We start from the raw sequence: 230,686 nt of genomic DNA on the forward strand, positions 1-230,686 counted from the left end.
CACATCCCCCGGCACAGCATCCAGCACAGCAAACCGCGTGGTGATGTCATCACTCAGATCCACACTGAACCGTGCCGCGAGGGAGGTAATGGGAAAGATCGACGGGCCGTTCTGGCCGGTCTGGCTGATATCGGTCCCGATGCCGTGGGCGCTGGCGATAAAGAGGCCAGCGCTATCCAGCGCATCAAACTCTGAATTGAGGTCATAAAGCCCGAGCTTGATACTACCCCGGCCTTCCATGAAGGGTTGCTCAATCCAGGCTTCATAGAGCCGGGCTGCGCGCACCGGGGTCTCGATGTTGCTGATCACCTGCGCGTCACCTGCAAGCTCTGACGAGAAGCCGGTGCCATTGTTATAGAGCCCATAGAGGAACACATTAGGCCCATGCTCCCCTGCGGGTTGCCAACCGAGCGTGAGGTCAAGGTTGTCAAGGTAGCGGCTGTCGTGCACCTCCCCCCGCGCGATGGTCCAGTAATCCGCCGTATAGGCCGCGCCAACCTCAAAATGCGACCTGTCGTCGGCCAGGACTTCCGGGCATAGCCCCAGGGCCATAAGCCCGGGAATTACTTTTTCAGAACAGAAACCTACCATTTTGCTTGCGCCCTCAATCCGTAAACCCAACCATCAGACACACTGTGGTCCACCATATTTTCGCTTTGGAAGTGCACCATGTTGGCCATCAGCCTGACCTGGGTGTTCGCATACCAGTTCACGCCCACTGTAATGTCATGCCCGCGTGTACCGACTTCTGCATCTTCAAGGTCCAGCCAGCTGTATCGCGCCGCCAACTCGACCGCGCCCGGGCCACCATCACCAAGACTGCGCAGCGGTTGAAGATGACCGAACTTGCCGCGACCTGCATCGTAAGGGCGCTGTTCCCCGGTTAGAGAATAGGTCGCTGCCACATAAGCACCTGCGTAACTCGCAGGCCCCGCAGACGGTGCGGCAAGCCGCATGCCGCCGTATTCAGCCTGCACCGAAAGACGTTTCCATTCCGTCGCCGCCTCAACGGCCATATAGCGGTAGTGATCCGCCACCTGGATGCCACTATCGAAGGGCTTGAAACCATTTTTCCGCACCTCCGGCTGCTCGGAAAAGCCGACAAGGTTGTCGCTTTCGTCCCGATAATAAGTAGAAACACCGAGGTGGAGAATATGATCAGGGGTAAGGACTGGCGTATATGTCGCCCGCATCCCCACGCCCCAGCCGTCTTTGCTGCCAACCGTATCGTTAGGATCCGTGAGGGTAACACCATATTGGAGCGACCAGTTCTTCCCACTCGTCAGCGCAGAGACACCCCACTTGCCGCCTGCACCCACCTCAAACGCGCTTGAGACCATGCTGCGTTCCATGAAAGGCACATCCGCATCGCTGGTCGCGGCATCCAGTGAGTGATAGATTTTATTGTACCCCAGCGTTAACGCCGTGTGGTCGCTTGCTTGGTAGCGCAGGAAAGTATCTTCAAGTTTGGGGGCGGCGCTGCCTGAAACATCAAGATCCACCTGAAAGCTGAGCCGGTCGGATAACGCCCCTTTTGCACCGATACGAGCACGCCGCACCGTAAGGCCGTCGTCGCCCTCATTTGCCCAGTCGCCATAGAACACACTATCAAGCTGCACCCGACCAAAGAGAGTTATATCCGGAAGGTCCGCAGCCAAACATGCCGGAGCCGCGACACTCAGGGCAAAAGACAAACCGATAGCGCCCAGACCAATATATGGTCTGCTGATGTCATGAAATTTCATGGTTGTATCCTCTAATTTCCTGCTATGCCGCCACTACGGGCTCCGTACTTATGGTCAAAGCCACAAAGTGCCCGGCACCTATCTCAAGCAACTTGGGCCGAGGCTCACTGGCCTTCGCGAGGTAGCGTTGGTCATGCAACCACCCCACCGGCGGGTCCACTGGCATATGGCTACGTGCCGCTGGCTGCAGGCCGGTTTCTGCCGTACCTTCAAGACCGGGCACCGCGTTCAGAAGCGCACATGTGTATGGATGAGCGGGTGATGATAACACAGCCGCCTTCGGGCCCATTTCCACCACCTGCCCCTTGTACATAACGACCACGCGGTCGGCGATTTCTTCCACCACCCCGATGTCATGCGTTATGAAAAGACAACTGAAACCAAGGTCCCGTTGCAGCTTCTTCAGAAGCTCAAGCACCTGTGCCTGCACTGTAACGTCAAGCGCAGAGACCGCTTCATCTGCCACCACCAGAGCTGGTTTTGTGACAATCGCGCGTGCAATACCAACACGCTGACGCTGTCCGCCGGAGAGCTCATGAGGGAAACGTGTGCGCCACTCAGGCGGCAAACCACAGGCCTCCATCACCTCAACAACGCGAGCAGCCTTGTCGGCAGCTGACAGGCCTTTGTCATGCCGCAACCCCTCGCCGATAATCGAACCGATCCGCTGACGTGGGTCCAGAGACGAATAAGGGTCCTGAAAAATGATCTGCGTACGGCGACGATAGGCTCTGTCTTCCTCGCCCCTGAAGTCCATAATATCATGCTCACGTTCACGAATACTGCCGTCTTCAATGTCGGTGAGCTTCAACAGAGCACGCCCGAGCGTCGTCTTGCCGGAGCCAGATTCTCCCACCACTGCCACGATTTCGTTTTCTGCAATATCAAGGCTGACACCATCGACAGCGCGCACCTCCGCCCTCGAAAGCCACGGCAGCCTGGCCTTCTGCCGAAACACAACAGAAACGTCATTCATCTGCACGATAGTCTTTTGCCGAGAAGTCGCGCTCGCTTGTTTTTGCCCACCCTGCCCGGGAAGGGCCGCCAGCAGGTCTTTGGTATACTGTGTTTTCGGCGCGGCCAGAATATCAGACACAGAGCCACATTCCATGACCACACCGCGGCGCATTACCGTCACCTGATTGGTATAATGGGCAACAAGGCCAAGGTCGTGACTGATAAGAAGGACAGCCGTGTCCTCTTCCGCCACAATCTCCATCATGATGTCCATCACCTCTTTCTGGATAAGCACATCGAGAGCCGTGGTCGGTTCATCCGCGATAAGCAGCTTGGGTTTTAGCATCAAAACAGATGCCAGCATGATGCGTTGACGCATACCGCCCGAGAATTCGTGCGGATATCGGTTCAGGCACCCCGCCGGATCCGGCATGCGAACACGGGCCAGCATGTCGATCGACGCCTGACGTATCTCCGCCTCAGACAGCGCTGTGTGCAACGCCATGGCCTCCGCCATTTGCCTGCCAATCCGCATCGCAGGGTTCAGTGACATCATGGGTTCCTGAAATACCATGCCGAGCGATACTCCCCGAAGGCTCCGCATCTCATCATTGGTCGCACAGGTTATGTCTTGACCTTGAAAATGCAGCGACCCAGCCGTGACCTTGCCGCCCGGCGGCAACAGACCCATCACGGCCCGGGCAATCATGGTTTTGCCGGAACCTGACTCGCCCACCACGCTATGCACTTCGCCTGGCATAAGCCGCAGCGATGCGCCACTCACCACCTCAATGGGCCCGGCTGCACCAGGAAAGGCGATCGACAGATCCCTGATATCAAGAAGTGGTTTCTGTATTGTTATCTTGCTCATAACTGGTTCATCCGCGGGTCAAATTTGTCACGCAGGGCATCACCAAACAGATTGATGCCAAGTAGTGCCACCGAAATGGCGATGCCGGGAAAGATGCTGAGCCAAGGCGCGCTTTCCATAAAGAGGCGCGCATCCGACAACAGTCCCCCGAAAGTTGGTGCCGGTGGCGGCACACCAAGCCCCAGAAAACTGAGCGCGCTTTCCGACATCAGGGCACCACCAAAAATCGAGGTTGCGATCACCGTAAGCGGAGAAATGCAATTGGGAGCCACATGCACAAGCATGGTATAAAGCTCGGAGTTTCCAAGCGCTCGTGACGCCTCAATAAACTCCTTCTGTTTAAGCGACAGCACTGTGCCACGCGCCACCCGCACCACATTGGGAGCATAAGCAAGCCCAAGGGCCAGCACGACGCCATACTGCTGCGGCCCAATGATGGCCATGATGCTAAGCGCAAGCAGGATACCAGGAAAGGCCATGAAGGCATCCACTATCATCATGGTGAAACGGTCTACCCGGCCGCCCAGAAAGCCTGAGATGATACCAACAACAGAGCCAAGGGAGAGAGCAAACGCGACGGTCAGAAAACTGACCATCAAACTGGTGCTGGCCGCGGCCATAAGCCGCGCGAACCCGTCTCTTCCAAACTGGTCCGTGCCCAGCCAGTGTTTCCAGCTCGGGGGCTGCATGCGATCTTCATAACTGAGCGCAAGAGGATCAAACGATGTGCCAACAATGCCAATGATTGCCATAACAACCACTGTCGCCAGAAGCACGGTGCCAATAAGGGCGTTGGGCCGGCGGAGTATCCAATGTCTGTTCATCACATAATCTCCCTAGAGCCTGACTTTGGGGTCAAATACCGGATACAGCAGATCGACCAGCAGGTTCACCGACACATAAATGAAGGCAACAAGCAGGAGTGCGCCCTGCACCACGGGATAGTCCCGGGCATAGATGCCTTCGGCCAGGAAACGCCCTAACCCCGGCAGGGTAAACACGGTCTCGATCACAACAGCACCACCCAACATGTGACCAAGCATCAAGCCAATGATGGTAAGAACAGGACCAAACGAATTGGGCATCGCGTGCCGCCACAATACTTTCTGCTCAGACAAGCCCTTCGCTCGCGCATGCATGATATACTCGAGACGCAAGACCTCGATGGTGCTTGAGCGCATCATCCGTGTCAGCGTTGCCATTTCCCCCAGTAACAGGGCGAAAATTGGCAAGATCAGATACTGCACACCGAGCCATAGATTTTCCGCCACGGACACATATCCGATAGTGGGCAACCACTGAAGCTCCACCCCGAATATGAGGATCAGCAAAATCCCGACCCAAAAACTGGGAAGCGACACACCGAGAATAACAAAACCGACAACCGCGAGATCGCTTCGACTGTTCTGACGCGCGGCCGCCAGAAGCCCCGCCGGGACAGCAACCATGATGGCAATTGCCACTGACACCAGAACGATCTGCGCGGTGACGGCAAACCGGCTCACGAGCGCCTCCAATACAGGTTCTCCGGTCATGATTGAGGTACCAAGCTCGCCTTGCACCACATCTGATATCCAGATGGTAAATTGCACAAAAATCGGCTCATCAAGGCCCATTTCATTGCGCAGGTCCTCAAGCACGGTTGGGTCCTGAAGGTCACCTACCATGACAGCGGCCGGGTCGCCCGGAACCATGCGCATCAGCGCAAACACAATCACAGACACGATGAAAAGCGTCGGGATACTCATCAATATGCGGTTAACAGCATAAGTGATCATGGCTTGCCTCCTTCAGACCCAAAATCAGCCCCAGAGGCGGACATAGGCGCCTCATCTCGCCAACCAGGCTTTGAGACACCCCATAGCCGCGGCAGGTTCAGCGGCCAGGGTTTAAACCCCTCAATATCTGCGCCGAGCGCGCTCACATTATGCGCATTATAGAGCCCGATGATCGGCACCTCCTCGCGCATGAGGGCATGCAATTCCTCAAGCTTTTTGATGCGCGCACCCACGTCATACTCGGCGATCGCCTCACTCAGGACATCCGCGGCCTCTTCGCTGTCCCACTGGTACACAGCACGCTTCGCTTTTGCACCGATCAGCTTATTGTAGCGCAACACCGGGTTTGAAAGCGGCGAATAGCTGAAAGAAGAAAGCTGAAACTTGCCGGAAAAATAGTTGCCCAACTGGCTGGCCCAATCCTGCACCTCAATCTGGGCAGCTATGCCCGCCGCCTGCAGCATCGCCTGTGCCACAAGCGCATTATTGAACATATTGGTGTATTTGCGGTTGGTCTGGATTTTGATGACCTGACCCTTGTAGCCTGCCTCTTTCAAAAGCGCTTTGGCCTTCTCCACACTAGGCTCATACCAGACATCATGCGCGGCGGTATGCTCCGCGATACCCACCGGCACTGCAGATGGGTTCACGCTCGCCAAACCTTCCGTATTGAATTTGATCAGCAACTCCACATCCAGCGCATGGGCGATAGCCTTGCGGATACGAACATCCTTCAGGACAGGGTCCTCTGTCTGCATCAAGAGGATCGACCAACTGAGCGTAGGTGATTGCGCAAGCTTCACCGTGGCCTTGTTTTCAAGTTGCGGTATGGAAACAATGGGTACGGTGGGGATAAGGTCCATCTGTCCCGCCAGGAGCGCAGCGTTGGTGGACGAGGCATCAGGCGAAATCAGAAAACGGGCACTATCAGCGTAGACCGTTTTGTTACCAGCAAGGCCATCAACAGCACCACTGCGGGGCCGGTACCCTTTGAACCTCGTAAGGTCAATATACTCACCCGGCTTCCATTCCTCAAACATGAAGGGACCGGTCGCCACCGGCTCAAGCCACTCGCCGTCCGGACCGACCGAGCTTGGATGCAGGATCGCAGAAATACACTGTGTGTTGGCCAACCGATCCAGAAACAGCGGATTGGCTTCGCTCAGCGAAAATACGATATCCCGCTCACCCTCAACCCGAATGTCCGTGATTTCGCTTGTCTTCGCGTCAGCGTTGGCGTCGTCATTCTTGTTGTCAGCGACAAACCAGCGACGACAGAGCCATTTGGTCTCCGGCTCAAGGTAGCGCCGCCAGCTCCAGAGCACATCAGATGGCGTAACCGGCTCGCCATTATGGAAACGCAAGCCTTCGCGCAGCGTGAAACGATACTCACGCCCATCCCCGCTCACACTGTAGCTTGAAGCCACCACCGGAACAATACGCAGGTCTTCGGAATAACCTACAAGGCCCTCCACGATATGATGCATAACCACGTCCGTGTTTGCATCCCTGCTGACCCCCGGGTTTGTTCCACGAATATCACCGTTGAGTGACGCAACCAGCCGCCTCTCCTGAGCCTGGACGGCAGCACCGGTCAGCAGCGTACTCACCACGGCAGCAGCGAGTGTGGCTTTCACCACACTCCGCGCACCGATATGCTTAAACCTGAAACGCATGTTATTTCCCTGCGTCTTTCGTGACACCCCACAGGCGCGGCCTATTGTGCGCCCATAGCTCGAACCCTTTTACAGTTGGTGCCGACGCCCCGCGCAGCTCAAACGGGAACAAAGGTATCATGGGCACATCAGCCAGCATCCGGGTATGGATTTTTGCATATGTGGCTGACAATTCCTTCACGGTGCGCTGCCCGAGTGTGCTGTCAACCAGAGCTTCCATGTCAGGGCTTTCCCACTGCATGATCGGCTTGACAGATTTTGGCCCCAGGAATTTACCATACACAAAAGTAGGATAATCACGCCCGCCATATCCGAAAGACGAAAGCTGAAATGCCCCCTTGCGGTATTTTGCGTTGAGCTGGCTGTCCCACGACATGGGCTCCAACGTCGCATTGATACCCACTGCGTTCAACATACTGTTGATAAGCACCGCGTTTTCCATCATCTCCGGGTAGGGATCGGCACTAGCGTGCAAGGTAACCTGTTCGCCGTTGTATCCAGCCTCTGCCAGAAGTTTGCGCGCAAGTGCGGGATTATAGTCCCACCCTTCCTTGTGCGTTTTACTGGTATAGGCGCTGAAAACCGGCACGACAGAAGGGTTGGCCGCCACGCGACCATTGCTGACCACGTCAGCAATCCTTTTGGCGTCGATCGCATGCGCGATTGCCTTGCGGACCCGCACGTCGTCCAGAACAGGATCTGCAGTTTGCAACAAAAGCGCCCACCATGATGTCATGGCATGGCTATAGAGTTTTGGCGTCTCTTCCGCCTTCAATCCCATATAGGTGGCGGCTGAAATCTCGCCAAGAATGTCGATCTCGCCAGCCAGGAACCGGGAAACAGCGTCTCGTTCATTTTTTACGGGCACCAGTTCAACACGCGCCACCTTCGCGACCCGCGCGCCGGAATATCCATCCCGCTTTCCCTTCAGGCCCTGATAGCCATCAAACCGCTTGAGCGTTACAACACCATTCTCCGCAACGCCGTCAAATTTGTAGGGACCGGTGCCAATTAGATTGTCCACGCGGCCGTTTTCGCCAATCGAATCCGGGTGGAAGATCACCGCGGGACACGACACATCAGCCATCCGGTAAAGGAAAGCACTGCTTGGCTCAGCCAAGGTAAAACGAACGGTTCGATCATCAAGCGCATCGATCGCCTTGATGTTACCGCCCAGCGTCCTGTCATGGCGGTCATCAGCGCGCTCATCAAAACGTGCCAGGCAATGCCATTCGACCTCCGGCTTCAGATAATAATTCTCCCACACCCATTCCACGGTGTCGGCCGTAAGCTTCTCGCCATTGTGGAAGGTTACATTGGGGCGCAATACAAAGGTGTACTGAAGTCCGTCGCTTGACACCCTGAAACTCTCCGCAAGCCCAGCCCCCACGGTCATGTCTGCCTTCAAGGCGACCAGCGCCTCAGAGACATGTTCAATTGTCACCTTGTCAGGCTGATGCAGGTGCAGTGCGGGGTCTACCGTATTGAGAGGTGAAGGCAACGCAAGGCGCAATACATCTCCGTCACGCCAACCATCAGGCTCAGCTGCTGCGTGCTGGACTCCCGCTACAGCAAGCAGACTAACCGAGAACAATTTTTTAAGAGTTGGCGACATGGCCCCACGCATTCTTTTCTCCCCTGAACGCTATTCATAATGTATTATTTTATTGATTAGTACATTGTGTCAAGGAGAAAAAGAAACCGACCGCCGCACATTGTCAGGACCGGCCGGTATTTTCTTTCTAGAACAACTGGATAATACGCTGTGGTCCAGCCTCACTTTGCGCAGAAGCGCGCTTCTCATACGGGCTTAGCTGGCCAGAGATATCCAGATGCCGCCGCAGAAGCGCCGACGCCCATGCCTGGTCACCGCGACGCAGGGTCCTCAGTATCTCAAGGTGCTCATTACAGGTCTCGATAGCGCGCTCCGCACCGTAAACCCAGTGATACCCCACGAAGCGCCGCAATCGGTTCTGATGTCGCACAGCATCAAGAAAAAAACGGTTACCAGAGCTGGCTGCAAGCAGTTCGTGAAACTCGGCATTCATCTCATAGAGCTGGATGGACGATATCTCCCTGATCCGCTTTTCGGTTACCGCGAGGTGTTTCTCTTCGCATGCGGCGGCCCGCTCTTCATCCAACTTGAACCCCGGCTCCTGCACAAGCGCTGGCTCTATAATCATACGGAAACGATAGCTTTCATCATGCGCACGCGGTGAATCAAGAACCGGGCAGAACATCCACCCACGTCCCGGCCTGCGCTCAACCAGCCCCTCACTCAGCAGGCGCTGCAACACCCTTTGAAGCACGGGTTTTGCCACATCATACCGGCGAAACAGATCAGCCTCTGAGACATTCTGCGGCAACTGGCCCGAAAGCCGGTCCTCGGCGATCTGAAAATATAGCTTCTCGTCAAGCGGCTCAGGCATGTTCAATACCTTCAGGTCCGACGAATCGCTCGCAGTGAAATAGCCACGATTCGGGCGCCGCTCAATAACTCCCTGCTGCTCAAGTGCGTTCAGCGCCGCCCGTACCGGCGTACGGGAAACATTAAACTCTGAGCACAGGACCGCCTCCGGCAGGTGGCTACCTTTTTCGACCCCATTTTCAACAAGATAGCTGAGAATCCTTGCCGCCAGCGTCTTCTGAAACTCATTCACCTGCATCCGAAAGCCTCTCGTTTTACATTGTATTTTTCGCGACAATAAAACAAACGAGTTGACATTGTCCTAAAAATCTACATAAAACAATACTACGAGGCCGCCAGAGAAAAGGCAATGACACAGTCAGCCTCCAAGCGTTAATCAGCAGAAACAACGAAAAGACAGAACGAATGCCGTCTTCAGATTACAGTAGCGGGCCCATACAAGGGGCAAATGACGAGCCTGACAACACCAAGGCTCAGGACTTCCCCTTTTATGACCTCAGCGGCACGCCTGAGGAAATCGGGCTGCAGTATGGCCAGCAGGCCGCAGAGCAAATTCGCACAAGCATCTCGATCTATAAAACGGCATTTGAGCAAAAAGGTGTGACCTGGGAGCGGGCGAGAGAGATCGCCGCATCCTTTGCCCCTCAGATAGAGGCTTACAACCCCGCATATCTGGCAGAGATTACTAAGATCGCCGAAGGGGCTGAGTTACCTAGAGAAGATATCATCGCGATTAATGCGCGCACCGAAATCCTATATGGCCAGCGTCCCCAAACCTCAGCCGGGGCGGACACTGATCCGGACGGCTGTACCGGCGCAATCGCCCTGCCCTCAGCCACAGCAGACAGCCACATGATTCACGGCCAGAACTGGGATTGGCGCGACGAATGCGCGGACTCAGCCGTCGTGCTCCGCATCAGCCCGAAGGGATTGCCGCGCATGCTGGTTTTTGTTGAAGCCGGCATTCTGGCCCGTTGCGGCATGAACAGCAACGGCATTGCACTCACCGGAAACTTCCTGCAGACCGAGCGCGACTATGGCCTGCCCGGCGTACCGGTACCTTTTATCCGGCGTAGTATCCTGTCGGCCAACTCTCTGGCTGAGGCAACGCGCGTGGTATTTGATTCAGCCCGCGCCTTCTCCAACAATCTTATGCTGAGCCAAAAGGACGGGGAAGCCATCAACCTTGAAGCCACACCGCATGAAATTTTCTGGATTGCGCCTGAAGATGACCTGCTCGTCCACGCCAATCACTTCATCTCTGCGGCTGCAAAAGCCAAGGTCAAGGATGTAGGCCTCGAGACCAACACCGACTCCCTGTATCGGGATCGTCGGGTGCGGGCACACCTGAAGGCTCACGCAGGAGCGCTCACAACAGAGCATTTCAAAGAAGCTTTCGCAGATCGCTACGGTGCACCGCGCGCCGTGTGTCGTTCCCCCATCTCCGGTCCTGGGGGGAAATCATCTTCCACTGTTGCCACGATCATCATGGACACCACCGCAGGGAAGATGTGGGTCGCCAAACGACCCTATGGGCCACACCGTTATACGGAATATTCGCTGTAGGCACTGAGCACACCCCGCGCTCTAGCCGAGAAAAAATACTGAGTACACCAATCGCAGGCAGCTCGACGCGGCTTGCGGTAACGGGGGAAATTTGGGCCAAAGGCCCTATGGGAGGAAAAAATGAACCAGAGAAAGTATGGACTTAGCCAGGTCTCAACCGCAGCAATCGCCTGCGCCGCGTTTATCAGCTTGTCGGCTCAGGCTCAGGATACGGAAACCAGTACGGATGAGGAAACCCCCATCAACATGGAGGAGATCGTCATTTCGTCTTCTCGTATCCCAACCAATACGCAGTCTTTCGCGGGCTCTGTCTCAATATTGGATGAGGAGGCCATCGAGGCCCAGCGTGCTATCAACGCCGACATTGGCGCGATCCTTGGCAATGCCATCCCCGGCATGCAGACATCGTCGTTTGACTCCAACAACCGGGATTCATCGCTTCGTGGCCGCAAACCAGCGGTGCTGATTGACGGTGTACCCATTGGCACACCTCTCAGGAACGGTGATAACGAGCTAAGATCGATCGACGCGTCCGCCATTGGCCGCATTGAGGTTGTTCGCGGTTCCTCAGCACTATACGGCAGCGACGGTGCAGGTGGCGTGATCAACTATGTCACTCGCCGCCCGTCAGCCGGTGCCACGGAATTCAACACCGAAGTGGGGACGTCGCTTTCGCTCACCCACACCGGCGACAGCCTCGCCCCCTTCATTCGCCAAAGTGTGCTGGGTGGGTCTGATAAAGTTGACTTCATTGTTTCCGGCTACGCACAATTTCACCAGTCTTCTTTCGATGCGGAAGGAGACCGGGTACCGCCACGCGGTTCTGGCGGCGCTGGCATCGGCCTGCCTGAATCCAACGTTTATAACTTCTTTGGCAAAACCGGTATTGCGACGGGAGACGATAGCCGCCTTGAGCTTAGCCTTCTGCACTATAACCGCAGGCAGGACCCAAACTGGAAGGTGCAGAACGGCAACGTGGTAACAGGAGAAAAAGCCACAGCTGTTCCCGTTGAGCCAGGAGACGTTGACGGCCTTGATACCGGCGTGAAAAACACGGTCGGTAACCTGGTCTATACAAATGATGAAGTGTTCTCCAACACCTCGTTCCGTGGCCAGGCCTACTACCAGAAATACAAGAATATCTTTGAAGCGGTGTCCGCGGGTATTTTTGGCGGCGTGGGACAATCCATCATTGACTCTGAGAAGTTTGGTTTCCGCGCTGACTTCAAAACCGATCTGGATTTTGCAGATGTTAGTTGGGGCGCGGACTATTCACGCGATGACACGCAACAACTTCTTGCCGATGGACGCATCTGGGCACCGCCAATGGTTTTAAGCGCTGTGGCTGGGTTTGTTCACCTTGATGTGCCCGTAACCGAACGCCTGCACATGCTGGGCGGTATCCGCCATGAACGCAGCAAAATCACGGTCGATGATTATCTGTCCTTGTTCGGCGCCAATGTCACTGGTGGCAAGCTCGACTATTCTGCCACGCTGTTTGATGCTGGTGCGACCTATGACCTTGGCGGTGGCATTGAAGCCTTTGCGGGCTTCTCACAAGGCTTCACGGTCGCGGAAGTAGGCCGCATCCTGCGGGACGTGAGGGAAGACACAGATATCCTCTTCCTGAACCCTGAAGCTATCAAAAGCAACAGCTATGAGATCGGGCTTCGTGGTGATTTTGATACTGTCCGTACCTCTGCTGTTCTTTATCAGAACACCTCAAAAAAAGGCCTTGAACTGGTACCTGACCCTGCCAACCTGGATTCTGGCATCCTGATCCCGGAACTCTCACCAGAGCGGATCTGGGGCATTGAGTTGACCCTTGATGCTGACCTCTCCGACAGCATGCGGGCGGGCGGAAGCTTTGCCTGGATGAACGGCAAACGGGATGGCACCGGTGACGGTGAATATGAGACACCGCTGAACGGGAGCCGCATTGCCCCTGAGAAGCTAACTGCCTATGCGGAGTATGATATCAGCGATACATGGCTGGTGCGTTTGCAGGCGCTTTATTCCGGCAACCGCAATGCTTTCCCTGGCGCGACCGGCACACGCCGTCAGTTTGAAGGCGAGATCCATAGCTTCTTCGTGCTTGACCTGTTGACAAGTGTGGATGTTGGGCCAGGTCGCCTGAGTGTTGGTGTGCAGAATTTGCTCAACAACTTCTATTTCCCGCACCAGTCGCAAACCTTTAACCGCGATGACAGGTATCTGGCGGCACCCGGTGCAACAGCAACCATTCGCTATAGCATGAGCTACTAAACCACCCTATGTGCTGGCGGGCTTGCTCCCCCCTTCTGCCGTTTGCTCGCCAGCACTCCTTCCTGACCACAAAACATGGTATCTTGAACTGTGAACCAAAAACGTGGCACTTCGCGAAAACTCAAACCAACCATCGTAAAACTGCACAGGTGGGTGGGGCTCTTCATTGCCGCATTTCTCGTACTGCAGGCCCTTACCGGCATCATCATTTCCTTTCGGGATGAGTTGAACGGCGCCCTCTATCATACAGATGCTGGCCCCAACGACACCCCGGCTACCTATGAACAGATTCTGGCCGCCGCAAAAAACCACCAACCAGACAGGCCCATTCGCAATATTGTCGTGCCATCTCAGCCCGGCGATGCCTATCTCATCAACTACCAGGCTGCGCCACACGCACGCCCCACATTGGCCGCGCTTTCACCGCACGACGCCACAGTCGTGCATTCCGGGTCACTTCTTGCTTTTCCGGTAGAAGCAGCATTTGAGCTACATTACCGTTTGTTAATGGGAAAGCAGGGTCAGAACCTGAGCGGCGCCCTCGCCCTATTGTTTCTGGGCATGCTTGGCACTGGCTTATACCTGTGGTGGCCCAAAGGGCCGCTCAGACGCGGTTTTCAAGTCAAGCTTACTGCCGCCCGGGTGCGGGCAATTTTCGACATTCACCGGGTAGTTGCCGCAGGTGGTGCCATCGCCCTTATCATGATGGCCATTACAGGCTTTTTGCTTGCAGTCCCCGATATTTTGGGCAGCAAAACCTCTGCGACACCCTCAGTGGCGTCACATGCCGGGGCTCCAGTGACACTTGACCAGATCATTACCAACAGCCAAAACCTTGCAGCCGGGCACACTCCATACAAGATCGCTTTTTCGCGAGACGGGCAGCTTGTGACCCTTATCTACAAGAGCATCAACGAGGCAGTGAACCCACGCGCGACAGACAGCATCATGGTCGACGCGAGTACCGGGCACGTTGTTGCCGTTAACCGGTTTGAAGGGGCTGGTGTCCGGCAAAAGGGGCTGAGTTGGGCGCTGGCTTTTCATACTTTCGACATAACCGGCTGGCTCGCCCGCCCACTCTCCCTTATCGCAGGAATGTTGCTTGCCGTCATTTCCATCACTGGCATTTGGCTCTGGCTTTTGCGGCGGGCGGCCCGAAAACCAGCCATCCGTCGCAGACCATCCACCTGATCACCAGAGCACTTGCGCAAGACTGATCACTACCCCTTCGTTTTTGCGGTCGGGAAGTAGGGCAAAGGTGGGACAAAAACGCCTATTCAGGCTGGTTCGTACTGAAGCTCAACGGCGAATGTGCCGTTCGTGGTGTATGCCTCCACCCGCCAACCCAAAACGTCGCAAATGCGCCGCACCAGATAAAGCCCCTGCCCGAGCCCGTTGCTGTGGCTGCCTTTGCTGTGGCTCGAGAGCGGATCACTGGGAAGTGGGTCGCTCACCGGGTTCTGGAAAATGATCTTATTGCCATCCGCAAATATTTTGAGGGACGGGGCTGAGCCATGCATAACCGCATTGGTGAGAAGGTTGTTGATCAGAAGGGTCAAAAGGTTGCGGTTTGCCTGCACCTGCAACGTGGCCGGAATATGGATACTCAGGTCAAAATCGTCGCTCGTCGCCAACTCCGGGTGGCGGATCACGCTGTTCTCCAGCACGTTCAGGAACACCACAGGTTCCATCACTTGGCTTTCCTCCCGCGCAAGGGCCAGAAGCGTATCGATGGTTTGTTCAAGCTCCTGCACGGCGGTTGATAGCTGCGCGGCTTGCTTGGCGCTCAGCAGCGTCTCACCGTCCGTTTGCTGCGCCAGGTTTTTCAAAATGGTTGTGGGCGTTCTAAGCTCATGGCTCACATCGCGGGTAAAGTCAGATTCCCGCTTGAGCATAGCCTTGATATGGAGAAGGCTGTGCTCGATCTCATGCGCCAGATAGCCGATCTCATTCTCCGGGAAAGCGGCGGCAAAACCTGGCTCAACCTTGTCGAGATCAACAGCCTCCACCTTTTCCTTCAGCGCCACCAGCGGCTTGGATGCAGCACTTGCCAGAGGCCATGCGATCAGGAGCGCGAGTGCCAGAAAAAGCGCCAAAATGCCCACAAGCGTGAGCGTGACATAGGGCAGATATTCGCCGCCCACTTCAAAAGCGCTGACATCTGCAACCAAAATCCGGACGTCATCCCCCAGCGTGATTGGATGCAAATGGAGCGTGCCTCCGTCGCTGCCAGTGAATTCAATGCGTGCCGGGTCTTTCAAATGTTGCTGGTACATATCGCCGGGCAAGGCAGCCCAGCTTTCATACAAGGCGAGGAAAGGCGCACGAGGTGCCACTATGTCGCCATTGGCCTTAAACTGAGTGGCAATGTAACACGCCTCGTTGGAGACGATTTTGTTGAAAACATTGTCTTCCACCATCCAGGAATAGGCGAGCAGAAACAGGCTGTAACAAAGACAGGTGAACAGCGTAAAAGCGGCAAAAAGCAGGTAAATGCGCCCTCTGATGCTATGTTTTTGTTTCACTGCCTGCATCCAGTTTAAAACCAACCCCGTGAATGGTTTTGATCATAGCGTGATCAAACGCCTTATCGACAGCTTTCCTGAGCGTATAGATATGCGAACGCAGGGCGTCACTGTCTGGGAAGTCGTCCCCCCATACTTTTATCACCAGTTCATGACGGCTAACGGCGTTGGGATAGGCATCCGCCAAAGCCTTCAGGATGGCATAGTCTGTTGCACTCAGCTCAACGGGCTGGCCCATACGGGTAACCTGCCGCTGGCCCGTATCGATTACCAGATCACCGATCGTGAGGGTGGATGATTTATGCAATTGATGCCTGCGCGCCAGGGCGCTGCACCGCATGGCAACCTCTGCCAGCTCAAACGGTTTGGTAAGATAGTCATCCGCCCCGGCGGCGAAGCCCAAACCCTTGTCAGCAAGGCTGTCTCGCGCGGTGAGCATGAGAACGGGCATATTAACGCGGGCTTTTGCCTTCAACTGAGCGCAGAGGTCCACACCGTCTGCGTCTGGCAGCATCAGGTCAAGCACCACCACGTCAAAATCATGCTCATCAACAAGCGCGAGCGCCCGGCGCCCCGTGTCGGCATAATCCACCACAAACTGCCGTTCGCTGAGATAGTCATACAGCTGTTCGGCAATGGCGTGATTATCTTCAACAATCAGGACGCGCGTGTGGCTCATGGTTTTCCTTATCTGAAGCGGCCCATCAACAGGCCCAAAAACGGAGGCCCGAAGGCCCCTCATGTCATCGGCTTTCGTCTATCAGCGCAAGCGCTTTCTCAAGCTCTACGTCCCGGCCATCACGCAGCGTTACCTGGGTGGCGTGCACGCTATGGTCCGGCTTCACCCCACCGGGCGCAAGCGAGCCACTTGGGCGCACCAGCATGCGGGTTGTAATGTAGGCCCTCAACTGAGAGTGCGGTAGGTTAAAAAGGTTCCCCTGCGCTGTCTGGTTGGCGTTACCGCCGGTTTCCTGCCCAATGAGCGTGGCGAAGCCAAAATCTTTCACCGTTGAGGCAAACACAATACCGGAGGAATAGGTGATCGGGCTGATAAGCACATATGTGCTGCCGGCCCAGCGTTTTGTGTCGCCCACGGGGTCGATCCAGTCGTCCCACGCGGTATCGATCACCTCACCAACCTCGCCCTTATAGTTCATGAAGCCGCGGTTATCACGGTTCAATTTCTCCCGCATGCGGGAGATCATACGGAAAGGCTTGTCGGCAATATAACGCGCCAGATACATCGCCGTATCTGTGTTGCCGCCGGTGTTCTCACGCACATCGATTACAAGCGATGACGCACCCGCTTTTTTGAAAGCCGCAAACGCTTCATCGGCAAAATCTTCAAACCAGTCGGGGTCGATATCAAAATGCCCGATATGCAGGAAAGCGGTACCGTCCGGCAGCATGCGGTAGGAGAAAGCCTGGCCATTTTCCCCCGCCCCGCCTTTTACCTGCCAACCTTGCGTGTTGGTGATGGTGTACGAGACGGTATTCGCTCCCGTTTCAAGTTCCAGCGAAAAATCACCCGCAATGCCGTACACAGCCCAGAGATAGATAGGGAACCGCCCGGCAACAAATTGCTTGCGCAGATATTCCGTTTCACCGCCCACATAGCGCTGCATGGTGTTGATCAACTGATCAGCCGGAATGCCGTTAATCGAGACGATACGGCTGCCCGCAGCAATATGCGTGCCCGTGGCGTCGCTCTGCCCTTCCTTGATCAGCAGTTGGTCTTTCTGGTCGATATGCACCGAGAAGGGGAAGGGGTTCGTGCCCGCCTCCCGAAGCGCTTCATATTCCTGATAAGGCCAGATAAGCATGGAGTGACCATCGCCGAACTTGTGGGTCAATTGCCCCACGTGGCGGAAAAACTCAAGCCGGGTGAGAGGCTCGCTGATACCCGCCTTTATCTCCCCGACCGCAGCCTTCAGCGCGGCCTGATCAGCATAATCAGCAAGGCTTGGGTGGCGTTCAAGCGCCCCATAGTAGAAGGCGTCAACATCCTCGCGCATCTTATCAACCGCCAGCTTTTCGCTCATAAGCTTCGGGTCTTCAAGCGGGGGGAAAATATCCAGGTGGGGGTCAGAGCATGCACTGAGGAAGCATGCAAAAACCATGATATAAAGTGAGTTCATCCGTGCCATCGTTGGTTCCTTTTTATTGGTTTGGCGGAAGCCTAACGCGGGCGATGTGAAGCTTTTGTCAAGGCAGGCATAAAGCCTATCAAAAGTTGGGTTTCCTTGCGGCAAGACCATACCTATAGTGCGGTAACACAAAATCTCAGCCTTCATAAAAAGACGGCGATAAACGGCGAGGCTCGCATGAGGAAACAACAAGAGGAAACACGAGGTGCCCATGCCTTGAGGCGGCACCCCACCCCTAAGCGCATGCCCAATCGCATCTATGGGCGCATCCATGGTACCACAGTAAGGATTGGCCGCCTTGCCGCCAGCGTGCTGGCTATCGCATCCACGGGTACCGTGGCCGCAGAAGATGCCGCACCGGGCAACTTGGATGAAATCAGCGTCACCGCCATCCGGAGCGAAGACCGCGCCCTTCAGCCTGCCCATACCTTGAGCGAGCAGGATATTGAGCGCAGGCTTCCGACCGACTTTAACGAAGTGTTCCGCGCCGTTATGGGCGTAGGCATTCGCACCAATTCACGCGGGGAAGCTGTGCTCAGGCTTCGCGGGTCTGAAGAGCGCCAGTCACAGATATTCATTGACGGTGCGCCCATCAGCGTGCCGTGGGATGGCCGGGCTGACCTCTCCCTTTTCCCTGCCAGTTTCATCCGGAATGTGAGCATCATTAAAAGCGCGGCGCCCATTGAATATGGCGCGAACGCCGTGCTTGGGGTGGTGGATATCTCCACCTTTGAGAGGAGCGACGTCTTCAAACTGAACGCCCGCAGCGAGATGGGTAACCACGGCTCGTATCTGATGGAAGGCGAAGTTTTTGTACCCGTTGGCGGGGTGGATCTGCAGCTTGGCGTCAACCATTTCAGCCGTGACGCCATCAGCGTGGCCGACGGCGCGCCTATACCGTTTGACCCACAAACCGGTGACGGGCGAACCAACACCGACCTTGAAAGCACCAGCTTCTTCGCCGCCGCCGCCCTTGAACGGGAGTGGGGCAGCTTCCGCATCTCCGCCATGGATATCGACGCTGATAAAGGTATCGCTGCCGCCGCCCATATTGACCCTGCTGAGGGCAGCCCCCGTTTCTGGCGCTACCCCGATTGGCACATGACCCAACTGAGCCTTGCAGGCGACATTGCGCTCAGCGAGACAACCGACCTTCGCATGAACGCCTGGCACCAGCGGTTTGAGCAGAAGATTGTCTCCTATGATGACATCACCTACAGCACGGCAGAAGAACAGCAGGACGACCGGGACCGCACCTATGGCGGGCGGCTTGTGCTCTCACAAGACTGGCAGGCACTGACGACGCGGCTTGTGACCTCCTTGCAGGAAAGCACCCACACGCAGTTTGAAACCGACCTGATTGCGGACACCAGCACAGAGCCGGAACAGTTCCGCCAGCGGTTGATCAGCATCGGCGGTGAGGTGGATATCCCGCTCAGTAACACAGTAAAAAGCTCACTATCGCTGGCGTATGACCGTGCCTCCACCCCACTGACCGGCGGACGGCCTGTGCAGCCTGCCATCTCCAACTGGGCGGCAGGCGGTGCTTTGGAGTGGCAGGCATCAAACGAGCTGACGATAACGACAACCCTTGGCCAGCGCACCCGCTTCCCCACCATGCGGGAGCTTTACGGCAACGCGCTGGGCCGGTTTCTCCTGAACCCTGACTTGAAGCCCGAAACCGCCCTTGTGGGTGACCTCACCTTCGCGTGGACGCCCGCCGCACTGCCGCTTGAGCTAACGCTCACCCCCTGGTTCACACGCATTGATGATACACTGTCGCAGCGTAACGTGACGATAGACGGTGTCTCGCGCAGGCAGCGTTACAACCTTGAAGGCTCACGAGGGTATGGCATCGAGATGGGGGCAAACTGGCAGGCCTCAAGCACCATAACGCTTGAAGCCAATGCCTTCTGGCAAGACCTGAAGGCAGACCGCCCGGCAGGCGGCACCCGGCCCGTGCTGTATCAGCGGCCAAAGGGCCAACTGCTGCTGGCCGCAAACTATAGCTTCGCAAACGGAGGAAACATTCGGGCGGAGATGAACCATCTGGGCCACGCCTTCGATGAGAATGAAGACGGCACAGTTGCCCGCCTTGATGGCTCAACCGAGTTTAACGTCAAATTCTATATGCCGGTCAAAGTGACCACCTACGGCATCTGGCAGATATACGGCGCGGTGAACAATATCACTGACACAGTGGTGCCTCCCCAGCTTGGCCTGCCCGACGCCGGACGCGCATTTAAACTGGGTATTCGCCTCGTGAGCGACTGATCGCATAGGCACCTCGCGAATATGTGAAGTGCAGATGAACTAAAAACTGCCACGATAGCGTCCGGATCAGGAGCGCCGTCTGTGTTGAGTAATGTGTGAGAATTGTCTGACCTAGACAATCCAAAGGGTGTTGGGGGGCCATCTTCCAACAGAAAATTGAAAAGAACCGATACAAACGGGGGGATACCTATGAAGTTCGGGATAAATATTGCACTTGCAATTATGCTCGCTGCCACACCGGCGATGAGCGCAGATGATGACAAACTGATGTCTGCCAAGACATTCGACGGCCTCAAGGTCCGCAACATTGGGCCTGCTTATATGTCTGGCCGGGTGGCGGATATCGCCGTTGACCAGACCAACCCAAATATCTGGTATGTGGGCATCGGCTCAGGCGGCGTATGGAAAACCGTCAACGCTGGCACGACATGGACACCGATTTTTGACAAACAGGCCGTCTATTCCATCGGCGATGTCACCATTGACCCAAGCAACCCAAACATTATCTGGGTTGGCACAGGCGAAAACAACGGTGGCCGCCATATCGCCTTTGGTGACGGTGTTTATAAGTCGCTTGATGGCGGCAAAACATGGAAGAACATGGGCCTCGGGAAGTCCGAGCATATTGGTGACATCATCGTTCACCCCACCGATTCCAACACCGTGTGGGTTTCATCGCAAGGGCCGCTGTGGTCCAAGGGTGGTGAGCGCGGCCTCTTCAAGACAACGGACGGCGGCAAAACATGGCGCAATGTGCTTGAGGGTGACGAATGGACCGGCGTTGGCTCTGTTGCCATCGACCCCAAAGACCCAAACAAGCTTTATGCCGCCACATGGCAGCGCCAACGCACTGTTGCAGCCCTTGTAAACACGGGGCCGGGCTCCGCGCTTCATACGTCAGATGACGGCGGGGAGACATGGACAAAGATGACCAACGGCCTGCCCAAGGAAAATATGGGCAAGTCCAGCATCGTTGTTTCACCACAGGATTCGAACGTGGTTTATGCGTCGATCGAGCTTGATGAGCGCAAGGGTGGTTTCTGGCGGTCGTCTGACAAGGGCGCGAGCTGGGTGAAAATGTCTGACAAGGTCGCAGGCGGCACTGGCCCGCACTACTATCAGGAAATTTTCGCGGACCCTGATACGTTTGACATGCTCTATATGTCCAACAACGCAAGCGCGGTCTCAAAAGATGGCGGTAAAACATGGGAAACCATGAACCTCAAAAACCGCCATGTGGATGACCACGCCTTTGCTTTCCACCCCACCGACCCGGATTTCATCCTCGTGGGCTCCGATGGTGGGCTTTATGAAAGCCGGGACGATATGAAAACCTGGCGTTTCATGCAGGGTATTTCCGTCACGCAATTCTACAAGATCGCGGCTGACGACGATTACCCCTTCTATAATGTTTATGGCGGCACGCAGGATAACTCCACCCAGGGTGGGCCAAGCCGCACCATGCGCGCGGACGGCATCAAAAACTCAGACTGGTTCCTGGTCCTGGGGGCTGATGGCCACCAACCAGCGACCGAGCCTGGCAACCCTGATATCCTTTACGCACAGTGGCAAAAGGGCAGCCTCACACGGCACGACCGCAAGCTGCGTGAAAGCACCTTCATTCAGCCGCAACCCAAGCCGGGTGAACCCGCTGAACGCTTCAACTGGGATGCGCCGATTAACGTTTCGCATCACGACCCGAAGCGGCTTTACCACGCGTCACAGCGCCTGTGGCGGTCAGACGATCGCGGCGATAGCTGGACCCCGATCTCCGGTGACTTGACCCGGAACGGCAACCGGCTGCATATGCCGATGATGGACCGCACCTGGAGCCGCGAGGCCGGGTGGGACCTTTACGCCATGTCTGACTATCACACCATCGCGAACGTGGCGGAAAGCCCGGTTGATGAAAACATCCTCTATGTGGGCACCGATGATGGCCTCATTCAGGTGACATCAGACGGTGGCCAGAACTGGACCCGCTATGAAATTGGCAAGATCAAGGGCGTGCCTGCACGTGCTTATGTCAATGATATCAGAGCAGACCGTTTTGACGCTGACACGGTTTACGCAGCGCTCGATAACCACAAGGAAGGGGACTATAAACCCTACCTGATCAAGAGCACCAACCGCGGCAAGTCCTGGCAGCTTATCACCACCGGCCTTGGGGAGAAAAACCTCGTCTGGCGTATCACGCAGGACCATGTGAACAAGGACCTGATGTTCCTCGGGACCGAGTTCGGCCTCTACTTCACGGTTGATGGCGGCAAGGAATGGATTGAGCTGACAGGCGGCGTGCCGACCATCTCCTTCCGTGATGTGCGCATCCAGCGCCGTGAAAATGACCTTGTGGCGGGCAGCTTCGGGCGTGGCATCTTCATCCTTGATGACTATACCCCGCTTCGCGGTCTTAACGCCGCAGCGCTTGAGAATGAAGCGCTGTTGTTCGCGGACCCGGAAACGCTCCTCTATATTGAAGACGAGCTTCATAGCGACAGCCAGGGCGATGACCAGTGGGTGGCCGAAAACCCACCTTACGGCGCAACCTTCACCTATTATCTGAAGGACAGCATCAAATCGTCCAAAGAGAAACGGGTTGAGGCTGACAAGAAGGCTGTCAAAGACGGCAAAGGCGTCCTGTTCCCTGCGTGGGATGTGCTGGAGGCTGAACGCCGCGAAGAAGACCCGGCTGTTTTCATCACCATTCGTGATGCGGCAGGGAACGTTGTCCGCCATGTAGCGGCCCAAAACAAAAAGGGCGTACAGCGTGCAACGTGGGACCTTCACCACGCGGTGAAAGAAGCCATCACCAATGAGCCACGGCCGTCCTATCTGGGTGAGCTGAAAGGCGTTATGGCGTTGGCTGGCCAGTATACGGCGCAGCTCAATGTTCGGGAAAATGGCACTATCCGCGAACTGGCTGCCCCGGTCTCGTTTAACGTTACCAACTATATCAACCCAACGCTTGAAAACGCGCCAATGCCAGAAGTTCGTGCCTTCCAGCAGCGGGTGATCAAGGCGGAAGCTGCGGTGAAAGCGGCCAGCATCACCATCACTGACCTTCAGAAAAAGATGGAAGGCTACCGTACGGCGCTTGACCGCACGGCAGACCAAAGTGCGCTTGAAGCACAATATGCTGCTATCCGGGCGGAGCTTTTCAGCATTGAAGAAGCGATTGACGGGCAACAGTCCCGCGAGCAGATGGGTGCAACACCTGCCACCATCTCAAGCCGGGTCAGCTTCGCCAAATTCAGCAGTTCAACAAGCTATGGCCCAACACCGCAAAGCCACGAACAGCTCGGCTATGCGCTTGAGGCTTTCGCAAGCGTGAAAGCGCGGCTTGAAACGCTGATGGGCACAACGCTGCCTGCCTTTGAAACCGCGCTCATTGAAGCGGGTGCACCATGGGTGCGCGGCGGGGCAATGCTGCCTGATCTGGACTAAACCTTCAGATATCCTTTGGCATAATTGCTGAGTGAAACAAAAAACCACCGGGTCAACGCCCGGTGGTTTGTCTTTATAGATGGCCTTGACGCGCCGACAGATTAGCCCTTACAGGCACCACCGTCCGGCCAGCCTGTCCAGCCACTGCCCCGCAAAGCGCGCCCTGGTGTGGCACCTGTGTGGCTGCCGCCAGCCACCACCTGCACACCGTTCACGAACACATCCCGCACCCCTGTGGCATACTGCTGGGAGTTATCAAACGTGGCGTGGTCGGTGACTGTATCCGCGTCAAAAACAACAATGTCGCCAAAATAACCGGGGGCCAGCATGCCGCGCTCCTTCAGCCCCAGATTGTTGGCCGGGAAGGCTGTCATGCGGTGCACAGCACTTTCAAGCGTGGTGGCGCCCATCTCGCGTACATAGCGGCCAAGAAGCCGCGCGAAATTACCATAAGCCCGTGGGTGGGTATTGGATTTGAGGAACACCCCTTCCGCCGCAGGTGCCCCGGCGTCTGAGCCGAAAGACATCCACGGCAATGCCACAGCGCGCGCCACATTCTCTTCGCTCATCATAAAATATGCGACAGAAACCCGCGTACCGTCCTCAACCACAAGGTCCATGGCGGTTTCCTCCGGGCTGGTGCCGCGAAGGGCCGATACTTCCGCCAAGGTCATGCCGGTATATTTTTTAAGATCAGGGTTTTTGAAACCCATCAGCAAAGCGCCTTCCGCGCCGCCCGCTGCGTTATAGAGGTTTTCCCAGCCGTCGCCCGGCGCTTTCATCTCGGATGCCACACGGGCACGGATTTCCGGGTCTTGCAGGCGTTCACGCCATTTCTCAAACCCACCGGCCTGCACCCATGTTGGCATGGCTGCATCAAGCCCCGTAGCGCCTGCGGTATATGTATACATATCTGCGGTGATCCTGAGCCCTTCAGCCCGCGCGGCTTCAACGCGGGCGATGGCATCATCTATCTTGCCCCAGTGCGCCTGCCCCGCCTGTTTAAAATGATAAATCTCTGCCGGGGCGCCACTGTCCCGCGCGATGGTGATCAGCTCGTCTATCGCTTCCAGCAACCTGCCCCCTTCCGAGCGCATATGGCTTATATACATGCCGCCGCACTGCGCCGCTTCGCTCACCAGCGCTGTCAGCTCAGCGGTGCTCGCGAATGTGCCCGGCGCATAAATCAGCGATGAGCCAACACCAAGCGCGCCCTCTTCCATCGCTTGCCGCACAAGGCCGCGCATTGTGGCAAGTTCCGCCTCACTTGGCGCCACATCATCTTCCCCAAGCGTGTGCACCCGCACGGTCTCGGCGCCCACGAAAGACGCGATGTTCGGTGAAATGCCCTTCGCTTCCATATAGTCGAAATATTCACCGAGTGTGGTCCACTCAACGGGGAAGCGCAGGTCGCCCTGCTGGTCTATCTTGTCTTGTTTCATGGCGTCATTCAGCGGACCCATGGACGTACCTTCCCCCATGACCTCAAGCGTCACGCCCTGCAGCAGGTCTGACATGCCGCGCCCATCCACAAGAAGCGTGTGCGGCGCCCAGCTGAGCATATTGATAAAACCGGGAGAGACCACATGGCCGCTGGCGTCAATCTCGCGCGCGGCCTTGGCTGGGCTCCGCCCCTCAGTGACAGCAGTGATTTTATCACCGTCCACCACCACATCACCGACGAAGCCTTCGGCCCCGCTGCCGTCCACAATCAACCCGCCCCGGATGATGAGGTCATGTTGCTCTTCCGCCTCCGGCGAGCATGCCGCGACAAAAAAGAGCAGCACCGCCGCCACACCCTTGCAGTATCCAAAACCGGTTGTTTGTCTCATCGCTTGTCCCCCATGGTATACGGCGGGCGGGTCAGGCCGCCCTGATTTCAACCCCAGCATAGAGGCATCAACGCATAAATCCATAGTCTGAGCGCGTGTGGTGGCGGGAGGCGTATTTCCCGTATGCTTGGCCCTTGCATCGCACCGGGCACTTCTGCCATGATCCGCACCGAAAACAAGGGGCAGTTCAGCTCCCGCACATGAGAGACTATCCGCCTGTTCGCACCATGACACCCATGACGGGGACAGGCACAGAGGCACGGCATGATACTGCAAGAAGCAAAAGACACCATCGCCCGGGTTCTTGACCCCATTGGATATGACAAATTTTTCGACGAGATTTTTGGCCGCAAACATCTGGCTGTCATCGGCGGTGATGCCGCGGGTTGCCGCATGCTTCTGGGTGATGACCCAAAAAAAACCATCCTTGGTGGATATGAAGATTACGCCCATACGCTGACATGCCATATCCGCAACGCGGCAACCCCGCCGCCCATGCCGCGCCGCGTGCCGGACGCGCAAGGCTTCGCGGACCTGATAAAAGAGTATCACGAGCGGGACTATACCATCCGCGTGCCAGAGGCCACCAACCTCACCCCCGCCTTGGCGGAGTTTAACCGCGCCCTTGATATCGTGGTCGGCAACCCGACCGGCACCGTTATTTTCTGGAGCGAAGGTGGCGCTGAAGCCCCCATCCATGAAGATGAAGTGGATGTGATTATCATCCAGCTCCTTGGTAAAAAGCGCTGGTTTATCTCGAACGACCCACCTCGCTTGCCAAACGACTGGAAAGCCCTTGGCGCAGGTGAACCGCCTATGGGGCAATATAGCACCTATGACGTAAGCCCGGGGGATCTGCTTTACCTGCCGCGCGGCACAACACACACGGTGCAATCCACCAGCGAGAGCATTCATCTGGCCATCGGTTTCAAGCCGGTAACGGTACGGGACGCTGTTATGTCCATGCTGGATTATCTATCGGACCTTGATATGCCCCTGCGCACCCAGCTTGGCAGCCGCGCCGATGCCCTGGCGCATAACCAGCTCAACCAGCCCATGGTGCGCCAGATCGGGGAGACCATCCACAAGCTGCAACAGGGTTTGCGGTCAGAGGCCTTCATTCGGGATTCGCTCGCGCACCGGCATGCAAAAATGCTGATGGAACTCCCAACCCTGCCCAAAAACACTCTGGCGAAACCACTGACGCCAGATAGCCGTGTGCGCCAGCACCCGCTGGCCACAGCGCGGCTGTGCGTGACCCCGAGCATCCTTGATTTCCGCCAACCGGGCAAACATACGCTCATCCACCTTGGGGTGGAGGGCTCTGTTCGTTTCATGATGGACACGCCTGAATTTCGCGTGCGCGACATTCCGGGAGAGGTGGGCGATGACGTACGCGTGGCACTCACCAAAATGTTTGTCGAAAACGGATACCTGACAGTGGTGGCATAACACCGGGGCGGCGCTTAGGCCCCACTTGGGCCTGTTCCCATCTGCATCAGGGCACGGCCGTAAAGGTCGGTCATATGTTCAAGGATGGTGACAAAATCGTCTGACCGGCATTGCCCGCTTGAGAGCACATCAATGCGCCCCGTCTGCGCCAGCGAAAGCGAGATAGAGCCGGACATCATATGGTAAAACCAGTAGAAATCCGCGTCTGAAAGATCAGGCCGCACGCGGCGCATCATCTTCACCAGCCGGTGCACAACCCCGTCAAACGGTGTTTCCGCGATCTTCAGTTCAGGATCAGATACGGTGCTGTTTAATTTGGCCACCAGCGCCCCATAGTTGAGGTGCCCCGGCTCACCCTTGATCATGAACTCAAAGGTTGGTTTCAGGTAAGCACTGACAAGCCCAAGGGCAGTGTAGTCACCGCCGCACTCTGCCTCATAGGCATCAAGCGACGCCATGCGGCTGTTGTTCACCATGTCTGCGCGGCGCTCGATCACCGCCTTAAAAAGCGCGTCCTTGGTGCCAAAATAATAATGAAGGAGCGAGGTATCTGCGCCTGATGCCTTCGCGATCTCACGCAGGGTTACACCGTGATAGCCCCGCTGGGCAAACAGCTCCTCTGCCGCGTCCAATATGCTTTCGCACGATTCCTCACGCCGATCCGCCTGCTTGCGGCGGCGTTGGCGCGGTTTTGCCGCATGTTGCTTTTCCACACTGTGACCCATTGCGTCTGGCATACGCTTCCCCACATACACGGTAACCTGCGCCGCTTCCCCTCGGCTCCCTTATAAGGTGCGCAAAGCGATGGCGGTTGGCAAGTCCTATCTAAATTTATTTATTGGTCAACTAATAAATAAATTGACAACACCAGCAAACTCATTCATCTGAGAAGGTGGAACATCACCGCCTTGGGAAGGGGAAAGTCGATGACGGTCAACAAATCTATCACGCGGCAGCCGTGGCTTGCCGCCGCATCATCCATGCTGGCGCTTTCATTTGCGGGTACGCCTGCGCTTGCACAAGACAGCGCTGAGGCCGATACGGTCTCCGACATCGACACCATTGTGGTGACAGCGCGTCGGCGCGACGAAAGCCTGATGGAAGTGCCCATCGCCATGTCGACCCAAAGCGCGGAACAGCTTGATCTCAGAGGGGCGGCGGATATTACCGCGCTCCAGCGCACCACACCCAACCTCACATTGCAGGTTTCACGTGGCACCAACTCAACGCTTACCACCTTCATTCGCGGCATTGGCCAGCAAGACCCGCTTTGGGGGTTTGAACCCGGCGTTGGCCTTTATGTGGATGATGTTTATATCGCCCGCCCGCAGGGTGCGATCCTCGACATTCTGGATGTTGAGCGCATCGAGGTGCTGCGCGGGCCACAAGGCACGCTTTATGGCCGCAACACCATCGGCGGCGCGGTTAAATATGTCACCGCCAAAATGAAGGGGGAGCCCACGTTCCGCGCCCGTGCGAACTTCGGCAGCTACGGCCAGCATGATTTCATTTTCGCGGGCTCCGTACCGCTCACAGATACCCTCTCGGTTGGCGGCGCATTCGGGCTTTATAACCGCAACGGCTATGGGGAAAACCTATATACCGGCGCAGACACCAACAACAAGGATGCATGGTCTGGCCGCCTGAGCGTTGAGTTCAGCCCCACGCCTGACCTCTTTTTCCGCGCGTCTGCTGACCGCACGGAAGACACCTCAAACGCCAACCACGGCCACAGGGAAGCGGCGGTGCCCGCAGCCTATGCTGGCCCACCCATCACCGTGCCGTTTGGCATTAATGTGCCTGCAGGGGCCTTCCCGGTGCAGGAAGGGGTGTATGACACCTGGGCCGGGCTTGGTGACTTCAACAAGGTTGTGACCGAAGGCATCTCTTTCCTCGCGGAATGGACAGTGAATGAGACACTTACGCTCAAGTCCATCACCGCTTACAGGGACGGTGTAACAACAACCGAGGGTATCGATTTTGACGGCACGCCAGCGCCTATCCTTGATATCGCCGCACCCGACACGGTGTATGACGACAACCAGTTCTCTCAGGAGTTTCAGGCGCTTCTGAGCTTCGGCGGCGTGAATGGCCTTGTGGGTGCCTACTATCTCGATGCGTCCGCAAGTGGGGGCTATGACACCATCATCGGGCTGGGCGCTTCCGCCATCCCCGGCGCGCCAACACCCAACCTTACGCAAGGCACCAGCGGCACGGTGGATACAAAATCCTATGCCCTGTTCGCGGACTTTGACGTGGACATCACAGACAGGCTGAGCCTTTCCGTTGGTGGCCGCTGGACGCGGGACGAAAAAACCGGTGTTGTGTTCAAGGCCAACTATCTTGGCCTTGGTAGCCCGCTTTCCGGCGGCAACGGTATCCAGATCCAACTGCTGACCGACTATACCAACTCGCTCACCTTTGAAGAGTTTACACCGCGCGCGAGCCTTTCTTATGCGCTGACCGACGATATGAACGTTTATGCCGCCTATAGCCGCGGGTTTAAATCCGGTGGGTTTGACATGCGGGGCGATGCGGTCGCCACGCCCGACACGGTAAATGGTTACGAACCCGAAACGGTAGACTCGTATGAGCTAGGGCTCAAAGGCGCGTTTTTTGAAAACCGCCTCACCCTCGCCACAGCCATTTTCCATGCGTCCTACAACGGGCAACAGGTGACAAGCCAGCAGGTGAACGCCACCGGCTCAGGCGTTGTCAGCTTCATTGACAATGTGGGCAGCTCCACCATCAAGGGGCTTGAGATTGAAGGCACCGCGCGCTTCACCGATGCGCTAAGCGCCGACTTCGGCCTCGGTTTTATTGACGCTGAGTTTGATGAATATCTCGCCTATGCGCCCAACCCATCCGCGCCGTCCGCCTATGTCATCACCGACGTGGCTGACAGCCGCCAGTTCCAGAACACACCAAAGTGGAACGGCAACTTCGCGCTGAACTACCGCCATGATTTGGGTGACAACGGCAGCATCAACATTCGCGGCGGCATGTCCTTCCGCAGCCTGTCCTCCATGTTTGAAACACCAGCGCCGGAGATCGATCAGGAAGCATACCAGCTTTATGACGTGAGCGTGGTGTGGACCTCGGCTGACGATAGCTGGCGTGTTGGTGTGCATGGCCGCAACCTCGGCAATGAGAAATACCGCACCGGCGGGTACTATTTCCCCGGCCTTGCGTTCGGCGATAGCATCATCGGCTTTTATGGCCCACCGCGCACCGTCACGGCCTCGCTTGAGTATCGTTTCTAAAAAACCAAAAAAGGGGCGCCTCATTACTCGCTGGCGCCCCAATAGCCTGGACCCTTTATGAGCACAGAAGTTGATTACACCCCTCTTCGCTGGCGATCCCATGATGGCCTGACCCTGGAAGCGCGGAATTATGCGCCCGCAGCCCCGAGCAAAGAAGCGCCGATCCTATGCATCCCAGGGCTTACCCGGTCGGCGCGGGATTTTGACGAGGTTGCGCCTTGGCTCGCGAAACACGGTCGCCGGGTGATTGTGGTGAACCTGAGGGGGCGTGGGCCATCAGGCTATGACCCAACAGGGCGCAGCTATAAGCCCGCCACCTATGTGCGTGACATGCAGGCGCTTCTAAAGCATGAGGGGCTTGAGGCCACTTACATCATTGGCACCTCGCTCGGGGGGCTGGTGGCCATGGGCATGGCATCTGCCAACATCCGGCAGGTCGCAGGCGTGGTGCTGAACGATATCGGCCCTGCGGTTGATCCGGCGGGCCTCAAACGCATTGCGTCATACGCGGGCAAAACACCGCCTGTTAGTACATGGGCGGACGCTGTGGCCTACGCCAAGTTCACCGGCGAAACGGCCTTCCCTGATTTCAAGGATGCCGACTGGAAGAAGCTGGCCAAGCGCACCTTCAGGGTGGATGAGAACGGCGGCCCAGCCTTCGACTATGACCCCAAGATTTTCAAACCTGCGCCTGCGTTCGCCATCAAGATCGCGTCATTTTTCCTGTGGCGCAAGTTCAGGCATATGGCGAGCAAACGGCCCACGCTTGTGCTGCGGGGCGCGATCTCGGACGTCCTGTCTGCCACCACCGTGCAGCAGATGCATGACCGTGTGCCCACCCTCACATCAAAAGAGATACCCGGCGTTGGGCACGCCCCCACGCTGGATGAACCAGAAAGCCGGAAAGCCCTTTCGGCCTTCTTCCTCACACTCTGAAAGGGCAGAAAAGTGAGTGTTTTTAGCAGCCTGCAACCGCCTGTTGCGCCAGGATGGCCGCACCGCGGCTGCCGCTGGCGTCGCCAAATTTGGCGCGGCGGATCACCGGTGCTTTTGCGTTGTTGAACAGATGATTTTCAATGGCCGCAGGCAGGCGTTCAGGAATGCCGTCAATAAGCGACACACCGCCCCCAAGCACAATGATATCCGGGTCGTGCAACAATACGAGGGTCGCAAAGGTTGAGCCCAGAATATCTATATAAACATCAAAGGTTTTGGCCGCTGCCGCATCACCCGCCCGCCACGCGGTTGCGAGGCTGGGGGCATCGGCAAAACTGCCACCAAAATACTGCTGCAGGAACATAAGGCCCGGGCCTGAGATATAACCTTCCACACAGCTTGGCAGCCCACACCCACACGACCTGAGCGGCAGGTCATAGCGCTGCTGCATCAGGGCAGGCAGTTGGATATGGCCATATTCACCCGCAATGCCTTGCCGCCCCGCTTCCAGCACACCATCAACCACAAAACCGCCAGCGGCCCCAGTGCCAAGCACCGCGCCATATACATTGCGAAACCCAGCACCCGCCCCGCCTGTGGCTTCAGAAAGCGCGAAGCAGCGGCAATCGTTCCCGATCGTCACCTTGCGGCCAATGCGGGCACTGAGGTCACGCCGCACGTTGCGGCCATTAGCCGCCGGAATATTCGAACAAAGGGAGCGACCATCGGCATCAATAAGCCCGGGAATACCAAGCCCCACAGCGCCCTCAACCGCAAATTTTGCGTCAGCCTCAGCCGTAAGTTCGGCCAGCGTTTCAATGAAAGCATCATAACTATCGGTTGGTGTGGCCCTGCGCCACCGGTCCACAGCATTGAGGTCATCGGCATAAACCGCGATCTCGATCTTCGTGCCCCCAACATCAATGCCGTAGATCATGCCCTATCCTTCAAAACCATATATAGCCACGCCCTGCACCACCCGGTTTACTTCCCCACTTGGGCAAGGATTATCAGGCGTGACATCATGCGCGAGCGAGGTGTAAAACGCCAGCATCTGGCAATAGGCGATATAGGGAAGCCCAAGCCAGATATCGCCCATATTGGCACCCTGAAGTGCGGGCAGTTCCGAGAGGTCCCTGAGCGCCTTGAACTGGTTATCGCGCCTCAGTTCCGCGATCAGGTCGCTATCATACTTGCGGGTGTAGGCATCGCTGCTGGGCAGCACGACAACCACCGCCGTGTCATCCACCATTGATTTAGGGCCATGGCGAAAACCAAGCGGGCTTTCCGCATAACAGTCAACCCGGCCGGCGCTCAGTTCCAGCATCTTGAGTGCGGCTTCTGTCGCCACACCCATCAGGGCACCACTGCCAAGGTAAGCGATGCGTTTGAAGCCCGTGCGGGCAAGCGCACGGATATCATCCTGCCCGTTTGCCACGAGCTGCTCGGTCGCCGCCGCAGCCGCTTCAAGCTGGGCGTCGCATCCGGTAAACACACAAAGGGTTGCCACCAGCATGGAGGTGTAGCTGCTGGTCATCGCAAAGCTTTGATCAAGCGTTTCCTCAGGCATCAGCAGGCAATAGCTATTGGCAGCCTGCCGGGCGGCTTTTGCGAGCGCGCCTTCCTTGTTGCACACAATAACCAGATGGAAACAGTTCTCAACGATCTGGTCTGCAAGCTCATACGCGCCGACACTTTCCGGGCTATTGCCTGACCGCGCGTAGGAAATGAGCAGCGTGGGTTTGTCGCGCAACAGCCAGCCATCCGGGTTGGCGACGATATCGGTGGTGCTGATATCTTCCACCCGGCGGGAGAGGGCTTTGCTGAGATGCGGCGCGAGCGCCTTGCCCACGTATGCTGATGTGCCAGCGCCGGTCAGGATGATGCGCAAACCCTCATGGGCGAGCACACCTTCAAGCCAGGCATCAAGTGCCGTGCGCTGCGCGGCAACGTCGGTGCATACCTTGCGCCAGGCGGCCGGTTGCTGCGCAATCTCGCGCGCGGTCCAGTATGCGCCGTTCGCGCGCAAGCTCTCTTCGGTCATGTTTAGAAATTCAGTCATAAACGGGTGTATTTCTCTCTGCTAGGCGTGCCTTCAGCCGCTGTTGCCGTTACACGCTTCGGCATATGTTTCTGTCACCTGCCTGATTTTGGCTTTCACCAGTTCTTTTGCTTCTGCCCGCAACTCACCGCGCCTCACACTCGCATATTCTGCGGGCATGAACTGGCTGATAAGCGGCAGCGGGATACTCACCGCATCCAGGTTCGCAAACATCTTGTCCACTGCCGCCGCAACATCCCTCTGCGGCCAATAGTAACGGATACGGTCGCTATAGCTATAGCGGCGATAAAGCGCCTGCCGCTCCGGTGTACCGTCATAAAAACGTTGCCAGTTTTTTGGGTCACGCAGCATGGCTTCCTCGCACACATCCCGCAGGTTTGAGCGGGCGTCAGCACCAATAATCGCGTCCTCAATGTAACTGAGCGCAAAAAGCGCTTCCCTCAGCGCGAAGGTAAGCTGTGGCCCCACCTTCAAAATCGCAAAATGGTCCCGCACCAGCGCCTTATAATTCTGCGGTGCCTGATAGTCTGTTGAATGGGCCTCAAAAACCACATTATCCACCTTGGCGATCAAGCCCTTCAGCGCTGTTGCCGCCTCAGGCACATAATCGATAACGGCAGTGTGGTCGAATTCAACACCCGGCTGGACAACGAGCCCGATCACACGGGTCCAGACCGATGGGAGGTGCGCTTCCTCGAACGCCTTGAAGTGGGTTTCAAGGGTAACGAGAGCGCGGTCTGGGGGGGTGACCTCGATAGTTGTGATCTCCTCATCCGCCCCGCCGGGTGGCGGCACTTCCGTGCCAATAATGTAGACGACATCGCTATCGCCAAACTCTGCTTTTGCGGTGCGTTCAGCCACAGCGCACAGCTTTGCGGCCCGCTTTGCTATAACCTCATCCGAAAGCGGCACCGCATCCCCCGCGCAGGGCATGGAACAATCAAGGTGGATTTTCTTGAAGCCCGCTTTGACATAAGCTGCAATCAGGTCTTCTGACTTTGCCATGGCCGCATCGGCACCTTCCGCTTGCCAGCACACAGGGCCAAGGTGATCACCCCCCAGCATCACGCGTTCAAACGGGAAGCTGAGCCCTTCAGCAATACGCGCAACAAAAGAGACAAAATCGGCAGGTTTCATACCGGTATAACCGCCAAACTGGTTTACCTGATTGGCAGTGGCTTCGATGAGAACCGCCGTGCCATCTTTTTGAGCCTGCTCGATCGCGGCCTCAATGACCAGCGGATGCGCTGAGCAGACCGAGTAGATGCCCCGCATCTCCCCGCGCCTGTTTGCCGCAACGATGTCCCTTATTGCCTGCATATTCTTGTCCCTTGATCTTGTGCTTGCTGGCGTTGTTTTGTTGTGTGCGGGGTTAGTCGTCCGCGATGATGATGCGCACACCTTCCTTCTCAAGTGACTGGGCAAACGCATCAGGAATGCCGGTGTCGGTGATCAGGATATTGATATCGGCGAAGCTGCGAATTTTATGCACGCCAGAGCAATTGAACTTGGACGAATCCGTCACCACAATGATCTCTTTTGAGACCTCGCACATCAGCCGGTTCAATATCGCTTCCGGTTCAAAATGTGTGGTGAGCCCGGCTTGAAAGTCAAAGCCGTCCACTCCCAGAAACACCTTATCGAAATGATAGCGCAGCAAGCTTTCTTCCGCCTGCCGCCCATAGAACGACTGTGACTTCTTGCGGAGGGTACCGCCTGTCATCAGCACCTCAACACCTGTATGGGTCATCAGGTTTTGCGCTACGTTCAGGCCGTTGGTCATCACCACCAACCGCTTGAAGGCGTGAAGCGAATTGGCGATCTCTGCCGTTGTGGTGCCTGAATCGAGGAGGATAGCCTCCCCCTCGTTAATCAGCGCACAGGCTTTCCGCGCCAACCCGCGCTTGGCACTCAAGTGCTTGGCATGTTTCTCGTCAATCGACAGCTCCTGCGTGATACGGTTGCTGGCCACAGCACCGCCCCGCGCCCGCACAAGAAGCCCCTTCTCATCAAGGATATTGAGGTCCGTGCGGATGGTTACGTCAGACACCCCGTATTTGAGGGCGAGATCAGGCACCTGCACTTTGCCCTCCTTCAGGGCCACCTGCACAATGTCATGCCGTCTTTCGATCGTATTCATGCTTTCGATTCCCAACCAATGTCTTTCGCATTTTTGTATGAGGTAATTTTCGAAACCTTTCAATCCAAAAAAAATTCACAGCACCTTTCGAAACTTCAGTTCATTGATATTAAATGATTTTTACTGAATATTTTTTTAACAAACCTACCTTTCCTGGCTTAAAACGAAAGCTTTCGAAAGTTTTTTTTCTTGTTTTTGGACTTTCATTGCCGTTTTCTTTATAGGCATTCAGCAGTTTCGAAATCATACGAAACATTAGAGATAAGGGTGAGGGAATGGATCGTTTGAACCGCCGTAAATTCTTGCAAACCGCATCAGCACTGGCTGCCACCGGTGTCGTGGCTGCATGTGCATCGGGCAACACGCCGACAGCAACAGCGCGTGTACCGAAGGGCCAACAAAGTGTCATGGGCCTTGTGGTGCCAAAAATGGACCGCGTGCGCGTCGCCTTTATTGGTGTCGGCGAGCGCGGCATCAACCATGTGAACCTTATGTGCCTGATCGACGGTGTCGACATCAAAGCCATATGCGACACCCATCAGGCGGTACTGGACCGGGCGGTAAACTCTGTTGTCACAAACGGCCGCCCCAAGCCTGATACATATGGCGCCCATGAATATAGCTACCGCGACATGCTGGACCGGGACGATATCGACCTCGTATTGATCTCAACACCTTGGCGCTGGCACGTACCCATGGCTGTGGATGCAATGAACAGCGGCAAGCATGTGTTTGTAGAGGTGCCCGCGGCTGTCACCATCGAAGGAGCATGGAAGCTGGTTGATACCGCCGAACGCACCCAAAAGAACTGCATGATGGGCGAGAACGTCTGTTATGGGCGGGATGAGCTGATGGCACTTAACATGGTGCGTCAAGGCCTGTTTGGCGAGTTGCTGCATGGTGAAGCCGCATATATTCATGAGCTTCGCTGGCAGATGAAACAGCTTGATCACAAGACCGGCTCGTGGCGCACCGAGTGGCATACCAGAAGCAACTCCAACCTATACCCAACCCACGGGCTTGGCCCCATTGCGCAATATATGAACATCAACCGGGGTGACCGGTTCGATTACATGAACTCCATGAGCAGCCCCGCGTTGGGCCGCGCGGCCTATGCGAAACGCGAGTTTCCGGCAGGCCATGAGCGCAACCAGCTCAATTATATCGCCGGTGACATCAACACCAGCATCATCAAAACCAAACTTGGCCGCACCATCATGGTGCAGCACGATACCACCACCCCGCGCCCCTACTCGCGCCACAATCACATCCAGGGCACCAATGGCGTATTCGCAGGCTTCCCCAACCGCATTGCGGTTGAGCACGGCGGCATGATCGACCCGGAAACCGGCAAGCCCAAAAGCTTCCACGAGTGGGATTATGACATGGAGCCCTGGTACAAGAAATATGAGCACCCCTTGTGGGAGCGTATGGGGCGCGAAGCCGAGATAGCGGGAGGCCATGGCGGCATGGACTTCCTGATGCTGTGGCGCATGATCTATTGCCTCAGGAATGGGGAGCCGCTTGATCAGGATGTATACGACGCTGCCGCATGGTCTGTCGTAACGCCGCTATCGGAACAGTCGGTCAACGACCGGGGCAACAGCAAAGATTTTCCTGACTTCACCCGCGGCGGCTGGAAGACCGCCAAACCACTGGGAATTGTCAGCTAAATAGCACACCCAACCGTCGCCATGCAGGAGGCAACGGACAGGAGAGGTGTGTCCAAAATCCACCAAAACAGCCAAAAACCTAGGGAGAGGAAGATATGAAACGCAACCTGAAAGGGTCCTTCACGGACCGAATTTTAAAGGGCGGCCTTGCCAGTACATCGGCCATCGCGCTGATGGCGTGCGCAAGCACCGTCGCTTACGCCCAGGATACCGAAAGCCAAGCGACAAATAGCGTGGCATTTGAGGAAATCGTGGTCACCGGCGTTCGTGCAAGCATTATTTCGGCGCGAAATCTGAAGCGCGACGCAGTTGGTGTCAGTGATGCCATCTCCGCAGAGGATCTGGGCAAGTTCCCCGACCTCAACCTGTCAGAAACCCTGCAACGCATCCCCGGTGTGACCCTGAACCGATCAGACACTGGCCAGGGCTCGACCATCAACCTGCGCGGCCTCGGTGCCAATTTCACCCGGGTTCAAATTAACGGCATGACAGCGCCCAGTACCAACGCCGCAGGTGGCCGTGGTTTCGATTTTGAAATCTTGCCTTCGGAGCTGTTCACCACCGTTGTTGTCAACAAGTCAGTCTCTGCCCGCCACGCAGAAGGTGGCCTCGCTGGGCTCGTGGAAATGAGCACACCGCAACCCTTCAACTACCCCGGCTTCAAGCTGGCTGCCTCGGCGCAAGGCAATCTCAGCAAAACGGCCGACAATCTTGGCGGGCGTGGTTCACTGCTTGTCAGCAATAATTTCGATGACGAGTTTGGCATTGCCGCCGCCGTCGTCTATGCACGCGGCAAATCTCAATCCAACCGCTCAGGCGGTTTTAACGTGCGCCCCTTTGGCCTCACAGCCATCAAGGACGATGACGGTAACCCGGCCATCGGCACGGCCGAGGAACAAGCGGCCTATGTGAACAATATCCCGCACTATATCTGGAACATCTCGGACACAGAAAGCGTGAGCGGTAACCTTGCTGTACAGTGGCGCCCGTCTGACGATATCGAGGTTAGTCTGAACGGGCTTTATTCCACGCTGGATGCCACGCGTTTTACCACACGCTTTGATGCTCCGAACGAAAGCAACGTGACCTCTATTGAGAATGCCGTTGTAGAAAACGGGGTTATCACTTCGGGTACGTTCGGCGGTGTGCAGCAGCGGGTCGGTGCTAACAACCTGTCGCGGGATGATGAGCTTTATCAGATCATTGGGTCCGTGAAATGGACACCCACCGATGATTGGACCATTACACCATACATGGGCTACACCAAACGCGCGAGCGACGGCCTTGGTGCACTGCTCTCCTATCGCCGCGCGGATCTCGATACCGGTGAGTTTGTCCTCGGCGATGTAAGCTACGCTCACCAGGGCAAACACGTAGACTGGTCTACATCAGGCACGAATTTCTCCGCCAACCCGGAAGAATTCCTGATCAACGTCTTCTACCTCACACCATCGGAAAGCCGCGACAGCGATTTTACCACGAAGTTGGATTTTGAGCACACCTTCCATGACAGCGCCATCAAAGCTATTGACTTTGGTGCTCGTTACTCCGTACGCAAGATGGTCAATGTCAACCACGGCGGCGTGATTGTGCGCGCAGATTCCGGTGTAGACCGCCGCACATTGCCCAGCCTTGCTGACAATGTGTATCTGATTGAAAACTTCAATATATCAGGCGCGCCGGCAGGCATCCCAGAAACGCTGAACACCGCGGACATCGACAAGGCCATCGCACTATGGCTACCCAACGGTCTTGACGGCGCACCGATTGATGGCGCCGCAGTGACAGACCGTGCGCTCAACGGTTTGCAGAACAGCTACGACCTGCGCGAAGCCACCTTTAACGCCTATGCAGAAGCAACGTTCGAGGTAGACAGACTACTCTTCAATGCAGGGCTTCGTTTCCTGCGCACCGAGCAAACCACAAACGGCACATCTGTCACCAATGGTGTTCCGTCAGCTGTGAACAACGTGCGCACCTATCACGACTTTCTGCCAAGCGCGAGCCTGCGCTATGAGGTGCAGGATGATCTCTACATCCGTGCGGCCTATTCCCGCAGTTATACACGCCCGACGCTGAGCGACCTCGCACCAACGGAGAATATCAGCGGTGTGGATGAAGGCGGGGGCTTTGGGAGCCAGGGCAACCCGGGGCTTCAACCTTTCACTGCCAATAACATCGACCTTGGCATGGAATGGTACTTTGGCGACGAGGGCCTCTTGTCTGCCACGCTTTTCTACAAAAGCCTGGACGGCATTATCGACACGGAAACCTTCACCGAAGATCGTACCTTCCCACGCCAGCGAGACGGTGTTCTTGTCACGGCACCCGTGGTGATCACACGCCCTGCCAATGGTGCTTCTGCGGAAATCAAGGGCCTTGAAGTTGCAGGCCAAATGCGCCTGACCTTCCTGCCTGAAGGCTGGATGCAGAACTTCGGCGTGCAGGCGAACTATACGTTTGCCGACAGCTCCGCTGACTTTAATGCCGAAGATGACGTGCGCAGCACTGGCCTACCGGGCCTTTCCCGCCATAGTGCCAACGCGTCACTCTATTATGATGACCAGCGCTTTAGCGCCCGCATCGCCTACGCATGGCGGTCTGAATATCTGCATGCCTTTGCTGGTGCATGGGGTGTGCCCAGGTTCCAGAACGCATTTGGTCAGCTTGATTTTTCGGCCAACTACGAGGTGATCAGCAATGTGCACCTGCAACTGCAAGTGCTCAACGTTACCAACAATGTTGTGTCTTTCACCTCAGACGCGGTGAAAGCTCCCAATAACGTAACGCAGCTTGATCGCCGCATCCTGTTTGGGGCCCGTGTCAGCTTCTAAAAGCAAATTCGCTGGAATACGACACGAGCGATCAACTTTAGCCGGGCTATGGCCCGGCTATTTTTTTGGCCCGCACCGCGTGATCCGCGGGCATACACACGCGAACCGATAGAAATCGCTACCAATGCGATATTTTATAGAGCAAAAGCTGCATTTGCTGTATAGTCGGGGCTTCGCCTACAATATTCAGCAACCTTGTAGGCATGGCAGATTATGGTCAGAAACTGGGTAAAACATATCACTCTGGGTATTGCCGCCGCACTGGTGGCCTCAGGGCAAGTGTATGCCGCCCAGTGTGAGGAGATTGTTGCCACAGGCCACCCGGACTATGTGCCCATTTCCTGGCAAAAGGGTGATGTGCTGGTGGGCGCAGCCCCCGACCTTCTCGACCTGATATCAAAAGAAATCGGGGTGCCCATTCGTACTGTGCACAGCGGGGGTTGGAAACGCGCGCAGTCTCAGGTTTTTGCAGGCGAACTGGATATGATCGCCAGCCTTTACCGCACAGCGGAACGGGAAGCCAAGCTCGAGTATACCAGCGCCTTTTCAAACGAGCCGGTTGTTGTCATTACCCTTGTGGATACAGATATCCATTACCGCGATCGGGATAACCTTATCCCCTACCAGGGCGGTATGGTGATCGGTGACTCGCTCGGGCAGGATCTGGATGAATTTAGCGCGGCATCCCTGAAGCTGCACACGGTACCGTCGGTGGATCACCTCCTGAACCTCCTCGACCACAAGCGCATCCAATATGCCATTCACGGCCTCTATCCGGTAATGGTTGCGGCCCATAAACTTGGCATCGCACCGCGCATCCGCACCCATGTGCCGCCGCTCAGCCAGGAAAGCATGCATCTGGCTATATCCAAAAAGTCATCCTGCCTGCACCTGTTGCCGCAGATATCTGCGGCAATTGAAAAGCTCCGTGCGGCGGGAACTGTTGACCAGCTCTTGAAAGCCAATTGGTCCAGATGGGCGAAAACCGAAAACATCGGTGCCGCCCCCCCTGACGTCAACTGATCACCAACACACCATAGGCGTGCGTCCTTCCCCCTAGAAAGCGAAAGAAGCCTCAATGCCATATGTGCGTGGCTGCAGGCGTGCCTCGGATATGGTGCCAAAAAAGTCCCTGATGCTGGATGTCACAGCATCATCCTTGAGGATATTTTCCGCATAAAACGCAAGCCGCCATGTGCTGTCATCACTGCCGACACCAAGCTTCACATCAAAAAGATCCCGCGCACCCAGCCGCCCGTATGGCACGCTGGCACCACCCAAAAGCGACTGGCTCGTGATGTTATCCGGCGTGACGTATGAGCCGCCTGAGTGCGTGAAACTTGCATGCACAAACCCGAGCAAAGCTGCACTTAAGCCGCGTTCATAATCTACCACAACACCTGCTTCAAAATCAGGCGCGTCAAGCTTGTTGCCGGAGGCGTCCGTACCGCCCACGCCACCTTCCGCAAATTCGCTGTAGGTCGCATCCAGCACCGATGTCCATGCCCGCACGCTAAGGCCTTTCGCGAGTTCAGCTTGCACCTCAAGTTCAAGGCCTTTTGTGCGCACCTTCGCGGCGTTCGAGATCACGATCGCTGTACGCCCGCCGCCAAGGTCACGGAACTGGTTAACCTGAAAGTCGTCATAATCCACCCAGAATGCGGTGGCGGAGAACCAGAGCGCGCTATCCGCCAGGTTGCCCTTCAGGCCTGCTTCATAGCTGCGGGCGCTTTCTTTCTCAAACGCCACATCGCCGGGGAAAATGCCCGCGCTGACATAATCGAGATTGAAGCCGCCGCTTTTATAGCCTTCCGCATAGCGCACAAAAGCCGTGATATTGTCTGAGGCCTGATAGCTCATGCTGACGGTGGGGGAGATGTCATCATCCGTGCGCTCAGCATTAAGGGTGCCGGTTGCAAGCCCAAATGCCGGGCCTTCGAGGGTGTTGATCGTCCAGTCTGCCACCTTCTTGTCATGCGAATACCTTAAGCCCGCGCGCACGCTCAGGCGTTCCGTCACCGCATAATCTGCGTTGGCAAAAAGGCCCCAGGCTGTTGTATCCACCCGGCCGGTGTTCGAGAGGTCTGCGCCCGGCAGCATACCGAGGAGAAGGCCGCTTGACCCCGCCACCGCGTGGCGGTCCGTTTTTGCACTCTGGTCAAGGTAAGACACACCCGCCATATAGGTCAGCCGTTCGCCTTCTTTGGAGGCAAAGCGAAGCTCCTGACTGAAATGGCTATAGTCTTCATCATAATCGATATGGAAGAGATCAGCGGGTGAATAGTCTGTATCGTTCACCATCGCCACGTCGGTTGAGCGAAGGCCGGTGAGCGACTGTATGGCGCCACCGCCCGGTAGTTCATACTCAAGGGTCAGGCCCACACCTTTCGCCACAAGGCTTTGCTGTGGCACCGTGTTGAATGCCACTTCAAAATCATCCGGCGCAAAGCTATCCGGCGCCACACCAAGGGTATCAGAAAGCGGATCACCGATCAGCGCACGTTCATCAAGCGAGGTGCGGTCAAGGCTCAGGTGCGCCTCAAAACTGCCCCGGCGGAACACCGCCTGCGCACGCATGCTGTCCCGGTTGCGGTTATCGGTCACTTCCCCGGTTACGAGGTTATCGGTCAGGCCGTCCCGGTTATTCAGGCCCGCAGACAAGCTGACGGCCAGTTCATCGCCCATCGGCACAGAAACAAGGCCCTGCACCACACGCTCGCCCAGGCTGCCATAACGCGCACGGCCCTTGACCCGCAGCTCATCGCCCGGTTTTTCGCTTTTCAGGTTTATGGCACCCGCAATAGCGTTTCGGCCAAAAAAGGTGCCCTGGGGCCCCCGCAACACTTCAACCTGCGCCAGATCCAATAGGTTCTGATTGAGCCCATAAGATGGCCCGAGGTAGATGCCGTCCAGATAGAGGCCCACCCGTTCGTCAAAACCGATGTTGCGGCTGAAGGTGCCCACGCCCCGGAGGGTGACGGTATTATTATAAACAAATTGGGAAAAGAAGCTGAGCCCCGGCACCACAGCACCCAAATCCTCAAGCGAGGTCAGGTTACTGTTTGCCACCCACTCGCTGCCCACAACGCTGACGGACACCGGCGTGTCGGTCAGGCTTTCCTCGCGCTTCTGTGCGCTCACGACAATTTCTTCAACGGTGCTGTCGGCAAGTGCAGGCGTCGCCACCATCAGGCAGGCGGCACCGCACAACAGGTGCGTTTTCAGCCGGCGGTGAACCCGGCTTTCTCTGGTAATCATTATATTGCCCCAATCGTGTCGAGTTGGTGAAAACTCTTTACGGATACTCAAAAGTGGGCCGGGGCATCAGGCTGCCCCGACCTTTTACAGACTGCAGTTATTTATACTTTTCGAACCATGCGAGGATATTTTCCACCTTCGCAATCAGGCGCGACGGGCGGCCCGCTATACCGTGCGGGCTTTCAGGCACACGTACCATCAGGGTATCCACCTTGCGGAGCTTGAGCGCCTGGTAGAACTGCTCGGTCTCCGAGATGGGCGTGCGGCGGTCAGCCTCGCCCGTGATCAGAAGCGTTGGCGTTGTCACGTTGCCCACAAGCGAAAGCGGTGAACGTTTCCAGTAGTGCTCAACATTGTCCCACGGCATGCCCGGGAACTGAAATGGAATCTGCCCGAGGTAGCTATCCGCTGTCAGCACCTTTGATATCCAGTTGATCACCGGTTTTGCAACGGCTGCCGCACGGAAACGGTCAGTGAGGCCAATGGCATAAGCACTTGCAATACCGCCCGCAGAACCACCAGTGATGTAAAGCTGGTCAGCGTCCGCGATACCTTTCTCGATCAAGGCATCAAGGCCGGACATATGATCCGCAAAGTCGTATTCGCTGGAATATTTGTTTTGAAGCAGAAGCGCAAAACGCTCCCCATAGGATGTGCTGCCCCGGTGGTTATCATAAAACACCACATAACCTTCAGCGGCAAAGCGCTGCATCTCGGCCGAGAAGTGCGGGCCATAGCTCAGGTGTGGGCCGCCGTGGATCTCGAGAATGGTCGGGTATTTTTTGGATGGGTCATAGTCAGGCGGGGTCATGTACCAGCCCTGAATTTCCTCCCCGTCGATGGAGGAGTTATAGATGATCTCCTGCACGTCACCGAGGGTTTTATGCCCAAGCGCATCCTCGTTCAGGCTCGTGAGCTGGCGCGGCATGGCCTTGCCGCCACGGGCGACATAAAGGTCTGCCGGGCGATGCGGTGTGCCTTTGGTGAAAGCAACCGTACCACCAGCGGCGGAGTAGGTGCCGCTTTCATACGGCCTGCCCAGCGTGGTGCCGCCAAGGCCATAAGCCACTGGGCGATGTTTGCCGGACAAGTCCGCATAGCCCACCTGCGCCACACCGCGCACGGTCATCTGGTAGTAGAGGCCTTTGCTTTTATCGTCCCATGTCAGCGCCTCGAGCGAGTTGTCGATGTCGGCGGAGAGATTACGGTCATCTGTGCCGTCAAGCTTCATCACGTGCAGGTATTTATTCCTGTACGCGAGCTTCTGGTCATCCATTTTAAGGTAGGCGATATATTTGCCGTCAGGCGAAACGGTTGCGCCATATTCAGCCCCCGGCGCATTGGTGATCTCCCGCATGCCGCCTTCAAGGCCAAAGGCATAGAGGTTGCTTTCGCGCTGCTCATATTCCCAGTTATCGCTGCGGTTGGCGGAAACGATAATCTCGCTGCCATCTGCCGTGAAGCTGATCGGCCCACGGTGGTTATAGTTGCCGTCCGTCAGTTGCCGGGCCGTGCCGCCATCTGCAGGCACGATAAACACATGGGTGTAGGCAGGCTCCAGAATGCCGCGCCCATCCGCCTGATAGCGCGCCTTGGAAACATAGGTTACCGCAGGCGACCAGTCCGCGCCCTTTGGTTTTGCGGGCATTTTCACATTCAGCGGCTTGCCCTTTTCCTTCACGCTCATGGTGAAGGCGATCTGGCTACCGTCTGGCGACCATGTGATGCCAGAAGGGCTTGACTGCAGGTTGGTCACCAGCGCCGTTTGCCCGGTGTCCATCCAGCGCACATAAAGCTGGGTTTTGCCGTGTTCGTTCGAGAGGTAGGCGATGCGCTTGCCGTCCGGTGACCACACCGGCGAGCGGTAGCTTTTTGTGCCGGAAAGAAGCGGCCTGTGGTCGCTGCCGTCCGCTGCTGCCATCCAGATGTTGGAGCGGGTGCCGTCTGTCATGATATCGTTTGAGCGCCGCACATAAAGCACGGTTTTACCGTCCGGTGAAACGGCTGGGCTATCCGCATACTCAAGCTCAAACACATCCGCGCTTTCAAATTTTGAAATGGCGGCAGGTGCGTCAGTGCCCACCGCATCTTGTGCCCAAACCGGTGCCTGCAGCGTAAAAGCTGCCAGCACACCAAGCGCCAGTGGTTTATAGGAAACTTTCATGATTGACCTCCCAATCGTTGTTTTTCTTATAGGCGGCTGAGACAGCCATTCTCACCCACTTATACCCCTTTTTCGCGCGACACTCTGAAGTGAAAATTAAGGGCTGCCAAGGTCAAAAACGGAAATGTGACCAGCCTTCAACCATGCCGCGCATTGCACACGGTAACGCGGTTGGCGCGGGCGCAACAATTGGCTATGATGTCGCCCCATAAGACGGAGAATTCCCCATATGACGTTTAAAGATCATTTTTCCCGCGACAGCAGCGCTTATAAAACTCACCGGCCACAATATGATGTGAGCCTTGTGGACCATCTGGCGGCGGGCCTTGATGTCCGCAAACTGGCAGTTGATGTAGGCTGTGGCAGCGGGCAATTTACCCGCGTGCTGGCCAAACGGTTTGACCGTGTGATCGCCTATGATGGCAGCGCCTCCCAGATCGAGAACGCAGACCCGGACGACCGGGTTGATTACCGCGTTGGCACGGCGGAAAATATCCAGCTTGATCCCTTAAGCGTGGATATGATCACGGTCGTGCAGGCCGCGCACTGGTTTGACCTGCCCGCTTTTTATGCCTGCGCAGACAAGGCGCTGAAACCCGGCGGTGTTCTGGCGCTGGTGGCCTATGGCCTCGCCCGCATTACGCCTGAAATTGACGCGGCGGTTGATGATTTTTACACGCGCGGCATTGGCGCCTATTGGCCCCCGGAGCGCGCGCATTTTGATGATGAGTACGCGAGCCTGCCCTTCCCTTATGATGAACCACCCATGCCAAGGTATGAGTTGAAGGTTGACTGGACGTTTGACCAGCTTAAGGGGTATTTGGGCACGTGGTCCGCGATTGGGGAGGCCAAAAAAGTCCTTGGCTTCAACCCGCTTGACGCTTTTGCCGCAAAGCTTCAGGAAGTGTGGGGCGACGCGGAAAGCCGCACCGTTTGCTGGCCGCTTTTTATGCGGTATGGCCGTAAGCCGTTGGTGTAATTACCAGCCGCCACCGCCACCACCGCCGCCACCACCGCCGGAGAAACCACCACCACCTGAAAAGCCGGATGACCCGCTTGAAGATGGTGGTGTGCTGGCCGCCGCGATGGAGCTGGTTACCGTGCTTGCGATGGTGGCGCCCAGTGCGCCGCCAAACGCACGGCGGGTGCCATACCCACGGCCATACCCTCGGTGGCTGTGATACCAAACCGGATGATATTCATCCTCGCCGCGAAGCTCGGCCGCGCGCCTCAACACATCATCAAACTGGTCACCCCATTTGTTTTCAACATCAAGTGCAATGGCATAAGGCAGCAGCGCTTCATAATGCTCTGGTGTACGTTCTGGTGGGTTATGGAAGTTGAGCCGGTCTTTTTCCGCCACGGTCATATAAAGCTTCAAGCCCTCAATCTCATCCAGCACCTTGCGGCCAAATTTTGTGCGTGCTGGCATCAGCACAGAAAAGATGATGGTGGGGGCAAGCGTGAGCAGGAGAAACACCAGCATGAATGGCGCGAGCCTTGCCTCCCCGCCACCCAGAATGGCAGGGAAAAACATCAGCATCACCAGAAGGCCACCAACAGAGTTAACGAGCGCATTGCTCTCATGCCGGTCCCGCACCAAGAGGCTTTTCACCCCCCAAAAGGCAAAAGCCGCAATGAGGCCAATGGCAACAAGCCCCCATATCAACTGGTAAGATGCTGTTACCATGGCCAACATGCCTGCGGCTGCGACGGAAACCGTGGTGAACACCACACCCCGGTTGCGGGTGAAATATTTGGCCTCCCCGCGCTCAACAGCGGCATAAAATCGCTTGAGCCCCAGCGTGAAGCTTTTGCTAAATTCACCGCCAAAGGTGCAGGCGTCATCGGCCTCCAGAAACTCGCGTGCGATCACAGCTTCACCCGGCGATAGCTTGGCAGCATCAATCTCCGGCCCAATCCGCCTCAGCGTGACGAGCTTGCCGTCTTCCTCAATCGTGATCAGCCCTTTGGCAGCCATCGAGATGATCGCTGCGGTGAACACGGTTGCGTCCGCCCCCATGCGGCTCACGAACCGGCAAAGGGCGGGCGACATGGGTTTGCCGTCACCGCCTATTGGCGCACCATATTGCGCGACCACAGGGCCGCCTTTCGGGTCTTTGCCCACTGCGCGCCACGCGTTAAGGCCATAGAGCAAGGTGACAAGCGCCGCCAGGGCACCCACCAGCATCCAGCCGTTATCGCTCATCAGCCGCGCGGCTTTATCCGCAACGGTCGGTCGGGCAACGATGCCCGCCTGCCATTCCAGCAAAACGGTGAGGCCCGCACGTGTGCCAAGGCGCCTGTTCGTGCGCACCTCGATCTTGTTGTTAGAGAGCTGGCGCAGCGTTGCGTCACTGGCGTTTGAGCCAAAACGCCCGGTGTAGGCGGCTGTACGCGCGAGCATCGCCCCTTCAGGCAGCGTGATGGTCGTGCTCGCGCTATCAATCGCAAAGTCCCAGCCGTTGCCGGTGATGTTGAAATAAAGCTCGTCTGTCTCCGGCAGGTGGGTGAGCTGGTGCGTGGTTTCATAGGTGATGGTATAGGTATGTTCGCCCCGCCTCACCATGCTGTTGGGGTCACCGATGCGCACACGCCAGCCGTTATTAAGCCACTCCATATTGTAAGGTACATCGCCGCCGTCCAGCCGCACGTCTTTCACATCGAAGCCGAAGTTGACCGTGTTGCCGTTCCGGTCCTCATAGCGGGTGGGAAAATCACGGAAGATACCGCGCCGGATACGGTCATGCTCCGCATTCACCGTGATGCTTTCCACCACTTCAAGCACACCATCGGCACGCACGGTGATATCGCTATGGAACTGGCGGATGGTCTCCGCCGCACTCACAGGCACAGCACCCACAACCACCGCGAAGGCTATCAGGAAGGCCGCCAGTGCGCGGCCGGGCATTTCAAAAATCTGTTTCATTGTCACCCCTTCAAGATTGAGTTCATTGGCGCTCTCACTTCGCAAGGAGGGAGGTGCTAGAACTCGACCTTCGGAGCCTGCTGCACGGCGGTATGCTCCGCCTCGTCCAGCTCAAAAAACTCAGACAGGGTGAAACCAAACATGCCCGCGATGATGTTGGAGGGGAACTCCTGCACCGCTGTGTTCAGCTCACGCACGTTACCGTTATAAAAGCGCCGTGCCTTCTGGATATGGTCTTCAAGCGCGGCAAGCTCTGCGGACAGATTGTTGAAATTGGTGTTGGCTTTCAGCTCAGGGTAAGCCTCGGAAAGTGCGATCAATTTACCCAGCGCCTGGCTGAAGATATTCTCGTTCGCGGCCTGCTCATCCGGGCTGCCGGTGCTGGCCACCGCCGCGTTGCGCGCATTGATCACCCCAGTGAGGGTTTCTTTCTCGTGCGCCGCATATCCCTTCACGGTTTCAACCAAATTGGGCACAAGGTCATACCGGCGTTTCATCTGCACCGTGATATCAGACCATGCCTCATTGGTGCGCACACGAAGGCCCACGAGCTTATTGTAAATCGCAATGCCGTATATCAGCACAAGGGCAACAAGGCCCAGAATGATGTATATCGCTGTCATAATTTTTCCCCATCTATTGGCCGCTGGCGCGGCAGTTTGGCCTACCGCTCAGAGAGGGCGAGCTTTAAGGCCAACCCTAAAAATATGGTGCCTGCGATGCGGTTCATCAAGACCTGCGCCTTGGGGGAGTTTGATAGCCGCGTGCCAATTTGCCCCGCCATAAGTGCAATGGATGAGAACACCACGAGGGTAACAAGGAAGAAAAGCGCCGCCAGCGTGAGCATCTGCGCGGTCGTATTCCCCGCACCCGCATCCACAAATTGTGGCAGAAAAGCCAGGAAGAATATGGATACTTTCGGGTTCGTAACGTTCATGATAATGCCGCGGCGATAATATTGCCCAAGGCTTCTGGCCTTGCCGTCTGTCGCCTCAATCGCCTCCGGCTTCGCGCGAAACGCACCAATCGCCAGATACACAAGATAGGCGGCCCCCACCACCTTGAGGGCCGTGAACGCAAGCTCTGACACCGCAATAAGCGCGGCAAGGCCAAGCACCACCGCAGCCGTATGCACAACAAGCCCCGTCGCCAAACCAAAGGTAACCGCAACACCCGCTTTGGGGCCCTTAAGAGCGCTTTGGGTCAGCACAAAAATATTGTCTGGCCCCGGCGCGAACGCCAGCACAACAGACGCCAGCGTAAACGCCACCACCGTATCAATTGAAAGCATAAAATTCCCCACTTGGCACTATCACCTCGCGCCAGAATAGCGCGCCTCAGGCATACGTCCACTCAATATCAAAGCTGATGAAAAGAAGGCGGCAGGTTGCAAGCAAAACATCACAGGGCCGCACCATGGTGCAGTCAAGCCACTAAACAAATGTGGTTCCCTCCCTCAGGTGCCTGAAAGATAGAAACCCACAGAAAACAACAGGCTAACCGCGAGCGCCCACAGGATTGCAGGATAGCGCAGCTTCAGATCATGCGATCTTGTCTGGTCGTTCATATACTCGCCCCCAAAGCGTGTAATGGAACGCAATATTTACACTAAATAAGTGTAGTATACAATAAACGGTGTTTTGCATTCCCTTGGGCGCGCAAAGACAAGAGGCGACGAGCGCAAAACAAATAACGCCTATGCTGCATCAGTGAACAGCATTCGCTTCATCTATATTGAGAAAAGGCGGTAAAGGCGGGACGGGTATCAGGCTTCTTCTTCGCCCGCGGCATCTGCGGGGCGCGAATCGGTCATCGCCCACTTCAGGAAGCTTGCAATCACGAGGAAAAGGCACACACCAAAGGTGCCTCCAGCAACCGCCAGAAACAGCCCGCCGCCTAAAAACAGCAGTAAAACTATCACTTTCAGGAAGGCATCGCAGCCCCAGTCAAGCCAGTTAAACAGGCGATTGATCATCCCAAATCCTCCGGTCGGGGATCATAGCGATATTGGTGAGAAAAAAAAGCCCCACGGTTGTCCGTGGGGCCGAGGGGCGCACCGCGTAAGGGGAGATGCGGCGCTTAGGGTAAGGAACAAGGTAAGATTCCTTTGGCAAAATCATGTGCCCTGCTGCCGGGTGATGTCAGCTTTCCCGGCACCAGGCAGAATTATCAAACGCGTGCGAGCGCGCCCTGCGCCTGGCGCCAGCCAGCCACAATTACTGTGTCGCCCGTGTGGTCAAAAATATCCGCATCAAGATCAAGAAGCGTGGATGCACCCGTGCTCGCATGCGGAAACTCAACGGTATAGACCCGCTTGCGTAGCTTGTTGATGCCGATGATCGCGCCGGTTGCGCCCTTTTTCAGGCCGAACTGGCTTTCGTCTCGCGGCAACATCACATCATGGAATTTATGCATCTTTGGTCTCCTCAATCGTATCATTTGTTGTTTGTGTCAGGTCATGAAAATCAACATCAAGCGTAATCCCGAGCGCCGCCATCCGCTTCATCTGCTCCGGCGTGAGCGTAAGCGCGGGCATAGCCTTGTGGGCATACGCTTCCACTGTGACCCAGGCGTTTTTCGCCCATTTGCGTACGGGCTCCTCGCGCCCTTCAAGCTGGCCTAGAAGCGCATCAATCTGCGCTGAAAGCGGTGTATTCTCCGCCGCGAGGCCCGAGTGCAGGACCCACAGGTTCTTGGTGGAAAGCGGGCCGAAATCTTCCGCGAAGCTTTCGACGCCGGACGCGCATTCCTGCTCACCCTTGCGGCTCACCCGGCTCGGGAAAAGCCCAAGCGACTTGGTTACCGCGTCCGGGGAGCTCTCAAGGCTGTTGATCCTGAGGCTTGTATAAATCTCGAAATCTGGTGCTGGATGGTTCATGATCCTCTCCTTCCCTCTGCCCTACGCGGCTTTATAAAAACGTCGTTTAGGGGAGTAGGAGAGCACGTCCCGCTCGCCATGCTTGAAGAGCATGAAGAGGTCTGCGTCCGCATCAAACCCATAAAAATCCGGGTCAATGTTGAGCGTGAACCCGCCAGTGAAGGTAAGCTCGAAACAGTCATCCGTTTCATCATAAACGATGGACGTGAGTGTCTCGCCTTCCAGTTTGCTGAGGATATGATTGGCACGGGCATTGTCGCTCTCACGGCGCCAGAGAAGCCGTGACTGATCGAGGTAAAGATCCCAATCGCAACTATAAACCCACAAGTGCCATTCCCATTGCGGTTCACCGGTCACCGCATCATCCGCGCGGGGTTGCCCGAGATCGAGCGTAATAAAGCCGCCAAAGCCCCGCCGCGCGCGGGCCACCTTCAGCGGCAGGCTCTCTCGGAAGCTGTTGTACCTTTCTTCGCCGGTCTCGCCCGGCCTTAATGTGTATATGGCTGACATCGTTTTATCCTTTTGCCCTATGGTCTCATTCTAGTTCGGCAGTATTTCAAAGCTCTTTCACTGCCCAAATTCTCTCTACTCATCTTCGTCCTGAGGGGCTTTCCGCCGCCTCTTCCCTGTTCCTGTTCCCCCGGCGGCTTTCAGGTCTCTGCCTTCGCCTTAACCCGGGGGAACCATACCAGGGGGTGATATTGTCCTCGCTTTTCTCTCACTCAAAACCTGTCGTACTCGGGTTGGTCTTCACTCTGTCTCGCTATCGGTCTCTTCATTACCGTCTGGGTAACCGTCTAGGCGTTTGCCCAAGAAAAAACCCCTCCGGGGCGCTGCTCCGGAGGGGTTTTTTGAACCTTCGATCTCTTTTTGGCGTTTTGCCTTAGAGTATCCCTCCCTCCGGAACAGCAAGCATCTGACGGACGCAAATAAATTTCGCGCCTTTCACGGATGCTGCGGTTGTTAGGTTCCAAAGGGTATACATCGGTCTCAAATCCTAAGTCGGCCCACCTCGGGCCTGTTATGGTGAGAGAATTACGGAAGGCATGCGCAACTGTCAACAAGAATTATGCGCCTTTGTATAATTTTATTTCAAGCACCGGACACAAAAGGAAAAATCACACCCCAAGAAAGTCAGGATTGCCTCTGAAATGCGACGTGCGGGCACCGACTCTTGATGCGTGAAACCCAATCTCGGTGTATAGTAACCGTTCATGCTCACAACCGGCTGGACCTGTATGCGCATATGGATACGCCACCTTGCACTTTCCCTCGCTCTGCTCATTGCAGCGCCGCTCGCGCATGCTGACGACAGCACAGCAGACAGACGCCACATCTTCGCCACAGACTGGGGCCTGACCCTCAAGTCCGACGGTACCGGGTTTTATAACGATCTGGCCCAACTGTTGTTTTCAACCGAGATGGGCGCGATCGACTATGAAATCCTGCCCTACAGGCGTGCGAAACGCCACTTTTTTGAGGAGTATGGCGCCTGCCTGTACCCAAGCTCGATTGACTATCTCACCTCAACCGGCGACATCACCGACACGGAAACCTTCATCGGCAGCCGCAGCGTCCTCAGCAACAAGATCCATATTTTCAGCAGACACGGCACAACGCCGCCTGAAAACTATGCTGGCCTTAAAGGCAAACGCATCGCCTACGCCATGGGATCGCGCATTCCCTTCGCGCTTGAGGGCACTAACGCCTTTTTTATCGCCGTGGCAGATGAGGTTGATAAAGCCGAAATGCTGCTCACGGGCCGGGTGGATATGATCTCCGCCGCGATGCCAGATGTGAAGTTCGTTTTTGACAGCCTCGGTGTGCCTTTGGCGCCCTTTGATGAAACACTGGTTGTGGCCGGGTCTGGCATCGGTCTGGTGTGCCACAACACTGCGGCCAACGCCGCTTTTCTAACGTCCTTTGAAGCGCGACTGGATGGTCTTCTCAAATCAGGCGAGCTGCAGGTTTTCCTGCGCAACCAAGGGCTTGACCCAGATGACTATCTGCGAAAAACCGATCCTCGCTAGCGCCCTTCCTAACCAAATTTTAAGGTCCTGCCCCTAGGGTGAGACGAAAGATGAACCAATCCGGTTGCACGACGGGGGTCGGGCCTGGCGCATGCAGCGTGCGCGCCAGAGCGGTTTGGAGAATGCGATGCTGCGATGTTTCTTGGTGGCCCTCATAACAACCTTGAAGATCGGTATAGTCACCGGCAGCGTTTTCGCGCACCATGACCAGCCAACACCGCACATCTATGCCACCAGCTGGGGCCTGACCCTGAATGCAGACGGCACCGGTTTCTATAATGATTTTGCGCGGTTTGCCCTCGGCCCTGAGGAGAGTTTCAACCGCTATTACGCTTACCCTTACAAACGGGCGATGCGGCATTTTGAAGAAGAAAGAAACGCCTGCATCTACCCCAAAAGCATAACGGCGCTCAGGCGCACGGCGGCGATCCCCAAGGATGCAAATCTTATTGAAAGCCACGGCATGATGCGCTCTCCCTTGCGCATATTCACCCCACCCGGCACAAACCCAGTGCGCAATGAATATGACCTGCACGGCATGAGCATCGCCTATGCGCTCGGCTCCAACCTATCAAAAACAATCAGGGGCTACGGCAGTCGATTTGTGGCCATCGCGGACGAAACCGATAAGGCAAAAATGCTACTAGGCAGCAATGTAGACGCCATGCTCGCCAACATGCCGGATGCGTTTTTTGTCTTCCAGAATCTCGGGGTTCCATTGCCGCCTTATGATCCTGCCTATCTGCCGGTGCCTGCCGCTCATGTACGCATTGTGTGCCATGACACCGAAGAAACCCGCGCATTTATTAACCGGCTGAACAAACGCATTGAAGCACTGGTACGAGATGGCGACATGGCGGATTTCCTCTCCCGCCAGGGTCTGACGGCTGCGGAATACCTGCCCGAACTTAAGCCTTAAACCACCTTGGCGGGTCGCCGCCTGAATAGCCTGCCATCAATGGTGAGAAGCCCAAGCCCAATGCACAAAAGGCCAAGGCCGTGGGTTGGCTCTAACACCTCACCGAGAAAACCTATCCCAAGTGCCGACGCCGTCACGGGGATCGTGAGGGTCACAAGCGAGGCATTGGTGGCTCCTGTGTTGGCGATAAGGCGAAAGTATAACAGGTAGGCAAAAGCGGTTGAGATGGTCGCGAGCGAAATAAGCGCAATGATCACCCCCATGGATGGCATAGGGAGCGCGTATGATTTTTCATAAAGCACCGCAAAGGGTGTGAACATCACCGCCGCCGCCAACACCTGCCCGAAGGCGATTTGCATGGGCTTCAGCCCAAGCCGCACGAACCGGCGGCCAATAACCGCTGCCACAGCGTATGAGCACGCCCCGCCAAGAACTGCCGCCTGCCCGAGAAGGCCTGACGTCAAACCTTTCAACGCCGCAGGGCCTATAATCAGCACAACACCCGCAAAACCTATTAGAACGCCGATCAGCCGGTTAGCTGTCAGCTTTTCATCAGTGGTGAAAAAATGCGCGATGAAAACGGTAAAGATCGGCATGGTGGCATTGAGGATAGAGGCGAGACTTGAGGTAATATGGGTTTGTCCCCACACAATCAGGCTTTGCGGCACGATGTTATTGAAAAAACCCATAAGTGCGATGGCGAGAATAACCTCCGCCTTGTCGCTGCGCCCCTCAAACGGAAGCGGGATACCTTTGGCGCGCATGTAAAAAAAGAGCGCAATGGCCGCAAGCCCAACCCTGATGGAAACAATGGTAAACGGCGGCAATTCGGTAACTGCGATCTCGATTGAGAAAAACGACGCGCCCCAAACAACCGACAACAGGGCCATCGTGAGCCAGTCTTTCGCATTCATCTGAATGCTTGTGGCGCTTCCAGTTGCCATATGAATTCCTTGTCCTCGCCCGTGACCCGGCGCTTATTGCGAGCATCTGTTGCCAGCGTGTTAATTGAACAAAAGCTTAGCGAAAGCGGCATGCACACGCATCCCGTTTCTTGCGCTCAGAATTCACTTTTTCGGCATTTGAAAGTGGCGGGTTTATCACCTTACTCCAGCGGGTCGAGCCCGCGCGCCGCCTTGATGATTTGCTCATCGCTCAGGTGGTCAAGTTGCAGCAGTGCCGGGCGGTTTTTATCATACGCCACCACTTCGCTCGCATGTTTTTCCATCCAGGCAATCAGCCCCTCAAGCACCTCTGCGTTGGCTTGTCCTTCGGCCGTATCACCGCCAATACCGGGCAACAAAATAGCACCCGAAAGCGCAAAGCGGGGCCTTGGGCTCTTGATGATCATGGCCAGCCGGGCGCGATACTCAAGGGTCGCATCAGATGGCGCTTCTGCCCCATCACCCGCTGTCGCGCGCTCAATAGCGAAGCGTGCCTGATAACCGTTCACCTGCCCTTCCGTTATGGCAAAGTCAGCTTCCGCTGTGAAGGCTCCCTCAATGCGCTCTTTCTCAAGCCCGGACCGTTTGAGCATATGCAGAAGCGCCCGGCACGCCTGCCACTCCAGCCGGGTTTTCAGCCCCGGCAGATAGGCGACTTTTTTGTCCCCCAAAAGCGCTTCATCGCCCCGGGAAAAATCCCTGATCTCATAAGCCCGTTTGGCACCGTCAACCCCTGTGCCACACCTCTGCCACAGTGCCGCCCCGGTTTGCACACCGCCCGCCTCAGCCGCCTCACTGCCTGCAAGCTGCACCAGCCCCTCGTCGCTGTTCCAGCCGCGCCCGGGCGCGTGGCTACCAAGCACAAAAACCTCAAACCCGCGAGCCGCCATAAACCCAACGCTCAGCGCGGTGATATCAGCCTGCACCCCATACTGGCTGATGGTGGTGGTTTCGCTGGCCAACTGGTGCCCAAGCTTCAACTCAGTGCCTTTTTCATCCCAGTTGAGGAGCGCACCGAACCGCTGGCGGATATAATCCGTGAAAGCATCCCTGTCATAAGTTTTGCCACCGAGGGCCGCGGGCACACGCACTGCAAACGCTTTTGCCGCCGCATCAAACGCAGCGAAAGCCCGGCCATCCACCCCTTCGCCCCGCGCACGGGCACGGTATATATCCTCAAGAGACGCATTCAGCGTATCAAGAAAAGTTGCATAAGCCGTAACCTCGCGGATGCCATCTTCGGCCAGAAAGTCTTTTTTGCCGCGACTTGGGTGTTTATCCGCGATCAGCGCTGCGGCCTTTGCGAGACGAAGCTCTGCGAGCGCCAGCACAATCTTGCGCCGCCGTTCCGGCACCAGTGTTGAACCGAGCCAGCCCGCAAGTTCTTCCTTCAGCGTGTTAAAAGGCCCCGCAAACTGCCCGCCTGAGCCCCGCTCCTTTGCCGGGATCAGGGCCGTAAGCGCCATCAGCATGGTGTCCCCGTCCCCGAGTCTCACGGAAAAATCGAACAGCATCTTCGCGGCCGCCTGTGAGCCTGGGTTATCCTGAAGCGCCTGCCTAAGCGTTTGCGCGTTGATTGCGAGCGCGCGCCGGGCAAGGGACGCGGTTGGGCTATCGTAGGCGGCCATCAGGCTCTCGGCATAAAGAAGCGTGCGTTCTTCCGCCTTTTCACCATTAGCCGCAAGTTCGCTGGCCTTGAGCGCATGTGTGATGGCTTTTCGTGGTTCACCCCCCTCTATCATCGCGCGGGCTGTGGCTGCCGCAATCCCTTCCGCGGGCGCGCCGTAGCGCTCCGCCATGGTGATCCAGTCCATGGCGGCGGCCATGTCCTTGTCCATTCTGGCACTCATGTCAGAGAGGAAAAGCGCTGCTCTCGCCCTGTCCTGCATCGGCGCGCGTTCGTTGCCCACAAGTGCTACCATGGCCTTGCGGCCTTCCACCACATGCAGCGCAAAAAGCTCCGCCTGCGCTTTGTCAAACTCAGCCCCCGCATATGCAGCCGGGCTGAACAGGCCAAGGGCAATAGCGCAAAAAGCGGCATAACGGCGCAAATGGGTTGTGGTCAGCATAGAACTCCCGGGCATGATTAGGGTCGCAGCAAAAGCCTATCATCATTTGCTTTTAGCAAACAGCGTCAACGCTTCAAACCCTGACGTGAAAACGGCTTTGCCGAGCACTCAATTCGTCGCACAAAAGAAACGCTTTGCCGCAAAAAGCGGGTTGCGCACACGCTTTGCCCATACTACACATGTAGTAAGTGACGCCCAGACATTTGGAATATTTTCACACGCAGACGGAAGAGAGCGGGAAGGCTTTCTCTTTCGCCACGGTGAAAGCTAACCCAAAGTCAAAAAACACAAAACACTATAACGTTTAAAAAGCCGGGCAACCACGCCGGGGATATGAGGGATCGAGTATATGAGGGGGAGGCTTACGAGCCCGGCACTAGCACCGGCTCTGGCACTGTTTTCGCTGACGCTTTTTACACCGCAGGCCTTTGGGCAGGCTGCAACAGACGGGGCGACCACCAACACCACCACGGCAGAAGCGGGGTCGGAAAACTACACCGCAGCCTTCTTTGCGCAATATACGCCGCAAAACGCCTATGACATGGTGCAGCGCCTGCCGGGTTTCATGTTTGATGAAGGCGAAAGTGCACGCGGCTTTGGCGGCACGGCAGGCAATGTGCTGATTGACGGTGCCCGCCCAACGTCAAAGTCAGGCGGCCTTGTTGAGGCGCTACGCCGTATTCCAGCCGCGCAGGTGGAACGTATTGAACTGCAGCGCGGCGCCTTTGCCGCGGGCGAAGCAGCGGGCCAAAGCGTGGTCGCCAATGTCGTGCGCTTCAAGGACAAAAGCTCAGGCACCTGGGCGCTTGAAATGCGCCGGGTTGGCAACAATAAAATCCTGCCCATGGTGGATGCCACTTTCACCACCAACATTGGCGCGTGGGATACCTCCTTCCAGCTTGACACCTTCCTCCTTTCCACCAACCGGGACGCGGTGATCAGCAAACGTGACGCCACGGGCGCACTCACGAGCCGCACGACGGAAGACCGACAAGAGGAAGAGCGTTTTGGCGCGCTTTCCTTCGATGCGGGCCGTGACGCTTTTGGCGGAAGACTGCAGCTGAACGGCAGGCTCAAGTTTTTCCGCTGGGCGGGGGACACCAAACGCCGCAACCGTGGGCTCGGGGAGCTCGACGGCCCCACCCTCGACCGGTTCGATAACCGCCATGTGGAAGAAGAATACGGTGGGGAGCTGGGCGCAGACTGGTCCCGCACCTATGCCTCCGGCTGGAAATGGCGCCTGATCGGGCTGGGCACCTATGAGCAGGAAACCAATACGGACGATTTCAGCTTCAAGATGCCGGTCAGCACTTTGCTTGAGCTTGGTAACATCCATGAAGTTGAAAAAGAAACCGAGACAATCCTTCGCACCACATTCGGCCAGACGGAAGGCAACATAAAGCCTGAGTTCGGCATTGAAGGGGCTTTCAACCGGCTTGATACCTCGATTGAGATCGCGATTGAAGACGGCGCTGGCCAACCGACCGAAGTGCTGCCCAAAAACACTGTCCGTGTGCAAGAAGTGCGGGCGGAAGCCTTCGGCAACCTCGTGTGGCAGGCCAGTAGCAAACTGACCGCAGACGCCGGGCTGAAAGCCGAGGTTTCCCGCATTTCAACCCGTGGCGGCAACGCGCAGACCTTCAAGTTCCTGAAGCCATCCGCCGGGCTTACCTATACGGTATCAGATCACCTGCGGCTGGGCCTCAAGGCTGAACGCAGCGTTGGCCAGCTTGATTTCTCTGATTTTGCGGCATCCGCCGATGCGATCGACGACCGCGTTTTTGCTGGCAACCCGGACCTGCGCCCGGACCGCACAGACAGGCTTGAAGCCAAAATCGACTATACTTTCGGGGAACGCGGCGCCATCTCAACCACGCTTTTCTACGAGTGGAAAGACGATGTGCTGGAGCGCACGATTTTGGAATCAGGCGGTGAGGCTCTCGCCAACATCGGCAGCGCAAAACGCTGGGGCCTGAACGCCAACGCCAACCTGCCGCTTGATTTCATGCTTAAGGGCGGGCTTCTCGAGGTGGATGTTTACCTGAAGGAAAGCGACTTCCTTGACCCCATCACCGGTAAAACCCGCCGCATACATGACTTTGTGCCGAGCGAATTTTATATCGACTTCCGGCACGATATCCCGAACAGCAATTGGGCGTGGGGGCTTGAATATAACTCAACCCACAACTGGCACGGCTATTTCATTGATGAGTTCGAGGAGTTTAGCCCCAAGGCCAACTACAATGCCTTTGTTGAAACCACCCAGTTTTTTGGCGTGAAAACCACCCTGCTGTTTTATGACATCACGGGCGGTGAATATAACCGCATGCGTCATTTTTATGACCCCAACCGGGGCGGCGTGAAAGTGGGTACCGCGCTGTCTGAACGGCGGCGCGACATGGGCATCAAACTTGTGATCAGCGGACAGTTCTAACACACCCCGGAAAAGAAGAACCCGTGCGCTGATGGGGGGAGCGCACGGGTTAAAGCCGGGGTAATAAGGGGGAGGAGTGGGCCCCCGGCACGACTACAGATAGGGTGCCATAACCCCGCTTTTAAGGGGGTGCGTCAAAACTTCACACCTTGTTGATCGGCATCCATATTTTCCGTGATCGGGCGCGTGCCGCCATAGGCTGAAAGCACGGCGGCAATCAGGATCAAAAAGCCACCACCCCACACCATTACATCGGGCACTTCGCCAAAAAGCAGCACACCCGCAACCGCTGCCACCAAAAGCCGCAGGAAATCGACAGGCAACACCACCGTGGCGTCTGCTGCGGCAAAAGCACGGGCCATCGCGCTTTGCGCAGCCGTGAACCCGAGCCCCATCAGGGCCATCAGGCAAAAGTCCTGCCATGTGGGCCATACCCAGTGATCAAGCGCAATGAGAAAGCTGACCGGCACCAATAATACGAACTGCGACACCACCATGGTGCCCATATTCTCAGTACGAGAGAGCATCTTCACACTCAGGAACGCCGCGGCGGTCATTACCGCCCCAAGGAAGGCTGCCCCTACGCCGAATGTGGCCCCCGCCTCATGGGACGGCTGCACCACAATCAGCATACCAACAAAGCCGACCCCAAGGGCGATATAGCGGGCGGGGCCGGCCCGCTCGCCCATGAAAAGCACGGCAATGATGCCGGAGAAAATGGGCGCCAGATAAGTGATGGCCACCACGGTAGCAAGCGGTGCATTCGCAATAGCATAAAAGAGACTATAGACCCCCACACAGGCGACCAGCCCCCGCACCCCGTGCATCAAGGGCCTAGCGGTTTTCAAAATACCGGGGCCTTGCCGGATAATCAGCGGCATCATGGCAATCAGGCCAAAAAAGTTGCGGTAAAAAACCAATAGCTCTGGCGAATACCGCTCCGCCAATAAGCGCACTACAACCCATATTAAAGACTGGCAAACGGCATAGGTGGCCATGAAGGCCACCCCGCGTAAATTTTTGTTCCCCCCCGCAACCAAGCGGAATGCGGTCATGTGTTATTTCTCCGCAAGAGGGGTGAGGGCCGTTACGCGCCAGTTGAAAATATCGCTCACCAGCACACCACCACCGGGCCTCAGCGTAACACCATGAAGCGAGCTATACTGCCCCACCTCTTTGCCTGCCTCACCCACACGGCTTAGCACACGGCCGTTTGCATCCAGCGTGACAAGTTTTTCATCGCGGGCATCGGTCATCAAGAACCCGCCATCAGGCAGCGGCACAAGGCCGTAAGGATAGCCGATCCCGGTCCAGGCTTCCTTGAAGTTGCCATCGAGGTCGAACAGCTGGATACGCTGGTTTTCACGGTCCGCGACATAGAGTGTGTCCCCTTTCACCACCACAGAATGCGGGAAGTTGAACTGACCTTCGCCCTCACCCTTTTCGCCAAACATCTTGATCATGTTGCCGTCTGGCCCCAACTTCACAATGCGGAAGTTACCGCCATCGGCCACATAAAGGTTACCATCTGCATCAAAAGCCACGTCGCTTGGCTTATCGAAAAACAAATAGTTATAGTCCCGATCGAACCATCCCTCGCTGGCATAATCCTTGCGGCCATAAACCCGCAACAGTTCCCCACCCGGGGTGAATTTGAGCACCAGGTGGTTGCCAACATCAGTTGTCCAGATATTGCCGTCCCCGTCAAAGCGCATGCCGTGCGGGCTTGAGAAAAGGCCAGCGCCTATCTCGCGGTCAAACTTGCCGTTTGCCTTGAATTTAAGAAGGGCATGGGTGCCCCGGTTAAACACATAAATGGCGCCCGGCTTGCCGCCCTTGGTTTCTGCCTGCAGCACCGCAGGCACCTCAACCAGAAACCAGCCCTCCGGCATTTCAAGAGCCGGGATTTCTGCCTGCCACGCAGCTTCATCTGCCAATAAGGGAGTGGACGTGACCGCCGCCGTACCAAGAAGGGTGAAGAGCCTCGCTATGCCGATCAGGTGAGTAAGTTTCATCTCGCGTATCCTTTTTCTGCTGCATCATCATGCTGCCATTGACCGCAAGATCGGGGTTTCTATATGATCATTCAAATATTTAGTTTTTATAGTTTTGATAAATTAAACCTATCAATTACCTTACTTGATATGGATCTGAAACAATTGAGATATTTCGCAGCCGTGCTGGATGAAGGCGGCATGCGCAAGGCGGCCACCGCGCTGCATGTGAGCCAGCCTGCGCTTACGGTTGCCGTACAAAACCTTGAAGAAAGCCTTGGGGTGAAGCTTTTTGTGCGCACCGGCCGCACCATCGAGCCCACCCGTGAAGGCTACCGGCTCTATGCTCATGCGCGCGCACTTTTGGCAGGGGCTGAAAAAGCACGGTCCGAGATGCGGGCGCTCGCGAACCTTGAGGTGGCCGAACTATCACTAGCGGCCACTAGCATGGTGGCCAACCATGTGCTGCCCCGCCCGCTCAGCGCTTTTCTTGTCGCCCATCCGGGCGTAGGGCTTTCGCTAAGCCAGATGGGCGGACCCGCAGTTGAAAGTGCGCTCAAGCTCGGCGAGGTGGAGATCGGCTTCGCCATGCATGACCTTGACACTAGCTTCGAGCAACTTCCGGTGTTTGAAAGCCAGATCGCTGTTTGCCTGCGCGCTGACCATGCCCGCGCACGCCAGAGCGACATCAGTTGGGATGACTTGCTGGATGAGCGCATCGCTACCCTGCCGCGCGGCTATACCCTGCATGCTAGATTGCTGGCGGAGGCGCGACGGCATGCAAAAGCCGCCAATATCGTGCTGGAAACAGACGCCATGGGCCTGCTTACACAAACAATCGAGACCGGGGCCGCCGTCGGCCTGATGATGGAGGCCGCCAAACCTGCAAGCGAGCATATCGTGGCGCTACCGATCCGCGAGAATAAAGGACGGCGGTTTACCATCAACGCCTGCTGGCGGCGTGACATGCCGCTCTCGGTGGCGGGCCAGGCCCTAATCAAACACCTGAAAAACATGTCTAATGCGCTGTTATAAAACAATAAAAAATTTCTCACACTGACCTTGAACTACCCAATGCCTTTCCTAAATATTCGGTATCGGTGCCTAATATGGGCCGATGACATCGAAACGTTGAAGTGAACATTGCTCAAAGGAGAATGTAAGCTATGACCAGATATGATTTTTCCCCTCTTTTCCGGTCCACCATCGGTTTTGACCGGATGGCCAGCCTGCTCGACAGCGCGATGAAAGCGGCAGATCATGATGCCGGGTACCCACCCTATGACATCATGCAAGCAGGAGACGACCGATACCGCATCACGCTCAGCATTGCGGGTTTCTCTGAAGAGGATCTGACCGTTGAGCAGCAAGAACGGCAGCTTGTGGTGTCAGGCTCCAAATCAGACAAGGCCGATAGCACAACCTATCTGCATCGTGGGATTGCCACCCGCGACTTCAGGCGAGAATTCCAACTGGCTGATCATGTCAGCGTTACTGGTGCTAACCTCTCAAACGGGCTGCTAACCATTGACCTGATCAGAGAAGTGCCTGAGGAAATGAAACCGCGCCGTATCGAAATTCGCGAATCTGCGCCTGCAAATCTGCTAACAAAAGCCAAAAAACTGCTCAGCGACAAAAGTGATAAAAAAGCTGCGTAAGGCTCCATCAGGCCGTGCCTGCCGCTCAGGCGGCAGGCTAAAGGCAGCCTGTGCTACGCAGTCAGCATCTTGAGCAGGCGCGCCTTGAGAGCTTCTGCATTGATCGGCTTCAGCAGGTAATCTTTCACGCCAAGGCCTTTTGCCCCCAGTATGTCTTCCTTCTCGGAACTGCCGGTCAGAAACAAAACGGGGGTGCGGGCACGTTTGGCATCAAAGCGTATGTTTGCGCCTTGGCGCAGCCGGGTTACAAAATCAAGCCCGCCCATGGGCTCCATATTGATATCGCAGATGATGACATCAAACCCGCGACGGTCGAGATGTTTAAGCGCATCAGACCCGTCCGCCGCTTCCACGACCTCGGCAAAGCCAAGTGCGCCCAAAAGCTTGGTCAGCATGGTTCTGATCAGTTCCTGATCATCAACGACAAGCGCTGTTTTACGCTCAAACGCCGCTATACGAGTGATTTTTTCGTCGCTCATCGCTTCCCTGAATGATTTTCTTTCACCAGCAATATCGAGAACGCTACAAGTGTTTTAGTCGCGTGACAACTGCTTCGTTGCCACATTGCCTTGTACCATTCTCCCGCCTAACGTGTTGGCAGGGATGGCTATCCGCGCAGATATGCATTAATCTGTTTTAAACGAATGTCCTATAAATTTCCCTCATGCGCAGTCTGCTGTGGGGAACAGGCGCGACCCGATACCTTAACCTTGTTTCGATTATGCTTTGTTCAAATAGGGAGTGAATGGATGATCCTTCACCGCACCAAAGCATTCCTTCTTGGGGCTGCAATTTCACTTGTGGGTTTTTCTGGCCAATCGCTAGCTGATGACGACGGCTTACGCATTTGGGGCGCCAAGGTCTATGACGCTTTCGCCTCCAAACAGCGCTACCCACGCCGCGCGGTAGATGACAAGCTAGAAGGTACGGTCAAAATTCAGGTTACAGTGGCCAAAACAGGGGCCATCATTGGCTTTGGCATCAACCGGTCATCAGGCCACGAGGTGCTGGACGCCGAAGTGCTGGACCTTCTTGGTCGCGTGAACCCCCTGCCACCACTGCCTGAAGGCAAGGAAAGCTACGTCTTTAAAATCCCGCTTCGCTTCCAGATGGATGAAACCCAAACTCGGATGGATGCTTCGGTAACCGTCGATGCCGCCAGCAGCAACTGGAAAGACTGGCAGCGCGCCGTGCAGCGCACGCTTGCCCGCAATCAGGGGTATCCAACCCAGTTGATTGAGGAAGGTATCGAGGGGCAGGTGAAAGTACAGGTGAATGTGGCGGCAGACGGCACCATCACGGCGCAGAGCATCGCGCAGTCATCCGGTAGTGACATTCTCGACGATGAAGCCCTTGATCTGATGCGCAGGATCAGTTTCCCGGCCCTGCCTGAAGCGCAGCAAAGCATCGCCATAACCATCCCGCTAAACTACCGCCTGGACGGTAGGCGCGGATAAAACCCGAGCCCACGACAGACGAAAAAGCCCGACGGGAAACCGCCGGGCTTTTGCTTTGGCACCCACGCCACACCGTTTCACTTCAGGAGCAAGAAACGGATATCCGCACGGGACAAAACTATGGTCCACCTCGCTCTCCTTCCAATTATTGAGCGAGACAAACAATGGAACTTCAGAACAAAGTGGCCCTTGTCATTGGGTCCAGCTCCGGCATTGGGCGCGCGGCAGCCGTGCTGTTTGCCAAGAAAGGCGCAAAAGTGGTTGTGGGCGCGAGACGCCAAGGGGCGCTTGATGATCTGGTGGCGGAAATCACCGCCGCTGGTGGCAGCGCCTGGGCGGTTGCTGGCGACGCCCGCGATGAGGCCTACGCAAAAGAGCTATGTGATGCTGCTGTCAGCCAATATGGCGGCCTTGATATCGCCCTGCACTGTGCTGGCGCCCTGGGCACGCTGGCACCGGCCACGGAGCTGAGCGAAACCAACTGGCATGAGGTGATTGACGCCAATCTGACCTCAGCTTTTCTGGGGGCAAAACACCAATTGCCGCTGATGGAAAAACGCGGCGGCGGCTCGCTGATCCTCACATCATCTTTTGTGGGCTACACGGCAGGCATGCCCGGCATGGCAGCCTATGCGGCCGCCAAGGCAGGCATGGTGGGTTTGATGAAGTGCCTTGCTGTTGAATATGGCCCCAAGGGGATACGGGTGAACGCGCTGTTGCCCGGCGGGACAGACACGGACATGGCCGCGGAGTTTGCCCGCACACCGGAAGAGAAAGCCTTTGTTCGCGGCCTGCATGTGCTCGGGCGGATCGCAACCCCAGAAGAGATCGCCCACAGCGCGCTCTATCTGGCGTCTGATGCTTCAAGCTTCACAACTGGGCAGGCCATGCTGGTGGATGGTGGTGTTTCCATCAAGAAGGCCTGACACCTAATACAAAAGCCCGGCGGGAAACCACCGGGCTTTTCATCTCTAACTTTGACGCTTGCTTACGCTGCGTTTGAAAGCTTCTGGAAGCGCTTGAGGTGATGGTCTGTATCCCCAAACCAGTGGTCGATCATCACAAGGCGTTTAGCAACGTGGGCAAGTGTTAGCTCCCACGTCACACCGATGCCGCCGTGCATCTGCACCGCCTCTTCCGCGACCATACGCCCGATACGGCCCGTGAGCGCCTTTGCGGCAGACAGGTGTTTTTCACTGTCTTCGCTTTCAAGTTTTGACGCCGCGAGCAGCACGATTGAGCGCGCCTGCTCTATCTCAAGGCACATGTCCACCATGCGGTGTTGCAGCACCTGAAACTTGCCAATAGGCACGCCAAATTGCGTGCGGGTACGCAGATATTCAAGCGTAGCATCCCGCGCGTTTTCCATCGCACCCAGGCTTTCCGCGCACAGTGCAAAGGTGCCGCGCGCGATGGCACGAGCGAGAATGCCCTCTGCCGCAGCACCGGTTGCAAGCACATCATCTGCACCAACGGTGACACCATCAAATGTCACTTCCGCCGCAGAAAAACCGTCATGGGTTTTGTAGCTGCGCAGGCTCATGCCGTCCGCGTCTTTCGGCACCAGAACAAGCACAAGGCCATCAGCGCCTTTGGCCGAAACAATAAGCGTATCTGCCTGCCCGCCACCAATCACCACTGACTTGGCGCCCGTGAGCTTTCCGTCCTTGAACGTGCAATCCACCTTGTCTGCGTTATAGCGTGCGCCGGGTTCATAGTGCGCGAGCGCGAGCAGGTGCCCACCGGCCACCACATCATCGAGAAGCGCAGGGCCACGACCCGTTGCCCCTTCTTCCGCCAGCATGCCAGCGCCCAAAACGGCGGTCGCGAGAAATGGCTCAACCACGATACCGCGGCCAAGTTCTTCCATCACCACCATGATATCAATGCCGGTGCCACCAAGGCCGCCAACACGTTCCGGCAGCACAGCCGCCACGAGGCCAAGCTCAGCCAGTTCCGCCCAGATCTCAGCCGAATACCCGGCTTCAGACTTGATGATTTTATCACGGGTTTCAAAGTCGTACTTCTGGCGCACAAATTTGGCGACCATGTCCTTGAGAAGGCTGTGATCTTCAGAAAGTTTAAAATCCATTGTCAGTCACCCTTCCCTTAAAGCCCAAGGATCATCTTGGAGATGATGTTGCGCTGTATCTCGTTCGAACCGCCATAGATGGAATATTTCCGGCGGTTGAAATAATGGCCCGCGAAGCTGTTCGCACCGTCTGGCCCGATGGGTTCTTCATTTGAGCCAGGCAACTCAAGCTCTGGCATGAACGGCAGGGCGTAAGGGCCAACCGCACGGCGCAAGAGGTCTGATATCTCCTGCCGGATGACAGAGCCTTTGATCTTGAGCATGGAGCTTTCAGCCCCCGGCGCGCCACCGGCTTGCGCCTGCGCGAGCACCCGAAGGTTCGTCAGTTCCATCGCCATCAAATCCAGCTCAACATTGGCAATGCGGGTTGCAAACGCCGGGTCGTCGATCAGCATGGTGCCGTCGCCCGCGTCTGTTTCAGCTGCAATGCGCTTGAGCTTCTTGAGGCCTTCCTTGGCTGCTGCGACACCCGCGATACCAACACGTTCGTGCTGCAGCAGGTATTTGGCGTAGGTCCAGCCCTTATTTTCTTCGCCCACCAGATTTCCAGCAGGCACCTTCACATCAGAGAAGAAAACCTCGTTAACTTCATGCCCACCCTCAATGGTGATGATGGGGCGCATTTCAACGCCGGGGGTGTTGATATCAATGAGGAGGAAAGAGATACCCTCTTGCGGCTTGCCACTTGAGGAAGTGCGCACGAGGCAGAAGATCCAGTCCGCATACTGGCCCATGGTTGTCCATGTTTTCTGACCGTTCACAATATAGTGGTCACCCTCCCGCACCGCTTTTGTCTTGAGGCTGGCGAGGTCGGACCCCGAGCCTGGCTCGGAATAACCCTGACACCACCAGTCATCACAATTGAGGATACGCGGCAGATAATGAGCCTTCTGTTCTTCAGACCCAAAAGCGATAAGCACGGGCCCAAGCATGTTGAGGCCAAAAGGCGGCAACTCAGGCGCGCCAGCTTTCACACATTCTTCTTCAAAAATATGTTTCTGGAAGGGTGTAAACCCGGACCCACCATATTCCTTCGGCCAAGTGTGTACCGCCCAGCCCTTTTCAACCAGAATCTTCTGCCAGGTGATATAGTCCTCGCGCGCAGGCATCCGCCCCGCTTTTACCGCTTTTGAGATATGAGCCGGTAGCTTCTCAGCTAAAAACTGCCGGACCTCCTCGCGGAAGTTCAGATCTTCCTGTGTATATTCAAGACGCATGTCTGCCCATCCATATGTTGTGGTGTTTGTTGTTTCATCAAGTAGAACGACGAGAGCAGCCTTCAAGCCAGAAATTCACACAAGAAATAGCTCTTGGCCGATTCGGGGCCTATGCGGCCCACAACGCATCTTCCCTCACGAAAATCCACCATCTTACCATCTGGCACAGGTTCGCCGTTGATTCTGGTTCTTTCCTTCACAAAACGCTGTGAGTTCGCTCTTTTTACTTAAAATTTTAACAATAAGACTTTCAAACATTAAAAACATATCAAATAAATTAACGGCCGAGACCACAGGTTTACCAAATATTAACGATAAAATATAAAAATTTAACTAATTATTAAGTGAAAAACAGTTCTGATCCAAATAAACTGGATTTTCGTACGAAATTTAGCTATGAATTACTTGCTATACGTAGGTCTATTCATTCCATGCCCTGAATATATTGTACCGGCTAGCTGAGAGGGTCGCAATGCCACGAAGATATATGGATATTCTACTGGTGGATGATAGCCGTGCCGACCGGCGCTTTATCACACGCGAACTCGCTAAAACCGACCAAGCCTATCACATAGATATTGCCGACACGGTTGCGGGTGCGCGGCAAAAGCTGGCCTGCAAACATTACGACTGCCTGCTTCTGGATTATAACCTGCCGGACGCAGACGGCCTCGCCCTCATGGAGGGCATGGCGAAGGATAAAAGCAACGGCTTCACCGGTGTTGTGATGATCACGGGTGACGGCAATGAGAAAGTAGCAGCCCGGGCCATTCAGCTTGGCGCGCATGACTATCTGACCAAAAACCAGATTGATGGCCCGCGTTTGGTGCGCGCGATGGACCGCGCCATTGAGCATTCTGCCGAGAAGCGCACCCGCACCCATCAACGCCTGGTGATGGAAAACTTTGCTTCAAGCGCGGCGCATGACCTCGCGAACCCGCTTTCCGGTGTTATTGGCTTTCTAACCCTCGCGCAGCAGGGGGTCATGAGCGGCGACATGGGAAAAGTGCCCGCACACTTAGATAACGCCATGACCTCCGCGCTTTACATGAAGCAGTTGGTGACAGACCTTCTGCATTATGCGCGCACAGGCACGACGGCTGATACGCCTGAGGTTGTAGACCTGAATGAAATCATTGAGGTGGTCAGCAACCTTCTCGATAAAAGCATCGAGCGTGAAGAGGCCGTTATCAAGGTTTATGACCTGCCTACCGTCGAGGCTTACCCAACCGAGATAACCCAGTTGTTCCAGAACCTGATCAGCAATGCGATCAAGTACCGCGGTGAGGACGCGCCTGAGATCATCATCTCAGCGGATGAGAAGGACGATTACTGCGTGATCTCGGTCGCGGACAATGGTCGCGGTGTGCCCGAGAATGCGCGCGATGCCATTTTCACCCCACTGCACCGCATCCATCATAAAGGAACCGACGGCTCCGGCCTTGGGCTCGCTATCTGCATGAAGATCGTGGACCTGCACCGAGGTAAAATCTGGTGTGAAGGGCGGCCCGGTGGCGGCAGCATCTTCCGCATCATCATCGCGAAAAAGCTGGACCATGCCGCCAATGAAAACACGGCGCCAAACGGCACCGCATCAAGCTATATCTAGGAAATCAGATATCCTGCCTGCCAGGTAGACAAGATACTCAAGCCAGATCAGGCAGGCAGCTCGGCTGCGCGAAACCAGAACTCTGAGAGTGACTGCATGGCGGCTACAAAACCGTCCAGATCATGCGGTTTCTTGAGGTAGCTGTTGGCGCCAAGGTCATAACAGTCCTGCACATCCCGCTCATCGTCTGACGTGCTCAAGATAACCACCGGAATGGTGCGGAAGGCATCATTGTGTTTGATGGTGCGCAATACCTCGCGGCCATCAACGCCCGGCAGGTTGAGATCCAGAAGCACGAGGGAAGGCCTGCGGGCCCCATCAGGGCGCTTGCTCAAAAGAAGATAGTTGATAGCGCGGCGGCCATCGGCGCAATGCTCAACAGGGTTATCGACGCCTGCCTTCTTGAAAGCACGACGCGTTACCCGCACATCAGCCTCACTATCCTCCACAAGGAGAATCAGGCCCTCTTCGGGTTCATTCGTCATGCGCTGCCTCCTTTACGATGGGCAAACCGAACTGAAATTCAGTGCCTTCGCCTTCTTCACTTTCGAACCTGATCCAACCATCGTGATGGTCGATCACGCGCTTCACAATGGCGAGGCCAGCCCCAGTGCCACCGCCATACTCACCTTCGGCATGGAAGCGGCGGAACATCTCAAACACTCGGCCTTTAAACTGAGGCGCGATGCCGATGCCATTGTCCTTCACCTTGAATTCTACAAAGCCTGCCCTGATTGCACCAGAGATTTCGACAATTTTATCTTTTGACTCGTTATACTTAACGCCGTTGGTGATGAGGTTCTGGAACACTGTCGCAAGGCACGCGGACGACATGCGCACATCCGGCATATCGCCAAGGATATGTATTTCCGCGTTGTTTTCCTTCAGGAATGCCTGAAGGTCATCCACAACAGCGTGGATAGCCTGCTCGCACGTTACGGTGTCTGCCTTCTCGATCCGGCGTTCAATGCGGGAATATTCCCTCAGGTCGTCAATCAACCGTTCCATGCGCACAGTCAGATGCGCCATGGTTTTCAGGTCGTCCTGATATTCTTCATCCAACTGGTCGGCACAGTCCTCAAGCACGATGGAAGACAGGTTGTGAATACCTCTCAATGGTTCCTTGAGGTCATGGGCGGCGATATAAACAAACTGGTCAAGCGCCTCGTTTGAGCGCGCGAGCTTCTCGTTAAGGAGCTTCTGTTCTTCCGCTGCTGCCTTGGCCTCAGATACATCTCGCGCCACCACAGCGGCCGCGACAATCTGGCCATGCGGGTTGCGGATCGGCGAGATGGACATGGACACGTCAATCTCAAAGCCGTTGGCATGGCGATACTTGCTTTCAAAATGCCGGACCGTGCGCCCACTTTCCACCCGCTCAATAATTTCCGCTATTTCATCCGGTTTGTCATTTGCCAGCACGAGCGACGCGGGCCAGCCAATGGCTTTTTCAGGCGGATGCCCAAACAAATGCTCGGCCCCCGGTGCCCAACTCTGGATCGTGCCCATCAGGTCAAGGCTGAAGATAGCGTCATCACAGGCGTCAATGGTGGCAAGCAACCGCCTGCGCTCTGCCGCCACACGTATGCGTTCCGACACATCAACAATGGTTGCAATCACCACCAGCTCGGGGTCGTCATCCACGGGGGTGAGGCCAATCTCAACCGGGAAAAGCTCACCATCCTTGCGCTGGCCGTAAAGCTCTTTGCCCTGCCCCATAGGGCGAGCGGTCACATCCGCATAAAACATGGCTCTGTGGCTTGGGTGACGCTCCCGCACGGCTTCGGGCACCAGTATTTCAACGGCCTGCTCAAGAAGTTCTTCGGTCGTATAGCCAAAAAGCTCAGTCGCCGCAGGGTTCACCAGTTTGATTTTGCCGTAAGCATCCACGCCGATAACCGCCGGTGAGATTTTATTGAGCACCAGCTCAAGCCGCCCCTTCTCTTTCTGCAAGGCCTCTGTGCGCTCCGCCACCGTGCGCTCGAGCCTTTTCTGGCTCGGGATTTGAAGCGCAAGAGGGATAAGCCGCCACACGGCAATGGCGGTGAAAAGCGATACAATCGCTGTGGCAAGTTTCGCGATACCCGAGAGGCCATAGGTGCCGTGCCACACGGTGATGATGCCAAAAATATGGGTCACACCGCAGAGGAAAATAAACGCCGAGAAAAGGTAAAACACATTGGAGAATTTTACGTCGTGACGCTTCTGGATGAAGGAAACCAGACCAAGCGGGATACTGAAATACGCAAGGGCAATAACCGCGTCCGAGATCACATGGGTCCAAAGCACCTCAGGCGCCCACATATAACAATACCCATGGGGCATGAACTGGTCTGAAAACAGGGTCTCAATAAGCGACATAAATCCAAGTCCTTAATGGGCCAGGCGACAGGCGCTCGGGGCACAACCCCTAACACGCCGAATACTGATGACACATTATTCTTGGCATAAACAATACAAAATTTGTCAGAATATATAATCCGTTAACCATCACCCGCGTAGAAAGACGGCGCAGAATGCAAATGATGGTAGGGGCAGGACATGGTTTCCCAAAACTTTGGCAAGAGGGCAGCGGGCCTGCTAGCACTTGGTTGCGCTTTTTCACTTCCCGCAAGCGCAGAAGAAAGCCTTTTTGGCAGCGGTAAAATTCTCGCGACACCTGGCGTTATTCAAGTTGAGGGCGCCGGTGGTGCAGGCCTATCGACCTGGGCAATGATTTCAGGCTACGGCACCAACCGGGAAATTGGCGCGAGCGCACACCACACCTATGTCACCACCGATGATTTTACGCTGAACGCAACAGGCGTAACCGTTGGGCTTTATGACCGGCTGGAGCTTTCCTACACCAGACAGTGGTTTGACACAGGCTCCGCTGGCGGCCGCCTTGGCCTTGGCGATGGTTTCAACTTCAACCAGGATATTGTCGGCGCCAAGCTGAAGGTGTTTGGTGATGCGGTCTATGATCAGGACACATGGATGCCGCAAGTATCCATCGGCATGCAGTATAAACGGGCTGATAAAGGCGATATCGTGCGCGCAGTTGGCGCTGAAGATAACGATGGCTTCGACTATTATATCGCCGCCAGCAAAGTGCTTCTTGGGCAAAGCCTTGTGGTCTCTGGTGCGGCGCGGCTCACAGAAGCCAACCAGTTTGGTCTTCTGGGCTTTGGTGGCCCAAATGGCTCAAACCACAGCCTCCAGTTTGAAGGGTCGGTTGCTTACCTGCTCTCCCGCCGTTTTGTGCTCGGGTTCGACTATCGCACCAAACCTGACAATCTTGCCTTCGCGCAGGAGCAGGACGCTAAAGCCGCCTATATGGTCTGGCTGCCCAGCAAACATTTCACTGTGACGGCTGCGGCGGTTGACCTTGGCGATATTGCCCTTCAGGGCAGGCAACAAGGTTTCTATCTCTCAATGCAAGTGGGGTTCTGATCGATGAAATTTTTCAAAACAATCATGATTTGCGGCCTTCTTGGCCTTCACACCCCAGCGTTTGCAGACAGCCTCTATGATGACCTCGGCGGCAAAGATGCGTTGGTGCGCATCACCGAACGGCTGGTTGAGCTCACGTTCAATGATCCCCGCACAGCACACCAGTTCAAACAAACCAAACGTGACCGCCTCACCAACCTGCTGGTTGACCAGTTTTGCGAGCTTACCGGCGGCCCCTGCAAATATAAGGGGGTGAACATGAAAAAATCGCACATCAAGCTGGGCATCACGGAGAATGAGTTCAACGCGCTGGTTGAGCAGTTGCAGCAGGCGATGGACGAAGAAGGTGTGCCCTTCCATACCCAGAACAAGTTTCTGGCCCTGCTGGCCCCGATGAAACGGGATATTGTGGAACGGTAGAACGAAGCTTTGAGAGCTAAAACAAAGGCCCGGGCTTTCTCGGGCCTTTTCTTTTAAACCACCCTCAAGACAGGTTGTTTTTCTTCATCCTTGAAAATTGCATCATTGGTAGCGGCGGCCATCTGCGGCACATCAATATGAATTGTGGTGCCGTGCCCCTTGGTGGAATGAATCACCATCTTGCCGTTCACCCGGCGACAGAAGCGGTCAACAAGCGGCAGGCCAAGGCCCGCGCCTTCACTTTTGCGCGCGAGGCCAGAATCCAGCTGCACAAAAGGCCGCATGGCGCGCGCAAGCTCTTCCTCGCTCATACCAATACCCGTGTCCTTGAAGGTGATGGAAAAGCTCTCAGGTGTCGCGGATACAAAGACATCAAGCCTGCCGCGCGTCGGCGTAAATTTAGCTGCGTTTGACAGCAGGCTCAGCACGATATGTTTGATGATCCGGCGGTCAGAACAAACGGGCTTTTCCTCGCATTTAACGTTCACCTGCAACTGTTTGTCTTCAATAAGTGCCCGGTGATACGAGATGCATTCGTCAATGGTGTCCTTAAGGCTGAAGAAATTCGCCTCCAGCGATACACGACCAGACTGCAGCCGCGCCATCTCCAGCATATCATTGATCAGGTTGAGGAGGTTGCGCCCACTGCTCGCAATAATTTCCAGATATTCATCCTGCTTTTCCGGTGTGGTGGCGTGAGAGTTTTGCATCAACTCGGCAAAGCCGATTACCGCGTTCAGGGGTGTGCGCAACTCGTGGCCGATATTGGCGAGAAATTCAGCCTTCACCCGGCGTGCGTCCTCTGCGCGCACGGCAAGTTCACGCATCTCATCCAGCATCTTTTGCTGTTTTTGTTCGATTTTCTTACGGCGCCCCACCTCCATGCTGGCTGACGAAACTTTTGGCAACCAGCGCGCAACACCAACCCCAAAGAGAGCAATACCCGGCGTGTATATAAACGGCAGCGACTGGCCTTCCAGTTTCGCCTTTCCAGCAAGCACCATGAGAGCGCTTTGGCCCCAGGAAAGTTCTTCTGCATAGTCAATGAAAGTTGCGAGCGTAAGGACCAAAGCCCCCACCAGTATGGTGAAGTATCCATGGTCAATATGGGCGAAATCTGTGCGGTGCCGAAGCAGGAACCCGAAGATGGACGCACAACCGATAAAGAGAAGGATAGTAGGGTGCCAAAAGAGGCCAAACAGGTCCATTACCACTCACCACATATTATACACCGCCCCCAATGAGGGCAGTGTATGGCGCAATGGTAAAAGAAACCTTGCTCAGGCAGTTCTCGCTTTCACCACACCTTCGTTAACCTTTGCGTAAACCGGCAGGTGCCGAATAAGCGGCCCGCCAGCCCGCGCGAGAGCCGCCGTGACAGCTGGCGCGATGACGGGGATCGACATTTCCCCCATGCCGGACGGGTTTTTGTCATTGTCTATAATGGTGGTGAAAACCTCTGCAGGTGCATCCACCATGCGCAGCAAGGGATAGGTATCAAAATTCTGGGTCAGCACACTGCCGCCTTCCACGCGAATTTCCTGCCCGAAAGCTGCGGAGAGGCCGTCATTGATACCCCCTTCAACCTGCTTGATCACACCCGCAGGGTTAATCACCGTACCCACATCAATAGCGGCATAAACCCGGTGCACCTTGAAACTACCGTCCGGGAACCGTTCAATCTCGGCTACTTGCGCGCAATAACCCCCAAAGGTGAAATGCCCGGCAATGCCTTGTGCATGGCCTTCGGGCATTTCCTTGCCCCAACTCGCGAGTTTGGCTGCTGCTTCCAGCACACCACGAAGGCGGCCTGTATCAAACACCGGCCCGCCATGCTGGCCGTAAGGTAGCTCACGCCCCTCACCCAGCAGCCGAAGCCGGAGCGCGAGCGGATCTTCGCCAAGCTCGTCCGCGACCTCGTTGAGGAAAGACTGGATGGCAAACGCATTCGCCACATGGGCGGGCGCACGCCAGCTGCCGCGCGGCATGCCCGATGTTGCACTGAAATATTCGTGCCTGAGGTTGGGCACAAGGCCGGCCGGGAAATCATCCACATACATCTCGGCTGCGAACATTTGTTCAGGCGTCACATTGTCCCGCCGGTAATATTTTGAGGCGCTGGCCAGCCTGTGCTGCCATGAAACCATCTGGCCGCTCGCATCAAAACCCGCCACCAGCTCATGATGCCCGGCGGGGCGGTAGAAATCATGGCTCAGGTCGTCTTCACGGGTCCAGACCACCTTGATAGGCAAGCCGGATTCCTTAGACAGATACACAGCCTCCGCCGCATGGTCGGACGTCAGGCGTCTGCCGAAGCCACCGCCCAGCCGGGTGATCTCCACCTTGATGCTCAGCCTGTCGAGGCCCGTAAGCGCATTGGCGGCGCGGGATGCACCCGCCGGACTCTGAAACGGGCCGATCACCGTGGCTTTATCGCTTTCCACATGCGCGATGGCGTTTTGCACCTCAAGCTGCGCGTGGGAGACAAAAGGCTGGCGGTAGCGGCGGCTGAACACCCGCACGCCGTCTGCGGCTTTAGCCGAGTCCACATTGCCGTCATCGCGCACCACCTGGCCTGTGCCCGCCAACAGCGTATCGCAGTGGGCGTCAAAGCTCTCGGTGCTCTCGCTCGCATACGGTCCTTTGTTCCATGTGATCTTGAGCGCATCCCGGCCTTTTTTCGCCGCCCAGAAACTATCCGCGATCACGGCAACACCTGCGGCAAGGTAGGTGTAATTCTTGTCCAGGTCCGGGCGCGGCATTGCGATGATATCCACAACGCCGGGCACCGCACGCGCGGCGCTGTCTTCCAGTTCCTCAACAAATCCGTCCAGATAGGGGGAGCGGGCAATCACCGCCACCTTGGCGCCGGGATAGGTTGCATCAAGCCCAAACACGGCCTTGCCAGTGACAATATTACGGTGGGCCGCAGGCTTGCGGGACCGGCCTATAATGCGCCACTCAGCGCGCGACTTAAGCGTGGGTTCAAACCCTTCAGGCAGGGTCACTTTATCAGCCTCGCCCGCCAGCTCACCATAACTGAGCCGGGCACCATCTGCGGGGTTCACCACCACGGATGGTTCGGTCTTCAGGCTATCCGCCGCCACGCCCCAACGTTTGGCCGCCGCCTCCAGAAACAGCGCGCGTGTGGTGGCACCAAGGCGGCGCACACTGGTCCAGGCGTCGGTCACGCTGGTGGAGCCACCGGCACCTTGCGGCACCACTTTCCAGGCCATGCGGCCTTCCGCATCCCTTGTCAGCATCAAAGGCATGGCTGCTACCGTTACACGGTCATAATCTGCATCCATTTCTTCGGCGAACATCATGGGAATGGAGGTATCAACGCCCTGCCCCATTTCAGAGTTCGGATAGAGTATCTTGATCGCGCCATCGGGGGCGATATGCACCATGGGGGTGATTGCACCCTCACCCGTCTCCGCTTGTGCGCGGCCTGCGCCTATGGCGCCCCCGGCAACAACCAGCCCACCAAGGGCTGCGGTATAGCGAAACAAATCCCTGCGGTTCAGATTGAATGTCATGATGGCCTCCCGTCCTTATGACCCCGTTCTGAGAAGATAGAGCGGATAACATAACACTTATGGCCTAGCCCCGCGCTTCTGCTCATCGCATCCCGCGTGCGGCTTACCGCAAATAGCCCTAGAAAATGCTGGTGTGGGTGAGGGAGGTGAACAGCTCAAGCGCTGCGGTGCCCACATATGAGTTGCCAAATGCGTCCAGTTCAGGCGACCAGACGGCCACGCTCATCTTGCCCGGCACGATAGCAAGGATACCGCCGCCAACGCCGCTTTTTGCCGGGATGCCAACGCGGTAGGCAAAGCTGCCAACGCTATCGTACATGCCGCAGGTGAGCATCACGGCGTTGATGCGTTTGGCCTGGCTTACAGACAGAACAGACGTATCATGCACCGGGGAATGCCCGCCGGTTGCAAGCGGCAGGCCTGCAAGCGCAAGGTCTGCCACGCTCATCTCCATCGCGCACTGGAAACAGTAGGTCTCCAAAAGCTCATCAACATCCATATGGATATTGTCATAGCCCTTCATCAAATGCGCCATGGCCCGGTTGAGGTTCGCGTGCTCAAGCTCTGAGCGCATAACCGTCTCGTTCACGCTCACGCTCTCATTCATCGCGAGGAACCGCAGATAGTTCTGGATACGGTGTTTGGTATCGCCCTTCAGGCTCATCAGGAGGTCAAGCGTCGCGAGCGCACCGGGGTTGATAAAAGGGTTGCGCGGCACGCCGTGTTCCATCTCAAGCTTGATCATGGAATTGAACCGGTCACCTGAGGGTTCCTTGCCCACACGGGTCCAGACCATATCCCCGAAGTGGGACATAACCAGCTGCAACACAAAAAGCTTGGAGATACTCTGGATCGAGAAGGGCTCATCCGCGTCGCCTGTCTTGAAGGCACTACCGTCCGGCAACTGCACCGCCATACCAAACTTGCCCGCCGGCACGCTGCCAAGCGCGGGGATATAGTCCGCCACCTTGCCTTTGCCAAACTTGGGCGTTACCGCCTCGGCGATATAATCCAGCACTGCCTGATAGTCCATCAACCGCGTCTACTCCCAAACACCTGGAACCCTGAGTACTTTAATAAACCCTGAGTACCCTAGACGGTTAAGCCATCATTTTAAAGAATTGCCAACCACATTTCGCCGCACTGTAGGCCACAGGTTCTGGCAACAGGTTCTGGCCACACGTTGCGCCACACATACCTTGAAAATACCCGCATCATGACCACATTTTGGCCGCAACCCTGCCGCATAAAATCGCGGCATCAAACGAACTGCGGCCTTATGTCCGCTGTACGTGTGGCAGCAGTTATGGCAAAAACTGCCAAATGCTGCTATGACCCTGCGACTGAAAGTAAAGAAGACGGACCATGCAAGGCGTGATGGAAAAAGAAATAATGCCCGCCACAGACGGCACCGGCCAAGCCCCGGCGGCCCACATTGGCGCGCACCCGGAAGCGGCTGACTTTCCGCTCCGTGAAGCTCGCAAGCTGGTGAAAGACCTGTGGCAGCCAAACGCGCGGCTGTATTGGACAGACTTCACTACATCCAACGTGCTTGGCTGGGGCGCGGTTGCTGTTGCAACGCTTGCGCCTTTTGGCTCCCTCATTCAGATCGCCGCACTTGTTGTGGCAACGCTTGCGCTATACCGCGCGGTGATCTTCATTCATGAGCTGGCGCATTTCCGCAAAGGGACATTCGTGGGTTTCCGGCGTTTCTGGAATGCCACCTGCGGTATGCCCATGATGGTGCCCGCCTATACCTATGCGGATGTTCATATCGACCACCACAAACCACAGGTTTACGGCACGGAGGAAGACGGCGAGTACTTGCCCTTCGCCGTGGACGAACCCTGGAAGATCATCGCCTTTGTTGTGCAGGCTTTTCTTGTGCCGATCCTTCTCGTGATCCGCTATGCGGTGCTGATGCCGCTCACGCTCATTAGTAAACGGTTCCGCGACTATGTGTGGGAGCGCGCAAGCTCGCTCGTGATCGATTACGCCTACCTGCGCCCGGCCCCCAAAAAAAGCCAAGGCAAAGACTGGCTGCTGGAAGATGTGCTCACCGGTCTTTATGCCTATACCGCCTTTGCGCTAGTGTATTTTGATATCCTGCCGCTGGCGTTCCTTGGTGTTTGGTACACTGTGACCTTCGCGATTTTTGTACTGAATGGCCTGCGCACCCTTGCCGCCCACGCTTACCGCAATGGCGGGCGGGAGCGCATGACACAGCAGGAAGAATTTCTCGATAGCGTAGACGTGCCCGGCAACCGTTATATCACGCCGCTGTGGGCACCTGTGGGCCTCAGGTTCCACGCAACGCACCACCTGTTCCCCGGCATGCCGTATCACCAGCTTGAGAAAGCACATGAGCGGCTGAAAGCCGAGCTGCCGGACAACCGACTTTACCTTGCCGCCACACGGAAAAACCTGTGGGCAGCGGTTGCCCAGCTGTGGCGCGAAGCCAAAGCCGCCAAGCGGGCTTAACCCTTAGCTATAAATCGAGAAACGCGATGAGTAACCCTTCCAATATCATGTTGCTCATCGGCGGTACGCTCAGCATCATCGCCTCCCTCACGCATGTCGCCATCATTTTTGGCGGGCCAGCTTGGTACCGTTTTTTTGGTGCAGGCGAACGCATGGCACTGATGGCGGAGCGCGGGGAGCTGTATCCAACGCTCATCACACTCGCGATTGCTTCGGTGTTGTTTACCTGGGGGCTTTATGCTTTTTCAGGTGCCGGGCTTATCCTGAAGCTGCCGCTTCTTGCGCCCGCACTTTTTGCTATCTCAAGCGTTTATGTTCTGCGTGGGCTCGCCTTCATTCCCATCTATTTGCTGCGGCCGGATATCATGAGCCCATTCTGGCTTTGGAGCAGCCTGATCTGCCTTACCTTCGGCCTCATCCACACTGCGGGCACATGGCTGGCGTGGCCAAGCCTTTAACCCGCCAGCATGCCCAACAATTTTTGAACTGTGTTCCAGTTGCGGGAGGTGGGCGTGGCACCCAGCTTTTTAGGGGTGAGGTGGTTGGCGAGCTCTGACCGGCCCGCCCCTTCAGGATAATAGATATAGAGTACAGAGCCCTGAAGGCTCACCTCCTCCGGCCCACGATAGCGGGTAAGCACATCCTCAAGCAGGGACATATCCGGCAGGGCACTCAGGTAGGTGAGTTGCAGGAATTTTGCGAGCCTGCCGTCAAGCGGCTCCCCGTCCGGCCCGGCGTAGGGGCACGCTGCAGCTTCAGCACGAAACACATCTTCCGGGCGCAAAATGATGGGGATATCAAACCCAAAAGCGCTGGCGCACAGGGCTTCCATTTCAGTGCGGACGGTCGTCTCGTCACCATCGCTCTCAAGCACAATATTGCCTGACTGCACATAGGTTTGCACACTATGAAACCCTGCGCCTGTCAACACATCCCTCAGTTTCGCCATCTTTACAATGCGGTTGCCGCCAACATTGATGCCGCGCATCAGGCCCACATATTTTGCCACACAATCCCTCCCTTTTGTCTCGCGCTACCATGCGTGGCGCGTACCTGCTTGCCAAGAAAAAAAGCCCGCTTCCTAGGGACTGGAAGCGGGCTCTCCATAGTTGGCCATCTGCCCACGCGAGGATAGGGAAATGGGGCACATGGCCATGGGCTTTAAAGCGAGGAGGAACGTAGGGGGCTACGTTTTTGGGGGTTCGCTTTAAAGAAGGAGGCGACGTATGGCCGGGCTAGTCATCCCAGCCGCAAACCTTGCGGCCCTTGATAGCAGCCGGCCGCGCATTACAGCGCGCGCGCCACGCCTGCACATTCGGGAAGGTATCAAGCCCGACCTGCTCGGTTGCGTCATAAAATTCTTCAAGGCAGTTCACCCACGGGAAGGTGGCCATATCTGCGATGGAGTATTCATCCACCAGATAGTCTCGGCCCTCAAGCCGAGCTTCCAGTACACCAAGAAGGCGCTTGGCTTCTTTTGTGTAGCGCTCGACCGGGTATGGGTGATCGCAGTTGTCGCGGCCATATTTAAAGAAATGACCAAGCTGACCAAACATGGGGCCGACCCCGGCCATCTGGAAAAACAGCCACTGGATCACCTCTGATTTTTTGCGAGGGTCTGTGGGCAGGAACTTGCCGCTGCGCTCCGCCAAATGCAGGAGGATCGCACCTGATTCCATAATGCTTAGAGGCTCATCATCCCCAACCGCTTCACCGCCGATCGGGCCGTTCGGGTCCACAATGGCCGGGATCTTGGAGTTGGGGTTAATGGCAATGAAATCCGGCTTGAACTGATCGTCCTGCCCAATCTCAATGCGGTGTGCTTCATAGGGCAAGCCCATCTCTTCAAGGGCAATGCTCACCTTCTGGCCGTTTGGTGTGGCAAGTGTGTAAAGCTGGATCGGTTTCATCGGCGTGCCCTCTTTTCTCTTCTGGCAGATCAATATCGCTGTGTGGCTCGGTTTATGGTCGTCTTAGTTTGCCCCACCCATATGGGTTCGCACAGGTCCAATATGAATATCCAAGCCTGTCCAATACATGCCTGATCCTACAGATGGCCGCAAAATCAAATCCACTTGACACGATACCCAAATATACCTATATGATACCTCAAGGTTACATTATGGAACCTAAACTACTAACGGAGACAAACAAATGAGCAACGGGAAAAGCGTATCACCTGCACAGATGATAGATAGCTTCCTGCGCCGTGTTGTGCTGGGTGTGTTTATTGTTGCACTTAAATACGCCGGGTCTGCGCTTGAGGTGGTTAGCAGCGAGGAAATGGCCGGGTATCTTGATACCGCGCAACTTGCCGCCTCCATTCTTGCGGTTGTGATCGTACTGCCTGCTTTTATCAAGTTTGTCCGCGCGCGTTCGCTGCCTGAATGCCGCCGCGCTGAGGCTGATAGCTATATCTCGGAGATGGTAAAACAGTCCGGCCTGCATGCCTTCAGCGGCACCTTCATCTTTCTGGTTGCGCTTGAAGTGGCAGTGAAAAAGTTCGCGTTCGACGCACCGATATCCTTCTTTCTCGATATCGTGCTGTTTGTTGCGCTCACGATCTTTTCCATAAGCTTCTACCTTCTGGTGCGGGACGATGAGACCGAAGACCTTGACGATTGGGAGCAAGGTGAATGAGCAGCGAACTCAATAACCGCATCCGCGTGTTTCGGGCCGAGCACCGCATCAGCCAGGGCGATCTTGCCGACGCCATCGGTGTCAGCCGCAAAACCATCAGCACCATTGAGGTGGGACGGTTTATCCCCTCAACCGTGATTGCGCTCAAACTGGCGCGTCACTTCGGTGTGACTGTGGAAGATATCTTCTCACTGCCCACAACCGAGTAAAGCAGGAACGAATAATAACCCGAGTAACGACAGACCAAAACGACAGAAAGGAACATCACATGAAAATTCTGAAAAACCCACGTATCGCACACGCCATTCTTTGGGCTGCGGCCATGATCGGCACCGCCCTCCTCCTGCGGGGGAGCGAGCACGAAAAGGAAGTTTTTCTGCTGCTGGTCGTGCTAGCGAGCGTGAGCATTACGCTGCCGAACCGGAAAAAGAAGAAAGACTGCACCCCATCTTCTGAGGCTTAAGACTACCACCTCTTCTCTTTATCTTGGGGGCTTTCGGCCCCCATTTCTTTCGGGCCCTATGCGGCAAGCACGGCGCGGGCTGCGGCCAGCGCCTTCTTACCGTCCACATTTTTCTGGTGCCTGTTCAGGCCGTCAGCGAGGGCAGTGATACACAGCTCAACATTCTCCTGCCGCGCAGACGTACCCATCAGGCCAATACGCCAGATTTTACCTGCAAGCGGGCCAAGGCCTGCGCCAATTTCAAGGTCGTACGCATCCAAAAGGTGCTTGCGTACGCTGGCTTCATCCACCCCTTCAGGCACACGCACGGCATTCAGTTGCGGCAGGCGGTTTGCGGCATCCACCACGAAGGTGATGCCCATGCTTTCGAGCCCGGCGGCAAGCGCCTTGTGCATCCTGGCGTGGCGGGCATAGCTTGCTTCAAGCCCTTCTTCAAAGATCATCACCAACGCTTCATGAAGGCCGTAAAGTGGGTTCACCGGCGCAGTGTGGTGGTAGGTACGCCCACCGGTACCGTCCCAATAGGCCATCACAAGGCTCAGGTCGAGGAACCAGCTTGCCACAGGTGTCGTGCGCTCCCGCACCCGGTCAAGCGCTGCTTCCGAGAAAGAAACGGGTGAGAGGCCTGGCGTGCAGGACAGGCATTTCTGGCTGCCTGTATAGACCGCATCCACGCCCCAGCGGTCGATCTCGACCGGGACGCCGCCCACGCTTGTCACGGCGTCCATAATGGTCAGGCAGTCATGTTTTTTAGCAACCGCGCACAGGGCTTCTGCATCTGCCCGCACACCAGTTGAGGTTTCTGCGTGCACAAAGGCAAGGATACCCGCTTCGGGGTGTTCACCCAGCACACGGTCTACCTCATCCACGTCTGGCGCCTTGCCCCACTCCACATCCACCATCACGGCGGTGCCGCCCGCGCGCACCACATTTTCGCGCATGCGTTCACCAAACACACCGTTTTTGACCACAACGACCGTGTCGCCTTCTTCCACAAGGTTCACGAAGCAGGTTTCCATGCCCGCAGAACCGGGGGCCGACACAGGGAATGTGAGGGCATTTGACGTGCCGAACAGCGCACGAAGGCCTTCCTTGATCTCTTCCATCATGGTCTGGAAAGCGGGGTCAAGGTGACCAAGGGTTGGCCGGGCCATCGCTTCCAGTATGCGGGTATGAACGTCAGAAGGGCCGGGGCCCATCAGGGTGCGTTTTGGGGGCATGAAGGATTTCATCGCGCGCTCCTGTTTGGCGTCAAAAAGGGGGAACTCGTGTTCACATAGGCGGGTATGGCCGCATTTCTAGCGCGAAAATGTGGCGAAACGCAACGCAGAACGCTTTTTTCGCATTATACTGACAGAATTTGTCAGCATAGGTCAGGCAGAGTAAATTGTCACGACAGCGGGGGCACCCCGCCCATAACCTCCCTGAAGAGGAGTTAATGATGGATGATTTTGCAACTGACCTTTTGGCCCGCCTGAGGCTTATCGCCGTGCGCGAAGGGCTTGAGGAAAAACGCATGTTTGGCGGGCACAGCTTTTACCTTGATGGCAATATGGTGTGCTGCGCCAGCAAAACCGGCATGATGGCCCGCGTGGGCAAAACACAGGAAAGCACGGCGCTTGAAAACCCGCATGCGTCTCCCTTCATGCGAACCGGGCGGCGTATGGGTGGCCTTGTGGAGGTTGCGCCCGAGGGCCTAAAGCGCGACGCAGACCTTGAAGCATGGGTCGCCATGGCACTTGTGAACGCGCGCTCCCTGCCGCCTAAAACCAAAGACGGTGTATGGGTATGACGCCTGCGCTTTTCCCCGGTGAAGGCATTTCTTTCCTGCAGGCGCTCGCGAAGAACAACACACGCGACTGGTTTACCGCCAACAAGCACACGTTTGAGCAGGAGGTCAAAAAGCCAGCAACCCTGCTTGGGGAAGCGATTGCTGTGGGCCTTGAGGCCCGCCTGAAAGCACCCATATGCTGCAAGGTTTTTCGCATATACCGCGACGTGCGCTTCTCAAAAGATAAAACCCCGTTCAACTGCCATATCCGCATGGCCTTCTGGCCGGAGGGAGAGGCCGCTGGCCGCGCTGTGCCCGCGCCCGCGTTTTACCTGTCTATCGAGGCGGAAGAGCTTATCTGTGGCGCTGGCGCGGTTGCCTTTCCGCCCGTAATGCTGGATGCCTTCCGGCAGCGCATCCAAGACACGGTGGCCGCCAAGGAACTGACTGCGCTGTTGCACCGGCTCACAAGCACCGGGCACCGCATTGATCAGCCGGAGCTGAAGCGTGTACCGTCCGGATATACAGGTGAGAGCGAGGACATATCCACCCTTCTCAGGCGCAAAAGCCTGAGCGCGTGGAAACACATCCCCCACAGCACACCGGCCGCAGGCATCACGCCGGATACATGCCTCTATGCCTTTGAAGCGTTAATGCCGCTTTATAGCTGGATGGCGACGCGGCTTTAGTTTGCGCCGTGGTTCTGGATCGCCTCATACCGCGCGCCATAGGCCCGCGCGAATGGGGCAAGCCGCATGGCTTTTTCATAGCTCGCGAGCGCGGCTTTCACATCGCCCGCGCTGGCTTGCGCTTCGGCAAGCAGGGACAGGGCGTAATGATCACCGGGTGCAAGCGTAAGCGCTTCCTCAAGGGCCTCTCGTGCCCGTGCCGCGTCCCGCTGACGGAAGAGATAAAGCGACGCTTCATCTACCGCTGAGAGATGATCGCCCGCTACCCTCGTTACACTCACGGGTGCGTCCGCCACCAGGTCCGGCCAGCGGGCAGCAAGTGCCGCAAGGCTGTTTTTCGCCATCACATGGTCAGGGTTTTCCGCCAAAAGATGCTTGAGGTCCGCTAGCGCGTTTTTTGCGGCACCCTGATTAGAGAGCTGCGCCATATACCGGCCATGCCAGAAGTCCTGATCCACATTCAGCTCTCGCGCGCCCGCTTCCGCCAGCGCCTGGTTGGGCACGCCCACTTTCTCGATCATGCCAGCCAGCAGCGTGAAATAACTCTCCGCCGTGCCGCCAGCATCAAAAGCGCCAGACCAGATCACCTCTTCCTTGAGCGGCACGCTCAAACTCAGGAGCACAAGCTGTTTGCCGCCTTCATCGATCAGGGTGCCCTTGATCAGGTAAACCGGCGTGTCTTCACCGTAGCGCGTGAAGATGCCGCCAGTTGGGTCTGGCGCATCAAAATTCCACCAGTGACGGATCACCAGAACCTCCGGCACGCGGGAGAGATAATAGGATGCCAGTTCACTGAGGGCGATGGCGCGTTTCACATCCGTGTCTGAGCCAGACGGTGCCCTGATATCCTTCAGCGTGAGGATAATGCCGGGTTTTTCCGCCGCCACCGGCGGGGTAACCGATAGATCATCCCGTGACCAGAAAAGCCCGATGGCAATGAGAAGAAGCGCCGCCACGGACACCACCCACATGAGGCCCCGCGCGGGGCCGGCAGGCCCGGCCGCCAGTGTGGGCCGCAGGCGGTATCCCCGCTTGGGCACGGTCTCGATATATGGTTTTTCGCCAGCAGGTTCAGCGAGGGCTTTTCTGAGTTTGCTGATCGCAACGGGGACAGTTTGCTCGCTGACCGCGCGGCCATCCCACACGGCGGCGACAATCTCATCGCGTGAGACAACGTCTCCCTCCCGCGCGTGCAACAGTTCAAGCAGCAACGCCACCTTGTCTTCAAGGCGGACCGGGTCTTCGCTGCCCCGGCACAGGGTTTTGCTGGCCGGGTCAAACACATAAATGCCGATCTGGACCGAACCGTTACCGTCTGCTTTTTCCGCCACCGTCATGCCATATGCCACTTTGCTGTTTTACCTCGTGTTTAGCTTAACAAGCCTCCCGCCTCGCATACCAGCGCAAAGCGCCTATAAGCCCCCATACGCCGCAGATTTAAGGTTTTCTTAAAGTGCATTAAGGCCAAAACCGGCCCTAGGCTAAGGAGTATGCGGCGCAAACGCACCGCCCGAAATCACAAATATGAACCGTCACGAATGCGAGGAACACCATGAAAACCATAACGCCCATCCTTAAAAGCGCCGCCCTTCTTCTTACAGGCATCAGCATGACAGCTGCCGCGCATGCAGCCCCGATTGATATGAACGCCAGCACATGGGAATTCAGTGAAGACGGTGCCAGTTTCGAGAAACATCTGGGCCGCGACGCCATCAAGCTCAGTGGCGGTGTCGCCACCATAAAAGGGGAGACCTTTAAAAACGGCGTGATCGAGTTTGACATGGCCATGCCCGATGCACGTGGTTTTGCGGGCATCTACTTCCGGGGGCGGGAGGGCAATAACTCGGAAGAGTTTTACCTGCGCTCACACCTCTCCGGCATGCCGGACGCCAACCAGTACACGCCTGTTTTTAACGGCACCAACGCATGGCAACTGCTGCACGGGCCGCGCTACAGCGCCCAGGTGAAGTATAATTTTGACACCTGGACCCACGTGAAACTTGTGGTCAAGGACGCGAAGATGGATGTCTATATCGACAGTGAAGACCCGGTGCTGCATGTGGACAACCTGTTCCATGGTGTCAGCGAGGGCAGCATCACCCTGAGCGGCTTCATGAACGACTATTACTATTCAAATGTTGATATCACCAACACGGATGATGTGACCCTGCGCGGTGAAGCTGCACCGCTACCAGAGCTTCCTGAAAACCTGATCAAAGGCTTCAGTGTGGGCAGCCGCGTTGTGGCTGCAAATGCCGTTGAAGGCAAAACCATGTTAGACCCTGCCCTTCTTGAGGGCCAGACATGGCAGTGGCTGGATATTGACGAGGCCGGGTCCGCGAACCTGGCGCGCCTTGCCCCGCGCACGCGGGAAGCCAACACCCAGCTCGTGCGGGTGGAGATCACGGCAGACAAAGCCCAGCTTCTGCCCTTCAAATATGGCTATAGCGACCGGGTGAGCCTGTTTGTGAACGGCACTGCGCTCGCGCACGGCAACAACACCTATGCCAACCGGGACTATCGCTACCTGGGCACTATCGGGCTTTTTGAAACGGCGTTCCTGCCCTTGAAGGCGGGGAAAAACGAAGTGGTCTTCGCGGTGAGCGAGGCATTTGGCGGCTGGGGCTTCATGGCCGCTGTGGATGTGCCGAAGGGCGTTTCCGTGCATTAATCCACCCCTTAGCAAACCGCGAGATGCCGCTCGTACCTGCCGTCTGGCCAGCCGTCTGGCCAACCGTCTGGTACGGGCGGTTCTTATCATCTAGCGTGAGCCTTATGCCGCCGCCCGCCAATGGGTCGGGTAGGTGCGGTCATAATTCTTGAGCGCTTCAATGCGTGCCATAAACGGCAGGAAGGCCGGGAACTTCTCTTCAAAGTTCAGGAAGTCGGCACCATAACTTTCCTTAAGGCGCGGGCCAACCCGGCGCAGAAGTGCCACTTGCGGGTAAAGCGTCACGTCAGCCGCGCTCAGGCTATCACCCACAATATAACCAGCGCCACTTAGCCAGCCATGCACTGTCTCAAGCTCAGCCTTGAGCTTCTCAAGGTTTGCCTTGATCTCGGCATCCTTGCCTTCGGCCTCACCCCTGAAGATAGGTGCCAGGATGCTGCTGATGGTATTGCCGAGGTAATTTTCAAGCTCGGCATAACGCTGCCAAATGAGTGCATACTCACGCGCGTCCGCGCCAAAGATCGGCACTTCCGGGTAGGTTTTTTCAAGGTATGCCATGATGGCGGTCGATTCATAGATGGTGATGTCACCGTCAATAAGCACCGGTATCTTGCCGCGCGGGTTACGCGCCAGATGTTCAGCAGACTGAGTATCCCCTTTGGAGAAATGCAGCTCAACTGCCTCATACTCGAGGCCCTTCAGCTCCATCGCCAACATCACGCGCCATGAGTAGGGGCTACCGCTACCAAAATAGACTGTACGTGCCATGGGTGTTCCTTCCCGTTTGGTTGAGATTAGAATTTCATATCTCGGCGCGGTTCGGGAATTTGTAAGAGCATAAATTTGAAACGGGTGTTTCCAAAAATGCACCAATAGGCAAAGCCCTTGCGGGATCAGGTATTGCCTTGCAGCACGCTCGAGATTTCAAACCGCAGTTTGTCAATCTCGATCGGTTTGCTCACGAACCCGTTTACGCCTGCCCTGAAGAAAGCTTCACGTTGTTCCACCATCGCGTCTGCCGTAAGCGCAATGATGGGGATAACGGCTTTGGCATCGCTGCGTTCACGAATTTTCCCGGTGGCTTCTGTGCCGTTCATGCGCGGCATCTGGTTATCCATCAGGATCAGGTCAAACTTGCCATCTTCAGCGCGTTCAACAGCCTCCAGCGCTTCAACGCCGTCTTGCACCAACGTAAAGCTGTGGCCCAACATCCTGAGCATCTTGCCGATCAGCATCTGATTGATGGGCATGTCTTCCACCAGCAGGATAGAGAGGGCACCGCTGTCACGCGGTTCAGCTTTACCCTCCATCGGTACCTGACTGGCTCCGGTCTCTTTCAGTTCGACGGGCAACTTGAACCAGAAACAACTGCCCTGCCCAAGCTTGCTTTCAACACCGATCTGCCCGCCCATCAGTTCGATCAGTTGCTGGCTGATCGCAAGCCCAAGGCCCGTGCCGCCAGCCTTCTTCTCGCGCACATTGTCAAGCTGGCTGAACCGTTTGAAAAGCCTTTCAAGGTCAGCTTCTGATATGCCAACGCCAGTGTCTTCCACCCGCACCTCAAGGGTTGCGCCACCCTCCGCGCGTTCAAGCCGCACATGCAGGGTCACGGTGCCTTCTTCTGTGAACTTCAGCGCGTTGCTGACAAGATTATTGATCACCTGCCTCAGGCGCACCTCGTCGCCCACAAGCCATGTGTCGCAGTCATCCGGCACATCAAGCACGATGGTGTTGCGCTTTTCGCTGGCAAGCGACCGCATGAGAATCTGGATATCCTTAAGCGTGCGCGCGAGCAGGAAAGGCGCTTTGTGTACCTCTAGTTTGCCGGCTTCCAGCTTGGAGAAATCAAGAATGTCATTGATGATGTTGAGAAGCATGTGAGCGGAGCTGAGCGACGCCTGTAAAAGCTCATTGCGTTCTTCCTCATTCTTGGAACTCATGAGCAGGTTAAGCCCACCGATTACACCGTTCATGGGGGTGCGTATCTCATGGCTCATATTGGAGAGGAAATCAGACTTGGCGTCGTTGGCCGCCTCCGCCGCCTTTGTAGCTGCAATAAGTGCTGCGTGCCGATCCATCAGCAACTTCGATGTGGTTTCAAGCTGGCTCGCAATTTGCCCAAACTCGTCCTGCCCCTTCACCCAAACATCAAGATCACCCCGGTCAAGCGCCAGGGCTTTGGAGGCGTTCAGGAGCCGCTTCAGCCGCCTGTCGATCTTCACCCAGGTGAGCAGCATCACAAAAAGCGCCAGCAGAAACAGCGTGGCCCCCATAATCGCCACCAGACGCAGCGCAACCGCGTCAATCTCGCTCGCGAGCTGCGCGCTTGAGAGCACAATCACCAGCACGTTCTGGGTCATGGCACCACCTTCAAGAAAGCCAAGCCCCGCATAGCCCGTGAGCGTGTTTTGCCGCGTATCGCTGTGGGTCAGGATTTGGCCAGTGAGCGTGGTGCGCCTTATTTGCGCCGGGTGCACCGTGAACGGCAGTTCACTGAGCGTAAGCCCCTGCAAACTGGCATTGTGGGCATAGCGCACGGTGTTGTCTGCATTCAAAATCAAGATGGCCATAATGGCGGGGTCGTCTGCTGTCAGGAACATATCCTGCGTGACACCGAAGGTATCCCCGCGTCCGAGGAGGAGATTATAGCGGCCCTGCATGTCCGCGAGCGTGCGCTCAAATTCCTGTTTGGAAAGCTCGAACGCGCGTTGGTCAGCCTCCGGCCGCGCGATGAAAAAATACACCATGACCGTGACAAACGCGGCCAGAAAAAACCCAAGCGGCACGAAATAGCGGATAGGAATATCGTCAATAATGGCGCGAAAGTACCGCACTACCTATAGTCCCCCAGGTCTCTCCAGCATCCCCGTTTTACAGCTGGAGCGGCCAACTGGCTGCACTCGCCCCCCTTGTGCAGGCAAAGTATCACGGCAACAGGTAAACATATCGTTGCGATCCACGCGCCTGCATTTCATTCTAATGGCGATAAACTGTTAACCCTTATCCATTACGGTGCATACCTAACCACACCTTAAGTTGAGACTCCATGATGAAACACCCTTATCTCCCGAGCGTTTTCCCCAAAGTAGCTGCGACGTGTGCCGTGGTTGGCGCTGCGCTCACGTCCTTCAGCTCGCAGGCGACAGCCAAGGATGTGCGCATTGCGGTGCCCGTGCTTTCAGGGCATTTCAACGAACAGGGAGACGGGCGCAGCAAAGCCGCCCTTGATGCTATTTTCAAGGAATGCGGGGACAAGGCCACATTCATCTCCTACCGCTGGGGTCAGCATTGGCAGATGTTTGAGGATAACAGCGATATCGATGCTGTTGCTATCGTGTGGGATGATGCGGGTGTTTCAGGCTTCCCGAGCGATGATTTCATTCACCAGAAAAACGGCGTGGCTTTCAGGGCGGATAAGAATTTCGACATCAAGACCCCAGAAGACCTTGCCGGTTTGCGCGTGCTCGGCTTTGGCGGTGCCACGCGTATGTTCCCGTCCCTTGCGGTTGCGCTGCCAACCGTGAAAAGCTATTGGGAAGCACCACCCGGCTTTGGCACAACGCTCGCGCTCGTGAACGATAACGTGGATGTTTTCATCACCGACGGGTTGATCTTTGCCATCGACTATATGGAACGGGCGGAGAAAACCGGCGACACATACGGCAGCGAGCTTTGGCCCCGCATGAGCTTTGTCGGCCTGTTCCCTGAAAATGGCGACAAGATGCATTTCCGCCGCAAGGATGACCGGGATGCTTTCAATGCATGTCTGAAAACCGCACAGGATAATGGCGCTATCGCGAGCGCCACTGCGTCTTATGTAGAGCCCTACCGTGCAATTGTGGGTGATCAGGTCCCCAAGCAGTAACTTCCTCGCGAGCGAGGAAATCAGGGCTGGATCGATGCTCATGACTTGCGTAAAGCAGTAACCCAAACTGCACCATAAGCACGGACACGATAATGACGACGACAGCAATTCCCCAGAAGGCGAGCCGCCGGGAATGGATCGGCCTTGCCGTTCTGGCCCTGCCCTGCATGCTTTATTCCATGGACCTGACGGTCCTCAACCTCGCGGTGCCGCACCTGAGCGCGGACCTCAAGCCCACAAGTGCCGAGCTGTTGTGGATTGTGGATATTTACGGGTTTATCCTCGCAGGTGCCCTCATTCCCATGGGCACGCTGGGTGACAAGATCGGCAGGCGCAAGCTGCTGCTCGCGGGGGCTACCGCCTTTGGCCTTGCGTCTATCCTTGCGGCTTTTTCGTCAACTGTTGAGATGCTGATCATCTCGCGCGCGCTTCTTGGGCTCGCGGCCGCAACGCTCGCACCCTCAACGCTATCGCTGATCCGCAACATGTTTCATGACCCGGTTGAACGTACAACCGCCATTGGGGTCTGGATCGCGAGCTTCTCTGCGGGCGGGGCGCTTGGGCCTGTGTTGGGCGGTATACTCCTTGAATTTTTCCATTGGGGCTCTGTGTTCCTCATCAACGTGCCGGTGATGCTGCTCCTCCTCGCCATCGCGCCAAAACTTTTACCTGAATTTAAAGACCCGAACGCCGGAAAGCCCGATGTGCTGAGCGGCTTGCTCTCGGTCATCATGGTGCTGGGGGTGATCTTTGGCATCAAACGGTTTGCTGAGTTTGACTTCAGCGCCGTGCCCTTTTTCACCATTGCGCTCGGGCTTCTGGTTGGCGCGCTGTTCGTACGGCGGCAGAGGAAACTCAAAGAGCCCTTTATTGACCTCGCGCTTCTCAAAAACCGGTCGTTCACGGCAGGCTTGGCGGTTAACCTTTTTAGTATTTTCACCTGCTTCGCCTCCTTCCTGTTGTTCGCGCAATATCTGCAGCTGGTGCTTGGCCTTTCGCCCCTTATGGCCGGGTTATGGTCCGCGCCCACAGGGCTTGTGTTTGTGATCGGCTCAATGCTCACACCTAAACTTCTACGCGCCATCAGTCCCTCGCGCATCATCAGTGGTGGTCTCACGCTGGCGGCTATCGGGTTCGCGGCGATTGCGGTGATGATCGACGGCCATAACCTGCCGCTTTTTGTGTTTGCCTATACCCTCATGTGCATGGGTTTCGCGCCTGTGTTCACGCTCACGACCGATATGATCATGACAGCAGCACCGCCGGAGCGTGCGGGCGCAGCCTCGGGCATTGCGGAAACCGCGACAGAATTTGGCGGCGCGCTGGGCATTGCCGTGCTTGGCAGTTTGGTGACCGCCATTTACCGCAGCCGCCTGATTGATCTGCAGGTGCCCGGTGTACCCGCGGATGTTGCAGAGGCCGCGCGTGATACGCTCGGCGGTGCCATCGCTGCGGCCAATACCCTGCCGGACGCGCAAGCGGCAGCGCTTGAGCTTACAACCCGCGCGGCCTATGTGGACGCCTATCAGGCTGCGGCTATCGTGTGCGCCTTTGTGGTGGTTTTTGTTGTCGCCCTCACCACCCGCCGCCTGCGCGGGCTGGACGCAAAGATGCAGGCGACAGAAGTTGCAGAAGCATCCTAAGCCTGCCTGAGCGCGGGGTTCAAATCACGATCTGCCTTTGGGCACTTGGCCGGGCATCACCCCCGGCCATCAGCCCGGTGATCTGACCGCATTTTGTTTTCAACTGCACTTCAATTTCACTGACGGAAGGGGTGGCCATGAAACGCCCCTGCTCGATCAGTATCCGGTCGTCCCGCACACCAAAGCGGTCATGCAGCAGGCAGGCAAGCGGCCCGGCGGCCATGCCAGTGGCGGCCTCTTCCTCGATGCTGTAACGCGGGCCAAACATGCGCGCTGTGGCCGCCACACCTTTTTCGGCCAAAATCGGCGTAAATACATAATATCCAACGAGATCCAGCGTTTCGCTTATCGCCTCAACTTCGCCACGCTTTGGCCGCAGGGTCGCGAGCACCGCAGCATCGCGCACCCCCACCACCATGAAGCTATTGCCGGTGTTGATCAGGATCGGGTCACCACCCACACACAGGTCATCTCGTGTAATGCCAAGGGAGGTGAGCACATCCTCCTCGCTAACCCCATGCCACAGCGGGGATTTTTCATAGCGCGGCGCTGTTTGCTCCATATAGGCCCGGTGCCCCTCTATGATGATTTTGCGCGGGCCATCAACCGTATGTTTCACCGTCTCCCCCTGCCCCACTGTGCCCAGCCGCGCCATATGGGAGAAAGCCGCGATCGTTGCGTGCCCGCAATGAGCGATGCGCCGGTTAGGCGTGAAAAAATCGAGCCTGAACCCAGCTTCCGGGTGTTTGCTGACAAAGGCCGTTTCCGACAGGTCCGCCTCCCTTGCGATAGCCTGCATGTCGCTCGCACTAAGCGCTCCAGCGTCCAACACAACGCCTGCCGGGTTGCCGCCACCGCCGTCTTTTACAAACGCGTCTATAACCTTAAGCTCAACAGTGCGGCGTTTCATTTCATGATCCTTTCTCATGCATTGTCTGGCGCTCCTTCGTGAGGCTCATATTTATTCATGAAATTTTGGCCATAAACTGCCTATGTGATCTTATATTCATGCATATATTCATGAATATACCGGCGCTTCCACCGCCAACCCGACACACCAACACCCAGAAAAATAACGTCCGCGCGTATTTTCCTGGATTCCATTATTGCAATTAAGAATTATTCTTATTATTAACTCCCCACCTCAGGGAGTTAAAGATATGCAATTTTCATCACCACGTTTTCTCTTGGCCTCCGCCAGCCTTGCTGCCCTTGGTGCAGCCTTCGCCCTCCCCGGCGCAGCGATGGCAGAGCCTTCCTCCAGCAACACTGATAAAGAAGTCACCGAGATTGTGGTGACCGGGCGCGCGCAAAAACTTTATCGGGTGTCAGAGACCAGCGTTGGCCGCACAAGCGGTGACCCGCTTGATATCCCGCAGTCGGTTTCCATCATCAATGAAGCGCTGATGAAAGACCAGGGCGCGCGGGACATGACCGACCTTTACCGCAATATCGCGGGCATCACACAGTTCAGCTACTCGGGTGTGACCTTCCGTGGTTTCCGGCAGGATCAGGTGTTTTACGACAGCCTGCACGGCAACCCGTTCATCGCCTTCTCGGTACCGAAGCTCTTTAACATTGAACGTGTGGAAGTGCTGAAAGGCCCGGCTGGCATGCTTTACGGCCCCGGTGAGCCTGGCGGGCTTATCAATTATGTAACGAAAACGCCGACGGAAGATTTCCAGGCCTCTGCAACGCTGACAGGCGGGAACTATAACCGCTATGGCGCTTCTGGCGAGGTTTCCGGCGCTCTCAACACCTCCGGCACGATCCTTGGTCGCGTTGGCGCTTTTTATGAAGACATGAAACCCTTCCGCAACAACACACACGAAAAGTCACTCATTCTCGATAGCGGTCTCACCTTCGAGCTGGGTGAGGAAGCCAAGCTGATCACACAGGTCACCCACTATGACCAGAAGATGCAAGGCGCACGGCTTCGCGGTGTGATGACGGATGATGACGGCAACTTCCTCACCGACATCAGCTGGAACGCCAATGAAGCGACAGACTTCCTCAACCTCAAGGCAACAGTTTATCAGGCCCGCCTGCAGGCTGAACCTGCTGATAACATCTCCACGGAAGTCGCGGTTCGGTATTTTGATGCGCAGGAACGCCAGCAATATCACGAGCCACGCGGCCTTGTGGATACAGACAATAACGGCACGCTCGACAGTTCCCTTCGCGAGCTTCGGGATCAGCAGCGCGACACGGATGGGCTCACCTTTTCCGGCACCGTAACGCTTGACCAGCCGATCGGTGGCATGAACAACCGCATCCTCGTGGGCGGTGACTGGTACCGTGAAAACGCCGACTTCTGGGCACACACTGTTCCGCGCGGTGATGTGCCTGTGCTGACCCTTGAAAACCCGGTTTACGGCCTTTCCGGCGCGCAGTTCTATGATCTGGACAGCTACGCCCTGCGCACCACCGAAAGCCGCTCAACCCGCTATGGTTTTTACATTCAGGACCAGTTGCACCTGAGCGATAAATGGATCGCGGTTGCTGGCGCACGCTATGACCGGTACGACGATGAGAATGTGCTGACGGGCGACGGCTTCAATGATGGCGACTGGGCACTGCGCGCGGGCCTTATCTATCAGCCGCAGGAAAATATCTCCGTCTATGCAAGCTGGTCTGAAAGTTTTGAACCACAAGGCATCGGCAGCCAGGACGTGCTGGCGGGCGGGCCCTTCAACCCGGTAACCGGCCAACAGATGGAAGCCGGCATCAAGGTTGCGCTTCTGGGTGGCCGCGTGCAGGCCAATGCTGCGGTGTATGAGATCAAACGCCAGAACCTGCTGCAGCTTGACCCGAACGGGGACAGCTCAGACGGTGTGGATGACCAGGCCCCCATCGGTGAGGTAACAAGCACAGGCTTTGAAGTAGAGCTTGCCGCCGACATTACCGACCATTGGGTAGTGACCGCAAACTACGGGTATAATAACGCCCGCATCACCAAAACGGTTGCGGGTCAGTCGCTCTCAAACGCTGTGGGCGACCGTTTCGCCAACTCCCCCAAACATCAGGCGGGGCTCTGGACACGTTATGAATTTGCGCCCATCAACACCACGCTGGCGTTTGGCGCAGAATATGTCAGCAAGCGGCTAAGCATTGACGGCCAGACCGTGCGCCCTTACACCATTTTCGATACGTCGCTCATCCATCAGCTCAACGAGCAGGTGTCCGTGATGCTGCGTGTGGATAACCTCTTCAACAAAGAGTATGCGGCTTCCGGGTTCATTACCCGCGACGGGCACTTCCCCGGCGAGCCACGCACGGCCTTTGTTGAACTGCGCTGGAAGCTTTAGGGCCAAAAATGGAAGCAGTGGCAGGTGTAAAGCCAAAGAAAAAACGGTCGCTATGGTGGACCGTGCATCACTGGGCCGGGTTGAAGGTGAGCCTTTTTCTCACCTTCATTCTGGCGACGGGGACGCTTGCCACGCTCTCCCATGAGATTGACTGGTTGATCCACCCGGAGATGCGGGCCGCAGCCCCGATTGGTGAGCCAGCCACATGGGGCATGATGCTGGATGGCGCCCAAAAAGCGCTAGAGGCTTCATCGCCGGGCGCGCGGGTTGAGCGCATCTCAGCCCCTTATGATTTTTTCTTTGCGGCAGAAGCCATCGCGGTCAACGCGAGTGGCGAGCGCTTCCGCGTTCACCTCAACCCCGCCACAGGTGAGGCACAGGGCATCACCGGCTGGTTTAACGCCCAGCGCTTGTTTCGGGAACTGCACCGCCACCTGATGCTGCCCTCAAAAGTGGGCATCCCGATTGTCTCCATCCTGTCGCTGCCGCTTCTGGCCTCCCTCATCACGGCGTTTGTGGTGTATAAACGCTGGTGGCGCGGTTTCTTTCGCCTGCCCAAACTTCGGCAGCCGGGCAAAGGCAAACGCGCGGGCGATGGGCGGCGTTTCACGGGCGACCTGCACCGCTTTGCGGGGCTGTGGTCTTTGTGGTTTATCGCCGTTATCGGTATCTCAGGCCTTTGGTATCTGATTGAGTGGGGTGGTGGTAACGCGCCCGCCGCCATGCGGCCCAAAATGGCACTGCCTGTTGCAAGCCTTCAGGGCCAGGCGCTGGACACGGCGGTGATTGCCGCCAAAGCGGCCTACCCCGAACTTCAGGTCACCTCTATCTATATGCCCAACAACAAGCGCGGCGGTATTGTGGTGATGGGGCAGGCCGAAGCCGTTTTGATGCGGGAGCGCGGCAACGCGGTGCTGGTCAACCCCGAAACCGGGCAAACCATGCAAGTACAGAAGGGCATGGACCTGAGCCTTCATCAGCGCATCGCAGAAGGGGCGGACCCGCTGCATTTCGGCTCCTTCGCGAACCATATGCCAAAGGTGGGGTTTGCCGTGCGGCTGTTATGGTTTGTGGCGGGGGTGATACTCACCGGCCTTGCTGTTACCGGTATCATGATTTTTGCCATGCGGCTTAAACCTGCCGACCGGCCTTTGGAGGTCACCAACCCAAGCATGCTGGGTGATATGTGGCGCGGCATGGGGTATTTTGCCCTGCCCGCAGCGATTGCCACGAGCATTGGCCTTGTGCTGGCCGTCAGTGCCATTTTCGGCGGATGATGGGGCGCGCAATCACGCGCCCATGCTGATGCCGATAGCCGCCAAAATCGGCCCCCATGCCATCACCGGCACAAAAAGAACCGTCGGTTTATGCCCGCGCTCTACCTGATGCTCAAGAAAGCTGCGCATGGGCGATGTGCCAGCGGGGCCTTCCGCGCTGTAGCGCATATAAAGCCCTTCAGAATAGAGCTTCAGCTCAAAACCGAGGTAGGTAACCAAGGGTGCCGAAAGCACCAGATACGCAGGCACAGACATCAAATCCGCCCCCGTCACCACAACCATGCCCATCAGAAAAACCATCAGGGCCACTGATCCAAGTCCGCTCCATAACATTGTCTTATCCCTCACATTATGGCCGGTTCCCAACCAGCCATCCCCACCGGGCCCCACCATGAAACGCTTGTTTGCCTGAACGAGAGGTGAACCCGATCTCAAAAGAAGTACTGAGAGTGATAAGACGCTTATCCGCGTAAACATTCGATTTGGCTGAAATAACCCGCATATAAATTTTTCATCAAGGCCGCACCGCGCGCCCTATTGAAGCCCGGGCGAGGCACGCTTATCTCTAGGTCTCGTCAGTCAGAGATATTGGAAATTTCATGCCCAAACATATCGGTATTGTCGGCTGTTCAGCCGAAGGCGCAGCGCTTTGTTATAAAACCATCTGCACCGAGGGGGCTGATATTATGGGCCCGCATGCGCACCCTGAAGTTTCCATGCACACACCCTCCCTCGCCGACTATACGGCCTGTATTTACCGGAACGACTGGGATAGGGTTGGTGATTTGATGCTGACAAGCGCACATAAACTTAAAAGCGCGGGCGCGGATTTCCTGATCTGCCCGGACAATACCATCCATCAGGCGTTTGATTATGTGAAAACCCGCTCACCGCTGCCGTGGTTGCATATCGCCGAGGTAGTGGCCCATGAGGCCAAGGCGAGAGGCTTCAAGCGCATCGGGCTGACCGGCACCAAATGGTTGACGGAAAGTGAGGTATATCCCTCCAAGCTTGGCGCGCAGGGGCTTGAGTTTGTGCGCCCCCATGAGGCGGAGCGCACAGAGATCGGCCGCATCATTATGGACGAGCTTGTATACGGCACCTTCCGCCCTGAAAGCGTGGCGTATTTCCAGAAGTTGATCGACCGCCTGCGCGTTGAAGAAGGGTGTGATGCCGTGGTGCTCGGCTGCACAGAAATCCCGCTTATCATCAGTGACGAGAACGCAAGCCTGCCAACCCTTGATTCCACACGCCTGCTCGCCCGCGCAGCCCTCAGGCATGCGGTTGAGGGATAGAGGCTGAAGCCAAAATTTCCGGAAATAAATGGTGGTCGGTATTGGGTTCGAACCAACGACCTCATCGATGTCAACGATGCGCTCTACCAACTGAGCTAACCGACCGTACCATTTTAAGCGGGCCGTACACGTGTGTGCAGGACGGGTGCGTGTTTACACCGCACATAAAAGCCGCGCAAGTTCATTTTTACAGTTTTAAGGCTGGCTTCGCCCCTAGAACGGCCGCCCGAGATACATAAAGGCCGAGACCTGCGCGTCCGCCTGCCCTGTGGTGTAGCCAGAGCCCAGATAAAGCGGCCCGATGGGCGTATCAGCACCGAGGAACACACTGCCGCCATAGCGCAGTTTGCTGAACTCGATATCGGATGAGCGGTTCCAGGTATTGCCTGCCTCAAGCGACAGGCCCGCATAGATCGGCACCCCAAAAAGCGAGGCTATGCCACCCTGGTTGAGCCTGCGATAGTAAGCAAGCCCGGCGAGGCCGTAATATTTACCGCTGATCTGGTCTTGCCTGAGGCCAGAGAGATTGAGGAACCCACCGAGGGAGAAATCATCCGTCTCTGTCTCGTCACCGCCATAGGCCATGCCTGAGCTGACAAAACCGGTAAGCGTATTGCGGCCCCACGTCATGGTGTGGGTATAGCCTGCCTCCAGCTTGTTGACGGTAGACTCGCCGCCAAGGAAGGTGCGGCCGTCTGAATACACAATGGTCAGCCCACTGCCTTTGTGCGGGAAGTCAGCGTTGTCGAACGTATCTGTCTCAAGCTTGGCATAAATGCTGGCGGAATGGATTGAGAAGGCCGGGAACTCAAAATCCGGCGTATGGATTTTGGCACGCGCAACGCCACGCTCAAGCCCCACCGTGATACGGCCGATGTTGGAGATATTACGCCCGACACCGAGCTTCAGGTCACCATTTGTCACCCGCGCGTCCGCCACCGTGACACCACGGTCATTGGTGATGCCCCGCACCACACTGGCGGCGGTGAAGGAGGTGATGGCAAAATAATCCTGCGTGGCATTGAGCGGCTGGTAAAACTCCGTATTAGCGGCAAGGATATCACCCACCTGCGCCCGCACCCGCCATTCAGCCCCCAGTGAATTGAGGCCCAGCACCGTATAGCTTGCTGCAATATTATAATGGTTGTTGCCGGAGAAATCGTCACTGAGCGAAAGCCCGAAACGCACGAACTTTTTGCCAACGGCGCGTTCTTTTGCCTCGATATGGATGCCGGTTTCTGCGCCGCGCTCAAGGATACGGTATTCAACCCGGTCAAAATACCCGGTGCCGTAGATGCGGGTCAGGTCGTCCGACAGCTGCGCTTCATTGAGCGGCTCGCCCTTATCGTGCCGGATGAGGGACCGCACATATTTGTCCGGCAGGCTGCTGGAGTTATCGACCGTGATAAAATCGATTGTGGGCGGCTCAAAATCCACGCGCCGGTTTGCCCTGTGATCCTGCCAGTCTGCGTCAGAAAGCGAGAGCGCCTTCAGGGCATCGCCTGCTTCATTCGCGGCGGCATAGCCTTCCGGTACCGCCGATGTGGCGAGATGAAAATCCGTCAGCCGGATCGTCTCAAGGTCGGGTTTGAGGAGGATGTCACGGTCCGTCAACTCGTCAAGCTGCGCCTGCCGGTTTTTGAGCGTGAGGATGGACAGCAGTTGCCCAAACACCTTGGGGAAGGAGGTGATCTCCTCCCGCTCCGCCATCGGGGTACCAATATCAACAAGGATGATAATGTCCGCGCCCATTTCCTTCGCGACCGTTACCGGCATATTGTTCACGAGCCCACCGTCCACCAGCATATGGCCTTCACGGTCCACGGGTGGGAAAAGCCCCGGCACCGCCATGCTCGCCAATACCGCGCTTGCAATATCGCCTGAGCCCATCACAACCTCACCACCGGTTTCAAGGTCTGTCGCCACCGCGCGGAAAGGGATGGGAAGCTCGTCAAAGTTCTGCACATGCGCCACGCGGGAGAGATAGCGGCGCAGCATCAACCGCAGCTGGTTACCCCGCACCAGCCCTTGCGGCAGGGCGAGGCCTTTTTCACCCACGCTGAACTCAAAATCGAGTGCGGTTTCTTCATCATCCAGCTTGCGCTGAAAGCTGCGACCGGAACGCGGCGCGTTATCGCTCAGGAGGTTTTCCCAGTCCATCAAGGCGAGCGCGACCTCAAGCTCGTCCGCCGTATAGCCCGCCGCGTAGAAAGACCCCACAATCGCGCCAAAGCTTGTGCCGGTGATATAATCAACGGGCACCTGATGTTCTTCAAGCGCCTTCAGGACACCAATATGGGCACCGCCACGCGCGCCACCACCTGCAAGCACCAGTCCGATCTTCGGGCGCGGCTCAGCGCCATCATCGCCCGCCTCATCTGCTGCCACATGCGGGGCACCGGCTGAAAAAATCAACAGCGCCACCATAAGGCGCGGTAGAAGCCAACCTTTACGGATCATGCTCACTGTCAATTCCCCCTGAACGGTTTGTGGTGGCCCGTTACAATCACTTCTATCTCTTCGCACCGGTGTTATTTGTCAACACTGTGCGAGATCACGCGCCTCACCAAAACCTGTCACAGTTTGCCACAACTTGTCAGTGACTTGGCACTCATTTCGCGCTAGCGTTGGGCTATTGCTTCATTAGTTGGACAAAAGAATGGCAATGACTGAGGACGGACCAGATAAAAGCAACAGTGGTGAAACACCGCCGCCTTTTGTGTTGAAATCCGCCGTCACGCCCAATGCTTTTGTCTTTGCGGCACCTCATAGCGGCAGGCACTATCCCGGCAGCATGATCAGGGCCGCAAACCTTGAAACCCACAGCCTGCGGCTTTCAGAAGATGCTTATGTAGACCGGCTTTTTGCGGCAGCACCAGAGCATGGCGCCAATCTTCTTGTGGCAACACATGCCCGCGCCTACCTCGACCTCAACCGGGCGGAAAACGAGCTGGACCCGGATATGTTCAACCCGCCACTTGAGGAGGGCGATCTTGATATCACCCACCGGGTAAGGGCCGGGCTGGGTATTATCCCCAAGCTGATAGCAGAAGGCATGCCGATCTATGAGGGCACCCTGCCTGCGCGCGAGGCCCTCTTTCGCATCAGCAATGTTTACCGCCCGTATCATGACAAGCTGGCGAGCCTTCTTGACGCGCGGAAAGCACAATTTGGCCGCGCGGTGCTGATCGACTGCCATTCCATGCCATCTGAAACACCTGCGGGCAGGCGGCGCGGCCGCAGCGCGGGGCCCGATATTGTGCTGGGCGACAACTGGGGCGCATCCTGCGACCGTGAGCTTACCTCGCTCGCGGAAGAACTTCTCATTCGCGCAGGCTTCAGCGTGCGCCGCAATGTGCCCTATTCGGGCGGTTTTTCCACGCAACACTACGGCAAACCAAATAGCGGGTATCACGCGCTCCAGATCGAGCTGAGCCGCGGCCTGTACATGCATGAAAGCACGCTCCAGCCGCTGCAATCCTTCCCGGAGGTTGAGAAAAAGCTGGGCTGGTTCGTTAGCCAACTGATCGAGACCTACACAAGGCATATGGGCCTTAACCGCGCCGACAAACTACCGCGCGCAGCAGAATAGTTTCAGCCCTCAGCCGAGGCCGGCCGTAGAGCCCCAACGCATATATAAACTTTAGATATAATTCTCACCTGAAGGTTATTCATTTTTGAATTGCCAAAACGGATACTAGTTGGTGCCTTCGCCCATAAAGCAGGCCCGAAAAAGGGAGTAAAAACAGTATAAAAGCCGCTTATGTGAAATAAAATTTCTCAAGATTCACCAAACATTCTCATGTGTTTCAAAAACATCACTTTCTGACAATTTCCTCCGCACTTGTCAGAAAAACGTCTTTTTCCCAGATTTTTATTCCAAATCCCCGAAGGCCATTCGTCTTTGTTGGTATCGAGTGCGTTCACCGCTAACCGGGGGGTTTGCGGGAAAACAAACGAAACCACACCAAACATACACGGAGGGGTTCTGTGGATATCATGAAGAGACTGCTTTTGGGCACGTCCTGCGTTGCAGTGGCGTCAACCCTATCAAGCGGTGCATTTGCTCAGGAAAGCACGGACACAAGCGCGGACACGATGGCAATCGAGGAGGTTGTTGTTACCGGTTCGCGGCGTGCGGCGCGTTCTGCGGCAGATACACCTGCACCTGTTGACGTTATCAGCGGCGATGACTTCGCCAACCAGGGTAGCGGCGACATGGACAACCTGCTGCGCACGGTTGTACCAAGCTATAACGTTAACTCCCAGCCTATCAACGATGCGGCAACGCTCGTTCGTCCTGCGAACCTGCGCGGCCTCGCGCCGGATCAAACACTGGTTCTGCTTAACGGCAAGCGTCGTCACCGCTCTGCTGTTATCACCTTCCTTGGTAGCGGGGTATCAGACGGTGCACAGGGGCCAGACATTGGCGTTATCCCTGCAATTGCGCTCAAGCGCGTTGAAGTCCTGCGGGACGGTGCTGCCGCACAGTATGGTTCTGACGCTATTGCGGGCGTGATGAACTTTGTGCTGCGCGACGATGCCGAAGGTGGCAGCGTTTCAGCCAAATATGGCTCAACATATGAAGGCGACGGCGACCAGCTCCAGCTTGCAGCCAACATCGGCCTGCCAGTAACGGACAACGGCTTCGTGAACTTCTCTGCTGAATGGCGCCAGGCCGACGCAACCAGCCGCAGCGTACAGCGCGCAGACGCGCAGGCGCTTATTGATGCGGGCAACTCGGACGTGCGCGAGCCTTATGCGCAGATCTGGGGCACACCCGAGATCAACAACGACTGGAAGGCTTTCATGAACTTCGGTATCGAGACCGGAGAGAGCTCAGAAATCTATGCTTTCGGTAACTATGCCGAGCGCGAAGTGATCGGTGGTTTCTACTACCGTAACCCGAACACCCGTTCCGGCGTGAACTCAGGCGACGGCGGCGTTACCCGTCTTGTGGGTGACATGACCCCGGATGACGGCGTCACCTGCCCGGGCGGCATCAACTTCAATGAAGGCGAAGCCACAACAGGCCAGGTCGTTGACCCTGTGGTGATCGGCTCAGCCGAAGAAGCTGCGCAGATGGCGGCCATCTTCGCTGACCCAAACTGTTTTGTGTTTAACGAAATGTTCCCCGGCGGCTTTACACCTAACTTTGGTGGCCGTCTGAACGATATCGCGGGCGCCATGGGCTTCCGTGGTGAGCTGGATAGCGGCCTCACCTACGACATCAGCATGCACGCTGGCCGCAACCAGGCAGACTTCTTCATCGACAATACGGTGAACCCAAGCCTTGGTTCAGCAACACCAACCCTTTTTGAGCTGGGTTCTTACGTGCAGCTTGAGAAAAACTTCAACGCAGATTTCTCATACCCTGTTGAAGTTGGTTTCTATTCACCGCTGAACGTTGCCGTTGGTTTTGAATGGCGTGAAGAGCAGTTTGAAGCCCGCACCGGCCAGCCGGAATCGTTCGAGGTTGGCATTCTTGCGCGCTCCTTCAACCTCACCAACGCTGATGGCGATAACGTGAGCGTAACCCAGGGCTTTGGTATCGGCTCAAACGGCTTCTCGGGCTTCAGCCCACAGGTTGCTGGCTCATGGGACCGCTCCAACATCGCGGGCTATATCGACCTTGAAGCTGACATTACCGAAAACTGGGTACTTGGTGCTGCTCTCCGCTGGGAAGACTTCTCAGACTTTGGCTCCACCACCAACTTCAAGGTAACGTCGCTTTACAAGCTTGGTGATGCTCTGCGTCTGCGTGGGTCTATCAGCTCAGGCTTCCGGGCACCAACACCGGGCCAACAACAGGTTGTGAACGTTTCAACAGTGTTTGAAACCGTGAACGGCCGTCTGGAACTGGCTCAGCGTGGTACCATTCCACCAACCAACCCGGTTGCGGCAGAGTTTGGTGCTGACCCACTTGGCCCAGAGAAGGCTGATTCCTTCACTCTCGGCTTCGCGGCTGATATTGGTGCTGCATCGCTGACGGTTGACTATTTCAACATCAAGCTTTCAGACCGCATCACCCAGTCTGCAACCATCACGCTGTCGCAAGCTGACCGTGACGCCCTAGTGGCATCCGGCATCGCTTTCGCGGCTGACCTGCAGGCATTCCGCTTCTTCGTCAACGACTTTGACACAAGAAGCCAGGGTGTGGATGTTGTGGCAACGGTTCCGCTCAACTTCTCGGATGATGGCTCCACAGCGCTTTCATTCGCGGGTAACTACACCAAAACGGAAGTGGTGGACTTCAACCCTGCTACCCTTGATGCGTGTCGCATTCAGCGTCTCGAAGATTCGTTGCCTGCTTACCGCTTCTCGTCCACGCTGACACATAACGCCAGCAAGTGGCGTTTCCTTGCCCGCGCCAACTACCACGGCAAGTATTTCAGCGCGCACGCAGACAGCTGCGGCCTGCCGATCGATGGCACATCTGAAATCACGATGGACGCTGAAATCGGCTACAACGTGATGGAAGGTTTCGAAATCTCCATCGGGGCTGAAAACGTGTTCGACAACAGCCCAACCCTCAACCCATGGTCTGGTGAGGTTGGCTCCAAATATTCAGAGCACGCACCCTTTGGTGTGAACGGCGGCGCATACTACGTGCGGGCCCGTTACCAGTTCTAATCAGGTTTCCCATCTGGAACCTTTCGGGGCGCTTCGGCGCCCCCTTTTTTTTTGCTGATGGATTGCCCATGGAAATACAGCCGCCATGCGCAATAGGAATGCGCCTGGAAACGCTACCGCACTTTTGCGAAGGCACAAAAAAAGAGGCCACGCTTTCGCGTGGCCCAGGCTCAGGGAGGAAACGCCCACGGAGGGCATTAGCGGGGCTACCCGCTACAGAATAAGATAATTGCTCAGCAATCAAATTCCAAGTACAGCCTAGTTCACGAAACCTTGAAAAATCCTTAACTTCGGATAAGTTATTGAAATTAAAAGCATAACAAAAAGTTGCGTTTGGAAAAAAAATCCAAGAAAAATTATGCCGAGTGTTGTCTTGATGCCACACATTGGCAGAATCCCTAGGCCGAATCACACCAGAGTCGCTTTTCAAAAAACAGTCATGTCACCGCAACGCAACTGTCACCATGCGCGCGCATAAAGCGGCCATGACAAAGCTGATAGACAATGTGCTTTTTCCTCCCCTCTCCCCCTTCGGAGAGCAAGTCTTATTCAGAGATGACATACCAACTCCACTTGGGCGATCGGCTTCCTCCCAGCCGTCGCCCAACTCCCTCCTGCCGGGTGTTGGCGTACAATCTGACAAACGAAAACAGGCGCGCCATTACCGCGCTATTTTTATATCAGACACACACCTTGGTACACGTGCCGCGCGAGTGGACCTTTTGCTGGATTTCCTCAAGTCTGTAAGCTGCGACAAGCTCATTCTGGTGGGCGACATTATTGACGGCTGGCAACTCAAGCGGAACTGGTATTGGGACACCACCCATAACGATGTGATCCGCCGCGTGCTCAAGATGGCCAAACACGGTACCGAGGTTATCTATATCCCCGGCAATCATGATGAAGCGCTCAGGGGCTTTGAAGGCCACAATATGGCCGGGGTCGAGTTGATGCCCGAGATGATCTATGAGGCCATCAACGGCAAACGGTACTGGGTGTTGCATGGTGACCAGTTTGACGGTGTGGTCAAATATGCCAAATGGCTCGCCCATGTGGGTGACCATGCCTATGTCACCCTCCTCAAGCTCAACACGGCGGTAAACTGGGTTCGCCGCAAGCTGGGTTATAGCTACTGGTCGCTGTCAAAATACCTCAAACACAAGGTCAAAAACGCGGTCGAATATATTGGCCGGTTCGAGGAAGCTGTGGCTGGCGAGGCCCGCCGCCGCGGTGTTGACGGCGTGATTTGCGGGCACATCCACCAGGCCGAGCGTCGTTTCTTTGACGATATTGAATATATGAACGATGGCGACTGGGTTGAAAGCTGCACCGCCCTTGTTGAACATGAAGACGGCCGGTTTGAGATCCTGCACTGGGCCGATGAAGTGGCCGCACGCGAGGAAAAGAAAAACGCAGGCAAACCCCGTAAGCCCAAAGGCAAACGCGCTGAAGGCCCCCGCGCCCCGGCGCCGGTGGCCGCCGAATAGAGCCGCATGCGAGAAGGCCCCTTGAAAATCTGTATCGTCAGCGATGCGTGGCACCCGCAGGTGAACGGTGTGGTGCGCACGCTTGATACGCTCAGGCATCATCTGAAGGCGCGCGGGCACCGGGTTTACATGCTCACGCCCAAGATGTTCAAAACCATGCCATGCCCCAGCTACCCTGAGATACGGCTGAGCCTTAACGCACGCGCTCGCACGAAACGCATCCTGAACCGTTGGCAAGTTGATGCGGTGCATATCGCAACAGAAGGCCCGCTTGGGTGGGCAGCCCGGCGCTGGTGCATTAAAAACGGCCGTAGCTTCACGACCGCCTACCACACTGCCTTTCCTGAATATATTGAAGCGCGCTATCCAGTGAAGGCTGACTGGCTTTACCCCATTTTCCGCCGCTTCCACGCAAAAAGCAGCGGTGTGCTGGTGGCCACCCCAACCGTGCGTGCGCTTCTGCGCTCCAAAGGTTTTACAAACATCGTGCGCTGGACCAGAGGGGTGGACGCCGCCCAGTTCAACACCGAATTCAATACGGGCGAGGCGGACTATCAGGGCGGCGCGGGTGCTGCAGGCACAAAGCCCATCCAGCTTTACGTGGGCCGGGTGGCGGTTGAGAAAAATATCGAAGCCTTCCTCAAAACCGAGGTGCCCGGCACCAAGGTTGTCGTGGGCGATGGTCCCGCGCTCAAAAAACTACAGACTGACTATCCGGACGTTCAATTCCTGGGCGCAAAGTTTGGTGCTGAGCTTGCCGCAGCCTATGCAGGCGCTGATGTGTTTGTCTTCCCCAGCAAAACAGACACCTTCGGCCTTGTCATGATTGAAGCGCTCGCCTGCGGTACCCCCGTGGCTGCCTATCCGGTGCAGGGCCCTCTTGATGTGGTGGGCGCAGATGGCACCGGCCCGTTTGACGACTGGCACACCCCTATCGCCTGCCTTGATGATGACCTAAGCACAGCCATCAAAGGCGCGCTTGAGTGCGACAGGGCCGCATGCGCTGCCTTCGCAAGCAAATATGACTGGGATATCGTGACCGACCAGTTCCTTGATGCGCTCAGCATCAAACCGGGCACAACCATCGGGGATGAAGAGAGCGGCGCGTTTTCGCCGGGCGCAGAGGCTCGCACGCTCTAGGCTACCGCCTTAACCCTTGCAGTAAAAATCGAAATGCATCTGCATCACCGTGCAGGGGTCCTGAACCTTTTCCTCGTCCATCAACAGTGCTGCCGCCAAACATAGCGCACCCGCAAGCCACAGCCCAAGCAGGAAGCGGTAAGAAAGATCGATCGATTTATCTGCGTCATAGGTCATAGGAACTCCATCCTTGAGACACTCGCTTAACAAGCCCATGCAGGGTCAATCAAGCCACAGCGCGACGAACCGCCCCAAGCTTGCGCCCAAACGCCAAAACAACAGCAATTATTATGAGTAAGTGACACCTGCCCTTTCTGCTTGCCGAATGGGGCAATCGCGCGTATAAGGCGCGCGAGTTTTAAAAGTGCAAAAGCCCGCGGCCACAGTGGATCCGAGTTGATCTCATGGCGAAGGGGCTTTTTTTATTAGGGACGCCGGGCCAGACCCAAAAGGCACCCTCAGGAAATCAGACATGAGCAAAGACATTCGCAACATCGCGATCATCGCGCACGTTGACCACGGCAAAACAACGCTGGTGGATAATCTTTTCCGGCAATCCGGTACCCTGCGCGACAACCAGCGGGTTGAAGAACGCGCGATGGACAGCGGCGACCTTGAGAAAGAGCGCGGCATCACCATCCTGGCAAAATGCACCAGCGTGATGTGGAAAAACACCCGCGTGAACATTGTGGACACCCCAGGCCACGCGGACTTTGGCGGTGAAGTTGAGCGTATCCTTTCCATGGTGGATGGTGTTGTGCTGCTCGTGGATGCCGCCGAAGGCCCGATGCCGCAAACCAAATTTGTGACCATGAAGGCGCTGGCCCTTGGCCTGAAGCCGATCGTGGTGGTAAACAAGGTGGACAAGCCTGACGGAGACCCGGACGCCGCAACGGATGCGTGTTTCGACCTTTTTGTGAACCTAGACGCGAACGACGAGCAGCTCGACTTCCCTGTGATGTACGCTTCCGGCCGTGACGGCTGGTGCGATAACGAGCTTGATGGCCCGCGCGAAAACCTGCACCCGCTTTTTGAAAAAATCATCGAGCATGTGCCTGCGCCGAAGGTTGTCACCAACAGCAATGTGGACAAGCCTTTCTCCATGCTGATCAGCCTGCTGGACCGCGACAACTTTGTTGGCCGTATCCTCACCGGCCGTGTTGAGACAGGCCGCGTGAAGGTGGGTGACCCTATCCATGCCCTAAGCCGCGACAGCAAGGTTATTGAAACCGGTCGCATCTCCAAGTTGCTGGCGTTCCGCGGGCTTGAGCGTGTGCCGGTTGAAGAAGCGGAAGCGGGCGACATTGTTGCCATCGCTGGCCTCACCACCGCCACAGTGGCGGACACCATCGCGGTACCGGAAGTCACAAAAGCGCTGCACGCTATCCCGGTTGACCCGCCAACCCTTGCCATGACCTTCATGGTGAACGACAGCCCGCTTGCGGGCCGCGAAGGCAAGCATGTGACGAGCCGCGTGATCCGTGACCGCCTGATGCGCGAAGCCGAAGGCAACGTAGCCATCAAGGTAACCGAAGCCGAAAGCAAGGATGCGTTTGAGGTTGCTGGCCGGGGCGAGCTTCAGCTTGGCGTACTTATCGAGACCATGCGCCGCGAAGGCTTTGAGCTGGCAATCAGCCGCCCGCGTGTTCTCTTCAAGCAGGACGAAAACTGCAAGCGTCTTGAGCCCTATGAAACCGTACAGATTGATGTGGACGAAGAATACCAGGGCTCAGTGGTTGAGAAAATGTCGCTCCGCAAGGCTGAGCTTACCGGCATGGTGCCATCAGGTGCAGGCAAGGTTCGCCTCACATTCGACGCACCGGCCCGTGGCCTTATTGGCTATCATGGTGAGTTCCTGACCGACACACGCGGCACCGGCATCATGGCCCGCGCGTATGACCGCTATGACGCCTATAAAGGCCCTATCCGCGCACGTCAGCGTGGTGTGCTGGTAGCGACCGCAGGCGGCAAGGCCGTGCAATATGCGCTTTTCTACCTGCAGGAACGCGGCACCATCATGATCAACCACGGCGTGGAAGTTTATGAAGGCATGATCATTGGCGAGCATAGCCGCGACAATGATCTGGACGTAAACGTGCAAAAAGCCAAGCAGCTCACCAACATGCGTGCAAGCGGCAAGGATGATGCGATCAAGATGAGCACGCCGAAAATCCTGCCGCTTGAAGAAGCGCTGGCTTACATCAACGATGACGAGCTTGTTGAGGTAACGCCGGAGAGCATTCGCCTGCGCAAACGCTTCCTTCTGCCGCACGAACGCAAGCGCGCCGCCAAAGCCGCAGAATAAACCGCGCACTAAGCTAAAGAGTTTAAAAGGCCATGCTGGCATCAACCGGCATGGCCTTTTGGTATAAATAATTGGTTCAAATACACGCAGATACACGGTACTCTACCACTTATCGTAGAAACTACGGGATTTGGGGGAGAGTGAACCATGAAACTTTCGTCACGCGCCTTTGGGCTCATGGGCGGCATCATGATGTGCCTGAGCGGTCTTGCCGCCACAGCCACCGCCACTGCTGACGACAGCAGCCTGCCAGAACCCTTCCAGGGCCACGCAGACATCCGTACGTTCGATATCTATTATGATGACCTCTCTTATATCTTGCGCACCACCGTGTTTGATAGCGGCCTGTCTGACCGGACCCTCGCGCGCGCCAAACGCCCCACCATCAACACACGCATTACCCGTGGCAACAAAAGCCTGAACCGGCTTGAAGGCAACCGCCTGGTATTTTTTGCGTTCGAAGATGAAAACCTGGAAGCCATACAGGCTATTCGTACCGGGCTTGAGGCCACGCCAGACCAGATCCCCATGCGGGAGTGGACGAAAAACCAGCAGCTCGCCTTTTGGCTCAATCTCTACAACGTCACGCTGATTGAAGCGCTCGCGCACCACTACCCCGAAACAAACTTGCGCGACCTTCTCTATGGTGAAGACAGCCTCCTTGACGAAAAACTCCTGACCGTTGCCGGTGTGCCGCTTTCCCTCAATAACATTCATCAGGATATCCTGATCCCCAAATGGCAGGACCCGCTTGTGATGTACGGCCTGTTCCATGGGTATGTGGGCAGCCCCAACATCCGCCGGGAGGCCTACACGCCAGAAAATGTGTACGCCGCCCTAAAGGAAAACGCGCGCGAGTTTATCAACTCCAACCGTGGGGTGCGCGCAGATGACGGCAAGCTCAAGGTTTCGGTGCTTTATGCGCTGAACGCGGGCCTTTTCCCGAATTGGGAGCAGGACGTGAAAGCCCATATCACCAAATATGCGGACCGCCGCACCATGCGCCAGATGGGGCAAACCAGTTGGGTTGAAGCCTCGAATGAGGATTTTTATATCGCGGACCTTTATGAAGGCATTCCGCACGACCTCAGCATCAGCTATCCCGGCGCGCCCATGATGGAAAACAACCCCCTTCTTGAGTATCTTAATCTCACCGGCTCCGGTCGACACCTGACCCCACCACACGTTGCTGAGTTTGTGAACGCCATCACAGAGAAAAAATCACGGCAAAAAGCAACCGTTACCGTGGATGAGGTGGCCGAAGGCACGGAAACGGAAAGCGAAAACAAGTAGCGCTTACGCTTCCCCATCCAACAGCCAAAAGGCGACCCAAAAACGGGTCGCCTTTTTTATCACACGTTTCACCGCGCGGGGCGTGACGACACGCGGGATATTTGTTTTATAAAAAAATAGGTGTTATAGTCTTGTAATACACCTAAAGCTCACAATATGTGAGATACCGGCAACGACCGGAAAAAAAACAAAACAAAAAGTTGGCAATGCCGACACGACAACGACAAAAGCGAGATAGAAAATGCAACAGCAAACACCGCCACGCGCCTATGGTATCACCAAAGTAGAATACGCCCGTCAGGTACGGGAAATGGCTGCGTATCAAGAGCACCAGGCAGGCGAGGGCCTCTTTTCCAAGCTTCGGAAAAAATTCCGCTAACAGCCTTCCTTAAAGGTTTAAAGGATGCAAGCAGCGTGAGCTTTCACGCTGCCTTCTGGCATGCCAGCACACCCCCTACCCCAGCTTGAAATAATTCCGGATCGCAAGAAGCGCGAAGAACAACAGGATTGCCGACGCGATATTCTGGATGAAGGCCACCACTTTGGCGGGCCACGGCACGCTCTCGATACCACCAAACAGGGTGTTCACCGCCGCGCCATAAGTGTCTGACGCATAGCCGATCAGCGGCAGGCTGTTGAGCACGCTATAGGAAGCCAGATCAAACCACGCCTCACCGTCTGCGTTCATTTCAGCCACGCTCCAACTGATCTGGGAAAAATAGATCGCGCAACACACCACGATAATCGCCAGCAGGCCGAACATGGGCCGCTTGAAGCTCAAGCCGCAGCCCGAGAAAAACTCAAACAGATTGATCATGAAAATTTCTGATGGTCGTTCTGTCTCATGCCCGCGGCGGCTCAACAGCTCAGACCGGAAGAACCGGCGCTCCGCAATATGGTTGTGGGAGGCTGATGCCATTTTTGCCAACCTGCGGAACTTGGCGGCCGCTCTGTTGTCCATCACATAATAGTCCGTGCCGCCGTGCCCTCGAAGGCGCTGGAACCTCTGCCACACGGATGCGAGGGGCGTATAGGGGATATCAGGCACTTTCATATGCCCGATGTCTGGCAGGTCCTTGAAATGTGCCCCAATGAAGTTGGGCACCGTTTTGCTTTGTGAATTTACGAACGTTGCCTCATAGGCTGTTTTCGCTTTTTCGGTCCAGTCGGCGAAACGACGGGGCAGCGGGGTTTGGGCGGTGCGCCCGAACCACACGTGGTCAAGGTTTGTGTCGCCATCAAAACGGGCATCCTCAAAGACCGCTTCACCAAGAAACTGCGCGCGGGTGAACTCTGCCTTGCTGCGAAACTGGGTATGGTCTGCCCTGAATTTTGCCGCGAGCGTGAGGTCCCGCGCGAATAACTCGTCTTGGAAAACCGCGTCCGTGAACCAGAGCTTCCCAAGCGCGCAGCCCTGCACAAAATAGGATTTTGAATGAAACTCCGCCTTCCCAAACCACGCGTCACCCTCAAACAGCACTTTTTCAAATTTCGCAAAGGCATGAAACTGCGCTTTGCCAAAGTCAGCGTTATCCCGCCACTCGGATTCAACAAAATGCGCATCCGCCAAAAAGGTTGCGCCGGTGAACTTGCTTTTGCCCAGGAACTTGGCGCCTGAAAACCAGGCATCCCCTGCGAAATAAGCTTTGCTGAAATCCGCCCCTTGTTCAAACACAATGCCGTCGAACGAAACATCACACGGGAATACAAAACCTGAGAAATCATCAATGGGTGTGCAGGTCTCAACGCCAGAATCCTGAAATTCCAGTAACTGATCGGAAGCGTCTTTGAGCACAGCCTTTTTTGTGGCTCCATCACGCTCCAGCCGTAACCAGCGCCCGTGAAACACCTGTGCCCATTGCACCCAACCGTTCCATTCTTCGGCCCCGCGCTCGGCTCGTTTTAGGGATGTTTCCGTGTCCAACGCCTGAAGGAGTTCGTATTGGTTTTCCAGATATGCATAATCAATATTTTCCGGCTTCAAAATTGATGGCACCAATTCTCCATAATCAACGCGATCATGACCAAAGGTGGTCCTATACGATGATATCTCCTGCCGTATTTGATTGATTGACTTCTCTGACATCCCCCGCTCCCCCAAAAGCATTGGTCATGGGCACACTATGCCGCCAAGGGTAGCGTTCGCGCAACCGTTATGGCGCCTCAGCCCTTAAGGGGAGCGCGAGCACAAGAAGCGCACCGCCGGGTGCCTCAATCCGCTCCGTAACTTCAAAGGCTGCACCATCAAGCGCGGTGCTATCCCCCTCGGCAATGAAAAGCCACAGGCGCTTTGCGTCTGTCTTGTCGCGCATGTCTTCCAAGAGCATCGGGATATTGCCGGTGTTATAGCGAAACAGGTCTGGCGTGCGTTTGATAGCGCCAGCTTTAAAACGCTCACCCAGATAATAATCCACATGCGGAGCCATGATCCACGGGATGGTGAAGGCGATGTCCCCCGGCGCTACCTTCGCGCCCACCGCTTCCGCCACCGGTCGCCAGTCCGCGCTCTCGGACGCGTTAATGTTCCTAAGCGCCTGAGCGTGCAACACCGCCACCATGGCTGCCAGCACCGGCACCGCAAGGCGGCACGCGCCCGGTGCCCCTAAAAGCCGGGCCAGCAACGCCGCAAAGCCGGTGCCCGCGAATATCAGCACAATGATGTTGAGCCAATAGCCGCGCTCAAGCACCCGGCCAAACACCGGGTCATAAAGATACAGCAAGAGCAAACCGCCGGTAAAAAAAGCCGCAAGCAGCAGGAGCGTGAGCCCCGCGTCCGGCGCGCGGCGGTACAGCACGCGCGCGCCAAAAGCCGCACACGGGATGATAAACCCCGCGCTCACCAGCTTGAGCGACCACAGATAGCTGAGCGATACAAAACCCAAAAGCGTGTTAAGGAGCGCCTCCACCCCCGGCCTGTGATCAGGGAAATTAAGCGCGGCAGAACGGGCCCGCTGCGCCAGAAGCCCCTCAAACGCAGGCAGCCAGCATAGGGCAACGCCGATAAACACCAGCGCGAGCACGATATGCGCCCGGCCCACCTTCCAGCCACTTTGCCTGAGCATTGTGGCCATCAGCGCACCACCAAAGCTTGCGGTGAAAAAAAGCGCCCCATGGTTTGTATAAACCGCACCAAGCAGCGCCGTGAACAGAAGCGCATGATGGCGGTTGAGCCCGGCTTGCCCCTGAGCGCTGACAAGCCGCACCCCGGCGTAAAGCGCGAGGGCGACAAACATCAGCTCAAAAGCAAAGGGCCGCACAACTTGCGCCCACAAGGCCAACCCTGGTGACAAGGCCACGAGGCTTGCAGCCACCAGCGCTTGCCGCGCGCTTATGAGGTGGCTCAGCAACCTATAGACGATATAAAGCGTGACCAGCCCCGCCGCTACAGACGGCAAACGCAGCCATACCATATCAGGCGCAGGCACGAGCTTGAGCCAAAGGGCGAGGAAGCTGTTGTAGAGCGGCGGGAAAAAATCATTCCCAATACGGTCTATCGCCTCACCAACACCGTCTTTCGAGACATACCAGTTGAAGGTCTCGTCATACCACGGCACATGGCCAAGCCGGGTGAGCCGCGCCCCAAGCCCGATAAGGAGCAGCGCCACCAGGCCGGTGTACTGGCCGTGCCATACCCCCTTGTTGTCCATGGGCACCATAAGCCCCTATGACGCCTTCGCGCGCCAGGTGTAGAGACTTGAGACCGCATAGTTCCAGATGGTGCCGACAAGGATACCCGCAAGCGCAGACAAGACCCAGAACTGGTCTTGCGCGAACATCCAACCCGCGATGCCCACATTGGCCACCGCCCCGATCGAGCAGGTAAGCACAAAGGTAAACCAGCCGCGCAGCAGGCCCCATCCTTTCAGGCGCATGTCGCGGTAAGTGATCAGGTTGTTGAGGTAGAAGTTGCTTGTCATCGCAATCAGCGTCGCCGCACTTTGTGCCACGAGGAAGGTAAGCCCAAAAAGCTGATAACAAAGTGCGAGGGTCAGGAAATGCACCCCAACCCCGGTGCCGCCCACCAGCGCAAAGCTGAAGAAGCGAACAGGCACGATATGACCAACGGTTTTATCCGCCAGCAACATGAGATATTCCCACACCGCGACACCATCGAGCTTGCTGTCGCCAAACTCCCGCTCCCGGAACTCATACGCCACTTCCTTGAACTTGGGCGGTGTGGGGCTTGAGACCACGATATCCAGCAGGATTTTAAAACCGATGGAGGAAAGGTTGGGCTGCGCAGCCTCAAACAGTTCCCGCTTCATCAGGAAGAACCCGCTCATGGGGTCGTTTATCTCAACCTTGGTGACAAAGTTGGCAAGCTTGGTGGCAAACTGGCTTTTCTGGATGCGGTCTTCTTCCCACGAGCCAAAACCGCCACCGTCTATATAGCGGCTGCCGATGGCGAGGTCATAGTCTTCATCTCTCACCGCTTTCAGCATATCCGGCAGGATGCGCTCATCATGCTGCATGTCTGCGTCGATCACCGCGATGTAGGGTGCTGCACTTGCCAGAAACCCCTCAATACAGGCGGAAGACAAACCACGCCGCCCGATGCGGTGCACACAGCGCACCCGGGCATCTTTCCGGGCTAATGCGCGGGTCTCGCTTGCGGTGCCGTCGGGAGAGTTGTCATCCACCACGATGATCTCGAAATGCACACCCTCAAGGGCGGCCTCTATCTTCTTGAACAGAAGCGGCACGTTCACCACTTCATTGAAGGTTGGCACAATGATGGAAAGCTCTGGCCCCTGCTGCACGCCCGAGCCGCCCTGTTCCTCTTTATCCATTTTTTCAAACATCAGTTATTGTCCCCGCCTTCTAGCCCAAACCTGAAAATAGCCATTTCACCCGCCGGTGGCACGATATGCTCTAATATCTCTGCGCGGAAGGGTTCAATCATCTCGTCTGTCACATTGCCGCCAACAAACACCCAGAAACGTGTGCCCTTACCGGCATACCTCTCCCGCATCTCGGCAATCACATCGTTCATGTCATGCTGCCCCCATTGGAACGGGCGCTGCGCTACATCTACATGATCTTCCGGGAACTGCTCGGGCATATAATATACAAGGCTGCCGTGCGACAGCCACGGTATGGTCACCGCATAATCTCCCGGTTCAACCCGGTCGCCGATCAGGTCTGGCAATATCTTCCAGTGGTCCGTATGCGCGCGGTGCAGATTGTCAAGCCCGCGAAGCTCCAGAAGCACAACGAGGACAAGCACGGCATAGGCCCCAAAACGCCATAGCTTCTCAGAGATGATCGCAGGCAAAATCTTCGGCAGTTCATGGGTTGCCCAGGCGTACCCAATGGCCGCCAGCATTAGCATCAGCACATTCATCCACACACCGCGCTCCACCACCCGACCAAAAAGCGGGTCAACTATGAAATAAAGCGCGAGCATGCAGGCGAGGTAGAAAAAGCTGGCTCCCACCAACAGATAAAACCCGGCCCGCGCATGCCGATAGAGCCAGAACGCACCCAATGCTGCAGGCACCCCCACCAGAAGCACACCAACGGGCTGCAAGGTCCACACAAGGGAAACGCCCATGAAGGTCACAGCTTCATACAGCATCTGGCCTGCATCCGGCCGGTGCACGGTCACCGCCAGATCATGTGAGCGGCCAATCTGGTCGAGAATAAAGGGCAGCTCCGGCAACCAGCACAGGAACACAAGGGCATAGGTGCCAAGTACCTTGAGTGTGAAGGGTGAGCGCAAACTCCAGCCCCGCGACCAAGCAGCCAGCATTAGGCATGGGCAGCTCAGAAAGATGATAAAAAGGGCACCGTGGCTCGAATAAGCCGCACCAAGAAGCGAGATAAAAAGCCCCACAAAGGCACTGAACTGGCCTTTGGCCGTGCCCTTCTCCAGCGTTGCCACCCGGTACGCAAAATAGAGAAACGCCGTGATAAACATGCCTTCAAAGGCAAATGCCCTCACGCTTTGTGACCATGTAGCCTGAAGCGGTGACAGAGCAACAAGCAGCGCACCAACGAGGGCAGCCCGCGCACCCGCAGCGCGCGCCAGCAACAGGTATGTAAACAGGATGGTGAGAAGACCCGCCACAATGCTTGGGATGCGAAGGGCGATATCACCCGCAGGCACCAGCTCCATCCAAAGCGCTAAAACGGCGCTGTATAGGGGCGGGAAAAAATCCGCATGGATACGGTCAACGGCGGTGAACAATCCGTCCTTTGAGACAAACCAGTTAAAAGCCTCGTCTGTGGACAACTCATGACTGAGGGTCGTCATCCGTGCGACTATGGCTAGAACCAATAAAACAACGCCGGCCCAAACAGCATGGCGCCTTAAAATCGAACCCTGACTTAATTCCATACTTAAAAAGGCTATAGCCAGCCCTGCCCCCAAATCCCCAAAATTTGGATAAAACTGTATGGACACCACTAAGCACAATCAAGCTCTAAACCGGTCTCCATCACAAATGTTTAGTGATAGGGAAACACAGGTTTAACCTTGGTGCTAGCATGAGAGAATATATTGACGTGGGGCCAGCTTACATGCACTCATTGGCATATGTCTGGAATGATGGGAGGGTAAGACGTGGCTGAACGCAAGGTACAGGTGTTTTTCTACGGGTCTTTCATGAACCTGAAAGTGCTGGAAGAAGCGGGGCTCAAGAAGCGCCCGTTCGCGCCTGCCTGCATCCATGGGTATGAGCTTACCGTGCAGCCGCACGCCAATATCACGGAATCCGGCGACGGTGTTGTCTACGGCATCCTTGCCAATATGACCCACGCGGAGCTTGAGGTGCTGTATGGTGGCCATCTGGCCAGCATCACAGATGCGCCCTATCACCCGGAAGCCATGCTTGTGTTCACGCGGGGCGGCAAGATCGCCCCTGCCATGGTGTATATCGCAACCGATATGAAACCGGGCATCGCAGATGGCGTTTATATTGACCGGCTGATCAAGGCCGCGTCAGACTATGGTTTCCCCGCCTGGTACCGGGAACGCATCGCGTCTTTCAAAGCGCCGGACTAAACCTGAGCGATTTGCATCTGAACAAAAAAAGCCCGGCATACGCCGGGCTTTTTTTATGTGTTCTAAGGATGCCGCTTTAGCTGCGCATGCGCTCAAGGAAGCGGTTCACCGCACTTTCAAGCACGCTCGCCTGTTCGGTCAACTCGCCTGAGTTATCGTTCACCACCTTCGCAGCGCCTGAGCTTTTGCTCGTCATCTCCTGCACCCGGCCAACGTTCTGGCCAAGGTTCGCGGTGCCCTGGCTTGCGTTCTGCACGCTGCGACCAATCTCACCCGTTGAGGCTTCCTGCTCCACCACCGCTGCCGCGATCATGGATGAAATCTCGCTTACCTGATTGATGGTTTTATGGATCTGGTTCACCGCATCCACCGTGTCGCGGGTGGCGGTTTGCATGGCGTTAACCTGCTCTTCAATCTCCTGAGTGGCGCGCGCGGTCTGGTTCGCGAGGCTCTTCACCTCACTCGCGACCACGGCAAAGCCTTTGCCCGCCTCGCCCGCACGGGCGGCCTCAATGGTGGCGTTAAGCGCCAAAAGGTTGGTCTGCTCAGCGATATCATTGATGAGGTGGATAACCTCCGCGATGCGCTCAGACGCGCTTGAAAGCGAGCCAACACGCCCTTCCGCGTCCTTCGCCACAGTCATCGCGTTTGTGGTGATGGAGTTCGCCTGCTCAACCTGGGTGCGGATCTCACCAATTGCACCGGTGAGGCCTTCGGCGGCTTCCGCCACGGTGATCATATCCTGGCTGGTGGCATCGGTCGCGCTCGCCGCCGCGTTCACCTCAAGCGAGGTCTGCTCAATGGCATCCGTCATGGTGTGCGCAGCCATCTGCAGTTCCGCCACCGCGCTTGAGAGCGACTGGATCACACCAGAGACTTCACTTTCAAAACTTTGCGCCATATCAAGCTGCATCTGGCGGCGCTCTTCCGCCATGGCGCGGTCCCGTGCGATTTCTTCCTCGCGCTGGCGCACCTCCTCGGCGTGCTGCTGTTCTTCAAAAGCGCGCTCTTCCGCTTCGCGCTGGGCACGGGCATCGTCTGCCTCCTGCCTCAGCCGCGCGGCGTCGATAGCCTTCTGGCGCATCACCTCAGCGGCGCGCGCCATGGCCGCGATGCCATCACCATGGTCAGGGTCTGAGATCGCTTTGTCATAATTACCATCAGACAGGCCGGTCAGCTCGTTTTGCAAAACCCGAAGCGGCTTCATAATGCTCGCAGTGATCGATACGGAAAGTGTGAGGATCAACACCACCATGATGCCGGTCAGTACCCACACAAACTGCTGGTCGCGCGCAAACTGGGCATCGCTTACGTTCCCGGCCTGCAGCTCGTGAATAAGAGTGGAATACTCAAACATAATGAGCGCCATGCCAAAGAAGGCCAGCACCGTAAGCGCCCAGATGCGCACATTCACCTTAAACTTACGCAGAAAATTCGTCATATTCGACCTTTAGCCCCATCAACTACATTCAACCGCGACCCACCTTTGCGTCATTAGCACAAGGACTATGGCACGCGCACAAAAAAAATGCGCTTTCCCCTATCGTACGTGAAAATCTTGAAACGCAGGCGCGGCGTTCCCACATCTATATTTATAAAACAAATAAACATGACGACTTAGCGAGGAAATAGGAGAAGCAAATGCGCCTGATCTTGGCCATTATCTTTCCACCCCTGGTATTCTTTACCATCAACCGGCCCTTTCAGGGCTTGATGAACGCCTTTTTGTGGCTCACCATCATCGGGTGGCCTGTGGCGGCAATCTGGGCGATCTATTCGCTCAGCCAGTTCCGGAATGACGAACTGAGGCGCGAGCTTGAATATGGCCGCCGCTATAGCCGCTACTAAAGGGGGAATATCATGATCAGCACTATCATATTGGGCGCCCTTGTTGGCTTCCTCACCGGGCATATCATGCGCGGGGAAGGCTTCGGGGCCATTGGCAACATCGTGCTTGGCATTTTTGGCGGTATCGTCGGGCGCTTCCTGTTTGGCGTCATCGGCCTTGGCCCAACGGGGCTTATCGGCGACATCATCGCGGGCGTTGTGGGCGCGGTGATCCTTGTTTATGCCTTCGGGGAAACCCGGCGCAGACGGCACCGGTAACACGAAAAACGCCTACTCGGCCGCCAGCTTGCCAAAACGCGCGGGTGCATAGACCTCCGGCCTCACACCAGCATGCGTGAGATAGGTTGGAAGCGAATACCCAAGCAGTAGGCTGGCCGCCATGTCTGACCACGCGGGCGAGGTCTGGATACCGTATCCGCCCTGACCTGCGTTCCAGAAAAACGCCGGACTATCACTTGCAAAGCCCACAACCGGAGCCTTGTCGCGCGCGAAGGTGCGCAGGCCCGCCCATTTGGCGTCAATGCGGGCAACTTTGGCGCCTGTTGTCCTCTCAAAATAATCGGCGGCCATGGCGACATCTTCCATCTCGGGCTGCGCGTCACACGCAACGCTCAGGCTTTCATCCGCCGGGGAGATCAGATAGCCCTCCCCCTCTGGCTTGAAATAGAAATCCTCATCCGCATCCACAATCAGCGAGCCATGCCTGTCAAAGGGCCGCCCCTCAGGCGCAGGGATGGTGATGATGGTGCGGCGAAGCGGCTCAAGCGCAAGCGCCTGCACACCAGCCCGGCGCGCCACCTCATCGGCCCAGGCACCCGCTGAGTTCACAAGGTATCTTGCCTTGATCTGGCCTGTGCGGGTTTTTACGTGCCAGCGCTGGCCGTCATAGGCCGCAGCTTCAAAACGGTCCCCCAGCGTAAGCGCAGCCCCCATCTGCTTCGCGGCGCGCAGGTACCCCTGATGGAGCGCGGCGACATCCAAATTGCCGCAGTCCGGGTCCCAGATACCGCCCGCGATCAGGCTGCCGTCCAGATAGGGCGCGCGCCGCAGCACCTCGTCTCGTGTGATCAGGCGCACGCCTTCAATGGCCACAAGGCTTTTGAAGGTTTCCTCTGCCGCCCGGCGTTGGTCTTCCCGGAAAATATGAATAGCGCCCATGGGGTTAATGAGCGGCGTATCCGTAAAGCCTTCAGGCGGAGTATGGAGAAAGGCTTTAGATGCCGTGGTAAGCGGCTGTAGTTTCGGCCCGCCATAGGTTTCCGCATAAAAGGCGGCAGACCGGCCCGTGGTGTGATAGCCGGCCTGATCTTCCATATCCATCATGAGCACACGGGCATGGGACGCCAACCGGTAGGCGATACCCGCCCCGGCTATTCCGGCTCCAATGATCAAAAAATCCGTCTCGGTCATCACAGTTCCCGTTGCTCAAGCTTGCGCAATATGTGATCTAAAGTGAGCGCAATGGCAAGGCACCGGCCTTGAAAAATCATTGCATGCACAGAAAACAATATCTAAACGCACCAACTTCCAGACGTTTCAAGGGGACAAGCCGTGACATCATCCATCAGCCCACAGGAAATCGAAACCTTAAAAGCTTTCGCCTGCGAGCTGGCCGATGCCGCCGCAGCTGTGACCCTGAAATACTTCAAAAAAACCATCCCGGTAACAGACAAAGACAAGGGCGCAGGCTTTGACCCCGTTACCAAGGCAGACCAGGGGGCGGAAGAAGCCATCCGCGCGCTGATCGAGGCCCGCTACCCGGACCACGGCATTTTTGGTGAAGAGTTTGGCATCAAGAAAACCGACGGCCCGTTTGAATGGGTGCTGGACCCGGTGGACGGCACACGGGCTTTTATCTCCGGCCTGCCCACATGGGGTACACTCATTGGCCTTCGGCACAACGGCGTGCCTATCATCGGTGTGGTAGACCAACCCTATATACGGGAACGCTATCTTGGTTGGCCGGGTGGCGCGAGCCTGAACGGTGAGCCTATCCGCACCCGCGCTTGCAAAAGCCTTGACGAAGCGACCATTTCAACGACCGACAGCGCGCTGTTCAAAAACCATGAGCTCCCGGCATTTGACGAGATCCTCAAGCGGTCAAAACTGAACCGCTACGGGCTTGACTGTTATGCCTATGCCATTGTATCGGCTGGCCATATGGATTTGGTGATCGAATCCGGCCTCAAACCCTATGACATGATGGCGCTGATCCCCGTGCTACGCGGCGCAGGCGGCAGCGCCACCAACTGGGAAGGTGACGCACCGGGCGACTGCGGGCGGCTGCTCGCGGTTGGTGACCCGGCGCTTCTTGAAGAAGTGCTGCCCATCCTTGAAGGCACTAAAGCTTAAGAGCTTATTTGCCCTCGCTGGCTTTCACGAACGGGCCGAAGTCAGGCCCGTTTTCAAGGTCGATAAACTCTGCGATGGCTTCCCAAAGCTCGCCCCTGATCTCGTCCGTTTCTTTCAGGATTTCATGCATGGCGCCTTTGATGACCACAAGGCGGCCATGGGGCAGCCGGGCGGCGAAGGCCGTTTGCGCGTCATTGTCCACAATGCGGTCTTTCTCCGCCTGCAGCATCAAAACCGGTGTGGCGATTGCTTCCGGGTAACCGGGCTCATTGAGTTTATCGCAAGACTTGATGGCCTCATGCAGCCAGCGATAGGTGGCCCCGCCAACCGCCAATCGGCGGTCTTTTTCCTGAATGAAATAATCCTCATCCTTGAAGCGCTCGTCATCATGGGTCAGCTTCTTGCGCCAGCCCCAGCGCCCTTCCTTGAAGGCTGTGTGGCCGGGGATATAGGCTGCCCCGCGCCCCAGCGCCCGCATCAACATCGGCAGGCCGTTCACGATAAATTTGGGCAGGCCACCGGTGAAGATTTTCACCATAGGCGCAACGGTGATGGCCGCATCCGCATAACCGGGGCAATCATGCAGGAAACGCAGGATCACATGGCTACCGGCGGAATGACCCATCAGGATAAAGGGCTTTGGCATCTTGCCGATCAGCTTCTGCTCAAAAAACTGGCGCACGTCATCAATGTGCGGGTCGAACGAGCGCACGAAGTGTTTTTCCCTGTTGGGGTGCGGGCGATACGACATGCCCTGCCCGCGCAAGTCCATGGCCGCGCACGCAAAACCAAGCTGGTTGAAGATATGAACATCCTCAAGGAATTTTTCGATAAACTCGGTGCGGCCAGGCAGGAAAATAATGGTGCCTTTGGGCTCGATCACCTTGCTGGCAGGAAAGCGTGCATAGCGAATCTGTTCATCATCACTTGAGGTGAAATAGTTGAAAACCGAGTCTTCCGGCACTTCACGGCGGTGCTGTTTGGCGTAAGCCATAAAGGCAGGACCGGGCCTGCCGCTTGCAGCACTTCCTGTCGTTACGGTTTCCGGGCTCTCACTTGCTGTCGCTGGCGCTACCTCATTGAGCGCGGCTTCTTCTTCACTCATCTGCCTTGCTGTCCCCTGCTTCCTCTTGTCAAAAAGGTAGACATCATTAAGGCGTTCGCACAAGGCAAAAGTGAGGCGAAATTGGGCATGCGACCACCCGGAAGCGTTATGTGGTGGGGATTTCTTCGGTGATAAAGCCTTTGGATTCGCCAGAAAGCGAAAGGCTGTTTGCATTCTCACCCCCCAGAAGGGCGCCATACGGCAGGATGGGTGTGTAATTATAGCGCACCTGCACAGTCACGAGCTTGGTCTGGTCCGCCGGGTCAACGGGGGCAGTGACGAGGATAGCTGTCAAATGCTCGTGCGTCAGGCCAATAAGCGCCGCCCGCGCCTTGTCCTGCACTTCTTCCGTGGTGGCATCATAATGCACCAGCGCGTAGCGCGTGGCTTCCTCCGCCGCGTGGATAATCACCCCTTGGGTGTAGGCAAGGCGGCACATCTCCACAAAAAACATGATGGTCGCAATATAAACCGGGAAGGTCAGCGCAAATTCTACCGCTGACGCGCCGCTTTCATCACGGCGAAGACGCCTGATGGCACGTGCAATTTTCATGTGTGAGAGCGCGCGCATCATCAGTTCAGCCTCACCGTCACGCTTTCAGAGAGCTTCAGGTCGTTCGCAACACCGGGCACCCCAAAAAACATACTATAGCTTTCAGAGATGGTGATCTCGAGATAGGCGGCCCTCAGGGAGCCATCCTCACACGTCAGGTCCTGCCCGCCCTCACCTGTGCAGTCAATCGACGTGCCGTCCGGGCATTCACAGAACATAACGGTGCCAATGGCACGGTCTTTATTGTCATTCTCTGCCGGGGCGGCAGCGATAACAGCATTCACAATGGCGCTGAAATCATCATCGACCGGTTTACGGACCAGCGCATATTGCATGCCCGCCCGCGCGGCATTCGCCAGTTGCACATTGCGGCTGTAGACTAGGCCAAAATCAAGAATGCCAACGGCCATCACGCCAATCACGCTCATGATCAGTGCCGTCTCCACCGCGATGGAGCCGTCGTCTTTCTTCAAAAATTTCTTCAGCAAAGCCATCATCATTCCACCAGTTGAATGCGTACCTGCGGGCTGATTTCCATATCCAGCGACGTACAGATCGCGTCGTCATTGCCGATATGGCTGCTGCCGGTAAACCTCACCGTAGCGCCAAACACCTGCAAGCAGGATGGATCTGCCGCAGCACCGCCGGTGAACGTCAGGTCGGTGCTCGGGAAATATAACACACCGTCAAGCTGCAGGTTTGCGCCGCCGTTAAATACAGACGCATTTTTCTTGCCCCTATAGGTGGCGTCCCCGTCCTGCACAAACAGCATGCCGGTATAGTCACCCGACGTGGGCGCGGATAGCGTGGCTGTCGCGCCGCCGTTGATATTCACATAACCAACCTGATCACCCGTGGTGCCGGTCATAACAAACGCCACCTCGCTGCCTGAAAACTCAGCGCCACCGTTGGCGGTAAAGTTGCCGTTCTCAATCACATAGGTGCCGGGCTCAAACACCACATTGCTACCCTTGATATCAATGCCGCCACAATACCGGCCCGGGGTCAGCACCATATCGTCGCCCGCGTCTACCGTGCCCGTATAGTCGCACGAGGTGATGGGCGGCATGGTGACATCTTTATAAGGGTCCGTTACCGGCTCTGAGAAGGTCTGCAACGGGCTGTTGGTTGTCAGCGTCGCATTGCCATCCACCGCAATGTCACCCACCGCCATGGCCGGGTCTGCTGTGAGGCTGGCGTTACCGCCCACATAGATCGATTCTTCGCTGGTGGAGTTGGAAGCCACGCCGCAGTCCGCCACCACATCTGCGGTGCCGGAGAAATCAAGCGCCCTGTCGGCGGTTTCATCAAGCGCCACAATGCACTGTGTGCCGATGATAAGCGTACCCGCCACCGCGCGGCCCGCCACCGTGACGTCAAGCGGCTGTTCGCTCACGGCACCATAAAAGGCGTTCAGGAAATTAAGCGGCACATTGCGGGAGACCACGATCTCCATAAAGCCGTCTTTGCCGGCATAGTCGCCTTTGGTGGGCGGGGTGTTGACGGTTACGCTATCCGTATCCGCATCATACCCCTTGTCATCAAGGAACACCGACACCCGGTCTGCGAGCGCCTGGTCTTCAAAATAGTGGCCTGAATGCACGGCCTCAATCGCCGCCATGTCGCTGAGGTTCTGAACCACACGGCGATGCATATACCAACCGGTTGCGTCAACACCCAACCCTGCGAACCCGAGGATCATCGGCATCAAGACAGCCGTCAGCGTCATCGTGCCTGCCGTCTCGTCCCGGCAGAGCCTGCTTAATGTATTGTAAGTCATGGGATCGACTCACCTTGCCTGAAAACGCCCCAACGCGTGCCTCGGGTAACTTTAGTGTAAAACCCGTTAACAAGCGGTGCATGATTAGGGCTGATTTTAGCAAAATGCCGCGCACGGCCTTATAGGAGGCGTTTCCCTAAGCCACTGAAAGGAATGCCGGAATACAGATTGTATGCCTTGCAATCTGTAGCTGCGTGACTGCCGCTTCCCTCGAATTTTAAGCAAATTTTTCCCGTCTGTTTACAGCAAGATGGGGACGTCGTTCCAATAAGGTGTGGTCGCCATCAGGCAGGCGGCCCGGTATCGAGAGATACAAGTGTTGAGAGGTACAGGCAACCATGGCACACAAAGGCAAAGCCAGCACACATTCATCCATAACCCGCATGCGGTCTTTCATGAAGGACGACCGTGGCGGTTTTATGCCCGCGATTGCAGGCAGCATATTGATGCTTACGGGGGCGGCGGGTGTGGCGATTGATGGCGCGCGCATGTATCACGTCAAGGATGTGCTTCAAAAATCGCTCGACAGTGCCGGGCTCGCGGCAGGGCACGCCATGTCTGTGGATACCATGGAAGCTGACGCGCACGAGTTTTTCAACGCCAATGTGGCGTCTATCTCCAACGTGGCAACCAGCAGCGAAATGGTGGTGGACATCAGTGACGACCAGGAGCTGATCACGCTGACGGCCACCGCAACCGTTGAAGCGAGCTTCATGCGGCTTTTTGGTTTTGGCGAAATTACCGTAAGCGCCAGCACAGAGGTAAGTCGCGAAACCCGCGGCATGGAACTGGTGCTGGTGATGGACAACACAGGCTCCATGCGCTGGGACAACAAGATCGACACCATGAAGACGGCAGCCACCAATCTCATCAACATTGTTTATGGGGACGATGAGACCAACACCAACCTGTGGGCGGGCGTGGTGCCTTATATCACTCATGTGAATGTGGGCAACGCGCATGATGAATGGCTGTCCGAGGCCGGTAAAACGCGGGTGGACAATGAATATTATGGCACCGAATGGAAGGGCTGCCTTGAAGCCCGCGCGGGCGGTGAGGACGAGACCGACACCCCACCAAATGAAGCGCCGTTTGAGCCTTTTTACTGGGCAGATACAGACCCCTACTGGAAGAAGGACCGGTGGGGAAACTGGAAGAAGATCAATAAGGACAACAACTGGATCAATGACAGCAAAGGCACCGTCACCATCAATGAGGTGAACGACAGCGGCGATGCCCTTGGCCCCAACCGGGGGTGCGCGAGCGAGATAACCCCGCTGGTGGCAGAAAAATCCAAACTGCTGGACGCCATTGACGTGATGGAGCCCTGGAGCTTTGGCGGCACCGCAGCCAACTATGGCCTTGTGTGGGGCTGGCGGGTGATAAGCCCACGCTGGCGCGGGTATTGGACCGGCAGCCCGGCTTACCTGCCGCTTGATCACGATACTCCTTATATGGACAAGGTGATCGTGATGCTGACCGACGGTGTGAATGAGCTGATTGAGCAGGATAGCGAACTTGGCGGCTCTGACTACACGGCCTTTGGGCGGCTGTATGACTTTGGCTATTCAAATATTGACGACGCACGGGACGAGTTTGACGACCGGTTCGACCGGATCTGCCAGAACATTAAAAACGACGGTATCCTGATCTATACCATCACCTTTGGTTCAACACCTGATGATGACACAAAGTCGGCCTATTCGGCCTGTGCCTCAAACCCGGCGTTTTATTTCCATGCCCCAACGGCAGATTCGCTCACCGAAGCTTTTGAGCAGATCGGGCGGCAGCTTTCAAACCTCAGGCTATCCAAATGATGTGGCGGGCGGGCATAAAGCTGCTGCGCCGCCTTATCCGGCGCGAGGACGGTGTTGCAGCGATTGAGGCCGCGCTCGGCCTCCCGATCCTGCTCACCATGATTGTGGGCGTGCTGGAGCTGACCAATATCTATTTTGTGTCAGCGTCGCTTGAGAACTCTGTCATGCGGGCATCGCGTTTTGGTATCACCGGCTCGATAGACGAAGGCTCCACCCGTGAGGAACAGGTGCGGGCGATTATCGCGAAGCAAACCTTCGGCCGGGTGGATATGAATGAAGTGCAGATCGAAACACTGGTTTATGAGCAGTTTGGCGATATCGGCCAGCCGGAACCCTATACGGACCAGAACGAGAGTGGCTCCTACGAGTTTGGCGAACCCTTCACGGATGTGAACGGCAACGGCCAGTGGGACGACGACATGGCCACCGCCGGGCTTGGGGAAGCGGGAGACATTGTGCTTTACCGCGTGCGCTATACGTCCCCCAGCATCACCGGCCTTTTTGACTGGGCGACCCGCGCGGTCAATATCTCTGCAACAGTGGCGGTGCGCAATGAGCCTTATTAAACGCATCAGGCGCTTTGAGCGCACTATCCGCCGCCTGTGTGGTGACACCCGTGGGGCTGTGCTGACAGAGCTCGCGCTCTCTGCCCCCATCTATCTTATCTTTTTTGTGGGCACGGTGGAGGTAGGCAACTATCTGCTGATGACGCTCAAGCTGCAGCATACTGTTGTTTCAATCGCGGACCTTGTGACGCGGGATGAGACCATCTCTGAAGATGTGATCGACGATATCTTCAAGGCGGTGCCGCAGATATTGACACCCTTCCCCACCGGTGACCAGTCGGTGACCATCGTTTCAGCCATCAGCCAGACGGAGGATGTTGTTGCCTCTGTCTTCTGGCAGCGAAATGGCGGCGGCACCCTGCAGGCAGACAGTGAATTTGGTGCCGAGGGTGACCCCGTTGCCCTGCCGGAGGGTTTGACCCTTCGGGATGATGAAACCATCCTGGCGACCGAAATATACTATGAATATGAGCCGCTGATTTTCGACTTTATCCCCGCGCGTACGATCCGGAAGGCATCCTACTTCCGTCCTCGTATCGGCTCCTTGCAGGAAATGGAGCCCTAGGAGGCTCCTGATAGCCGCGAGAGGTCTCTCAGGCTGCGTCCGTGAGTGAGTTCGTGCAAGGGGGGGCATCCACGCGCCTATGAGCACCCTGCCCACGCCACACCTCACCCAAAACCTGCCCCTAAAGCCGCCACACTTGCGCCGCACATTCGCGCACAGTTTCGCCACACCCCTATAGGAAGTCCAGATCCCTATATGAAGTTGTGGGAGACTCGCCTCCCGCGCCCGGAAGAATCACCCTTATTTGGGGTAAATGGCGGAAAGGAATCGGCTTTCATTTATGAAAAAGGTGAAAATTTTTATACATTTCCCCTGAAAACCAGCGCGAAAAATACTCCCTTTCCGCGATCCAGCCGCCCACAAACACAAGAATATCTACGATCCTGCCCTCACCATCGCCCGTTCCCACACTATGGCGGTTACGAATTCTCCTGTGGATTCAAGACTTTGGTTTACTCGTTAAAATTTGATGTAAATTTGCGCTTCATTTTACGCTAACCATTTGTAAACAAAAGCATTTTTCCGTTTGCCGTTAACTTTTTATTTAGGGGTCAGGTCCTATAAGTGGGACATCCAATCTTGGCAGCTGGAGAAAACCAATGATGAAACTACTGACTAAATTCCGTCGTGATGAAGAAGGCGCTACCGCCATTGAATATGGTCTTATCGCCGCTCTGATCGCAATTGCACTGATTACAGCGCTTAACACCCTCGGCGATTCGCTTTCCACCAAGTTCGGTGAAGTCTCAACCGCCGTTGATGAAGCTGGCGATGCAGACGCACCTGCTGAAGATCCACCAGCAGAAGACCCACCTGCGTAAGTCGGTGATACTTAGGGTTAAGTACTAAGCTTATCAAAAGCCGTCGGGGGACGATTTTTCCGGCGGCTTTTTTACTGAAACGCAGGACCAGGTAATCCTAATTTCAGATCTCAGGCACAGAAAAAATGCAGGCAGCATTTCTAATTGAGACAGGCACTTATATCGCCCTTGCTGGCGCCCTTATCGTGGCAGCGATCAGCGATATACGCACCCGGCGGATTGCCAACTGGCTTTCGCTTTTCATCGTCGCTTTGTTTGTGGTGGCAGCCATAACCAGAACGATAGCGGGTGTGGAGCTGATAGCAGCTGTTGTCTGGCCGCTTGCAACGGGGCTTTTTGTCTTCCTTGTTGGGCTTGGCGCTTTCGCCGCCGGGCTGATGGGAGGCGGTGATGTAAAGCTCCTGGCCGCTGTGGCGCTGATGGCGGGCCCCTCTTTTGCCCTTCCGTTTGTGCTCTACACCGCGGTTTTTGGCGGCTTGATTGCCGCAGCCATGCTGGTGTGGCAACGGCTCGAGAAAGAGCCCTCGCCCTTTTTGATGAAAGTCCCTTATGGGGTTGCCATCATGGCCGGTGGTCTTTGGGTCTGTATGCATAGGATTTCTGCGGTTTCTGCCTGAGTTAAGACAGTTTTTTAACCCTTGTGTGCGATCCTCGTCGCCCTTGGGTAGGCAAAATGGAAGCCAGGAGGGGCAGCAATGAACCCCAGAAGTCTGATCCTTATCGTTCTCGCCGGTGTTGGCGTCATGGTGGTGGTTTTCCTCACCAGAAGCTATCTCGGTGGGCTGGAAAGCCAACAAACCGCACAGGTCGCGCGGCAAGAGGTAGCCGCTGCCAAAATCATGGTGGCTGCACGCAAGCTCCCTGTTGGCACGATTATCAAGCCTGAGGATGTGAAATGGCAGCCCTGGCCGGAAACCGGCGTTAACGACGCTTATTATTCTTCCCGCAGCACGAAGGACCAAAAGGCCGAGACGCCTAAAGGCCTCGCTGGCAAAGTGGTCCGCAATCCTATCTCTAAAGGCGAACCCATTAGCCGCACTGCGCTTGTATCACAAGGAGAGCGCGGCTTCCTCGCGGCGATTCTGACACCCGGCATGCGGGCAACCACCATCAAGGTATCCGCCACCTCAGGCATTGGCGGCTTTATCTTCCCCGGTGACCGTGTCGATGTGATCCTGACCCATACGGTCGAGGTATCCCGCGCGCAGCGCTATAATATCTCTGAAACCGTGTTCCAGAACGTACGCGTGCTGGGTGTTGACCAGCGCACGGCCGCAAGCGGTGATCAGGTACGGGTCGCAAAAACCGCCACTATCGAGGTGACACCAAAGATGGCCGAAAAAGTGGCGATGCTTGAGAATATCGGCTCGCTCTCCCTCAGCCTCAGGAGCCTTGCGCACGGCGCGGATGGCCTGCCGGCGGACCCGGAAAGCCCACCGATCGACCGCACACTCACCCACACCATGGGCGATGAAATCAGCGAATTTATCCCGGCGATGGACGCCGAGAAGGGGGCAACACTTCGGGTTTCACGCGGCAGCAGCAGTTCTGTCGTCACGCTCGGTCGCACCAAAGAGGATTCCGACAAATGATCAGGCAAATCCCACATATGATGCAGCGTGCTACCGTCTGCCTGTCCCTGTGCTTCGGCATCGGCACGGCACTGGCACCCGCAGCAAGCGCTGAGGGGCTCAGAAATATTGAGGGCGCCAGCGTGATGGCGACAGCGTCGAAAAACCTCTCCATTGAGGTCAACAAAGGCACCCTCATCCGGCTTGACCGCCCGGCGAGCGAGATTTTCATCGCGAACCCCGAGGTGGCCGACGTTCAGGTTAAATCTGCCCGCGTCGTGTATATCTTCGGTAAGGCGCAGGGCGAGACAACCTTCTACGCGCTCGATAACGAAGACAACACCATCTACAGCTCAACCATACAGGTCACAAGGAACCTGAGCGCGCTGCGTTCAGCGTTTGACCAGATGCTGCCCGGTGTGCCCATCGAGGTCACCATGCTCGGACGTCTTGTTGTACTCAAAGGCTCGGTGGGTGGGCCCGATGAGGCCGCACTGGCAGAACGCCTGGCGCATACGGTTCTGGGCACTGATCAGGTGATGAACAGCCTGAATGTAACCCAGCCAACACAGGTAAACCTGCGGGTGCGTATCGCGGAAGTATCCCGCAGTGTGGTGAAGCAGCTTGGCTTCGCGTGGGAAGGTTTATACGGCACAGGCGATGTAGGCTTTGGATTGTTTCAGACCCGTAACGTTGCCGATATCATTGTGGACCCGGTAACCGAACTACCCACCAAGGTCTTTAACCCTGCGGCGGATGCCTTCAGCCTCATGGGCAGCGTTGGGGGTGGCGGGCTTGACCTCAACTGGGCCATTGATGCACTGGACCAGGAAGGTTTCCTGCGCGTCCTTGCTGAACCCAATCTCACAGCCCTGACGGGCCAGACGGCTAACTTCCTCGCAGGTGGTGAGTTCCCCATCCCGGTTCCAAGCCGTGACGGTATTGGTATCCAGTACCGCGAGTTTGGTGTGCAGCTCGAATTCACACCAACGGTGATGAACACAGGCCGTATTTCCATGCGGGTCCGCCCGGAAGTGAGCGACCTTTCAAGCGCCGGTGCAATCCGGGTTGAAGGCATCAGCGTGCCCTCAATCAGCACCCGCCGGGCTGAAACCACCGTTGAGCTGGGCTCTGGCCAGTCGTTCGCGATTGCGGGCCTGTTGCAGAACAATGTGGTTGAAGACTCGGATAAATTCCCGGGTCTTGGTGATATTCCGATCCTCGGCGCGCTGTTCCGCTCAGAGAAGTTCCGCCGTGAGGAAACCGAGCTTCTGATCGTTGTGACCCCTTATATCGTACGTCCTGTGTCTGACCGCCAGCTTGTGCTGCCGACGGACAAATTTATCGCCCCCACAGATATGGACCGGTTCCTCAATAACCGCCGCTGGGTGCCAACCGAGCCGGACGTGGCTTCCACCCTCGACAATGCCGATGGCGCTTCTTTGAAGAAGCGTGCTGGCTTCCAACTCGATTAAGGAAAGGCCCAAACGATGGTAAATCTATATAGAACATCCCTAACCAGCGTCTTGAAGCCAATCACTATCGGCCTCGCGCTTCTCGGCACCACAGCCTGCATGCACGACAATGTTGTTGAGCCAACGCTGGGTGAAACCATCAACCGTAACGCGGTGACCATGGTGCGACTTGGCCATACCATCACGGCGGAAGATGACGGCACCGACACGCCATCGGGCGCAACTTTTGCAGCCCTTGGTGCATTCCTCCTCAGCGTGAAAGCGGGCCACGGCGATATCATCATGATGGATAGCGCCAGCTCGACCGTGCGGCGGGATGCTGTTGCGGCTTACCTTAAAAAACGCGGCCTTGTATATGCCGGTGAAGCCCCCCTTGGGGAAGAACCCGCAGACGGCACCATCAACCTTTATGTTGAACGCTATATCGTGACCCCACCTGCCTGCGGCCGTTGGCCCAATGAAGCCAGCAACAATACACGCAACAACACCAGCAGCTATTTTGGCTGCGCCGTGACCTCAAACCTCGGCATGATGGTGGCGAACCCACGTGATTTGATTGCAGGTGAGAACGGCGGCAACTCAACAGCGGCAGCCGTTGGCGCGCTTTATACGCCAACACCGCAGCCCACAGGGCCAACCATGACCTTCTCAATCGATGGCATGCCCCCTGTCACCCAGCCTCTTCCTATGCCAAGCGCCCCGGCGCCAGGCAATAACTAAGGGGGCAAGAGATGGCATCCGCATCTGCAATAAAGCTGGATCAACGCGAGACATATGCCGCGTTCATCTGTGACGAGCTTTCTTCCCAGATCCTGCATCCGGTAATTACTGAGCGGGGGTGGGACCCGGACATGATCTTCTCAGGCGGGGTGGCTGGCGCCGTGCGTGCCCTTGGTGGCATGCCCTGCCCTGAGTTCCTGATTGTCGACCTTTCAGACAGCGAAGACCCACGCGCCGATATGCAATCGCTCGCGGACGTATGCGAACCCGGCACCGTGGTGCTGGCGCTTGGTACTCTGAATGATGTGACCCTCTACCGGGACCTTCTGCACGCGGGCGTTCATGATTATCTCGTTAAACCGCTGACAGCTGATGTGCTGCATAACGCGGTTGTGGCCGCAGAGAATGCTCTTTTTGTGGAAGAAGAGGTTGAGGAACAAGGCCCTAAAACGGATGCCCGGCAGATTGTTTGCGTTGGCGTGCGCGGCGGTATTGGCTCCAGCACACTGGTTGCCAATATGGCGTGGCTTTTTGCTGACCAAGGCAAAAAAACTGCACTGCTGGACCTTGACCTGTTTTTTGGCACATCCGCCATGCAGTTCGACCTTGAGCCGGGCCGTGGGCTTTCAGACGCGCTTGATAACCCGCGCCGGGTTGATGGCCTGTTTCTTGAGCGTGCTGTGGTCAAACCCCATGAGAAACTTTCGATCCTTGGCTGCGAGGCCCCCATCGGCGGCATGAGCGACCCGGCAGACGGTGCGCTTGAGCAGCTTGTTGATGCGCTTGGTGAAAACTTTGACTGCGTTGTGGTTGACGTGCCCCGGCAGCTTCTGGGCTCACACGTCGATGTGCTCAAGTCAGCGACAGACATCGTTGTGGTGACTGACTTTTCGCTCACGGCGGCGCGGGACTGTATCCGCCTGCTTGCGCACATCAAACAGATCGCGCCCGCCGCAGACGTATATATCGCCGCCAACAAGGTGGGCATGGTGCCCAATGAGGTGGACGAGAAGGATTTTGAAAACTCGATCGAACATACGGTCGATGTGAAAATCCCGTTTGATGTGAAATCCATGATGACGGCCACCCAGAAGGGTGCGGTGATCAGTGAAGAAGCCCCAAGCAGCAAGCTGGCTGAGGCTTACCTCACACTTCTGCGCGCGGTCACGTCAGATGACACCATCGGGCGCAGCAACAAATCATGGTTCGGTAAACTGTTGGGTAAGTAACGGCGGGATAGTATCAGGCACATGAAACCGGCAGGCTTTGGAAAAAAAGGGCAAGGGCCAAAACGGGCGGGCGGAAGCTTTGGCCGAGGCAGCACTGCTGCTGCCCCGGCGCCGCTTGCAAGCGTGTCGCCCACCGGGCTAACGCCGAGCCCCGCGAACGAGCAAGGCGCGCCCGCTGACCTTATCGACCGTGTGGCCGAAATCGGCGAAGCCCGGCTCAAAGATCATTTCACCGCAGACGAGCTCAGGATGGCCACCAAAGGCGAGGTGGTTAAAAAAATCGGTGCCATGATCACCGGCATCCTTGAAGAAGAAGGTGGCAGCCTCACCCCGCAAGAGCAGAAAGACCTTGAGACCTATCTGCTGAACGAGGCGGAAGCTGGCATCGGCCCCATTGGCGACAGCACCGCCTCCACCCCTAAAAAGCAGGACGCCAACAAAAAGACCCTTTTTGAAGCGCGGGACCGTATTCAGGTTCTCCTGATGGAGCATATCGACCCCACGGCAGCGGCAGACCTACCGCGCCCTGAACTGGCTGATCAGGTTGGTGAAGTGGTGGGCGAACTTCTGGTGCAGGAAAAGATCAACCTGAACCTGACCGAGCAGCGCGACCTCGTCTCGCTGCTCCTCGACGATATGCTGGGTCTTGGGCCGCTGGAGCCCCTGCTCGCGGACGATACGATCTCGGACATCATGGTCAATGGCCCTAACCAGGTTTATGTGGAACAAAAGGGCAAGATCATCCTCACGGATGTGCACTTCCGCGACAACCAGCACCTGATGAATGTGGCACAGCGTATTGTGACCGCCGTGGGCCGCCGGGTGGATGAAAGCTCTCCCATCTGTGACGCCCGCTTGGCCGACGGCAGCCGGGTGAACGTGATCGCACCGCCGCTCGCGATTGACGGTGCGTCCATCTCGATCCGGAAATTTACCAAGGACAAGATCACCCTTGATAAAATGCTGGAGTTCGGCTCGATCACGCCGCCGCTCGCGAAGCTCCTTAAAATCGCGGGTGCGTGCCGCCTGAACATCCTGATCTCGGGCGGTACAGGCTCTGGGAAAACAACCATGCTGAACGCGCTTTCGCGCATGATCGACAAGGGCGAGCGGGTTGTCACCATTGAGGATGCGGCGGAACTGCAACTGCAACAGCCTCATGTGGTGCGTCTTGAAACCCGCCCGGCCAACCTTGAGGGCGGCGGCGAAATCACCATGCGCGACCTGGTGAAAAACGCGCTTCGTATGCGCCCCGACCGTATCATCCTTGGCGAGATCAGGGGCGGTGAAGCGATCGACATGCTGCAAGCCATGAACACAGGCCACGACGGCTCCATGGGCACCATTCACGCCAACAGGCCCCGTGAGGCGCTGACCCGGCTTGAAAACATGGTGAACATGGCGGGGCTGCACCTGCCCGCAAAAGCCATCCGTGAACAGATATCAGCCTCCCTCGACCTCATTGTGCAAGTCCAGCGCATGCGCGATGGTGGCCGCCGCACCACCCATGTGACCGAAGTGGTGGGCATGGAAGGCGATGTGATCACCACGCAAGACCTCTTTAAGTTTGAGTTTACGGGTGAGGATGAAAGTGGCCGCCTTGTGGGCAGCTTCAATTCAACTGGCGTTAGGCCGCACTTCCTCTCGAAAGCAGAATATTTTGGGCTTGAGCGCGCATTGATGGAGGCCATGAATGGGTAACACCAACCTTGATATCCTCCTTCTCGCGGGCGGCGGGGCTGTGTTCCTGCTGCTGATCGTGATCATCATCCTTTCAAACACCTTAAGCAAAGGCCGCAAGGAAACACGCGCCAAGCTTGAGCGTTTTAAAGCGCGTTTTGACCAGAAAACCGTGCTCAAGGGTGAAGGCAGCCGGTCCATTCGCGTTAATCAGGAGCAGACCGGACTTGCTGGCATGCTCTCAGAGCTTTTGCCCCGGCGTGACCAGATCAAAAACCGGCTGGCTCAGGCGGGGCTTGGCATGGAGCTGTCGCGCTACGCCACTATCTGCCTTGGGCTCGCCGCCTTCTCAGCGCTCTCGCTTTTCCTCGCGGGGTTCGGGTTTTTGCTGGCTCTTGCAGCGGGTATCATCGCAGGCATCGGCTTGCCGCACATGTGGGTTTCAAACCGCATGACCGCCCGCAAGGACAAATTCACCAAACAGTTCCCTGAGGCGATGGATTTGATGGTGCGCGGGCTCAAGTCCGGCCTGCCGGTGAACGAATGTATCGCCAACGTGGCCACTGAGCTGCCAGAACCCACGGGTGTTGAGTTTCGCAAGATTACCGACGCCATGCGCCTCGGCAAGCAGCTTGAAGAAGCGCTATGGGAAACCGCAGACAGGCTCGATACGCCTGACTTCAAATTCTTCGTCATCTCGCTTGTCGTACAGCGGGAAACCGGCGGCAACCTTGGTGAAACCCTAGGCAACCTCTCCACCATCCTCCGGCAACGGCAGGCGATGAAGTTGAAGGTGAAGGCTATGTCGTCTGAGGCAAAAGCCAGCGCCTGGATCGTTGGTCTGCTGCCGTTCATCATGCTCGGTGCCATCATGACCATGAACTATGACTATGGCATCATCCTATTCACCAACCCCAAAGCCATCATGGCGGGCATTGGTGCGCTTATCTGGATGAGCCTTGGTATTTTCATCATGTCCCGCATGATCAAGTTTGAGGTATAGCCATGAACGAGATTGAAAATATCATCGGCATACCGATCGTTGATCTCATCTCCTTCGCGGCAGGGGCTGTGGCCCTTTTGGTGATGGTGGCCGTGTACCAGACAGCCCTGGTACGTGACCCCATGAAAGGCCGGGTAAAGTCGCTGCAGGACCGGCGTGATTCCCTCAAAGCCGGCCTGATGACCACATCAAAGCGCCGCTCACCCGTACGCAAGGTTGACGGCGTGGGCGGCATGCGGGCGCTCGCAGACAAGCTGCAACTGCTACAGAAAGAACAGACAGCCAAAGTTTCCGCGAGCCTGCTGCAAGCCGGTTTCCGGTCATCTGATGCCGTGGTGATCTATCAGGTCGCGCGGCTCACGCTGCCGCTTCTTGTGGGGCTGGTGGCTGTGATCCTCTTCTATGGCCTTGGGTTCATGCCAAAGCATGAGCAGATGTACCCGGTCTATTCTGTCGTCGCCGTATTTCTGGGCCTCAAGCTGCCTGATATCTATGTCAGCAACATCAAGCAGAAACGCACTGAGGCTATCCGCAAGTCGTTGCCTGACGCGCTCGACCTTCTGGTGGTGTGTGCGGAAGCTGGCCTCACGCTCGATAGTGCTTTGGGTCGCGTGGCCAAGGAACTAGGGCGAGCATCGCCTGAACTGTCGGATGAGTTCTCACTGGCCGCTATTGAGCTTGGGTTCCTGCCTGAGCGGCGGCAGGCGCTTATCAACCTCTCCGACCGGGTAGACCTGCCAGCCCTCAGGGGCGTGGTCACCACCCTTATTCAAAGCGAACGCTATGGTACGCCGCTCGCATCATCCCTCAGGGTGCTGTCCGCCGAATTCAGGAACGAACGCCTGATGAAAGCGGAAGAAAAAGCAGCCCGCCTACCAGCTACACTGACAGTACCGCTGATCCTGTTTATTTTGCCGACACTCTTTGTCGTCTTGATCGGACCTGCTGCTTGTAAAGTAGCTGACGACTTTATCGGCAAAAATTGAGCCTTTTGTCATTAAAGCGTCGCGAATCACCTACGGCGTGTGTGACCACTGACGGTTTTTTACCGCAAAAGGTTCTATAACTCCCGCTGTAAAAACAGGGTTTTTATTGCACTGCAACGGGATTTTTTGGCTGTTTTTCAGGTGTTTGGCGGAATGTGATCAGACAAGCATTGACCAGAAGCCCGTTATTTGGTTTCTTAGTCAGGCGAGAGGGCACGACTCGTTCGTGCTCACTCCTATTGCGGTGTGCGTGACTGCCGCCGCACTATCCTCGCTGTCGTGACTCGGGCCGGGTATTTACCCGGCCATTTTTTTGTCTGCTGTCCGGCAGACCCCTCATCACCAGATGTACCAATACGCAGCACCGTAAGCGCCATATCTAGCGGGTACACAGGCTCTATACTCAACGGGACAATACAAACAGAAAGCGGCCCCGAAAGAACGCGCACAGTTCGCATCTTTGAGGCCGCTTGTATCAGACCGCCCAATTGTGACGAGAATCGGGCAGCGGGCTGATTTTGAGGCGAAGGCCGCATAATTCGTATGCAGCCCTCTGGAATATGTATCGCGGCGGGCGGCCCGAACGGGCATTCCAGAGAAGCATATGCGCTTCACGGGGTCGAGTTGCCGGGTCGTCCGCCGCGTGCCCGGGCAAAGGGGGACCAATGCCGGAGCGTTACAGGCCCTATAGGGGCGACAGGTGGGGGAGAACCTATCGCCGGTGAATTCCTGTTGAATGACTATCACCGAATGATTACCATCGATCCAACAAATAGAAGTGAATTCTGTGATCGGGATAATCGATGAGCTTTCCTCCTACCCTCAAGCAATTGCGCTACCTCGTCGCGCTGCACCGCACCAACCATTTTGGTAAAGCGGCAGACGCCAGCCATGTGACCCAGTCCACCCTTTCTGCCGGCCTGCAGGAGCTTGAAAGCCTTCTGGGCACGCAGTTGGTGGAGCGCACCAAAAGGACCGTGATGTTCACGGCACTGGGGGAAGAGGTGGTGCGCCGCGCGCAGGTTATCCTCAATGATGTGGATGACCTCACCGACATGGCGGCGGCAGCGAAAGACCCGCTGAAAGGCATCGTGCGCCTCGGCATCATCCCCACCATCGCGCCTTTCCTTCTGCCCAAGATCATGCCGCGCATTCATGAAAAGCTGCCAGACCTTGAGCTGCACCTGCGCGAAGATAAATCGGCCGAGCTTTGTGAGCTTGTGCGCTCCGGCGAGCTGGACCTCGTGCTCTTTGCCCTCCCCTATGCCTGCGGTGACGTAGCAGAGATGCCACTGTTTCATGATCCCTTCATGGTGGCTTATCCGCACGGCCAGGCACCGGGCGAAAGCATCAACACCACCGAGCTTGATGAAAGCCGCCTGATGCTGCTCGAAGAAGGCCACTGCCTCAGGGACCATGCGCTTGAGGCCTGCCAGCTAGTGGGGCGTGGTGCACGGCGCGAGATGGCAGGCACAAGCCTTGGCACCATCATCCAGATGGTGGCGGCAGGCCACGGCATCACCCTGTTGCCAGGCATGGCGGTTGACGCTGGCCTCGCCGACAAGGCGCGGGTTGATATTGTCAGCTTCAAAGACATGATCCCGACCCGCACCATCGGGCTGATCTGGCGTAAAACCAACCCCCGCGCTGCCACCTTTGAAACGCTTGGCAACGTCATCAAAGACGTGATGCACCACCACGGGTAGGGAGAACGTCATGCGACCCTTCATCGCTTTTATCTTCTGCGCCTGTCTAGCGCTTTCCGTGGACGCACGGGCTGAAGACATGCACGCGGAGAAAGCTGCCATTCAGGCACAAGCAGTCGCCTTCTCCCACGCCTATGTCGCGGGCGACACTGACACACTGATGGCGATCTATGCGCCCGATGCCAGTATTGTACCTACCAATCGCCCCATACTGCGGGGCACGGACAATATTCGGGCATACTGGGCACCACATGACGGGGCCAAATGGCACCCGGTCGACCACAAAACGACCACAACAGAGCTAACCATCCATGGCGACGTGGCGACCGACATTGGCTATTTTGAGGGCGTGTCAGCCGACATGGAAGGCAACACACGAGCCTTCAGGGGAGCGTATCTGATCACTTGGCGAAAAATTGATGGCGTTTGGCGTATGCAGCACGACATGTGGAACAGCCTCAAGGTGCCGGACGGCGACTGACCTCCAGCGCACCACGTACACCCTCACTGCGTTGAAGAACGCCCCACAAGCCGCCAGAAAGACAAAACCTCATCCACCCGCTTGCCGGAGAAATATTCCTCCCGCACGATCAGGTCGTCCTGCCAATAGGCCACGTGCACACCATTCACCTGGCCCGCGCCATAGTCCGGGTGTTCATACCGGCTCCGGTTATGAAAAACCGCGATGCGGCGCCCGACATCCGCGTGCACCAGCTCGATATCCCCCACAAAACTGCTGCACCCGTTCAGGAACGAGGCTTGGCGTTCGCGCGCCTCGTGTCTGCTTTCTGCGAATAGATATTCGTTTTCAAAAAACCGGGCATCGGCCCGATAAAACTGATCAAATGTTTGTAAAAATTCGCCAGATTCCAGCATTGCCAGCATCGCATGGATGCGAGCGCGTATGTTGCCGCCTGTCATTTCTCTCCCCGCGTGCGGTTTGCCGGATGCCCTAGCCCCTAAGCTCCGACAAGGTGCACAATTTCGCACCCCCCTGGGTATGGGACAAAGAGTGTGCTGTCTTCCCTCATGTTTTTGAAAAGAAAACCCGCTACCGGTGCGACTTAGGAGGACACGGCCGGTAGCGGGTCAAGAGCCCCAATGAAGGGGCCAGCGAGGAACTTTTGCAGCTGGCGTTTAAGAGAGCCGCGCTTAAGTGAGGGCCGCCATGGCAGCTTTCACGCGGGCCGCATAGTCAGGGTCTGCCGCGCTATATTGGTTGAGCATACGCGCTTGCGCACTTGCGCTCGCATGCACGAGGCCACCTGCGATGTTTGCGGCCAACTGGTCTTTCTGGTCATCACTCATCAAACGGTACAGATCACCAGCCTGCGTGAAATTGTCTTCATCCCGGCTTTCATGGAAACCAACCCAGGCCTCTTCCTCAAGCGGCATTGGCGGTTCCATCACGCTTGGTTTGGGTTTTGGCGCGTCATCCCGGTCATTCGGGAAGAAGTTCACACCGCTATCCTGATTGGCTGCGCGGCCCGTTACCGGGCACACATTCATGCCTGCCATGGCACCATCGCGCTGGTAATGATGCACGGGGCATTTGGGGGCGTTCACCGGCAACTGCTGGTGGTTTACGCCCACGCGGTAGCGGTGCGCATCAGGGTAGGCCAGCAGCCGTGCCTGCAGCATCTTGTCAGGGCTCGCGCCAATACCCGGCACAAGGTTGGATGGGCTGAAGGCAGACTGCTCCGTCTCCGCGAAATAGTTGTCCACATTTCGGTTTAACGTCAGCTTGCCGATCTCGATAAGCGGGAAGTCCGCGTGCGACCAAACCTTCGTGAGATCAAACGGATTATAGCGATAGGTTTTCGCCTCCTCTTCCGTCATGACCTGAATTTTCACGGTCCAGCTCGGGTAATCACCCCGCTCAATGGCATCCACAAGGTCTGCTTGCGCACCAAAGGGCGGCAGGCCAGCGGTTTCTTCACCGCGCAGGTTTTTAATACCCTGATCGGTCTTGAGGTGCCATTTGACCCACACACGTGTGCCGTCAGCGTTCCAGAAGCTCAGCGTGTGCGAGCCAAAGCCGTGCATATGCCGGTAAGACGCCGGAATACCCCGGTCTGACATCAGGATTGTGGCCTGGTGGAGCGCTTGCGGGTGGTTCGCCCAATACTCGAACACAGCCGCTGGGTCCGGCACATTGGTGCGCGGGTTTTTCTTCTGGCTATGGATAAAGTCAGGGAATTTTGACGGGTCCCGCAAAAAGAAAACCGGCGTATTGTTGCCCACGAGGTCAAAGTTACCTTCGCCGGTGTAAAATTTCACCGCAAAGCCGCGCGGGTCACGGGCATAGTCTGAGCTGTCCTGCCCGCCGCCCACTGTTGAGAAGCGCACAAACACTTCCGTTTCCTTGCCTTCGCCTTGCAGGAAATCTGCAATAGTAAGGTCGCCAAGGTCTTTGCTGAGCTTGAAGGTACCATAGGCACCAGTGCCGCGCGCGTGCACCACACGCTCAGGGATGCGCTCCCGGTTGAAGTGCGCGAGCTTTTCCATCAAACGCCAGTTGTCAAAGGTGAGCGGGCCACGTGGGCCAGCGCTTATAGAATTATTGTCATCAGCGACGGGTGCCCCGTTTGCGCTGGTCAGAATTTTCGGATCGGTCATGGCTCGTCTCCTGTTTCCCGATACTCATTACGGAGACAGTGCCATGGCCAGATTTATTGTTCCAATTGAACTATATTGTAATATTAATCGATTTTTCAGATATATCCATCAAATGACCAACCGATACAGCCATTCGTCCACCTCTGCGTTCCGGTGGGGGGAAAAATATCTGTCTTCCCCTGCAACCTGGAAGCCGTTTTTCTCCAGCACCCGGATTGAGGCGGTGTGATCTTTGGCCACGCGGGCGTGAAGCTCATTGCTGTCTTTGGCGCGTTCGGTGACCCAGAGCCCGAGCGCACGGCTTGCAATGCCCTTACCCCAGAAATCACGCCCGATCCAGTAGCTGACCTCCAGCATACCTTCACGTTCAAACGCCGCTACATAGCCCGCAACAGCGCCTTCATATAACACCACGGCGAACCGTGCGTCCTTGGTGATATAAGCCTCAATGCGTGCCTGCATCGCTGGCGCCGATGTGTCCCGCGTGCCGCCGCCCGCGAGGAAAAATGCTTCTTCATCATCCACAAAAGTGACCAGCGTTTCAAAATCCGCCGCCTGGTGCGGCCTCAGGCGCACATCATCCCGGTATATAACCTTGAAAAGCGGCATATCCGCGCTGCGGCCCAGGGATTTGCCCACTGCCTCCCCATTGGGCACAAAGCCAACCTTCTCAAGCACGCGGCCGGAGGCGGGGTTGTCTTGCGCATAGCCTGCGTGTATTGGCCCGGTGATGCCATGCTGGCGCACCAGCTCAACCGCCAAGCGGCAAGCCTCTGTCGCCAAACCACGCCCACGGTGGTTTTTGCTGATGGAATAGCCGATCTCAACCTTACCGTCAGAGAAGAAATAACTGGCGTCTCCCACAAGCACGCCGTCTTCAAACAAGCCGCGCTGCGCCAACGTGCCTTCGGCTTCCTGCACGCGGCGCTTGAGGATACGTTCCTTCGCCCACTCAAAGGTGACAGGGTGCGGCACCGTGCCTGCCATCACGGCAATGCTCTCGTCATTAATCAGCTCAAAGAACGCCTCTAGGTTTTCGTCCGCAATCGGTTTCAGCTCGAGCGCCATCGGTCTACTCACAAAAAATTTTGTTCAGGTTCAATTGTGTGGAACTATTTCAGCGTTTCAAAGTGAAGGCAATGCCGGGGGAAGGCAATGCTGGCAACACAAGGGGTGAGAGGCACCATGATGAAACTTCTGGAAGGCAAGCGGCTCTTTGTTCCCGTGGCGTTGATACTTTTCGGTTTTGTCCATAGCCAGATCATTGCTGCGGGGACCTATGTGGGTGCTCTGCCTTCTGTGATGGCGCCTACGGCAGATATGGCCTTTGTGCTTTTCTTTTTTGCTTTCACCGCATCATCGCTCATGCGCCTTGCGCCCGGCCCCGGCCCCAAATTCCTGATGCGGAACAGGCGCTACATCGGCCTCTCGTTTGCTCTGGTGCATGGTGTGCACGGGGTACTTGTGCTCTCAAACCTGGCACTCACGCCGGAAACCCGCGGCATTCCTGAGCTGATGGCAGGTGGTCTTGCCTACCTGTTCCTTGGCCTTATGGCGATCACATCCAACAATGCTGCCGTTCGCCAACTTGGTGCCAAGCGCTGGAAGCTGCTGCATAAAGTGGGCAGCTATGATATCTGGTTGATCTTCCTCGCCACCAGCCTTGGTCGCCTCGCCAAAGACGGGCCAGAGCTCGCACGGCTCTGGATACCGGCGTTATGTTTGCTGGCCCTCGGGCTTCGCATCGCCGCCCACCGGCGCGGCAAAGCCCGGAAGGCAACCCAACCCTAGGGGGCAGCAGCCACAGCCTGCATCAAGCCTTCACGCATTGTCTTGAAATGCGCCTGATCAAGCACCGCGCCCGACAAGGTGCGCCCGCTTGATGGGATATAAAGCACGATGGTGCCCCAAAAGCCTGAGTGCTCATAATAGGGCACGCCCTGCTCTTCCTTGACAAAAATGCCGAGACGATAGGGGCTATCTTCGGGTAAACCCTCTTTCGATAGCATCAGCTTTAGCGTTTCAGGGTGCTTGAACACCTTGCCGCCAAAAAGCGCCTTGAAGAACCGCGCCATGTCGCGCGTGGAGGACACCAATCCGCCGCCACCATAGTGGTCCAGCGTCGCGCTCCAACTATGTGTGTCCATACCGTTCAGCATCTGGTGCGCGCGGCGTCTCGCAGCGCCTTCGTTTTCCTCTGCCAGCTCCCAATAGGTGTCTGGCATCCCAATCTCGTCAAGACCAAGCAGTGTGCGCACCGACGATGCGAGCGACTGGCCGGTAAGCTTCTCAATGATATGCCCGAGAAGGATATAGCCGGTGTCTGAATAGGAGAATTTCTCTCCCGGTGCGCCTTTGGGGTCTGACCAGTCAACCGCGCCCCTGAGCGCCTGCTCCCGTGTCCAGACATGGCTTGGGTCTTCAACAATGATATCGAAGAAGGTTTTGGTTTGCGCGTGGTCAGTGAGCCCGCCCGTGTGGGACATCAGCTGTTTGACCGTGATGGCATCCACGTCATAACCGTCTTCACGCAAGATATCGGTGTAGGCGCTGTCCACATAGGCCGTCATCGGCTTTGAGAGGTCGAGCTTACCCTCTTCCACCAACCTGAGCGCAGTGGCTGCCACAAATGTTTTGGTAACACTCGCGATACGAAGCGGTGTGGTCTCAATGAGATCACCCTGACTGTGGGCCACTTCTGTACCGTCTTGCTTCAGCTCATAAAGGGAAACTGACGTGCCCTCAAGTTTTGCCGCCACGGGTGCAGGCAAAGGCTGCCACGCCTCGGGGGCTGCAAAAAGGGGAAGGGATAACAATACACTCGCTACAAGGCTCACGGCAATTGAACGCATTGCTCTTTCTCCTCAAATCGCTGTCTTATGGTAAAAAGCCGGGGCGAACACCCCGGCTTTCATATCTTGTTGTTGCTTGCCTACTTCACGTAAGCAGGGGAACGCGGCAGGTCCATATAGCGGTCCCGAAGCTTGGTCTGGCGGCTCACAAGCGGCACTTCCTCGCCGCGAATGAACACAGCGTCCGCTGTTGTCATCAACTCAAGCGGGTCACCGGTCCACACCACAACATCGGCGTCCTTGCCAGCTTCAAGTTTGCCGTAGCTATCCGCCACACCAAAAATTTCCGCTGCATTGACCGTCAGCGCGTCCATGGCGTCTTCCCATGTCATGCCCATCGCCACGGCATTACCCGCAGACTGCGCAACAAGGCGTGTGTTGTGGGTATCCGGCGCGAGGAAGGCAACCTTCACACCCGCCGCCGCGAGACGACCAGCGGCCGCCCCGGTTTGGCCAAGCGTGTCAAAGTCCTCTGGCAGGTTGCGCATGGGGTCGATCACCACCGGGATTTTAGCTGCCGCAAGCTCGTCAGCTACCATCCAGGCTTCACCGCCCGCAGTGATCACAACATCAATGCCGAAGCGTTCCTTGAGTTTGATAACATTCAGGATGTCTGCTTTACGCTCCACCTCAACAAGAAGCGGCATTTCGCCAGCAAAAAGCCGGTCAAGAGCCGCTTTGGCGCTATCATACTTTGGCTTTTTGTCTTTCTTGTCGTCATCCTTCTTGTCGTCATCACCGTTCGGGCGAGACTCTTCAAGCTTGGTGATCACGCTGTCCCAAAGGGCGGCACGGCTGCCACCGTTTGAGCTGGCAGCGCCTTCATCCATGTCGATGCTCAGCACCGCATGCTCACGCACGATCATGTTATCGCCCGCAAGCGCGATCACCGCACTTTGGCCGCGCCACATGTCCTTGCTCGTGCTGAAGCCCGTCACCGCCCGGGTAACACCCTCAATCCGCGTATTCGGGATGATGGTGGTTGCCGGGTTGAAGGCATAAGCCACCTCAAGCCCGATACCGTTTTTGGCATCGCTCGCGCGCGCGTCATTGATGTTGCCGGAGAGGCCAACGTCCATAAGGCCGAGGTTGGTGCCTGCGGCCATAAAACCAACAGTAACCCACTTGCCGCTCGCGTCCACGCTGCGGTAGCCCGCTGGCACTTCACCACCTGCGGTAACAGACTGGATCTTGCCGTCATGGATCAGGACGGTTGCGTTCTCAACCTTACCTTTGCCGCCATCGGTGAAGGCTGTGCCGCCGGTGATGGCCACATCTTCCGCACTCACGCTTGCCGCAGAAATCGCGAGAAGCGAAGCACCCATCAGTGTTTTCATGATGCTCATTTCGCGTCTCCTTCACCTGGTTGACCAAGTTCAAAGTCCATAACCGGCTGACGGCTTGGGTCGTTGCGATCAAAGGTCACAGCACCGTCCACGAAGGTCATGTCCGCTTTGGTGTAAACGCTGAACGGATCACCTGACCACAGCACGATATCCGCGTCCTTGCCAGGCTCGATCGTGCCCACCTTGTCTGCGATACCAAGTGATTTGGCAGGGTTAAGCGACAGCCACTGCCACGCTTCTTCCTTCGAGATATCAACGCCAACTTTACGGCCATCCGCCAGTGCTTTTGCAGCTTCCTGGTTCAGGCGCTGGATGCCCTTGTCATCGTCAGAGTGAACAATGGCACAGGCCCCCGCCTTATGAACAAACGGGATGTTTTCACGAATGCCGTCATAAGCTTCCATCTTGAAGCCATACCAGTCGGCCCACATGGCGCTGCACACGTTGTTCTCAGCCAGCTTGTCAGCAATCTTATAGCTCTCAACGGCGTGCTGGAACGATGTGATCTGATAGCCGAACTCTTTCATAACATCCATCATCGTGCCCATATCGTCGGCACGGTAACAGTGCATGTGAACGAGGATCTCGCCTTTGAGAACACCCGCAAGTGTCTCAAGGTTCAGGTCACGCGCTGGTGGGTTCACGTCCATGCCAGCTCTATAATCGCGCTCATATTTGTCCCACGCACGTTGGTAAGCTTGTGCGTCAGCCCATGCCTGACGGTAACCGGCCACGTTACCCATGCGGGTGTGAGGACGATATTCAATGCTGTTTTTACCGCTGCCATAAACACGCTTCGGGTTTTCACCACACGCCATTTTCATGCCGTAAGGCGCGCCGGGGAATTTCATGTCCTGCGCAACACGGCCCGGTACGTTCTTGAGCGTAACAGAACGCCCACCAACAAGGTTGGCAGAACCAGGCAACAGTTGAAGCGAGGTGATGCCACCAGCCGCCGCGCGGATAAAGCCCGGGTCTTGTGGCCAGTTTGAATGCTCCACCCACACATCTGCGGTTACAGGCTCACCCACTTCGTTACCATCGGAGTGTGAGCTCACGCCGGGGCTTGGATAAACCCCCAGGTGGCTGTGCACGTCAATGATGCCAGGGGTTACCCAGCGGCCCTCAGCGTCGATCACCGTGGCGCCCTCAGGTGCCTGGAGGTCCGCGCCAACGGCTTTGATCTTACCGCCTTCAACCAGTACCGAGCCGCCATCAATGCGGCCACCCTTGCCGTCCAATACCGTTGCGTTTGTGATGAAAGTCACACCGCTTTCAAGCGGGGTGTATGTGGATGGAAACGGGTCTTTGTTGATCTCAACAAATTCCCCCTGCTCCCCTCCGCCAGGCTGGCAAGCTGCAAGCGAAAGCCCCATCGCAGCAGCCACGAGCCCACGACGGACCAATGCGGTCCGTGAGCGTGTTGTCCTCATGTTTATTCTCCCTTTTTTCACCCTGTGCGGTGAATTGCCGAAGGAGCCTAGCAGCGTGGTTTTGGTGAGTCACCAAAAAGCATAGTCACAACTATGTGCTGCGACGAAGCGTTCCACAACTGCGGTGAACTGAGCCACAATTTCGCTTTTCTCATAGGCTATACGGTCTATCATGCCCGTATAGAGCGGCTTACAAGTGGCACACCACAGGAAGGACAGACCAATGACCAGATGGAACCGAATGGCGGGTTTTCTTGTTAGTGTGTTCTTCCTGGGCGCAAGCGTAAGCGCACAACCGGCGGAGCTTCCAACCCCTGATCAGCTTTTCATGGCAGCGGAAGAACACCATGGCTGGGACAAACTGAAAGCTGGCATCACCACAGTTGAAGCCCAAGCCAGTGTGCGGACGGGGGAGAGAACCTACAAAACCCTTGTGCGGGGCCGCGCCACAGACGAAGGGCTTAGCGATGCCACCTTTGAGATGACCGAAGACGACGGCACTGTCACCTATGGTGAGACAGACGGTGCAATCTGGTATGAAGGTAAGGACGGCAACCGCCGTGACCTCGCACCTGTTATGGCGGCTTATGTACGCGGGCACCAGTTTCACCGTCGTGCCCTTTTCCCAAGGCAAGAACTGAAAGTTATTGACGATACCGTGGAAGAGGTGGAGTTCAACGGCATCCGCGCTTTCAAGGTAAGCGGCACCACACATTCAGGTGCATCACTGGCTTATTTTTTTGATGAACGCGACAGCGCCATGCTTGGCTATCACCTCACGGTGCAAGAGCCTGATGGCCCGCACCCAATGGATTTCATATTGAAAGATTGGCGTACGTCTGCTGATCAGTCCATCTTCTGGCGCATTGATATCAATGATCGCGGCACGCTTTACGTTTATACTTTCAACAAAATCCTGCTGCTGCCTTGAGGGGTTCGTTGGGCAAGACGGATAGCGCATGGGGGGTGACGTGATTTAGCTTCTCGCGCAGCACAAGCCTCGTACCCTCACCCTCCTGCCGGAACTCAACCGTAACTACTGAGCTTGCAACGCGGCTTTCTGGCGCAAGGCTCCGGCACTCATATACGATGGTTTCGTTCGGGATAATCGCCCGGTAAAGAATGTCATATGTTACCGGGCCGGTATCATGTTCACAGACAATCTGCTCTTGCCCACCGATGCGGAAGTCGCCGCCTTTCACCGCCGCACAGGTACCACTGACAGCGCCGAACCAGAGCGATCTGGCCACCGGATCAGCCCATGCGCCAAACACAAGCGGGCGCGGCGCACTGAAGAACCGTTCAACTGTATAAGCGACCGTGCGCGGGAAATGCGTCATGCCTTACTCCCTGTTCTTTTATCAAGGCCCCTCACCGAAACACTGGTGAGAGGCCTTGACGGAGATCAGTCCGAAGTACCTTCGCTATTGACCATCCAGGGAATACCGAACTTGTCATTAAACATGCCAAAGCCTTTTGCCCAAACGGTCGGGCCAAACGGCATTTTGACCATGCCACCGTCAGACAACCGCTCAAATACTGCCTTGCCCTCAACGGGGTCAGGAATCTGAAGCGAGCAAACAGTGCCCGCAGGTGCCTCATAGAAACCAGGCGGACAGTCTGACGCCATCAGCACCGCATCTCCGAACGTGAGGCAAACATGGGCGATAAGGTGGGCGCATTCAGCCATCGCCTCCGGTGGTGCACAGCCTTCTCCGGCCTCCGCATTGTCATCCGCCGGCATTTCGCCATAGGTCATGATCATCATCTCACCGCCCAAGCATTTCTGGTAAAACTCAAAAGCTTCACGGCAGTTGCCATCAAAATTCAGATACGGATTCAGTTTCATGTCGTCCCTCTTCTCTCTTCGCATTGTCGTTAACTCGGGCAGATGGGCAAGCTAAGGCATTGATCCGCCAGCCACCTAAACCATCGAAATAATGCAATTATGTTGATATCAACATATTGACTTTTGCGTTGATATCAACATAATCAACGCATGTCAAAGGAAGATTTATTGCCATTTGGTGTCACTCTGCATGTACGGGATCATTGCCTGTGTATGCACCTGCAACGTGCTGCCCGCGCAACTGCCCGGCTGTTTGATGACGCGCTGCGCCCTCATGGGCTCACAAGCGGCCAGTTCTCGCTTCTCATGTCACTCAACAGACCCGAACCGCCTACGGTAGGCTCTGTTGCGAACCTGCTCGCGATGGACCGCACCACCCTGACCGCCAACATCAAACCCCTCGTCCGCCGTGAGTTGATGGAAGTGGCGGTTGACGAGGCCGACCGGCGCAGCAGGCGGCTTAAGCTGACAGAGGCAGGCCGCAAACTGTTGGCAGAAGCTTTCCCTATCTGGAAACAAACCCATGAAGAAGTGGATGCCCGTCTGGCACCGAGCGATGCCCAGCACCTGCGGGCAGACCTGATCCGGCTTTCTTGACCAAATAGTCACGCCTTTCTCACGGAGCGCAGACGTGCAACTGAAAAGGCCCCACGGAAAACCGCAGGGCCTGATCATTACTATCTATTGTCGCACCAGAGCTTAGTGAACCCCGTGCATGCCTTTACGCAGGAGCGGTGTCAGCAGGAGGATAAAGATCCCCACGCCGCCGCTCAGGTAACCAATGGTCGTATAGACATCGATGGTAGCCACGATATCGAGCGTGCCAGAATCGGCGCCGTGTCCGCTGCTGCCGGTAAGCGAACTGATCCAGCCAGCAACATAGTTGCCGAGTGCCGTGAACAGGAACCACGTCCCCATCAGCATGCCGACAATTTTCGCGACGCTCAGTTTGGTCACCATGGAAAGGCCAACCGGGCTCAGGCACAGCTCAGCCAGTGTGAGCGAGAGGTAAATGAACGCAAGCCAGATGAAGCTTTTGCTCGTGCTGTCATCAAGGCTCATACCCCATGAGAAGACAATATAACCAAGGCCGATAAGCAGCATGGCGATACCAAACTTCGCAGGTGTTGATGGTTCAAGTTTCTTGTTGGCCAGTGCCACCCAGAGCCACGCCATCACAGGTGCCAACAGCACGATAAAGAGCGGGTTCATCAGCTGCACCTGGCTCGCCAGAACATTCATGCCCAGCACATCAAGGTTGAACTGCTGGTCCGCAAGCAGTGTCAGGCTCGCTGCCTGCTGCTCAAAAAGTGCCCAGAAAACAGACTGAATAGCGATGAGGAAACACGCCACGATCAGACGGTCCCGCTCAACCTTCGTGCACTTGGTAAAGGCATACACAAGGATGAGAGCGATCATCACAAAGCCGGACAGGCCAAGAAGCTGGCCGACGAATGTCTGATACTGCATCAGGACCCAGCTCACCGCGACCATCACAAGGCCACCGAGGTAGATGGTGTATTCCTTGTTGAGGCCGATTGGTGACTTTTCTTTCAGCTCAGGCGGGTTTGGTGGCTCGGCACGGCCGTCAAGCAGGCGCTGCCCCCACAGGAACACAAGAAGGCCGAACAGCATACCAATGCCCGCGAGGCCAAAGCCGTAGTTCCAGCCGTAGGTTTCGCCCACATACCCAACAAGTGCGGTTGAGAGAAGCGAGCCCACATTGATGCCCATATAGAAGATGGAAAAACCACCGTCGCGGCGTGGGTCGTTCGGGCCATAAAGCGCACCAACAATGGTGGAAATATTGGCTTTAAGGAAACCAACACCTGCGATAATCAGCGCAAGCGCGAGGAAAAACAGGTTCAGGTAAAAATCATTCCTGACAACTGTATCACCATCCATAAAGGCAGCGGGACCGTGGAAACCCATCAGGCCGTGCCCAAGCACCAGCAGGACAGCACCGTAGGTTACCGCCTTGCGGCTCCCGAGATAGCGGTCAGCCATATAACCGCCAATGATTGGCATCATATATACAAGGCCAGCGTAGGCCCCGTAGATCATGCTCGCTTTTTCAGCGCTGAAAAGGTGATATTTCACCAGATAAAGCACAAGGATTGTGCGCATGCCATAGTAGGAGAAACGCTCCCACATCTCTGTCAGAAAGCATACCACCAACCCGATTGGGTGGCCAAGAAGCTCGCGCTCCTGCGACCCTTCGGTCGAAACGACTGTGTCGGACATCTTCACCCCTTAATATTATGTACAGGGCCGCTTTTTGCTTTTTTAAGTCAGCGACCTCTCCCCAGTGCGCCCTTATGACGGGCACAGCATCCTAAAAACCATAAATCGGGGACGGGAGAAAGCAAAATTGGCGAAAATAAGCCATTTACGCATACCGGACATTTCCGCCAAGCGACATCAGCGCGGGAGCCTAGAGGAATGACATCGCTGTCTGCCATCAGCACAAACAGCCTTAGTCGAGCCCATGCAGCCCGATGTGAGCATTCAGGAAATTGAGCATGCCGCTATAGTAAACACGCTTGTCACTCGCGCGTCTCAGCTGATGTTCAGCCCCCTTGAGGGTGATGAAATTATGCGGCTTGTTCAGGTTCTTGAGCGCGCGGGTCATCATCTGCCCATGGATATAGGGCACGTTGCTGTCTTCAGTGGCATGCAGTAACAGCACCGGCACCCGGATAAGGTCCGCGCGGTTAAGGGGCGACCGCCGCCTGAGCGCATACTCAGACAGCCGACCCTTGATTCGCGGGACCGTAAGGTCATGGAAGCGCCGCGTCTCAAGATATTGCACCAGAAGCGGCAGGGACGTAACACCATTGAGGCTCACGGCACAGGCGATCAGGTCGTCATCCTTGATCGCCGACATCAACGATGCATAGCCCCCGTATGAACCCCCAACGGCACAGATACGCTGCGGGGAGGCAATCTCCATCTCCACCAGCCACTCAAGGGAGGTACGCACATCGTCCTGCATGTCGCGGCCCCACTCCGTATAGCCCGCCCGCTGCCATGTCATGCCAAAACCGCTTGAGCCGCGGAAGTTTGGTTGCAACACACTATAACCGTTTGCGGTGAGCCAGCTCACAAGCGGGTTGTAGCCGTCTGTCACCCTTTTGACCGGCCCGCCGTGAATAAGCACAACAGCGCGCCCGGTTGCACCACCCTCTGGTGTGCTGAGAAGCGCGTGCATGTTCCCACGGCGCCTCGGCAGCGGTATCCACACCCCCCGGGTTGAAGGTTTAGGCAGGGCCTCATCCTCGGCCTCAAACGGCAAGGCTTTGAGGCTGGCTTCCTCCGCGTCATAGAGATAGTAGCGCGACGGGGCGTATTTGAGCTTTTGGCGATAAAGCATGCGCCTGCCGTCATAACTCGCGGAAACAAGCGTGAGATTATCGGCCCGCGCCTGAAAGCTCGCGTCCTCGAGCTTCATCCGGTAGGCGTCCTGCCAGATGATATCCTGCGCGTCATCCGCCATATAAGAGGCGCCAACCGCAATCGCCGTCACCGGGTCGATAATCGCAGATGAAATATCAAAACGCTTGTGCCCAGCCAGCTTGCGGATCAGGCCGCCCTCTTTTGTATCCATGCGCCAAAGCGCGCGGGTGTCGCTGTCATGAGCTGAAAGCACCAGCGCTGTCGCGCCGCCCGTTTCAACCGCCAGCACGGAGCGCACATCGCCGCTGAAAAAATCCTCATCGCTGATGCGTTGCCAGGCACCGCTCGCGGTGCGGCCATAAAGGCGTTGTCGCCTGCCATCAAATCCCTCACCCAAATGGACCTCTCCTTCAGGCGACGCCCACCAGCGCACCACCGGCGCCCAACCACCAACAATCTTTTCGCTTTCCCCCGTGATGGCATCAACCTGGTAAACGGCAGGGTATCCGGGCACACCCGCGTCTTCCCACTGCAACAGTATCTTGGTCGGGTCATCCGGCAGGGCGCTTAAAAGCACGGGCGGTAGTTGATCCGGGCGCGGTCCTTCCCCGTCAATAAGCGGGCGTAGGCGGCGGATATGCGCATCATAAAGCACGAGGCCATGCTCATTGAGGGAGATAAGCAGCCGCCCGTTGCCAACCCATGAAATCCAGCTCAGGTCCTCATAGCGGTAGGGCAACACTTCGGCGGTATCCGGTTCTCCATCCGCATGCCAGACAATCAACTCAGCCCCATCACCCACCCGACGAAGGGCAGAAAGATAATGTCCGTCCGTTGAGAGAGAAAGCGCCGCCAAATAGGGCACCTGCACCAGGCGCTCAAGCAGTTCTTTTTTGGCAAGGCTCAACCCATGAGCCGCCGGCAATAAAAAAGACCAGAGCATAACCGCAATGAACGCGGCGCTAACCTTCCTCAGTTGACCCAAAACCGAAACCATATCCATATTCTACCAAGCGATTGCTGAAACACAATTTCCAGCCCATGCAGCAACCGCGCCATTTGAAACCCCCGCCAACCATTCTACATCATATTCATGGACCGAGCATTCCAGTAATTACTGCCATCAATTCTATGCTAGAATGCCGGGACGGGGGAAGAGGGAACACCATGTCGACACAGTGGCAAAGCATCAAACCGTCAGATATTCTGACAAAAGAACAGTCGCATGACCTCAGGCAGCGCTCGGATGCGATGGGCTTTTGGCTTCTTTTGCACTGCTGGGGAGTGATCGCGGGTGCGATGGCGCTTTATGCCGTCTATCCCGGTGTTATCACCTTCCTGATCGCCGCTATTCTTATCGGCAGCAGGCAGCTTGGTTTTGCGATCCTGATGCATGAGGGCAGCCACGGCATGCTCTTTAAAACACGCTGGTTAAATGAAAACCTCACAAGCTGGTTTGCCGCATGGCCGATGATCCTGCGCATGGAAAGCTACCGCAAGCGCCATATGGCGCATCACCGCTTTACCCGCACGGAAGATGACCCGGAAAACTATCTCTACACACCCTTCCCTGTCTCGAAAGAGAGCATGATGCGGAAGGTGCTGAGGGACCTCACGGGCATCGTTTTCATCCGCACCCATATCGGCATCTTCCGTTTTGTGCGCGGAGAACCCGCGGGACGCATGGCGCGACTGAAATCCTTTTACCTTGGTCCTATCATCTTCTATGCGCTTTTCATCACAGGCTTCGCGCTTGCCGGGCGGCTTGATCTCTTTTTCCTGTGCTGGCTTGTGCCCATGCTGACCACCCAGCAGCTTTTCCTGCGGGTGCGCAACATCGCGGAACATTCCACGATGCCAGACCTCAACCATCCACTGAAAAACAGCCGCACAACACTTGTGAGCCTATGGGAGCGCATGACATTCGCGCCCTATTATGTGAACTATCATATCGAGCATCACATGCTGCCTTTTGTGCCCTGCTGGCGCTTGCCTGAGGTGCACCGCATCATGCTTGAAAAAGGCTTTGGCGAAGAGATGGAAATTCGCCGCGGCTATTGGGATGTGCTGAAACTCAACGCCACCGGCTGACACGCCACCAGCGGAGCGGGCCGCCTAAAATTTTTCGAGGCTGGCGTGCACCAAAAGCTGCGCTACAAAAATCCGGAACAACAACCAAAACATCTGTATGCGAGGGATGCCATGACCAAAACCACCAAACGGGCCATATGGGCAATCGTCATTATTATCGCCATGCCTGTGGCCTATTATGGTTATACTATCGGTTCTGCTTTCAGCCGCATGGCGTCCTATTACGATCTTGAGCACATCACGGAAAACTATCGCCGCACGAAGGACTTTTTCAACACAACCACCGTGCACGCAAGCGGCACACCGTGGCAGTTCAAATATGCCAAACGGGATATCCCCGACACTTATGTCTATGATGGCGAGGAACGCTCGATCGCTGAGTTGATGGAGATCACCGGCACCACCGGCCTCCTCATCGCCAAAGACGACACCATCCTGTTTGAAGAATATTATCAGGGCGAGAAGGAAGACGACCGGCACATCCAGTTTTCCGTCACCAAGAGCTTCATCTCGGCGCTGTTTGGCATCGCACTTGAAAAAGGGCAGATCAAGAGCATTGACGACCGGGTGGAGAAATACCTGCCGGAGATGGTGGGCACCTCTTATCAGGGTGTAACGCTCAAGGATATCCTCACCATGTCATCCGGGGTGCGCTTCACGGAAGATTACGGCGACCTCACCTCAGACGTGAACCGCATGTCCATGGTGATTGGCACCGGCGGCAGCCTCAATGATTATGCCACCAGCCTTGAGCGTGAACGCGAACCCGGCACCTTCAATGATTATGTGAGCGTCAACACCCATGTGCTTGGCATGGTGTTGACCCGCGTGACCGGCAAAACGCTGACCGCCCTTCTTGAAGAACAGATCTGGCAACCGCTAGGCATGGAACATGACGCCTATTTCCTCATAGACGGTCACGGCATGGAAGTAGCCATGGGCGGCCTTCAGGCATCGCTGCGCGATATGGCCCGCATGGGCCGCCTGTACCTGAATGAAGGCAACTGGAACGGCACACAGATTGTGCCCGCAGATTGGGTGCACGCCTCGGTGACGCCAGACGCACCGCGCCTGATGGCAGGGTTTGATAACCCCAATTCAGACAGCCCATACGGCTACGGCTATCAGTGGTGGACCCCATCAAACCCGCACGGGGATTTCATGGCGGCAGGCATCTATAGCCAGTATATTTATGTGGACCCCACAACCGGTATCGTCATCGCCAAAACCAGCGCGAACAAGGGCTACAACGACCCCAAAAACAAGCTGCACATGGATATGATCATCACCGCGTTTCAGGCAATTTCCGCCGCCATCGGTGGTGAGGCGGAAGGCACTCAGCTTGCAGCCGCCGACTAGCGGAATTTTCCTCTTGAGCCTGTAGTGGCTACAGGCTTTACGCTCAGGCCATATCAGGTAAACTCAGGCCCGAGAGAGGAAACCGCCTTGTCCAAATATGATATGATCGCCCTATATGGCCCCGTGGCGCTGATCGTGCTGGCACTCGTGTGGGGTTTTGCCCGTATCGCGTACCTGAGCCGGGCTGAAGATGTGAGCGTGCTGGCGTTCATTGGCCGCAGCCGCAGCGGGCCGGAACTGGTGCTGGGCGCTGTTGCCATTGTGCTCGACCTTTACCTGCTGCTCCGGCCTTTTTTGCCTGCGCTCGACGGTTTTGCCATGGCAGGGCATACGCCCGTTGGCCACTTTGGGGTGCCCATCATGGCGCTTGGTGTTGGCATCGCGGTCCTTAGCCAGATGGACATGGGCAAGGCTTGGCGCATTGGTGTGCCGCGCGAAGTGGAGGCAAGCCAAAGCCTCGTCACAACAGGGCTTTACCGTTTCTCCCGCAACCCGATTTATGTGGGCATCATGCTGTTTGTCGCTGGTAGCGCCATTGTTATACCGGGGCCCGTGACCATTCTGTCCACCATCATCACCTTCGTTTTCATGAACAAGGTGATCGAGGCGGAGGAAGCTTTCCTAAAGGATGCCTTTGGCTCAGAATTCGACGCTTACTGCAAACAAACACGCCGTTGGCTATAGGCGGACTGGCTGCAAACAAAAAAGCCGGAGCGTTTGCCCCGGCTCTCGTATCACTTCACTTTGAAGGCCTAGTCGACGTTCACCTCAACGTCAGCACCGTGGCCTGTACGGCAGCCATAAACAAGCTCGCCGCCTCGTTCCGTATTGTCACGGATGAAAAGCGAGGTTCCTTCCGGGCAACCAAAGGACACCCGATCACCATCAGGCAGTTTTACGGTCGCACGACCACCGTCCCAGTCGTGGCGGCTGGGTGAATAATGGCCTTCTTCCCCGTCGATCGAAATCGAACAGGCACCAAGGCCCAGGCAAAGTGTAGATACAAGTATGGCGTCTTTTATACGCATGGGTCATCTCCTCAACTGTCGCTATCAATGTCTTTGTAGACTTTTTTCTATATCGGATTGATACAGAGACGCGTGACCAAGCGCAACAATAAAATTCTAGAAGCCTACCCGCACACCCAAGCGCCAGAAGCGTCGCTGCGCCAGGGTTTCAAACCCGTCAGCCGTCACAGCAGAAACAACACGGGCACCGAATATATTCTCGGCTGCGGCTGTGAGGCTCACGGTCTCGTTCACCTGATAAGCTGCGCTCATATTCGCAGTTGCAATACTGCCCAAGCGCCGCAGGTTCTGGTCATCATCATATTGGCTGGAGGTGAAGCGCATATCACCCTGCAGGGTAAACGGCCCACCCGTGTCATAAGCCAATGCGAGGGTGAGAGCATGTCTGGGTGTTTGCACAGGCCGCTTGCCAATAAGCTCAGGCATGGCATCAAACCGGGTAATGCGCGCGCGGGCGAACAGATAATCCGCCCGCAAGGTAACGCCCGGTTGCAGCAACAGCTTGCCTGAAAGCTCCACCCCGTCTGTGATGCTTTCGCCGATATTCGCGCGCTGGCGCAACACGCCACCATCAGGCACAAAACCGCCAAGCGGGAAGAACCCCGGCCCAAACCCGATGGTCACATTGCCCACACCGTCCTTCAGCCAGTTGCGGAAGACAGTGGCTGAGAGCTTGAAGGTATTAAGCGGCTCATAATCAAACCCCAATTCCATGCCGTAAAGCTTTTCAGGCACGAGGTCGGGGTTGGCTTCGGTAATGTCGTTCACCACCCGGAAAGGGCGGTAATATTCATTGAGGGTGGGCAGACGCCAGCTACGGTAAGCCGCCGCGCGCATATCAATGGCACCCGTAAGCGCCACCAACGCCCCCAACCGGGCAGACGGCTGCCAGCCACCTCGCGCGGGCACCTCATCATCCCGCAGCACGTCGCTACTTGTGATATCACGCTCAACGCGCGCGCCGCTATAACTGCGCCAACGGTCAAGCCTGAGCGTGGCAGACATACTGCCCCAATCATCTGTGTGGCTCAGCTCACCATAGGCACCCAGTGTCCATTGATCCCCACCCGCCGTGCGGTCGCGGGTAAAGCCATCACCCAGGTTGCGGAACCGCTCGTTGGTCTCCCCGCTCGTGCGCCTGCCGTCGATACCGACCTCAAAACCACCAACCTTGAGGCGCGCAAGCATACCTGCCCCCCACGCGGGCACATCATATTGGTCAAGCACTGCGAGTTCGGTCGTGCGCGCGTCCCGGGCAGAGGAAAAGACATTCTCGAATGCGCGGGCACGGTAATAGCTCACCACCTCCCACTGCCCCTCGCCCGCAACACCTGCGAGTGTGAGCGACGCGTCCACCGCTTCTGTGCTGTTGATTGCGAGGGCGAGGCCGTTTGTGCGCGCCTCACGGAAGTAACGTAGCGTACCGCGCGCGGATACGGCGCCAAAATCATGCTCCAGTGTGAGTGCGGCATGGCTGGCCTCAGACGCCGCGGGCACGTCTACCGGACCACGGGCATCGGCACTCACCAGATAATCACCATCCGTTTGAAAATGGCCGGCGCTTATGGCGGCATCAGCACCCCCAAGTGCGAAGCCCGCGCGCCCACTAAGGCTGAAGCTATCGTTCGCGCCAAACCAGCCTTCAAACGCCGGGCGTGTGTCTGCTGCGCTCCGGCTCCTGATATCGACAACACCGGATAGCGCCTGTGCGCCAAAGGCCCCTGCGCTGCCGCCCGGCAACACCGCTACCTCCGCCAGATCCCCAGCCGCGAATGAGGACCAGAACACCCAGCCACCAAACGGGTCGCCCATAGGTACACCGTCAAGCGTTACCAGCACGCGCCCGGCGGCGTTCGCGCCAATGCCGCGCATGGCAAGGCCCTGTGTGGTGGGGTGGGCTGTCAGGCTGTTGGCCCGGCGGAACAGGCTAAGGCCCGGCTGAGCTGCGAGCTGGCTGTCGAGCCGCAAACCGGCATGATCACCGGGCACAAAAGTGACACGGCGCTGCCCGGAGACAAACACCGGCAAGCGTCGTTCCACAACGGCAATTTCCTGCCAGCCGTCAGCGCTGTCGTTTGTTTCGCTATTCTGGCTGAGCGGTGCCTTCAAGGCCTGCGCGCTTGCGCCGCTCATGCACATCAGCGGCAGTGACAGCACCACCAGCGTTTTCAAAATTGGTTCGGACATAAGAGGCAATCAGCGCAATATCTTCATCGGTTAAATAGTCGAATGGCGGCATCTCGTTGGAATAGTCGCTCATGCCGGGCTCCACCGCCGCGCTGCCCAACAGGATCATGTCGATCACCCCGCCGATGTCACCATTCGCACGCGGGCTCAGGATCAGCTCGGGCTGCATCATCGGCACGCCACCACCATCAAACTGGTGGCATGAAGCACAGTTTGCCTCATAAAGCGCGCGGCCGGTCTCCGCTTCCTCAGCGAAAGCTGTGGGGGCAAGCGCAAGCATGACCCCTGCGCATAGGAGCTTATTTCCCTTCATATACCACCTTCCAGATGCGACCGCCTGACATCAGGCTTGAGAAATAGATGGCACCATCATCAGCCACCAGCACGCCGGTTGGGCGGTGTTTTGCATCGCGGGGGCTCATCACAGGGTCTTCGCCTGCGAACCCATCCGCAAAGGTGACCCAATCGCCTGCGAGGTTTCCGTCCGCGTCCATTGGCGCATACACCACGCGGTATCCGGCCTGGGGTTTAGGCGCCCGGTTCCATGAACCATGAAACGCGATAAACGCACCGGTGCGCCAGCCCTCAGGCAGTGCGTCCGTGCGCGGGAAAGAAAGGTCGTTTGGTGCCCAGTGGCCGGGGAAGGCAATCAGCGGTTCCTGCCCCCGGTCAGACAGCATCTTACCGTCACCGCCATATTCAGGCATCTTCACCCGGCCTTTGATGCTGGCGTCCACATAGCTGTAGGGCCAGCCCAGGTCTGCCCCTTCTTCCACCCGGTGAAATTCTTCTGCGGGCAGTTCAGCGCTCTGGGTTTCATCGTAAAGATCTGGGAAAAAGCTGTGCAACTGGTCCCGCCCGTGCTGTGCGATATAAAGCGTATCCGCGTGCGGGTTCCAGTCAATCGCCATGGCGTTTCTTATTCCGGTTGCGTAACGAACCCCGTCCGCCTGCGTTTGGCCGGGTTTGTTGGCATCAAAACGCCACACACCGCCAAACTGTTCAAGGATCGGGCATGGGTCCATGCCCGGTGAGCCTTTGGTGCGCATCTTTTCCATGCAGGCGTTTGAGGGCGCGCCAATGTTCACATAAATATGGCCCGCGTCATCGAAGGTGAAAGGCTTGGCTGAATGCTGGCGCTCGTTGGGGAAGTCTTTCACAATAACTTCCGCCTCACCTTCCGGCGCACCTGCCTCAGGCAACGGCCAGCGCATGACCGCCTCATCTGTTGCAAAATAAAGGTAATTTCCGTTTATGCCCATGCCGGTGCCCGCCATGCCGGGTGCAAAACCCTGCCGCACATCCGCCACACCGTCGCCGTCGCTATCAAAAAGTGCAACGGCACCAAAACCGTCCTGCTGGCGCGCCAGTGCCACATACACCCAACCACTACCTGAGGCTGCCATATGGCGCGCGCGTCCAATGCCGTCGGCAAACACGGTAGCGCGGAAACCGGGCGCTACCTTGATACCCGTGTCAGCATCAACCGCCTGGGCATCCGTTACCCCCATAATGGCTTGATCCGCATGGCTTGTGGCGCTTGCACCCATCAGGGCGAGCGCGAGCAATGTCGCTTTCATAAACTGCCTCCAGAAAAAATTTCACTAGCTATAGCCCAAACTTCAGCCCGCGCAAACCAACAAGAAAGTGAACAATAAACACAAAGACTAAACCTAAGCGTTTGTAAAAAAAGATGAATAAAAGCTATGGTCTTTTTGGTCTTTGACTAATAGTGTCACAAATCTACATGGGATTTCAGGCAAAATGCCATGTATGGCGACAGCATAAAGGCGTCGTCCGTTTAAATGAATTTTATACTTTTGTGAATTCGGGTCACTCAGGCACATGCAAGTAGACAGCGTAAAAGACATTTCGCCCTTCGTGGCGGACCTTAATGAAATATTGGTTGAGACAGTGGCTGCCGGTGCTTCAATCGGCTTCCTGCCCCCTGTCGCGCCCGAGCGCGCTGACGCTTACTGGCAGTTTGTGCAGAACGCTGTGTACTCGGGCGAACGGCTCATTTTCATTGCCCACGAAGAAGGCCGCGCTTATGGTGTTGTACAGCTTCGGCTGACCCAAAAGGGCAACGGTGTGCACAGGGGTGAAGTTGAAAAACTGATGGTGCACCCAAACTCTCGCGGCCACGGCATCGGCCACAAGCTGATGGTGGCGCTTGAGCATAAAGCATGGGAGATCGGGCGCACGCTGATCCTCCTTGATACCCGCCGGGGTGACGTGGCAGATGGCCTCTATGGCCGCATGGGTTACACACGCTTTGGCATTGTACCCGCCTTCACCATTGACAGCGACGGTGCCAAACATGATACCTGTTTCTTCTACAAACAGTTGTCCCCATCCAAGTAAGCGAGCAAGCGTATCATGCCGTTCAACACACCGAACGCCGCCACCTATGACCTTCTGATGAACCGCCGTAGCGTAAAAGCGCGCGACATGGTTGGCCCTGGCCCCGACCGGGCCGATATTGAGAAAATCCTCGCGGCGGCGCTGCGCGTGCCTGACCACGGCAAACTGTTCCCGTGGCGGTATCTGGTGCTTGAGGGAGCTGCCCGCGAAAAACTTGGTGATGTGATCGCAAAGGCGCTCATTGAAGAGAATGAGACCAGCGAGAAAGTGGCAGAAAAGATGAAGGGCTATGCAACCCAGGGGCCTGTGCTCGTGGTTGCCATCTCAAGCGTTCGGGAAGAAAGCACCATCCCGGTGTGGGAGCAGGAGCTATCAGCAGGTGCCGCGTGCCAGAATATGATCACCGCCGCAACCGCTCTCGGATACGCCTCCTGCTGGCTCACCGGCTGGGCGTCCTATAGCCCGACCGTGAAAGCTGGCCTCGGCCTCAAGGCCAATGAAAATATCGCCGGGTTTATTTTCTTCGGCAATCAGGCGGATGAGCCGAGCGAGCGCCCCCGGCCAGAGTTTGACAACCACGTGACTTGGGGTTTCCCCGAATAAGGTGATAGGGTTCACCCCAAAGCCCCTTTCAACTTTCGGGACCTGAGCACCACATGCCTTTCAGTAAAACCTATAGCCCTGCCCCCGCTTTCCCCAACCTTGGCGAAGGCTTTGGCGACGAGGTTCAGGCGGCTGCCTTCCCAAAACATATCTTGCGTTTCCGGAACGACCGCGCGGCGAGGACCGTTGGGCTTGAAAGCCTGAGCGATGAAGAATGGACCAAACATTTTGGTGCTTTCCTGCCGCTTGAAGGCAACCTCGCAAAACCCATCGCGCAGCGCTATCACGGCCATCAGTTCAGGAGCTACAACCCCGATATCGGCGACGGGCGCGGCTTTCTTTTTGCGCAAATGCGGGATGATAAGGGCCGCCTGATGGACCTTGGCACCAAAGGCTCTGGCACCACCCCCTACAGCCGGTCAGGTGACGGCAGACTCACGCTCAAAGGCGGTGTGCGCGAGATTATGGCGACAGAACTTCTGGAAGCGCTCGGCGTTTACACAAGCCGCACCTTCTCGCTGATTGAAACGGGTGAAAGCCTGACGCGGGGGGACGAACCCTCCCCCACACGCTCAAGTGTTATGGTGCGGCTCTGCCACGGCAATATCCGCATCGGCACCTTCCAGCGCCACGCCTATTTCACGGACACAGACCGGATAGAAGCACTGGTGGACTATTGCCTGAAGCATTACTTCAGCGCGGAGCCCAAGGGCAGCGCCGCTGACCGTGCGCTGATCTTCCTGCGTTTTGTGATGGAGCGGGTAGCGGTGCAGGCAGCCGAGTTGATGGCTGCCGGTTTTGTGCACGGTGTACTGAACACAGACAATATCAACATCACTGGCGAGGTGTTCGATTTTGGGCCGTGGCGCTTCCTGCCGCAGATGGAGCTTGGTTTCACCGCTGCCTATTTTGACGAGACAGGGCTTTATGCCTACGGCAGGCAGCCCGACGCGCTGCACTGGAATATATACCAGCTTGGTGGTGCGCTTGCAGATATCTGTGAAGAGCAGGCACTCAAGGACGTGCTGGAGCCCTTCCCGCATATCTACCTCAAGGCGCTCAGGGAAAAGCTACTGGCCCGCCTTGGTGTCAAAGCGAAGGGCGACAAGAAAGACGACGCCCTCTTAACCCTCATCAATAATTTCATGCTCAAGGGAAAATTCCCTTATGAGCGTTTCTTCTTTGACTGGTATGGCGGCGGCATAAGCGCCAAACGGGCAGAGGCAAGCCCTGAGGCTGAACGTTATCACGCCGATGCTGAGCTTAGTGCTGCGCTAACAAGCTATGAGCCCGCATGCGCTGAGGCCCTCAAGCATCCCTATTTCAGCGACGCTGCGCCCTGCACCATGCTGATTGATGAGGTCGAGGATATCTGGTCCCACATCGCGGAGCGCGACGACTGGCAACCGCTTTATGGCAAGATTGACGCGATCCGGCGCATGGGCGAAGCGCTGGGAAACTAAAGTGCGTCAACAGGTTCCCCTCAAGGCAACCCAGTGTTGCGCAGGAGGACGCTAGCACCATCACACATCGACCTTATCTTAGACCTACCGGTGAGGCCGATGAGGAGGACAAAATGCCCGCAACAAAGATCACATTCAAAGGTGCGCTCGGCGCTGAACTCGCCGCAAAACTGGACGCGCCCAAAGGCAACCCCCGTGCCTATGCTCTGTTCGCTCACTGTTTCACCTGCGGGAAAGACCTGAACGCCATCAACCGTATTGCCAAAGCCCTCAATGACGACGGCATCGCCCTGTTCCGATTTGATTTCACCGGACTTGGCCGCTCAAACGGGGATTTTGCCAATACCAATTTCTCATCTAACGTCGCAGATCTTCTGGCTGCGGCGGAGTATATGCGGCAAGAACTTGAAGCACCGTCCATCATGGTTGGTCACAGCCTTGGCGGTGCCGCAACCCTCGTGGCCGCTGGGCATGTACCTGAGGTGAAAGCTGTCGCAACAATCGCCGCGCCATTCGATAGCAAGAATGTGCTGAAACAGTTCAGCGAAGACCTGGACAGCATCGAGAAAAATGGTGAGGCGACAGTGTCATTGGCTGGACGACCCTTCAAGATCAAACATCAGTTTGTGGAAGACGCCCGCGCCCAGAATGTTGAAACCGCTATACGGCGCTTGAGAAAACCCCTTCTGGTAATGCATAGCCCCGTTGATGAAACTGTCTCGGTTGACCATGCGCGCCGGATTTTTGAAACAGCAAAACACCCCAAAAGCTATGTATCTCTCGACCGCGCAGACCACCTGTTGATGCAGCGCCCGCATGACGGCATTTATGTCGCCCGCGTGCTTTCCGCCTGGGCAAGCCAGTATCTGGATGCCTGAGGGGTTATCGCCCCTGATGCACCGCGCCGCGCTCATAAGCTGGCAGAATGTAGCGTTCCAGCATCTCGGTGGTCTGCTCATGCATGCCCGGTGTGTTGTAATTTGTTGAGGTTATCACCGTCACCAGCTTGAGGCTTGGGATCACCACCACCTTATTGCCGCCGTTGCCAGACATGTAATAGGCGGGATAACTGGCGCCTGTTGTGACGCTTTTAAACTCACCCACCCACCAGAGGTATCCATACGACGTGGTTTCATCCACGCTGACCTGCGGGCTTGTCATCGCACTTGTCCAACCCCTCGGGAGCAGCCGCCTGCCGTGCCACATGCCGCCTGCCCGCACAAGCTCTGCCACTTTCCATAAGCTCCGGCTTGAAAGCAGCAAACCGCCACCTGTCTGTTCTTCCGCAGAGGGGGAGCGGTACCATTCATACTCCCTGATCCCCAAGGGGCCGAACAAAACATCATCCGTGAACTCATCCATGCTGAGCCCGACAGCGCGTTCAAGCAACTGCCCGATCAGGAAGCTGCCCGCCGTACAATAGCGAAACGGGCCAAAGCCGTCCTCATTGCGTGCATAACCCTCCATGGTTGGCAGGTTCAGTACAAACTCTGTCCAGTTCGCCCGCTCATGCATCTTGTCTTCATAACCGGGGGACGCGGGGTCACTATCGTTGCAAGCAAGGGCTGACGACATGGTCATCAAATCCCGCACAGTAATCTCGCGCTTCGTGTCAGACATATTGTCATGCGGGCCGACATCACCAAAAAACTGAAAGACACGTTCGTTCTCATCGAGTAGCGCACCCTGGTATACAGCCGCGCCCACGGCCATGCTGGTCAGGCTTTTGGTAACAGACCGGGTGTTGTGCAGCGAGCGCACATCCCTGCCCGCGAAATAATACTCATCAACCACCACACCGTCTTTTGCGACCAAGATGCTGGTGATATTTTTATACTCACCGTCCTTGGTGGCCTGCACCAGTTCATCTATTGTGGTGTTGGCACTTAGGGGCAGTGTTGCTGCGGCAATCATCATGGCAGCAGCCATTAACTTGAAGGGCATGGGTTTCCTCTCCGCACAGGGTTTGAGCGCCTGATCATTGTGGCAAAATGCGTTCTCATCGTGATACGCGCCGTGATACGCGCATGATACGCATCAGTGCGGGTTGAGCCTACTCTGCTTTCTCGGCAGCGGCAAATATACCTTCAAACACCTCAAACGGCAGCATGACAGAACCGTGCCTGCCCGGGTGGTCCTGCACCGGCGCCAGAAGGGCCAGATCTTTCCATTTTTCGGGGAAGTTTGCCTCACCCGTTTGCACCATGGTGCGGAACCGCGCGGCGATATCTGCAAGCTCTGCTTCACTAAGGCCGATAGCGTGCTGGCCCACAATGGCGGCCGTTGCCTGGCCAAGCGCGCAGGCTTTCACTTCCCAGCCAAATGTTTTGATACGACCCAGCACGAGATGCGCGTCAGCACTGATGCGGCTGCCGCAGATGCGGCTGGTTTTTGTAACCGTCACATCAGCCGCCACCAGTCGTTCCTGATGTGGGATGCGCGTGGTCCAGCGCAATATCTCGGTATTATACAGCTCGGTCATATCTGCTCATTCGTCAGGGCGCCGGAGGTGATCCGGCGGACACTCCTGTACGTAAAACCATCAGGCCCGGTTGCCAAGGGACAAAATTGTGATGTGCCGCAATCTTGCGTTTCCCTTGAATTCCCGGTAATCCTGACCATATCAACTGATGTTCGCGCACAGGATAGCGTGAACCTACATACTGCCCCGGCACTCTCTGCCATGAAGGGGCCTCATCCACAGAAAGGAATTTTGATGGATGCCGTACTTGAAAGGGCCGAAAATGGCTCTGAACTGAAGGTCATCCCGGAAGGTGCTCGTCCGAGCGCTGGTGGCCGTCCATCGCGCGCCGAAGCCGAGGCTGCTGTGCGCACGCTTATTCGCTGGGCTGGTGACAATCCGAGCCGCGAGGGCCTTCTTGATACCCCGAAACGGGTGGTGAAAGCCTATGAGGAATTTTTCGCGGGCTACACGAAAGACCCGAAAGAAATCCTCGCCCGCACCTTTGACGAGGTTGCCGGTTATGACGATATGGTCGTGCTGCGCGGCATTCGGGTAGAAAGCCACTGCGAACACCATATGGTGCCGGTGCAGGGTACTGCCCACGTGGCCTATATGCCAAACGGCAGTGTGGTGGGCATCTCCAAACTTGCCCGCATTGTGGAAGCTTATGCCCGCCGCTTGCAAACACAGGAAACCATGACCGCGCAAATCGCGGACGCGATTGAAAAATACCTTGAGCCCAAGGGCGTTGCCGTAGTGGTGGACGCTACCCACCAGTGCATGACCTGCCGCGGCGTAAAGCATCATGATGTTTACACAATCACCCGCCAGTTCCGTGGTGTTTTCCGCGAAGCCGATCAGGAGCGTCGCTTCTGGGACATGATCCGCGGCTAGTTGGCGCAGCGCTAAAGTGTGACTTGATGAAGCGGCACATCTATCCGATGATGCCGCTTCAGATATTTATGGAACCATCCACCGATGAAATTTGCAGACCGAAGCAACAAAGCCGCCCTTGAAGATGGGCTGGAGTTCGCCCCCAAGTTTGACGAGCGCGGGCTGATCCCCGTCGTGACCACATGCGCGACCACGGGCCGCGTGCTGATGCAGGCCTGGATGAACGCAGACGCGATCGAGAAGACCATTGAGACGGGAGAGGCGCACTATTTCTCGCGGTCCCGCCAATCGCTTTGGCATAAGGGTGCAACCTCGGGCGAGTTTCAGGTGGTGAAGGATTTCCGCACCGACTGTGACCAGGACAGCCTATGGCTGGTGGTGGACCAAAAAGGGGGCAAATGCTGCCATGTGGGGCACCCAAGCTGTTTTTACCGCAGCATCCCCCTTGGGCAGGTGCTAGGGCCTGATCAAACCGTGAAACTGTCTGATGAAACTTAAAACCACGCTTCTGCTGCTTGGGCTCGCGGCCCTGTTCTCAGCCCACGCCTTCGCCCAGGAAGGGGTGACCGAAAGTGCTGAGGAGAAGCTTCGAAAAATGCGGGAAGCAGGCAACGCGCCTGAAACTGTGGTGACGAGCTTTCACCGCCCGGCAGCAGACAGCACCATAGCGCCCTGGCGCTCCATCGGGCGGGTCAATATCGGCGGGCGGGCGCACTGCTCGGGCAGCCTTGTCGGGCCTGACCTTGTGCTCACTGCCGCGCACTGCCTCTATTCCCGCGCACAAGAGGAGCTGGTGGTACCCGGTGTGGTGCATTTTGTGGCGGGCTATCACGCTGGCGGTTACGCGGGGCATTCAAAAGTAAAATCCTATGTTGTGAGCCCTGAGTTTGACGGCACCAAAGGCGCTTCACATGAAACCCTGCAATATGACTGGGCGCTGCTGACGCTTGAGGAGCCCATCGGTGATAGCGTCGGGTATCTCGCCTTCCCCGGCAACATCACCATCAGCGCGGACGGCAAGGTGAATACGGTGCTGCAGAGCCCCATCATCACAGTGGCGGGATATCCGGGTGACCGGGCGCATCTTCTCTCGCTTGAAGAGAACTGCCGCATTCATGCCGCCGCCCAACGTGGGCACGTGCTGGTGACAGATTGCCTGTCTATCGGCGGTGACAGCGGCGGCCCCATCCTTCAACAGGTGGGCGATACTTGGCAGGTGATCGGCATCCAGACGGCCAGCACCAAAATCGGCGGCAAAGTCGCCAGCATGGGCGTGTCCCTCATCGCGTTCTGGCGGGACTATGTCGCGCTAAAGGATGCCGCAGCTACCGCTACATCTTCTGAAAATGCTATAAAGTAACATTTCACCGCATCCCACCATCCGTCCACCGCATCTTGGTTGTGAATAACCGCACCCGAGGCGAGCATCGCATCATCAAGGCATCATAATGCTGACGGGGATAGATATGCACGACAGCGGTGCGATAGTTTGAGGTCAACATAAGGTGCTCCGGCTGATTGTCCTCTCCGGAGTATCCTCCTGTCAAAGCAACTGCCCCGCCTTCAAACGCGGGGCACTTTTTTATCCACACCAGCGATGAAAGGTTACGCCGTCTGGCTGAGGTCCGTGTCATGTTTGTGGCCGCCGATCAGCTCACTATAATGCGAGATCGGCATGGGTTTGCCGGTATAAAAACCCTGCACTTCGTCCCCATGTTCAAGCCGCAGCATGGCGAGCTGGGCTTCGTTCTCCACCCCTTCCGCCAGCACCGGAATATCAAGCCCGTGGGCGAGGCCGATCATGCCTTTCACAATCCCAAGCGCCTGCTGGTCGTCTTTGAGGTCGGTGATAAAGCTCTTGTCGATCTTGAGTTTGTCGAACGGGAACTGCCGCAGGTAACTGAGCGAAGAATAGCCTGTGCCGAAGTCATCCATCGCCAGCAGGATGCCCTTTTCCTTGAGCCGGGTGAGCATGGCAAGCGCGCGCACCTCGTCTTCAATCAGCACCCCTTCGGTGATTTCAAGCTCAAGTCGGGTGGCCTCAAGCCCGCAGTTCTCCAGCATCGCCTCCATCTTTTCAGGCAGGTTATCGTCCACGAACTGAAGCGGGGAAAGGTTCACGGCGATGCGGAGCGGTTTGTTCCAGCTCGCGGCCTCACGGCAGGCCTCGCGGAATATCCATTCCCCGATATCGACGATCAAACCGCTTTCTTCCGCGAGCGGGATAAACTCAACGGGGGAGATGATCCCGCGCTCTTTGTGCTGCCAGCGGGCCAGCGCTTCAAAGCCCGCGATCTCGCCTGAATCGATATCAAACTGCGGCTGATACAGAAGGAATATCTCCCCCTCACCAAGCGCGCGGGAAAGCTCCAGCTTCAGCTTGCGCCGATCCTCAAGGGCCCTGTCTGCCGCCAGCTCGTAAAAACAGAAAGTGCCGCGTCCCTGCCCCTTGGCCTTTTTCATCGCGATTTCGGCGCGCGCCAGAAGGTGGGCTGGTGTTGTGGCATCGTCAGGCGCCATGGCCGTGCCCACGCATGCGGTAAGCTTGATCTCCTGCCCGGCCACAGTGAAAGGTTGCGCCAGCTTGCGGCGCAGGCGCTCATGCAAAAACTCAGCACTTTCCTGTAGTTTCACCGCCTCCTGCACAATGCAGAACTGGTCTGCGCCAATTCGGGCTACGGTGACCATACCGCGCAAGCTGCCAGACAGCCGCCCCGCAAAAAACTTCAGGAGCTGATCGGCGGACCGCTGGCCAATGGCGGTATTCATTTCCTTGAAACCGTCAATGTCCAGATAGTGCAAAATCACTTTCTGCTCGGCTTCCTCAGCCGCGTCCATGGCGTGTTGCAACCTGTCCATCATCAACTGCCGGTTCGCGAGGCCCGTGAGCACATCATAATTGGCAAGGAAGTTGATGCGTTGCTCTGCAGCGCGGCGCTCTCTGAGGTCTCGCACCACAGCAACATTGTGGGCCTCGCCACTTACAATCGCGCTTTTGAAATAAAGCTCGGTCGGTATCTCTTCTGCGGTCGCGCTCACAAGCGTCGCTTCCTCGAGCTTCATGCCCGCTTCCGCCATTTCGGTGATGGTTTGCCCGCTTGGGAAATCCCGGAAGTAGCGGGAGAATTCGGCACCGCTCAGCCCGCGCATCGAATTGCCCACCAGCGAGAGGAAACTTTGGTTCGCGTTCACGATATGACCACCATGGTCAACCACCACGATGCCCTCAATCGCCGCATCGGCAAGGCTGCGCAGCCGGTCAACTTCAACGGCGCCGTCCCTGTTCACCCTAAAATCAGCCACCGCCATGGCAAGGCTCGCGCTCAAAAGCGCAATCGCCGCGATCGTGACACTGAAGCCCATCACCGTGTCTGACACCAGCTTTTCGGGTGCCACAAGGCCTGGGTCCATATTAACGCTGATGCCTGCAACCGCCACCACATGCAGGGCGATCATGGCACCCGCAAGCAAAAGGGCGGCGAGTATCTGCCGCACCGCGTCATCCGTTTTATGCATCACCACGAACGAGGCACCAGAAAGCGCAACACCCACAATAAGCGCTGTGCTGCTGAAGCGGGGATCGAAAACAAGGGTGCCCTGCACGGAGATGCTCGCCATCTCGATAAAATGCGTGGCCGCAATACCGGCGCCGACCAGAATACCGGCAAGAAGCCGCGCCCGCCGTGTGCGGTTATAGGTTGCGATCACAAAGCCCGCGCCAACCATGGCGATGCTTAACACCCCGGCCACGCCGCTCATCAGCACACTATGTTTCACCGGCATGCGCAGGTCCCACCCAAGGGAGGCCATCATATGCGTCGCCCATATGCCGCAGCCAACGGAAACCGCCGTAATGACAAGCCAGCGCTTGCGCTCCTGCTCGGCACACACCCGCGCACGCTGGAACAGGAAGAGACAGGTTACCGCGCAGAAAAGCGCGAGAAAAAAGGCGAGAACAAGCACCCTGAAATCATGCCCATGCAGAAGGCTGTCAAAAATCTGTTCAATCATACCAACGCGCTACTTGCCCCCAACACACCAAACGGCCTTTTGCCGCGCGACCCGGATACCATAGAGCCTTTATTAAGCCGCAGGACAATTGAAATTCTGTTAACCGCGCTTATTTTCCTCGCCCTCCACGCGGGTCCATTAGCCTTCACGGTGCGGGAGTGGTATGATAGCGCGGTTGACCCAAGGAGGCAGCCTTGCTGAACGAGCTATATATCTCGCTGATGTCACGCACCGCGCCGGGCGCGCGAAAGGGCGGCCTTGCCCGTGAGGTTGCAGGCATTCGCGGGCGCTATAGCCGCCAGAAAAACGCGTGGGAGAACCACCTTCAGCACACCAAAGAATGCATCAGCGCCCATTTGCATGAAGCCGAGGCGGCAGAACCCATTTTGGTGCTTGGCGCGGGCCTCTGCCTTGACCTGCCGCTTGATGCGCTCAACACCCACCCGGCAGGCGCACTGCTGGTTGATGCGGTTGAACCGCCCCGCGCGCGGCGGCTATTGAAACAATACGAAAATCTGTCGTTTGAGCTGAGCGACCTCACCGGCTGTCTGGCGTCTGACAAAGCCCCGCCCAAGGTTGCCCCCATCCCGCTTGTTGGATACGGCATGGCTATAAGCTGCAATATCCTGAGCCAGCTCGCGCTGCCGTTCGCATCAAGCCCGCCTGAGAATGACGAAGAAGCAGCGTTAACATCCAACCTGCAAGACGCCCATATCAGGGCGCTGGTGGCCATGAATTGCCCCGCCCTTCTGATCACAGATTATGAACGTGTTGAAATGCACGGAGACCACGACCACATCGTCAAAACGGTGGACAGGCAGCACCTGCCGGGCGCCCCGCTTGAGACATGGCAGTGGTATATCGCCCCAAAGGGAGAGGTAAACCGCCACCTTGATATCCGCCTCAATGTGGGTGCATGGCTTTTGAACGCATAATCATGTGGCATCTTGCCGCCATGCAAGGCATATCAGCCTGCTGTCTTTTCTGAGTAGCCCACACCCTCAGGCGTGGCTATAGTGTGCAAAATTACCGGTGAAACTTATGCTCGAAATCGTTCAAATCCCGGTCCTGACGGACAATTACATTTATGTGGTTCATGAACCCGCATCGGGCGAAACCGCGATCGTGGACCCAGCCGTTGAGCGGGAGGTTGTTGAGCTTCTCGAAGCGCGCGGGTGGGAGCCAACCTGCATCCTCAATACCCACCACCATGGTGACCATGTGGGCGCGAACCTTGCGCTGAAGCAGCGGTATAACCTCAAAATCATCGGCCCTTCCGCCGACCGGGACCGTATCCCCGGCATCGATATCGCCGTGGCGGAAGGGGACCACGCCTATATCGGCAGCGTGGCGGCAGATGTTTATGACGTGCCCGGCCATACCCGCGGGCATATCGCCTATCATTTTGCGGCAGAGCATGCGCTCTTTTGTGGCGACACCCTGTTTGCCATGGGCTGCGGGCGGCTGTTTGAAGGCACGCCAGACCAGATGTGGCAGTCGCTCTCGAAATTCCTCAAGCTGCCGGATGAAACCCGTATCTATTGCGCACATGAATATACCCTTTCAAACGGTGCGTTTGCGCTGTCGGTCGAGCCAGACAACAAGGCCTTGCAAACCCGTATGGACGAGGTGCGCGCCCTGCGTGACAAGGGTGTGCCAACGGTGCCAAGCCTGCTGGGCGTTGAGCGTGAGACAAACCCCTTCCTCAGACCCATGAGCGATGAGATACAAGACAAGCTGGGCATGCTGGGCGCACCGTGGCCCAAGGTATTTGGCGAAATTCGCCGCCTGAAAGACAACTTCTGACGAGCAGGAAAACCGACGTTTTTATCGTAACAGACCAAGAAGCATTTTCACCTTACCCATGTATCTACATTGTTGACACTTATCAGCAACCATCATAGTATATACATTGTAGAAACAAGTAGGTGAATGTAATGAAAGCCACGGTAAAAAAATGGGGTAACAGCGCTGCCGTTCGTATCCCGGCCGCGATCATGGAAGCGGCACATTTGGAGTTGGAACAAACACTTGATGTTTGGGAGGAAGGCGGACGCATCATAATTGAGCCCGTGAAGGACGAGAATATCTCGCTCGATGATCTGGTGGCCGGGATCACGGAAGACAATCTCCATGACGAGGTGGACTTCGGCAAACCAGTTGGTGGTGAGGCCAATCTGTGAGCGCTTATATTCCTGAAGCGGGCGACATTGTGTGGTTGGAATTTTCGCCCCATGCTGGCCATGAACAGGCGGGACACAGGCCGGCGCTGGTCATCTCGCCAGCGGTTTACAACGGTCGTCGCGGGATGATGGTCTGCTGTCCGCTCACCAGTCAGATCAAAGGCTACCCGTTTGAAGTGGCCATTGATTCCAAGAGCGTCGTTCTGTCTGATCAAGTAAAAAGTCTCGACTGGAAAGCCCGGAACGCTTCTTTCAAAGGCAAAGCAAAACCTGCGGTTCTGAGCAAAGTGAGAGGAAACATCAAAGCCCTTTTGGGCCTGAAATAGTTATTCAAGAATGGACCTGTTGTGACTATTAGCGACCAAGTTCACTCAAGGCCTTTATTACTGAAGGGGAGACGGGCGGCATGAGATACCACGTGGGTTTAGCAATTGCCGTAGTGCTGCTTTCGGGGACACCCGTTGCCGCAGTCGACGACTATCTGTGTGAGATCATGGGGACGGGGCGCGTGGTAGCCTCTGGGCAGTTCGAGGAAACGAACATCCTGAAGATGTATGTAGGGAGGAAGTTTTCGGTGGACCGAAAAACCGGGATGATGTCAGGCGCGCTAAAAAATAATTATCACTCCATGCCGCGCCTTGTGGATCGGGGGTCGAAGGATAACTCGTTCAAAGTCATGACGGTCGACGTGTTTGAAAACACGACCAACGTCTATGTGCTCAACATCGGAGAGTTTGAAGAGGGTCCGAATAAGCCCTTCATCTTCTATGAGAACAGCTCAGTCTATTATGGGCGGTGTCGTCATTTTTGAAAGGACCGATTGGGGAAATAAATGGAAAGCAAGGATTGGCTCAATCTTATATTTTCTGGTTTGCTGGCCACTGTAGTCTCCGCAGCTATAACTTGGTTTATCGCTGGAAGGCAGTACCGCAAGCAAAAAAAGCTTGCTCTGTTTGGACGACTGATGTCGCAAAGGTCGAGGCCATTACCTCCCTCGTTTTTTGAAGCGTTGAATGAAATTCCTGCGACTTTTGTTGACGACAAGTCGGTGCAGGTCGCATGGCGCACCATGCTTCATGATGGCCAAGGTGCTGAAAGCGAAAATCTTGTAGCTATTTTGAGGGCTGCAGGGACAGCGGTTGGGGCTGATCTTTCGGGCATTACTAACAATGAGTTGTTAAGGCCATTCGTTGCTAGTGACGCAAATACATAGTTTGATAAAAGGACCAATTGGTGGATTCTAGTGTCAGAGCACACAGAGAAATCCAAGGCCGTAAAAACAGAATGCAAAAGGGGGATATAATGAAAAGCCTGACAGTAGGAGTAGCCATGGCTGCCGCCATAACCACCGTGACGTTCGCGAACGACGACCCTTACCTCTGGCTCGAGGAAGTGGAGGGTGAAAAAGCCCTAGAGTGGGTGAACGAGCGTAACGCACACTCGCTCGAACTTCTTGAGAAAGACGCGCGGTTTGAAGACCTCAAAGCGCGGGCGCTCAAGGACTATAACGCCAAAGACAAAATCGCCTACGGCAGGCTTCTTGGTGGCTCTGTCCACAACTTCTGGCAGGACGAGACCAACGTTCGCGGCCTGTGGCGCCGGGCCAGCCTGAAATCATACAAGTCTGGCGACCCGAAGTGGATCACCATCCTTGATTTTGATGAACTCGCAAAAGCCGAGGATGAGAACTGGGTCTATAAAGCCCGTAAATGCCTCGCGCCTGATTTCGGCCGTTGCCTTATTGAGCTTTCCCGTGGTGGCGGTGACGCCGTTGTGGTGCGCGAGTTTGACGCGGTTACCAAACGTTTTGTGGATGCCGGTTTCAAAACCGATGAAGCAAAGCAGGAAGTGGTGTGGATTGATGCCGATACCGTGTTGATTGGCACCGATTTTGGTGAAGGCACCATGACAGACAGTGGCTACGCCAATCAGGTCAAGGTCTGGAAACGGAACGAACCGCTAGCGGTTGCCAAGCTGATGCATGAGGGCAACACAAAGGACGTGGGCAGCTTCCCGTTTGCGAGCCACCGGCCTGACGGCAACTATGTGGGCATTGTGCAGGCGCCGGACTTTTTCACCGAAGTGATTTACGTGCTGGACGGCGAAGAAGAAGCCTGGGACCAGAAAGAAATGCGCCGCCTTGATCTCCCGCTTGAGATCAACTTCAAGGGTTTTTATAGCGACATGGTGATTGTGCAGATGCGCAAGGACTGGACGCTGGGCACCAAAACCGTGAAGGCTGGCACGCTTGTTTCCATCAAGGTGGCGGACGCGCTTGCGGGCCGCTCTGCATTAAGCATCAGCGAGATTTTTGTCCCCGGTGAGCGCAACTCCATTGATGAAGTCTCCATCGGTAAGGACCGTGTTTTCCTCTCGATCCTTGATGAGGTAACCGGCCAGTTGGTTTCAGCCAAGCCGGGCGCAAAAGGCTGGGAAGTCAAAAACCTTGGCATGCCAAAGAATGGCTCCCTGAGCGTGGTAAGCGCGGATGAATGGACCGACGCAGCTTTCATCAACTTCGAGAGCTTCCTGCAGCCAGACACGCTTTATAGTGTTGAGCTTGGGCGTGAGCCTGAAGCTGTTACGTCCCTGCCGTCTCGCTTTGATGCGAGCGACATGGTGACAGAACAGAAGTTCGCCACATCAGCAGACGGCACCAAGGTGCCCTATTTTGTTATCCGCCACAAAGATGTGCCGATGGACGGCTCAACCCCCACTATCCTTTATGGCTATGGCGGGTTCGAAATTTCGCTCACCCCCGGTTATCTCTCCGGCACTAGCAAACTGTGGCTTGAGGAAGGCGGGGCTTATGTGATCGCCAACATCCGTGGTGGTGGTGAGTTTGGCCCCAAATGGCACCAGGCGGCGCTGAAGGCCAACCGCCAGCGTGCTTATGATGACTTTATCGCTGTGGGTGAAGACCTTGTCTCCACCGGCCTTACAAGCCCTCAGCACCTCGGCATTCGCGGCGGTTCCAACGGGGGCCTGTTGATGGGGGTTATGACCACACAGCGGCCCGACCTTTGGAACGCTGTGATCTGTGCGGTGCCGCTTCTTGATATGATGCGGTTCCATACACTGCTCGCGGGCGCAAGCTGGATGGGGGAATATGGCAACCCGGACGTGCCGGAGGAAAAAGAGTTCATCCTCGAATATTCGCCTTACCAGAATGTGAAAGCGGATGTGGACTATCCGGAGGTGTTTTTCTACACCTCCACCAAGGATGACCGCGTGCATCCGGGCCACGCCCGCAAGATGGCAGCCAAGATGCTCGGCATGGACAAGCCTGTGATCTATTATGAGAACACGGAAGGCGGCCATTCGGCAGCGGCGAACCTGAAGCAAAAAGCCTTCACCGATGCGCTGCAGATTGTCTATGCGCTCAAGAAGCTGAAAGACTAAAGACCGCTCTATCTGGGGCGTTGAAAGGGCGGGGATTTCTCCGCTCTTTTTTTATCGTGAAAAACTTATGTCCGTTTCAATAAAAAGTGAGGTGCTAAACCGGAAAACCCGCGCTACCGTCCTAGCCATATAAAAACATGCTAGGAAACACGCCCATGCTAAAATCACTCTCTACGCTTGCGCTGGCAGCGAGCCTTGGCTTTGCAAGTGCCGCAAGCGCCGATGAAAAAGTCCCCTTCTCCGATAAAGCGATGGAAATCCTGCGCACAGCCGTTGGCATGCGCACCGCAGAAGGCCACGGCAATGTGCCGAAGCTGGCTGCTTATCTGGCGGAAGAGTTCCGCAAAGGTGGCTTCCCGGAAGAAGATATTCATGTGCTGCCGGTTGGCGACACGGCAGCCCTTGTGGTGCGCTACCGTGGGGACGGTTCATCCGGCAAGCGGCCCGTTTCGCTTTCGGCCCACATGGATGTGGTGGATGCCCTGCCAGAAGATTGGGAGCGTGACCCCTTCACCCTGATTGAAGAAGACGGTTACCTCTTTGGCCGTGGTGTGCTTGACAACAAGATGGGCATGACCTCGTTGACCACAACCTTCCTGCGCCTGAAGGCTGAAGGGTATGTGCCGAAGCGCGACCTGATTATCGCTTTCTCCGGCGATGAGGAAACCGGCATGGTTTCAACGCAAGCGCTGGTGAACGAGTATATCGAGCTGACAGACAGTGAGTTTGTGCTGAACGCAGACGCGGGCGGCGGCGCGCTGGCGCCGGACGGCAGCGTGATCAGCTACAATATGCAGGCGGCTGAGAAAACCTACATCAGCTTCGAGATGACCGTCACCAACCCCGGTGGGCACAGCTCCCGCCCGCGGGACGATAACGCCATTTATGAGCTGGCGCAGGCGCTGACCAAAATACAGGCCTATAAGTTCCCGGCCCGCTCGAGCGAGCTGACCCGCGCGTTTTTCAAGGCTTCAGCGCCCATGGCGAGCGGTGACCTTGGCAAGGCCATGGCCAAATTCGCGGAAGACCCGACAGACAAGTGGGCGATTGCGGAGCTGCGCTCGCACCCTGAATATGTTGGCACCACCGGCACCACCTGTGTAGCCACCATGCTGAAAGCCGGGCACGCCGAAAATGCGTTGCCGCAAAGCGCATCCGCTGTGGTGAACTGCCGTATCTTCCCCGGTGTGGGCGCGGAAGCGACGCTCAATACCCTCAAGGACGTTGTGGGCAATGACGCTATCACCTGGCGGCCGATGAAGGACCCGGTTGAAACCGCCGCTTCCCCGCTTCGCGACGATGTATGGGAAGTGCTGGAGCGTGCTGTACATGCCCGCTACCCCGGTGTGACCATCGTGCCATATATGGAATCTGGCGGCACCGACGGCATGCACTTCCGCTCGGCAGGAATCGAGAGCTATGGCATCTCCGGCATTTTCCTCAAGGGATCTGACATGTTCGCCCATGGCCTGAATGAGCGTCTGCCGCTCGCAAGTTTTTACGGTGACCTTGAGCATTGGTACATGATCCTCAAAGATATCTCTGACGACTAAACGGTCGCCACACACGCGCCACACAAACAGCACACTAAGGGCGGTTTTCACCGCCCTTTTTGCCATTTTACGCCACACTTTTCGCCCGTTTCGCCACACCTAAATTAATCATAGGCCGTAAATTGCGCCCTATGGGTGTATTATCCATGCCCGTGAAAAGCCAACCGAGGGGAAGGGGTATGGATGTCACACGTTCAAAATCAGCAGGAAAACCGAATTCTTTGATTGCGCGCGCGGCGCTTGTTGTTGCCGCCTGCCAGCTTGGCGCCTGCGTTGAAACCAGCAATCTCTACAGCCGGGATATCACCGCAGTCACCCCACAGTGCGACCCGGTTTTGTTCATTGTCTCCCTCAATAATGACGATGATGATGGCCGAGGCGGCGCGGACCTCAATCAGGCCCGCCTACCCGCAAATGAAGATAATCTGCGCATCTTCACCTTCAATCACCCCGGCGCTGCCAAGGTATTTATCGGCGAGCCTGTGCTTGTGCGTGGCGGCACCTCAGCCGTCGGCAAGGGTGCCAACAAACGCGTGCGCGCCTATAGCGTGAACGCCGCCGGGGCGCCGGGCCGGGCGTTTGTCTTCAATCAGGTTTACAACACGCCTGTGACCTTCGTGATGGAAGGCACCCAGGCAAGCGGCGGGCGAAACGACTTTGGCTTTGAGTATGATTACCGCACCGCGCAGGACCAGCATGTTTGCGGCCCCGGCGCGCAAGGCACGGTGGTTGATGCGCAAGGCACCATCTCGGTTGAGAAAGGCCACGGCACCAACTTCAGCGTGAACCGGAAGCTGCTGATCGATTCTACCGTCAGCGCCACCAGCACATGGGCACCGGCGGGCTTCAACCCCACATGGCAGTATGACGGCACCGGCACGATCGCGACCCCGAATGCCCTCAACACCAACTTCACGTCGCAGCAAACGCTAACGCCTGTCGCAAACCGGGACGCCCACCATCTGGCGGCAAGGGTGACAGACTCCGGTATGTCCATTGACGTGCACACGCCGCTCAACATTACGGCACCTGTGCATGCGGAGGCACCCGCAGCATGGCGAGCACGACCAACACGAACAGTGACAACACCGTGGCTAAACGCCAACCCGGGCAATATCTCGCTGTTCTCAAGCCGTATTGTCTATGAGCTTCAGGACCAGTTCCATGAGGACATCAAAGACAGTGCGTGGGAAAACCACGAGGTGCAGATACAAGAAAATATTGGCCTTGTGCTCACAAGCCCTATTCCTGCCGTCAACGCATGGATGGGGGCTAACCTGAGCTGGACCCGCCCTTGGGTTAACAAGCCAAACGCTCGCATCAACGATAACCTCAACGCGCTTCAAATTCCCAACAACATCATTGTGGTGAATAACGCCGGGCGGCTTTCATTTGTACCGGGGCTGCAGGCTGTTGGTGGGGTCTTGATGAATTTGGGCACCAGCACCCACCAGTGGGAGGCATCCGTGGACGGCGCACTGCCGACAGTTGTAACCAACAACAGCTTCTCGGTCGCTACATCCGCCACAAGACCACGCGGCGGCGGCATTGAGATCCAGCTGACCTCCACCTACGGTGTGGTCACGCCCTAAACTTTACAAGAGGCCAAGCTGTTCACCCTTGGCCTCTATCGCCCCGAGTTGCCAGTTGACCGGCTTTTTACCTTGGCTTTCAAGATAGGCATTGGCCTTTGAGAAATGCTTGCAGCCAAAAAAACCGCGATAGGATGAAAGCGGCGAGGGATGCGGTCCTTCAAGTACCAGATGGCGGGTGCGATCAATGCCTGCGCCTTTTTTCTGCGCGTGCCCACCCCACAGGATGAACACAAGGCCCTCCCGCTGGCTGTTGAGCACCTCAATGATACGGTCGGTAAACTTCTCCCACCCCTTTTTTTGGTGAGAGCCTGCCTTGTGGGCTTCAACGCTCAGCACCGCGTTCAGCATCAGCACACCTTCATGCGCCCAGCCTTCAAGGAACCCGTGCCCGGGGTGCGTCACCCCAAGGTCATCCTCAAGCTCCTTGTACATATTCCTTAAGGAGGGTGGCACATCCATCCCGGGCTGCACCGAAAAGCTGAGACCATGAGCCTGCCCAACACCGTGGTAGGGGTCCTGCCCGATGATCACGACCTTCACTGCACTCGGCGGTGTCAGGTTCAATGCATGGAAATAACTCTCGCGCGGCGGATAGATGGTTTTGCCAGCCTGCACCTCCGCCTCAAGGAAGGTCGCAAGCTTATGCATATAGCTCGCGGTAAACTCTTCAGCCAATGCGGAGCGCCACGCGTCCGCAAGCGGTATATCGTCCATCACCTTGTCTGTCATAAAGCCGCCCGGTGCCTCCCCTTGTGTTCGCTTCATGCATACACGGCACAGGCCCGCACAGGAACCACTTTGTCCGACATTTTTGCGGCCCACGGCATGCGTGGCTCAGCCCGTTTCGGCTGCATTAGAGAAACTACAAGCGTGCGGGCGCTGGATTGACTTTTCAAGCCACACCACAAAAGGCAACACCCATTCCATGATGTGTCACAACATCAGTATATCAGTTCTAATATTCACATAAATTAGTTTTTCATTTCTTTTATGTCGAAATAATACCCATTATGAGGTAAAATTTTCTACGCGAAAGATTCAGTTCTTCTCGTTTGTGGATATGGCCTTGCGCCCTTATCTGAAGAACCATCGAATAGTTTATTTTACGAAGTGTTGCCGCGCCAAAGCCCGGGACACGACAAAGCTTGAACCGCCAAGCGGGCAAGTGTTGAGCGAGGAGTGAAGATCATGAGCAGCATTCCGGTTTTTCTCACAAGTGAGAAGCACCACATCCTGATTGTAGGCACCACTGCTGCTGCCATGGCAAAGGTTGGCCTTTTCACCCCAACCGGCGCGCGCATCAGCGTTGTTGGTACTGGCGCGCAAGCTGCGCTCAAGGACGCTGGCCTCTTGCCTGAAGATACCGGTGTGAGCACGGTGATTGTGCACGACCGCGCCTTCACGGAAGATGACCTGAACGGCAAAACTCTTGTGTATATCGCGCTTGATGACGAGCTGGCGGAAGAGCGCGTGTTGCGCCTGACCACGGCTCGTAAGCTGCCGGTCAATGTGGTCGACAAACCGCTAAAATCCACCTTCACGACACCTGCGCAGTTCTCGCGCGGGGCGCTTCAAGTAGCCTTTTCCTCAGGCGGCATGGCACCTGTGTTCGTCCGCCGCCTTCGCAGCAGCCTTGAGAAACTTCTGCCCCCATCTCTCGGCGTGCTGGCTTCTGCGGCGGGTGCCGTCCGGTTACGCGTCAAGTCCCTCATACCGGACGCGACCCGTCGCAGGCTTTTTTGGGATCGGCTTTATGATAATGCGGGCCAATATGCAGACCTCTCGCAGGATGATGTTGAGCGCCTGATTGTTGACGCGGCGCGCAACCACCGCATGGGCGCCACCACCGGCCAGGTACAGCTTGTTGGTGCTGGCCCGGGTGACCCTGACCTCCTGACCATCAAGGCACACCGCGCACTACAGCAGGCAGATGTTATTGTTTATGACCGGCTGGTGAGCCGTGATGTGCTGGCCCTTGCCCGCCGGGACGCTGAGCTTGTGTTTGTTGGCAAGCGTGAAGGCGACCACGGCATCGGCCAGGACGGCATCAACAAATTGATCGTTGACGAGGCGCTTAAAGGCCGCCGTGTTGTGCGCCTCAAGGGCGGTGATCCGCTCCTGTTCGCACGCGCAGGTGAAGAGCTTGCAGCCCTTCGTGCACACGATATCCATATTGAAGTGGTGCCCGGCATCAGCGCCTTCCAGGGCATTGCCGCCACCACTCAAATCCCGCTGACGGACCGCGAATATTCAAGCTCCATCACGCTTGTGACCGGCCACCTTAAAGACGGTGCTTATAAAGACTGGGCTCGCCTCGCGGGTGAAGGCCAGACACTTGCCGTTTACATGGGTGTGCGCGGCGCAGGCAAAATCTCAAGCGGTTTGATCGGTGAAGGCGTGAAGGCCTCAACCCCGGTTGCCGTGGTTGAAAACGGCACCCGTGCAAACGAACGCCGCTTCTACGGCACGCTTGAGGGCCTCGCTGATCTGGTGGCCAAAAATGATGTGAAAAGCCCGGCGCTTCTGCTGATCGGTGACGTGGTTCGTAACGCCGCCGACCTCGCGTGGGCTGAAAAAGAAACCGAGCGCCTGAGCGCTACAGCCTGAGTTTAGGGAGTATCAAGGCATGGCTAGAAAAATTACAGGGCCGCAGATGATTGTCGCAAACCGCCTGCTGGACGGGCGGGTGGTGTTCATGCGCGCAGACGGCAGTTGGTCTGCCCTTGCGGGCGACGCCGCAACCGCAGCCGATGAAGCAGGCGTTGAAGCGCTTGAAACACTCGCGCAAAAATCTGCCGCGTCAAACCACGTCCTCAGCATTGAGGTTGTTGAAGCCACAGAACGGGACGGCAAACCATTCCCCGCGCACATGAAATTCGCCATGCAGGCGAAGGGCCCAAGTGTGCGCCCCGACCTCGGGTATCAGGTTTCCCCGAACTGGGAACGCTAAGAACAAGCCAAAAGACAAGCAAGACGATTAAGAAGGCATCCAAACCATGTACGCTTACGACACATATGACCGCGCGATAGTCGACGCCCGTGTTGCGGAATTCCGCGACCAGGTAGAGCGCCGCGTGAAAGGCGAACTGACGGAAGAAGAGTTCCGCCCGCTACGCCTGATGAACGGCCTTTATCTGCAACTGCATGCCTATATGCTCCGGGTTGCAATCCCTTATGGCACGCTATCGTCTGACCAGATGCGCCGCCTCGCGGTTATTGCCGACAAATACGACAAGGGTTATGGCCATTTTACCACACGCCAGAACATCCAGTATAACTGGCCAAAGCTCAGTGAAACGCCGGATATCCTGCAGGAACTGGCGGACGTTGAGATGCACGCCATCCAGACATCCGGCAACTGTATCCGCAACGTAACCACAGACCAGTTCGCGGGTGCGACGGCTGACGAAGTTGCGGACCCGCGCCCCTACGCGGAGCTTATCCGCCAGTGGTCGAGTTTCCATCCTGAGTTCTCGTTCCTGCCGCGCAAATTCAAGATCGCTATCACCGGCGCAGACCATGACCGTGCCGCCGTGAAATGGCACGACATCGGGCTTGTGGTGAAAAAGAACAACAAGGGTGAGATTGGCTTTGAAGTGCTGGTTGGTGGCGGCATGGGCCGCACACCGGTTATCGGCAAAACCATCAATGACTTTGTCGCGGAAGCTGACATCCTCAGCTATCTGGAAGCCATCCTGCGCGTCTATAACGAGCAAGGCCGCCGTGACAATAAATACAAGGCCCGCATCAAAATCCTCGTCGAAGATTTGGGCGCGGACGAATACGCACGTCAAACCAATGAAGAATGGGCACGGATCAAGGATCAGCCCATTGATGTGCCCGCGGAAGAAGTTGCACGCATTCGTGCTTTCTTCGCACCGCCGCCATTGCCTGTGCTTTCGGATGACGTGCCTGCGGTTGATGAACTTGCGCGCAAGAATTTCATCTTCGCGGCCTGGCTCAAAAACAACACCAACCCGCACAAGGTGCCGGGCCATGTGAATGTAACCATCAGCCTGAAGCCGCACGGCGGCATCCCGGGCGATGCTACGTCTGAACAGATGAAGATGGTGGCCGCACTCGCGGACGAATACAGCCAGTCTGAAATTCGGGTGAGCCATGAGCAGAACCTGATCCTGCCGCATGTGGCGAAAAAAGACCTGCCCGCTATCTGGACAGACCTTGACGAAGCTGGCCTTGGTGCCGCGAACGTGGGTCTGTTGACCGATATCATCGCGTGCCCGGGGCTTGATTATTGCTCGCTCGCAAACGCACGGTCCATCCCGCTCGCGCAAACCATCACCAAGCGTTTTGACGATATCAAACGCCTGCAGGACATCGGGCCGCTGAAGATCAAAATCTCCGGCTGCATCAACTCCTGTGGTCACCACCACGCAGGCCATATCGGCATCCTTGGTGTCGACCGTAAAGGTGAAGAAAACTACCAGCTGCTGCTTGGCGGCTCCGGCGCTGAAGACGCGTCAAAAGCGGCAATCCTCGGCCCGGGCTTTGACGAGCACGGCATTGTGGACGCGGTTGAAAAGGTTGTGGCGGTTTATCTGGGTGAACGCACGGACGGCGAAGAGTTCCTCGCCACCTATCGTCGCGTTGGCCCTGCAGTATTCAAGGAGGCGGTTTATGGCGCTCGTTAATTTAACAGGCATTGAGCCCGGCACCTGGGAAAACCTGGCGGACGATACCGCACCGGAGGAAGGCGCGAGCGTCGCTGTCCCCCTGAAGCGGATTGAAAGCGAAAGCGAAGACTTTTTCGCGAGCGCCGGCAAGGTTGGCGTGATCGTGCCGACAGACGCGGCTTATACGAGCCTCGCACCGCTTGCCAACAAGCTTGCTTTTGTTGTGATTGACTTCCCTGCCTTTGGTGATGGTCGCGGCTTCTCATTAGCGGTGCGGCTTAGAAAAGACCTGGGCTTCAAGGGCGAAATTCGTGCGACAGGCCCCGTGATCCCCGATCAGGCCCTGTTCCTTAAACGCGCGGGCTTTGACACGCTGGACGTAAGCGAAGAGCGCAAAGTGGCGTTTGAAAAAGCGCTGGAGCGTTTCGACACCTTCTACCAAAGCGATTTTGGTGGGGAGCTTTCTGTTGCGCACCTGCGTCACAGCAAATCAGCCGCCAACAAGGATGAGGAGCGCAAAGCATCATGACCGCTGCAACCGCCCTCAAGACAGCCGATTATTTTGATCCGCTCGATGCTGTGGATTACCTTGACGCGCGCTACGCAAATGTGGCGCCTGAAGAGGTAATTGACGGAGCGCTCAAATATTTCGGCCGCCGGTTTGCGCTGGTGTCGTCTTTTGGGTCGGAATCGGCGGTGCTGCTGCATATCGCGAGCCAGGTCTCAAAAGACATTCCGGTGCTTTTCCTTGATACAGGCAAACTGTTCGGGGAGACAAAACGGTACCGCGATGAACTGACCAAACTTCTGGGCCTTACGGACGTTCGCTCCATCACGCCGGACCAGAATGATCTGCAAGCGCAAGACCCCAAAGGTATCCTGTGGTCACAAAGCACCAACAAATGCTGCTTCATTCGCAAGGTTGCGCCCATGGCGCGGGTGCTGGAGGGTTTTGAAGGCTGGGCGTCTGGTCGCAAGCGCTATCAAGGTGGTGTACGCAGCCTGCTGCCGCATTTTGAAGCCTCAGACGGCCGGGTAAAAGTGAACCCGCTGGCCTTCTGGACCAAAGACGACGTGCTTGACTATAAAGAGCGCGCTGGCCTGCCAGACCACCCGCTGGTGGCAGACGGTTTTGCGTCCATCGGCTGTATGCCGTGCACCGACCGGATCGAGGAGGGTGAGAGCGAACGCGCAGGTCGCTGGCGTGGCCAGGCCAAGACCGAGTGCGGCATTCACCTCTCGCTGAGCGAGAACACCCGCATCCTGTCAAAATCATGAACCCATGGGGTGCTGCGGCACCCTTATCTCCGCAAAACTCACAAGATTTTCTTGGCGTCCCGCTCACAAGTGCCTATGATGCGCTGAGTAAGATTTTCTAACGCAGGATAGTTTATGAAACGCTCCCTGTTGCCCTTGAATGCGCTCCGTGCTTTTGACGCAGCCGCACGCCATATGAGCTTCAAATTAGCCGCCGATGACCTCTCGGTAACGCCTGCTGCTATCAGCCAGCAGATCCGCTCCCTTGAAGAGTTTCTCGGCATTGAACTGTTCCGACGCACCAACCGCTCGCTTGTGCTAACGGAAGCGGCGCAGCTCTCGCTGATGCCGCTGAAGGAAGCGTTTGAGAAGATGGAAGAAGCGGTCGATATATTGACCGAATCAAAAACATCGAACGTTCTCAAAGTCAGCGTATCGCCGTCGTTTGCCAGCAAATGGCTGGTGCCGCGGCTTGCATCGTTTTATGCCCGCAGGCCCGATGCGATTGTGAAAATTTCGGCCACCATGCATCTCACTGACTTCAAGGCAGAGGATGTAGATATCGCCATCCGTTACGGCCTTGGTGGATACAATGGCCTCTATGAAGAAGAAATCCTGCGCGAAACAGTGTTCCCGGTGTGTGCGCCGGGCCTTTTGGGCGCCGGTGACCCGGCGGAAACCGCCTGCGCTATCCTCAAGCACACCCTGATCCACGACGACAGCACCGTTGAGGATGACAGCGTGCCCACATGGGCCATGTGGCTGAAGGCGGCTGGCGTTGAAATGCCAGACGGCATGCCCGCCCTACACTTCAACAACCACGCACTAGCGATTGAAGCGGCTGTTGCGGGCCGCGGCGTTGCGCTTGCGCGGTCTGCCATCGCGGAAGAAGACCTGAAGGCAGGGCGGTTGATGAAACCGTTTGGCGAAGCGGTGCCGATCAATTTTGCGCACTATATCGTCTGCCCTACAGAAAAACTTAAGAATGAACGTGTACAAGAGTTTATCGACTGGCTGAGAGCCGAGACCGGCAAGGCCTGACAAACCAAAAGGCATGCGATTGGGGGCCAAGGTTTGGAAGTGATAGATGACCATACATGCCCTTAACGTGGCCCAGCGTTTTGCCCTTGGCGCCACTGTGCTATTTCTGGTCTGGTGTTCGCTTGCGCGCCCGCTGGCGGCCCAAGCCCCGGAGCCCTTACCCCCGCAGTGCCTGAGGCTTGGCGCGGATGAAAGCCTTGGCGAGACCTATGCCGCCTTTGAAACCTTTTTCCAGGACCTCTATGCCCGCGCGGGCTTTTGCGCCCAGTCCATCGCCATGGACCCCAAGCGCATAGAGCAGCTTCTTGTGCGCGGCGAGTTGGACGGCGATTGGTTCCGCCCCGGTGACTATGTTGCCGCCATGTCAGACAAGCTTATTGGCCTGCCGCAACCCATCTTTGGCCTTGAAGCACGGCTTATATGGCTCGACCACACAGCCTTCTCTGGCAAACCGGAGGATATGCACGGCCTCAAGGTAGGATATCAGTCAGGTTTTCGCTGGCTTGAAAGCCATCTGCCACAAATGGGCGCTCAGCCCTTCGCCGTTTCAAGCACCGCCCAAACATGGGAACTTCTGGCGCGTGGGCGCATCGATGTGTTTGCCACCAGCGGCCTGCATGAAGGGGCGGTTATCGACCATCTCAAATCAAAAGCGGGCACGGTAAACCGCGCGTTATGGACAACCGTATCTTTCTTTCACGTGCTGCACCCCATGCATCAGGACAAAGCAGAAAAACTTAACGCCGCCCTCAAGCAGATGATTTTAGAGCAAACCCCCGCCCATTCATTCCTGCAGCCCGGTATGCAACCCGCATCCATCAATGAGTAACACACGAGGGGATAGCCCCAGCCGGAGGGACCAGGGCTATCAGCGGGCAAATAAGGGGGATGCCCGCGGGGGTACGGAGGCGGGCGCTAGAAGCTATAGGCCACGCCAAACCCGATGGTCAGGTCATATTTTTTGGTGATGCCCGGGTTCGCCCTCACTTTTTTATCGAGGTAAGATGCATTCCCGAACGCGAGGACCGACCAACGATCGTCGATCGAGTACATCGCCATCAGTTCCGCTGAATAATTGATCACATCATCTGACAGGCTATAGAGCGGCAACAGGGGTTTATCTTTCTCAAGCATTTTGGCCCGCTGTTTTTCTGTCACGCCCCACATATGGTTCGCGAGCTTGCTGCTTTGCCATGTGGCCTTGACGCCCGGCGTGATTGTCAGCTTGTCTGAATGGAAGGTGTAACTATAGCCAACGCTAACTTCTTGCCCGTTATGGGTGTCGGTCACGTCTTGCAGTATCTCGGCGCTCAGGGAACCAAAACTACCGTGAAGGCCAAGGCGCGCACCTACATCCGCCGTTATTTTGTCCCGGCTTGACCCCGGCAGCATGCGAGCGGAAGCGATCAGGTCAAACGACAGATGAAGGTCGTCAGCGTTTTCTGGCTGCGACAGGAGGCGATAGCCAAGCTCCAGCCCCTCAAGGTAAAAGCGCTCACCCCTATAAGCCACATAAGGGAAGGCGTTGAAGCTCGACCCTTCCGCCTCAAAGGGGCTTTCATACAGAAGGCCAATGCCGCCCACTGTCCATTTTGGCGGGCCATCCTGCGCGGCAGCGCCAACCGTGATGCAAGAGGACACCACAAGTGCCGTTCCCAGTTTCCATGCTGTCATGACTTCTATGCTCCTTGTCCCTACAGGGCCAGGATGGCCCCAACGCGGGAGAACTTTTTATTGATACGGTTTAATTAAAAAATTGGTTCAGCCATCAGGAAAATGCAGCACGCGCGAGACCACCCAGCAACAGGGCCGAGGCAAAACCCGCCAGCGCCACAAGCGCCAGCACCACACAAAACAGATAATATCTTTCGCGCCGCATGATTTATGCCTCTCTCGCTATCCGCCATCTCCTGATCGGCGAACAACGGATGCAGCACGGCGCCCGCGTGATCAAACCTCTATGCGCGAGTGGCGCATTTTTCTTCGTGAAAACCACCGGATTTACGCCTTCGTACCGTTCGCGCTTCGTGAATGACGCCAAATCACGCTCGGGAAACTTGATTGAAGGAATACCGCCGCTAAGATGCATCTCGCATCGAGGATAACTTGTGTTTTCAGGAACGACTGTGACACTGACTGAGCTAGAAGAATTTTGGGGCAAACCCACGATCAGGAACGAGCTCCGCAAGACGCTCTATATGGGGGCGGCAGGCATTGTGCTCGGGTTGATCGGCCCGTTTGACAGCTATAACCTCCCGCAGGCCTTTGCCAGGCACCTCTATTGGCTAAGCCTGATCATGATCTCATCCTTGATGAGCGGGCCGCTCGCGCGCGGTATGTTTCCGCCCATGAACCGGGCTGGCTTTAGCCCGCTGCTCGGCTTCGCTCTATTCTCCGTCGCCATGTCTATCGGCATTTTCCCCTTCGTGATTTTTAACGAGATTTACCTCTCAAGCCCACAGGGCGTCACGTGGGACTATAGCCTTGAGTTTCTCGGCTATGTTGGCGGCTGGGACTATATCGAGTGGTTTGGTCAGGTCCTTGTGCTCACCACCGTGCTTATCGGTGCCATCAGCATGATTCACCGGGCTGTACAGAAACCCGCACCGGCCACGCCTTCAACACCGCTACCTGGGCCAGACGCCACGACAGAGGTCGCGGGACAGAAGTTTCTGAAGCGGCTTGCCTCCAATCTTGGGCATGAGCTTTTGTGCTTATCGATGGAAGACCACTATCTTCGTGCTTTCACCACCAAGGGGGACCAGTTGATCCTCATGCGTCTCAAGGACGCCGCCAGCGAGCTTGAGGGTTATCCCGGCCTACAGGTGCACCGGTCACACTGGGTGGCGCTCAGTGCTATCCGTGAGGTCAAGCGCGATGGCAGGCGTATTATCCTGCAACTGAAAAACGACCATGAAGTGCCCGTATCGCGCAGCTATGTCGATGAACTTAAGGAACAGGGCATCCTGTAAAATTGTATCATTAATGTTTGGTAAACACTTTTACCCCTAAAGTTCAGCGTCTTGACGTTGGGGGACGCTGTGAGAAAGTCATTCATTCAGATAGGGCTGGTTGCGTCGCTGCTTGCAGGCACGGCGGCGATAGAAGCTATCGTGCCCCTGCTGGCCGATAGCGGACAAACACCTGAATATGGCTATATCACCAACTCCCGCGATTATGGCACGCTGAAGGGCTGGCAGAAATGTGTTGCCAAAGGGGATGGCGATACTGACCTGACGCAGCGCGAGCGTTGCACCCAGCATCTGGCGAAGCTCTATGAAGGTCCACCGATTGATGTAGAGGTAACAGGCTTTATGCCGGGCGATGCCTGCACACAGCGCCATCATGGCCGCCTGACCCGCGCTGTTCAGGCTGTTGTTACCAACCGCTCAGCCAACGCGCATTTTTTCTCGCTTGAGGTGGACGCAGAAAATGACGCCGCAGAGACTGTGGGCGGTTCCGGCAGAATTGATATCCAGCTCGCGCCCGGCGCATCGAAAGAGATCTGCTTCACAGCATTTGCGTTTGAAAACACGGACAAGTTGCAGGACTTTTTACCGCTAGAGCATCTCTCGGAATTTGAAGTGCGGCACGCGTCAGGGATTGAAGAGACGCCTGAGAAGCAAGGCAAGCTGTTCACGCGCCTTTTCCAGCATTGAGACTGTAATCGCGCGTTAAGAAAGCCGGGCCACAGGCGTGACCCGGCAATAAGTTTTATTCTTCCAAGGCCTCAGCTTGCTCATCGGCTTCATCATCAGCAAAAGAGCGATCAAAAGCGCCTGAGAGGAACAGAGCGTTCAGGAACAAACGCTCTGAGCCCAGATAGGTGGCGCGGAAGTTCGGGTCATCCGCGAACAGGATCACAGCACCGTCACCCATACGCTCCGCCGTCATCATCGGCGTGCCCTTAAGCTCAGCCAGGCGGCGATCAGACGAATAACCGCTAATGAGCGGGCTATCGGTATAAACCGCAACCTGCGCATAAGGGTCTTTTGGCACCGGCAGCGCGAAGGTGGAGTTTTTGTTGGTGGCAACGCTGCGGCGCACCAGCCCAAAACCAAGCGGATGGGTGATATCGAGGTCGCTTTCAAACACAGCCCCGCCAATCACATCCTCGGCGTCCTTTTGCCCTTTTTGGGCGTAGGCGAGCCGCTCCGGCGTTTTATCGCCATCATCCTTCTTCTTGTCGCCCTTGGTGGCTGTCAGGTTTTCTGCGGCCCATTTAGCGCCCTGCCTGCTTGCCACAATGGTGCCACCTGCCTTGATCCAGCGTTTGACATCATCGACCATCTCCTTCGGCAGGCCAGACCTGCCGCCCACAAGGATGATGTGCGTGTAGCGATCAAGGTCAACACGGCTGAGCCTGTCTTCCCGCACGAGGGTAACCGGCATTTTCATCCGGTGATCAAGCACGTGCCATACCTCACCCGCGTCATAGGGAGAGACACGCCCCCCCGTTACCAGAAGCGGCCGTACCGGCTTGAGGTCGGCCACCGAGTTACGACCACCGAGGTCCGCGCCCACATTCAGCGTATGGCCGGATGTGGCTGCATGGATCTGGATACCATCTTCATCACTGATCTGGTTCATCAGCTCATGAATAGCAGCCCGAGGTACTGTTTGCAGGTCTTGCGCGACAATCACGGCGCCGCGCCCAAACTTCACCACACCACGGGTGGTTTGCACCTCAATAGGTTCCTTGGCGACACGTACCATAACCCCGGCGTCAAGCAGGCGCGCAGCAGCGCGAGGTGCGTAATAATCCGACCAGCGGAACACATAGGCATATGGTGCCTCATCCGGCGGGGTAATAACGACCTGAGCGCCATTTTGCGTACGATCACCCAGCTTACCGCGCAGCGAACTTGTTACGCTTGCGTAATCAAGCCCGTATGCTGCAGGTAACGTCCAGCCAGATACATCATAGAACACCTTGTCCGGGAACTCGGTAATCTTGCCAAACAGGGCCTTTGCCATGCGGTATTGCGGCTGGTCCATCGGTACAATATAGGCCCCTTCACCAAAGGTGCGCCCCTCAGCCTTGATATCGCCGCTAAGCTTATAGGAAGCCACATCGTGGCGGTCGAGGAACGTCAGGAACTTGTTCAGCCGCACCGGGTCCTCCGGCGCCTGGAACACGTAGCCTTTCACATCATCGTCTTTCACGAGGCCGGCAACATTCGCATAAAACTCACGCTGATAAGCATGCAGCTTGGTGCGCATCTCCGCCGCACCCTTGATGGTGGAAAGGCTGGTACGGAAGTGCTTGAGCACATTGTCCGCATAGGTTTTGATGCCTTGGTCACTCTCACGCGCGATACCCATCTGGGCGCCCGCTTCATAGAGAATGCCAAGCGAACCATTGATCTGCGGGTAGGTTGAGCCCTTGCCCACATAATAGTTATCGAACCCCTCTTCCGAGAAATAAAGCGTGCCTGCCTTATCAAGCGCCGCACGGTGATAGCCCGCAATCTCGACCAAGAGCTCACGGCCCTTCTTGGGGATCAGCGGGTGCTTGCGCGTTGGCACGCCGGGGTGGAAATAATAGGTGCTGTTGCCGCCCATCTCATGGAAGTCCCCTGAAACCTCAGGCTTCCATTCATGCCACTTGGCAAGCCACGCCTGGCTTTCAGGCTGGGTCTGCAGAAGCCACTGACGGTTCAGGTCAAACCAATAATGGTTCGTACGCCCGCCGGGCCACACCTGATTATGCACCTCGTGTGCGGGGTCAAGCGCGCGGATGTCTGAGCCATATTGCGTTACCCACGCGCCGCGCCGGGCGTGGCCGTCCGGGTTGAAAATGGCTGTCATCAGGATCACGCTGTTTTTAAGCGTGTCTTCAATCTCTGTCCCTTGGGCTGCCGCGAGGTGATAAAGCGCGGGGATGGCCGCGTCCATGCCGCTCGATTCCGCACCGTGCACACCATAGTTGAGCCATGTCACCACCGGCAGGTCATCTGACGCCTGATCGGCTGTCGCGGGGTTGGAGCGCTTGATGTGGTTTTCGCGGATCGCATCAATACGCGCGAGATTCTCAGGGCTTGAGATCGTGATAAACAAAATCGGGCGCCGCTCATGGCTATAGCCGATAGTTTCCACTGTCATACGCGGGCTTTGCTCCACCACTTCCCGCATGTAGGCCACCATCAGGTCATGGCGTACCGGCTGGTCACCGATACCGTGCCCGAAAACCTCTTCAGGTTTCACGATGCCCTGGTCATACTCAACACCCGGCACCAGGAAATAATCCAGCGGTTCGGCTTTTACCGGCGCGGCAAAGGCCATTGCCCCCATGCCAAGTGCGGCTGCCAGCTTCAACAGTCGTGCTCGCATTTCTGTCCCCTATTTTTTCAAATCGTTATAATTGATCGGCTCATGCCTGTTCAGGCTCGCCGCTATATCGGGCATGTCATACTTCAGCCCGTTGCCGCAGTTAAACAGCACCACCCGGTCGGTCGCTCCCACACGGCCGTCCTTAAGCGCCTGCTTGTATGCAGCATAGGTCGCGGCGCCCTCTGGGCAAACCAGCACACCCTCTGCGGCGCCGATTTCCAGTCGTGCCGCTTCAATCTTGTCATCATCAACCGCAATGGCGAAACCGCCACTTTCCCGCACCGCATCAAGGATCAGGAAATCACCCACCGCAACGGGCACACGTATGCCGCTCGCGCACGTATGGGCGTCCTGCCACAGCTCAGCGTGGCGCTCACCGTCCTCATAGGCTTTCACAATAGGCGCGCATCCGGTGGCTTGCACCGCCACCATGCGCGGGCGTCTTGAGCCTATCCAGCCCAGCGCCTCCATCTCGGCAAAAGCCTTCCACATGCCAATAAGGCCGGTGCCGCCGCCGGTTGGGTAAAAAATAACATCAGGCACGTCCCACCCAAGCTGGGCCGCAAGCTCCAGCCCCATGGTTTTTTTGCCTTCAATCCGGTAGGGCTCCTTGAGGGTTGAAAGGTCAAACCAGCCCATGGCTTCCTTGCCTTCACCTACGATCTTGCCGCAGTCGTTAATCAGGCCATTCACCCGCCAGACCTTGCCGCCCTGAAGCGCGATTTCCTGCACATTCACATCCGGCGTGTCATCCGGGCAGAAGATGTAACTCTCCATCCCTGCGCGCGTGGCATAGGCCGCCATGGCAGACCCCGCGTTGCCGTTTGTGGGCATGGCCAGGCTCTTGAGCCCCAGCTCTTTCGCCATAGAGACCGCCAGCGCAAGGCCCCGTGCCTTGAAACTGCCGGTGGGCAGGCGGCCTTCATCCTTGATGATAATCTCGCCGCTGACGCCCAGATCGCGGGCGAGTGTCGGGCAAGTGATCAGCGGCGTGTCATCTTCCCCAAGCGCAATCACATTCTCGCTTTTCTGAACCGGCAGCAGCTCACGCCATTTCCAGAAACCACCGGGCCGCGCCCATATCTCATTGCGGTCCAGCTTGCTGCGCATGGCTTCAAGGTCATACCGCACCAAAAGCGGCCGCCCGGCGCGGGAAAGCCCGTGCAAGGTTGCAGGCTTATAATCGCTCTCCCCCGTCAAACCACACTCAAGATGGCTGACATAATTAGAATATTCTGGCATTTCACCCCCGTGACATTAGGCCCCACAGCCTAGGCGTTGTTCTTTTGATAGACAAGAGCTTGACGAAGCCCGATTCCATATAAATTTTGAATGCTATGGAAAAGAAAATCACATGTGTGTTATGTGGTCGCGAAATCGGGAAAGCTGTTGAGATGCATCACCTTATCCCGAAGTCGGAGGGTGGCCGTGTGACAGTTCCGTTACATCCTATTTGCCACAGGAAGGTTCACGCCCTATTTAACGAGAAAGAGCTGGCAAAACACTATGCCACTATTGAGGCTCTTCGGTCGGTGGAAGAGATCAGACGCTTTGTCGCATGGCTTCGGGGGAAGCCACCTGATTTTTACCGCAGGACCGAACCTAAAGGGGGACGCGGACGAAAACGGTAATGTCGTCCGTTTAACAACGTGGGTATTTTATGATCAGCAGGCCACCCATCACCTATGAAAAATGGGGAAAGTGCGGAAAATATTTTGAGTGGCAGGACCACCACGTATTTTACCAGCGTGGCGGCAATGGTGAAGTGCTGCTTACAATTCACGGCTTTCCCACCTGTGGCTGGGACTGGTGCTGGATATCCCCGAGCCTTGTGAAAAACTTCCACACCATTGTGCCTGACCTTCTGGATTATGGCCGCACGCTCAATAGCCTCAGGAAACCCTGCTCGATCATGGATCAGGCCGATATGCTTGAAGCCCTGATGGCAGACCGTGGCATTGATGAGGTGCATATCCTTGCCCATGACGTGGGCGACACGGTGGCACAGGAGTTGATCGCCCGGCATAATGAAAGCTCGCTTTCCTTCCGCATCAGAAGTGCCCTGTTCCTGAACGGTGGCATGCTGCCGTCAGAGCATCGCCCCAGGAAGGTGCAAAAGCTGCTGGCCGGGCCGTTCGGGCCGCTTATCTCCCACCTCTCGGGCAAATCAAAAATGTTGCGCGGCTTTACGGAGGTGTTTGGGCCAAACACCAAACCCACCGGCATTTCGCTTGATGAATTTTGGCCCGCCATGGTGGGTGTGAATGGCCGCAGCGCGCTGGCCCGCCGTATCCGCTATATGGCGGAACGGGTTGAGCATGCAGACCGCTGGGTGGGCGCGCTCAAGGAAGCCAAAATCCCGATGATGTTGATCAACGGTGTCGAGGACCCCGTCTCGGGCGCACACGCGGCTGACGCGTTTGAGAAAACCCTGCCGCATGTGAAAGTGGTGCGCCTGCCCGGCATTGGTCATTTCCCGCAGATCGAAGCGCCAGAGACCATTGCAGAGCTGGTGGACCAGTTCCATGAATGCATTGTGCGCAATGGCTACCTGAAACCAACCGAACTGAAGGAAGCCCCCGGCGCACAGATGCTGGGCCACCGCACGCTTCTGGCTTGATCTCCCCGCCTCTCATGGTGTTAAGTAGCCATAAGGGGAGATGTTATGAAATCACATAATTCATATTTACACGCCGGTGCAGTCCTGTCGGTTTTCTCGGCGCTGACGACCGCCACGCTGATGTATGGGCCAAACGCACCTGCTGCGGACGGGTTTGACGCAGTACAAGGCCTTCATCAAAACGGTCTTTATCTCTATAAAAAATGGATTCTGTTCCTGCATCCCCAGTTTGCTTTTCTGGCGGCATTGGCGGCAGGTTTTGCCCTCTTTCGGGACCGCGCCTTCCTTGTTGTTGCGGCCCTCTTTTATCTCGGCATGTGGGCGTTCACGGAAGTGAGCCAGCAGGCCTATATTATCGATGCACTTAACCAGATGTGGCGGCCCGCCTACCTGGCAGCAGATGCTGAAAACCGCGAGCTGTGGCGCACGCTGATAACCGGTATGAACGGCATTTCAGACAGCCAGTATTTCGTGGTGATTTTTGCCTTTGGCGTTGGCACTGTCCTACTGGGATTTGCTTTCACCGGGCGCGACATGTTGGCCATGTTCCTGCGGTACGGCATGATGGCAATCGGCATCATGAGCCTTGTGGCTTTTCTGTCCTACTATGCGGGGCTCTCGGGCGCTGGCAGCACAGTGGGGGTATGGTACGGCTATATATACGGGCCACTGCAAATCGCTATCCGGCTCGCGCTGGCCCTATGGTTATGGCGTGCGGCTTCAGCTGCAGCCCATAACCAAAAGGCATGAGCAGGGAAAACCTTTTGGCTTGACCCCTTAAGCGTTTTGGGAAACGGTGGGCCCAAAATAAAGGCCCCCCCGATGCACGAGCAGCTACAACACCCCACCACCCCTGATGAAAGCCCGAAACCGCGCGCGGTTGCGGCTTTCCTGACCATTGTGGCGGGTACCGTGCTGGGGCTTTCAGGCATTGACCTTGTGCTGCCCGCAGTGCCCCACCTGCCCACCATTTTTGCCACCAATGTTGAGAATGCACAGCTTGTGCTGGCAAGTTATGTGGCGGGCATGAGTGTTGGCCTTTTGATGTTTGGTACCCTGTCGGCGCATTTTGGCAGGCGACGCCTGTTTATCGCCTCGCTTGCTATCTTTGGCGCGCTGTCGCTGATGGCAACACAAACCAGCAACATTCACGTTTTGAATGTCATACGTTTCTTCCAGGGCGCTGCGGCAAGCGGCGGTGCCGTGCTGGCGCCGGGCCTTATCCGTGCCCTGTTTTCCGAGATTGGCGCCATTCGCGCCGTAAGCGCCATGGGCAGTATCGAATCGCTCGTGCCCGGCCTTGCCCCCATCGCGGGTGCATGGCTGTTCAAGGAATACGGGTGGGAAGCTTCTTTCTCCATCACCGGCACGCTTGTGCTGGCGATCTGCCTGATTGTGTTCCTCGTCCCCTCCCTTCTCCCGCATATCGGGCAAAAGAAGGGGGACACAGCCTCAAGCTATATGCGGGTGATGCGGAACAAAACCTTCCTGCGCTATGCGGTAAGCCACGCGCTCATTCTTGGCGGGCTTTTGGTGTTTGTCTTCTCTGTGCCGACCATCGTGATCAAAACCATGGACGGTGTGATTGAAGATTTCATCCTGATGCAGTTTGTGGGGGTGTGCCTGTTCATCATATCTGCGAACGCAAACGGCAGCCTTGTGAAACGTTTTGGCAATGAGGCGGTGATCTCGGCGGGCACCAATATCTCGCTTCTGGGCACGCTTGTGCTGTTCGGCTATGCGCTTTTTGGGGCCAACGACCCTCACCATCTGGCCTATATGTTCTGGATTTTAAACCTTGGCCACGGCATCAGAAGTGGGCCGGGGTTTGTGCGCGCGCTTGCCGCAACGCACGGCGATGACGACCGTGCCTCTGCCCTGATTATCTTGTGGACAATGCTGCTGGCCGCGGCGGGCACGGCGATTGTCGCTCCCTTCATTGAAATGGGGCTTGCGGCTGCGACGCTTGCCCTTGTACTCATCGTTTTGCCTGCTCCCATTTTGATGCGTACCATCGCACCCATGGAAGACAGCGGGCAGGACACCAACCCCCGATAAGTGAGATCAGCCATGTCGCGCGTTGCTTATGTTAATGGTGCTTATGTTCCCCACGATGAAGCTGTGGTTTCCATCGATGATCGCGGGTATCAGTTCGCGGATGCAGTTTATGAAGGTGTGACTGTGCGCAAAGGGCAGATGGTAGACCTTGAGCCGCATCTTGACCGGCTCGCGCGCTCCATGCGGGAACTGGCGATGGCGGCGCCGATGGACCGCGCACCCATGCGCTTTGTGTTCCGGGAAGTGATCCGCCGCAACCGTATCAGCGACGGCTTCCTTTATATCCAGATCAGCCGCGGGGTCGCCCGGCGTGACCATGCCTTCCCGACCACACCAATAGTGCCCAGCCTGATTGTTACCTGCAAACGCCTGAGCATTGACGGGGTGATCGCACGTGCCGCCAAAGGGGTGAAGGCTTTTTCTGAAAGTGACATCCGCTGGGGCCGGTGCGATATCAAATCCACCTCGCTGCTCCCTAACATTCTGGCGAAGCAAGCGGCCAAGGAAAAAGGCGGTTTTGAAGCTGTGCTTGTAGACAGCGACGGTTATGTAACCGAAGGCAGCAGCACCAACATGTGGATGGTGCGCACGGACGGCACACTCGTCACCCGCTCCACAGACGATAATATCCTGCCCGGCATTACACGTGCGACGCTCAAAAAGCTGGCAGAAGAAATGCAGATCAAGGTGGAAACCAAGGCCTTCACGCTTGAAGAAGCCAAGGCGGGTGCCGAGATGTTCCTCTCAAGCTCAACCGGCTGCGCGACACCGATCGTTGAGCTTGACGGCCATAAAATTGGTGACGGAACACCAGGCCCCGTCACCAAACGCTTGGTTGAGGCTTATCGGGCCTATATGGAGGCCTGATAAGCCGCTGTGTGCTCAATGGTTAGGCGTGCTAGCCCTCGGCTTTCGCGCTTGAACCCCAGCCCTTGCCAGCCATAAAGGCAAGAACAACAGCAACAATCGCATTGTTCACCAGATGCATGCCCATGATTGGCATACGGGTGTCTTGCGGGAAGTCTTTCAGCATGGTGTACCAAACGCTATCGGTCGCCACGAGATACAGCCCAACCATCAGGCCAAACACCACGGCAGCTTTCATGTCGCCCGAGCCAACCGCTTTATCGAACAGCCAGACAACCACCACCGTTTGCACCAGATGGTAAGCCATCACGGCCATGCCCGTTTCTTCCATCGGCTTCATCGCAGCCTCAGCAGCCGTGAAAGCGTCTGCCGCAATAAACATCGGCCCAACGGTGTAAAGCACGCCATATACAATGTAAGCCACAACGATATTCAGGATAAATTTACCAACGTTCATAGGTCCCTCCCCTTAGTTGTTGGTTGTGCCCCTTGAGGGTCTATCCTCGCAAGTTAGCAGTTTCTTGTTATGCGTCTGCAGGTGCCGCCTCCCCGGACGGCACGTAAAGTTTCGCCAACACCACGCCGACAATCATGCCGACAGCGAGGTGAATAACGATCGAATAAGGAAGCGGGCTCAGTGACATCTTGAGCCCCATATACATGGTGAAGTCTGTCGCGGCGAGATAGCCGCCCATCAGCAAGCCAAACTTCGCGCCGGTTTTGATACAGTTGGATGCAACGGCCATGTTGAAAAGCGCAACGACGATGATCGTCTGCACCAGATGCCCGAGCATGCCGTACAGCGCCATGCCCTCGGCCTCAGGCCGGAACATATGGGCATTGCTGAGATAGACGTCCAGAAACAGAAACGCCATCAGCCCCATATAGAAAACACTGTAGATTACAAACGCGACTACAACACTTAAAATAAACCGCCCGGTGCTCATTGGTCCCTCCCCCTAAAGCATGGCTGTTAGTCTTTGGTGTTTATTTCGTCCTTTTCACTGGCGCTTTTGCCCTCAAGCGCCACACTTTCCGCCACATTCGCCTCGTTTTGCGGCAATTTCGCCTCGTTTTCCGTCACACTTTCGACCACAGATGTGTGGCGTGGTGCATCCTCAGGTGGCTTTTCATGACGTAAATGTACCACACGTTGTGGGAAGGGGAACTCAATTCCTTCTTCATGGAATTTGTCCCATATCCTCAGCATCACGTCGCTTGCGATGTTTGAAACCCCATTTTGCGGGTCCTCGATCCACATACGAAGCTCAAGGTCCACGCCGTCCGCGCCAAATTCTCGCAACAGCGTGCGCGGCGCCGGGCTTGAAAGCACACGGCTTTCCTCGCTGGCGGCTTCGTTCATCAGGTCCATCGCGCGGCGGATATCACTGTCGTAACTGACCTGCACCGGGATGCGCCTGCGCACCAAACGGTGGCTATGGGACCAGTTCACCACCGACTGGGTGATCATATCCTCGTTGGGGATCAGATATTCCGTGCCGTCCCGCGTGATCACGCTGGTATAGCGTGCCGCCAGCCGGTTGATGGTGCCGTAGGTGCCTTGTGTTTCGATCACATCCCCCGGTTTGATGGACCGGTCCATCAGGAGAATAATGCCGGAGATAAAGTTCCCCACCACCTTCTGCAAACCAAAACCGATACCAACACCAAGCGCACCACCAAATACCGCAAGCGCGGTGAGGTCTATGCCCGTGGCGTTAAGCGCGGTGAGGAAGGCAATGGCAACCAGCAGGATCTTGCCGGACTTGGTCATCAGCACTCGTGCGCTTGGCGGCAGGGTGGAGAAATGTACGATCTGTTTTTCAAGAAGCGCTGAAAGCGCAAGCGCCCCCCAAAGCAAGACCGCAAAGGTTACGATGCCCTGGAAGATATCCAGCACGCTTACGGTGGCTTCCCCAAGCGGCAGTTTGGCGCTCTCCAGCACGATCAGGATCGGGTCCAGAAGCCCGACGATATTCAGTGCCGCTATCGTCCAGGCGATGCCCGCCACAAGGCGCGCCAGCTCCCGGTTCGCGATCAGGCTTACTGCAAGGCGGATCACGAGCCATGCGGTGAAAAGGCTGGTCGCGATTGAAAGGATATAGGTTTTGCCCACAAAGGGCTCAAGGATCAGCACCGCCGTCCACATCAGCATGATGGCCATGGCGGTCGAGAAGATGGAGTGCAGGAAACGCGCGCTGAACTTCTGCACAAGTGGCTTGTCACCAAAAGCCCGCAACACACCTTTGAGGATTTTGCCGCAGGCAAAGCGTGAGGCAAAATACGCAATGGCAACTATGGCCACTTCGGCAAGGTGAATGGGCTCAAAGAGATTGGCCTGCAACCAGACCCAGCTCTCATTCAAAAACGCTAAGAGTTTCGCCCTAAGTTCTTCTTCCATATCGGGAGTTTAGCGTCGTGCGCGGAAAAAGTCTCTAAGCAATTGTGAGGCCTCTGCTTCCAGTATGCCGCCATATATCTCCGGCTTATGGTGGGTGGTGGGTTGCGAGAAAATGCGCGCGCCCACGGTGATGCCGCCGCCTTTCACATCCTCTGCCCCGTAATACAGCCTGCGAATGCGGGCAAACGCTATAGCTTGCGCGCACATGGCGCACGGCTCAAGGGTGACGTAAAGGTCGCAGCCTTCAAGCCGCTCTGAGCCAAAAGCCTTGGCAGCCTTCCGGATAGCGATGAGCTCTGCGTGGCCTGTTGGGTCGTGCGGGCCAACAACATCATTACCCGCAGTGGCCAGAACCTTGCCGTCCGGCCCGATAACCACGGCACCAATGGGCACTTCACCACGCACAGCCGCCGCGCGGGCTTCATCAAGTGCTGTATGCATATGCGGAAAATGATCTATCATGGCGCAAAGCATCATCGCGCTGGACTAAAAGGTCAAGCGCGGGATGAAGATGTTGCGCGGACTGAGGCACAGCCCTATTGTGCGCGCAAACCAGATAGGCCGAAAAGATATGAGCAACGAAGACCAGAAAGGCGAACGCATCGCCAAAGCCCTCGCCCGCGCAGGTGTCGGCTCTCGCCGCGATGTGGAACGCATGATTGAGGAAGGCCGCATCTGGCTTGATGGCAAGAAGCTCGAAACCCCTGCGGTTCTCGTCAGCAGCCTGAAGGGCATCACGGTTGACGGGGAAGAGATTGGCATCGTGTCTGACACCAAGCTCTGGCGACTGCACAAAAGGCGCGGCACGCTCACAACCCACAAAGACCCGGAAGGCCGCCGCACGGTGTTTGACCAGCTCGCCAAACATATCGGGCGCGTGATCGCGGTTGGCCGGCTGGACATGAACACGGAAGGCTTGCTGCTGCTCACCAACGACGGTGAACTGGCGCGGTATCTTGAGCTGCCGTCCAACGAGCTTATCCGCCGGTACCGGGTGCGGGTGCATGGCCGGGTGGATGAGGACGCGCTCAAAGCCCTGTCGGACGGTGTCACGATTGACGGTATCCACTATGGGGCGATTGATGCCAAGTTAGAGCGTGTGCAAGGCACCAATGCGTGGCTTACGGTGGCGATCCGCGAAGGTAAAAACCGCGAAGTCCGCCGGGTGATGGAACATCTGGGCCTTGTGGTAAACAGGCTTATCCGCACCCACTATGGTCCGTTTTCGCTAGGCTCGCTCAATGACGGTGCGGTAGCCCAAGTGCCAGAGAAACAGCTCTATGAAGTGCTGGATGGTTTCTTCAAGGATTCGACACAAAGCATCGCGGCACCTGAAAAGAAACGTGACCCCAGCAAATGGGCAAAAGCCAAGCCCAAAACAAAAGTGAAGCTGGGTGCGAAGCGCAAGTTCCGCAAGCGTGACGAGGACGGAGACACAAAACCTGACACCCGCCGCAGCGCAAAAACGGGGGCAGTCAACAGCCGGGAAAGCACACGCCGGCACGCACAAAGCGAAAAAGCGCGGGACGGCAAACCCGCAAGCCGCCGCAGAAGCGCGACGACTGAGGGCGCAGGCGCCCGCAGCGGCACTCGTGCAGGTGCGAGACCGGGCGCGAAACCGGCAGGCAGACCCAGCACCCGCGCACCCAAGAGAGACCGCGATAGATGACCCGCATCATCTCCGGCCACTACCGGGGGCGGCGGCTGACAGTGCCTGAAGGCCGGGATATTCGCCCCACCACAGACCGCATGCGCGAACGCCTGTTTTCCATGCTGACCCATTCGCGCTATCCGGCCATGCAGGATGCCAAGGTGGCGGACCTGTTTGCAGGCACCGGCGCCCTGGGGTTAGAGGCTTTGTCACGCGGTGCAGCGCACGTCACCTTTGTTGAGAAAGCGCGCGCGTCGCTTGCGTGCATCAAAGGCAATATTGAGACCCTGAAAGCTCAGGACGCCTGCACCCTGATGCCATTGGATGCCAGTATACTACCGCCAGCAAAAGAGGCGTTCGATATCATCTTCATGGACCCGCCGTACCGCCAAGACCTCGTGTCCCCAACCCTGAGCACCGTCCTCGAGGGGCACTGGTTGGCGGCAGGCGGTGTGATCGTGTGCGAGATGGCGACAGACGACACCTCCGAGCTTCCCTCAAGCCTGCAAATTCTTGATGACCGCAGACAAGGCCAGCAACGGGTTATTTTTCTCACCCACGCATAATTTGCCGAAGGGCACCTGCGGTCAGCAGCGTATCAGCTTATGACTGAGCGGAAGCTTCCTTGAGCAGAAGGTTCGGTCATGTGCCGGAGCCGCAGGCTATTCCTGTCGTGTCCAATACCCAGCTTGCACTCCGGCGCAAATCTCGTTCCTCGTGCCGCATGGCGGTACAGTTGAGTATACAACCTCATCCTTGGCATGTGCCCCTTGGGGTGCATGCCTTTTTTCATGAAAAAAGCCCCGCTTGCGGCGGGGCTTTCCATAGTGGAGACGGCCCAGAGAGAGGCCGCCTCAATTTTATATCAGTGCTTAGAACTTAACGCGCGCACCGAAGAAGAAGCGACGACCAAGTACGTCGTACACGTCAGCAGCCGTGTCTGTACCGGTTACGTTGAACGTTGTACCGGAGAGCAGGTTTGGTGCTTTGTTGTCGAGCAGGTTGTCGATACCGCCATAAACTTCAACAGTGTCGTTGATGCGGTATGTCGCGTTCAGGTCGAGGTAAACCTCTGCACCCACAGAGATATCGTCTGGCTCAAGACCGAAGGCAGCCAGGAACTGGTCGTCTTCGTAGGACTTACCGAGGTAAGTACCGGTCAGACCGATATCAAAACGCTCATGGCTATATGTCATGTTCGCTGTGAAACGGTGCTTAGGATCGCCGATTTCACCAACAAATGGGTCACGGTCAGCACCAGGAATTGGAACTGTGTAGCCCTTGAAGTAATTGGTGTAAATGATGCTTGAACGCAGGTCACCGGTGATGCCGAGGCCTTCGAGGCTCGTCATGTGACGGATCGAAACGTCCAGACCTTCAGTTTTCAGCGCACCGCCGTTGAAGAGTGGCGCGTTGATGAACTCAAGTGAACCGGCGCTGTTTGTAGCAGTTGCAGCTGCACGACGCTCGATCAGGTCACAGAAGGACTGCTCGCCCTGACCATAACACTGGTCGAGGATGAACTGACGTGGAGGCGCAACAATCGCGTCTTCGATCTCAATGTTGAAGTAGTCAACTGTGATCGTGAAGTTACGGAGCATTTCAACGCTGTTAGGCGTGATGACAACACCGAGAGTGATCGAGTCAGACTTCTCTTCAAAGAGATTAGCGTTACCGCTGTTGAAGCCGCTGATGCCCTGAAGGTCAGACTGGTTCAGTGTGAAAGTGCCGTTTGCAGCGATGTTAGCGAGAACGCCAGCATCCGCACGACAGTTGTCACCCGCTGCACCACCACCCGTTGCGCCAATGCCGGCACATGGGTCGGTCAGGCCTGACGGGAAGGTCTGTGATGGACCGGTGTAAAGCTCACCAATGTTCGGCGCACGTACGGAACGAGCGTATGTACCACGGAACTTGATGTCTTCGATCGGTGACCAGTCAAGACCAAGGCTGTAGGTGTAAACTGTGCCAACTGTGGAATAGTCGGAGAGACGACCAGCTGCACGCAGGTTCATGCTTTCAGCGAAAGGCAGGTCTGCGAGGATTGGCACGTTGATCTCAGCATACAGTTCTTTAACGTCGAAGCTGCCGTAGGTGTCTGGAAGCGCGTTACCTGCGTTCAGACCCGCGTTCGTGAGAGCGTCGTTGTTCGCAGAACTGGTTTCTTTACGGTATTCACCACCGATAGCAACACCAAGCGGACCAGCAGGCATTTCAAAGAGTGCGCCGGAAACGTTGGCGTTGATCACTTGCTGTGAAATACGTGTTTCAAGGGTCTGGTCAGCAGCGATGTAGTTGATTGCAGCTTGTGACGCGGAGTTGAAGCCCCAGATGTTCACAGGCACACAACCTTGTGCACGCGCATCAGCGCTGGCACAGATCGCATCTGTGGTGGAGCCGTCGTTGTCGAGGTCGTTTACGTCTTGAACAGCCGCGAGAGCGTTCGCGAAGTTCAGTACGTTAACCTGACCGTTGGACTGCTGTGATTCACTGGTGCGGCCATAGGTGTAGGAAACATCCCAGTTGAACTTGTCGTCCATGAAGGAACCTTCGAAACCAGCCGAGAAACGGAAGGTGTCGCGGTTTACGCTACCGTTACGGGTACCGAATTCAAGAAGACGACGAGCGAAGCTGAGGTCACGGAAACCGTCGCCATCGCTATCTACCGCATCATCAACAATCGCTTGTGGGATCAGCGGGTTCACCATCATCGTACCATTAACCATGGTCTCGATAGCCATCAGGCCGCCAGACGCAGGGTAGATGTTGTCGGAACCGAGTGCAAACGGTTCGATCTCACGGGAAGAACGGGTGTTTGCATACGTACCTTCAGCGAAGAAGGTGATGTTTTCGGTTACGTCATAGTGACCGCGTGTTGCCATCAGGTAACGCTCAACCGGCACAGCGATTGTGCGGTAGTGCTGACGGTTAAAGCCGTCGGGGCCGATGGCCTGACCAGCTGCATCACCGCATGAAGCAGGAGCTGTACCGCCGTTGGTGCTGAAGCATGGGCGCAGGTTGTTGTCTGCGTCGAATGTCCAGGTTGCACCGCTACCCGTTGCGAAACGACCCTGTGGAGGGAAGCTTGAAAGGAATGGAGCGGATTCTGTGCCGAAGTCAGCTGGGTCACCAGTCAAACGGAACAGATCAATGTCATCAAGCTGTGTGTTGGCACGCTCGCGGGACAGAACACCCTTCTGATCGGTGTAACCAACGTGGAACATCATGTTACCACGGTCGTCAGCGAAGTTGCTGCCGACGGTTACGTTCGCCTGGTAGTTCTCGTCGTCGCCTTCTTCGGTCACACCGTACTGCGCGCTGGCTTCGATACCTTCAAAGTCTTTCTTGAAGACGAAGTTTACAACACCCGCAACAGCGTCGGAGCCGTAAAGGGAAGATGCACCACCGGTCAGAACGTCTACACGCTCGATGAACTGGGTTGGTACGATGTTAAGGTCAACGGTTGCAGTACCTGGGCGGCCGGATACAACACGGCGACCGTTGAAAAGCACGAGTGTACGGTCGGAACCGAGGTCGCGAAGGTCAACAGTTGCAGCACCTGTACCGGAGGTCAGGAACGCAGAGTTGGAACGGCTAAGGCCAGGGACACCAAACTGCGGGCTTTCAAGCAGCAGGTCCTGAATGTTGGCAACGCCGGACTGGCGAATCATCTCGCCGCCAATGACGTGTACCGGGGATACGGAAGAGATGTCTGGGGACACGATACGTGAACCCGTAACCACCACTTCTTCAAAAGTGGTTTCTTCAGCAGCAGCATCCTGAGCAGATACAGCGCCGCTAAATGAAAGCGCCAGCGCAGCAGCAATACCAGTGCCACCCAACAGCTGAGCCTTCCGAGCTTTATTGGACAAAGTTGTCACTTTCTTTCCTCCTGATTTCTAGCCCTCTGTGACGAGGGAGACCAAAAGGAGTAGCGACAGAATTTTATTTCCAGAAACGGATAACCTTAAGAACTACTACTTATAAAACGATGTAATTCATTCGTGTGTTAAAAATAACACAAATAATAACATAGGTTTTATTACTAAAAGTTTATCTTATTACTTTAGTTTATTACTTTATACAGATATCTGAATCATAGCTTTACCGCATTAGGGGAAAAATGAATCACCCGCCCTCTTTCTACGCAGCATTGCGTCGCGGCTGCGTACTAAACTTGGAAGAAAACTCATAATGGCATTAAATCATAGACTTATGAACCATATAGGAGCCCCAAAATGGCAAGATTGTTCCAGTTTCAAGCCATCCAGCGACAAATTTAGCTCAACCTTTCTCGCGTAATAGTTTTATTGAACTATCAGCGCACGACTAAAGACTAGAACTTTATGAACGGAGGTTGAGGCGAAGAATAAACCGTCATAGACGGTACCGTCCCATCTCGGTTTCGTGGACCTCATCACAGATAGGCCGGAGATGAACCATTCCTAAATTGGAAATTCACGCTTCACATGAAACCAGGTACCCGATCCGACCGATCTGATCACGGTGCCGGAACCAACACGCCCCTTCCCTGTCGCGCTCCATTGGGGCCAACGCACCCAAAAGTCCCTTCCGAATCAGGACAGAATTCCACTTTCTCCACATTTTTTTGAGGTTTTATACCTGATCCAATGTCTTAGAGGGGAAACTATAGACTGATGGGGTCGTTCAAAAAATCAACTAAAGTACAGAATATCAGTTCTGACATATCTTTATGTATAAAAAATAAACTTTTGAAATAAACTAATAGTAATAACTATGTGTATATGTGATGAAATTGTCACTTTTTCATCATATATTTCAATCTAGTCTTTAATCTTCCCAATAAAAACATTGTAACCTTCAGGCTATATCGCACAGCCTCTCCTCTGTGTCGCGATGGGTGGGCGAGGAATCTATCCACACTGGCACACATTATTTTGCCGAACACAGAGGAGGAAACTCATGGCAAATTCCAACGCAACGCGCCGGGGGGGGCGCACCCGGTACATGGGTAGTGCTGCAACTGCGCTCGCACTCATGACAATGGGCGCAAACGTCTCCGCATTTGCACAAGATACAACGGACGCAGATACCGAAGAGTTGAGCCTCGAAGAGATCGTGGTTACAGGCTCCCTTATCCGCAACCCGAACCTCACACGCTCCAACCCGGTTGCTGTCGTTTCTCCTGAAGAAATGACCTACCGCAACACCAACGTCGTGGAAGAAGTTCTGCGTACCATCCCTGGTGTTGTTCCTGCTATCGGCGCACAGGTAAACAACGGTAACGGTGGCTTCGCGACTGTCGACCTTCGCGGCCTTGGCACCAACCGTAACGTTGCACTTGTTGATGGCGTTCGCATGTCACCTTCAACGCTGACAGGTGTGTTTGATACCAACAACATTCCGATCTCCCTGCTTGAGCGCGTTGACGTGCTGACCGGTGGCGCGAGCACCACATACGGCGCTGACGCTATCAGCGGCGTGGTAAACTTTATCACACGTAAAAACTTCTCGGGCGTTGAGGTAAACTCAAGCTACGGCGTGACCGAAGAAGGTGACGGCGACACCAAGCGCTTTGAAATCACCATGGGCGGCAACATTGAAGACAGAGGCAACGTTGTAATCAGCCTTGGTTACCAGAAGTCCGATCCTGTCTACATGGGCGACCGCGATTATGGCCTGTATTCACTTGCTGGTGCTGACGGCTCCCGCGGTGGTTCCGGTCTCGGTTCAACCAACTCACGTTTTGGCCTTGTTAACCCAACAGGTACTGACAACGGTAACCTAGCACTTGGCGGTGTACAGCCAGACCGCACATTCGCTTCTGCGTTTGATGCTTACAACTTCTCACCGCTGAACGTTTATCAAACACCGTTTGAGCGTTACAACGTCTATGCTGCTGGGCATTATGACATCACTGAAGATATCGAAGTTTACACTCGCGGTATCTATTCCCGTAACACCGTTACCACTTTGATCGCGCCGTCAGGCTCCTTCGGTGACAGTGTGACTGTGGCACTGAACCACCCATTCCTGTCCGACGCTCAACGCAACGCTTTCTGTGCGTTCGATACAGATCCAACGGTTGGTGTATATACCCGACGCTTCAGCCAAGCCGAGTGTGACGCTGCAGCAACGGCAACCGGCGCTTCAGACCCTAACTACCGTGAAGTTGACACTGTACTGCGTCGTCGTGACGTAGAGGGTGGCCCACGTGTCAGCGACTTTACTGCTGACTACTTCGACTTCCAGCTCGGCCTGCGCGGCGACATCACCGACACTCTCGGATTTGATGTCATGGCATCGCACGGTGAGAGCAAGCAGGTTCAGACCCAAAAGGGCTACTGGCTGAAGTCTCGCTTCCGCAACTCCTTGCTGAACTGTCCAACTACATCTGACGGCTGTGTACCGGTTGACTTCTTTGGCCCAACAGGCTCGATCACCGAAGCACAGAACGCCTATCTTCTTGGCGGTGAAAGCGCGATCACAACCAACTTCGCTATGAGCCAGATTAAAGGTTCTGTGAGCGGTGAGGTTGGCTTCACCATGCCTTGGGCTTCTGAAGCAGTAAACTTTGCTGTTGCTGGTGAATACCGTAAGTATACAGCAACACGCGAATCTGACCTGCTTTCACAGTCAGGTGACCTTGGTGGTGCCGGTGGTGCTGCACCAAACATCGACGGCTCCTATTCCGTTTATGAAGGTGTTGCCGAGTTTGTGGTTCCAATCGTAACCGATGCATCTTGGGCTAAACAGCTGAACTTCGAAGCGGGCATCCGCTATTCGGAATACTCGGTTGATGCGCCAAGCGATCCAAAGTTCGACACCACAACCTGGAAAATGGGCCTCAGCTGGGCGCCGACTGATGATTTCAGCCTGCGTGGTACTTTCGCTCGTGCAGTTCGTGCACCAAACATCTTCGAACTGTTCAACCCAGTTACAACAGGTCTTACCAACCTGAACGACGACCCTTGTGCTTCGGTTGATGATAACGGCGTTGTCTACAACTCCGGCCCAACCGGCGTGGTTCGTGATGTTTGTATTGCTCAGGGTGCTCCCGCAACCTCAATCGGCTTCATTCCTGATCCGGCTGCTGGTCAAGCAAACAACACAACAGGTGGTAACCTTCTTCTTGTTCCTGAGAAATCAGACAGCTGGACCCTCGGTGCGATTATCACACCAGCGGCAATCCCAGGCCTGACCCTGACGATCGACTACTACAACATCAAGATTAAGGGTTCGATTTCTGCCCCTACACCTGATGATGCGATCAACGCTTGTTTCGACAACCCAAGCACTACTAGCGAAGCTTGTCGCTCAATCGTACGTTCGCCAATCGATGGTGGCCTCAGCGGTGACAGCAATGTCGTTCTTGGTCTGCCAACGTTCCTGTCGAACAGCGGTAACCTCGCAACAGACGGTATTGATGTGACGGTTAGCTACGGCACCAACTTTGGTGACGTTGACTGGAACATGGCCTTCGCAGGTAACTGGACCAACAGCTCGACATTCCAGTCCATCACAGACGTGACGCTCGACCGCGAATGTGTGGGCCTCTACAGCGCGAACTGTGGTGTATCAAACGGTCAGATCCAACCGAAGTTCACATGGAACATGCGGAACACCTTCACTTATGAGAAGTTTGATTTCTCTCTCCTGTGGCGCCACATTGACGGCGTGAAGTACGAGTTCGCTGATAGCGCACCACTCTACAGCGGTGACGTTCAAGACCTCGGCACTCACGACTTCAACCGGATCAAAGCATATGACTATTTTGATCTGTCCATCCGCTACCATGTGTTCGATAACGTAGCCCTCACAGGCACCGTGACGAACCTGTTCAACAAGCGGCCTCCAATCGTAAGTAACGACGCTGGTACTACTGCTGCAAACAGCGGCAACACCTACCCGTCAACTTATGACGCACTTGGCCGCCGCTATGGCATCAACGCGAAAATCACTTTCTAATCTTCGCGTTTATTACAAACATGAAAGGCGGGCTCATTGGCCCGCCTTTTTCTTTGTGTCTTTCGCTCAACCCTGATCAGATAATCAGCACAAAGCGCCCGGCAGCATAAGCGGCACGCCCGCGTTCTTGGCGACCGCCTCGGCCCAGGTTGACACCTTCTCGATTTCATCCGCATGCAGTGCCGCACCAGCTCGCCGCTCCTCCTCACGAGCCTCAGCATCAAAATCATCATCGTTTTTGGAGTGCTTGGTAAACACCGGACCTTCCACCAGCGCGGTCAGTGTTTCACCGTCCATCGCCACACCGTAATGATCCAGAAGCTGCCGCATGGCCACCTCCGGCGCTTTCATCAGCTGAGTACTGTCGAGCGTCTTGATGCGCTCAGCGCCAAACTTTGCCACAAGCTGTGCAAACAGAGCATGTTGCGCAAGCCATCCCACGGCCGCCGCCTGCAGATCTGTCAGGCGTAGATAGTCCTCACCCTGAAGGCCGAGGTTAATAAGCCCTTCCCGCATCTGCTTGACCATCAGGTCCCGGACCCAGTGCCTGCCCCACATGCCTTTTCGTGCTATTGAGCCCAGAAAATCCTTGAGCGGCGCATATAAAAACACAGCTTTTGATGCCGGGCTTACATGCAGCATCAAACCGGCAAGGCCATTCACCAGATTGGAAGGCTTCACCACAACCGCCTCTCCTTCCTCAAAGGGCCGGGATAAGGTTGCGAGCACAGCCGCCGTCACGTTCGCCAACTCCTGTGGCTGCGCCCCGCGCATACGCCAACCGGAAAGATCGTTCAGAATCTGCGGCTCTTTCAACCCCATGGATATCCCCGGCTGGTCAAAAGCCCGCGCGAGCAGCGTGGAGCAGCAGTAAGCCGAGTGAAAAATAAAATGCAGCGGCGCCCGTTGCCCTGCGCCAGCGGCCATTTGCAGCCCAACCGCGCGTGGGTTCGCAGCACCCTTTAGATACTCATCTGTCAGAAATACAGCGCTCCGGTGTTCATCCCGCGTCGCGCGGATGAAATGCACATGGCCTTTGGTGGGGTCAAAGCGGTGAGGCCACCAGTTGGGGTCTACTGCGATATTGTCGTTCAAACTTCTGCTCCGCCAAATGCGCCCCTTGGGCACGTGGTATTCAGCCAACCCTAAACTTTCCAATTAGGCTTCGGTACCCCGTAATCGGTTTAGTCTAGCTGTAAGTCGAAAGCACCCTTTACAAAAGCCCATTGGCTTTCTTTGCAAAAACTGCAAACTAGCCATAAGCTTACAGGCAAGTAGGCACTTGGGAAGGCGCAATGCGGGAAAAGGAACTACGGCTGGCACTGGTTTGTTATGGTGGCGCTTCGCTCGCCATCTATATGAACGGTATCTCCGGCGAAATCCTCAAGCTCGTGCGCGCGTCCCGCGCATTCCACGGTGTTGTGGACCGCGAGGCAAGGCTCGCAACCACCTTTGACGACGCCGCACCCGAGCGCCCCTATGCGACCGACACCGAAGCGCTTTATTTCGAGCTTCTGCAAGCCGTTGCCCATAAACTGGAACTGAGGGTCATTGTTGATGTGGTATCCGGCGCAAGCGCTGGCGGCATCAACGGCATCTTTCTCGCCCGCGCCCTTGCGCATGATCTGGATTTCGATCCCTTACGCACCATGTGGCTCAATCTCGGGGACGTTGAAGAGCTGATGGAGGATGACACACTGGCCGACCGGTCCAGCAAGTTTTACCTCTATCCATTTTTGTGGCTGTTTGGCCGCAAGGCCTTTGGCGACATCAAGCCCGACGAAGAAACCCGCAGGAAGCTGTTCCGCTTTGTGCGCTCCCGCTGGTTTCAGCCGCCGTTTTCCGGCACCCGCATGCTGACGTGGATGTTAAACGCGGTTGAGAACATGGGGCACGTTACAGATAACGAGACCCTTATGCCGCCCGGCCACAAGCTGGACCTTTTTGTCAGCCTGACAAATTTCTTCGGGCAGCCCCGCCGGGTTAAACTGCATGACCCAGGCGAAGTGCTTGAACACCAACACGGTGTCACCCTCAATTTCAGCTACCGGCAATCCCCCGGCGGCGCAACCCTAAGCGAATTTGCGGACGAAAACCTGCCAGCCCTTGGCTTTGCTGCACGGGCCACCTCAAGCTTTCCCGGTGCATTCCCGCCGCTCAGGCTCAAGGACCTTGATGACCGCCTCACCGCCAGACGGCAAGACTGGCCAATGCAGCAGGCGTTTCTCGCAAAAAACTTCCCCGGCCTGATTGCTGATATGGCAACGCTGAACGATATGTGCTTCATCGATGGCGGGGTAACCAACAACAAGCCCTTTGGCTCCGCCATCCAGGCCGTATATGAACGCCCCGCCCACCGGGAAGTGGACCGCCGCATCATCTATGTGGACCCCATGCCCGATGAGCCGGACACGGTGAAGGCGAAAACCCGCCATGCGGCCCTGCCCGGTTTTTTCCGCACCATCCTGTCTTCGCTTGCTGAGATACCGCGCACCGAGCCTATTTATGAAGACCTGCGCGCCATCGATCAGCAGAATAAAAAAGCCCGCCGCTTTGAAGCGACAGTGCAGTCAGCGGAGGCGGAGGTAAACCGCCTTGTGGACAGCCTTCTGGTGCTGGACGCAGAAAAAAAGGTGGAAGTGGCCATGCTTGCCTCCTGGCGGGAGCGCGCACATGAGCTGGCTCACAAACACACAGGCTTTGCCTATGCCTCCTATATGCAGGCAAAAACCGTGCGCCTGATCGAGCGGCTTTCACAGCTTATGGTGGACGGCAACGTCAAAACAGGCACCGTGCTGAGCGAGACCGATACCTTTGAAGCCCTTCGGCGCTGGGCCGAGATGAAAGGCCTTTTGTGTCCTGAGGGCGGCGTGGTCAACATCGTGCCCGCCTTTGGCTTTCAGCACCATGTAAAACGCCTGCGTGAACTTGATGTAGACTACCGCATCCGCAGGCTGCGCTTTGTTATCCTGAAGCTCAACCGCTTCATGCAGCAGGACAGCAACGGCCATATGGTCGAGCCCGTCAAACGCATCAAAAAACAGATATATGAGCAGTTGGAGCTTTTCCGCGCACGCTGGCAAACCACAATGTACCCAGCGAATACCTTTGCGGGCCTGGATGGTGACCGGCTATCAGACGCCGCGATTGACCATTATCTCAACACCCTCGGCTCCGCCATGGAGCTTGAAGACCTCGACTATGCGCTTGACGAACTGCTCGCCACCATTCTTTCGGTCCTGCCGCACTCTGAACTGAGGACCACCCTGTTCCGGGCCTATGTGGGATATGCCTTTTATGACGTGCTCACCCTGCCGATGAGCGCAAGCGCAGACCTTCTCGAGATGGACGAAATTCGTGTGGCACGCATCAGCCCGCTTGACTGCACCGGCATGCACACAGACCCGGCAGCAGATGTATTGATGGGCACCCAGCTTTATAACTTTGGCGCCTTCTTCAGTCGGGCCGCGCGCGAGAATGATTATATCTGGGGCCGCCTGCACGCTGCCAAACGGCTGACCGACTTTGTGCTGGATGCCGCCGGTGAAGACGCCTTGCCTGAGGGCTTTGACCTTGAGGACTTCCGCAGGCGGCTTTACCTCGCTGTTGTCACCACAGAGGGCCGACATGTTGAGCGCAAGGGCGACCTGATTGATGAGCTCAAGGCCCGGTTCGCACCAGGTGAATGATCAAAGGGGGCCACGCACCGGCCTGTACAGGCCATGCAACTTTCGCTAAACTCCGCACCACCTAACATATATTTCGTGTCGCATGCAGTAATGGGGGGCTAGACCATGGCAATGCACGAACTTTCCTATGAAGAAGCACGCCCAAGGATGAAACCGGGCGATGTGATCGCCTTTTCAGGCAAAAGCGATTTTTCTGAAATTATCAAGATGGTGACCTTTTCCGAGGTCAGCCATGTGGGTGTTATCCTGCAAACCCAGATCGCCGATCATGCCGATGGTCGTTTCTTCAACCAGATCATTGAAGCAGGCACCGTGCGCGGCTTCTCTGGCGTCAATATCTCGCGCTTCTCGGAACGGCTGGAAGAATACCACGGCGCCATGTGGTGGTTGCCTATCAAAGCCGACCTGCGCGCCAACGCCCAAGCTCACAAAAGCTTCTATAATTTCCTGTTTGGCCACGCGGAAGCCCGCACCGGGTACGACCTGCCGCAAGCCCTCAAATCCGCCGCGGATATGTTCGACAAAGGTATCTTCGGCATTAACGGCCCTTTCTATAACAAGGAAGATTTCTCACGCTTCTTCTGTTCCGAGCTTGTGGCTGCAGGCCTTGAGCGTGCGGGCGTGACGGGGTCCGTAAACGCGTCTGAGGTTACACCGATCGACCTATGCCGCTGGTCAATTTATGAGGAGGACTATTATCTCCTTAAACCCGATACCGACGGCGCCAAACCGGTCATCACGCGCCACAACAGGATGGACCCATCCGGCTGGAACGTCTGACGGGAAGCACCGCTCAGCGAAAAGGCCTTGCACCCAATCCCTTATTCCCCTGAAATGGCGTCAAAGCAAAAGGGGGATAAGGGACAATGAAACGCACAATAATTTTGAGCATTACCGCTGCCGCATGTTTGGCGACAGCAGCCTGCGAAGAAAAACCGGCAACCAATGATCACCAGACCGAGGCCATCAGCCTGCCGGACGCGCGCGAAGGTGTGGTCACCGACCGTTTCGCCCGCATGGCACTGTCCTGCATTCACCGCGAGTATCCCAATAAAATCAGCCATGTCTTGAACTCTGATGGGGACGCAAAGCCGCCCAAGGCCCTCACGCCCGCCTTTTATGGGTGCTTTGACTGGCATTCATCGGTTCATGGTCACTGGCTTTTGGTGCGACTGTCAAAACTTGACCCTGCTTCCCCGTTTACGGCCCCTATTGAAGAGGCGCTCGAAGAAAGCTTCAGCATTGAAAACATGAACCGCGAGGTCGCCTATTATCTGGCGGACGGGCGCAACGGGTTTGAGCGGCCCTATGGCATCGCATGGTACCTGCAACTGGTGGCCGAGCTGCATGAAAGCCCAAGCGCCGTGCACAAAAGCTGGCGTGAGATATTGGCGCCGCTTGAGGTTGAGATCGTAAAAAAGATGACCGCCTGGCTGCCCAACCTCGCCTACCCCGTGCGGCTTGGTACCCATAACCAAAGCGCCTTTGCCTTTGGTCTTATGCTCGATTATGCCCGCACGGTCGGGAACACTGAATTTGAAGCCCTGCTGACGGAGCGCTCGCGCACCTTCTTTGCCGGCGACACAAACTGCCCTATCGGTTATGAGCCGTCAGGTGAAGATTTCCTCTCCCCCTGCCTGATGGAAGCAGACCTGATGCGCCGGGTGATGAGCGCGGAGGAGTTCAGCGCATGGCTCACCGCCTTCCTGCCCGGCATCCCGGATGATGGCAACGCGGGTTGGCTCACCCCCGCCATTGTGAAAGACGCAACAGACGGCAAGCTTGTGCATCTGGACGGCGTGAACCTCAGCCGCGCCTGGGCGCTTGAGGGTATTGCCTCAGTCCTCAGCGAGGACGACCCTCGTATATCGAGCCTGCAAGCAGCGGCCGATGTACACAAGGAAGCTGGCATCCAGGCCGTGAGCGACGCCCACTATGCAGGCAGTCACTGGCTCGCCAGCTTCGCCACCTACCTCACCACAAAACGTGGTATCACAAACTTGCCAGAGAAGTGATAATTACTTGATTGGAAAAATCATCTAATTTGCTGACATATATCCGATCTGATATTTCGTATCAGTCATATTCATTGAGGATATATGAAAAAATATATTGCAAGACATCAGCCTCGCGTCCGGAAACGTGACGCTCTTCTATCAGGTATCGGCAGCTTGCTTGCGCTGATGGCCGTTGGCGGCCTGTCTGTGCTTAGCGACACGCCGCTTCTGATGGCGCCTTTTGGTGCCACCTGTGTTTTGCTGTTTTCTGTGCCCTCGAGCCCCCTGTCGCAGCCGATCAATGTGATCGGCGGGCATGTGGTCGCGACAATTATTTCGCTTGTCCTCGCCTCATTCCTGCCGCCCACATGGTGGGCACTGGCCATTGGCGTTGGCCTGACGATCACGGTTATGGGCGTGCTGCGCATCACGCACCCGCCCGCTGGCGCAGACCCGATTGTGATCATGCTGGCCGCGCCGGGGATCGACTTTCTGTTCACGCCGGTACTGCTCGGAAGCCTTATTCTGGTGGCTGTCGCCAAAGCGGTGCACCGCTCAACCGGCGTTATCTATCCGCTGCACCCCATTGAGCCCGTCACCGCCCCAGCGCCACAGGAAGATGCGGCCTAGCGCCGGCCGAACAGTTTCTCAATGTCAGAGAGCTTGAGCTCCACATAGGTTGGGCGACCGTGGTTGCACTGGCCGGAATGCGGCGTGGCTTCCATCTCCCGCAGGAGGGCATTCATCTCATCAACCGTCAGGCGCCTGCCTGCCCGCACGCTGCCGTGGCATGCCATGGTGCCGCACACTTCCTCAAGCCGTTCCTTGAGGCTTAGGGCCTCATCAAGCTCGGTCAGCTCGTCCGCGAGGTCACGCACAAGGCCATGCACATCCATCTTGCCCAGCATGGCGGGTACTTCACGCACCATCACCGCCCCCTCACCAAAAGGCTCAATGATAAGGCCAAGGCCAGCCAGTTCTTCCGCCCGGGCGATCAGGCGCTCAGCCGGGCCTTCCTCCAGCTCCACCACCTCAGGCAACAACAGGCTTTGCCGCGCCACACCGGTGGCAGCGATCTGTTTTTTCATGCGTTCATACACCAGCCGCTCATGCGCCGCATGCTGGTCCACGATCACGATACCGTCTGCTGTCTGGCTCACGATATAGGTGGCATGCACTTGGCCCCGCGCGGTACCCAGCGGATATTCGCTGGGTGCGGGCTGCTGCGGCATTGAGGCAAGCGGTGCTTCAGGCGCGCGAGCGGAAGGCATGGCCATATCGCCCCGGCGTTCAAACGCCATTTGCGCATCTTCCTGCACCCGGAGGCCGCTTCCTTCATGGGGGGCATACATATCCCGCACCACATCTGCGAAACCCGCTGGCAGGCTGGGCCGCTCATGCTGGCGCCCCCACGGCAGGCTCGCACTACCTTCAGGCCGCGCGGCACCAAGGGCAGCGCTAGCCACTGTGGTGGACGCCCTGTGCCCGGCCATGCCAAGCCCGTGCCTGAGCGCGGAAACGATAAGCCCGCGCACAAGGCCTGCATCCTTGAAGCGCACCTCAGCCTTGGCGGGGTGTACGTTCACATCCACAAACTCCGGCGGCACATCAAGGAAAAGCGCCAGCACAGGGTGCCTGTCTCGTGCGAGATAATCCTGATACGCACCGCGCACGGCTCCGGTGAGAAGCTTGTCCTTCACCGGTCTGCCGTTCACAAACAGGAACTGCTGCATGGCATTGCCGCGTGAATAAGTGGGCAGCCCGGCAAAGCCGGTAAGATTTAAGCCCTCGCGCTCCGCATCTATCTCAATCGCGTTTTCGCGGAACTCACGCCCCAATATGGCGCCCAGTCGCTCAAGCCGTGCGTCCCCCGTGAGGCTCGCCACCGATGGCGCCCGGAAGGTGGTGCGGTCGCCGTCAGATAGGGTGAAGGCAATATCCGGATGCGCCATAGCAAGGCGTTTCATCACGTCCGCCGCCTGGCCATATTCCGTGCGCGCTGTTTTCATGAACTTCAGCCGCGCCGGCGTGGTGTAAAACAGGTCTCGCACCTCAACACGGGTGCCTTCGCCAAATGCGGCTGGCTCCACCGTTGATTTTTTGCCGCCTTCAACACGCACAGCCCAGGCATCATCAGACCCGCGCGGGCGCGAGGTAACGCTCAGCCGTGCGACCGCCCCAATAGATGCCAAGGCTTCCCCCCGAAAGCCAAGCGACGCTATGTTCACCAGGTCTTCATCGGTGAGCTTCGAGGTCGCGTGCCGCTCAACGGCGAGTGAGATTTCATCCGCGTCCATACCGCGCCCGTCATCGGTCACCTGAATAAGCGCACGACCACCATCCCGCATCACCACGTCAATGCGGGTAGCGCCCGCATCAACGGAGTTTTCAACAATCTCTTTCACAGCGCTCGCCGGGCGTTCCACCACCTCGCCTGCGGCGATGCGGTTGATGGTACGCTCAGATAACAGGCGAATGATGCCCGCAGTGGTCGGTAGGTCGTGTCTATTTTGGCTTGTCATAGGCGCGAACCTAGCAGGCTTTTTACACGCGAGAAAGGCCGTGCAACATCCAGTGAGAAGTTTCTCATTTTTATTTAACCAAATGGTTGACTATTGAAGTTCCCTCTGTATATTAAACCACATGGTTAAATATATATCAGATCGGCTCGACGCCACCTTTTCAGCGCTCGCGGACCCCACGCGCCGCGGCATGCTGGCGAACCTTTCACTCGGCGAAAAAACCGTGAGTGAACTTGCTCAACCCTATGCCATGTCGCTTGCCGCCGCGTCTAAGCACATCAAGAAGCTTGAGGTCGCGGGCCTTGTGCGGCGGGAGGTGAAAGGCCGAACGCATACGTGCCACCTGAATGCCAAGGCTATGGCAGAGGCCCATGCCTGGATGGACTATTACACCCGGTTTTGGACCGGTCGGCTGGATGCACTGGAAGAAGCGCTTATGGCAGATGTTGAAAGCAAGGAAGGTAGCCAATGACACAAAAAACACTGGCGGTAACAGTTACCCACGCCTTCAAACTACCGGCTGAACGAGTGTTCGACGCCTGGCTGGATATCAAGCTGGCCCGGAAATGGTTTTTCGCGACAGACGGTGGTGACATGGTTGTCGCTGAACTGGACCCCCGCGTGGGTGGCGGCTTTCGCTTCACCGACCAGCGGGACGGAGAGGAAGTTGAGCATGTGGGGGAATATCTGGAGATCACACGCCCAACGCGCCTTGTGTTCAGCTTCTGCCTGCCCGCCTTTGATCCAAAACCCGATATCGTCACGGTAGAGATATGCCCGACAGATGAAGGATGCACCCTGAAGCTGACGCACACCATGGCAGCGGAATACGCTGAATATACTGACCGCACACAAGAGGGCTGGAGCAAGATGCTGCACCGGTTGGCCGCACTTTTGTAGCGGCGCGACACGCCCGGATCACGACACCAGAGGAGATTATAATGGATGATTTTGCACGCTATATTGGCCCCGGCGAGGTAAAACTTGAGCGGCTGTTACCCGCGCCCATGGAGCGGGTGTGGGCGTTCCTGACCGAGAGCGACAAGCGCGGCACCTGGCTCGCGCGCGGCAAGATGGACCTGCGCGTTGGCGGGGAAGTGGAACATATCTTTGATCATGCCACCCTCTCGCCCACCTCTGAAACAGTGCCGGAAAAATACGAGAAATATTGCGGTGAGAGCAGAATGCTTGGCCATATCACCGCGATTGATCCACCACGGTTGCTTGCCTACAGCTGGGCAGAGGGAGAAGCGCCGGACTCGGAGGTGACCTTCGAGCTTGAAGCCGCAGGCGACCAGACCCGCCTCATCGTTACTCACCGCAAACTGCCTGACCGCCAAACCATGGTTGGTGTTTCCGGCGGCTGGCATGCACACATCGGTATCATGATCCATGTGCTGGAAGGCAAATCACCGCCACCCTTCTGGGCCACCTATATGCCGCTTGAAGACGAGTACGAGAAGCGCCTGCCTTAAGGCGCTTCTCTATCGGTGCCTATTCAGCGGCCGGGATCAGGTCGCCCGCGTGGTCAAACTCTTCGGTGATCGCGGCCCCGGCCGCATCATAATACGTGCGCCGAACCGCCACGCCTGTCGTGCGCAATGCACCGTCCGCCCCCATGTAGCGGGCCTCGGTGCGTCGGCCCTGCGCGTCATAATCCAGCTCAACTTTTGCGTAACCTGCACCTGGGTCAGCAACTAGCCCGCCGTCAGCGCCGAATGTTTCGCTCGAAATCACATTGCGATGCGCATCGAACTTCATTCGCCTCAGGCAAACGACATCATTTGAACAAAACGAGCTTCCATCAGCTGTTTGATAATATTCGTTCATTACCCGAAACCGCCCAAGGCTCCGGTCCTCCCACTCAAATTCATAAAGCCAACGCGCGTATCCTGGGTCAACCGCTGTGACCGCACGGTTGGCGAGCTGGCCTTTTGCGTTCCGGAACTCCCAGCCATTTTCACTGCCATACTCATCAAACATCAAACGCATCTCTGCGAAACCCGCCTCATCATGATCGATAACCGCGCCGCTTTCCGGGTCAATCTGGAGTATCTGGTAAAGATATCCAAATTCGTTGCGGGTAATCACAGAGGTCTCGAAAGGCAGATAGTCGAAAATCACATTGGGGGTTCCGTCCTCTTTGAACTGTGTCTGGATAAAACCCCGTGTATCGCTATAGTCGGCCCGGTACTCATGGCTACCGGTACCTGCGGTGACCCGCTCATCCTCAAGCCCGAACATATGTAGCGTAACGATGTCGCCGTCACGGGTATAAATTTCCTTCTGAATATTCGCCGACCCATAGTAGTGCCGCCACATGGCCATTGCCGCACCATCAGCGCCAAAATATTCGCGAATGCGCTGGCTGTTCGGGTAGCTGTAGCGCACCTCATGCGTTTGAAAATACGCCTCGTTTGACGGCTTACCCCGAGAGAAATATTTTATGCTCTTCAGGCGTTTATCGGCATCATAGACAACGCGGTAATGGTCAATAATGGTCGCCTTTTCGGCGTCAATTTCACCTTTCGGGATATACTCCATCATCGGTGTAATCACCCCCGCCATACCCGCGAAGTACCGCACCTCACCTTGCGCATGCTCGTGCGCATATGCAGGCAAGCCCACAAACATCAGCAAAAACGACAATACACCTACCTTCATCCTATCCTCCGATCAGCATATTTGAGGGCGGATCATCCGTGTGCTAGAACCGCCCGGTTGAGGAGAAGAAGGCGCTCCTTTGTCTTGAATTCGACGCGAAACGCGAAACAGACCGTTTTTTTGGCAGGAAGCAATTGTGACCATAGGACTATTACCACCGGCACTGGCCCTGTTGATCGCGGTATCTGCCATACTATTGTTTGCCTATGCCCGGCGTGGGCAGGCTGGCGCTACTATCCAACTGGTATTTGCGGTCTATGCAGCCAACTATGCTGCCTTTGCCTGGGCCTACAATAACCCTACACCACTGACAGACTATGCGACACTTCTGTTCGGTGCCATGGAGGGGCCCGCAATCTGGTGGCTTGCGAAAACAAAAGCCCACAACACCAAGGGCCTGCCCGGCTGGCCTCACTTACTGGGGCCCGCGCTCCTGCTGCTGTTCGCGGGTGTTATGCCTCCAGCCGATATCAGCCTGTCATTCGCGGCCTTGTCCGCATTGCGCCTTTTGTATGCTGTGGCCGCCGGCATCATCATCTGGCCCCACCTCAGGTCCCGGCCCAAACCCACGTGGGCGCTGTGGGTAAGTCTGCTTGCAGCCGCAACAGCCGCCTTGTCCGTGCTAAAGCTATCAGCTTTCGGCATTTTCCTCCTGAATGGCGACTGGTACACCCCACTATGGCTGTTCGTCCTCAAGTCTATCGGTATCAGCATTGCCGTCCTGACCCTTCTGTGGTGGGCCATGGTGAAGCCTGAGATCTACCTCGGCCGGAAACCAAAGAGCGAAAGACGAGCCGCCACAGAGGACGACCAGGACGTTTATGCCCGCTTCACCAACCTGATGGAAAAAGAACAGCTGTTTCTTCAGGAAACGCTCAAGATACCGGAAACCGCAGAAGCATTGTCTGTTCTGCCCAGGGAGCTTTCTGAAGCAATCAACCGGTCTTCCGGCAACAGCTTTAAAGCGGAGGTGCGCCGGTTCCGCATTGCCTATGCGTGCAACTTGCTCATGTCAGAACCCAGAACCAGCGTTCTTGAAATTGCCCATCGGGCTGGTTTCGCCACCAAATCCGTGTTCAATACGGCCTTCAAAATAGAAACCGGACTTACCCCCACGGCATACCGGAAAGCTGGGAGCCAGTCATAAAAAAGGCCGCGACATTCCTGCCCACGGCCTATTTTAATATCTGTTTATTGTCTGCGGCGCAGCTTAGCTGCCGGAAGAGACCCGCTCGATAGAGATATTATCGGTGCGGTACTGGCGCTCACCAGCGTCCAGAAGGTCGGCCATCAAAAGCGCCTTTTTCACAACGTCCAGATCTTTCTGGCCAACGTTGGAGCGCACATCCGGGTCAGACCGGCCAAGGCGTGAGAGAAGCTCGCTCTCGCCTTTGCTTTTTGGCGCAGGGCGCTTCAGTTCCTTACCCGGAAACAGGGCTTCATAAGCCTGACGGCCCGGGTCAATCTCTTGCGCATTTGGCTCACCCGGCCGTGGCGGCGACAGGTCTGCCTCAGGCGGCACCACAAGCGGCGCACGGCTAACGACATCAAATTCGTTAGGGCTGTTTTTCTTCGATCCGCACGCGGCGAGCGACAGGCCCGCAATAAGAACAAGCGCGATAGGCTTGACGTTCATGAACTCTCTCCTTCAGGGTCGCGCGAACTTTCCGCGACCTTTTGGGCATTTTTAGGGCTTTTGCCCTCCCCCCGCAAGCCATCAATGATCAAGATGGCCACACCAACCGTGATAGCACTGTCAGCGACATTAAAAACATAAAAATTATAGTCCATGGCGTGAAGGTGCACAAAGTCTACCACAGCGCCATGGATAAAGCGGTCGATAAGGTTCCCGATCGCACCGCCAAGGATGAGCGAAAGCGATAACGCCTCAACGCGCCGCACGGAGTTCCAGAGCCATTTCACCAGCCAAAGGCTGATCGCCGCAGTAAGGACAATAATGCCCCATTTGCCGAGCGATTCGCCAAGCGGTATGCCCATGGAGATGCCCTTGTTCCACACCATGGAGAAACTGAGGAACGGCAAAAGCGGCACGCTGCCTTTCTCGGGCAGCTTAAGGCCTTCAAGTATCCACCATTTGCTGAGCTGGTCCGCCACCAGAATGATGGCGGACAGCATAAGCCCATTGCGGAAGAGAGGCCCCTGCGCCATCAGGCGGCTGCCTCGTCGATCTTGCCCACAGTGTCTGAACACCTGTTGCAAAGCTCACCGTGCGCTGTCACTTCCTCTGAGACAACCCAGCAGCGTTCACATTTGTCGCCGCTTGCCGCTGCACTCACAACCGAAATGCCTTTCACGTCATCAAGCGTGAAAGCACCTTCCGGCGCCTCAGCTTCAAGAAGCCGCGCGCTTGAGGTGATCATCAGCTCAGCGATATCAAGCCCTGCCATAGCCTCAACATAGGCATAGTCCGCCACATAGATTGTGACATCGGCCTGCAGGCTTGAGCCGATACGCTTTTCGCGGCGATCAAGCTCGAGCGCACCGGTGACCACACGGCGCAGACGACGGATTTTTGTCCATTTTTCGGCCAGTTCATCGTTGCGCCAATCGGCCGATGTGTCGGGCCACAACTGCCGGTGCACGCTTGGTGCGTCATCGCCAAAGCGTGAACGCCATACTTCCTCTGCCGTGAACGCGAGGATAGGCGCGAACCATGTGGTCAGGCGGTTAAACACCTCATCAAGCACCGTGCGCACCGCGCGGCGGCGGTTGCTGGCTTCGTCGTCACAATAGAGGCTGTCTTTCCGGATATCGAAATAGAAAGCCGACAGCTCAACGATACAGAACTGATAAAGCGCCTGGAAGATCGGGTTGAAATCGAAATTCGCGGCCCGGTCACGGATCAGGGCATCCAGCTCAGACAGGCGGTGCAGGATGAAACGCTCCAGCTCCGGCATTTCTGCCGCTGGCAGACGCTCTTCTTCCGTGAAGCCTGAGAGATTCCCGAGAAGGTACCGCATGGTGTTGCGGATTTTCCGGTAAGCATCAACCTGACCCTGAATGATCTGGTCACCGATCCGCACATCTTCCATATAGTCGACCGACACCACCCACAGGCGGAGAATATCGGCACCATACTGCTGGATGATTTTTTGCGGCGCGACTGTGTTGCCGAGCGACTTTGACATCTTGCGGCCATCACCATCCATGGTGAAGCCGTGGGTTAGCACATTCTTGTATGGCGCAACACCACGGGTGCCACAGCTCTCAAGCAAGCTAGACTGGAACCAGCCCCGGTGCTGGTCAGACCCTTCAAGGTAGAGGTCAGCAGGTGACTGCAGGTCATCCCGCGCTTCACAAACAAAGGCATGAGTACAGCCGCTATCGAACCACACGTCGAGAATATCGAACACCTGCTCATAGTCGTCGGCTTTATAGTCAACACCAAGGAAGTCCTGCGCCGGGATAGCAACCCATGCATCCGCCCCGCCTTCCTTGACCGCGCTTACGATACGGGCGTTTACCGCCTCGTCCTGCAGCACGTCACCGGTTGTTTTGTTTACAAACACGGTGATTGGCACACCCCAGGCCCGCTGGCGCGAGATCACCCAGTCGGGCCGGTCAGCAACCATGGCCCGGATACGGTTTTTGGAGACCGCCGGGAACCAGTTGGTTGCCTCAATGCCCGCAAGAGCCTTGCCGCGCAAGCCGGTTTTCTCCATGGAGATAAACCACTGTGGTGTGTTGCGGAAAATAAGCGGCGCTTTGGAGCGCCAGCTGTGCGGGTATGAGTGGGTGAGCTTGCCCTGGCTCATCAGCGCACCTGCACCTGTGAGCAGTTCACAAACCTGATCCGCTACCTTATAGACATGCTGGCCCGCCACAAGCGGCACGTGCGGGTAATAACACCCGGCCTCATCCACCGTGAACGGTACCTCGATGCCAAATTTTACGTGCGCGACCTGATAGTCATCATCACCATGGCCCGGTGCCGTATGCACAAAACCCGTGCCCGCATCTGTGGTTACATGGTCACCCGGCAGCATGGGTACGTCAAAGTCATAACCGCCCTCAGCATCCGCATGGCCGTGCCATGGGTGCGCGAGCATAGCGCCCTCAAGCACAGCACCTTTGAACGTGCTAACCTTCTTGAAGCTTTCGATTTTGGCGCGGGCGGCAAATTCACCAACCAGCGCCTCCGCGATCAGGAGCTTCGCGCCAACCGCCGCCAAGCCGCCCTCCTCAACTTCCGTCACCTCAAGCACCACATAGTCGATATCAGGGCCATAACATACCGCGCGGTTCGCGGGGATCGTCCACGGTGTGGTGGTCCAGATCACCACACGTGCGCCCTCGGCTTCCGCACACGGACATTTCACAAACGGAAAAGCCACATCGATCTGCACGCTGGTGTGGTCGTGATATTCAACCTCGGCTTCCGCGAGCGCGGTTTTCTCAATCGGCGACCACATCACGGGCTTGGAGCCACGGTAAAGCGCGCCAGAGGTTGAGAACTTGAGAAGCTCTTCAACGATCTGGGCTTCTGCGGCAAAATCCATCGTCAGGTACGGATTGGCCCAGTCGCCAAAAATGCCAAGGCGCTTGAATTCCTGGCGCTGAACGTCGATCCATTCATCGGCGAAGGCGCGGCATTCCTTGCGGAACTCAACCGGGTCCACATCGTCCTTGTTTTTCTTTTTCTTGCGGTATTTTTCTTCGATCTTCCACTCGATCGGCAGGCCATGGCAGTCCCAGCCCGGCACATAAGGCGCATCCTTGCCTTGCATCTGCTGGGACTTCACGATCACGTCCTTGAGCGTTTTGTTCATGGCGTGGCCGATGTGGATGTTGCCGTTGGCGTAGGGAGGGCCGTCATGCAGCACAAATTTTTCACGGCCCGCGCTGTCTGCGCGCAGTTGGCCGTAGAGGTCATCTTTTTCCCACCGGGCCAGAAACTCTGGCTCGCGCTGCGGCAGGCCCGCGCGCATGGGGAAATCTGTTTTTGGCAAAAAGACAGTATCGCGATAATCGCGCTTGGTGCTTTCATCAGCAGACATGGTCTGGTGTCTCGCTCTTTTTCTGGTGCTCACAACTGGAATATCGGCGGCACAAATGTTTTGGAATTCTGGAAATACTTTACAAACTTAAAACCCCGGTCGCTAAGCCTCTAGCGCCGGGCCAGTAATTCGAATGCTTATGGCGAACGGGTGCCGCCCATATGTGTGCACGTCTTGCATGGCGGCACTTTTAACAATGTTCAAACGGGGTGTCGAGCGGAAAGGCTGGGCAACCTTAGGCAAAATGAGGCTTGTGGGCACTATACCCTACAGGCTGTCGAGTATCTTGCGCTGTATCGCGTCAGAGATGAGCTTGGGGTCGGCATGCCTGCGCTCTCGCCCACCCGGCAGGGGAGCCTGCCGCACCCGCCTGTCTGGCCCATTATAGGCCGTGCACTGCACGATGGCGCGAGGGTCAGCCACAGCCGCATCAATTGCTTTCATCAAACTCGCGCCAGAGAAAGGCATCACAGCGATTTTGGTGGCACCCACATCACGCGCCTGAAGCACTTTTTTCTGGTCTGGCTCATGCAGGCCAAAAATGATCGGCGCCACCGCCATGGGGGTATTGGTCAGGCGCAGGAAACGACAGAAGTCCACACCACCAAGGGTTGGGAAATCTTCACCGATAATGATGAGGTTAAAGCCGCGCGCCTGCATCTGCTCCACCGCTTCGCGGTTATCACGAACGGCGATGATACTGCCCACCCGTTGGCGCATCAAAACGTCCTTCAGGCTATCGGCAGCCTGTTCGTTCTTGAGTGCTAGCAGAATATGCAGCTTGTCATATTGAGCGCCAGCCATGGCCGCCTCGTCCCTCCCATATCGTCAAAATCAACGATACGGCGGGAATATTAACAATCCATAAAGGCAAAAGGCCAGAAATTTAGGAATGGTTAACCATCTTAGCCGTTGTCAGGCATTCCTTTTTGCCGCCGCCTGCGCCTAAGCAGGTTAAGCGTTTCCACCCCAAGGGAATAGAGCATGGCAAAATAGATATAGCCTTTGGGTACATGGAACCCGAGACCTTCCGCCACCAGGAAAACACCAATCAGCATGATAAAACTGAGCGCCAGAATCTTGAGCGTCGGGAAACGTTCGATAAACGATGCAATCAACCCGCTCGAGAACATCATCACCAACATCGCCACAGTCATCGCCGCGATAATCACACCGATAACCTGCGTCATGCCCACGGCTGTCATCACGGAATCGAACGAGAAGACGATATCGATCAACACTACCTGTGCGATCACAGCCACCATGGTGCCGCTCACCGCCTCATAGTGCTCGCGCTTCTCGCCGGTTACCTCGTCATGGATGCTGTTGGTACCCTTGTAGAGAAGGAAACCTCCACCCAATAGCATCAGGATATCCTTGCCTGAGAACGCATGGCCAAAAAGCGTGATCCACGGTTCCTTGAGCCCGATAATCCAGGCAACACCAAGAAGCAGCAAGATGCGCATCAGAAGCGCGAGCGAAAGGCCAATCAGCCGCGCGCGCTCACGCTCCTTCTCCGGCAGATGCCCAACAAGAAGGGCGATGAAAACCACATTGTCGATCCCGAGAATGATCTCAAGCGCAGTGAGCGTGAAAAAACTGACCCACAGATGGTAATCAAGCAGAATTTCCATAACAGTCCCCGACGGCACGCTGGTTCAATAAAGATAGCCGCTCATGCTTAGCGCCCCTCTCGCGGGGTGTCTATCCCCCGGCTATCAGGAAGGTCGCTTCCTAACGCGCCCGGATGTGCGGCTCGGGGAACAGGTTCAGATACCGCTCAAGGGTTGGGGAGCCTAGCCTGTCGGGTGCATTCTCAGGTTCCGCCAGCACAATGCGCGCAACCTTGCTATCCGTATCGATTTGGGCCTTGAGCGCATCAATACCGTCGAACTTCTGCTCTGCCCGCAGGAAAGCAACCAGCTCAACACGCACGTGCCGCTCATAGATATCTTCATCAAAGTCAAAAAGATGCACTTCCAGAAGCACGTCGCGTTTGTCAAAGGTCGGGCGGTTGCCAATGTTGGCAACGCCGCCAATCACGCGGTCATCTCCCTCAATGTGCACACGCACGGCATAAACACCCAGCCGGGGCTGCAGGCTTTCACCCAGTTGCACGTTGGCTGTGGGGAAGCCAATGGTGCGGCCGCGTTTGTCACCGCCAACCACACGCCCGTTGATGGACCACCAGTGCCCAAGAAGGGCTGCGGCCTTGCGGGCTTCGCCGGCTTGCAATGCTTGGCGTACGAGCGTTGAGCTGTATACCTCACCCGCGTACCCCTCAAGCCCGACGGTCACGGGGCGAATGACACTGAGGCCAAAACCCTCTTCTTCGCCCATCCAAGCCAGCACGTCCGTGCCGCCACCCCGGCCTTTGCCGAAGCGGTAGTCATAGCCCACATAGACATGTTTGGCGTCAAGCCCGCCCACCAATATATCCAGCACAAAATCCTGCGCCGACATGGACGCGAGGTCTTTATCAAACGGCAGTACCAGAAGCTGGTCCACGCCAAATTGCTCAAGAAGCTGGGACCGTTCCCGAAACGGGGTCAAACGAAACGGCGGTGCCTTGGGGGCAAAAAAGCTCACCGGGTGCGGTTCTGTCACCACCACGGTGAGGTTAAGCCCCATATCGCG

General features: G+C 56.4%; 200 protein-coding genes and 1 tRNA gene (1 of these 201 cut by a window edge). 107 read left to right on the plus strand and 94 right to left on the minus strand.

Features of this window, described 5'->3' with window-relative positions; translation table 11 throughout:
- From ACN0XZ_RS00005 to ACN0XZ_RS00040, 8 genes are all read right to left on the minus strand, one after another.
- Positions 1–591 (minus strand): carbohydrate porin (locus ACN0XZ_RS00005; RefSeq protein WP_417455642.1); only part of this gene is annotated, 591 nt, incomplete at its 3' end.
- Positions 585–1,745 carry an OprO/OprP family phosphate-selective porin gene (locus ACN0XZ_RS00010; RefSeq protein ID WP_417455643.1) on the minus strand — a complete coding sequence of 387 codons (1,161 nt, stop codon included), beginning with the start codon at positions 1,743–1,745 and terminating at the stop codon, positions 585–587. The genes ACN0XZ_RS00005 and ACN0XZ_RS00010, both read right to left, overlap by 7 nt.
- A gap of 22 nt (positions 1,746–1,767) precedes the next feature.
- The gene (locus ACN0XZ_RS00015; RefSeq protein ID WP_417455644.1) at positions 1,768–3,573 is read right to left on the minus strand and encodes a dipeptide ABC transporter ATP-binding protein; all 1,806 of its coding nucleotides are present in this window, start codon (positions 3,571–3,573) and stop codon (positions 1,768–1,770) included.
- Positions 3,570–4,397: an ABC transporter permease gene (locus ACN0XZ_RS00020; protein ID WP_417455645.1), complete on the minus strand. Its 828-nt coding sequence runs from the start codon at positions 4,395–4,397 to the stop codon at positions 3,570–3,572. Before ACN0XZ_RS00020 ends, ACN0XZ_RS00015 begins: the two co-directional genes overlap by 4 nt.
- 12 nt (positions 4,398–4,409) lie before the next feature.
- A complete protein-coding gene (locus ACN0XZ_RS00025) occupies positions 4,410–5,351 on the minus strand; it encodes an ABC transporter permease (RefSeq protein WP_417455646.1) in 942 nt (313 codons plus the stop codon).
- Complete coding sequence (locus tag ACN0XZ_RS00030; protein WP_417455647.1) at positions 5,348–7,027, minus strand: ABC transporter substrate-binding protein; 1,680 nt, start codon at positions 7,025–7,027, stop codon at positions 5,348–5,350. Before ACN0XZ_RS00030 ends, ACN0XZ_RS00025 begins: the two co-directional genes overlap by 4 nt.
- A 1-nt stretch (position 7,028) precedes the next feature.
- A complete protein-coding gene (locus tag ACN0XZ_RS00035; protein WP_417455648.1) occupies positions 7,029–8,654 on the minus strand; it encodes an ABC transporter substrate-binding protein in 1,626 nt (541 codons plus the stop codon).
- A 115-nt stretch (positions 8,655–8,769) separates the two neighbouring features.
- Positions 8,770–9,693, minus strand: a complete 924-nt coding sequence (locus ACN0XZ_RS00040) for a GntR family transcriptional regulator (protein WP_417455649.1) — start codon at positions 9,691–9,693, stop codon at positions 8,770–8,772.
- A 167-nt stretch (positions 9,694–9,860) separates the two neighbouring features.
- Between ACN0XZ_RS00040 and ACN0XZ_RS00045 the strand changes: the two genes are divergently transcribed.
- From ACN0XZ_RS00045 to ACN0XZ_RS00055, 3 genes are all read left to right on the plus strand, one after another.
- Complete coding sequence (locus ACN0XZ_RS00045; RefSeq protein WP_417455650.1) at positions 9,861–11,021, plus strand: C45 family autoproteolytic acyltransferase/hydolase; 1,161 nt, start codon at positions 9,861–9,863, stop codon at positions 11,019–11,021.
- 120 nt (positions 11,022–11,141) lie between these two features.
- Entirely contained in the window at positions 11,142–13,286 is a 2,145-nt protein-coding gene (locus ACN0XZ_RS00050) for a TonB-dependent receptor (RefSeq protein WP_417455651.1), read from the plus strand.
- Positions 13,287–13,376: 90 nt separating this feature from the next.
- Complete coding sequence (locus ACN0XZ_RS00055) at positions 13,377–14,477, plus strand: PepSY-associated TM helix domain-containing protein (RefSeq protein ID WP_417455652.1); 1,101 nt, start codon at positions 13,377–13,379, stop codon at positions 14,475–14,477.
- Positions 14,478–14,563: 86 nt separating this feature from the next.
- On the opposite strand, the gene ACN0XZ_RS00060 is transcribed toward ACN0XZ_RS00055, so the two are convergent.
- From ACN0XZ_RS00060 to ACN0XZ_RS00070, 3 genes are all read right to left on the minus strand, one after another.
- Positions 14,564–15,811 (minus strand): sensor histidine kinase, encoded by a 1,248-nt coding sequence (locus ACN0XZ_RS00060; RefSeq protein WP_417455653.1) that lies wholly within the window; start codon positions 15,809–15,811, stop codon positions 14,564–14,566.
- Positions 15,795–16,490: a response regulator transcription factor gene (locus ACN0XZ_RS00065; protein WP_417455654.1), complete on the minus strand. Its 696-nt coding sequence runs from the start codon at positions 16,488–16,490 to the stop codon at positions 15,795–15,797. The genes ACN0XZ_RS00060 and ACN0XZ_RS00065 overlap by 17 nt, the downstream gene beginning before the upstream one ends.
- Before the next feature lie 64 nt (positions 16,491–16,554).
- Positions 16,555–17,958 (minus strand): S41 family peptidase, encoded by a 1,404-nt coding sequence (locus ACN0XZ_RS00070; protein ID WP_417455655.1) that lies wholly within the window; start codon positions 17,956–17,958, stop codon positions 16,555–16,557.
- Positions 17,959–18,135: 177 nt separating this feature from the next.
- On the opposite strand from ACN0XZ_RS00070, the gene ACN0XZ_RS00075 reads away from it, so the two are divergent.
- Positions 18,136–20,232, plus strand: coding sequence for a TonB-dependent receptor plug domain-containing protein (locus ACN0XZ_RS00075; RefSeq protein ID WP_417455656.1), 2,097 nt, complete (start codon positions 18,136–18,138; stop codon positions 20,230–20,232).
- Positions 20,233–20,421: 189 nt separating this feature from the next.
- On the plus strand, positions 20,422–23,676 hold the full coding sequence (locus ACN0XZ_RS00080; protein WP_417455657.1) for a WD40/YVTN/BNR-like repeat-containing protein: 3,255 nt from the start codon (positions 20,422–20,424) through the stop codon (positions 23,674–23,676).
- A 101-nt stretch (positions 23,677–23,777) separates the two neighbouring features.
- Here the strand turns inward: ACN0XZ_RS00080 and ACN0XZ_RS00085 are convergent, their stop codons facing one another.
- Positions 23,778–25,508, minus strand: a complete 1,731-nt coding sequence (locus ACN0XZ_RS00085; protein ID WP_417455658.1) for an N-acyl-D-amino-acid deacylase family protein — start codon at positions 25,506–25,508, stop codon at positions 23,778–23,780.
- 264 nt (positions 25,509–25,772) lie between these two features.
- Here ACN0XZ_RS00085 and ACN0XZ_RS00090 point away from each other — a divergent pair, with 264 nt between their 5' ends.
- Positions 25,773–26,960 carry a JmjC domain-containing protein gene (locus ACN0XZ_RS00090; RefSeq protein ID WP_417455659.1) on the plus strand — a complete coding sequence of 396 codons (1,188 nt, stop codon included), beginning with the start codon at positions 25,773–25,775 and terminating at the stop codon, positions 26,958–26,960.
- A gap of 14 nt (positions 26,961–26,974) precedes the next feature.
- Here ACN0XZ_RS00090 and ACN0XZ_RS00095 read toward each other — a convergent pair whose 3' ends face one another.
- The gene (locus ACN0XZ_RS00095; protein WP_417455660.1) at positions 26,975–27,697 is read right to left on the minus strand and encodes a TetR/AcrR family transcriptional regulator; all 723 of its coding nucleotides are present in this window, start codon (positions 27,695–27,697) and stop codon (positions 26,975–26,977) included.
- 189 nt (positions 27,698–27,886) lie between these two features.
- Between ACN0XZ_RS00095 and ACN0XZ_RS00100 the strand changes: the two genes are divergently transcribed.
- Both ACN0XZ_RS00100 and ACN0XZ_RS00105 read left to right on the plus strand, forming a co-directional pair.
- Positions 27,887–30,223 carry a TonB-dependent receptor gene (locus ACN0XZ_RS00100; RefSeq protein WP_417455661.1) on the plus strand — a complete coding sequence of 779 codons (2,337 nt, stop codon included), beginning with the start codon at positions 27,887–27,889 and terminating at the stop codon, positions 30,221–30,223.
- A 57-nt stretch (positions 30,224–30,280) separates the two neighbouring features.
- Complete coding sequence (locus tag ACN0XZ_RS00105) at positions 30,281–31,159, plus strand: alpha/beta fold hydrolase (protein WP_417455662.1); 879 nt, start codon at positions 30,281–30,283, stop codon at positions 31,157–31,159.
- 22 nt (positions 31,160–31,181) lie between these two features.
- Here ACN0XZ_RS00105 and ACN0XZ_RS00110 read toward each other — a convergent pair whose 3' ends face one another.
- The 4 genes from ACN0XZ_RS00110 to agaR are packed head-to-tail and all read right to left on the minus strand — an operon-like array spanning position 31,182 to position 35,361.
- The gene (locus ACN0XZ_RS00110; RefSeq protein WP_417455663.1) at positions 31,182–32,096 is read right to left on the minus strand and encodes an ROK family protein; all 915 of its coding nucleotides are present in this window, start codon (positions 32,094–32,096) and stop codon (positions 31,182–31,184) included.
- Positions 32,097–32,099: 3 nt separating this feature from the next.
- Entirely contained in the window at positions 32,100–33,221 is a 1,122-nt protein-coding gene (locus tag ACN0XZ_RS00115) for an SIS domain-containing protein (RefSeq protein WP_417455664.1), read from the minus strand.
- A gap of 33 nt (positions 33,222–33,254) precedes the next feature.
- Positions 33,255–34,541: a D-tagatose-bisphosphate aldolase, class II, non-catalytic subunit gene (locus tag ACN0XZ_RS00120; protein ID WP_417455665.1), complete on the minus strand. Its 1,287-nt coding sequence runs from the start codon at positions 34,539–34,541 to the stop codon at positions 33,255–33,257.
- A 52-nt stretch (positions 34,542–34,593) separates the two neighbouring features.
- Positions 34,594–35,361, minus strand: coding sequence for a transcriptional repressor AgaR (gene agaR, locus ACN0XZ_RS00125; RefSeq protein WP_417455666.1), 768 nt, complete (start codon positions 35,359–35,361; stop codon positions 34,594–34,596).
- Between the two features lie 275 nt (positions 35,362–35,636).
- Between agaR and ACN0XZ_RS00130 the strand changes: the two genes are divergently transcribed.
- The 3 genes from ACN0XZ_RS00130 to ACN0XZ_RS00140 all read left to right on the plus strand — a co-directional run bounded on the left by ACN0XZ_RS00130 (position 35,637) and on the right by ACN0XZ_RS00140 (position 40,891).
- Positions 35,637–37,034 carry a Gfo/Idh/MocA family oxidoreductase gene (locus ACN0XZ_RS00130; RefSeq protein WP_417455667.1) on the plus strand — a complete coding sequence of 466 codons (1,398 nt, stop codon included), beginning with the start codon at positions 35,637–35,639 and terminating at the stop codon, positions 37,032–37,034.
- Between the two features lie 95 nt (positions 37,035–37,129).
- Positions 37,130–39,868 (plus strand): TonB-dependent receptor, encoded by a 2,739-nt coding sequence (locus ACN0XZ_RS00135; RefSeq protein ID WP_417455668.1) that lies wholly within the window; start codon positions 37,130–37,132, stop codon positions 39,866–39,868.
- Positions 39,869–40,081: 213 nt separating this feature from the next.
- The gene (locus ACN0XZ_RS00140) at positions 40,082–40,891 is read left to right on the plus strand and encodes a substrate-binding periplasmic protein (RefSeq protein WP_417455669.1); all 810 of its coding nucleotides are present in this window, start codon (positions 40,082–40,084) and stop codon (positions 40,889–40,891) included.
- A gap of 33 nt (positions 40,892–40,924) precedes the next feature.
- Here the strand turns inward: ACN0XZ_RS00140 and ACN0XZ_RS00145 are convergent, their stop codons facing one another.
- Both ACN0XZ_RS00145 and ACN0XZ_RS00150 read right to left on the minus strand, forming a co-directional pair.
- Positions 40,925–43,126 (minus strand): TonB-dependent receptor, encoded by a 2,202-nt coding sequence (locus ACN0XZ_RS00145; RefSeq protein WP_417455670.1) that lies wholly within the window; start codon positions 43,124–43,126, stop codon positions 40,925–40,927.
- Positions 43,127–43,223: 97 nt separating this feature from the next.
- A complete protein-coding gene (locus ACN0XZ_RS00150) occupies positions 43,224–45,290 on the minus strand; it encodes a prolyl oligopeptidase family serine peptidase (RefSeq protein ID WP_417455671.1) in 2,067 nt (688 codons plus the stop codon).
- A gap of 229 nt (positions 45,291–45,519) precedes the next feature.
- On the opposite strand from ACN0XZ_RS00150, the gene ACN0XZ_RS00155 reads away from it, so the two are divergent.
- Positions 45,520–46,269 carry a class I SAM-dependent methyltransferase gene (locus ACN0XZ_RS00155; RefSeq protein WP_417455672.1) on the plus strand — a complete coding sequence of 250 codons (750 nt, stop codon included), beginning with the start codon at positions 45,520–45,522 and terminating at the stop codon, positions 46,267–46,269.
- Here ACN0XZ_RS00155 and ACN0XZ_RS00160 read toward each other — a convergent pair whose 3' ends face one another.
- From ACN0XZ_RS00160 to ACN0XZ_RS00190, 7 genes are all read right to left on the minus strand, one after another.
- Positions 46,270–48,219, minus strand: a complete 1,950-nt coding sequence (locus tag ACN0XZ_RS00160) for a DUF2207 domain-containing protein (protein WP_417455673.1) — start codon at positions 48,217–48,219, stop codon at positions 46,270–46,272.
- 56 nt (positions 48,220–48,275) lie between these two features.
- Positions 48,276–48,842 carry a LemA family protein gene (locus tag ACN0XZ_RS00165; RefSeq protein WP_417455674.1) on the minus strand — a complete coding sequence of 189 codons (567 nt, stop codon included), beginning with the start codon at positions 48,840–48,842 and terminating at the stop codon, positions 48,276–48,278.
- Positions 48,843–48,883: 41 nt separating this feature from the next.
- Entirely contained in the window at positions 48,884–49,510 is a 627-nt protein-coding gene (locus ACN0XZ_RS00170; protein WP_417455675.1) for a LysE family translocator, read from the minus strand.
- 474 nt (positions 49,511–49,984) lie between these two features.
- On the minus strand, positions 49,985–50,194 hold the full coding sequence (locus ACN0XZ_RS00175; RefSeq protein ID WP_417455676.1) for a hypothetical protein: 210 nt from the start codon (positions 50,192–50,194) through the stop codon (positions 49,985–49,987).
- A 194-nt stretch (positions 50,195–50,388) separates the two neighbouring features.
- Positions 50,389–50,634: a hypothetical protein gene (locus ACN0XZ_RS00180; protein WP_417455677.1), complete on the minus strand. Its 246-nt coding sequence runs from the start codon at positions 50,632–50,634 to the stop codon at positions 50,389–50,391.
- Positions 50,627–51,097 carry a DUF4279 domain-containing protein gene (locus ACN0XZ_RS00185; protein ID WP_417455678.1) on the minus strand — a complete coding sequence of 157 codons (471 nt, stop codon included), beginning with the start codon at positions 51,095–51,097 and terminating at the stop codon, positions 50,627–50,629. Before ACN0XZ_RS00185 ends, ACN0XZ_RS00180 begins: the two co-directional genes overlap by 8 nt.
- A gap of 21 nt (positions 51,098–51,118) precedes the next feature.
- Positions 51,119–51,607, minus strand: a complete 489-nt coding sequence (locus ACN0XZ_RS00190) for a hypothetical protein (RefSeq protein ID WP_417455679.1) — start codon at positions 51,605–51,607, stop codon at positions 51,119–51,121.
- Between the two features lie 728 nt (positions 51,608–52,335).
- On the opposite strand from ACN0XZ_RS00190, the gene ACN0XZ_RS00195 reads away from it, so the two are divergent.
- Together ACN0XZ_RS00195 and ACN0XZ_RS00200 are read left to right on the plus strand one after the other, a co-directional pair.
- On the plus strand, positions 52,336–53,127 hold the full coding sequence (locus tag ACN0XZ_RS00195) for a hypothetical protein (protein WP_417455680.1): 792 nt from the start codon (positions 52,336–52,338) through the stop codon (positions 53,125–53,127).
- A gap of 127 nt (positions 53,128–53,254) precedes the next feature.
- Positions 53,255–54,046: a hypothetical protein gene (locus ACN0XZ_RS00200; protein WP_417455681.1), complete on the plus strand. Its 792-nt coding sequence runs from the start codon at positions 53,255–53,257 to the stop codon at positions 54,044–54,046.
- Here the strand turns inward: ACN0XZ_RS00200 and ACN0XZ_RS00205 are convergent.
- Positions 54,043–54,990, minus strand: coding sequence for a DMT family transporter (locus tag ACN0XZ_RS00205; RefSeq protein ID WP_417455682.1), 948 nt, complete (start codon positions 54,988–54,990; stop codon positions 54,043–54,045). The genes ACN0XZ_RS00200 and ACN0XZ_RS00205 overlap by 4 nt on opposite strands.
- Before the next feature lie 161 nt (positions 54,991–55,151).
- Positions 55,152–57,059 (minus strand): hypothetical protein, encoded by a 1,908-nt coding sequence (locus ACN0XZ_RS00210; protein WP_417455683.1) that lies wholly within the window; start codon positions 57,057–57,059, stop codon positions 55,152–55,154.
- A gap of 349 nt (positions 57,060–57,408) precedes the next feature.
- Between ACN0XZ_RS00210 and ACN0XZ_RS00215 the strand changes: the two genes are divergently transcribed.
- Complete coding sequence (locus ACN0XZ_RS00215) at positions 57,409–59,493, plus strand: TonB-dependent receptor plug domain-containing protein (RefSeq protein WP_417455684.1); 2,085 nt, start codon at positions 57,409–57,411, stop codon at positions 59,491–59,493.
- A gap of 134 nt (positions 59,494–59,627) precedes the next feature.
- Here the strand turns inward: ACN0XZ_RS00215 and ACN0XZ_RS00220 are convergent, their stop codons facing one another.
- Positions 59,628–60,548, minus strand: coding sequence for a DMT family transporter (locus tag ACN0XZ_RS00220; protein WP_417455685.1), 921 nt, complete (start codon positions 60,546–60,548; stop codon positions 59,628–59,630).
- A 3-nt stretch (positions 60,549–60,551) separates the two neighbouring features.
- Positions 60,552–61,508 (minus strand): peptidyl-alpha-hydroxyglycine alpha-amidating lyase family protein, encoded by a 957-nt coding sequence (locus tag ACN0XZ_RS00225; RefSeq protein WP_417455686.1) that lies wholly within the window; start codon positions 61,506–61,508, stop codon positions 60,552–60,554.
- Positions 61,509–61,652: 144 nt separating this feature from the next.
- Between ACN0XZ_RS00225 and ACN0XZ_RS00230 the strand changes: the two genes are divergently transcribed.
- Both ACN0XZ_RS00230 and ACN0XZ_RS00235 read left to right on the plus strand, forming a co-directional pair.
- Entirely contained in the window at positions 61,653–62,522 is an 870-nt protein-coding gene (locus ACN0XZ_RS00230) for a LysR family transcriptional regulator (protein ID WP_417455687.1), read from the plus strand.
- Positions 62,523–62,653: 131 nt separating this feature from the next.
- Positions 62,654–63,145, plus strand: a complete 492-nt coding sequence (locus ACN0XZ_RS00235) for an Hsp20 family protein (RefSeq protein WP_417455688.1) — start codon at positions 62,654–62,656, stop codon at positions 63,143–63,145.
- A gap of 53 nt (positions 63,146–63,198) precedes the next feature.
- Here ACN0XZ_RS00235 and ACN0XZ_RS00240 read toward each other — a convergent pair whose 3' ends face one another.
- Positions 63,199–63,624 carry a response regulator gene (locus ACN0XZ_RS00240; protein WP_417455689.1) on the minus strand — a complete coding sequence of 142 codons (426 nt, stop codon included), beginning with the start codon at positions 63,622–63,624 and terminating at the stop codon, positions 63,199–63,201.
- 270 nt (positions 63,625–63,894) lie between these two features.
- On the opposite strand from ACN0XZ_RS00240, the gene ACN0XZ_RS00245 reads away from it, so the two are divergent.
- On the plus strand, positions 63,895–64,602 hold the full coding sequence (locus tag ACN0XZ_RS00245; RefSeq protein WP_417455690.1) for an energy transducer TonB: 708 nt from the start codon (positions 63,895–63,897) through the stop codon (positions 64,600–64,602).
- Between the two features lie 164 nt (positions 64,603–64,766).
- Positions 64,767–65,528 (plus strand): SDR family oxidoreductase, encoded by a 762-nt coding sequence (locus tag ACN0XZ_RS00250; RefSeq protein ID WP_417455691.1) that lies wholly within the window; start codon positions 64,767–64,769, stop codon positions 65,526–65,528.
- A 62-nt stretch (positions 65,529–65,590) separates the two neighbouring features.
- Here the strand turns inward: ACN0XZ_RS00250 and ACN0XZ_RS00255 are convergent, their stop codons facing one another.
- Together ACN0XZ_RS00255 and ACN0XZ_RS00260 are read right to left on the minus strand one after the other, a co-directional pair.
- Complete coding sequence (locus ACN0XZ_RS00255; protein ID WP_417455692.1) at positions 65,591–66,694, minus strand: acyl-CoA dehydrogenase family protein; 1,104 nt, start codon at positions 66,692–66,694, stop codon at positions 65,591–65,593.
- A gap of 17 nt (positions 66,695–66,711) precedes the next feature.
- Positions 66,712–67,911: an acyl-CoA dehydrogenase family protein gene (locus ACN0XZ_RS00260; RefSeq protein WP_417455693.1), complete on the minus strand. Its 1,200-nt coding sequence runs from the start codon at positions 67,909–67,911 to the stop codon at positions 66,712–66,714.
- A 472-nt stretch (positions 67,912–68,383) separates the two neighbouring features.
- Here ACN0XZ_RS00260 and ACN0XZ_RS00265 point away from each other — a divergent pair, with 472 nt between their 5' ends.
- Positions 68,384–69,520 carry a sensor histidine kinase gene (locus ACN0XZ_RS00265; RefSeq protein ID WP_417455694.1) on the plus strand — a complete coding sequence of 379 codons (1,137 nt, stop codon included), beginning with the start codon at positions 68,384–68,386 and terminating at the stop codon, positions 69,518–69,520.
- Positions 69,521–69,567: 47 nt separating this feature from the next.
- On the opposite strand, the gene ACN0XZ_RS00270 is transcribed toward ACN0XZ_RS00265, so the two are convergent.
- Both ACN0XZ_RS00270 and ACN0XZ_RS00275 read right to left on the minus strand, forming a co-directional pair.
- Positions 69,568–70,005, minus strand: a complete 438-nt coding sequence (locus ACN0XZ_RS00270) for a response regulator (RefSeq protein WP_417455695.1) — start codon at positions 70,003–70,005, stop codon at positions 69,568–69,570.
- Positions 69,995–71,881: a PAS domain S-box protein gene (locus ACN0XZ_RS00275; protein ID WP_417455696.1), complete on the minus strand. Its 1,887-nt coding sequence runs from the start codon at positions 71,879–71,881 to the stop codon at positions 69,995–69,997. Before ACN0XZ_RS00275 ends, ACN0XZ_RS00270 begins: the two co-directional genes overlap by 11 nt.
- A gap of 180 nt (positions 71,882–72,061) precedes the next feature.
- Here ACN0XZ_RS00275 and ACN0XZ_RS00280 point away from each other — a divergent pair, with 180 nt between their 5' ends.
- Both ACN0XZ_RS00280 and ACN0XZ_RS00285 read left to right on the plus strand, forming a co-directional pair.
- On the plus strand, positions 72,062–72,952 hold the full coding sequence (locus ACN0XZ_RS00280) for a DUF3034 family protein (protein ID WP_417455697.1): 891 nt from the start codon (positions 72,062–72,064) through the stop codon (positions 72,950–72,952).
- A 3-nt stretch (positions 72,953–72,955) separates the two neighbouring features.
- A complete protein-coding gene (locus ACN0XZ_RS00285) occupies positions 72,956–73,372 on the plus strand; it encodes a group I truncated hemoglobin (RefSeq protein ID WP_417455698.1) in 417 nt (138 codons plus the stop codon).
- 53 nt (positions 73,373–73,425) lie between these two features.
- On the opposite strand, the gene ACN0XZ_RS00290 is transcribed toward ACN0XZ_RS00285, so the two are convergent.
- The 3 genes from ACN0XZ_RS00290 to ACN0XZ_RS00300 form a co-directional block, all read right to left on the minus strand.
- Positions 73,426–74,580, minus strand: coding sequence for a sensor histidine kinase (locus tag ACN0XZ_RS00290; protein ID WP_417455699.1), 1,155 nt, complete (start codon positions 74,578–74,580; stop codon positions 73,426–73,428).
- Between the two features lie 72 nt (positions 74,581–74,652).
- A complete protein-coding gene (locus ACN0XZ_RS00295) occupies positions 74,653–76,911 on the minus strand; it encodes a molybdopterin cofactor-binding domain-containing protein (RefSeq protein ID WP_417455700.1) in 2,259 nt (752 codons plus the stop codon).
- A 118-nt stretch (positions 76,912–77,029) separates the two neighbouring features.
- Positions 77,030–77,944: a glutaminase gene (locus ACN0XZ_RS00300; RefSeq protein WP_417455701.1), complete on the minus strand. Its 915-nt coding sequence runs from the start codon at positions 77,942–77,944 to the stop codon at positions 77,030–77,032.
- A gap of 332 nt (positions 77,945–78,276) precedes the next feature.
- On the opposite strand from ACN0XZ_RS00300, the gene ACN0XZ_RS00305 reads away from it, so the two are divergent.
- Both ACN0XZ_RS00305 and ACN0XZ_RS00310 read left to right on the plus strand, forming a co-directional pair.
- Positions 78,277–79,392: a fatty acid desaturase family protein gene (locus ACN0XZ_RS00305; RefSeq protein ID WP_417455702.1), complete on the plus strand. Its 1,116-nt coding sequence runs from the start codon at positions 78,277–78,279 to the stop codon at positions 79,390–79,392.
- Between the two features lie 26 nt (positions 79,393–79,418).
- Positions 79,419–79,850 (plus strand): hypothetical protein, encoded by a 432-nt coding sequence (locus ACN0XZ_RS00310; protein WP_417455703.1) that lies wholly within the window; start codon positions 79,419–79,421, stop codon positions 79,848–79,850.
- Here ACN0XZ_RS00310 and ACN0XZ_RS00315 read toward each other — a convergent pair.
- On the minus strand, positions 79,847–80,401 hold the full coding sequence (locus ACN0XZ_RS00315) for a DUF1697 domain-containing protein (protein ID WP_417455704.1): 555 nt from the start codon (positions 80,399–80,401) through the stop codon (positions 79,847–79,849). The two genes, ACN0XZ_RS00310 and ACN0XZ_RS00315, sit on opposite strands and share 4 nt — an antisense overlap.
- Positions 80,402–80,627: 226 nt before the next feature.
- Positions 80,628–81,302 carry a glutathione binding-like protein gene (locus tag ACN0XZ_RS00320; protein WP_417455705.1) on the minus strand — a complete coding sequence of 225 codons (675 nt, stop codon included), beginning with the start codon at positions 81,300–81,302 and terminating at the stop codon, positions 80,628–80,630.
- Between the two features lie 244 nt (positions 81,303–81,546).
- On the opposite strand from ACN0XZ_RS00320, the gene ACN0XZ_RS00325 reads away from it, so the two are divergent.
- From ACN0XZ_RS00325 to ACN0XZ_RS00335, 3 genes are read left to right on the plus strand one after another with little or no spacing between them, the layout of a single operon-like run.
- The gene (locus ACN0XZ_RS00325; RefSeq protein WP_417455706.1) at positions 81,547–82,032 is read left to right on the plus strand and encodes a hypothetical protein; all 486 of its coding nucleotides are present in this window, start codon (positions 81,547–81,549) and stop codon (positions 82,030–82,032) included.
- The gene (locus tag ACN0XZ_RS00330) at positions 82,029–82,241 is read left to right on the plus strand and encodes a helix-turn-helix transcriptional regulator (RefSeq protein ID WP_417455707.1); all 213 of its coding nucleotides are present in this window, start codon (positions 82,029–82,031) and stop codon (positions 82,239–82,241) included. Before ACN0XZ_RS00325 ends, ACN0XZ_RS00330 begins: the two co-directional genes overlap by 4 nt.
- Positions 82,242–82,300: 59 nt before the next feature.
- Positions 82,301–82,495: a hypothetical protein gene (locus ACN0XZ_RS00335; protein ID WP_417455708.1), complete on the plus strand. Its 195-nt coding sequence runs from the start codon at positions 82,301–82,303 to the stop codon at positions 82,493–82,495.
- Positions 82,496–82,551: 56 nt separating this feature from the next.
- Here the strand turns inward: ACN0XZ_RS00335 and ACN0XZ_RS00340 are convergent, their stop codons facing one another.
- Positions 82,552–83,727 (minus strand): pyridoxal-phosphate-dependent aminotransferase family protein, encoded by a 1,176-nt coding sequence (locus ACN0XZ_RS00340; protein WP_417455709.1) that lies wholly within the window; start codon positions 83,725–83,727, stop codon positions 82,552–82,554.
- Positions 83,728–83,936: 209 nt separating this feature from the next.
- Here ACN0XZ_RS00340 and ACN0XZ_RS00345 point away from each other — a divergent pair, with 209 nt between their 5' ends.
- Complete coding sequence (locus ACN0XZ_RS00345) at positions 83,937–84,287, plus strand: TfoX/Sxy family protein (RefSeq protein ID WP_417455710.1); 351 nt, start codon at positions 83,937–83,939, stop codon at positions 84,285–84,287.
- Positions 84,278–84,955, plus strand: a complete 678-nt coding sequence (locus ACN0XZ_RS00350; RefSeq protein ID WP_417455711.1) for a DUF2461 domain-containing protein — start codon at positions 84,278–84,280, stop codon at positions 84,953–84,955. Before ACN0XZ_RS00345 ends, ACN0XZ_RS00350 begins: the two co-directional genes overlap by 10 nt.
- Here ACN0XZ_RS00350 and ACN0XZ_RS00355 read toward each other — a convergent pair.
- Positions 84,952–86,292 carry a winged helix-turn-helix domain-containing protein gene (locus tag ACN0XZ_RS00355; RefSeq protein WP_417455712.1) on the minus strand — a complete coding sequence of 447 codons (1,341 nt, stop codon included), beginning with the start codon at positions 86,290–86,292 and terminating at the stop codon, positions 84,952–84,954. The two genes, ACN0XZ_RS00350 and ACN0XZ_RS00355, sit on opposite strands and share 4 nt — an antisense overlap.
- Positions 86,293–86,507: 215 nt before the next feature.
- On the opposite strand from ACN0XZ_RS00355, the gene ACN0XZ_RS00360 reads away from it, so the two are divergent.
- Positions 86,508–87,626 (plus strand): hypothetical protein, encoded by a 1,119-nt coding sequence (locus tag ACN0XZ_RS00360; RefSeq protein ID WP_417455713.1) that lies wholly within the window; start codon positions 86,508–86,510, stop codon positions 87,624–87,626.
- 102 nt (positions 87,627–87,728) lie between these two features.
- Here ACN0XZ_RS00360 and ACN0XZ_RS00365 read toward each other — a convergent pair whose 3' ends face one another.
- The gene (locus ACN0XZ_RS00365) at positions 87,729–88,394 is read right to left on the minus strand and encodes a glutathione S-transferase family protein (RefSeq protein ID WP_417455714.1); all 666 of its coding nucleotides are present in this window, start codon (positions 88,392–88,394) and stop codon (positions 87,729–87,731) included.
- Between the two features lie 125 nt (positions 88,395–88,519).
- Entirely contained in the window at positions 88,520–90,460 is a 1,941-nt protein-coding gene (locus tag ACN0XZ_RS00370) for an ATP-binding protein (protein WP_417455715.1), read from the minus strand.
- Positions 90,461–90,672: 212 nt separating this feature from the next.
- Between ACN0XZ_RS00370 and ACN0XZ_RS00375 the strand changes: the two genes are divergently transcribed.
- Complete coding sequence (locus ACN0XZ_RS00375) at positions 90,673–91,491, plus strand: hypothetical protein (RefSeq protein WP_417455716.1); 819 nt, start codon at positions 90,673–90,675, stop codon at positions 91,489–91,491.
- A gap of 92 nt (positions 91,492–91,583) precedes the next feature.
- The gene (locus tag ACN0XZ_RS00380; protein WP_417455717.1) at positions 91,584–93,134 is read left to right on the plus strand and encodes an MFS transporter; all 1,551 of its coding nucleotides are present in this window, start codon (positions 91,584–91,586) and stop codon (positions 93,132–93,134) included.
- A 19-nt stretch (positions 93,135–93,153) separates the two neighbouring features.
- Here ACN0XZ_RS00380 and ACN0XZ_RS00385 read toward each other — a convergent pair whose 3' ends face one another.
- Positions 93,154–94,044: a PhzF family phenazine biosynthesis protein gene (locus tag ACN0XZ_RS00385; RefSeq protein WP_417455718.1), complete on the minus strand. Its 891-nt coding sequence runs from the start codon at positions 94,042–94,044 to the stop codon at positions 93,154–93,156.
- Between the two features lie 250 nt (positions 94,045–94,294).
- On the opposite strand from ACN0XZ_RS00385, the gene ACN0XZ_RS00390 reads away from it, so the two are divergent.
- Both ACN0XZ_RS00390 and ACN0XZ_RS00395 read left to right on the plus strand, forming a co-directional pair.
- Complete coding sequence (locus ACN0XZ_RS00390) at positions 94,295–96,442, plus strand: TonB-dependent siderophore receptor (RefSeq protein ID WP_417455719.1); 2,148 nt, start codon at positions 94,295–94,297, stop codon at positions 96,440–96,442.
- Between the two features lie 8 nt (positions 96,443–96,450).
- On the plus strand, positions 96,451–97,719 hold the full coding sequence (locus ACN0XZ_RS00395; RefSeq protein ID WP_417455720.1) for a PepSY-associated TM helix domain-containing protein: 1,269 nt from the start codon (positions 96,451–96,453) through the stop codon (positions 97,717–97,719).
- A gap of 12 nt (positions 97,720–97,731) precedes the next feature.
- On the opposite strand, the gene ACN0XZ_RS00400 is transcribed toward ACN0XZ_RS00395, so the two are convergent.
- Positions 97,732–98,019, minus strand: a complete 288-nt coding sequence (locus tag ACN0XZ_RS00400; protein ID WP_417455721.1) for a hypothetical protein — start codon at positions 98,017–98,019, stop codon at positions 97,732–97,734.
- A gap of 299 nt (positions 98,020–98,318) precedes the next feature.
- Between ACN0XZ_RS00400 and ACN0XZ_RS00405 the strand changes: the two genes are divergently transcribed.
- Positions 98,319–99,014, plus strand: a complete 696-nt coding sequence (locus ACN0XZ_RS00405; protein WP_417455722.1) for an aspartate/glutamate racemase family protein — start codon at positions 98,319–98,321, stop codon at positions 99,012–99,014.
- 29 nt (positions 99,015–99,043) lie between these two features.
- Here ACN0XZ_RS00405 and ACN0XZ_RS00410 read toward each other — a convergent pair.
- Both ACN0XZ_RS00410 and ACN0XZ_RS00415 read right to left on the minus strand, forming a co-directional pair.
- Positions 99,044–99,119: transfer RNA gene (locus tag ACN0XZ_RS00410), tRNA-Val, on the minus strand.
- A 108-nt stretch (positions 99,120–99,227) separates the two neighbouring features.
- Positions 99,228–101,474, minus strand: a complete 2,247-nt coding sequence (locus tag ACN0XZ_RS00415) for a patatin-like phospholipase family protein (protein WP_417456637.1) — start codon at positions 101,472–101,474, stop codon at positions 99,228–99,230.
- Positions 101,475–101,673: 199 nt separating this feature from the next.
- Here ACN0XZ_RS00415 and ACN0XZ_RS00420 point away from each other — a divergent pair, with 199 nt between their 5' ends.
- The 4 genes from ACN0XZ_RS00420 to ACN0XZ_RS00435 all read left to right on the plus strand — a co-directional run bounded on the left by ACN0XZ_RS00420 (position 101,674) and on the right by ACN0XZ_RS00435 (position 108,274).
- Positions 101,674–102,606: an N-formylglutamate amidohydrolase gene (locus ACN0XZ_RS00420; protein WP_417455723.1), complete on the plus strand. Its 933-nt coding sequence runs from the start codon at positions 101,674–101,676 to the stop codon at positions 102,604–102,606.
- Between the two features lie 407 nt (positions 102,607–103,013).
- On the plus strand, positions 103,014–105,647 hold the full coding sequence (locus tag ACN0XZ_RS00425) for a TonB-dependent receptor plug domain-containing protein (protein WP_417455724.1): 2,634 nt from the start codon (positions 103,014–103,016) through the stop codon (positions 105,645–105,647).
- Between the two features lie 485 nt (positions 105,648–106,132).
- The gene (locus tag ACN0XZ_RS00430) at positions 106,133–107,134 is read left to right on the plus strand and encodes a UDP-2,3-diacylglucosamine diphosphatase (RefSeq protein ID WP_417455725.1); all 1,002 of its coding nucleotides are present in this window, start codon (positions 106,133–106,135) and stop codon (positions 107,132–107,134) included.
- A gap of 21 nt (positions 107,135–107,155) precedes the next feature.
- The gene (locus ACN0XZ_RS00435; protein ID WP_417455726.1) at positions 107,156–108,274 is read left to right on the plus strand and encodes a glycosyltransferase family 4 protein; all 1,119 of its coding nucleotides are present in this window, start codon (positions 107,156–107,158) and stop codon (positions 108,272–108,274) included.
- Positions 108,275–108,283: 9 nt separating this feature from the next.
- Here the strand turns inward: ACN0XZ_RS00435 and ACN0XZ_RS00440 are convergent, their stop codons facing one another.
- The gene (locus ACN0XZ_RS00440) at positions 108,284–108,451 is read right to left on the minus strand and encodes a hypothetical protein (protein ID WP_417455727.1); all 168 of its coding nucleotides are present in this window, start codon (positions 108,449–108,451) and stop codon (positions 108,284–108,286) included.
- A gap of 295 nt (positions 108,452–108,746) precedes the next feature.
- Here ACN0XZ_RS00440 and typA point away from each other — a divergent pair, with 295 nt between their 5' ends.
- Positions 108,747–110,579, plus strand: a complete 1,833-nt coding sequence (gene typA / locus ACN0XZ_RS00445) for a translational GTPase TypA (protein WP_417455728.1) — start codon at positions 108,747–108,749, stop codon at positions 110,577–110,579.
- A 147-nt stretch (positions 110,580–110,726) separates the two neighbouring features.
- Positions 110,727–111,872, plus strand: a complete 1,146-nt coding sequence (locus ACN0XZ_RS00450; protein WP_417455729.1) for a DUF547 domain-containing protein — start codon at positions 110,727–110,729, stop codon at positions 111,870–111,872.
- Positions 111,873–112,326: 454 nt separating this feature from the next.
- Here ACN0XZ_RS00450 and ACN0XZ_RS00455 read toward each other — a convergent pair whose 3' ends face one another.
- From ACN0XZ_RS00455 to ACN0XZ_RS00470, 4 genes are all read right to left on the minus strand, one after another.
- Complete coding sequence (locus ACN0XZ_RS00455; RefSeq protein WP_417455730.1) at positions 112,327–113,868, minus strand: pentapeptide repeat-containing protein; 1,542 nt, start codon at positions 113,866–113,868, stop codon at positions 112,327–112,329.
- Between the two features lie 157 nt (positions 113,869–114,025).
- Positions 114,026–115,519 (minus strand): glycosyltransferase family 39 protein, encoded by a 1,494-nt coding sequence (locus tag ACN0XZ_RS00460; protein ID WP_417455731.1) that lies wholly within the window; start codon positions 115,517–115,519, stop codon positions 114,026–114,028.
- A 15-nt stretch (positions 115,520–115,534) separates the two neighbouring features.
- Positions 115,535–116,674, minus strand: coding sequence for a glycosyltransferase (locus tag ACN0XZ_RS00465; RefSeq protein WP_417455732.1), 1,140 nt, complete (start codon positions 116,672–116,674; stop codon positions 115,535–115,537).
- A complete protein-coding gene (locus ACN0XZ_RS00470; RefSeq protein WP_417455733.1) occupies positions 116,674–118,128 on the minus strand; it encodes a glycosyltransferase family 39 protein in 1,455 nt (484 codons plus the stop codon). The genes ACN0XZ_RS00465 and ACN0XZ_RS00470 overlap by 1 nt, the downstream gene beginning before the upstream one ends.
- 309 nt (positions 118,129–118,437) lie before the next feature.
- On the opposite strand from ACN0XZ_RS00470, the gene ACN0XZ_RS00475 reads away from it, so the two are divergent.
- Positions 118,438–118,878: a gamma-glutamylcyclotransferase family protein gene (locus tag ACN0XZ_RS00475; RefSeq protein WP_417455734.1), complete on the plus strand. Its 441-nt coding sequence runs from the start codon at positions 118,438–118,440 to the stop codon at positions 118,876–118,878.
- A gap of 76 nt (positions 118,879–118,954) precedes the next feature.
- On the opposite strand, the gene ACN0XZ_RS00480 is transcribed toward ACN0XZ_RS00475, so the two are convergent.
- Positions 118,955–120,319, minus strand: coding sequence for a methyl-accepting chemotaxis protein (locus ACN0XZ_RS00480; protein ID WP_417455735.1), 1,365 nt, complete (start codon positions 120,317–120,319; stop codon positions 118,955–118,957).
- Positions 120,320–120,519: 200 nt separating this feature from the next.
- Here ACN0XZ_RS00480 and ACN0XZ_RS00485 point away from each other — a divergent pair, with 200 nt between their 5' ends.
- A complete protein-coding gene (locus tag ACN0XZ_RS00485) occupies positions 120,520–120,726 on the plus strand; it encodes a YqaE/Pmp3 family membrane protein (protein ID WP_417455736.1) in 207 nt (68 codons plus the stop codon).
- 12 nt (positions 120,727–120,738) lie between these two features.
- Positions 120,739–120,984, plus strand: a complete 246-nt coding sequence (locus ACN0XZ_RS00490; RefSeq protein ID WP_417455737.1) for a GlsB/YeaQ/YmgE family stress response membrane protein — start codon at positions 120,739–120,741, stop codon at positions 120,982–120,984.
- Between the two features lie 12 nt (positions 120,985–120,996).
- Here the strand turns inward: ACN0XZ_RS00490 and ACN0XZ_RS00495 are convergent, their stop codons facing one another.
- Positions 120,997–122,136: an NAD(P)/FAD-dependent oxidoreductase gene (locus ACN0XZ_RS00495; protein WP_417455738.1), complete on the minus strand. Its 1,140-nt coding sequence runs from the start codon at positions 122,134–122,136 to the stop codon at positions 120,997–120,999.
- A 141-nt stretch (positions 122,137–122,277) separates the two neighbouring features.
- On the opposite strand from ACN0XZ_RS00495, the gene hisN reads away from it, so the two are divergent.
- Positions 122,278–123,078 (plus strand): histidinol-phosphatase, encoded by an 801-nt coding sequence (hisN, locus tag ACN0XZ_RS00500; RefSeq protein ID WP_417455739.1) that lies wholly within the window; start codon positions 122,278–122,280, stop codon positions 123,076–123,078.
- A gap of 4 nt (positions 123,079–123,082) precedes the next feature.
- Here hisN and ACN0XZ_RS00505 read toward each other — a convergent pair whose 3' ends face one another.
- The 4 genes from ACN0XZ_RS00505 to ACN0XZ_RS00520 all read right to left on the minus strand — a co-directional run bounded on the left by ACN0XZ_RS00505 (position 123,083) and on the right by ACN0XZ_RS00520 (position 126,516).
- Positions 123,083–124,183: an alpha/beta fold hydrolase gene (locus ACN0XZ_RS00505; protein ID WP_417455740.1), complete on the minus strand. Its 1,101-nt coding sequence runs from the start codon at positions 124,181–124,183 to the stop codon at positions 123,083–123,085.
- Positions 124,184–124,289: 106 nt separating this feature from the next.
- The gene (locus tag ACN0XZ_RS00510) at positions 124,290–124,757 is read right to left on the minus strand and encodes a TadE/TadG family type IV pilus assembly protein (RefSeq protein ID WP_417455741.1); all 468 of its coding nucleotides are present in this window, start codon (positions 124,755–124,757) and stop codon (positions 124,290–124,292) included.
- Entirely contained in the window at positions 124,757–125,230 is a 474-nt protein-coding gene (locus tag ACN0XZ_RS00515) for a TadE/TadG family type IV pilus assembly protein (RefSeq protein ID WP_417455742.1), read from the minus strand. The genes ACN0XZ_RS00510 and ACN0XZ_RS00515 overlap by 1 nt, the downstream gene beginning before the upstream one ends.
- 2 nt (positions 125,231–125,232) lie before the next feature.
- Positions 125,233–126,516: a TadE/TadG family type IV pilus assembly protein gene (locus tag ACN0XZ_RS00520; RefSeq protein ID WP_417455743.1), complete on the minus strand. Its 1,284-nt coding sequence runs from the start codon at positions 126,514–126,516 to the stop codon at positions 125,233–125,235.
- Positions 126,517–126,854: 338 nt separating this feature from the next.
- Between ACN0XZ_RS00520 and ACN0XZ_RS00525 the strand changes: the two genes are divergently transcribed.
- The 14 genes from ACN0XZ_RS00525 (at position 126,855) to ACN0XZ_RS00590 (ending at position 141,136) form a co-directional block, all read left to right on the plus strand.
- Entirely contained in the window at positions 126,855–128,333 is a 1,479-nt protein-coding gene (locus tag ACN0XZ_RS00525; RefSeq protein ID WP_417455744.1) for a pilus assembly protein TadG-related protein, read from the plus strand.
- A complete protein-coding gene (locus ACN0XZ_RS00530; protein WP_417455745.1) occupies positions 128,330–128,899 on the plus strand; it encodes a TadE/TadG family type IV pilus assembly protein in 570 nt (189 codons plus the stop codon). The genes ACN0XZ_RS00525 and ACN0XZ_RS00530 overlap by 4 nt, the downstream gene beginning before the upstream one ends.
- Complete coding sequence (locus tag ACN0XZ_RS00535; RefSeq protein ID WP_417455746.1) at positions 128,886–129,464, plus strand: TadE/TadG family type IV pilus assembly protein; 579 nt, start codon at positions 128,886–128,888, stop codon at positions 129,462–129,464. Before ACN0XZ_RS00530 ends, ACN0XZ_RS00535 begins: the two co-directional genes overlap by 14 nt.
- 599 nt (positions 129,465–130,063) lie before the next feature.
- Complete coding sequence (locus tag ACN0XZ_RS00540) at positions 130,064–130,285, plus strand: Flp family type IVb pilin (protein WP_417455747.1); 222 nt, start codon at positions 130,064–130,066, stop codon at positions 130,283–130,285.
- Positions 130,286–130,410: 125 nt separating this feature from the next.
- Positions 130,411–130,902 (plus strand): A24 family peptidase, encoded by a 492-nt coding sequence (locus ACN0XZ_RS00545; RefSeq protein WP_417455748.1) that lies wholly within the window; start codon positions 130,411–130,413, stop codon positions 130,900–130,902.
- 78 nt (positions 130,903–130,980) lie between these two features.
- Positions 130,981–131,877 carry a Flp pilus assembly protein CpaB gene (gene cpaB / locus ACN0XZ_RS00550; protein WP_417455749.1) on the plus strand — a complete coding sequence of 299 codons (897 nt, stop codon included), beginning with the start codon at positions 130,981–130,983 and terminating at the stop codon, positions 131,875–131,877.
- Entirely contained in the window at positions 131,874–133,331 is a 1,458-nt protein-coding gene (locus tag ACN0XZ_RS00555; RefSeq protein WP_417455750.1) for a type II and III secretion system protein family protein, read from the plus strand. Before cpaB ends, ACN0XZ_RS00555 begins: the two co-directional genes overlap by 4 nt.
- Before the next feature lie 15 nt (positions 133,332–133,346).
- Positions 133,347–134,051 carry a CpaD family pilus assembly lipoprotein gene (locus ACN0XZ_RS00560; RefSeq protein WP_417455751.1) on the plus strand — a complete coding sequence of 235 codons (705 nt, stop codon included), beginning with the start codon at positions 133,347–133,349 and terminating at the stop codon, positions 134,049–134,051.
- A gap of 11 nt (positions 134,052–134,062) precedes the next feature.
- The gene (locus tag ACN0XZ_RS00565; RefSeq protein WP_417455752.1) at positions 134,063–135,280 is read left to right on the plus strand and encodes an AAA family ATPase; all 1,218 of its coding nucleotides are present in this window, start codon (positions 134,063–134,065) and stop codon (positions 135,278–135,280) included.
- A 21-nt stretch (positions 135,281–135,301) separates the two neighbouring features.
- Positions 135,302–136,981, plus strand: coding sequence for a CpaF family protein (locus tag ACN0XZ_RS00570; protein ID WP_417455753.1), 1,680 nt, complete (start codon positions 135,302–135,304; stop codon positions 136,979–136,981).
- Complete coding sequence (locus ACN0XZ_RS00575) at positions 136,974–137,963, plus strand: type II secretion system F family protein (RefSeq protein WP_417455754.1); 990 nt, start codon at positions 136,974–136,976, stop codon at positions 137,961–137,963. Before ACN0XZ_RS00570 ends, ACN0XZ_RS00575 begins: the two co-directional genes overlap by 8 nt.
- Before the next feature lie 2 nt (positions 137,964–137,965).
- Complete coding sequence (locus tag ACN0XZ_RS00580; RefSeq protein ID WP_417455755.1) at positions 137,966–138,949, plus strand: type II secretion system F family protein; 984 nt, start codon at positions 137,966–137,968, stop codon at positions 138,947–138,949.
- Positions 138,950–139,752: 803 nt separating this feature from the next.
- Entirely contained in the window at positions 139,753–140,655 is a 903-nt protein-coding gene (locus ACN0XZ_RS00585) for a hydrogen peroxide-inducible genes activator (protein WP_417455756.1), read from the plus strand.
- A gap of 10 nt (positions 140,656–140,665) precedes the next feature.
- Positions 140,666–141,136 carry a YybH family protein gene (locus ACN0XZ_RS00590; protein ID WP_417455757.1) on the plus strand — a complete coding sequence of 157 codons (471 nt, stop codon included), beginning with the start codon at positions 140,666–140,668 and terminating at the stop codon, positions 141,134–141,136.
- Positions 141,137–141,159: 23 nt separating this feature from the next.
- On the opposite strand, the gene ACN0XZ_RS00595 is transcribed toward ACN0XZ_RS00590, so the two are convergent.
- The 3 genes from ACN0XZ_RS00595 to ACN0XZ_RS00605 all read right to left on the minus strand — a co-directional run bounded on the left by ACN0XZ_RS00595 (position 141,160) and on the right by ACN0XZ_RS00605 (position 144,342).
- On the minus strand, positions 141,160–141,576 hold the full coding sequence (locus ACN0XZ_RS00595; protein ID WP_417455758.1) for a hypothetical protein: 417 nt from the start codon (positions 141,574–141,576) through the stop codon (positions 141,160–141,162).
- 231 nt (positions 141,577–141,807) lie between these two features.
- Positions 141,808–143,274 (minus strand): catalase, encoded by a 1,467-nt coding sequence (locus ACN0XZ_RS00600; RefSeq protein ID WP_417455759.1) that lies wholly within the window; start codon positions 143,272–143,274, stop codon positions 141,808–141,810.
- A 108-nt stretch (positions 143,275–143,382) separates the two neighbouring features.
- The gene (locus ACN0XZ_RS00605; RefSeq protein WP_417455760.1) at positions 143,383–144,342 is read right to left on the minus strand and encodes a GNAT family N-acetyltransferase; all 960 of its coding nucleotides are present in this window, start codon (positions 144,340–144,342) and stop codon (positions 143,383–143,385) included.
- An 87-nt stretch (positions 144,343–144,429) separates the two neighbouring features.
- Between ACN0XZ_RS00605 and ACN0XZ_RS00610 the strand changes: the two genes are divergently transcribed.
- The gene (locus ACN0XZ_RS00610) at positions 144,430–145,065 is read left to right on the plus strand and encodes a ferric reductase-like transmembrane domain-containing protein (RefSeq protein WP_417455761.1); all 636 of its coding nucleotides are present in this window, start codon (positions 144,430–144,432) and stop codon (positions 145,063–145,065) included.
- On the opposite strand, the gene ACN0XZ_RS00615 is transcribed toward ACN0XZ_RS00610, so the two are convergent.
- From ACN0XZ_RS00615 to ACN0XZ_RS00625, 3 genes are all read right to left on the minus strand, one after another.
- The gene (locus ACN0XZ_RS00615) at positions 145,062–146,126 is read right to left on the minus strand and encodes a serine hydrolase domain-containing protein (protein WP_417455762.1); all 1,065 of its coding nucleotides are present in this window, start codon (positions 146,124–146,126) and stop codon (positions 145,062–145,064) included. The two genes, ACN0XZ_RS00610 and ACN0XZ_RS00615, sit on opposite strands and share 4 nt — an antisense overlap.
- Positions 146,127–146,206: 80 nt before the next feature.
- Positions 146,207–147,472, minus strand: a complete 1,266-nt coding sequence (locus ACN0XZ_RS00620) for an amidohydrolase family protein (protein WP_417455763.1) — start codon at positions 147,470–147,472, stop codon at positions 146,207–146,209.
- The gene (locus ACN0XZ_RS00625; RefSeq protein WP_417455764.1) at positions 147,469–148,905 is read right to left on the minus strand and encodes an amidohydrolase; all 1,437 of its coding nucleotides are present in this window, start codon (positions 148,903–148,905) and stop codon (positions 147,469–147,471) included. Before ACN0XZ_RS00625 ends, ACN0XZ_RS00620 begins: the two co-directional genes overlap by 4 nt.
- A gap of 223 nt (positions 148,906–149,128) precedes the next feature.
- Between ACN0XZ_RS00625 and ACN0XZ_RS00630 the strand changes: the two genes are divergently transcribed.
- On the plus strand, positions 149,129–149,836 hold the full coding sequence (locus ACN0XZ_RS00630) for a hypothetical protein (RefSeq protein WP_417455765.1): 708 nt from the start codon (positions 149,129–149,131) through the stop codon (positions 149,834–149,836).
- Here the strand turns inward: ACN0XZ_RS00630 and ACN0XZ_RS00635 are convergent.
- Together ACN0XZ_RS00635 and ACN0XZ_RS00640 are read right to left on the minus strand one after the other, a co-directional pair.
- On the minus strand, positions 149,811–150,245 hold the full coding sequence (locus ACN0XZ_RS00635) for an SRPBCC domain-containing protein (RefSeq protein WP_417455766.1): 435 nt from the start codon (positions 150,243–150,245) through the stop codon (positions 149,811–149,813). The genes ACN0XZ_RS00630 and ACN0XZ_RS00635 overlap by 26 nt on opposite strands.
- A 65-nt stretch (positions 150,246–150,310) precedes the next feature.
- The gene (locus tag ACN0XZ_RS00640; RefSeq protein ID WP_417455767.1) at positions 150,311–150,754 is read right to left on the minus strand and encodes a VOC family protein; all 444 of its coding nucleotides are present in this window, start codon (positions 150,752–150,754) and stop codon (positions 150,311–150,313) included.
- A gap of 150 nt (positions 150,755–150,904) precedes the next feature.
- On the opposite strand from ACN0XZ_RS00640, the gene ACN0XZ_RS00645 reads away from it, so the two are divergent.
- Complete coding sequence (locus ACN0XZ_RS00645; protein ID WP_417455768.1) at positions 150,905–151,351, plus strand: MarR family winged helix-turn-helix transcriptional regulator; 447 nt, start codon at positions 150,905–150,907, stop codon at positions 151,349–151,351.
- A gap of 102 nt (positions 151,352–151,453) precedes the next feature.
- Here the strand turns inward: ACN0XZ_RS00645 and ACN0XZ_RS00650 are convergent, their stop codons facing one another.
- Together ACN0XZ_RS00650 and ACN0XZ_RS00655 are read right to left on the minus strand one after the other, a co-directional pair.
- Complete coding sequence (locus ACN0XZ_RS00650) at positions 151,454–152,998, minus strand: peptide MFS transporter (protein WP_417455769.1); 1,545 nt, start codon at positions 152,996–152,998, stop codon at positions 151,454–151,456.
- Positions 152,999–153,230: 232 nt separating this feature from the next.
- Entirely contained in the window at positions 153,231–155,147 is a 1,917-nt protein-coding gene (locus ACN0XZ_RS00655; RefSeq protein WP_417455770.1) for an alpha/beta hydrolase family protein, read from the minus strand.
- A 170-nt stretch (positions 155,148–155,317) separates the two neighbouring features.
- Here ACN0XZ_RS00655 and ACN0XZ_RS00660 point away from each other — a divergent pair, with 170 nt between their 5' ends.
- The 3 genes from ACN0XZ_RS00660 to ACN0XZ_RS00670 all read left to right on the plus strand — a co-directional run bounded on the left by ACN0XZ_RS00660 (position 155,318) and on the right by ACN0XZ_RS00670 (position 158,284).
- Positions 155,318–156,241, plus strand: coding sequence for a fatty acid desaturase family protein (locus ACN0XZ_RS00660; protein ID WP_417455771.1), 924 nt, complete (start codon positions 155,318–155,320; stop codon positions 156,239–156,241).
- Positions 156,242–156,352: 111 nt separating this feature from the next.
- Positions 156,353–157,600, plus strand: a complete 1,248-nt coding sequence (locus ACN0XZ_RS00665) for a serine hydrolase domain-containing protein (protein ID WP_417455772.1) — start codon at positions 156,353–156,355, stop codon at positions 157,598–157,600.
- An 87-nt stretch (positions 157,601–157,687) separates the two neighbouring features.
- Positions 157,688–158,284, plus strand: a complete 597-nt coding sequence (locus tag ACN0XZ_RS00670; protein WP_417455773.1) for a methyltransferase family protein — start codon at positions 157,688–157,690, stop codon at positions 158,282–158,284.
- Positions 158,285–158,352: 68 nt separating this feature from the next.
- On the opposite strand, the gene ACN0XZ_RS00675 is transcribed toward ACN0XZ_RS00670, so the two are convergent.
- The 4 genes from ACN0XZ_RS00675 to ACN0XZ_RS00690 form a co-directional block, all read right to left on the minus strand.
- A complete protein-coding gene (locus ACN0XZ_RS00675; RefSeq protein ID WP_417455774.1) occupies positions 158,353–158,628 on the minus strand; it encodes a hypothetical protein in 276 nt (91 codons plus the stop codon).
- Positions 158,629–158,724: 96 nt separating this feature from the next.
- Positions 158,725–160,815, minus strand: coding sequence for a TonB-dependent receptor (locus ACN0XZ_RS00680; RefSeq protein ID WP_417455775.1), 2,091 nt, complete (start codon positions 160,813–160,815; stop codon positions 158,725–158,727).
- Positions 160,712–161,128 carry a c-type cytochrome gene (locus ACN0XZ_RS00685; protein ID WP_417455776.1) on the minus strand — a complete coding sequence of 139 codons (417 nt, stop codon included), beginning with the start codon at positions 161,126–161,128 and terminating at the stop codon, positions 160,712–160,714. Before ACN0XZ_RS00685 ends, ACN0XZ_RS00680 begins: the two co-directional genes overlap by 104 nt.
- Entirely contained in the window at positions 161,115–162,395 is a 1,281-nt protein-coding gene (locus ACN0XZ_RS00690; RefSeq protein WP_417455777.1) for a PQQ-dependent sugar dehydrogenase, read from the minus strand. The genes ACN0XZ_RS00685 and ACN0XZ_RS00690 overlap by 14 nt, the downstream gene beginning before the upstream one ends.
- A 265-nt stretch (positions 162,396–162,660) precedes the next feature.
- On the opposite strand from ACN0XZ_RS00690, the gene ACN0XZ_RS00695 reads away from it, so the two are divergent.
- From ACN0XZ_RS00695 to ACN0XZ_RS00710, 4 genes are all read left to right on the plus strand, one after another.
- Positions 162,661–163,179, plus strand: a complete 519-nt coding sequence (locus tag ACN0XZ_RS00695) for a GNAT family N-acetyltransferase (protein ID WP_417455778.1) — start codon at positions 162,661–162,663, stop codon at positions 163,177–163,179.
- Between the two features lie 15 nt (positions 163,180–163,194).
- Positions 163,195–163,782 carry a nitroreductase gene (locus ACN0XZ_RS00700; protein ID WP_417455779.1) on the plus strand — a complete coding sequence of 196 codons (588 nt, stop codon included), beginning with the start codon at positions 163,195–163,197 and terminating at the stop codon, positions 163,780–163,782.
- A 53-nt stretch (positions 163,783–163,835) separates the two neighbouring features.
- On the plus strand, positions 163,836–165,245 hold the full coding sequence (locus ACN0XZ_RS00705; protein ID WP_417455780.1) for a protein adenylyltransferase SelO family protein: 1,410 nt from the start codon (positions 163,836–163,838) through the stop codon (positions 165,243–165,245).
- A 113-nt stretch (positions 165,246–165,358) separates the two neighbouring features.
- Positions 165,359–166,123 carry an alpha/beta hydrolase family protein gene (locus ACN0XZ_RS00710; RefSeq protein WP_417455781.1) on the plus strand — a complete coding sequence of 255 codons (765 nt, stop codon included), beginning with the start codon at positions 165,359–165,361 and terminating at the stop codon, positions 166,121–166,123.
- Between the two features lie 4 nt (positions 166,124–166,127).
- Here ACN0XZ_RS00710 and ACN0XZ_RS00715 read toward each other — a convergent pair whose 3' ends face one another.
- Positions 166,128–167,189, minus strand: a complete 1,062-nt coding sequence (locus tag ACN0XZ_RS00715; RefSeq protein WP_417455782.1) for a serine hydrolase domain-containing protein — start codon at positions 167,187–167,189, stop codon at positions 166,128–166,130.
- Between the two features lie 109 nt (positions 167,190–167,298).
- Complete coding sequence (locus ACN0XZ_RS00720; protein WP_417455783.1) at positions 167,299–167,727, minus strand: iron-sulfur cluster assembly scaffold protein; 429 nt, start codon at positions 167,725–167,727, stop codon at positions 167,299–167,301.
- Positions 167,728–167,961: 234 nt separating this feature from the next.
- On the opposite strand from ACN0XZ_RS00720, the gene folE reads away from it, so the two are divergent.
- The 3 genes from folE (at position 167,962) to ACN0XZ_RS00735 (ending at position 169,963) form a co-directional block, all read left to right on the plus strand.
- Positions 167,962–168,603, plus strand: a complete 642-nt coding sequence (gene folE / locus ACN0XZ_RS00725; RefSeq protein ID WP_417455784.1) for a GTP cyclohydrolase I FolE — start codon at positions 167,962–167,964, stop codon at positions 168,601–168,603.
- Positions 168,604–168,687: 84 nt separating this feature from the next.
- Positions 168,688–169,101 carry a phosphoribosyl-AMP cyclohydrolase gene (hisI, locus tag ACN0XZ_RS00730; RefSeq protein WP_417455785.1) on the plus strand — a complete coding sequence of 138 codons (414 nt, stop codon included), beginning with the start codon at positions 168,688–168,690 and terminating at the stop codon, positions 169,099–169,101.
- The gene (locus tag ACN0XZ_RS00735; RefSeq protein ID WP_417455786.1) at positions 169,091–169,963 is read left to right on the plus strand and encodes a trypsin-like serine peptidase; all 873 of its coding nucleotides are present in this window, start codon (positions 169,091–169,093) and stop codon (positions 169,961–169,963) included. Before hisI ends, ACN0XZ_RS00735 begins: the two co-directional genes overlap by 11 nt.
- 245 nt (positions 169,964–170,208) lie before the next feature.
- On the opposite strand, the gene ACN0XZ_RS00740 is transcribed toward ACN0XZ_RS00735, so the two are convergent.
- Entirely contained in the window at positions 170,209–172,416 is a 2,208-nt protein-coding gene (locus ACN0XZ_RS00740) for a putative bifunctional diguanylate cyclase/phosphodiesterase (RefSeq protein ID WP_417455787.1), read from the minus strand.
- Here ACN0XZ_RS00740 and ACN0XZ_RS00745 point away from each other — a divergent pair, their 5' ends adjacent.
- From ACN0XZ_RS00745 to ACN0XZ_RS00790, 10 genes are all read left to right on the plus strand, one after another.
- Positions 172,417–172,815, plus strand: a complete 399-nt coding sequence (locus ACN0XZ_RS00745) for a hypothetical protein (protein WP_417455788.1) — start codon at positions 172,417–172,419, stop codon at positions 172,813–172,815. It begins immediately after the preceding gene.
- The gene (locus ACN0XZ_RS00750; RefSeq protein WP_417455789.1) at positions 172,809–173,549 is read left to right on the plus strand and encodes a hypothetical protein; all 741 of its coding nucleotides are present in this window, start codon (positions 172,809–172,811) and stop codon (positions 173,547–173,549) included. The genes ACN0XZ_RS00745 and ACN0XZ_RS00750 overlap by 7 nt, the downstream gene beginning before the upstream one ends.
- A 106-nt stretch (positions 173,550–173,655) precedes the next feature.
- Complete coding sequence (gloB, locus tag ACN0XZ_RS00755; protein ID WP_417455790.1) at positions 173,656–174,420, plus strand: hydroxyacylglutathione hydrolase; 765 nt, start codon at positions 173,656–173,658, stop codon at positions 174,418–174,420.
- Between the two features lie 131 nt (positions 174,421–174,551).
- Complete coding sequence (locus tag ACN0XZ_RS00760) at positions 174,552–174,797, plus strand: AbrB/MazE/SpoVT family DNA-binding domain-containing protein (RefSeq protein WP_417455791.1); 246 nt, start codon at positions 174,552–174,554, stop codon at positions 174,795–174,797.
- Entirely contained in the window at positions 174,794–175,123 is a 330-nt protein-coding gene (gene mazF / locus ACN0XZ_RS00765) for an endoribonuclease MazF (RefSeq protein ID WP_417455792.1), read from the plus strand. Before ACN0XZ_RS00760 ends, mazF begins: the two co-directional genes overlap by 4 nt.
- An 80-nt stretch (positions 175,124–175,203) precedes the next feature.
- Positions 175,204–175,608 carry a hypothetical protein gene (locus tag ACN0XZ_RS00770; RefSeq protein ID WP_417455793.1) on the plus strand — a complete coding sequence of 135 codons (405 nt, stop codon included), beginning with the start codon at positions 175,204–175,206 and terminating at the stop codon, positions 175,606–175,608.
- A 21-nt stretch (positions 175,609–175,629) separates the two neighbouring features.
- Complete coding sequence (locus tag ACN0XZ_RS00775; RefSeq protein WP_417455794.1) at positions 175,630–176,010, plus strand: DUF6680 family protein; 381 nt, start codon at positions 175,630–175,632, stop codon at positions 176,008–176,010.
- 89 nt (positions 176,011–176,099) lie between these two features.
- The gene (locus ACN0XZ_RS00780) at positions 176,100–178,199 is read left to right on the plus strand and encodes a prolyl oligopeptidase family serine peptidase (protein WP_417455795.1); all 2,100 of its coding nucleotides are present in this window, start codon (positions 176,100–176,102) and stop codon (positions 178,197–178,199) included.
- Between the two features lie 155 nt (positions 178,200–178,354).
- Positions 178,355–179,752 carry a M20/M25/M40 family metallo-hydrolase gene (locus tag ACN0XZ_RS00785; protein ID WP_417455796.1) on the plus strand — a complete coding sequence of 466 codons (1,398 nt, stop codon included), beginning with the start codon at positions 178,355–178,357 and terminating at the stop codon, positions 179,750–179,752.
- A gap of 179 nt (positions 179,753–179,931) precedes the next feature.
- Positions 179,932–181,344, plus strand: coding sequence for a hypothetical protein (locus ACN0XZ_RS00790; RefSeq protein ID WP_417455797.1), 1,413 nt, complete (start codon positions 179,932–179,934; stop codon positions 181,342–181,344).
- A 3-nt stretch (positions 181,345–181,347) separates the two neighbouring features.
- Here the strand turns inward: ACN0XZ_RS00790 and ung are convergent, their stop codons facing one another.
- Positions 181,348–182,076: a uracil-DNA glycosylase gene (ung, locus tag ACN0XZ_RS00795; RefSeq protein ID WP_417455798.1), complete on the minus strand. Its 729-nt coding sequence runs from the start codon at positions 182,074–182,076 to the stop codon at positions 181,348–181,350.
- Positions 182,077–182,535: 459 nt separating this feature from the next.
- On the opposite strand from ung, the gene cysG reads away from it, so the two are divergent.
- The 7 genes from cysG to ACN0XZ_RS00830 all read left to right on the plus strand — a co-directional run bounded on the left by cysG (position 182,536) and on the right by ACN0XZ_RS00830 (position 189,108).
- Positions 182,536–183,954 carry a siroheme synthase CysG gene (cysG, locus tag ACN0XZ_RS00800; protein ID WP_417455799.1) on the plus strand — a complete coding sequence of 473 codons (1,419 nt, stop codon included), beginning with the start codon at positions 182,536–182,538 and terminating at the stop codon, positions 183,952–183,954.
- A 19-nt stretch (positions 183,955–183,973) separates the two neighbouring features.
- On the plus strand, positions 183,974–184,297 hold the full coding sequence (locus ACN0XZ_RS00805) for a DUF2849 domain-containing protein (RefSeq protein ID WP_417455800.1): 324 nt from the start codon (positions 183,974–183,976) through the stop codon (positions 184,295–184,297).
- 46 nt (positions 184,298–184,343) lie between these two features.
- Positions 184,344–185,999 carry a nitrite/sulfite reductase gene (locus tag ACN0XZ_RS00810; RefSeq protein ID WP_417455801.1) on the plus strand — a complete coding sequence of 552 codons (1,656 nt, stop codon included), beginning with the start codon at positions 184,344–184,346 and terminating at the stop codon, positions 185,997–185,999.
- A complete protein-coding gene (locus ACN0XZ_RS00815; protein WP_417455802.1) occupies positions 185,986–186,510 on the plus strand; it encodes a DUF934 domain-containing protein in 525 nt (174 codons plus the stop codon). The genes ACN0XZ_RS00810 and ACN0XZ_RS00815 overlap by 14 nt, the downstream gene beginning before the upstream one ends.
- A complete protein-coding gene (locus ACN0XZ_RS00820; protein ID WP_417455803.1) occupies positions 186,507–187,259 on the plus strand; it encodes a phosphoadenylyl-sulfate reductase in 753 nt (250 codons plus the stop codon). The genes ACN0XZ_RS00815 and ACN0XZ_RS00820 overlap by 4 nt, the downstream gene beginning before the upstream one ends.
- A 114-nt stretch (positions 187,260–187,373) precedes the next feature.
- The gene (gene gcvA, locus ACN0XZ_RS00825) at positions 187,374–188,279 is read left to right on the plus strand and encodes a transcriptional regulator GcvA (RefSeq protein ID WP_417455804.1); all 906 of its coding nucleotides are present in this window, start codon (positions 187,374–187,376) and stop codon (positions 188,277–188,279) included.
- A 46-nt stretch (positions 188,280–188,325) separates the two neighbouring features.
- Positions 188,326–189,108, plus strand: a complete 783-nt coding sequence (locus ACN0XZ_RS00830) for a hypothetical protein (RefSeq protein ID WP_417455805.1) — start codon at positions 188,326–188,328, stop codon at positions 189,106–189,108.
- A gap of 86 nt (positions 189,109–189,194) precedes the next feature.
- Here the strand turns inward: ACN0XZ_RS00830 and ACN0XZ_RS00835 are convergent, their stop codons facing one another.
- A complete protein-coding gene (locus ACN0XZ_RS00835; RefSeq protein WP_417455806.1) occupies positions 189,195–189,953 on the minus strand; it encodes a MipA/OmpV family protein in 759 nt (252 codons plus the stop codon).
- A 452-nt stretch (positions 189,954–190,405) separates the two neighbouring features.
- Here ACN0XZ_RS00835 and ACN0XZ_RS00840 point away from each other — a divergent pair, with 452 nt between their 5' ends.
- Both ACN0XZ_RS00840 and ACN0XZ_RS00845 read left to right on the plus strand, forming a co-directional pair.
- Positions 190,406–191,251, plus strand: a complete 846-nt coding sequence (locus tag ACN0XZ_RS00840) for a LytTR family DNA-binding domain-containing protein (RefSeq protein ID WP_417455807.1) — start codon at positions 190,406–190,408, stop codon at positions 191,249–191,251.
- 69 nt (positions 191,252–191,320) lie between these two features.
- Positions 191,321–191,938: a hypothetical protein gene (locus tag ACN0XZ_RS00845; protein WP_417455808.1), complete on the plus strand. Its 618-nt coding sequence runs from the start codon at positions 191,321–191,323 to the stop codon at positions 191,936–191,938.
- Between the two features lie 55 nt (positions 191,939–191,993).
- Here the strand turns inward: ACN0XZ_RS00845 and ACN0XZ_RS00850 are convergent, their stop codons facing one another.
- Together ACN0XZ_RS00850 and ACN0XZ_RS00855 are read right to left on the minus strand one after the other, a co-directional pair.
- Positions 191,994–194,612 (minus strand): M14 family zinc carboxypeptidase, encoded by a 2,619-nt coding sequence (locus tag ACN0XZ_RS00850; RefSeq protein ID WP_417455809.1) that lies wholly within the window; start codon positions 194,610–194,612, stop codon positions 191,994–191,996.
- A gap of 9 nt (positions 194,613–194,621) precedes the next feature.
- The gene (locus ACN0XZ_RS00855) at positions 194,622–195,854 is read right to left on the minus strand and encodes a threonine synthase (protein ID WP_417455810.1); all 1,233 of its coding nucleotides are present in this window, start codon (positions 195,852–195,854) and stop codon (positions 194,622–194,624) included.
- Between the two features lie 95 nt (positions 195,855–195,949).
- Here ACN0XZ_RS00855 and ACN0XZ_RS00860 point away from each other — a divergent pair, with 95 nt between their 5' ends.
- The 5 genes from ACN0XZ_RS00860 to ACN0XZ_RS00880 all read left to right on the plus strand — a co-directional run bounded on the left by ACN0XZ_RS00860 (position 195,950) and on the right by ACN0XZ_RS00880 (position 200,157).
- Entirely contained in the window at positions 195,950–196,243 is a 294-nt protein-coding gene (locus ACN0XZ_RS00860; RefSeq protein WP_417455811.1) for an HNH endonuclease, read from the plus strand.
- 29 nt (positions 196,244–196,272) lie between these two features.
- Positions 196,273–197,232 carry an alpha/beta fold hydrolase gene (locus tag ACN0XZ_RS00865; RefSeq protein ID WP_417455812.1) on the plus strand — a complete coding sequence of 320 codons (960 nt, stop codon included), beginning with the start codon at positions 196,273–196,275 and terminating at the stop codon, positions 197,230–197,232.
- 45 nt (positions 197,233–197,277) lie between these two features.
- Positions 197,278–197,982, plus strand: coding sequence for a hypothetical protein (locus ACN0XZ_RS00870; RefSeq protein ID WP_417455813.1), 705 nt, complete (start codon positions 197,278–197,280; stop codon positions 197,980–197,982).
- A 72-nt stretch (positions 197,983–198,054) separates the two neighbouring features.
- Positions 198,055–199,290, plus strand: coding sequence for an MFS transporter (locus ACN0XZ_RS00875; RefSeq protein ID WP_417455814.1), 1,236 nt, complete (start codon positions 198,055–198,057; stop codon positions 199,288–199,290).
- Between the two features lie 12 nt (positions 199,291–199,302).
- Positions 199,303–200,157, plus strand: a complete 855-nt coding sequence (locus ACN0XZ_RS00880) for a D-amino-acid transaminase (protein WP_417455815.1) — start codon at positions 199,303–199,305, stop codon at positions 200,155–200,157.
- Positions 200,158–200,188: 31 nt separating this feature from the next.
- Here the strand turns inward: ACN0XZ_RS00880 and ACN0XZ_RS00885 are convergent, their stop codons facing one another.
- The 4 genes from ACN0XZ_RS00885 to ACN0XZ_RS00900 form a co-directional block, all read right to left on the minus strand.
- Entirely contained in the window at positions 200,189–200,614 is a 426-nt protein-coding gene (locus ACN0XZ_RS00885; protein ID WP_417455816.1) for a hypothetical protein, read from the minus strand.
- 67 nt (positions 200,615–200,681) lie between these two features.
- Positions 200,682–201,104, minus strand: a complete 423-nt coding sequence (locus ACN0XZ_RS00890) for a hypothetical protein (RefSeq protein ID WP_417455817.1) — start codon at positions 201,102–201,104, stop codon at positions 200,682–200,684.
- Positions 201,105–201,130: 26 nt separating this feature from the next.
- A complete protein-coding gene (locus tag ACN0XZ_RS00895; protein ID WP_417455818.1) occupies positions 201,131–202,522 on the minus strand; it encodes a mechanosensitive ion channel family protein in 1,392 nt (463 codons plus the stop codon).
- A 45-nt stretch (positions 202,523–202,567) separates the two neighbouring features.
- Positions 202,568–203,020 carry a nucleoside deaminase gene (locus tag ACN0XZ_RS00900; RefSeq protein ID WP_417455819.1) on the minus strand — a complete coding sequence of 151 codons (453 nt, stop codon included), beginning with the start codon at positions 203,018–203,020 and terminating at the stop codon, positions 202,568–202,570.
- Between the two features lie 109 nt (positions 203,021–203,129).
- Here ACN0XZ_RS00900 and ACN0XZ_RS00905 point away from each other — a divergent pair, with 109 nt between their 5' ends.
- Together ACN0XZ_RS00905 and rsmD are read left to right on the plus strand one after the other, a co-directional pair.
- Positions 203,130–204,227, plus strand: coding sequence for a pseudouridine synthase (locus ACN0XZ_RS00905; RefSeq protein ID WP_417455820.1), 1,098 nt, complete (start codon positions 203,130–203,132; stop codon positions 204,225–204,227).
- Positions 204,224–204,775 carry a 16S rRNA (guanine(966)-N(2))-methyltransferase RsmD gene (gene rsmD, locus ACN0XZ_RS00910; protein ID WP_417455821.1) on the plus strand — a complete coding sequence of 184 codons (552 nt, stop codon included), beginning with the start codon at positions 204,224–204,226 and terminating at the stop codon, positions 204,773–204,775. Before ACN0XZ_RS00905 ends, rsmD begins: the two co-directional genes overlap by 4 nt.
- 306 nt (positions 204,776–205,081) lie before the next feature.
- On the opposite strand, the gene ACN0XZ_RS00915 is transcribed toward rsmD, so the two are convergent.
- Positions 205,082–208,090: a TonB-dependent receptor domain-containing protein gene (locus tag ACN0XZ_RS00915; protein ID WP_417455822.1), complete on the minus strand. Its 3,009-nt coding sequence runs from the start codon at positions 208,088–208,090 to the stop codon at positions 205,082–205,084.
- Positions 208,091–209,153: 1,063 nt separating this feature from the next.
- Between ACN0XZ_RS00915 and ACN0XZ_RS00920 the strand changes: the two genes are divergently transcribed.
- Positions 209,154–212,159, plus strand: coding sequence for a TonB-dependent receptor domain-containing protein (locus tag ACN0XZ_RS00920; RefSeq protein WP_417455823.1), 3,006 nt, complete (start codon positions 209,154–209,156; stop codon positions 212,157–212,159).
- Positions 212,160–212,243: 84 nt separating this feature from the next.
- Here ACN0XZ_RS00920 and ACN0XZ_RS00925 read toward each other — a convergent pair whose 3' ends face one another.
- Positions 212,244–213,254: a hypothetical protein gene (locus ACN0XZ_RS00925; protein WP_417455824.1), complete on the minus strand. Its 1,011-nt coding sequence runs from the start codon at positions 213,252–213,254 to the stop codon at positions 212,244–212,246.
- 200 nt (positions 213,255–213,454) lie between these two features.
- On the opposite strand from ACN0XZ_RS00925, the gene ACN0XZ_RS00930 reads away from it, so the two are divergent.
- The 4 genes from ACN0XZ_RS00930 to ACN0XZ_RS00945 all read left to right on the plus strand — a co-directional run bounded on the left by ACN0XZ_RS00930 (position 213,455) and on the right by ACN0XZ_RS00945 (position 218,475).
- Positions 213,455–215,848 (plus strand): patatin-like protein, encoded by a 2,394-nt coding sequence (locus ACN0XZ_RS00930; RefSeq protein ID WP_417455825.1) that lies wholly within the window; start codon positions 213,455–213,457, stop codon positions 215,846–215,848.
- A gap of 105 nt (positions 215,849–215,953) precedes the next feature.
- Entirely contained in the window at positions 215,954–216,628 is a 675-nt protein-coding gene (locus ACN0XZ_RS00935) for a hypothetical protein (RefSeq protein WP_417455826.1), read from the plus strand.
- Between the two features lie 86 nt (positions 216,629–216,714).
- Positions 216,715–217,863, plus strand: coding sequence for a DUF2891 domain-containing protein (locus ACN0XZ_RS00940; protein WP_417455827.1), 1,149 nt, complete (start codon positions 216,715–216,717; stop codon positions 217,861–217,863).
- An 84-nt stretch (positions 217,864–217,947) separates the two neighbouring features.
- Positions 217,948–218,475 carry an HPP family protein gene (locus ACN0XZ_RS00945; protein ID WP_417455828.1) on the plus strand — a complete coding sequence of 176 codons (528 nt, stop codon included), beginning with the start codon at positions 217,948–217,950 and terminating at the stop codon, positions 218,473–218,475.
- Here ACN0XZ_RS00945 and mutL read toward each other — a convergent pair.
- Positions 218,472–220,367, minus strand: a complete 1,896-nt coding sequence (gene mutL, locus ACN0XZ_RS00950; RefSeq protein ID WP_417455829.1) for a DNA mismatch repair endonuclease MutL — start codon at positions 220,365–220,367, stop codon at positions 218,472–218,474. The genes ACN0XZ_RS00945 and mutL overlap by 4 nt on opposite strands.
- 121 nt (positions 220,368–220,488) lie before the next feature.
- Here mutL and ACN0XZ_RS00955 point away from each other — a divergent pair, with 121 nt between their 5' ends.
- From ACN0XZ_RS00955 to ACN0XZ_RS00965, 3 genes are read left to right on the plus strand one after another with little or no spacing between them, the layout of a single operon-like run.
- On the plus strand, positions 220,489–220,839 hold the full coding sequence (locus tag ACN0XZ_RS00955; RefSeq protein WP_417455830.1) for an ArsR/SmtB family transcription factor: 351 nt from the start codon (positions 220,489–220,491) through the stop codon (positions 220,837–220,839).
- Positions 220,836–221,267: an SRPBCC family protein gene (locus tag ACN0XZ_RS00960; protein WP_417455831.1), complete on the plus strand. Its 432-nt coding sequence runs from the start codon at positions 220,836–220,838 to the stop codon at positions 221,265–221,267. The genes ACN0XZ_RS00955 and ACN0XZ_RS00960 overlap by 4 nt, the downstream gene beginning before the upstream one ends.
- 41 nt (positions 221,268–221,308) lie before the next feature.
- Positions 221,309–221,842, plus strand: coding sequence for an SRPBCC family protein (locus ACN0XZ_RS00965; RefSeq protein ID WP_417455832.1), 534 nt, complete (start codon positions 221,309–221,311; stop codon positions 221,840–221,842).
- A 19-nt stretch (positions 221,843–221,861) separates the two neighbouring features.
- On the opposite strand, the gene ACN0XZ_RS00970 is transcribed toward ACN0XZ_RS00965, so the two are convergent.
- Complete coding sequence (locus ACN0XZ_RS00970) at positions 221,862–223,031, minus strand: hypothetical protein (RefSeq protein WP_417455833.1); 1,170 nt, start codon at positions 223,029–223,031, stop codon at positions 221,862–221,864.
- Positions 223,032–223,167: 136 nt separating this feature from the next.
- On the opposite strand from ACN0XZ_RS00970, the gene ACN0XZ_RS00975 reads away from it, so the two are divergent.
- A complete protein-coding gene (locus tag ACN0XZ_RS00975; protein ID WP_417455834.1) occupies positions 223,168–224,178 on the plus strand; it encodes a helix-turn-helix domain-containing protein in 1,011 nt (336 codons plus the stop codon).
- A 63-nt stretch (positions 224,179–224,241) separates the two neighbouring features.
- Here ACN0XZ_RS00975 and ACN0XZ_RS00980 read toward each other — a convergent pair whose 3' ends face one another.
- The 6 genes from ACN0XZ_RS00980 to ACN0XZ_RS01005 all read right to left on the minus strand — a co-directional run.
- Positions 224,242–224,667 (minus strand): DUF3035 domain-containing protein, encoded by a 426-nt coding sequence (locus ACN0XZ_RS00980; RefSeq protein ID WP_417455835.1) that lies wholly within the window; start codon positions 224,665–224,667, stop codon positions 224,242–224,244.
- Positions 224,664–225,200 (minus strand): signal peptidase II, encoded by a 537-nt coding sequence (lspA, locus tag ACN0XZ_RS00985; RefSeq protein WP_417455836.1) that lies wholly within the window; start codon positions 225,198–225,200, stop codon positions 224,664–224,666. The genes ACN0XZ_RS00980 and lspA overlap by 4 nt, the downstream gene beginning before the upstream one ends.
- Entirely contained in the window at positions 225,200–228,049 is a 2,850-nt protein-coding gene (ileS, locus tag ACN0XZ_RS00990; RefSeq protein ID WP_417455837.1) for an isoleucine--tRNA ligase, read from the minus strand. The genes lspA and ileS overlap by 1 nt, the downstream gene beginning before the upstream one ends.
- A 267-nt stretch (positions 228,050–228,316) precedes the next feature.
- Positions 228,317–228,853 carry a response regulator gene (locus tag ACN0XZ_RS00995; protein WP_417455838.1) on the minus strand — a complete coding sequence of 179 codons (537 nt, stop codon included), beginning with the start codon at positions 228,851–228,853 and terminating at the stop codon, positions 228,317–228,319.
- A 101-nt stretch (positions 228,854–228,954) separates the two neighbouring features.
- Positions 228,955–229,683 carry a TerC family protein gene (locus ACN0XZ_RS01000; RefSeq protein WP_417455839.1) on the minus strand — a complete coding sequence of 243 codons (729 nt, stop codon included), beginning with the start codon at positions 229,681–229,683 and terminating at the stop codon, positions 228,955–228,957.
- A gap of 100 nt (positions 229,684–229,783) precedes the next feature.
- On the minus strand, positions 229,784–230,686 hold the 3' portion of the coding sequence (locus tag ACN0XZ_RS01005) for a bifunctional riboflavin kinase/FAD synthetase (protein WP_417455840.1). The gene runs 126 nt beyond the window's last position; 903 of the gene's 1,029 nt are visible here — the last part of the coding sequence; its start codon lies off the right edge, out of view — the gene reads right to left on this strand; the stop codon is at positions 229,784–229,786.

Origin of the sequence: Kordiimonas sp., from assembly GCF_048264555.1 — a bacterium.
Lineage (GTDB): Bacteria > Pseudomonadota > Alphaproteobacteria > Sphingomonadales > Kordiimonadaceae > Kordiimonas.

Bases quoted from the DNA above. Each gene is read 5' to 3' on its own strand.
- ACN0XZ_RS00920 (WP_417455823.1), top strand. From the start codon at position 209,154: ATGGCAAATTCCAACGCAACGCGCCGGGGGGGGCGCACCCGGTACATG.
- gcvA (WP_417455804.1), top strand. From the start codon at position 187,374: ATGAAACGCTCCCTGTTGCCCTTGAATGCGCTCCGTGCTTTTGACGCA.
- ACN0XZ_RS00520 (WP_417455743.1), bottom strand. From the start codon at position 126,516: ATGACTTACAATACATTAAGCAGGCTCTGCCGGGACGAGACGGCAGGC.
- ACN0XZ_RS00875 (WP_417455814.1), top strand. From the start codon at position 198,055: ATGCACGAGCAGCTACAACACCCCACCACCCCTGATGAAAGCCCGAAA.
- ACN0XZ_RS00085 (WP_417455658.1), bottom strand. From the start codon at position 25,508: ATGAGACAAACAACCGGTTTTGGATACTGCAAGGGTGTGGCGGCGGTG.
- ACN0XZ_RS00185 (WP_417455678.1), bottom strand. From the start codon at position 51,097: ATGAACCATCCAGCACCAGATTTCGAGATTTATACAAGCCTCAGGATC.
- ACN0XZ_RS00365 (WP_417455714.1), bottom strand. From the start codon at position 88,394: ATGGCACGTACAGTCTATTTTGGTAGCGGTAGCCCCTACTCATGGCGC.
- ACN0XZ_RS00290 (WP_417455699.1), bottom strand. From the start codon at position 74,580: ATGGACCTGTTTGGCCTCTTTTGGCACCCTACTATCCTTCTCTTTATC.
- ACN0XZ_RS00280 (WP_417455697.1), top strand. From the start codon at position 72,062: ATGGTTTCCCAAAACTTTGGCAAGAGGGCAGCGGGCCTGCTAGCACTT.
- ACN0XZ_RS00585 (WP_417455756.1), top strand. From the start codon at position 139,753: ATGAGCTTTCCTCCTACCCTCAAGCAATTGCGCTACCTCGTCGCGCTG.
- ACN0XZ_RS00385 (WP_417455718.1), bottom strand. From the start codon at position 94,044: ATGAAACGCCGCACTGTTGAGCTTAAGGTTATAGACGCGTTTGTAAAA.
- ACN0XZ_RS01000 (WP_417455839.1), bottom strand. From the start codon at position 229,683: ATGGAAATTCTGCTTGATTACCATCTGTGGGTCAGTTTTTTCACGCTC.
- ACN0XZ_RS00995 (WP_417455838.1), bottom strand. From the start codon at position 228,853: ATGGCTGGCGCTCAATATGACAAGCTGCATATTCTGCTAGCACTCAAG.
- ACN0XZ_RS00805 (WP_417455800.1), top strand. From the start codon at position 183,974: ATGGCTAGAAAAATTACAGGGCCGCAGATGATTGTCGCAAACCGCCTG.
- ACN0XZ_RS00740 (WP_417455787.1), bottom strand. From the start codon at position 172,416: ATGATGGCCTCCCTTGGGTGGGACCTGCGCATGCCGGTGAAACATAGT.
- ACN0XZ_RS00630 (WP_417455765.1), top strand. From the start codon at position 149,129: ATGACCAGATGGAACCGAATGGCGGGTTTTCTTGTTAGTGTGTTCTTC.
- ACN0XZ_RS00065 (WP_417455654.1), bottom strand. From the start codon at position 16,490: ATGAGCCACACGCGCGTCCTGATTGTTGAAGATAATCACGCCATTGCC.
- ACN0XZ_RS00890 (WP_417455817.1), bottom strand. From the start codon at position 201,104: ATGAGCACCGGGCGGTTTATTTTAAGTGTTGTAGTCGCGTTTGTAATC.
- ACN0XZ_RS00160 (WP_417455673.1), bottom strand. From the start codon at position 48,219: ATGAAACAGATTTTTGAAATGCCCGGCCGCGCACTGGCGGCCTTCCTG.
- ACN0XZ_RS00135 (WP_417455668.1), top strand. From the start codon at position 37,130: ATGAAACGCAACCTGAAAGGGTCCTTCACGGACCGAATTTTAAAGGGC.
- ACN0XZ_RS00395 (WP_417455720.1), top strand. From the start codon at position 96,451: ATGGAAGCAGTGGCAGGTGTAAAGCCAAAGAAAAAACGGTCGCTATGG.
- ACN0XZ_RS00590 (WP_417455757.1), top strand. From the start codon at position 140,666: ATGCGACCCTTCATCGCTTTTATCTTCTGCGCCTGTCTAGCGCTTTCC.
- ACN0XZ_RS00320 (WP_417455705.1), bottom strand. From the start codon at position 81,302: ATGAAACCGATCCAGCTTTACACACTTGCCACACCAAACGGCCAGAAG.
- ACN0XZ_RS00215 (WP_417455684.1), top strand. From the start codon at position 57,409: ATGAGGGGGAGGCTTACGAGCCCGGCACTAGCACCGGCTCTGGCACTG.
- ACN0XZ_RS00495 (WP_417455738.1), bottom strand. From the start codon at position 122,136: ATGACCGAGACGGATTTTTTGATCATTGGAGCCGGAATAGCCGGGGCG.
- ACN0XZ_RS00295 (WP_417455700.1), bottom strand. From the start codon at position 76,911: ATGACATTCAATCTGAACCGCAGGGATTTGTTTCGCTATACCGCAGCC.
- ACN0XZ_RS00080 (WP_417455657.1), top strand. From the start codon at position 20,422: ATGAAGTTCGGGATAAATATTGCACTTGCAATTATGCTCGCTGCCACA.
- ACN0XZ_RS00620 (WP_417455763.1), bottom strand. From the start codon at position 147,472: ATGAGCATCATGAAAACACTGATGGGTGCTTCGCTTCTCGCGATTTCT.
- ACN0XZ_RS00640 (WP_417455767.1), bottom strand. From the start codon at position 150,754: ATGAAACTGAATCCGTATCTGAATTTTGATGGCAACTGCCGTGAAGCT.
- ACN0XZ_RS00955 (WP_417455830.1), top strand. From the start codon at position 220,489: ATGGTTAAATATATATCAGATCGGCTCGACGCCACCTTTTCAGCGCTC.
- ACN0XZ_RS00360 (WP_417455713.1), top strand. From the start codon at position 86,508: ATGAAAACCATAACGCCCATCCTTAAAAGCGCCGCCCTTCTTCTTACA.
- ACN0XZ_RS00700 (WP_417455779.1), top strand. From the start codon at position 163,195: ATGCCGTTCAACACACCGAACGCCGCCACCTATGACCTTCTGATGAAC.
- ACN0XZ_RS00430 (WP_417455725.1), top strand. From the start codon at position 106,133: ATGACAAAGCTGATAGACAATGTGCTTTTTCCTCCCCTCTCCCCCTTC.
- ACN0XZ_RS00780 (WP_417455795.1), top strand. From the start codon at position 176,100: ATGAAAAGCCTGACAGTAGGAGTAGCCATGGCTGCCGCCATAACCACC.
- ACN0XZ_RS00075 (WP_417455656.1), top strand. From the start codon at position 18,136: ATGAGGAAACAACAAGAGGAAACACGAGGTGCCCATGCCTTGAGGCGG.
- ACN0XZ_RS00480 (WP_417455735.1), bottom strand. From the start codon at position 120,319: ATGACGAATTTTCTGCGTAAGTTTAAGGTGAATGTGCGCATCTGGGCG.
- ACN0XZ_RS00945 (WP_417455828.1), top strand. From the start codon at position 217,948: ATGAAAAAATATATTGCAAGACATCAGCCTCGCGTCCGGAAACGTGAC.
- ACN0XZ_RS00415 (WP_417456637.1), bottom strand. From the start codon at position 101,474: ATGATCCGTAAAGGTTGGCTTCTACCGCGCCTTATGGTGGCGCTGTTG.
- cysG (WP_417455799.1), top strand. From the start codon at position 182,536: ATGAGCAGCATTCCGGTTTTTCTCACAAGTGAGAAGCACCACATCCTG.
- agaR (WP_417455666.1), bottom strand. From the start codon at position 35,361: ATGAATACGATCGAAAGACGGCATGACATTGTGCAGGTGGCCCTGAAG.
- ACN0XZ_RS00325 (WP_417455706.1), top strand. From the start codon at position 81,547: ATGAGCAACGGGAAAAGCGTATCACCTGCACAGATGATAGATAGCTTC.
- ACN0XZ_RS00485 (WP_417455736.1), top strand. From the start codon at position 120,520: ATGCGCCTGATCTTGGCCATTATCTTTCCACCCCTGGTATTCTTTACC.
- cpaB (WP_417455749.1), top strand. From the start codon at position 130,981: ATGAACCCCAGAAGTCTGATCCTTATCGTTCTCGCCGGTGTTGGCGTC.
- ACN0XZ_RS00220 (WP_417455685.1), bottom strand. From the start codon at position 60,548: ATGACCGCATTCCGCTTGGTTGCGGGGGGGAACAAAAATTTACGCGGG.
- ACN0XZ_RS00565 (WP_417455752.1), top strand. From the start codon at position 134,063: ATGGCATCCGCATCTGCAATAAAGCTGGATCAACGCGAGACATATGCC.
- ACN0XZ_RS00665 (WP_417455772.1), top strand. From the start codon at position 156,353: ATGACCAAAACCACCAAACGGGCCATATGGGCAATCGTCATTATTATC.
- ACN0XZ_RS00130 (WP_417455667.1), top strand. From the start codon at position 35,637: ATGGATCGTTTGAACCGCCGTAAATTCTTGCAAACCGCATCAGCACTG.
- ACN0XZ_RS00465 (WP_417455732.1), bottom strand. From the start codon at position 116,674: ATGTTTGAAAAAATGGATAAAGAGGAACAGGGCGGCTCGGGCGTGCAG.
- ACN0XZ_RS00530 (WP_417455745.1), top strand. From the start codon at position 128,330: ATGATGTGGCGGGCGGGCATAAAGCTGCTGCGCCGCCTTATCCGGCGC.
- ACN0XZ_RS00710 (WP_417455781.1), top strand. From the start codon at position 165,359: ATGCCCGCAACAAAGATCACATTCAAAGGTGCGCTCGGCGCTGAACTC.
- ACN0XZ_RS00440 (WP_417455727.1), bottom strand. From the start codon at position 108,451: ATGACCTATGACGCAGATAAATCGATCGATCTTTCTTACCGCTTCCTG.
- ACN0XZ_RS00655 (WP_417455770.1), bottom strand. From the start codon at position 155,147: ATGGTTTCGGTTTTGGGTCAACTGAGGAAGGTTAGCGCCGCGTTCATT.
- ACN0XZ_RS00340 (WP_417455709.1), bottom strand. From the start codon at position 83,727: ATGAAATCCTTCATGCCCCCAAAACGCACCCTGATGGGCCCCGGCCCT.
- ACN0XZ_RS00785 (WP_417455796.1), top strand. From the start codon at position 178,355: ATGCTAAAATCACTCTCTACGCTTGCGCTGGCAGCGAGCCTTGGCTTT.
- ACN0XZ_RS00865 (WP_417455812.1), top strand. From the start codon at position 196,273: ATGATCAGCAGGCCACCCATCACCTATGAAAAATGGGGAAAGTGCGGA.
- ACN0XZ_RS00515 (WP_417455742.1), bottom strand. From the start codon at position 125,230: ATGGCTTTGCTGAAGAAATTTTTGAAGAAAGACGACGGCTCCATCGCG.
- ACN0XZ_RS00535 (WP_417455746.1), top strand. From the start codon at position 128,886: ATGAGCCTTATTAAACGCATCAGGCGCTTTGAGCGCACTATCCGCCGC.
- ACN0XZ_RS00095 (WP_417455660.1), bottom strand. From the start codon at position 27,697: ATGCCAGACGCAATGGGTCACAGTGTGGAAAAGCAACATGCGGCAAAA.
- ACN0XZ_RS00880 (WP_417455815.1), top strand. From the start codon at position 199,303: ATGTCGCGCGTTGCTTATGTTAATGGTGCTTATGTTCCCCACGATGAA.
- ACN0XZ_RS00170 (WP_417455675.1), bottom strand. From the start codon at position 49,510: ATGCTTTCAATTGATACGGTGGTGGCGTTTACGCTGGCGTCTGTTGTG.
- ACN0XZ_RS00270 (WP_417455695.1), bottom strand. From the start codon at position 70,005: ATGACGAATGAACCCGAAGAGGGCCTGATTCTCCTTGTGGAGGATAGT.
- ACN0XZ_RS00150 (WP_417455671.1), bottom strand. From the start codon at position 45,290: ATGAAAGTTTCCTATAAACCACTGGCGCTTGGTGTGCTGGCAGCTTTT.
- ACN0XZ_RS00255 (WP_417455692.1), bottom strand. From the start codon at position 66,694: ATGGATTTTAAACTTTCTGAAGATCACAGCCTTCTCAAGGACATGGTC.
- ACN0XZ_RS00200 (WP_417455681.1), top strand. From the start codon at position 53,255: ATGCTGCGATGTTTCTTGGTGGCCCTCATAACAACCTTGAAGATCGGT.
- ACN0XZ_RS00250 (WP_417455691.1), top strand. From the start codon at position 64,767: ATGGAACTTCAGAACAAAGTGGCCCTTGTCATTGGGTCCAGCTCCGGC.
- ACN0XZ_RS00745 (WP_417455788.1), top strand. From the start codon at position 172,417: ATGCGTCGCCCATATGCCGCAGCCAACGGAAACCGCCGTAATGACAAG.
- ACN0XZ_RS00905 (WP_417455820.1), top strand. From the start codon at position 203,130: ATGAGCAACGAAGACCAGAAAGGCGAACGCATCGCCAAAGCCCTCGCC.
- ACN0XZ_RS00560 (WP_417455751.1), top strand. From the start codon at position 133,347: ATGGTAAATCTATATAGAACATCCCTAACCAGCGTCTTGAAGCCAATC.
- ACN0XZ_RS00815 (WP_417455802.1), top strand. From the start codon at position 185,986: ATGGCGCTCGTTAATTTAACAGGCATTGAGCCCGGCACCTGGGAAAAC.
- ACN0XZ_RS00460 (WP_417455731.1), bottom strand. From the start codon at position 115,519: ATGGACAACAAGGGGGTATGGCACGGCCAGTACACCGGCCTGGTGGCG.
- typA (WP_417455728.1), top strand. From the start codon at position 108,747: ATGAGCAAAGACATTCGCAACATCGCGATCATCGCGCACGTTGACCAC.
- ACN0XZ_RS00450 (WP_417455729.1), top strand. From the start codon at position 110,727: ATGAAACTTTCGTCACGCGCCTTTGGGCTCATGGGCGGCATCATGATG.
- ACN0XZ_RS00205 (WP_417455682.1), bottom strand. From the start codon at position 54,990: ATGGCAACTGGAAGCGCCACAAGCATTCAGATGAATGCGAAAGACTGG.
- ACN0XZ_RS00030 (WP_417455647.1), bottom strand. From the start codon at position 7,027: ATGCGTTTCAGGTTTAAGCATATCGGTGCGCGGAGTGTGGTGAAAGCC.
- ACN0XZ_RS00375 (WP_417455716.1), top strand. From the start codon at position 90,673: ATGATGAAACACCCTTATCTCCCGAGCGTTTTCCCCAAAGTAGCTGCG.
- ACN0XZ_RS00190 (WP_417455679.1), bottom strand. From the start codon at position 51,607: ATGTCAGCCATATACACATTAAGGCCGGGCGAGACCGGCGAAGAAAGG.
- ACN0XZ_RS00330 (WP_417455707.1), top strand. From the start codon at position 82,029: ATGAGCAGCGAACTCAATAACCGCATCCGCGTGTTTCGGGCCGAGCAC.
- ACN0XZ_RS00675 (WP_417455774.1), bottom strand. From the start codon at position 158,628: ATGCGTATAAAAGACGCCATACTTGTATCTACACTTTGCCTGGGCCTT.
- ACN0XZ_RS00245 (WP_417455690.1), top strand. From the start codon at position 63,895: ATGATCCTTCACCGCACCAAAGCATTCCTTCTTGGGGCTGCAATTTCA.
- ACN0XZ_RS00300 (WP_417455701.1), bottom strand. From the start codon at position 77,944: ATGGACTATCAGGCAGTGCTGGATTATATCGCCGAGGCGGTAACGCCC.
- ACN0XZ_RS00555 (WP_417455750.1), top strand. From the start codon at position 131,874: ATGATCAGGCAAATCCCACATATGATGCAGCGTGCTACCGTCTGCCTG.
- rsmD (WP_417455821.1), top strand. From the start codon at position 204,224: ATGACCCGCATCATCTCCGGCCACTACCGGGGGCGGCGGCTGACAGTG.
- ACN0XZ_RS00490 (WP_417455737.1), top strand. From the start codon at position 120,739: ATGATCAGCACTATCATATTGGGCGCCCTTGTTGGCTTCCTCACCGGG.
- ACN0XZ_RS00355 (WP_417455712.1), bottom strand. From the start codon at position 86,292: ATGACGGTGGCGGAAAAAGCAGACGGTAACGGTTCGGTCCAGATCGGC.
- ACN0XZ_RS00275 (WP_417455696.1), bottom strand. From the start codon at position 71,881: ATGTCGCTTATTGAGACCCTGTTTTCAGACCAGTTCATGCCCCATGGG.
- lspA (WP_417455836.1), bottom strand. From the start codon at position 225,200: ATGGCGCAGGGGCCTCTCTTCCGCAATGGGCTTATGCTGTCCGCCATC.
- ACN0XZ_RS00735 (WP_417455786.1), top strand. From the start codon at position 169,091: ATGAAACTTAAAACCACGCTTCTGCTGCTTGGGCTCGCGGCCCTGTTC.
- ACN0XZ_RS00610 (WP_417455761.1), top strand. From the start codon at position 144,430: ATGCTGGCAACACAAGGGGTGAGAGGCACCATGATGAAACTTCTGGAA.
- ACN0XZ_RS00235 (WP_417455688.1), top strand. From the start codon at position 62,654: ATGACCAGATATGATTTTTCCCCTCTTTTCCGGTCCACCATCGGTTTT.
- ACN0XZ_RS00545 (WP_417455748.1), top strand. From the start codon at position 130,411: ATGCAGGCAGCATTTCTAATTGAGACAGGCACTTATATCGCCCTTGCT.
- ileS (WP_417455837.1), bottom strand. From the start codon at position 228,049: ATGTCTGCTGATGAAAGCACCAAGCGCGATTATCGCGATACTGTCTTT.
- ACN0XZ_RS00930 (WP_417455825.1), top strand. From the start codon at position 213,455: ATGCGGGAAAAGGAACTACGGCTGGCACTGGTTTGTTATGGTGGCGCT.
- ACN0XZ_RS00690 (WP_417455777.1), bottom strand. From the start codon at position 162,395: ATGAAAGCGACATTGCTCGCGCTCGCCCTGATGGGTGCAAGCGCCACA.
- ACN0XZ_RS00140 (WP_417455669.1), top strand. From the start codon at position 40,082: ATGGTCAGAAACTGGGTAAAACATATCACTCTGGGTATTGCCGCCGCA.
- ACN0XZ_RS00820 (WP_417455803.1), top strand. From the start codon at position 186,507: ATGACCGCTGCAACCGCCCTCAAGACAGCCGATTATTTTGATCCGCTC.
- ACN0XZ_RS00050 (WP_417455651.1), top strand. From the start codon at position 11,142: ATGAACCAGAGAAAGTATGGACTTAGCCAGGTCTCAACCGCAGCAATC.
- ACN0XZ_RS00685 (WP_417455776.1), bottom strand. From the start codon at position 161,128: ATGAAGGGAAATAAGCTCCTATGCGCAGGGGTCATGCTTGCGCTTGCC.
- ACN0XZ_RS00210 (WP_417455683.1), bottom strand. From the start codon at position 57,059: ATGCTGACCACAACCCATTTGCGCCGTTATGCCGCTTTTTGCGCTATT.
- ACN0XZ_RS00980 (WP_417455835.1), bottom strand. From the start codon at position 224,667: ATGAACGTCAAGCCTATCGCGCTTGTTCTTATTGCGGGCCTGTCGCTC.
- ACN0XZ_RS00470 (WP_417455733.1), bottom strand. From the start codon at position 118,128: ATGACGACCCTCAGTCATGAGTTGTCCACAGACGAGGCTTTTAACTGG.
- ACN0XZ_RS00900 (WP_417455819.1), bottom strand. From the start codon at position 203,020: ATGATAGATCATTTTCCGCATATGCATACAGCACTTGATGAAGCCCGC.
- ACN0XZ_RS00305 (WP_417455702.1), top strand. From the start codon at position 78,277: ATGCAAGGCGTGATGGAAAAAGAAATAATGCCCGCCACAGACGGCACC.
- ACN0XZ_RS00580 (WP_417455755.1), top strand. From the start codon at position 137,966: ATGAACGAGATTGAAAATATCATCGGCATACCGATCGTTGATCTCATC.
- ACN0XZ_RS00175 (WP_417455676.1), bottom strand. From the start codon at position 50,194: ATGATCAATCGCCTGTTTAACTGGCTTGACTGGGGCTGCGATGCCTTC.
- ACN0XZ_RS00775 (WP_417455794.1), top strand. From the start codon at position 175,630: ATGGAAAGCAAGGATTGGCTCAATCTTATATTTTCTGGTTTGCTGGCC.
- ACN0XZ_RS00010 (WP_417455643.1), bottom strand. From the start codon at position 1,745: ATGAAATTTCATGACATCAGCAGACCATATATTGGTCTGGGCGCTATC.
- ACN0XZ_RS00195 (WP_417455680.1), top strand. From the start codon at position 52,336: ATGCGCATATGGATACGCCACCTTGCACTTTCCCTCGCTCTGCTCATT.
- ACN0XZ_RS00885 (WP_417455816.1), bottom strand. From the start codon at position 200,614: ATGAACGTTGGTAAATTTATCCTGAATATCGTTGTGGCTTACATTGTA.
- ACN0XZ_RS00045 (WP_417455650.1), top strand. From the start codon at position 9,861: ATGCCGTCTTCAGATTACAGTAGCGGGCCCATACAAGGGGCAAATGAC.
- ACN0XZ_RS00020 (WP_417455645.1), bottom strand. From the start codon at position 4,397: ATGAACAGACATTGGATACTCCGCCGGCCCAACGCCCTTATTGGCACC.
- ACN0XZ_RS00265 (WP_417455694.1), top strand. From the start codon at position 68,384: ATGCCACGAAGATATATGGATATTCTACTGGTGGATGATAGCCGTGCC.
- ACN0XZ_RS00960 (WP_417455831.1), top strand. From the start codon at position 220,836: ATGACACAAAAAACACTGGCGGTAACAGTTACCCACGCCTTCAAACTA.
- ACN0XZ_RS00635 (WP_417455766.1), bottom strand. From the start codon at position 150,245: ATGACGCATTTCCCGCGCACGGTCGCTTATACAGTTGAACGGTTCTTC.
- ACN0XZ_RS00870 (WP_417455813.1), top strand. From the start codon at position 197,278: ATGAAATCACATAATTCATATTTACACGCCGGTGCAGTCCTGTCGGTT.
- ACN0XZ_RS00720 (WP_417455783.1), bottom strand. From the start codon at position 167,727: ATGACCGAGCTGTATAATACCGAGATATTGCGCTGGACCACGCGCATC.
- ACN0XZ_RS00575 (WP_417455754.1), top strand. From the start codon at position 136,974: ATGGGTAACACCAACCTTGATATCCTCCTTCTCGCGGGCGGCGGGGCT.
- ACN0XZ_RS00345 (WP_417455710.1), top strand. From the start codon at position 83,937: ATGGATGATTTTGCAACTGACCTTTTGGCCCGCCTGAGGCTTATCGCC.
- ung (WP_417455798.1), bottom strand. From the start codon at position 182,076: ATGACAGACAAGGTGATGGACGATATACCGCTTGCGGACGCGTGGCGC.
- ACN0XZ_RS00420 (WP_417455723.1), top strand. From the start codon at position 101,674: ATGGCAATGACTGAGGACGGACCAGATAAAAGCAACAGTGGTGAAACA.
- ACN0XZ_RS00105 (WP_417455662.1), top strand. From the start codon at position 30,281: ATGAGCACAGAAGTTGATTACACCCCTCTTCGCTGGCGATCCCATGAT.
- ACN0XZ_RS00145 (WP_417455670.1), bottom strand. From the start codon at position 43,126: ATGATTACCAGAGAAAGCCGGGTTCACCGCCGGCTGAAAACGCACCTG.
- ACN0XZ_RS00040 (WP_417455649.1), bottom strand. From the start codon at position 9,693: ATGCAGGTGAATGAGTTTCAGAAGACGCTGGCGGCAAGGATTCTCAGC.
- ACN0XZ_RS00525 (WP_417455744.1), top strand. From the start codon at position 126,855: ATGGCACACAAAGGCAAAGCCAGCACACATTCATCCATAACCCGCATG.
- ACN0XZ_RS00600 (WP_417455759.1), bottom strand. From the start codon at position 143,274: ATGACCGATCCGAAAATTCTGACCAGCGCAAACGGGGCACCCGTCGCT.
- ACN0XZ_RS00760 (WP_417455791.1), top strand. From the start codon at position 174,552: ATGAAAGCCACGGTAAAAAAATGGGGTAACAGCGCTGCCGTTCGTATC.
- ACN0XZ_RS00595 (WP_417455758.1), bottom strand. From the start codon at position 141,576: ATGACAGGCGGCAACATACGCGCTCGCATCCATGCGATGCTGGCAATG.
- ACN0XZ_RS00180 (WP_417455677.1), bottom strand. From the start codon at position 50,634: ATGCATAAATTCCATGATGTGATGTTGCCGCGAGACGAAAGCCAGTTC.
- ACN0XZ_RS00400 (WP_417455721.1), bottom strand. From the start codon at position 98,019: ATGGTTTTTCTGATGGGCATGGTTGTGGTGACGGGGGCGGATTTGATG.
- ACN0XZ_RS00695 (WP_417455778.1), top strand. From the start codon at position 162,661: ATGCAAGTAGACAGCGTAAAAGACATTTCGCCCTTCGTGGCGGACCTT.
- ACN0XZ_RS00115 (WP_417455664.1), bottom strand. From the start codon at position 33,221: ATGACTGAATTTCTAAACATGACCGAAGAGAGCTTGCGCGCGAACGGC.
- ACN0XZ_RS00510 (WP_417455741.1), bottom strand. From the start codon at position 124,757: ATGATGCGCGCGCTCTCACACATGAAAATTGCACGTGCCATCAGGCGT.
- ACN0XZ_RS00770 (WP_417455793.1), top strand. From the start codon at position 175,204: ATGAGATACCACGTGGGTTTAGCAATTGCCGTAGTGCTGCTTTCGGGG.
- ACN0XZ_RS00390 (WP_417455719.1), top strand. From the start codon at position 94,295: ATGCAATTTTCATCACCACGTTTTCTCTTGGCCTCCGCCAGCCTTGCT.
- ACN0XZ_RS00260 (WP_417455693.1), bottom strand. From the start codon at position 67,911: ATGCGTCTTGAATATACACAGGAAGATCTGAACTTCCGCGAGGAGGTC.
- ACN0XZ_RS00615 (WP_417455762.1), bottom strand. From the start codon at position 146,126: ATGCGTTCAATTGCCGTGAGCCTTGTAGCGAGTGTATTGTTATCCCTT.
- ACN0XZ_RS00090 (WP_417455659.1), top strand. From the start codon at position 25,773: ATGATACTGCAAGAAGCAAAAGACACCATCGCCCGGGTTCTTGACCCC.
- ACN0XZ_RS00660 (WP_417455771.1), top strand. From the start codon at position 155,318: ATGTCGACACAGTGGCAAAGCATCAAACCGTCAGATATTCTGACAAAA.
- ACN0XZ_RS00505 (WP_417455740.1), bottom strand. From the start codon at position 124,183: ATGAGTGAAGAAGAAGCCGCGCTCAATGAGGTAGCGCCAGCGACAGCA.
- ACN0XZ_RS00705 (WP_417455780.1), top strand. From the start codon at position 163,836: ATGCCTTTCAGTAAAACCTATAGCCCTGCCCCCGCTTTCCCCAACCTT.
- mutL (WP_417455829.1), bottom strand. From the start codon at position 220,367: ATGACAAGCCAAAATAGACACGACCTACCGACCACTGCGGGCATCATT.
- ACN0XZ_RS00425 (WP_417455724.1), top strand. From the start codon at position 103,014: ATGAAGAGACTGCTTTTGGGCACGTCCTGCGTTGCAGTGGCGTCAACC.
- ACN0XZ_RS00680 (WP_417455775.1), bottom strand. From the start codon at position 160,815: ATGTCCGAACCAATTTTGAAAACGCTGGTGGTGCTGTCACTGCCGCTG.
- ACN0XZ_RS00540 (WP_417455747.1), top strand. From the start codon at position 130,064: ATGATGAAACTACTGACTAAATTCCGTCGTGATGAAGAAGGCGCTACC.
- ACN0XZ_RS00035 (WP_417455648.1), bottom strand. From the start codon at position 8,654: ATGCGTGGGGCCATGTCGCCAACTCTTAAAAAATTGTTCTCGGTTAGT.
- ACN0XZ_RS00155 (WP_417455672.1), top strand. From the start codon at position 45,520: ATGACGTTTAAAGATCATTTTTCCCGCGACAGCAGCGCTTATAAAACT.
- ACN0XZ_RS00285 (WP_417455698.1), top strand. From the start codon at position 72,956: ATGAAATTTTTCAAAACAATCATGATTTGCGGCCTTCTTGGCCTTCAC.
- ACN0XZ_RS00965 (WP_417455832.1), top strand. From the start codon at position 221,309: ATGGATGATTTTGCACGCTATATTGGCCCCGGCGAGGTAAAACTTGAG.
- ACN0XZ_RS00855 (WP_417455810.1), bottom strand. From the start codon at position 195,854: ATGCCAGAATATTCTAATTATGTCAGCCATCTTGAGTGTGGTTTGACG.
- ACN0XZ_RS00350 (WP_417455711.1), top strand. From the start codon at position 84,278: ATGGGTATGACGCCTGCGCTTTTCCCCGGTGAAGGCATTTCTTTCCTG.
- ACN0XZ_RS00100 (WP_417455661.1), top strand. From the start codon at position 27,887: ATGACGGTCAACAAATCTATCACGCGGCAGCCGTGGCTTGCCGCCGCA.
- ACN0XZ_RS00335 (WP_417455708.1), top strand. From the start codon at position 82,301: ATGAAAATTCTGAAAAACCCACGTATCGCACACGCCATTCTTTGGGCT.
- ACN0XZ_RS00935 (WP_417455826.1), top strand. From the start codon at position 215,954: ATGGCAATGCACGAACTTTCCTATGAAGAAGCACGCCCAAGGATGAAA.
- ACN0XZ_RS00165 (WP_417455674.1), bottom strand. From the start codon at position 48,842: ATGACAGCGATATACATCATTCTGGGCCTTGTTGCCCTTGTGCTGATA.
- gloB (WP_417455790.1), top strand. From the start codon at position 173,656: ATGCTCGAAATCGTTCAAATCCCGGTCCTGACGGACAATTACATTTAT.
- ACN0XZ_RS00240 (WP_417455689.1), bottom strand. From the start codon at position 63,624: ATGAGCGACGAAAAAATCACTCGTATAGCGGCGTTTGAGCGTAAAACA.
- ACN0XZ_RS00380 (WP_417455717.1), top strand. From the start codon at position 91,584: ATGACGACGACAGCAATTCCCCAGAAGGCGAGCCGCCGGGAATGGATC.
- ACN0XZ_RS00790 (WP_417455797.1), top strand. From the start codon at position 179,932: ATGGATGTCACACGTTCAAAATCAGCAGGAAAACCGAATTCTTTGATT.
- ACN0XZ_RS00310 (WP_417455703.1), top strand. From the start codon at position 79,419: ATGAGTAACCCTTCCAATATCATGTTGCTCATCGGCGGTACGCTCAGC.
- hisI (WP_417455785.1), top strand. From the start codon at position 168,688: ATGAAATTTGCAGACCGAAGCAACAAAGCCGCCCTTGAAGATGGGCTG.
- ACN0XZ_RS00570 (WP_417455753.1), top strand. From the start codon at position 135,302: ATGAAACCGGCAGGCTTTGGAAAAAAAGGGCAAGGGCCAAAACGGGCG.
- ACN0XZ_RS00645 (WP_417455768.1), top strand. From the start codon at position 150,905: ATGTCAAAGGAAGATTTATTGCCATTTGGTGTCACTCTGCATGTACGG.
- ACN0XZ_RS00625 (WP_417455764.1), bottom strand. From the start codon at position 148,905: ATGAGGACAACACGCTCACGGACCGCATTGGTCCGTCGTGGGCTCGTG.
- ACN0XZ_RS00850 (WP_417455809.1), bottom strand. From the start codon at position 194,612: ATGCGAGCACGACTGTTGAAGCTGGCAGCCGCACTTGGCATGGGGGCA.
- ACN0XZ_RS00070 (WP_417455655.1), bottom strand. From the start codon at position 17,958: ATGGCACGGATGAACTCACTTTATATCATGGTTTTTGCATGCTTCCTC.
- ACN0XZ_RS00835 (WP_417455806.1), bottom strand. From the start codon at position 189,953: ATGACAGCATGGAAACTGGGAACGGCACTTGTGGTGTCCTCTTGCATC.
- ACN0XZ_RS00015 (WP_417455644.1), bottom strand. From the start codon at position 3,573: ATGAGCAAGATAACAATACAGAAACCACTTCTTGATATCAGGGATCTG.
- ACN0XZ_RS00860 (WP_417455811.1), top strand. From the start codon at position 195,950: ATGGAAAAGAAAATCACATGTGTGTTATGTGGTCGCGAAATCGGGAAA.
- ACN0XZ_RS00110 (WP_417455663.1), bottom strand. From the start codon at position 32,096: ATGATCTACGGCATTGATGTTGGGGGCACGAAGATCGAGATCGCGGTT.
- ACN0XZ_RS00715 (WP_417455782.1), bottom strand. From the start codon at position 167,189: ATGCCCTTCAAGTTAATGGCTGCTGCCATGATGATTGCCGCAGCAACA.
- ACN0XZ_RS00025 (WP_417455646.1), bottom strand. From the start codon at position 5,351: ATGATCACTTATGCTGTTAACCGCATATTGATGAGTATCCCGACGCTT.
- ACN0XZ_RS00120 (WP_417455665.1), bottom strand. From the start codon at position 34,541: ATGCAGGCAATAAGGGACATCGTTGCGGCAAACAGGCGCGGGGAGATG.
- ACN0XZ_RS00940 (WP_417455827.1), top strand. From the start codon at position 216,715: ATGAAACGCACAATAATTTTGAGCATTACCGCTGCCGCATGTTTGGCG.
- folE (WP_417455784.1), top strand. From the start codon at position 167,962: ATGGATGCCGTACTTGAAAGGGCCGAAAATGGCTCTGAACTGAAGGTC.
- ACN0XZ_RS00830 (WP_417455805.1), top strand. From the start codon at position 188,326: ATGACCATACATGCCCTTAACGTGGCCCAGCGTTTTGCCCTTGGCGCC.
- ACN0XZ_RS00225 (WP_417455686.1), bottom strand. From the start codon at position 61,508: ATGAAACTTACTCACCTGATCGGCATAGCGAGGCTCTTCACCCTTCTT.
- ACN0XZ_RS00605 (WP_417455760.1), bottom strand. From the start codon at position 144,342: ATGGCGCTCGAGCTGAAACCGATTGCGGACGAAAACCTAGAGGCGTTC.
- ACN0XZ_RS00810 (WP_417455801.1), top strand. From the start codon at position 184,344: ATGTACGCTTACGACACATATGACCGCGCGATAGTCGACGCCCGTGTT.
- ACN0XZ_RS00970 (WP_417455833.1), bottom strand. From the start codon at position 223,031: ATGAAGGTAGGTGTATTGTCGTTTTTGCTGATGTTTGTGGGCTTGCCT.
- ACN0XZ_RS00405 (WP_417455722.1), top strand. From the start codon at position 98,319: ATGCCCAAACATATCGGTATTGTCGGCTGTTCAGCCGAAGGCGCAGCG.
- ACN0XZ_RS00650 (WP_417455769.1), bottom strand. From the start codon at position 152,998: ATGTCCGACACAGTCGTTTCGACCGAAGGGTCGCAGGAGCGCGAGCTT.